199 protein-coding genes, 2 tRNA genes, 3 pseudogenes and 1 riboswitch (2 of these 205 cut by a window edge) are annotated in these 230686 nt (G+C 50.2%); of the genes and pseudogenes, 93 read left to right on the forward strand and 111 right to left on the reverse strand.

Going from position 1 to position 230686, the window contains the following annotated elements; translation table 11 throughout:
• The 3 genes in view from AC286M_RS20725 to AC286M_RS20735 are tightly spaced (at most 24 nt apart) and all read right to left on the reverse strand, a layout consistent with a single transcriptional unit that may run on beyond the window.
• Nucleotides 1-1687, reverse strand: the 5' portion of a protein-coding gene (locus AC286M_RS20725; protein WP_488206201.1) for a branched-chain amino acid ABC transporter ATP-binding protein/permease. 740 nt of this gene lie to the left of the window's left edge; 1687 of the gene's 2427 nt are visible here — the first part of the coding sequence; its start codon is at nt 1685-1687; its stop codon lies beyond the left edge, outside the window.
• A 24-nt stretch (nt 1688-1711) separates the two neighbouring features.
• Entirely contained in the window at nt 1712-2581 is an 870-nt protein-coding gene (locus AC286M_RS20730) for a branched-chain amino acid ABC transporter permease (RefSeq protein WP_488206202.1), read from the reverse strand.
• Between the two features lie 5 nt (nt 2582-2586).
• The gene (locus AC286M_RS20735) at nt 2587-3846 is read right to left on the reverse strand and encodes an ABC transporter substrate-binding protein (protein ID WP_488206203.1); all 1260 of its coding nucleotides are present in this window, start codon (nt 3844-3846) and stop codon (nt 2587-2589) included.
• Between the two features lie 426 nt (nt 3847-4272).
• Between AC286M_RS20735 and AC286M_RS20740 the strand changes: the two genes are divergently transcribed.
• Both AC286M_RS20740 and AC286M_RS20745 read left to right on the forward strand, forming a co-directional pair.
• A complete protein-coding gene (locus AC286M_RS20740) occupies nt 4273-5382 on the forward strand; it encodes a geranylgeranyl reductase family protein (protein ID WP_488206204.1) in 1110 nt (369 codons plus the stop codon).
• 345 nt (nt 5383-5727) lie between these two features.
• Complete coding sequence (locus AC286M_RS20745; RefSeq protein WP_488206205.1) at nt 5728-7461, forward strand: alpha-glucosidase; 1734 nt, start codon at nt 5728-5730, stop codon at nt 7459-7461.
• Between the two features lie 71 nt (nt 7462-7532).
• Here the strand turns inward: AC286M_RS20745 and AC286M_RS20750 are convergent, their stop codons facing one another.
• A complete protein-coding gene (locus AC286M_RS20750) occupies nt 7533-8948 on the reverse strand; it encodes an IS4 family transposase (RefSeq protein WP_488203605.1) in 1416 nt (471 codons plus the stop codon).
• Nucleotides 8949-9193: 245 nt separating this feature from the next.
• Between AC286M_RS20750 and AC286M_RS20755 the strand changes: the two genes are divergently transcribed.
• The 5 genes from AC286M_RS20755 to AC286M_RS20775 all read left to right on the forward strand — a co-directional run bounded on the left by AC286M_RS20755 (nt 9194) and on the right by AC286M_RS20775 (nt 19401).
• Nucleotides 9194-11932: a valine--tRNA ligase gene (locus AC286M_RS20755; RefSeq protein WP_488206206.1), complete on the forward strand. Its 2739-nt coding sequence runs from the start codon at nt 9194-9196 to the stop codon at nt 11930-11932.
• A gap of 688 nt (nt 11933-12620) precedes the next feature.
• Nucleotides 12621-13211, forward strand: a complete 591-nt coding sequence (locus tag AC286M_RS20760; RefSeq protein WP_488206207.1) for an HmpF-related protein — start codon at nt 12621-12623, stop codon at nt 13209-13211.
• 174 nt (nt 13212-13385) lie between these two features.
• Nucleotides 13386-14159 carry an ABC transporter permease gene (locus tag AC286M_RS20765; protein ID WP_488206208.1) on the forward strand — a complete coding sequence of 258 codons (774 nt, stop codon included), beginning with the start codon at nt 13386-13388 and terminating at the stop codon, nt 14157-14159.
• A gap of 343 nt (nt 14160-14502) precedes the next feature.
• On the forward strand, nt 14503-18249 hold the full coding sequence (gene smc, locus AC286M_RS20770; protein ID WP_488206209.1) for a chromosome segregation protein SMC: 3747 nt from the start codon (nt 14503-14505) through the stop codon (nt 18247-18249).
• 135 nt (nt 18250-18384) lie between these two features.
• Entirely contained in the window at nt 18385-19401 is a 1017-nt protein-coding gene (locus tag AC286M_RS20775; RefSeq protein WP_488206210.1) for a PRC-barrel domain-containing protein, read from the forward strand.
• Between the two features lie 253 nt (nt 19402-19654).
• Here the strand turns inward: AC286M_RS20775 and AC286M_RS20780 are convergent, their stop codons facing one another.
• From AC286M_RS20780 to AC286M_RS20790, 3 genes are all read right to left on the reverse strand, one after another.
• Nucleotides 19655-22384 (reverse strand): GUN4 domain-containing protein, encoded by a 2730-nt coding sequence (locus AC286M_RS20780; protein WP_488206211.1) that lies wholly within the window; start codon nt 22382-22384, stop codon nt 19655-19657.
• Nucleotides 22385-22593: 209 nt separating this feature from the next.
• On the reverse strand, nt 22594-22785 hold the full coding sequence (locus AC286M_RS20785) for a hypothetical protein (protein WP_488206212.1): 192 nt from the start codon (nt 22783-22785) through the stop codon (nt 22594-22596).
• 116 nt (nt 22786-22901) lie between these two features.
• Nucleotides 22902-24305, reverse strand: a complete 1404-nt coding sequence (locus tag AC286M_RS20790) for a J domain-containing protein (RefSeq protein ID WP_488206213.1) — start codon at nt 24303-24305, stop codon at nt 22902-22904.
• Between the two features lie 329 nt (nt 24306-24634).
• Here AC286M_RS20790 and AC286M_RS20795 point away from each other — a divergent pair, with 329 nt between their 5' ends.
• The 3 genes from AC286M_RS20795 to AC286M_RS20805 all read left to right on the forward strand — a co-directional run bounded on the left by AC286M_RS20795 (nt 24635) and on the right by AC286M_RS20805 (nt 28726).
• A complete protein-coding gene (locus AC286M_RS20795) occupies nt 24635-25129 on the forward strand; it encodes a DUF427 domain-containing protein (protein ID WP_488206214.1) in 495 nt (164 codons plus the stop codon).
• 188 nt (nt 25130-25317) lie between these two features.
• Nucleotides 25318-28095 carry a DNA mismatch repair protein MutS gene (gene mutS / locus AC286M_RS20800; RefSeq protein WP_488206215.1) on the forward strand — a complete coding sequence of 926 codons (2778 nt, stop codon included), beginning with the start codon at nt 25318-25320 and terminating at the stop codon, nt 28093-28095.
• Nucleotides 28096-28216: 121 nt separating this feature from the next.
• Nucleotides 28217-28726 (forward strand): hypothetical protein, encoded by a 510-nt coding sequence (locus AC286M_RS20805; RefSeq protein WP_488206216.1) that lies wholly within the window; start codon nt 28217-28219, stop codon nt 28724-28726.
• A 361-nt stretch (nt 28727-29087) separates the two neighbouring features.
• Here the strand turns inward: AC286M_RS20805 and AC286M_RS20810 are convergent, their stop codons facing one another.
• The 3 genes from AC286M_RS20810 to AC286M_RS20820 form a co-directional block, all read right to left on the reverse strand.
• Nucleotides 29088-29813 carry an LmeA family phospholipid-binding protein gene (locus AC286M_RS20810; RefSeq protein ID WP_488206217.1) on the reverse strand — a complete coding sequence of 242 codons (726 nt, stop codon included), beginning with the start codon at nt 29811-29813 and terminating at the stop codon, nt 29088-29090.
• A 233-nt stretch (nt 29814-30046) separates the two neighbouring features.
• Entirely contained in the window at nt 30047-30730 is a 684-nt protein-coding gene (locus AC286M_RS20815) for an SMI1/KNR4 family protein (protein ID WP_488206218.1), read from the reverse strand.
• A 16-nt stretch (nt 30731-30746) separates the two neighbouring features.
• Nucleotides 30747-31115 carry a hypothetical protein gene (locus AC286M_RS20820; protein ID WP_488206219.1) on the reverse strand — a complete coding sequence of 123 codons (369 nt, stop codon included), beginning with the start codon at nt 31113-31115 and terminating at the stop codon, nt 30747-30749.
• Nucleotides 31116-31176: 61 nt separating this feature from the next.
• Here AC286M_RS20820 and AC286M_RS20825 point away from each other — a divergent pair, with 61 nt between their 5' ends.
• Nucleotides 31177-31668, forward strand: a complete 492-nt coding sequence (locus AC286M_RS20825) for a helix-turn-helix domain-containing protein (protein WP_488203817.1) — start codon at nt 31177-31179, stop codon at nt 31666-31668.
• Entirely contained in the window at nt 31620-32207 is a 588-nt protein-coding gene (locus AC286M_RS20830; protein ID WP_488203438.1) for a transposase, read from the forward strand. The genes AC286M_RS20825 and AC286M_RS20830 overlap by 49 nt, the downstream gene beginning before the upstream one ends.
• A gap of 182 nt (nt 32208-32389) precedes the next feature.
• On the opposite strand, the gene AC286M_RS20835 is transcribed toward AC286M_RS20830, so the two are convergent.
• From AC286M_RS20835 to AC286M_RS20850, 4 genes are read right to left on the reverse strand one after another with little or no spacing between them, the layout of a single operon-like run.
• Nucleotides 32390-32782, reverse strand: a complete 393-nt coding sequence (locus AC286M_RS20835; RefSeq protein ID WP_488206220.1) for a DUF1877 family protein — start codon at nt 32780-32782, stop codon at nt 32390-32392.
• Entirely contained in the window at nt 32779-33222 is a 444-nt protein-coding gene (gene tnpA, locus AC286M_RS20840; protein ID WP_488202591.1) for an IS200/IS605 family transposase, read from the reverse strand. Before tnpA ends, AC286M_RS20835 begins: the two co-directional genes overlap by 4 nt.
• 9 nt (nt 33223-33231) lie before the next feature.
• Complete coding sequence (locus tag AC286M_RS20845; RefSeq protein ID WP_488206221.1) at nt 33232-33474, reverse strand: DUF1877 family protein; 243 nt, start codon at nt 33472-33474, stop codon at nt 33232-33234.
• A gap of 13 nt (nt 33475-33487) precedes the next feature.
• Nucleotides 33488-35086: an alpha/beta hydrolase gene (locus AC286M_RS20850; RefSeq protein WP_488206222.1), complete on the reverse strand. Its 1599-nt coding sequence runs from the start codon at nt 35084-35086 to the stop codon at nt 33488-33490.
• Between the two features lie 382 nt (nt 35087-35468).
• Here AC286M_RS20850 and AC286M_RS20855 point away from each other — a divergent pair, with 382 nt between their 5' ends.
• From AC286M_RS20855 to hcp, 3 genes are all read left to right on the forward strand, one after another.
• A complete protein-coding gene (locus AC286M_RS20855) occupies nt 35469-35969 on the forward strand; it encodes a hypothetical protein (RefSeq protein ID WP_488206223.1) in 501 nt (166 codons plus the stop codon).
• On the forward strand, nt 35962-37116 hold the full coding sequence (locus AC286M_RS20860) for a lipase family protein (protein ID WP_488206224.1): 1155 nt from the start codon (nt 35962-35964) through the stop codon (nt 37114-37116). The genes AC286M_RS20855 and AC286M_RS20860 overlap by 8 nt, the downstream gene beginning before the upstream one ends.
• A 78-nt stretch (nt 37117-37194) precedes the next feature.
• Nucleotides 37195-38829 carry a hydroxylamine reductase gene (hcp, locus tag AC286M_RS20865; RefSeq protein ID WP_488206225.1) on the forward strand — a complete coding sequence of 545 codons (1635 nt, stop codon included), beginning with the start codon at nt 37195-37197 and terminating at the stop codon, nt 38827-38829.
• 183 nt (nt 38830-39012) lie between these two features.
• On the opposite strand, the gene AC286M_RS20870 is transcribed toward hcp, so the two are convergent.
• The 6 genes from AC286M_RS20870 to hpsN form a co-directional block, all read right to left on the reverse strand.
• Nucleotides 39013-39693 carry a hypothetical protein gene (locus AC286M_RS20870; protein WP_488206226.1) on the reverse strand — a complete coding sequence of 227 codons (681 nt, stop codon included), beginning with the start codon at nt 39691-39693 and terminating at the stop codon, nt 39013-39015.
• Between the two features lie 109 nt (nt 39694-39802).
• Entirely contained in the window at nt 39803-40480 is a 678-nt protein-coding gene (locus AC286M_RS20875; protein ID WP_488206227.1) for a hypothetical protein, read from the reverse strand.
• A gap of 248 nt (nt 40481-40728) precedes the next feature.
• Nucleotides 40729-43698, reverse strand: coding sequence for a cadherin domain-containing protein (locus AC286M_RS20880; protein WP_488206228.1), 2970 nt, complete (start codon nt 43696-43698; stop codon nt 40729-40731).
• Nucleotides 43699-43914: 216 nt separating this feature from the next.
• Nucleotides 43915-46962 (reverse strand): DUF4347 domain-containing protein, encoded by a 3048-nt coding sequence (locus tag AC286M_RS20885; protein ID WP_488206229.1) that lies wholly within the window; start codon nt 46960-46962, stop codon nt 43915-43917.
• Between the two features lie 775 nt (nt 46963-47737).
• Complete coding sequence (locus AC286M_RS20890) at nt 47738-48403, reverse strand: SDR family oxidoreductase (protein WP_488206230.1); 666 nt, start codon at nt 48401-48403, stop codon at nt 47738-47740.
• 99 nt (nt 48404-48502) lie between these two features.
• Entirely contained in the window at nt 48503-49477 is a 975-nt protein-coding gene (gene hpsN, locus AC286M_RS20895) for a hormogonium polysaccharide biosynthesis glycosyltransferase HpsN (protein ID WP_488206231.1), read from the reverse strand.
• Between the two features lie 425 nt (nt 49478-49902).
• Between hpsN and AC286M_RS20900 the strand changes: the two genes are divergently transcribed.
• From AC286M_RS20900 to AC286M_RS20915, 4 genes are all read left to right on the forward strand, one after another.
• Entirely contained in the window at nt 49903-50169 is a 267-nt protein-coding gene (locus AC286M_RS20900; protein WP_488206232.1) for a hypothetical protein, read from the forward strand.
• An 83-nt stretch (nt 50170-50252) separates the two neighbouring features.
• On the forward strand, nt 50253-51869 hold the full coding sequence (locus AC286M_RS20905) for a cytochrome b5 domain-containing protein (protein WP_488206233.1): 1617 nt from the start codon (nt 50253-50255) through the stop codon (nt 51867-51869).
• Between the two features lie 64 nt (nt 51870-51933).
• On the forward strand, nt 51934-53163 hold the full coding sequence (locus tag AC286M_RS20910) for a type III polyketide synthase (protein ID WP_488206234.1): 1230 nt from the start codon (nt 51934-51936) through the stop codon (nt 53161-53163).
• Nucleotides 53164-53202: 39 nt separating this feature from the next.
• Nucleotides 53203-54870, forward strand: coding sequence for a cyclic peptide export ABC transporter (locus AC286M_RS20915; RefSeq protein WP_488206235.1), 1668 nt, complete (start codon nt 53203-53205; stop codon nt 54868-54870).
• 224 nt (nt 54871-55094) lie between these two features.
• On the opposite strand, the gene AC286M_RS20920 is transcribed toward AC286M_RS20915, so the two are convergent.
• The 3 genes from AC286M_RS20920 to AC286M_RS20930 form a co-directional block, all read right to left on the reverse strand.
• A complete protein-coding gene (locus AC286M_RS20920; RefSeq protein WP_488206236.1) occupies nt 55095-55343 on the reverse strand; it encodes a hypothetical protein in 249 nt (82 codons plus the stop codon).
• 287 nt (nt 55344-55630) lie between these two features.
• Nucleotides 55631-57532, reverse strand: a complete 1902-nt coding sequence (locus AC286M_RS20925) for a sensor histidine kinase (protein WP_488206237.1) — start codon at nt 57530-57532, stop codon at nt 55631-55633.
• 199 nt (nt 57533-57731) lie between these two features.
• The gene (locus tag AC286M_RS20930; RefSeq protein ID WP_488206238.1) at nt 57732-58394 is read right to left on the reverse strand and encodes a response regulator transcription factor; all 663 of its coding nucleotides are present in this window, start codon (nt 58392-58394) and stop codon (nt 57732-57734) included.
• 292 nt (nt 58395-58686) lie between these two features.
• Here AC286M_RS20930 and AC286M_RS20935 point away from each other — a divergent pair, with 292 nt between their 5' ends.
• A complete protein-coding gene (locus tag AC286M_RS20935) occupies nt 58687-58965 on the forward strand; it encodes a hypothetical protein (RefSeq protein ID WP_488206239.1) in 279 nt (92 codons plus the stop codon).
• A gap of 56 nt (nt 58966-59021) precedes the next feature.
• Here the strand turns inward: AC286M_RS20935 and AC286M_RS20940 are convergent, their stop codons facing one another.
• Complete coding sequence (locus tag AC286M_RS20940) at nt 59022-61730, reverse strand: tetratricopeptide repeat protein (RefSeq protein WP_488206240.1); 2709 nt, start codon at nt 61728-61730, stop codon at nt 59022-59024.
• Between the two features lie 151 nt (nt 61731-61881).
• Here AC286M_RS20940 and leuB point away from each other — a divergent pair, with 151 nt between their 5' ends.
• The 6 genes from leuB (at nt 61882) to AC286M_RS20970 (ending at nt 69235) form a co-directional block, all read left to right on the forward strand.
• Nucleotides 61882-62967: a 3-isopropylmalate dehydrogenase gene (leuB, locus tag AC286M_RS20945; protein WP_488206241.1), complete on the forward strand. Its 1086-nt coding sequence runs from the start codon at nt 61882-61884 to the stop codon at nt 62965-62967.
• Nucleotides 62964-63155: a hypothetical protein gene (locus AC286M_RS20950; protein ID WP_488206242.1), complete on the forward strand. Its 192-nt coding sequence runs from the start codon at nt 62964-62966 to the stop codon at nt 63153-63155. The genes leuB and AC286M_RS20950 overlap by 4 nt, the downstream gene beginning before the upstream one ends.
• Before the next feature lie 238 nt (nt 63156-63393).
• Nucleotides 63394-64533: an AI-2E family transporter gene (locus tag AC286M_RS20955; protein ID WP_488206243.1), complete on the forward strand. Its 1140-nt coding sequence runs from the start codon at nt 63394-63396 to the stop codon at nt 64531-64533.
• 5 nt (nt 64534-64538) lie between these two features.
• Nucleotides 64539-65738 (forward strand): homocysteine biosynthesis protein, encoded by a 1200-nt coding sequence (locus tag AC286M_RS20960; RefSeq protein WP_488206244.1) that lies wholly within the window; start codon nt 64539-64541, stop codon nt 65736-65738.
• A 412-nt stretch (nt 65739-66150) separates the two neighbouring features.
• Nucleotides 66151-68103 carry a sensor histidine kinase gene (locus AC286M_RS20965; protein ID WP_488206245.1) on the forward strand — a complete coding sequence of 651 codons (1953 nt, stop codon included), beginning with the start codon at nt 66151-66153 and terminating at the stop codon, nt 68101-68103.
• Between the two features lie 223 nt (nt 68104-68326).
• Nucleotides 68327-69235 carry a metallophosphoesterase gene (locus tag AC286M_RS20970; RefSeq protein ID WP_488206246.1) on the forward strand — a complete coding sequence of 303 codons (909 nt, stop codon included), beginning with the start codon at nt 68327-68329 and terminating at the stop codon, nt 69233-69235.
• A 247-nt stretch (nt 69236-69482) separates the two neighbouring features.
• On the opposite strand, the gene AC286M_RS20975 is transcribed toward AC286M_RS20970, so the two are convergent.
• Nucleotides 69483-70070 (reverse strand): transposase, encoded by a 588-nt coding sequence (locus AC286M_RS20975; RefSeq protein WP_488203438.1) that lies wholly within the window; start codon nt 70068-70070, stop codon nt 69483-69485.
• Nucleotides 70022-70513: a helix-turn-helix domain-containing protein gene (locus AC286M_RS20980; RefSeq protein ID WP_488203817.1), complete on the reverse strand. Its 492-nt coding sequence runs from the start codon at nt 70511-70513 to the stop codon at nt 70022-70024. The genes AC286M_RS20975 and AC286M_RS20980 overlap by 49 nt, the downstream gene beginning before the upstream one ends.
• A gap of 100 nt (nt 70514-70613) precedes the next feature.
• Here AC286M_RS20980 and AC286M_RS20985 point away from each other — a divergent pair, with 100 nt between their 5' ends.
• From AC286M_RS20985 to AC286M_RS21000, 4 genes are all read left to right on the forward strand, one after another.
• On the forward strand, nt 70614-71384 hold the full coding sequence (locus AC286M_RS20985; RefSeq protein WP_488206247.1) for a lipase family protein: 771 nt from the start codon (nt 70614-70616) through the stop codon (nt 71382-71384).
• A gap of 238 nt (nt 71385-71622) precedes the next feature.
• Nucleotides 71623-73419 (forward strand): sensor histidine kinase, encoded by a 1797-nt coding sequence (locus tag AC286M_RS20990; RefSeq protein WP_488206248.1) that lies wholly within the window; start codon nt 71623-71625, stop codon nt 73417-73419.
• Between the two features lie 90 nt (nt 73420-73509).
• Nucleotides 73510-73878, forward strand: a complete 369-nt coding sequence (locus AC286M_RS20995; RefSeq protein ID WP_488206249.1) for a TSUP family transporter — start codon at nt 73510-73512, stop codon at nt 73876-73878.
• Nucleotides 73879-74032: 154 nt separating this feature from the next.
• A complete protein-coding gene (locus AC286M_RS21000; protein ID WP_488206250.1) occupies nt 74033-74632 on the forward strand; it encodes a L,D-transpeptidase in 600 nt (199 codons plus the stop codon).
• Nucleotides 74633-74742: 110 nt separating this feature from the next.
• Here AC286M_RS21000 and AC286M_RS21005 read toward each other — a convergent pair whose 3' ends face one another.
• Complete coding sequence (locus tag AC286M_RS21005; protein ID WP_488206251.1) at nt 74743-75315, reverse strand: late competence development ComFB family protein; 573 nt, start codon at nt 75313-75315, stop codon at nt 74743-74745.
• Nucleotides 75316-76100: 785 nt separating this feature from the next.
• Between AC286M_RS21005 and AC286M_RS21010 the strand changes: the two genes are divergently transcribed.
• From AC286M_RS21010 to AC286M_RS21020, 3 genes are all read left to right on the forward strand, one after another.
• On the forward strand, nt 76101-76706 hold the full coding sequence (locus AC286M_RS21010) for a DnaJ domain-containing protein (RefSeq protein WP_488206252.1): 606 nt from the start codon (nt 76101-76103) through the stop codon (nt 76704-76706).
• A gap of 2 nt (nt 76707-76708) precedes the next feature.
• The gene (locus AC286M_RS21015) at nt 76709-77725 is read left to right on the forward strand and encodes a hypothetical protein (RefSeq protein WP_488206253.1); all 1017 of its coding nucleotides are present in this window, start codon (nt 76709-76711) and stop codon (nt 77723-77725) included.
• A gap of 325 nt (nt 77726-78050) precedes the next feature.
• Nucleotides 78051-79751: an SLC26/SulP family anion transporter gene (locus tag AC286M_RS21020; protein ID WP_488206254.1), complete on the forward strand. Its 1701-nt coding sequence runs from the start codon at nt 78051-78053 to the stop codon at nt 79749-79751.
• A 19-nt stretch (nt 79752-79770) separates the two neighbouring features.
• On the opposite strand, the gene AC286M_RS21025 is transcribed toward AC286M_RS21020, so the two are convergent.
• The 3 genes from AC286M_RS21025 to AC286M_RS21035 all read right to left on the reverse strand — a co-directional run bounded on the left by AC286M_RS21025 (nt 79771) and on the right by AC286M_RS21035 (nt 82546).
• Nucleotides 79771-80118 carry a DUF8631 domain-containing protein gene (locus tag AC286M_RS21025; RefSeq protein ID WP_488206255.1) on the reverse strand — a complete coding sequence of 116 codons (348 nt, stop codon included), beginning with the start codon at nt 80116-80118 and terminating at the stop codon, nt 79771-79773.
• Nucleotides 80119-80157: 39 nt separating this feature from the next.
• Nucleotides 80158-81807: a Ppx/GppA phosphatase family protein gene (locus AC286M_RS21030; protein WP_488206256.1), complete on the reverse strand. Its 1650-nt coding sequence runs from the start codon at nt 81805-81807 to the stop codon at nt 80158-80160.
• A 127-nt stretch (nt 81808-81934) separates the two neighbouring features.
• On the reverse strand, nt 81935-82546 hold the full coding sequence (locus AC286M_RS21035; protein WP_488206257.1) for a nucleotide-binding protein: 612 nt from the start codon (nt 82544-82546) through the stop codon (nt 81935-81937).
• Nucleotides 82547-82938: 392 nt separating this feature from the next.
• Here AC286M_RS21035 and AC286M_RS21040 point away from each other — a divergent pair, with 392 nt between their 5' ends.
• Nucleotides 82939-83949, forward strand: coding sequence for an ABC transporter permease (locus tag AC286M_RS21040; protein ID WP_488206258.1), 1011 nt, complete (start codon nt 82939-82941; stop codon nt 83947-83949).
• Nucleotides 83950-83961: 12 nt separating this feature from the next.
• Here the strand turns inward: AC286M_RS21040 and AC286M_RS21045 are convergent, their stop codons facing one another.
• On the reverse strand, nt 83962-84606 hold the full coding sequence (locus AC286M_RS21045) for a flavin prenyltransferase UbiX (protein WP_488206259.1): 645 nt from the start codon (nt 84604-84606) through the stop codon (nt 83962-83964).
• Nucleotides 84607-84982: 376 nt separating this feature from the next.
• Nucleotides 84983-87319 carry a ribonuclease R family protein gene (locus tag AC286M_RS21050; RefSeq protein WP_488206260.1) on the reverse strand — a complete coding sequence of 779 codons (2337 nt, stop codon included), beginning with the start codon at nt 87317-87319 and terminating at the stop codon, nt 84983-84985.
• Between the two features lie 881 nt (nt 87320-88200).
• On the opposite strand from AC286M_RS21050, the gene AC286M_RS21055 reads away from it, so the two are divergent.
• Nucleotides 88201-89223: a formamidase gene (locus AC286M_RS21055; protein WP_488206261.1), complete on the forward strand. Its 1023-nt coding sequence runs from the start codon at nt 88201-88203 to the stop codon at nt 89221-89223.
• 335 nt (nt 89224-89558) lie between these two features.
• Nucleotides 89559-90646 (forward strand): ISKra4 family transposase gene (locus tag AC286M_RS21060; protein WP_488202786.1). Its coding sequence is split into 2 segments (ribosomal slippage): nt 89559-89730 and nt 89730-90646, totalling 1089 coding nucleotides; the frame shifts between segments, so codons are not numbered across the junction.
• Between the two features lie 36 nt (nt 90647-90682).
• Here AC286M_RS21060 and AC286M_RS21065 read toward each other — a convergent pair.
• The 4 genes from AC286M_RS21065 to AC286M_RS21080 all read right to left on the reverse strand — a co-directional run bounded on the left by AC286M_RS21065 (nt 90683) and on the right by AC286M_RS21080 (nt 94427).
• Complete coding sequence (locus tag AC286M_RS21065) at nt 90683-90982, reverse strand: energy-coupling factor ABC transporter substrate-binding protein (RefSeq protein WP_488206262.1); 300 nt, start codon at nt 90980-90982, stop codon at nt 90683-90685.
• Between the two features lie 149 nt (nt 90983-91131).
• Nucleotides 91132-91887, reverse strand: a complete 756-nt coding sequence (locus AC286M_RS21070; protein WP_488206263.1) for an energy-coupling factor ABC transporter permease — start codon at nt 91885-91887, stop codon at nt 91132-91134.
• A 72-nt stretch (nt 91888-91959) separates the two neighbouring features.
• On the reverse strand, nt 91960-93018 hold the full coding sequence (gene cobW / locus AC286M_RS21075) for a cobalamin biosynthesis protein CobW (protein WP_488206264.1): 1059 nt from the start codon (nt 93016-93018) through the stop codon (nt 91960-91962).
• A 398-nt stretch (nt 93019-93416) separates the two neighbouring features.
• Nucleotides 93417-93627: riboswitch (cobalamin riboswitch) on the reverse strand.
• Nucleotides 93628-93800: 173 nt separating this feature from the next.
• The gene (locus AC286M_RS21080) at nt 93801-94427 is read right to left on the reverse strand and encodes a ferritin-like domain-containing protein (RefSeq protein ID WP_488206265.1); all 627 of its coding nucleotides are present in this window, start codon (nt 94425-94427) and stop codon (nt 93801-93803) included.
• A gap of 226 nt (nt 94428-94653) precedes the next feature.
• Here AC286M_RS21080 and AC286M_RS21085 point away from each other — a divergent pair, with 226 nt between their 5' ends.
• The 3 genes from AC286M_RS21085 (at nt 94654) to AC286M_RS21095 (ending at nt 98023) form a co-directional block, all read left to right on the forward strand.
• Entirely contained in the window at nt 94654-95202 is a 549-nt protein-coding gene (locus AC286M_RS21085) for an HMA2 domain-containing protein (protein ID WP_488206266.1), read from the forward strand.
• A 21-nt stretch (nt 95203-95223) separates the two neighbouring features.
• Entirely contained in the window at nt 95224-97452 is a 2229-nt protein-coding gene (locus AC286M_RS21090; RefSeq protein WP_488206267.1) for a heavy metal translocating P-type ATPase, read from the forward strand.
• Between the two features lie 292 nt (nt 97453-97744).
• Nucleotides 97745-98023, forward strand: a complete 279-nt coding sequence (locus tag AC286M_RS21095) for a hypothetical protein (protein WP_488206268.1) — start codon at nt 97745-97747, stop codon at nt 98021-98023.
• Nucleotides 98024-98110: 87 nt separating this feature from the next.
• On the opposite strand, the gene AC286M_RS21100 is transcribed toward AC286M_RS21095, so the two are convergent.
• The 8 genes from AC286M_RS21100 to AC286M_RS21135 form a co-directional block, all read right to left on the reverse strand.
• Nucleotides 98111-98431 carry a DUF5132 domain-containing protein gene (locus tag AC286M_RS21100; RefSeq protein WP_488206269.1) on the reverse strand — a complete coding sequence of 107 codons (321 nt, stop codon included), beginning with the start codon at nt 98429-98431 and terminating at the stop codon, nt 98111-98113.
• Between the two features lie 115 nt (nt 98432-98546).
• Nucleotides 98547-99092, reverse strand: coding sequence for a non-heme ferritin (gene ftnA / locus AC286M_RS21105; RefSeq protein WP_488206270.1), 546 nt, complete (start codon nt 99090-99092; stop codon nt 98547-98549).
• A 176-nt stretch (nt 99093-99268) separates the two neighbouring features.
• Entirely contained in the window at nt 99269-99487 is a 219-nt protein-coding gene (locus tag AC286M_RS21110) for a FeoC-like transcriptional regulator (RefSeq protein ID WP_488206271.1), read from the reverse strand.
• Between the two features lie 281 nt (nt 99488-99768).
• Nucleotides 99769-102096 carry a Fe(2+) transporter permease subunit FeoB gene (gene feoB / locus AC286M_RS21115; RefSeq protein ID WP_488206272.1) on the reverse strand — a complete coding sequence of 776 codons (2328 nt, stop codon included), beginning with the start codon at nt 102094-102096 and terminating at the stop codon, nt 99769-99771.
• Nucleotides 102097-102110: 14 nt separating this feature from the next.
• Complete coding sequence (locus tag AC286M_RS21120) at nt 102111-102791, reverse strand: FeoA family protein (protein WP_488206273.1); 681 nt, start codon at nt 102789-102791, stop codon at nt 102111-102113.
• A 451-nt stretch (nt 102792-103242) separates the two neighbouring features.
• Nucleotides 103243-105285: a molybdate ABC transporter permease subunit gene (gene modB / locus AC286M_RS21125; protein WP_488206274.1), complete on the reverse strand. Its 2043-nt coding sequence runs from the start codon at nt 105283-105285 to the stop codon at nt 103243-103245.
• A gap of 329 nt (nt 105286-105614) precedes the next feature.
• On the reverse strand, nt 105615-106433 hold the full coding sequence (gene modA, locus AC286M_RS21130; protein WP_488206275.1) for a molybdate ABC transporter substrate-binding protein: 819 nt from the start codon (nt 106431-106433) through the stop codon (nt 105615-105617).
• A 12-nt stretch (nt 106434-106445) separates the two neighbouring features.
• Nucleotides 106446-106655 carry a TOBE domain-containing protein gene (locus AC286M_RS21135; protein ID WP_488206276.1) on the reverse strand — a complete coding sequence of 70 codons (210 nt, stop codon included), beginning with the start codon at nt 106653-106655 and terminating at the stop codon, nt 106446-106448.
• 314 nt (nt 106656-106969) lie between these two features.
• Here AC286M_RS21135 and AC286M_RS21140 point away from each other — a divergent pair, with 314 nt between their 5' ends.
• Complete coding sequence (locus tag AC286M_RS21140) at nt 106970-108109, forward strand: XRE family transcriptional regulator (RefSeq protein WP_488206277.1); 1140 nt, start codon at nt 106970-106972, stop codon at nt 108107-108109.
• A gap of 163 nt (nt 108110-108272) precedes the next feature.
• Entirely contained in the window at nt 108273-109688 is a 1416-nt protein-coding gene (locus tag AC286M_RS21145; RefSeq protein ID WP_488203605.1) for an IS4 family transposase, read from the forward strand.
• A gap of 27 nt (nt 109689-109715) precedes the next feature.
• On the opposite strand, the gene AC286M_RS21150 is transcribed toward AC286M_RS21145, so the two are convergent.
• Nucleotides 109716-110654: an alpha/beta fold hydrolase gene (locus tag AC286M_RS21150; protein WP_488206278.1), complete on the reverse strand. Its 939-nt coding sequence runs from the start codon at nt 110652-110654 to the stop codon at nt 109716-109718.
• Nucleotides 110655-111336: 682 nt separating this feature from the next.
• Here AC286M_RS21150 and AC286M_RS21155 point away from each other — a divergent pair.
• Nucleotides 111337-114051, forward strand: a complete 2715-nt coding sequence (locus AC286M_RS21155; protein WP_488206279.1) for a cation-translocating P-type ATPase — start codon at nt 111337-111339, stop codon at nt 114049-114051.
• Nucleotides 114052-114174: 123 nt separating this feature from the next.
• Complete coding sequence (locus AC286M_RS21160; protein WP_488206280.1) at nt 114175-114795, forward strand: NAD(P)-dependent oxidoreductase; 621 nt, start codon at nt 114175-114177, stop codon at nt 114793-114795.
• Nucleotides 114796-115063: 268 nt separating this feature from the next.
• Here the strand turns inward: AC286M_RS21160 and AC286M_RS21165 are convergent, their stop codons facing one another.
• A complete protein-coding gene (locus AC286M_RS21165; protein ID WP_488208856.1) occupies nt 115064-116485 on the reverse strand; it encodes an ABC transporter ATP-binding protein in 1422 nt (473 codons plus the stop codon).
• Nucleotides 116486-116848 (reverse strand): 6TM ABC transporter family protein, encoded by a 363-nt coding sequence (locus AC286M_RS21170; protein WP_488206281.1) that lies wholly within the window; start codon nt 116846-116848, stop codon nt 116486-116488. It lies immediately after the preceding gene.
• 29 nt (nt 116849-116877) lie between these two features.
• Here AC286M_RS21170 and AC286M_RS21175 point away from each other — a divergent pair, with 29 nt between their 5' ends.
• From AC286M_RS21175 to AC286M_RS21195, 5 genes are all read left to right on the forward strand, one after another.
• Nucleotides 116878-117090 carry an EamA family transporter gene (locus tag AC286M_RS21175; RefSeq protein ID WP_488206282.1) on the forward strand — a complete coding sequence of 71 codons (213 nt, stop codon included), beginning with the start codon at nt 116878-116880 and terminating at the stop codon, nt 117088-117090.
• Between the two features lie 20 nt (nt 117091-117110).
• Nucleotides 117111-117308 (forward strand): EamA family transporter, encoded by a 198-nt coding sequence (locus AC286M_RS21180; protein WP_488206283.1) that lies wholly within the window; start codon nt 117111-117113, stop codon nt 117306-117308.
• A 104-nt stretch (nt 117309-117412) separates the two neighbouring features.
• Nucleotides 117413-117694 (forward strand): hypothetical protein, encoded by a 282-nt coding sequence (locus tag AC286M_RS21185; protein ID WP_488206284.1) that lies wholly within the window; start codon nt 117413-117415, stop codon nt 117692-117694.
• A gap of 9 nt (nt 117695-117703) precedes the next feature.
• Nucleotides 117704-118114: a XisH family protein gene (locus AC286M_RS21190; RefSeq protein ID WP_488206285.1), complete on the forward strand. Its 411-nt coding sequence runs from the start codon at nt 117704-117706 to the stop codon at nt 118112-118114.
• Nucleotides 118105-118473 (forward strand): XisI protein, encoded by a 369-nt coding sequence (locus tag AC286M_RS21195; RefSeq protein WP_488206286.1) that lies wholly within the window; start codon nt 118105-118107, stop codon nt 118471-118473. Before AC286M_RS21190 ends, AC286M_RS21195 begins: the two co-directional genes overlap by 10 nt.
• Nucleotides 118474-118532: 59 nt before the next feature.
• On the opposite strand, the pseudogene AC286M_RS21200 reads toward AC286M_RS21195, so the two are convergent.
• The 7 genes and pseudogenes from AC286M_RS21200 to AC286M_RS21230 form a co-directional block, all read right to left on the reverse strand.
• Nucleotides 118533-118757, reverse strand: a pseudogene (locus AC286M_RS21200) (DUF1636 family protein); the annotation flags it as partial.
• Between the two features lie 180 nt (nt 118758-118937).
• Nucleotides 118938-119897 carry an ABC transporter substrate-binding protein gene (locus tag AC286M_RS21205; RefSeq protein ID WP_488206287.1) on the reverse strand — a complete coding sequence of 320 codons (960 nt, stop codon included), beginning with the start codon at nt 119895-119897 and terminating at the stop codon, nt 118938-118940.
• A gap of 13 nt (nt 119898-119910) precedes the next feature.
• Entirely contained in the window at nt 119911-121686 is a 1776-nt protein-coding gene (locus AC286M_RS21210; RefSeq protein WP_488208857.1) for a TonB-dependent siderophore receptor, read from the reverse strand.
• Nucleotides 121653-122450 carry an AMIN domain-containing protein gene (locus AC286M_RS21215; protein WP_488206288.1) on the reverse strand — a complete coding sequence of 266 codons (798 nt, stop codon included), beginning with the start codon at nt 122448-122450 and terminating at the stop codon, nt 121653-121655. Before AC286M_RS21215 ends, AC286M_RS21210 begins: the two co-directional genes overlap by 34 nt.
• 234 nt (nt 122451-122684) lie before the next feature.
• Entirely contained in the window at nt 122685-123668 is a 984-nt protein-coding gene (locus AC286M_RS21220; protein ID WP_488206289.1) for a helix-turn-helix transcriptional regulator, read from the reverse strand.
• Between the two features lie 296 nt (nt 123669-123964).
• The gene (locus AC286M_RS21225; protein WP_488206290.1) at nt 123965-125260 is read right to left on the reverse strand and encodes an MFS transporter; all 1296 of its coding nucleotides are present in this window, start codon (nt 125258-125260) and stop codon (nt 123965-123967) included.
• Nucleotides 125261-125502: 242 nt separating this feature from the next.
• Nucleotides 125503-125673 (reverse strand): hypothetical protein, encoded by a 171-nt coding sequence (locus AC286M_RS21230; RefSeq protein ID WP_488206291.1) that lies wholly within the window; start codon nt 125671-125673, stop codon nt 125503-125505.
• A gap of 285 nt (nt 125674-125958) precedes the next feature.
• Here AC286M_RS21230 and ahcY point away from each other — a divergent pair, with 285 nt between their 5' ends.
• The 6 genes and pseudogenes from ahcY to AC286M_RS21260 all read left to right on the forward strand — a co-directional run bounded on the left by ahcY (nt 125959) and on the right by AC286M_RS21260 (nt 130191).
• On the forward strand, nt 125959-127236 hold the full coding sequence (ahcY, locus tag AC286M_RS21235; protein WP_488206292.1) for an adenosylhomocysteinase: 1278 nt from the start codon (nt 125959-125961) through the stop codon (nt 127234-127236).
• Between the two features lie 501 nt (nt 127237-127737).
• Complete coding sequence (locus tag AC286M_RS21240) at nt 127738-128295, forward strand: DUF4394 domain-containing protein (protein WP_488206293.1); 558 nt, start codon at nt 127738-127740, stop codon at nt 128293-128295.
• A 45-nt stretch (nt 128296-128340) separates the two neighbouring features.
• Nucleotides 128341-128712 carry a helix-turn-helix domain-containing protein gene (locus tag AC286M_RS21245; RefSeq protein WP_488202941.1) on the forward strand — a complete coding sequence of 124 codons (372 nt, stop codon included), beginning with the start codon at nt 128341-128343 and terminating at the stop codon, nt 128710-128712.
• A gap of 22 nt (nt 128713-128734) precedes the next feature.
• Nucleotides 128735-129295: pseudogene (locus AC286M_RS21250) on the forward strand (IS630 family transposase); the annotation flags it as partial.
• Entirely contained in the window at nt 129280-129690 is a 411-nt protein-coding gene (locus AC286M_RS21255; RefSeq protein WP_488206294.1) for a DUF4394 domain-containing protein, read from the forward strand. The pseudogene AC286M_RS21250 and the gene AC286M_RS21255, both read left to right, overlap by 16 nt.
• A 297-nt stretch (nt 129691-129987) precedes the next feature.
• Nucleotides 129988-130191 (forward strand): hypothetical protein, encoded by a 204-nt coding sequence (locus tag AC286M_RS21260; RefSeq protein WP_488206295.1) that lies wholly within the window; start codon nt 129988-129990, stop codon nt 130189-130191.
• Nucleotides 130192-130451: 260 nt separating this feature from the next.
• On the opposite strand, the gene AC286M_RS21265 is transcribed toward AC286M_RS21260, so the two are convergent.
• From AC286M_RS21265 to AC286M_RS21300, 8 genes are all read right to left on the reverse strand, one after another.
• Nucleotides 130452-130525, reverse strand: a tRNA-Arg gene (locus tag AC286M_RS21265).
• 85 nt (nt 130526-130610) lie between these two features.
• A complete protein-coding gene (locus AC286M_RS21270; RefSeq protein WP_488206296.1) occupies nt 130611-131693 on the reverse strand; it encodes a tocopherol cyclase family protein in 1083 nt (360 codons plus the stop codon).
• A gap of 5 nt (nt 131694-131698) precedes the next feature.
• Nucleotides 131699-132700 carry a YegS/Rv2252/BmrU family lipid kinase gene (locus AC286M_RS21275; RefSeq protein WP_488206297.1) on the reverse strand — a complete coding sequence of 334 codons (1002 nt, stop codon included), beginning with the start codon at nt 132698-132700 and terminating at the stop codon, nt 131699-131701.
• Nucleotides 132701-132912: 212 nt separating this feature from the next.
• Nucleotides 132913-133350: a ribosome silencing factor gene (gene rsfS / locus AC286M_RS21280; RefSeq protein ID WP_488206298.1), complete on the reverse strand. Its 438-nt coding sequence runs from the start codon at nt 133348-133350 to the stop codon at nt 132913-132915.
• Nucleotides 133351-133414: 64 nt separating this feature from the next.
• The gene (gene yqeK, locus AC286M_RS21285; protein ID WP_488206299.1) at nt 133415-134065 is read right to left on the reverse strand and encodes a bis(5'-nucleosyl)-tetraphosphatase (symmetrical) YqeK; all 651 of its coding nucleotides are present in this window, start codon (nt 134063-134065) and stop codon (nt 133415-133417) included.
• A gap of 240 nt (nt 134066-134305) precedes the next feature.
• On the reverse strand, nt 134306-134833 hold the full coding sequence (locus AC286M_RS21290; protein WP_488206300.1) for a ferredoxin: 528 nt from the start codon (nt 134831-134833) through the stop codon (nt 134306-134308).
• On the reverse strand, nt 134833-135225 hold the full coding sequence (locus AC286M_RS21295; RefSeq protein WP_488206301.1) for a DUF1257 domain-containing protein: 393 nt from the start codon (nt 135223-135225) through the stop codon (nt 134833-134835). The genes AC286M_RS21290 and AC286M_RS21295 overlap by 1 nt, the downstream gene beginning before the upstream one ends.
• Before the next feature lie 151 nt (nt 135226-135376).
• Complete coding sequence (locus tag AC286M_RS21300) at nt 135377-135592, reverse strand: DUF2997 domain-containing protein (protein WP_488206302.1); 216 nt, start codon at nt 135590-135592, stop codon at nt 135377-135379.
• A 641-nt stretch (nt 135593-136233) separates the two neighbouring features.
• Between AC286M_RS21300 and bioU the strand changes: the two genes are divergently transcribed.
• Nucleotides 136234-137274 (forward strand): (S)-8-amino-7-oxononanoate synthase BioU, encoded by a 1041-nt coding sequence (gene bioU, locus AC286M_RS21305; protein ID WP_488206303.1) that lies wholly within the window; start codon nt 136234-136236, stop codon nt 137272-137274.
• Between the two features lie 236 nt (nt 137275-137510).
• Here the strand turns inward: bioU and AC286M_RS21310 are convergent, their stop codons facing one another.
• Complete coding sequence (locus AC286M_RS21310; protein WP_488206304.1) at nt 137511-138374, reverse strand: fructosamine kinase family protein; 864 nt, start codon at nt 138372-138374, stop codon at nt 137511-137513.
• Nucleotides 138375-138494: 120 nt separating this feature from the next.
• Nucleotides 138495-139799 (reverse strand): M16 family metallopeptidase, encoded by a 1305-nt coding sequence (locus tag AC286M_RS21315; RefSeq protein WP_488206305.1) that lies wholly within the window; start codon nt 139797-139799, stop codon nt 138495-138497.
• A gap of 387 nt (nt 139800-140186) precedes the next feature.
• Between AC286M_RS21315 and AC286M_RS21320 the strand changes: the two genes are divergently transcribed.
• Complete coding sequence (locus tag AC286M_RS21320) at nt 140187-140408, forward strand: hypothetical protein (RefSeq protein WP_488206306.1); 222 nt, start codon at nt 140187-140189, stop codon at nt 140406-140408.
• Between the two features lie 188 nt (nt 140409-140596).
• On the opposite strand, the gene AC286M_RS21325 is transcribed toward AC286M_RS21320, so the two are convergent.
• Complete coding sequence (locus tag AC286M_RS21325) at nt 140597-141601, reverse strand: NAD-dependent epimerase (RefSeq protein WP_488206307.1); 1005 nt, start codon at nt 141599-141601, stop codon at nt 140597-140599.
• 348 nt (nt 141602-141949) lie between these two features.
• Here AC286M_RS21325 and AC286M_RS21330 point away from each other — a divergent pair, with 348 nt between their 5' ends.
• Nucleotides 141950-142678, forward strand: a complete 729-nt coding sequence (locus AC286M_RS21330) for a PD-(D/E)XK nuclease family protein (protein ID WP_488206308.1) — start codon at nt 141950-141952, stop codon at nt 142676-142678.
• A 63-nt stretch (nt 142679-142741) separates the two neighbouring features.
• Here AC286M_RS21330 and AC286M_RS21335 read toward each other — a convergent pair.
• The 7 genes from AC286M_RS21335 to AC286M_RS21365 form a co-directional block, all read right to left on the reverse strand.
• Nucleotides 142742-142814 (reverse strand) — tRNA-Glu (locus tag AC286M_RS21335).
• Nucleotides 142815-142905: 91 nt separating this feature from the next.
• Complete coding sequence (locus tag AC286M_RS21340) at nt 142906-143190, reverse strand: Npun_R1517 family heterocyst differentiation transcriptional regulator (protein WP_488206309.1); 285 nt, start codon at nt 143188-143190, stop codon at nt 142906-142908.
• 1072 nt (nt 143191-144262) lie between these two features.
• Complete coding sequence (locus AC286M_RS21345; RefSeq protein WP_488206310.1) at nt 144263-144556, reverse strand: hypothetical protein; 294 nt, start codon at nt 144554-144556, stop codon at nt 144263-144265.
• 107 nt (nt 144557-144663) lie between these two features.
• Nucleotides 144664-144864: a hypothetical protein gene (locus AC286M_RS21350; RefSeq protein WP_488206311.1), complete on the reverse strand. Its 201-nt coding sequence runs from the start codon at nt 144862-144864 to the stop codon at nt 144664-144666.
• A gap of 400 nt (nt 144865-145264) precedes the next feature.
• Nucleotides 145265-146311: a tRNA 2-selenouridine(34) synthase MnmH gene (gene mnmH / locus AC286M_RS21355; RefSeq protein WP_488206312.1), complete on the reverse strand. Its 1047-nt coding sequence runs from the start codon at nt 146309-146311 to the stop codon at nt 145265-145267.
• 97 nt (nt 146312-146408) lie between these two features.
• Entirely contained in the window at nt 146409-148787 is a 2379-nt protein-coding gene (locus AC286M_RS21360; protein ID WP_488206313.1) for a slr1591 family oxidoreductase, read from the reverse strand.
• Nucleotides 148788-148873: 86 nt separating this feature from the next.
• Nucleotides 148874-151069 (reverse strand): ATP-binding protein, encoded by a 2196-nt coding sequence (locus AC286M_RS21365; RefSeq protein ID WP_488206314.1) that lies wholly within the window; start codon nt 151067-151069, stop codon nt 148874-148876.
• Between the two features lie 300 nt (nt 151070-151369).
• On the opposite strand from AC286M_RS21365, the gene AC286M_RS21370 reads away from it, so the two are divergent.
• The gene (locus AC286M_RS21370) at nt 151370-152539 is read left to right on the forward strand and encodes an alpha/beta hydrolase-fold protein (RefSeq protein ID WP_488206315.1); all 1170 of its coding nucleotides are present in this window, start codon (nt 151370-151372) and stop codon (nt 152537-152539) included.
• A 258-nt stretch (nt 152540-152797) separates the two neighbouring features.
• Here AC286M_RS21370 and AC286M_RS21375 read toward each other — a convergent pair whose 3' ends face one another.
• The gene (locus tag AC286M_RS21375) at nt 152798-153019 is read right to left on the reverse strand and encodes an acetyltransferase (protein WP_488206316.1); all 222 of its coding nucleotides are present in this window, start codon (nt 153017-153019) and stop codon (nt 152798-152800) included.
• 308 nt (nt 153020-153327) lie between these two features.
• On the opposite strand from AC286M_RS21375, the gene AC286M_RS21380 reads away from it, so the two are divergent.
• A complete protein-coding gene (locus tag AC286M_RS21380) occupies nt 153328-154557 on the forward strand; it encodes a 2,3-bisphosphoglycerate-independent phosphoglycerate mutase (protein WP_488206317.1) in 1230 nt (409 codons plus the stop codon).
• A gap of 103 nt (nt 154558-154660) precedes the next feature.
• On the opposite strand, the gene AC286M_RS21385 is transcribed toward AC286M_RS21380, so the two are convergent.
• Complete coding sequence (locus AC286M_RS21385; RefSeq protein ID WP_488206318.1) at nt 154661-155827, reverse strand: amidohydrolase; 1167 nt, start codon at nt 155825-155827, stop codon at nt 154661-154663.
• Nucleotides 155828-155925: 98 nt separating this feature from the next.
• The gene (locus AC286M_RS21390; protein WP_488206319.1) at nt 155926-156360 is read right to left on the reverse strand and encodes a universal stress protein; all 435 of its coding nucleotides are present in this window, start codon (nt 156358-156360) and stop codon (nt 155926-155928) included.
• Nucleotides 156361-157049: 689 nt separating this feature from the next.
• Between AC286M_RS21390 and AC286M_RS21395 the strand changes: the two genes are divergently transcribed.
• Entirely contained in the window at nt 157050-158564 is a 1515-nt protein-coding gene (locus AC286M_RS21395) for an alanine/glycine:cation symporter family protein (protein ID WP_488206320.1), read from the forward strand.
• Between the two features lie 369 nt (nt 158565-158933).
• Here AC286M_RS21395 and AC286M_RS21400 read toward each other — a convergent pair whose 3' ends face one another.
• The 6 genes from AC286M_RS21400 to AC286M_RS21425 all read right to left on the reverse strand — a co-directional run bounded on the left by AC286M_RS21400 (nt 158934) and on the right by AC286M_RS21425 (nt 165792).
• Complete coding sequence (locus AC286M_RS21400) at nt 158934-159257, reverse strand: ssl2009 family thylakoid membrane protein (RefSeq protein ID WP_488206321.1); 324 nt, start codon at nt 159255-159257, stop codon at nt 158934-158936.
• 198 nt (nt 159258-159455) lie between these two features.
• Nucleotides 159456-160112, reverse strand: a complete 657-nt coding sequence (gene upp, locus AC286M_RS21405) for a uracil phosphoribosyltransferase (protein ID WP_488206322.1) — start codon at nt 160110-160112, stop codon at nt 159456-159458.
• Nucleotides 160113-160124: 12 nt separating this feature from the next.
• Nucleotides 160125-160328 (reverse strand): hypothetical protein, encoded by a 204-nt coding sequence (locus AC286M_RS21410; protein WP_488206323.1) that lies wholly within the window; start codon nt 160326-160328, stop codon nt 160125-160127.
• A 384-nt stretch (nt 160329-160712) separates the two neighbouring features.
• The gene (locus AC286M_RS21415) at nt 160713-162425 is read right to left on the reverse strand and encodes an alpha-glucosidase family protein (RefSeq protein WP_488206324.1); all 1713 of its coding nucleotides are present in this window, start codon (nt 162423-162425) and stop codon (nt 160713-160715) included.
• 248 nt (nt 162426-162673) lie between these two features.
• Complete coding sequence (locus AC286M_RS21420) at nt 162674-164473, reverse strand: alpha-glucosidase family protein (protein WP_488206325.1); 1800 nt, start codon at nt 164471-164473, stop codon at nt 162674-162676.
• 596 nt (nt 164474-165069) lie between these two features.
• Nucleotides 165070-165792 (reverse strand): LysE family translocator, encoded by a 723-nt coding sequence (locus tag AC286M_RS21425; RefSeq protein WP_488206326.1) that lies wholly within the window; start codon nt 165790-165792, stop codon nt 165070-165072.
• A 238-nt stretch (nt 165793-166030) separates the two neighbouring features.
• Between AC286M_RS21425 and AC286M_RS21430 the strand changes: the two genes are divergently transcribed.
• Nucleotides 166031-166474, forward strand: coding sequence for an Lrp/AsnC family transcriptional regulator (locus tag AC286M_RS21430; RefSeq protein WP_488206327.1), 444 nt, complete (start codon nt 166031-166033; stop codon nt 166472-166474).
• Between the two features lie 178 nt (nt 166475-166652).
• Here the strand turns inward: AC286M_RS21430 and AC286M_RS21435 are convergent, their stop codons facing one another.
• Nucleotides 166653-168182 (reverse strand): SagB/ThcOx family dehydrogenase, encoded by a 1530-nt coding sequence (locus AC286M_RS21435; RefSeq protein WP_488206328.1) that lies wholly within the window; start codon nt 168180-168182, stop codon nt 166653-166655.
• 198 nt (nt 168183-168380) lie between these two features.
• Nucleotides 168381-168557, reverse strand: a complete 177-nt coding sequence (locus AC286M_RS21440; RefSeq protein WP_488206329.1) for a hypothetical protein — start codon at nt 168555-168557, stop codon at nt 168381-168383.
• A gap of 555 nt (nt 168558-169112) precedes the next feature.
• Here AC286M_RS21440 and AC286M_RS21445 point away from each other — a divergent pair.
• The gene (locus tag AC286M_RS21445; protein ID WP_488206330.1) at nt 169113-170183 is read left to right on the forward strand and encodes an adenosine deaminase; all 1071 of its coding nucleotides are present in this window, start codon (nt 169113-169115) and stop codon (nt 170181-170183) included.
• Nucleotides 170184-170583: 400 nt separating this feature from the next.
• On the forward strand, nt 170584-171918 hold the full coding sequence (locus AC286M_RS21450) for a TrkH family potassium uptake protein (protein WP_488206331.1): 1335 nt from the start codon (nt 170584-170586) through the stop codon (nt 171916-171918).
• Between the two features lie 138 nt (nt 171919-172056).
• On the opposite strand, the gene AC286M_RS21455 is transcribed toward AC286M_RS21450, so the two are convergent.
• Nucleotides 172057-172719 carry a DUF938 domain-containing protein gene (locus AC286M_RS21455; protein ID WP_488206332.1) on the reverse strand — a complete coding sequence of 221 codons (663 nt, stop codon included), beginning with the start codon at nt 172717-172719 and terminating at the stop codon, nt 172057-172059.
• 242 nt (nt 172720-172961) lie between these two features.
• On the opposite strand from AC286M_RS21455, the gene AC286M_RS21460 reads away from it, so the two are divergent.
• The 3 genes from AC286M_RS21460 (at nt 172962) to AC286M_RS21470 (ending at nt 174680) form a co-directional block, all read left to right on the forward strand.
• Nucleotides 172962-173258: a sll1863 family stress response protein gene (locus AC286M_RS21460; RefSeq protein WP_488206333.1), complete on the forward strand. Its 297-nt coding sequence runs from the start codon at nt 172962-172964 to the stop codon at nt 173256-173258.
• Between the two features lie 185 nt (nt 173259-173443).
• Nucleotides 173444-173983: a transposase family protein gene (locus tag AC286M_RS21465; RefSeq protein ID WP_488202997.1), complete on the forward strand. Its 540-nt coding sequence runs from the start codon at nt 173444-173446 to the stop codon at nt 173981-173983.
• The gene (locus AC286M_RS21470) at nt 173928-174680 is read left to right on the forward strand and encodes a hypothetical protein (RefSeq protein ID WP_488206334.1); all 753 of its coding nucleotides are present in this window, start codon (nt 173928-173930) and stop codon (nt 174678-174680) included. Before AC286M_RS21465 ends, AC286M_RS21470 begins: the two co-directional genes overlap by 56 nt.
• A gap of 160 nt (nt 174681-174840) precedes the next feature.
• On the opposite strand, the gene AC286M_RS21475 is transcribed toward AC286M_RS21470, so the two are convergent.
• Nucleotides 174841-176058: an MFS transporter gene (locus tag AC286M_RS21475; RefSeq protein WP_488206335.1), complete on the reverse strand. Its 1218-nt coding sequence runs from the start codon at nt 176056-176058 to the stop codon at nt 174841-174843.
• A gap of 480 nt (nt 176059-176538) precedes the next feature.
• On the opposite strand from AC286M_RS21475, the gene AC286M_RS21480 reads away from it, so the two are divergent.
• The 3 genes from AC286M_RS21480 (at nt 176539) to AC286M_RS21490 (ending at nt 178910) form a co-directional block, all read left to right on the forward strand.
• Entirely contained in the window at nt 176539-177567 is a 1029-nt protein-coding gene (locus AC286M_RS21480) for a hemerythrin domain-containing protein (RefSeq protein WP_488206336.1), read from the forward strand.
• A gap of 255 nt (nt 177568-177822) precedes the next feature.
• The gene (locus AC286M_RS21485; RefSeq protein WP_488206337.1) at nt 177823-178647 is read left to right on the forward strand and encodes an ABC transporter ATP-binding protein; all 825 of its coding nucleotides are present in this window, start codon (nt 177823-177825) and stop codon (nt 178645-178647) included.
• A gap of 65 nt (nt 178648-178712) precedes the next feature.
• A complete protein-coding gene (locus AC286M_RS21490; protein ID WP_488206338.1) occupies nt 178713-178910 on the forward strand; it encodes a hypothetical protein in 198 nt (65 codons plus the stop codon).
• 167 nt (nt 178911-179077) lie between these two features.
• Here AC286M_RS21490 and AC286M_RS21495 read toward each other — a convergent pair whose 3' ends face one another.
• On the reverse strand, nt 179078-180868 hold the full coding sequence (locus AC286M_RS21495) for an SLC13 family permease (RefSeq protein WP_488206339.1): 1791 nt from the start codon (nt 180866-180868) through the stop codon (nt 179078-179080).
• Between the two features lie 377 nt (nt 180869-181245).
• Here AC286M_RS21495 and AC286M_RS21500 point away from each other — a divergent pair, with 377 nt between their 5' ends.
• Nucleotides 181246-182118 carry a class I SAM-dependent methyltransferase gene (locus AC286M_RS21500; protein WP_488206340.1) on the forward strand — a complete coding sequence of 291 codons (873 nt, stop codon included), beginning with the start codon at nt 181246-181248 and terminating at the stop codon, nt 182116-182118.
• Nucleotides 182119-182175: 57 nt separating this feature from the next.
• On the opposite strand, the gene AC286M_RS21505 is transcribed toward AC286M_RS21500, so the two are convergent.
• Nucleotides 182176-183156: an IS110 family RNA-guided transposase gene (locus tag AC286M_RS21505; RefSeq protein WP_488202946.1), complete on the reverse strand. Its 981-nt coding sequence runs from the start codon at nt 183154-183156 to the stop codon at nt 182176-182178.
• Nucleotides 183157-183512: 356 nt separating this feature from the next.
• On the opposite strand from AC286M_RS21505, the gene AC286M_RS21510 reads away from it, so the two are divergent.
• Entirely contained in the window at nt 183513-184232 is a 720-nt protein-coding gene (locus AC286M_RS21510; RefSeq protein WP_488206341.1) for an HAD family hydrolase, read from the forward strand.
• A gap of 163 nt (nt 184233-184395) precedes the next feature.
• Here AC286M_RS21510 and AC286M_RS21515 read toward each other — a convergent pair whose 3' ends face one another.
• Nucleotides 184396-185526 (reverse strand): MotB domain-containing protein, encoded by a 1131-nt coding sequence (locus tag AC286M_RS21515; protein ID WP_488206342.1) that lies wholly within the window; start codon nt 185524-185526, stop codon nt 184396-184398.
• Nucleotides 185527-185783: 257 nt separating this feature from the next.
• Here AC286M_RS21515 and aroH point away from each other — a divergent pair, with 257 nt between their 5' ends.
• Nucleotides 185784-186188, forward strand: coding sequence for a chorismate mutase (gene aroH, locus AC286M_RS21520; RefSeq protein WP_488206343.1), 405 nt, complete (start codon nt 185784-185786; stop codon nt 186186-186188).
• A gap of 139 nt (nt 186189-186327) precedes the next feature.
• On the opposite strand, the gene crtR is transcribed toward aroH, so the two are convergent.
• Nucleotides 186328-187245, reverse strand: coding sequence for a beta-carotene hydroxylase (gene crtR / locus AC286M_RS21525; protein ID WP_488206344.1), 918 nt, complete (start codon nt 187243-187245; stop codon nt 186328-186330).
• A gap of 234 nt (nt 187246-187479) precedes the next feature.
• Between crtR and AC286M_RS21530 the strand changes: the two genes are divergently transcribed.
• Nucleotides 187480-188208, forward strand: coding sequence for a pyridoxine 5'-phosphate synthase (locus AC286M_RS21530; protein WP_488206345.1), 729 nt, complete (start codon nt 187480-187482; stop codon nt 188206-188208).
• Nucleotides 188209-188301: 93 nt separating this feature from the next.
• Nucleotides 188302-188628 carry an MgPME-cyclase complex family protein gene (locus AC286M_RS21535; RefSeq protein WP_488206346.1) on the forward strand — a complete coding sequence of 109 codons (327 nt, stop codon included), beginning with the start codon at nt 188302-188304 and terminating at the stop codon, nt 188626-188628.
• A gap of 104 nt (nt 188629-188732) precedes the next feature.
• Here the strand turns inward: AC286M_RS21535 and AC286M_RS21540 are convergent, their stop codons facing one another.
• From AC286M_RS21540 to AC286M_RS21565, 6 genes are all read right to left on the reverse strand, one after another.
• The gene (locus tag AC286M_RS21540) at nt 188733-192479 is read right to left on the reverse strand and encodes a response regulator (protein WP_488206347.1); all 3747 of its coding nucleotides are present in this window, start codon (nt 192477-192479) and stop codon (nt 188733-188735) included.
• 335 nt (nt 192480-192814) lie between these two features.
• Entirely contained in the window at nt 192815-193411 is a 597-nt protein-coding gene (locus tag AC286M_RS21545) for a DUF1802 family protein (protein ID WP_488206348.1), read from the reverse strand.
• A gap of 11 nt (nt 193412-193422) precedes the next feature.
• The gene (locus tag AC286M_RS21550) at nt 193423-193848 is read right to left on the reverse strand and encodes a ribosomal maturation YjgA family protein (RefSeq protein ID WP_488206349.1); all 426 of its coding nucleotides are present in this window, start codon (nt 193846-193848) and stop codon (nt 193423-193425) included.
• Nucleotides 193849-194162: 314 nt separating this feature from the next.
• Nucleotides 194163-194975, reverse strand: a complete 813-nt coding sequence (locus AC286M_RS21555) for a hypothetical protein (RefSeq protein ID WP_488202996.1) — start codon at nt 194973-194975, stop codon at nt 194163-194165.
• Nucleotides 194860-195399: a transposase family protein gene (locus AC286M_RS21560; RefSeq protein WP_488202997.1), complete on the reverse strand. Its 540-nt coding sequence runs from the start codon at nt 195397-195399 to the stop codon at nt 194860-194862. Before AC286M_RS21560 ends, AC286M_RS21555 begins: the two co-directional genes overlap by 116 nt.
• 168 nt (nt 195400-195567) lie before the next feature.
• The gene (locus tag AC286M_RS21565; protein ID WP_488206350.1) at nt 195568-196776 is read right to left on the reverse strand and encodes a family 10 glycosylhydrolase; all 1209 of its coding nucleotides are present in this window, start codon (nt 196774-196776) and stop codon (nt 195568-195570) included.
• Nucleotides 196777-197491: 715 nt separating this feature from the next.
• On the opposite strand from AC286M_RS21565, the gene AC286M_RS21570 reads away from it, so the two are divergent.
• Nucleotides 197492-197977: a hypothetical protein gene (locus AC286M_RS21570; RefSeq protein ID WP_488206351.1), complete on the forward strand. Its 486-nt coding sequence runs from the start codon at nt 197492-197494 to the stop codon at nt 197975-197977.
• 128 nt (nt 197978-198105) lie between these two features.
• On the opposite strand, the gene AC286M_RS21575 is transcribed toward AC286M_RS21570, so the two are convergent.
• The 3 genes from AC286M_RS21575 to uraH form a co-directional block, all read right to left on the reverse strand.
• Nucleotides 198106-199041 (reverse strand): DUF4349 domain-containing protein, encoded by a 936-nt coding sequence (locus AC286M_RS21575; RefSeq protein WP_488206352.1) that lies wholly within the window; start codon nt 199039-199041, stop codon nt 198106-198108.
• A 202-nt stretch (nt 199042-199243) separates the two neighbouring features.
• Nucleotides 199244-199741 (reverse strand): 2-oxo-4-hydroxy-4-carboxy-5-ureidoimidazoline decarboxylase, encoded by a 498-nt coding sequence (gene uraD, locus AC286M_RS21580; RefSeq protein WP_488206353.1) that lies wholly within the window; start codon nt 199739-199741, stop codon nt 199244-199246.
• Nucleotides 199742-200104: a hydroxyisourate hydrolase gene (gene uraH, locus AC286M_RS21585; RefSeq protein ID WP_488206354.1), complete on the reverse strand. Its 363-nt coding sequence runs from the start codon at nt 200102-200104 to the stop codon at nt 199742-199744.
• Nucleotides 200105-200171: 67 nt separating this feature from the next.
• On the opposite strand from uraH, the gene AC286M_RS21590 reads away from it, so the two are divergent.
• Both AC286M_RS21590 and tnpC read left to right on the forward strand, forming a co-directional pair.
• Nucleotides 200172-200294, forward strand: coding sequence for a hypothetical protein (locus AC286M_RS21590; protein WP_488206355.1), 123 nt, complete (start codon nt 200172-200174; stop codon nt 200292-200294).
• Nucleotides 200295-200333: 39 nt separating this feature from the next.
• On the forward strand, nt 200334-201701 hold the full coding sequence (gene tnpC, locus AC286M_RS21595) for an IS66 family transposase (RefSeq protein ID WP_488204311.1): 1368 nt from the start codon (nt 200334-200336) through the stop codon (nt 201699-201701).
• Between the two features lie 24 nt (nt 201702-201725).
• Here tnpC and hpxO read toward each other — a convergent pair whose 3' ends face one another.
• Nucleotides 201726-202889 (reverse strand): FAD-dependent urate hydroxylase HpxO, encoded by a 1164-nt coding sequence (hpxO, locus tag AC286M_RS21600; RefSeq protein ID WP_488206356.1) that lies wholly within the window; start codon nt 202887-202889, stop codon nt 201726-201728.
• 204 nt (nt 202890-203093) lie between these two features.
• Between hpxO and AC286M_RS21605 the strand changes: the two genes are divergently transcribed.
• Both AC286M_RS21605 and AC286M_RS21610 read left to right on the forward strand, forming a co-directional pair.
• Complete coding sequence (locus tag AC286M_RS21605) at nt 203094-203228, forward strand: hypothetical protein (protein ID WP_488206357.1); 135 nt, start codon at nt 203094-203096, stop codon at nt 203226-203228.
• An 88-nt stretch (nt 203229-203316) separates the two neighbouring features.
• Nucleotides 203317-204419: pseudogene (locus AC286M_RS21610) on the forward strand (ISAs1 family transposase).
• Between the two features lie 14 nt (nt 204420-204433).
• On the opposite strand, the gene AC286M_RS21615 reads toward AC286M_RS21610, so the two are convergent.
• Complete coding sequence (locus tag AC286M_RS21615; RefSeq protein WP_488206358.1) at nt 204434-205003, reverse strand: LabA-like NYN domain-containing protein; 570 nt, start codon at nt 205001-205003, stop codon at nt 204434-204436.
• A 977-nt stretch (nt 205004-205980) separates the two neighbouring features.
• Between AC286M_RS21615 and AC286M_RS21620 the strand changes: the two genes are divergently transcribed.
• Both AC286M_RS21620 and AC286M_RS21625 read left to right on the forward strand, forming a co-directional pair.
• Nucleotides 205981-206709: a RibD family protein gene (locus AC286M_RS21620; RefSeq protein WP_488206359.1), complete on the forward strand. Its 729-nt coding sequence runs from the start codon at nt 205981-205983 to the stop codon at nt 206707-206709.
• Nucleotides 206710-206783: 74 nt separating this feature from the next.
• Nucleotides 206784-207983, forward strand: a complete 1200-nt coding sequence (locus AC286M_RS21625) for a GNAT family N-acetyltransferase (protein WP_488206360.1) — start codon at nt 206784-206786, stop codon at nt 207981-207983.
• Here AC286M_RS21625 and AC286M_RS21630 read toward each other — a convergent pair.
• From AC286M_RS21630 to AC286M_RS21640, 3 genes are all read right to left on the reverse strand, one after another.
• Nucleotides 207960-209252, reverse strand: coding sequence for a phospholipase D-like domain-containing protein (locus AC286M_RS21630; protein ID WP_488206361.1), 1293 nt, complete (start codon nt 209250-209252; stop codon nt 207960-207962). The two genes, AC286M_RS21625 and AC286M_RS21630, sit on opposite strands and share 24 nt — an antisense overlap.
• A 76-nt stretch (nt 209253-209328) precedes the next feature.
• Nucleotides 209329-209970: a MotA/TolQ/ExbB proton channel family protein gene (locus AC286M_RS21635; protein ID WP_488206362.1), complete on the reverse strand. Its 642-nt coding sequence runs from the start codon at nt 209968-209970 to the stop codon at nt 209329-209331.
• Nucleotides 209971-210197: 227 nt separating this feature from the next.
• The gene (locus AC286M_RS21640; RefSeq protein WP_488206363.1) at nt 210198-210989 is read right to left on the reverse strand and encodes an LmeA family phospholipid-binding protein; all 792 of its coding nucleotides are present in this window, start codon (nt 210987-210989) and stop codon (nt 210198-210200) included.
• A gap of 425 nt (nt 210990-211414) precedes the next feature.
• On the opposite strand from AC286M_RS21640, the gene rbp reads away from it, so the two are divergent.
• Entirely contained in the window at nt 211415-211669 is a 255-nt protein-coding gene (gene rbp / locus AC286M_RS21645) for an RNA-binding regulator (RefSeq protein ID WP_488206364.1), read from the forward strand.
• A gap of 117 nt (nt 211670-211786) precedes the next feature.
• On the forward strand, nt 211787-213319 hold the full coding sequence (locus AC286M_RS21650) for a YcjF family protein (RefSeq protein WP_488206365.1): 1533 nt from the start codon (nt 211787-211789) through the stop codon (nt 213317-213319).
• Here the strand turns inward: AC286M_RS21650 and AC286M_RS21655 are convergent.
• Entirely contained in the window at nt 213228-213479 is a 252-nt protein-coding gene (locus tag AC286M_RS21655) for a hypothetical protein (protein ID WP_488206366.1), read from the reverse strand. The two genes, AC286M_RS21650 and AC286M_RS21655, sit on opposite strands and share 92 nt — an antisense overlap.
• 215 nt (nt 213480-213694) lie before the next feature.
• Between AC286M_RS21655 and AC286M_RS21660 the strand changes: the two genes are divergently transcribed.
• The 6 genes from AC286M_RS21660 to AC286M_RS21685 all read left to right on the forward strand — a co-directional run bounded on the left by AC286M_RS21660 (nt 213695) and on the right by AC286M_RS21685 (nt 217655).
• Complete coding sequence (locus tag AC286M_RS21660) at nt 213695-214684, forward strand: ABC transporter ATP-binding protein (RefSeq protein WP_488206367.1); 990 nt, start codon at nt 213695-213697, stop codon at nt 214682-214684.
• A 127-nt stretch (nt 214685-214811) separates the two neighbouring features.
• Nucleotides 214812-215216 (forward strand): hypothetical protein, encoded by a 405-nt coding sequence (locus AC286M_RS21665; RefSeq protein ID WP_488206368.1) that lies wholly within the window; start codon nt 214812-214814, stop codon nt 215214-215216.
• Between the two features lie 80 nt (nt 215217-215296).
• Entirely contained in the window at nt 215297-215509 is a 213-nt protein-coding gene (locus AC286M_RS21670; RefSeq protein ID WP_488206369.1) for a type II toxin-antitoxin system HicB family antitoxin, read from the forward strand.
• Between the two features lie 3 nt (nt 215510-215512).
• Nucleotides 215513-215737, forward strand: coding sequence for a type II toxin-antitoxin system HicA family toxin (locus AC286M_RS21675; RefSeq protein WP_488206370.1), 225 nt, complete (start codon nt 215513-215515; stop codon nt 215735-215737).
• Between the two features lie 60 nt (nt 215738-215797).
• On the forward strand, nt 215798-216028 hold the full coding sequence (locus AC286M_RS21680; protein ID WP_488206371.1) for a DUF4089 domain-containing protein: 231 nt from the start codon (nt 215798-215800) through the stop codon (nt 216026-216028).
• A gap of 217 nt (nt 216029-216245) precedes the next feature.
• Nucleotides 216246-217655 (forward strand): AtzE family amidohydrolase, encoded by a 1410-nt coding sequence (locus AC286M_RS21685; RefSeq protein ID WP_488206372.1) that lies wholly within the window; start codon nt 216246-216248, stop codon nt 217653-217655.
• A gap of 181 nt (nt 217656-217836) precedes the next feature.
• On the opposite strand, the gene AC286M_RS21690 is transcribed toward AC286M_RS21685, so the two are convergent.
• Nucleotides 217837-218271, reverse strand: coding sequence for a slr1601 family putative cell division protein (locus tag AC286M_RS21690; RefSeq protein WP_488206373.1), 435 nt, complete (start codon nt 218269-218271; stop codon nt 217837-217839).
• 417 nt (nt 218272-218688) lie between these two features.
• Here AC286M_RS21690 and AC286M_RS21695 point away from each other — a divergent pair, with 417 nt between their 5' ends.
• From AC286M_RS21695 to AC286M_RS21705, 3 genes are all read left to right on the forward strand, one after another.
• A complete protein-coding gene (locus tag AC286M_RS21695; RefSeq protein WP_488206374.1) occupies nt 218689-219351 on the forward strand; it encodes an Npun_F0813 family protein in 663 nt (220 codons plus the stop codon).
• A gap of 347 nt (nt 219352-219698) precedes the next feature.
• Complete coding sequence (locus AC286M_RS21700; protein ID WP_488206375.1) at nt 219699-220727, forward strand: hypothetical protein; 1029 nt, start codon at nt 219699-219701, stop codon at nt 220725-220727.
• Between the two features lie 67 nt (nt 220728-220794).
• Nucleotides 220795-221877: a hypothetical protein gene (locus AC286M_RS21705; RefSeq protein ID WP_488206376.1), complete on the forward strand. Its 1083-nt coding sequence runs from the start codon at nt 220795-220797 to the stop codon at nt 221875-221877.
• A 62-nt stretch (nt 221878-221939) separates the two neighbouring features.
• Here AC286M_RS21705 and AC286M_RS21710 read toward each other — a convergent pair whose 3' ends face one another.
• From AC286M_RS21710 to AC286M_RS21725, 4 genes are all read right to left on the reverse strand, one after another.
• Nucleotides 221940-223076 (reverse strand): OmpA family protein, encoded by a 1137-nt coding sequence (locus AC286M_RS21710; RefSeq protein WP_488206377.1) that lies wholly within the window; start codon nt 223074-223076, stop codon nt 221940-221942.
• A 171-nt stretch (nt 223077-223247) separates the two neighbouring features.
• Entirely contained in the window at nt 223248-223742 is a 495-nt protein-coding gene (locus AC286M_RS21715) for a bilin-binding protein (protein WP_488206378.1), read from the reverse strand.
• A gap of 539 nt (nt 223743-224281) precedes the next feature.
• Nucleotides 224282-224479, reverse strand: a complete 198-nt coding sequence (gene pgr5 / locus AC286M_RS21720) for a cyclic electron transport protein PGR5 (RefSeq protein ID WP_488206379.1) — start codon at nt 224477-224479, stop codon at nt 224282-224284.
• 364 nt (nt 224480-224843) lie between these two features.
• A complete protein-coding gene (locus AC286M_RS21725; protein WP_488206380.1) occupies nt 224844-226133 on the reverse strand; it encodes a valine--pyruvate transaminase in 1290 nt (429 codons plus the stop codon).
• Nucleotides 226134-226982: 849 nt separating this feature from the next.
• On the opposite strand from AC286M_RS21725, the gene glgP reads away from it, so the two are divergent.
• Entirely contained in the window at nt 226983-229202 is a 2220-nt protein-coding gene (gene glgP, locus AC286M_RS21730) for an alpha-glucan family phosphorylase (protein WP_488206381.1), read from the forward strand.
• A 63-nt stretch (nt 229203-229265) separates the two neighbouring features.
• Here glgP and AC286M_RS21735 read toward each other — a convergent pair whose 3' ends face one another.
• Both AC286M_RS21735 and AC286M_RS21740 read right to left on the reverse strand, forming a co-directional pair.
• On the reverse strand, nt 229266-229631 hold the full coding sequence (locus tag AC286M_RS21735) for a translation initiation factor (protein ID WP_488206382.1): 366 nt from the start codon (nt 229629-229631) through the stop codon (nt 229266-229268).
• Nucleotides 229632-229761: 130 nt separating this feature from the next.
• Nucleotides 229762-230686, reverse strand: the 3' portion of a protein-coding gene (locus tag AC286M_RS21740; protein ID WP_488206383.1) for a coiled-coil domain-containing protein. The gene runs 251 nt beyond the window's last position; only the last 925 of its 1176 coding nucleotides appear in the window; its start codon lies off the right edge, out of view — the gene reads right to left on this strand; its stop codon occupies nt 229762-229764.

Genomic DNA, 230686 nt, shown 5'->3' on the forward strand with positions numbered 1-230686 from the left:
GTTTAGGTGGCCCCACACAAATGCGATCGCCACTGTCTAACACGACGACCTGATCGGAAATATCCATCACCAAATCCATATCGTGTTCGATCAGGATAACGGGAATGCCGCTACTGGCAATGCGGCGAATTAGGCTCGCCAGAGCTTGCTTGTCGTCTTTACTCAAACCAGCGGCAGGTTCATCCAGTAACAGCAACTGTGGCCCCAGTACCAGCGCACGGGCGATTTCCGCCAGTCGCCGATCGACAAACGGTAAGTTAGCAGAGATTTGGTGTACGTCGCCTTTGAAGCCGACAAAAGATAGAACTTCCAGCAGCGCTTTTTCCGGCTGTCTGGGCGCTTTACCGCGACCCACCAATGCCGAAAAGATTGACCGGGGATGGGCACCTTTAGCCGCGACTCGCAGATTATCAATCACGGATAGAGAATCAAACAGCCGCGTAGCTTGAAAGGTACGACCAACCCCTGCACGTGCGATCGCAAGTCCCGATTTACGGGTTAGATCGGTTTGACCGAGCTGAATCTGTCCGGTTTGGGTTTGATAGAAGCCGCTGATCAGATTGAGTAGAGTCGTTTTGCCTGCGCCATTGGGGCCAATCACAGCCGTTACCGTTCCAGGTTGAGCAGTAAGGCTGACATCCGTGACCGCTTTGACGCCACCGAACTGAATGCCGACCGATTTCACGTCCAACGCTGCTGCCGTGTGGTGACGGGTGATTAGCGTCGGCATATCGGGGGGCGTTTCCAGGGGATAAACCGGAGCTTGGCGGTCAAACCAGCGCTTGAGGGGACTGGTTAACCCTTCGGGAGCAACCCACAGCGTCAGCAGCAGCAGGGAGCCAAAGATCAAAAGCTGATAATCGGCAAAGTCTTTAATCAGTTCTGGCAGCAGCACCAGCACAATTGCGCCGACGAGTGCGCCTTCAGCGGTGCCGATGCCGCCGAGAATGACGACCAGCAGAAACAAGATTGAGCGGTGCAGGGTGAAGCTGTCGGGACTGACAAAGCCAATCGTGGAGGCAAAAAAGGCTCCGGCTAAACCCGTGAAGGCAGCAGATACCGCAAAGGCCACGACTCGCACAGCTAGAGGATTCAAGCCCAGTGAGGTAGCGGCTGTTTCATCATCGCGCACGGCTTGAAACGCCTTGCCCCAGGGATGATATTTGAGCTGATCGAACGACCAGAGGGAGCCAAAGGCAATGACGACGGCGATCAGCACCACGTCTTTCAGAGCAGGCTGTAGTCCGAACAGCACGGGCTTAGGAATGCTGCTCAGGCCACCAAAGCCACCCGTCAGTCCAACCCACTCGATTAACACCCGTTCGACAATGATGCCAAAGGCAATCGTCACCATCGCCAGGTATGGCCCTGTAACGCGCAGAGCGGGAGCTGCTAGGGCTGCACCTGTGCCAGCGGTTGCCACAATGGCCGCGATCGCAGCTGGGGGAAATGACCATTCAACATCCAGCATTAGCAGGCTGGCAACGTAAGCGCCAATGGCAAAAAAGCCCGCGTGACCAATCGAGATCTGACCGGATAGCCCCACCAGGATATTCAGTCCCACCGCCACCATTGTGGTGATGGCGATCATGCCGATGGTGTAGAGGTAGTAGGTGTTGGGGGCCAGCAGGGTGGCTGCGATCGCACCTGCCAATAACCCGATTCCGATCCAGCCGCGAATGTTCATGATGTTGTTTTGAACTCTGAATTTTTAAACCTTCTTCACCTGAGCCTGGCCAAACAGACCGTAGGGCCGCAGCGCCAGCATGAGAATGACCACCGCAAAACCAACAATTTCGCGGTAGCTGCCGCCCAGCAAACCCGCCGCCGCGGACTCGACAAGTCCGTAGATAATTCCCGCCACCATCACGCCCCAGGGATTACCCAAACCGCCGATAATAGCAGTGGCAAATGCTTTCAGCCCCAATAGTATGCCCATCGTGGCCGAGACGTTGCTGACCGGAGCAATTAGCATCCCAGCCAAAGCCGCCAGAGCCGTAGAAATGCCAAAGGTATAAGCAATCATCCGCTCCACCGGAATGCCCATCAGTCGCGCTGTACTGTGGCTCTCACTGACGGCTTGGAGAGCTTTACCCAAGAGGGTGCGATTGAATAAGAGGCGAAGTGCGATCGCAACCGCTAAGCCCACGACTGGGATCAGCAGTTCGACCGGAAAGACACCGAATCCCAGGAGCTGAATTGGCGTTTCGGCCCAGGCGGAAGGATAGCCCCGCGTTTCCTTGCCAAACGTGAGCATGGCTAAGTTTTCCAGGATGATACCCAAGGCAATCGTGGTCAGCAGCCAGCTACTCGATCCCCCTTCGGCAAAGGGGCGCACGACGAACCGCTCAATCAGTAACCCTAGGCCAAAGCTGGCAACTAGGGTAATCGGCACCGCCAACCAAGCCGGAACGCCCAATGTGATGTTGAGGCTGTAGCACAGCACGGCCCCCACCATCACCGATGCGCCCTGCGAGAAGTTCATCGTGTTGGAAACAGCGTAGGTAATCTGAAACCCCAAAGCCACCAGCCCATACAGGCTACCGACGGCAATACCGGACAAAATCAGTTGAGACCACATTGCGCCTATCCCTTAAAGGGCACCAGTTGATTACCTTTCCACTGCACCAAGATATAGTCATCCTCATTTAGAGCATCGTGGTTATCCGGAGAAAAAGGCTGCTCGTAGGTTTTGATCAAGCCTTCATAGGTCGGCAAATTGTAAAATGCCTCTCGCAGCGTCGGCCCGTCGGTGCTGCCAGCGGTATCGAGGGCCAGCGCCACCAAATTCATCGCGTCATAGGAGTTGGCGGTTCCCACAGGCGCGATAATATCCTGCGGCCCGGACACGTTGTACTTTTCCTGTAACTTACTCATGACCGATTTTGAGAGCGTATCGTCTGCATCGTAGAAGCTATAGGTCTGCATAAACACAATCCGGTCAGCCGCTTCTTGACCCGCCAGTTCTGGAAATCGTCCGCCAGTTGGTCCCCAGTGGGAAACAACTGGCACATCCCAACCGAGCCGGACTAGCGACTTCATTGCCTGGGCAGAAGGAGCCGCATTAGCCACCATCAGCAGCGCTTCTGCCCCAGCATCCTGAAGCCGACCCAACTGCGGCGAAATATCGGTATCGCCATCATTAAACTTCTCAATGCCAACAATTTCGATGTCGTATTTCGGTGCCCACTCTTCAAAACCCGCCTGGTTTGACTCACCCCAGGGATTGTTGATCAGCACTAAGCCGACTTTGCGGGCACCGATTTCATTCTTGGCGTAGCGCAGCAGATAGCTGTCCACGATGTTGTCATTAGCCGAGACGCGGAAGGCATAGTTAGGGTCGAACTCATTGCGGGTAATGTTCGTCGCCGCTGCCCATACGCCCATGTAGGGTACCTGTAGCTCATGGAACACAGGCAGCATCGCCAGCGAAACCGGAGAATCTAGTCCACCAAATACCAGCGCCACTTTTTCTTGCTCAATCAGTTCCCGCGCCGCCGCGACTCCTTTGGCAGGGGTAGACTCATCATCGCGAATCACTAATTCTAAGGGTCGTCCACCCATCACGCCGCCCTTGGCGTTGATTTCTTCTAGCGCAATAGTTAATCCCCGCGTAATCGATTCACCAGAGACAGCAGATGGGCCAGTGACTGCCGCCACTAGACCCAGCTTGATTGGTCCAGACGAAGCCGCTGCACCGTCACCTGTATCGGTCGTTGCGCCAGTATCTGTCGTTGTAGCACAACCCGTCAGCTTGGACAGTAATAGAGCTGCACTAAAACCTGCCGCTCCCTGTAAAACCTGTCGCCGTTTGAAATAAATGCGATCGCGGGAATGATGAGTCATAGTCTTCCAATATCTCAACAATGAACAACAGCGTTCTCAAAGCAAGCATAATGTACGCCGATTATCGGTTTCAGTTTGTATCTCTTTTGATATTTGTTATACAAAATCCTACTCTGTTGTGTACTGTATACACTGAAGTTCATTGTGATGTAGCTGTAGCCAGCTAAGCTGGGACACGGACGTTGTTGTAGCGCGGCGATGCCGCGCGTTCTAACCAATATAGCTATCGCTATAAAACAAATTTGGTACGGTACAAGATATGAGCGTATCTCAAAGAATTTGTTTGTCTCCTTCCAAACAAATGAAAACTCGATGAATTTCTCCAGTTCAGCTGCAATTTTCGGTTCTGCTTTGGTTACTTTGTGACAAGCACATGCGCTATCTGTCGCTGTATCTGTCCTTTATCCCGTGAGAGAAGCTCCCCCTATGTTTGACTGTATTATCGTAGGCGCAGGCCCTGCTGGTGGATCAGCCGCTTATCATCTGGCGAAAAAAGGTCATTCAGTTTTACTAGTAGAACGAGCTGCACTACCCCGATACAAACCTTGCAGCGGCGGTGTTTCACCTGTTGTCGCTCAGTGGTTTGATTTCGATTTCAGTCCGGTTATCTCCTGCACGGTGGATCAGGTGCGCTACACCTGGCAGCGTAAAGATCCCATTGAAGCTCAATTGACGACCGCAGAACCGATGTGGATGGTTGAGCGAGATAAGTTTGATCATTTTCTCGTACAGCAGGCTCAAGCCAAGGGAGCAGAACTGCGCGATCGCACTGAAGTAGTTGGGATTTCCTTCAGCACCGACCGCTGGCAAGTTACTACCTCGAACGGCGTCGTAGAAGGGAAATACCTGATCGCAGCAGACGGGGCCAAAGGGCCGATGGCGAAGTGGCTCGGGTTCAACCTGCCCGAACCGACAGACGCAGAGGTACTGGAAATTAAAGGCGCAAGTTCATCCACCGCTCATTTCGATATTGGTTTGGTGAAAAGCGGCAACCTATGGGCTTTCCCAAAAGCAGATGGCTACTCCGTTTCGGCCTGCGCTTTCCGGGGCAAAGCGCCCAGCGACTATCAAAAGCCACTGACAGACTATGCTGCCTTTTTAGGATTAGAATCAGGCGAACTTCATCGTCACCCGATCGCATTTTGGCAAGAACAGCGACCGTTACACACCCAAAACGCACTGCTGGCTGGAGAAGCTGCCGCCCTGGTTGATCCGCTCTCCGGTGAAGGCATCCGTCCGGCCATGTTTAGCGGTGTGAAAGCGGCTGAAGCGATTGATGCAGCACTGGCCGGAAATAGCGGTGCTCTGGAAGGCTATACGCAAACCCTCAACAGTGAGTGGGGCAGCAATTTAGACACCGCCAAGAAAATCTCTGGCCTATTCTACAAGGTGCCCGGAATCGCTTACAAAGTCGGCTTGAAGCGTCCCGCTGCCACCAAGCGCATGGGTCAAGTCCTCACAGGTGAAACCAGCTATGCTGAGCTGTCCCAAAAGATTGCAGCTCGGCTGAATAAGATTCCTGGCGTAAAGCTGTAAGCGAGCAGTTCCCATCAATCCTCAAATTCAAAAACCGTTTCTTTCCAGAACAAGCGGGGGCTATGCGTGTCATAGCCCTTTTTTGTTTAGTTTTTTGGGCATTTATTATTGGATGCAATTCGAAAACGGCTGTAAGTTGTGGTTCTTAACTGGTTTCTAACTATAGAGAGACTAAGTGCGATCGCAATTTATATCACATGAATAGTGTGAACTAGCTCTCTTTACTACACGATGATCCAGACTTCATAGCGAGTCTACTTAGCGCTTGATTTGATTGGGTTAATCCTCAGACTCAGCACTGAACACACCCTTAGCGCTAACGTGTAGAACTGGTAGTAAGAGAATATGCAGTCAAAAAACAAAGCATGGTGGCGTAGCGCTACTATTAACCGACGAGCGTGGCAGTGGGAAGATGCGAACCACGCGGTTCACGATGGCGAGTGGTGGCAAAACGCAATTATTTATCAGATTTCGCCCTGGTGCTTTTTTGATACAACGGGCAGCGGCAAAGGCGATCTGAACGGCATCATCGAAAAACTGAACTACGTTGCCAGCCTCAATGTTGACGCCATTTGGCTAACGCCAATCTGTGAATCCCCGATGGACGACTTGGGGTATGACATTACCGACATGCAGTGCGTCGGCTCAGCGTTTGGCACGATGGATCAATTTCAGCAGCTTTTAGAAATTGCCCACGGCATGAAGCTAAAGGTGATTCTCGATCAGGTCTGGAATCATACCTCCGACCAGCACCCGTGGTTTCAAGAAAGCCGCCAGAGCCGAGATAATCCCAAAGCAGACTGGTACGTTTGGGCCGATCCGAAACCGGATGGTTCGCCGCCCAATAACTGGCTGTCGTCATTCATCGGCAAAAGCGCTTGGCAATGGGAACCGCAGCGTGAACAATACTACTTTTTCAATTTTTTAGCCAGTCAGCCTGACTTGAATTGGAATAATCCTGACGTGGTGGATGCAATTTTGGAGCGGGCAAAATTTTGGCTAGATGCTGGAATTGACGGATTGCGAATTGACGCCGTCAATTACTTTTTGCACGACGAACAACTGCGAGATAATCCAACTCGGCCTGAAAAAGATTCTCCCCCCGATGGTGTGCCGCCTGATAATCCGCTCGCCGATCAGATTTTGTGTAACAGCTTCAACCGTCAGGAAACCTTGGATCTGCTCAAGCCGATTCGGGAGTTGGTGGATCAATATCCGGGTGTGATGACGCTGGGAGAAGTGACGCTGTGCGAAGACTCCATCCAGTTGGCCAGCCAATATGTAGACGGCAAAGATCGGCTCCACATGGCCTACCACAGCGGGCTGTTGGTTAATCAACCAATGACAGCAACGCTCATGCACGACGTCCTACAGCGAGTTGTGGAGCATTTCGATACCGGAGGAGCCTGCTGGATTGTCGGTAATCATGACTACGGTCGGTTGCGATCGCAGTGGACAAGCAAAGACGCCAACGGTAATCCCTACCCAGAGGAGCTCTACCACCTGATGGCAGCGCTGCTGCTGTCTTTACCCGGTGCCTTCTGTCTCTATCAGGGTGATGAACTGGGGCTAAAAGTGGCGCAGATTCCAGAAGATATTTCCCCTGAGCAAATCCGTGATCCCTTTGGTAAAGCGCTTTATCCAGATGTCGTGGGACGAGACGGTTCCCGGACGCCGATGCCTTGGACAGCGGACGCGCCCCATGCTGGCTTTACGACGGGTGAGCCGTGGTTACCAGTACCGGATCACCACTGCGATCGCGCCGTTGATCGTCAGCACCGCGATCCCCATTCCATCCTGAATACCTGGCGTAAATTCCTGCATTGGCGCAAGGATCAACCCGCTTTAGAAGCTGGTCAGCTCAATCTGCTGGAAGCGGAGGAACCACTACTCGCCTTTGAGCGGGGCTATGCGGAACAAAGCCTGCTGTGTATTTTCAACATTAGCGATCGCTCAGCCCAGTATGAACTGCATGGTGTCCCTTTGAAGCGTGTATTTCACATCCGAGAACCTGCTGCTGAAGTTGCAGGTGACACAGTAAAGCTGCCAGCCTATGGAACGTTTTTTGCGGAGATTTGAAGCGGTGGGGTCGATTATTTGGAAGGGGGGCTGTAGAGGGCTATAGAGGAATGGCACTGACATAAGCTGTATCAAGCTAGCAACCTGGCTTTCAAGACGGAGCGAGGTTCCTGCATTCTTGGGAACGGTTTGGGACGGCGCTTTACAACTCGGGGTTCTGAACGGTTGGGTCGAAACGGAATCACCAACTCTCGCACCACGTTTAACAAGGCCTGGTAGCCTCGCCGTCGTTCGGATGGAGCTAGATGCAGCAACTCAGGCCGGAAGTGATTGAACTGTTGCCGAGCACCTTGTAGAGAGACTCGCAACACCCCGACCTCGCCGTCGGCTGTCGCCTCCCACATCAGGGTGCGAAGCAGATTGTAGGCCAACAGATGCACCCAAATACTTTTGCTCACCATGGTGGGTGTTTTGGCAGCAATCATCTCCATGGCTAAGGTGGTTTTGAGATGCCGGAGATTAACTTCGGCGGCCTGCCAGCGGAGCTGATAGAGTTCGGCAAGTTTAGCTTTGGGATAGCGGTTGGGATCGAGTAGCGTCGTTACCACCACAAAGTTGGTCGGGCGAAACCCAGGAACCTGAATGAAGAGATACACTTCCCGCACCTCAATGGATGCCGCCAGAGCCTCGAACTCCTGCGGCTTGAGGGCTTGAGGGCATTGCTTCGGGCGCTGCCAGCGGACGATGTGATCGCCAATGCCCAGTTTTTTGCCCCGTCTGAAATCGCAGCGGCGCTGATGATGCTTGCGAAAGACAGCATCGGCTCCCATCCGGGCGACCCAGGCCAAATCTACATAGGTGCCATAGGCTGAATCGGCCACCACCACATCCTCGGGGCGCAGTTTCTGATAGAGTTGGCGGGCTAGACGCCATTCACTCACCCGCAACGGAGCCATCGCCACGGCCATAACCGCTCCCGTGGTGACACAAAACCACACTTGGAGTTTGAGAATCGGAAAGCCGCAGCCCTCTTTCTGATTGCTGTGTTGAGGATACTCGGCTTGGTTGGCCTGCGTGTCACTCATCAAGACCGTCGTCGCATCAAAGGCTTTAACCGGACGGCCACACCAGCGTTGCTCTGGGGAGACTTGGCGCTGCAACGCCCTCACCACCCGCTCGAACAGGGGCGGAAATATCGACTCGGGAAGGCGTTTTCGTGCTTTACTATAGCCCCCGGTATCGGCTGAGGGCACCTCCAATCCCGACACGCTCATCCAGGTCACCACTCGCTTGACTGCATGGCTGAGACTGCTGTCGGCATCCAGCACTTGGGAGAGCCAACTCCACAGGACGACCATGGGAGTGTAGAGGACTTGTCGATATCGGATTCCCTGCTCGCTCAGCACAGTTTCAATCTCTGCTTCCGGCAGCATCTCAGCAAAGGGTAGACCGATGCTGCTCTGATAGTTGGCCTTGAGAACGTCCGCACGATTCGGCATCATAGAGGCAAGGTTATGGGCTTCAACGGTTTGATTCTGACAAATCAGGCGCTTGAAGCCTTTTTTGCTCTCTTATGTCAGTGCCATTCGGCTATAGAGGGAGTGAGGAGTAAAGCGTATTCTTACCACTCAGTTCTCAGCACTCAAAACTTAAAACTCAAAACTTAAAACTTCTCACTCCTCACGCTTTACTTCCTCAAACAGACGTGGGCTTTCTGGCCGATTTCCGATAACGTTATAGATGTTTGAATTGATTGCTAATCTTTATTAACTAACTGTTCTGCGAACGTTCTATGACTGCGACCATTCCCAACCTGCCCAGCCAGTACGATCCCTTTGAAACCGAAGCCAAATGGCAGCGCTATTGGGAAGACCGTGAAGTCTTCAAAGCCGATCCGGATGCGCCCGGTGAGCCGTTTTGCGTGGTGATTCCGCCACCGAACGTGACGGGTAGCCTGCACATGGGCCACGCCTTCGAGAATGCGCTGATCGATACGATTGTGCGCTATTTCCGCATGAAGGGCCGCAACACTCTCTGGCTGCCGGGTACTGACCACGCCAGCATTGCGGTAAGTACAATTTTGGATAACGAACTGCGATCGCAGGGCAAAACCCGTGAAGAGGTCGGACGCGATGCTTATTTGCAGCGGGCTTGGGAATGGAAAGAAGAATCCGGCGGCACCATTGTGAATCAGCTCCGTAAGCTGGGCGTGTCGGTGGACTGGACGCGGGAACGCTTCACGATGGACGAGGGGCTATCGGAGGCGGTTCTGACTGCATTTAATCAGCTCTATGACGAGGGGCTAATCTATCGCGGCAACTACATGGTCAACTGGTGCCCCGCCAGCCAGTCGGCAGTGTCCGATTTAGAAGTAGAAAACAAGGAAGTGCAGGGCCATCTATGGCATTTCCGCTATCCCTTCACCGATGGCTCTAGCTACGTGGAAGTAGCGACGACGCGACCGGAGACGATGCTGGGCGATACGGCAGTTGCGGTCAATCCCAAGGATGAGCGCTATAAGCACCTGATCGGCAAAACTCTGCGCCTACCGATTATGAACCGCGAGATTCCGGTGATTGGCGATGAGTATGTTGATCCGAAATTTGGCTCCGGCTGCGTCAAGGTCACTCCAGCCCACGACCCAAACGACTTCGAGATGGGTAAGCGCCACAACCTGCCCATGATCACGATCATGAATAAGGACGGCACCCTGAATGAGAATGCGGGAGATTTTCAGGGCCAAGATCGGTTTGAAGCGCGGAAGAACGTCGTGAAGCGGCTGGACGCTGAGGGTTTCTTGGTTCGCATTGAGGACTACAGCCACTCGGTTCCCTATAGCGATCGCGGTAAGGTTCCGGTTGAACCGCTACTCTCAACCCAGTGGTTCGTCAAAATTGAACCCTTGGCAAGTCGGGCGCTGCAATTCTTGGAAGATCAGCACTCACCTGCCTTCGTGCCGGAGCGCTGGACGAAGGTTTACCGCGACTGGCTGATGAATCTGCGCGACTGGTGTATTTCTCGCCAGCTCTGGTGGGGACATCAGATTCCGGCCTGGTATGCCGTAAGTGAAACAGGCGGCGAAATTACCGATAGCACACCGTTTATCGTAGCGATGAACGAAACCGATGCCCGTAAACAGGCCGAGGCCAAATTTGGGGCTGATGTACAGCTAGAGCAAGATCCAGATGTACTCGATACCTGGTTCTCCTCGGGGCTGTGGCCGTTCTCGACGATGGGCTGGCCAAAGCAGACGAAGGACTTAGCAACCTACTATCCCACTACCACACTGGTTACGGGTTTCGACATTATTTTTTTCTGGGTGGCCCGGATGACGCTGATGGCTGGACACTTTACGGGCAAAATGCCGTTTGAAACGGTCTACATTCACGGTCTGGTGCGGGATGAGAACAACCAGAAGATGTCTAAGTCCAAGGGCAACGGCATCGATCCCCTGCTGCTGATCAACAAGTACGGTACCGATGCGCTGCGCTATACCCTGATTCGCGAAGTAGCGGGAGCCGGACAGGATGTTCGTTTGGAGTATGACCGTGAGAAAGATGAGTCCGTTTCAGTAGAAGCCTCGCGTAACTTTACGAACAAGCTGTGGAATGCGGCTCGATTCGTGATGATGAACTTGGAGGGCAAACCACCCACTCAGCTTGGCGATCCGACGGCTCATCCAGAGGCACTAGAACTGAGCGATCGCTGGATTTTGTCGCGCTATTTCCAAACGGTTCATACTGTCCGCCGCTACATGGATGCCTACGGCATGGGCGAAGCAGCCAAGGAACTGTACGACTTTACCTGGGGCGACTTCTGCGACTGGTACATTGAACTGGTCAAGTCACGACTGTTCGGCGACAATGTGGCCACGAAGCAGGCGGCTCGGCAAACCCTGGGATTTGTCCTGGACGGCATTCTCAAGCTGCTGCATCCTTTCATGCCGCACATTACGGAAGAGATTTGGCACACGCTCAATCAAGTGGAAGATGAAGCCGAGTTTCTGTCTCTGGCCTCCTATCCAGAGGTCAAAGCCGACTGGGTTGATCCAAAATTGGAAGAACAGTTTGAGCTGCTGATCGGTGCAGTGCGAGTGCTGCGAAATCTGCGAGCCGAAGCGGGGATTAAACCCTCAGTCAAAGTGAAAGCCGTTTTACAGAGCGATCGCAACCACGAACGCGACATCCTCGCAGCAACTGAAACCTACATTCAGGATTTGGCCAAAGTCGAAACGTTGGAGATTTTAGAATCTGCTGACGACGCGCCCCAGCAGCAAACGATTGCGGGCGTTGTCGGTACTGTACAGGTGCTGATTCCACTATCCGGTGTGGTCGATGTTTCGATTCTGCGTGGCAAGCTAGAGAAAGATCTCGGTAAAATTGAATCAGAGATCAAGTCCCTATCCGGACGGTTAGGCAATGCCAGCTTCGTTGAAAAGGCTCCTGAACAGGTGGTGCAGGGTGCACGGGACGCATTAGCTGAAGCTGAAAAGCAAGCTGAGATTCTCCGCGATCGACTAGCGCGTCTATAGGCTGTTATCTGGATGCAGTTCGGAATCCAAGCCGGGAATTTCGAATGATTGTTTCTCTGATTTCCGTGGAGGGCTGTGCTGGGAGCCTTTCACGGAAATCAGAATCGTGTGGCAGTAGTAGTCACATTGATTAGGGCGTTGGAAAACTCTGAAAACGTTCAAATGTTGGATTTCATAGATGTCTCGACCAACGTGGCGACGGTTATATATCGGTCGGTTGATTGTTGGTTTGGAAGTTGAGTCGGAACACGAATCAATCGCTAAGACCCGTATTTAGGTAGAATCGCGTTTTGGTTGTCATACCGTAGTCTGACTGCCAAGGGTGTCGCTTAATTAGGTCGCAGTAGGTATATCGTAATGATGCTTGTGTGTCATGAGTGAGCCATGACAGTTAATTTGGATTTTTGATTTAGCCTTAACAAAGACACATAATTTTCGGATCGCGACTTTTTCCTGCGTAATGGGAAAAATAGTGGCAAGTCGCCAGCAGAACAGGATTAAATAGGCTGAAAATAAAAAAGTTGTCTAGAGAATAATGCCAATCTCAGATTTTCAACTTAATATGTTCTAGCTTTGTCTGCACAAGGAACAGGTTTACCAAAGCTTAATACGGCTTAACATTGTCTGTTCAATGGTTGAAGAGTATATTCTCTCTAGGTTCCCCTAACGTTTGGTTTGATTATTGTCAATGCTGCATTTGGCTCGCATACAACGAAAAACTTTGCTGGGCAAAGCAGAGCTGTTATTGCTGGCTCGTCAGCGATCCAAATATGCATGGGAAATAGTGGAACCCGCTGAAACTTGCTCCGCAGCAGATGCAAATGCGCTACATGAAGGCAATCTGGTTCTCCTGGATCTTGACGATGATAAAGTCAGCAATCTGCGGGATGCAACCGATTGGATCGTGCAGACACTTGGTGAGTATTTAACTATTGGCATTACGCCAGAGCAGCTACAGGAAGAAATTGAGCGCGCGGAACAGTGGCGTCAATCTCTTACGTTGCAGAGCCAAGAGATTGGTCGGCGGGTTCTGGAAACAGAGGCGCGACGGGATCAGATTCAGCAGTTAGAAGAAAATCTGAAGAAAGAGAAAGAGGAAATTCGCCGCCTAGAAGCCGTACTCCGCGAAAAATATGAGGCGTTAGGCCTAGAACTCAAGCTAGAACACTCATCACTGCCAGCCCAAAATGGATCTGAAAGCGCCCCAGATGAACCGCCTGAACCGAATTCGACATCCTATGAAGATGAAGGAACCAGTGAAGATGCGAAAGCGCAGTGAGAGCAGGATGCCGGTGTATCCTGTTCTCACTGTTTTTAGGGCAAAATCTTAAAACGAGAAACTCGACTGGTAGTCTGTCAGCTTTGTTTTAATGGGCTTTGATGGTTGATGTGCCGCCCGAAGAGTAGCACATAACCATCAAAACTGATTTGAAACAACATTAGGAACAGAATTGTGCTAATTGAATTGGATGCTGTGCGGTTAACCTGGGCCGTTGGCTTAATTGCGATCGCAGTTGGCCTTTCCCTTTGGCAGCGGCTAGAGCTGGAGAAGGATCTGATCATTGCTACCGTACGGGCCACTGCGCAGCTTTTGGCCGTGGGATACGTGCTGGCGGTTGTTTTTGCGTGGCGGAACCCAGTTGCGGTCATTCTGGTCGTGCTGGTGATGTTGTCAGTAGCGGCCTTGGTCACTCGTAACCGGATCAGCAAGAAGATTCCCCGCTTTTTGCCGATGATTTGGGGTTCACTATTGGCGGCAACGGCGTTAACGCTGGCCTACACCAATCTGACGGTGCTGCGCCCTGATACCTGGTACGAACCGCAGTACTTTATTCCCTTAGCCGGAATTGTCCTCGGTAACGCCATGAATGGAGCTGCGATCGCAGGTGAGCGACTATTTAGCACCCTGCGCAATAATCGGCTGGAAATCGAGACGCATTTGAGCTTGGGGGCCGCACCTCAAGTTGCGATCGCGCAATATCGCCGCGAGGCGATACGAGCCGGACTGATTCCCACAATCAACGCCATGATGATCGTCGGCATTGTCAAGCTACCTGGCATTATCACGGGGCAAATTCTGGGTGGAGCTGACCCAATGGATGCGGCGCTGTATCAGCTTTTAATTCTGTTCATGCTGACCTTTGCGGACTTATTGACGGCAATCTTGGTGACGTGGGGATTAGCGCGGAGCTTTTTTAATGAGGCGGCACAGTTGATGGGGTATTGAATGTAGAGGCTGTAAGGGGCTGTAGAGGGTTGTTAAAGGGTAAAGGGAGTCGAGGGAAAGTGTTTGCAGCAAAGTACAGCCGTAACTATATGGGCTAAAACATTCGAAACTCTAAATAACGTTTCAACATTCAATCATGTCGCAATTGAAATGGCTACGACTATATAACCTCTTACTCCCTTAGCTCCCCATCTTCCCCACTCCCTTGCTCCTCTTTTTACGTTACTTAATGTGTTTTGACCAATTTATCGGAGTTTTTGGGGATTTGTGAATAAAATATGAGTCACCCGTTAAACTGGGTGGTATATTTGTACTTTATTGAGCGGAGAGGTGCTGCCCCCTCGTGCATGTTAAGCGTGTCGAACTCTGCAACTTTAAATCCTTTGGCGGCAAAACGTCAGTGCCGTTTTTGCCTGGGTTTACAGTGATTTCTGGCCCAAATGGGTCAGGAAAATCAAATATTTTGGACGCGCTGCTGTTCGCGTTGGGCTTGTCTAGCTCGAAGGGGATGCGGGCGGAACGTCTGCCGGATTTGGTCAACCAAAATCAAAGCCGTAGCCGTTCCACAGTGGAAGCGAGCGTGACGGTTACATTTGATATTAGCGACGAAATTGATGCGCTGCGGGATATTGAAGCGCTGGAACGTGATCAAGGTAACGCTGAAGGATTGAAATCGGCTGAATCAGAAACAGAATCGTTGGCGCAGGAGAATGGACATCAAAATGGCCACTCGCAAAATGGTCACAGCGCTGACGGTGCGTCAGCCGATACTGACTCGGAATCCAATGGCAATTCCGACGACGAAAGCTCTACAGATCCCGCAGCAGAATGGACGGTAACGCGGCGACTGCGGGTAACGCAGCAGGGAACGTACACGTCGAACTACTACATCAACGGCGAACCCTGTACGATGACGGAACTGCATGAGCAGCTTCAGCGATTCCGCATTTATCCAGAAGGCTACAACATTGTTCTCCAGGGGGATGTCACCAGCATCATTTCGATGAATCCCCGTGAGCGACGCACGATTATCGATGAGCTAGCCGGGGTGGCGGCATTCGATCGCAAAATTGACCAGGCGCGTTCCAAACTCGATCAGGTTAAAGAACGCGAAGAGCGGTTCCGCATCGTCGAACAAGAGCTGATTGCCCAGCGCGATCGCTTGGCCCAAGACCGAATTAAAGCCGAGAAATATCAAAAGCTAAGAGCGAAACTGCAAGAAAAAGCTCAGTGGGAAGGCGTGCTGGAGTGGCAGCAGCAGCAAAAACGGGAACAGCGGATTCAGAGAGAGCTAGAAGCTGGCCGTAAAACATTAAATGAACTAGCGGAGCAGCTTGCGGCGCTGTCGGCCACGATTCAAGCAACTAGTGCGGAATTGGAACAGCTCAATGTCCGCGTCAAAGCGCTGGGTGAAGATGAGCATTTGGCGCTCCAGTCCGCCCTGGCAACTCGTGAGGCGGAACTGCGCCAGCTTCAGCGGCAGGAGCAGGAGGGGAAAACCAAGCAGCAAGAGCTGACAGAGCAACTGGCCAAGACGCAGCAGGAGATTCAAGAGCATACCCAGCAGATTGAGCGGATTGGCCAGGAACAGCGCCAGGTTGAACAGCAGCGGCTAGCGGCCCAGGCTGAGCGCGACCAGGTGCAGCAGCAGCTAGAGCAGCGGCGGGAAGCCGTAAGTGAGATCGCAGCCACTTCAGAAGCATGGGTACAAGAACAAACTCACCTACGCCACCGGATTGAGTCGTTGCTCAGCACAATTGAGCCGCAGCGAACAGAGCAGGCGCGATTGCAGGAACGTACCAATCAGCTTCAGATCAAAATTCAGGAGCAGACCGAGAGTTTAGGCTTACTGGCTCAGACCCTGAGCGTCAAGGAAGGCCAGCGCAAGCAGATTCAGGACAATCAGCTTGGTGGAGCGCAAAATACGGTGCAGGGCTTGGCTCAGGCTCTCGCTGCCGCTGAGCAGGAACTCCAGGTGCAGCAAGAAACCCAGACGCGCCTGATCCAGGAGCAGCGGGACAAGCAGCGACAGTTGGATAAGCTGGAAGCGCAAACTCAGGCCATGCAAGAAAGCCAGGGTACTCGTGCCACCAATGTAATTTTGGAGACGGGGCTGCCGGGAATCTGTGGGCTAGTGGCGCAACTGGGTCGGGTTGATCCGCGTTATCAACTGGCGCTGGAAATTGCGGCTGGGGGACGACTGGGCCATCTGGTGGTGGAAGATGATGGTGTGGCAGCAGCGGCGATTGAGCTACTGAAGCAAAAGCGAGCGGGTCGAGCCACATTTTTGCCCCTGAACAAAATTCGCCCACCTCGATTTCAAGAAGTGGCGGCATGGCAGCGTCCCGAGGGTTTTATTGACTATGCCCAGAACTTAATTGAGTGCGACGACCGCTATCAGGAGGTCTTTGCCTATGTATTTGGCGGCACGGTGGTGTTTGAATCCATCGCCGAAGCGCGGCGCAATCTGGGCAGCTATCGGATTGTGACCTTGGACGGGGAACTACTGGAAACCAGCGGCGCAATGACGGGCGGCAGCATCAACGCTCGTCAGGGAACGCTGCATTTTGGCCGCGTGGAAGCGGGCGAATCCGAGGAAGCGATGCAGCTACGGGAGCGACTGGCGGTCATCGATAAAATCCTGATCCGCTGCGAAAACGCGATTCACAAGGCGGCGGCAGCGGTTAAGCAATACAGCCAGGGCATCACGGAAGCGCGCCAAACCCACCGTGAACTGGAACTGCAAGTGCAGCAGTTCGATACCCAAATTCAGCAGTTAACCGAGCAGCAAGGCCAAGGTCAGGCTCAACTGGCTCAGTTTACCCAGGAGCAAACTCAGGCGCAGGAGCGACTCCAGCAGCTAGAGGCAAACTTGCCTGCATTGGAAACTGACCTCCAACAGCAGCGCCAGGTGCTAGCTGATTTGGAACAGTCGCAAACCCACAGCGAGTGGCAGCAGATTCAAGCGGCAGTGCGGCAGTTGGAAACCGAACTGAGCAATCGCCAATTGGCTGTACGGAGTGCTGAACAGCGATCGCAAGATCTAGAAAATCAAACCCAGCGCCTCCAGGAAAAAATCCAGCAGGGCCAAGCCCAGATTCAAGCAATTCGCGCTCAACAGACTCAGCAGATTACCCAAGCCACTGAGCTGACCCAGCAGCAACAGCAGCTCCAGGCGCGGATTGATGAAACAAAGCGTGCGATCGCAGAATTAGACAAAACCCTGGCTTCCGAAAAAGCGGTGCGGGATCAGAAGGAGCGGCAACTGCGGGATCAGCAAACCCAGCAGCAGCAGCTCCAGTGGCAGCAGGAAAAACTAGCGGAATCCCAGCAGCAGCGCCAGCAGGAACTGGCGGAACTGGTGGAACAGCTAGCGGCTCAGCGGGCAGAACTGCCCGAACCGCTACCGGAGATTCCTGAAGATTTAACCTTGGAAGAACTACAGAAAGAACTGCGATCGCTGCAGCGGCGATTGGAGGCAATGGAACCCGTCAACATGCTGGCCTTGGAAGAGTATGACCGTACCCAAGCCCGCCTGGAAGACCTGAGCCAAAAGCTGACCACGCTGGAAGAGGAACGGACGGAGCTGTTACTGCGGGTGGAAAACTTCACTACCCTACGCCGTCAAGCCTTCCGGGAAGCCTTTGATGCTGTGAATACTAACTTCCAGGCGATCTTTGCTGAACTGTCCGATGGTGACGGTAATTTGGATCTGGAAAATCCAGAAGATCCGTTTAGCGGTGGCTTGAACCTGATTGCCCATCCCAAAGGCAAGCCCGTCCGCCGATTGGCTTCCATGTCCGGGGGCGAAAAGTCACTCACGGCACTCAGCTTTATCTTTGCGCTGCAGCGCTACCGTCCGTCACCGTTTTATTCGTTTGACGAAGTAGATATGTTCTTGGATGGGGCAAACGTAGAGCGATTAGCTAAAATGATCAAGCACCAGGCTCAACAAGCGCAATTTATTGTTGTCAGCCTGCGGCGACCCATGATTGAATCGTCAGAACGCACAATTGGCGTCACTCAAGCTCGCGGGGCATACACCCAAGTTTTGGGAATTAGCCTTCAGCAAGAGAAAGCTTCTGTGTAGTTCTGTAAAATTGTGGAATTATAGGTAACAAGATCTTACTGCTCAAAGCCGGAGGGATATACCTCGTCGGAGCGTTTCCCCAGTTTTGAGCCAGCTACGGACTTAGAGGATTAATTTCGAGGTTAGGACTCGGACATGGCATCAGAATATATTCGCTACCGCGCTGATTTATTGGGCACTCAGGTTGTTACCCGAGACGGAGCCAAACGTCTGGGCATCGTGAGTCAGATCTGGGTAGATATTGATCGCAAAGAGGTAGTTGCTCTGGGCCTCCGAGAGAACATGCTGTCGGGTGTGTTATCTAACGCGATGCAGATTATGCCCCTCAGCGAAATCCGCCAAATCGGGGACGTAATTTTAGTAGACGACGACCTGATTCTGGAAGACCCGATGGTGGTCGAGGTTTATAATACCTTGATCAACTGCGAGGTGATTACTGAAAATGGAGAACCCCTTGGCCGAGTACGAGGTTTCAAGTTTGATGTGGCCACCGGAGAGCTGCAAACGCTGATTATCGCTTCGGTTGGCTATCCCCAAATTCCGGATCAGGTAGTCAGCACCTATGAGCTACCCGTGGATCAAGTCGTCAGCAGCGGCCCTGATCGCCTAATCGTATTCGAGGGCGCTGAAGACAAGATGGTGCAGCTTACGGTCGGCATTCTGGAACGACTAGGCATTAGCGCTCCGCCCTGGGAGCGTGATGACATGGGCGACTATATGATGCCAACGCCGCCCGCAAATCAGTTGGGGACAGGTTTGAAAACGCCAGCACCGCCGATGCGGGAAGCGCCGCCAATTCGGATGGAGCGGGAGCGGGAATATGCTGAGCCGATGCCACGCTGGGAACCGCAGCCGGAACCGATGCAGCGTCGCCAGCAGATGGAGCCACCACCGCCAAGCTATCCGGAACCGGAACCCGTTTATACGGCTGAGCCGGAATATTATCCGCCCCAGAATGAAGCGAGTAACTGGGACGAGGAAGAAAGCAACTGGGATGATGAGCCTGCAACTCCGGCTCAATCGGATTATCAAGACGTGACGGAGGACGTATGGGGCGAGGCGAAAACGCCGGAATCCAATCCCTCGGATCGACCGCCAGTTAACTTGGAACGTAAGCGAGTGGTTGAATACGAAGAAGAAACGGATTACTAATAGATTGATGAGAATTCGTTAATTTCACGAAAAGACTGAGAAGCATTTCCCAGTCTTTTTATTTTATCGATTAGAAAAAATTGGCAGATGCAGCTGCATGAAATTGAGACGGTCGCGCAGCAATTTGTGCTGGCGAGGTGACGGGTGCCAGGTAACGGTTGACTGAAACACTTATTTTAGCGTGATAAAACAGCCGGAAATAAATCTTTTGGATCGGACTGAAGCCTTTATCTGCTAAAGTTTACAAGTCTCGTTACCTATGCGAGAGAAGAGAAAACAAAATTCCCAACCTCCCCCGCCCTCGGCCCCCCTGGCCTCTGATGCGCAAACGAGGGAGGTGTCCTCCGGGTGCTGATGTATCGAAAGTCACATCAGAGTATTGAACGTATTCCTCGGCTACTCGCCACCCGTTGCGATCGCACATCTTGCGATACGCCTCTCTTGCCGCATCTTCATCCTCCCCAAAGTCCAGCTTTCCTCCCACTTGTACCCAAATTTGCTTCTGAACACTGAAGCCAAATTTACCACCACTGAATTTTAACCACAGTTGGTCAATCAGCAGCAGATCCTCACAGGGAAAGTTACGAATTTCCTCTAGTTCTAGATAACCCCGTTGTACTGCTTCTTCTCCAATCGCCTGCAGCATCAGCGTATCGGTTTCCTGATCGGCTTCTTTCCAACTGCCGCTAGCTAAATAATTCACCAGCTCCCGATATCGATCTGGAATCCGCTGCCGCACAACACGCAGAGCATTGCCGGGTCGATTGGGGTCGGTTGTCCATGGTTGCCGGGTTATTTTGGGGTCGGGTAGGGGCGAATGGCCATTCGCCCCTACGGGATGTGGCAATTTTGCTGATTCCTCTGATTCTTCAACCGTTGGTAATCGGTAATTATACACCCCATCATCTGGTGCTAGATGCGACTGCGTAGACAACCACGCACAAAACCACTGCGCATCTTCCCAACTTATATCTACAACTGGATCAACTCCCTGAATAGTACGAATGGCATACATTGTTGCCTGAGAGTGGAACTGTTCATTGTGTTGACTCGCTAAAAATAGTCGATACTCGTCCCATGTAATATATTCTGAAATTTTTATCGTTTCACTTAAAGCTATTAAGTTCCGGAATCTTTGCTCTAAGCGGATTTCTGCTGATTCTGGTTCTTGCCACTGCAACGTATCTAGTAATTGCTGTTTTAATTCAGTACTTACCACAGCACTTTCGTTCGCTAGTTGCTGTGCCAATTCCAGCATGTAACGATTGGTTGGATTCCGTAGTGCTTTCTCTATGAACAGCGTCGGATTATCCAACGCTGCAAAGAAGTAAACAACCTCTTCCCAATTTTTATTACCAAACTGCTCCATGATCTTGCGATATCCCCATTTGGTATCGCTCAATTCCACTGCCGTCAAATATTCCTGAAACGTCTTGTGGGTGAACTCATACAGATAGCCCTCACCACCAGCCAACAAACCCGAAACCTGCTGAATTTCCTGCAAAAACTGCTTAGCTGTAAACTCCTCTTTGGGATACACATCAGCTAAGCGCTGTGCAATCCAATCCGCCCCCTGCTGCGGCGAAAACTGCGTCTTCCCAGCCTCCGTTAGTTCCAGCGCCAACTTCTGCAAAATCAGTTGATTATCTTCCGCATTGGGAATCGTCAGCCGTGTCTCCCGGCGATTGGGGCGATATTCCAGCAGCAGCTTAAAAATCTCTCGATAAAGATGCACCCGCCGCTTCGGTAACTGTGCACTCGCCTCATGGGTGGCCGCAATAATCGTAATCAGCAGCGGATTTTTCGCCAGATCAATTAAACTGCGATCTGCAAACAGTTGACGATTGAGATTTTCTGCTGCTGCCTTAGCTTCTGCATCACTTTCGGCCCTCACCTGTTCTGCTGAGAGATGCTTTTTGGGGTCAGGTTTAGCGCGACTGTCTTCTAGATGTCGTCTCCACGTAAACTCCCACGTGATAAAGCGATACCACTGATGAATAAACTGGCGCTTCTGATCATTGTTGAAATCCAAAATGTCAATCCGCTGCATCCCTTCAAACAGGTCGCTGTTATAGCCATGCGGACGCGACGTGAGAATAAACTGGCTGGGATAATTCTGCATTTGCCAATTTGCCCACTGGCTCACCTGTTCCCGCTGAGCTTCCGGTACTTCATCTAGCCCATCCAGCATCACCAAGCACTTACCCTGCATGAGCTGATCTCGAAACCACGGCTCAGATGTACGCAATTCCGTGCAGCGGGGTAACTTTTGCACCTCGTCTACAATCAACTGCGATAGCGTTGGCTGGGTGACCGACTGAATACGCGGATAGAACTCCCGAAACAGCAGCAGAATTGGAATCAGTTCTTTAGCAGTGTGCTGCAGATACGACTGGTTGGAAAAACTCAGCGTCAAAAACCGCATCAGCGTTGTCTTGCCATAGCCCGGATCGGCAATCACTGCCAGCAATCGTTCTGGAAATTGTTGATCGGCATGATGAATCTTGGGCAGCAAATCCCAAATGGCTAAACTGCCACGCTGCAGCGAAACACTGCGCGTCGTCCCCGAATGAACCCGCAGCGGCACATACACTTCTTCCAAGACCAGTCGCGGCAAACGCCCTTTATAGCCTTCCACCCTAAGATTGTGACAGTGAGTTTTTAGCGCTTCTAAATACTGTCGATGGAACCCCGTTAACCGAGTCAGCGTCTTATCAACGGTTTCATCGATTTGCTGATCAATAAATTTGCCTGAAGCTTCACCCCGCTGTTTCATCCTGCTACTCAAGGCATTCATCAATCCTTGGCCGAAATTGGTTGCCAAACCAAAGCCAAACGCAACTAGCCCAGAAATTGCCGCTTTCGGGATGTCTTCTAAATACAGGTTGTAGAGTGCATAGCCACCACTTCCAGCAACAACTAGCTTGAAAACTGCATCGGTTAAACGTTCTTCTAAACTGGGTTTCGGTGACGGCTGGGTCATAGTGATGAGCAAATGAAAGGCGAGATGCCTACCAGTTTAGTCGATGCGCTGGTTCAATTTGCCCAATGGGTTTTCACTCATAGAAAAATAAGAAGACGCGGTGCGCCTTCTTATTTGAAGCCCAATTCAGCCCAATCTATCCAATCTATAGCCGTAATTCAGACGATCAGAACCTAACTTTAATCAAACAGACGTGATCAAAAACTGATTTAATCGTACAGATCGATGGTTTCGGGAACCCGCTGTTCACGAATAGTAAAAGCTTGTAAGATTGCCCAGGAGCCACGAGTCACAAGGAGCGCCAAGGCCACGATGGAACCAAGGTGAACCACAGTCGTCGGAACTAATGCGCTAATGAGCAGTGCCGCTAAAATGAGGAGAGACAGCAGTGTCTTATCCATCGTTACTCTCCGGGTGGGTGCTTACACTTCTAGGTTAGGCCAGTTAGCGAAGCGGCTGCCATCAAACTTAAGGATACTTGAAACTTAAGGGCTAAACCGTAATAATCCGCAATGTATCAGACTAGCAGTAGCTTGCTCAGCCAGTTCGCTCCCCAACCGCTCAAGAGTAAAACGAGGGGAACCGTAAGGGTTGCGGTTTGTTCAGTCAGGTTGAGAATTTGAGTGTAGCCGTGGTAGAGAGTCAAAATCACCAGGCAAGCAGCGAACGCGGCAACAACCAAAAACAGGCTGAAATCAAGTTGAGTTGCGATCGCACCCAGCGGAGCGAGTAACCCAAGCGGCAGGATGGTGGTACTCGCGATAAAAACGTCAACGGAGCTGTTGATGCGGCTGCGGGTTGTGAGCCGCACTAGCCCATTGAGCGCAACTAAGATAAGAAACGTACCGCTACTGACCAGGTAAAGCCGGAGCAGCAGCATCCAGGAAGAGTCGCTGCCGACATAAACGCTGAGGGCAAAGCTGACACATGCGATCGCAGTTAGAAAGAGACTGACACAGCGAGCCTGAGCCGAGTTCAGGCGGGCATAGGCAGGTAGCAAGCCACCGCCAGGATTGAATAAATAGCGACTAGCGGTATACCAACTGCTGAATAGAAGTTGCAGAAAGCGATTGGTGACGACGGGCGGCGATGATGGCTCTGGGCGCGCTGCTCGGCGGAACCGAGATTTTGCTTTTACTTTGCCTGACTTACCCGATTGGGCTGAAGCGCTAGCCGATTTTGCCCGCAGCGTATTGAGAGCAACCTGCGCTAGATCAGAGTTGAGCTGATTCTTCTGGGCGCTGAAAAGGGTGACAGCGGCCTGAAAATCGAGAATCGCTTCTTCGTCTTCCTGCAAATCCTGATGAGCTAACCCGCGCCGATAGTAGGCTTGTGCGTATTGACGATGATGAATAATTGCCTGACTGTAGGCTTCGATCGCAAACTGGGTGTAGCCCAACCGATAGCGGGCTAGGCCGAGATAGTAAAACGCTTCAGCTTGATTGGGCGCAATTTGCTTCAGCTGGTGGAAGTCGGACAAAATGCCGCGATCGTCATGCAGCTCATAGCGAACCTGGAAGCGCGTCAGGTAAGCATCGACAAAATCCGGCGCATCCTCGATCAGTTCACTCAAGCTTTGCAGCGCCGTTTGATAGTCATGCTCGGCCACCTTATCGAGGCACTGGCGATAGCGACGATGGACGGGGTTGCGATCGCTCTCCGCTGCCTTGGCCGATATATTAGGAGATGCTGACCTTGCCTGTGGGCCATACCGCTGGTCGTACTGTTGGCGACGGGCTGGATCGCTCAGCACTTCATAGGCTTCACAAATTTGCTTGAACTTGGCTTCTGCATTGGGATTATCGGGATGCAGGTCGGGATGATACTGACGCGCTAACCGATGAAACGCCCGTCGGATTTCCGTTGGCGTTGCGTGGCGTCTGAGTTGCAGAACCTGATAGTAGTCCGGAGAGTCCACCATAATAATTAATCTCGGCTAGTGTTTATGCTAGCTCAATCTTTGGTGGGACTGGATGGTTGATGTCTGCGTTTTTGGGTGAGGGAGAAGGGCAGGGGGGAAAGGGAGCAGGGGAGAGAGGGAGTAGGGAAAAAGGAAGCTTTGTTTGTGTGTCTGGATTGTTTGTTGTTGATGGTTGATGGTTGATGGTTAACGGTTACTTTGGTTGTTGTAGTTACAATCTGGAGTTCAGCAAACGGTCAAAATGCAGGCTCAGACCAATTTCATGCAAGCGAAGCCTGGGGACAAGTTTTAAGATAGGGTACTGAAGCGTTACGAATATAAAATCAGCTATGCATCCTGCTCGGATTGAACCTGGCCCCGGTCAAGAGTCGGTTTGGGATTATCCCCGTCCGCCTCGTTTAGAAGATTCCAATAAGCACATTCGCGTTGAGTTTAACGGAGTTGCGATCGCAGATACGCGACGCGCCAAGCGGGTACTCGAAACCAGTCATCCGCCGGTATATTATCTGCCGCCGGAAGATGTGCAAATGGAGTATTTCAAGCCCACTCCGCGCTCCACGTTCTGCGAATGGAAGGGAGCCGCCAGCTACTACACGATTGAAGTAGGGGATAAGCGGGCGGAAAATGCGGCCTGGTACTACCCATCGCCCACGCCACAGTTTGCGGGCATCAAGGACTACATCGCCGTGTACCCGAGTCGGATGGACGCCTGCTACGTCGATGGTGAGCAAGTGCAGTCTCAAGCGGGCGATTTCTACGGCGGCTGGATTACGTCTGACATTGTTGGCCCCTTCAAAGGTGGCGCTGGTAGCTGGGGCTGGTAGCTGGATTCTGACCTGCTGAAGCAAACAGCCTAAATCTGAAAATCCCCGTTACATCCACCACAGACGACGTTCTGCCTCGTACCATAGGTGAAGAATTGGTGATTTGGGGTTGGGTCGCCCAACCCCAAATCACCAGTTTTTGAGGACTAAAGAATCACTATCGTATAGGTGCCTGCCTGAAGCCATCAATGAGCGATACTGCCCCAACTGCTGAATCGAATTACGGCCTGCCGGAACAGCTTGTCAAACGCGAGGTTCGCTATGCTGACTATCGGCAAGTGAACCGCGATGAACTCACGCCGATGATGAGCCACTTTGCGGAGATGAAGGATCAGTATCCTCATGCGCTGCTGCTCTATCGGGTGGGCGACTTTTTCGAGACCTTTTTTCAAGATGCGATCGCAGTTTCGCGGGAGCTAGAGCTGGTACTAACCAGTAAGGACGGTGGCAAAACTGTCGGACGGGTGCCGATGGCGGGAATTCCCCATCATGCGCTGGATCGCTACTGCCGGATTTTGGTGGAAAAGGGCTATGCGGTCGCGGTTTGTGATCAGGTTGAAGACGCGGCAGAAGCTCAGGGTCGCCTGGTCGAGCGGGCCGTAATCCGCGTGATCACGCCCGGTACGGTGCTGGAAGAAGGGATGCTGTCGGCGCGGCGCAATAATTTCCTGGCTGCGGTCGTAATCGCTGGCAATAGCTGGGGTCTAGCCTATGCCGATATTTCGACGGGGGAATTCCTTACTACTCAAGCAAAAGAGCTAGAGCAGCTTACCCAAGAGCTAATGCGGCTTCAGCCTGCCGAGGTGTTAGTGCCCGTCAACGCGCCGGATATTACCGGACTGCTGCGCCCCGGCGAGCGATCCGATCATCTGCCGGACTGCTTGCCACATCAGTTTTGCTATACGTTGCGATCGCAGTCGCCCTTTATCCAAAGTGAAGCCCGTCAGCGCTTATTGGAAACCTTCCGGCTGAAATCTCTGGAGGGACTGGGCTGCGAGCATTTACCTTTGGCCGTGCGAGCCGCTGGCGGACTGCTGGAATATATCGAAGATACCCAGAAAGGTGGACAGGTGCCGCTGCACTTGCTCTCTACCTACACGACAACCCAGTACCTCGTGCTGGATCACCAGTCGCGCCGCAATTTGGAGATTACTCAGACCTGTCGGGATGGCACATTTCACGGTTCGCTACTCTGGGCGCTGGATCAAACCCAAACCGCAATGGGGGGACGGGCTTTACGGCGCTGGCTGCTACAGCCGCTGCTGGATCTAAAAGGAATTACCGCCCGCCAGGATACTATCCAGGAGCTAGTGGCAAAGGGCGCTCTGCGCCAAATGCTGCAAAAGCTGCTGAAGCAAATTTATGACCTAGAACGGTTAGCAGGTCGGGCCGGATCAGGAACGGCTAATGCTCGCGATCTGGTGGCGATGGCGGATTCCTTTGCCCGATTGCCGGAGCTGGCCGGACTGGTAGCCGAAACCGAGTCGCCTTACCTGAAGCGCTTACAGCAGGTGCCGCAGAGTCTAGAAGAACTGGGGCATAAACTGCGATCGCACTTAGTTGAATTTCCGCCGCTGTCCCTCTCCGATGGCAACATTATCCGCGATGGCGTGAATGAGCAGTTGGATCATTTGCGGCACCAGATTGCCGATGACCAGCAGTGGATCGCCAATTTGGAGGTCACGGAGCGGCAGCGCACGGGCATTTCCACCCTGAAAGTGGGCTTCAATAAAACCTTTGGTTACTACCTCAGTCTCTCGCGTTCCAAGGCGGATCAGGCTCCAGAGGACTACATTCGCAAGCAGACGCTGACCAATGAGGAGCGCTACATTACGCCGGAACTGAAGGAGCGGGAGTCGCGCGTTTTTCACCTGCGGGACGACATTAATAAGCTGGAATACGAGATTTTCAGCCAGCTTCGGGCTGAAGTTGGGGAGCAAGTAGAAATCATTCGCACAGTTGCCCAAGCGGTCGCCGCTGCCGATGTGCTGTCTGCTCTGGCAGAGGTCGCCGTTTACCAAGGCTACTGCCGGCCTGTGATGACCCAGGGGCGGGAGATTCAAATTGAGGACGGGCGGCATCCGGTGGTGGAAAAATCGCTGCCGTCGGGATTCTTTGTGCCTAACTCAACCGCAATGGGTAGTCTCGTAGGGTGTGTTAAGCAGAACGAAACGCACCAGAAGAAAAATAGTCCAGGTAATTCTGTAGGGTGTGTTGAGCAAAGCGAAACGCACCAGAAGAAAGGGAATCGAGGAAGTCAGGGTAAGGAGTTGCCGGATCTAATTATCCTGACGGGGCCGAATGCGAGCGGGAAGAGTTGCTATCTACGGCAGGCGGGGCTGATTCAGCTGATGGCGCAGGTGGGCAGCTTTGTGCCAGCGCGAGAGGCAACGTTGGGGATCTGCGATCGCATTTTCACCCGTGTCGGAGCCGTGGATGATCTAGCGACAGGGCAGTCTACGTTCATGGTGGAGATGAATGAGACGGCCAATATTTTGAACCATGCCACGCCGCGATCGCTGGTGCTGCTAGATGAAATTGGTCGAGGAACAGCAACGTTTGATGGGCTGTCCATTGCCTGGGCAGTGGCAGAACATTTAGCGATTGCGCTGCGATCGCGGACAATTTTCGCGACCCACTATCATGAGCTGAATGAGCTAGCTTCTATTCTTGAAAACGTGGCTAACTATCAGGTGACGGTGAAAGAAATGCCGGATCAAATTATCTTTTTGCACCGAGTACAGCCAGGTGGAGCCGATCGCTCCTATGGGATTGAGGCTGGGCGTTTAGCGGGTTTACCTAGCTCGGTAATTCAGCGAGCAAAGCAGGTAATGACGCAGATTGAGAAGCACAGCAAAATTGCTGTTGGACTGCGTAAAGGCCACAGCAATTCAAACAATCCAAACGGTAAATCCAAATCTCAAAAGGTGTCTGATCCAACGGAGCAACTTGATATTTTTGGCTAAATAATGGCCTTTTTGGGGAGTTATATTTTGATCAGATTGTATCAATAGTTGCTAAATTTACGGAATCAGCCTGACCTGTGCTGTAGTACTTACTGCTGCAAAGTAAGTTAATTCATCATTTATGACTGCTATTGTCAATAATCCTTTTGTGTTGGAGCAAACGCCTAAAAAACTGGTGATTCGGCTCAGCCATAGTGTCGATATCGCAGTTTATCTCATTGGTGGATTAGTTCTGCTGGGTATTGCAGCAGTTGCTCTAGCGGGATCTAATCTTGTCTGGTCTTTTATATCTGGATTACTCGGATTTTTATGTCTTTTGAGAGGAATCACGTCTCAAACTCGGACTCAATACATTTTTGATAAGAATCAAAATCAGTTGACTGTTAATCAAGATCGAGCAAGATTTAATCGCTGTTCGTTAGATAACTTAACCGTTATAACGAAGCAATGCTCAACTAATCCTGTCGGCGGCAGCATTTATTACGAAGTTCGATTTAGAGCTAAATCACCCAATCCATCTAATCAAAGCTCGATTCATGTTCCAGCTATTACCTGCTCTAATCGACAGGAAGCTCATCGACTGGAAGATTTAATCTCTGTGGGTCTAATTCCCCGTGGCTTGCCACGTTAGTGGTAGCGCGGGAGTGCGTCCCGAAGGGCAAATTCCGTAATGCCCCGTCCGCTTGCGGCGGGGATAGGAATTTGAGCGCCCCGCGAGATTTACTTGAGTCTTATTTGTCAAACTAGCTTGAAATTTCTAATTAATCACCCTATAAATAAATGCGAAAATCAAAATTCAGGAAACACTTTTGGTACTTGTTTAGCGTGACACTCTACATAGATCCCCCTAAATTCCCCTTTTTAAGGGGAACTTTGAGCCAGAGTTGGAATAGCCCCTTTTTTAAGGGGGCGGCGACAGCGGGGGATCATATGGCTATGCTAAACACGTACCGCTTTTGAAGCGTTTCCTGAACCTTGATATGACTGCAAAATTAACTAGGCATTTTATCAATCTTTGTTTGCGATTTGATGGTAATTTTGCCCGGTCGCACATCCAATTTTTGAAATCTCAGCTTCATGCCATCAAGTTCAAAATTGCGTAGATCTAGAAGCTCTTTCGATGCATTGACCAGTGCAGAAACTAATTCGGGCGAATCTGTTTCTGCACCATTTTGAATGTCTTCTAGCAGGATTTGATGACCATCCGGCGACATTTTAGGAGTTGCAACTATCTCAACATGTTGGGTTGAATTCAGATCTAAAAGCTCAATATCAGATTGAATTCTGATTTTGTCGTTTTCTGGAACTTCAAACCGAATCTGTTGAGGTTTGATATGCGTCGTCTGACCATCTACGGTAATTGTCAAAGCAGAAAGCTTGGACTGAATATAGTCAGAGTTGAAGGCTTTGCTGATGTCTTCTTCGGTTAAAACAACACCAGTATCTGCATTCACAGTCTGCTCAAGTTCGATATCACCAGCGACGGCTTTAAGAGGGTTAATCTTAATATCGTTGGTTTTGATAATCAGTGTGTCAGCCCGCAGAGCTTTTTTCATCACTAGCCCTTCACCAGCGATTTCCACTGATTCAACATTGCCCTGGATAAGTTTTCCAGGATCAGTATGAATATCAACCGTTAGATTTTCAACTTCATCTAGTTGAGATTCAATACCCAGTTTAGTTACCTCGTTTAAGGCTTGTTCACTGATATCAGGCATACGTGTTAAAAAGATTATAAGAAACGATGTATGCGATTATAGATGCGGCAGAAATGCACCCAACTCTGCCCACCGAAGTAACTCAGAGCCTCTGTGAGGCTACATTGAAAATCTCTATCTGATGGGTTGTATCTAAAGTAATATTAAGCGTCGAGTATGCTCTCAAATGTCGTATAGTCCTGTGGGTGTGGCTACACTAAAGCGAAGCGTAACGTATCTTCCTAAATTTTTTATTATGAGTTGTATTTACGGTATATAGACTTTTCAATATCGAGTTTTGATTCATCTAGCTGAATCGCCATGACATCTTCTTCTCCATACATATCTGGCAAATTTTGGTATGACTCATCCGGCACGATTTGATATAAACCTAACTCACAACACTCAGCGATTACGGAGACCATATCTGTTAAGCTCTTATAGATTCTCAATGGGTTATCCATAAAGATGTAATCAATTAAATAAACTGGAGAAGGATCAAGATCCCCAATTATGTACAGCATCGTTTTGTTCTCAAATGAAGCTATGGGAAACCACTTTTCACCCCAGCCTTCATAGCGATCGGAGGGTGAATTGCTTGTGAGTTGCTGCTCAATTTTCCACAAATCATGATAATTCTGAATCGACTCCTTCAAAGGCCAAAATGGGACGTATGAGTCATTTATTTGCTTGGGAAATAGAAATTCAACTGATGGACAGTAATTGTTGAAATCAAGATCGGCTTTTCCATTGCGCCATTGATAAAGCTCATAGACTTCTTCAGGCAGCTTGAATGGTAAATCCTTTGTTAGTTTATTAATCTGCTGTCGAGTTAGACCTCGATTATAGCAATCAACAAATTCACAATATTCAAATTCAGAATTGGCCGATTCTAGCCAATCCATAATATATTCAAGTTCGTCGATTAGATAAGACATATACTAATCTCGGCAATCACTGGTTGTAAAGAGATAATCCTAGTTGAAGCAATCCTGTAACGATTACTAAACCAAGTAATACGTTTGGAGAAATAAAGCTCGTAGGTGTGTACTCAAACCATGTTTGAGCCATATGCCAAGCAGCAAATAGATACGCTAGATTCAGCTCTAGCATATACACATATGAAAAAGTTCGAAGAATACGATACTGTCTTTTAGCGTTTTCTTCAGTAATTTTTACAATTTGCTGAAGGTATCCAGGATTACGACTAAAAATTCTAGCTATTAGCTGGACTAAGCCAGCAAAAACTAGAAGAATTAAGACTACAAAAAGAGCTATAGCTTTATTAGCCCATTGTATCGGTATGCCTGATACAGCAATCACAAATAGGTAATGAACGAGGGAGAATAGAATAAAGAGTTATCCTCACCGAAGTAAATCAGCCATGACCTCCCTGGAAGAATTTATCCAAAGTAATCCCTCTGCCCAAGAACTGAAACGCGCCTTGGCCGTGCAACTGCACCAGAGAGGTCAAAGCTATCGGGCGATCCGAGATATCCTACAGGTTTCTCTGGGATTTATTAGTGCGAGTCACCAGCGCTATGAAGAGCGAGGAGTCGAGGGACTGAAATCCCACTACTGGGGCACCCAAGGCTATTTAAGCGCCGAGCAGAAACAGGACATCTTTGAGTGGTTGCAGCAGAAAAACTGGTGGACACTAGAGGAGCTTGTTGAGCAGATTGAAGAGCGCTATGGAGTGCTCTATCGCTCAGCCCAAAGCTATACCCAACTGCTCAAAGACGCAGGGTTTAGCTGGAAGAAATCCCACTCGGTGCATCCGGGCCAAGAGGAGGCCAAAGTCGAGGCAAAAAAGCCGAGATTCAACAGTTGCTGGTCCAGTGGCGAGCCGAGATTGCCAGTGGGCAGGTGCGAGTGATGTTTCTCGATGAGTGCCATCTGCTCTGGGGAGACCTCCGTGGATATGGATGGAGTCGGCGCAATCAGCGAGTGGACATCCCCATTGCCTCCATTCGAGAGCGGCAGACCTACTATGGAGCCTTGGACTATTTGAGCAAGAGCTTTGTTATTCATGAGTATGAGGCAGGCAATCAGCACAATACCGTGGCCTTTCTGAAGTATCTTCAATCTCAGTATGATGAGTCCACTCGCTTTTTCATCATCTGGGATGGAGCCAGCTACCACCGTTCCAAGGTGGTTCGCAACTACCTGAGTCAACAGAATCATGGTACTCGAGAGCAGCACTGGAAACTCACTTGCATTCAGCTTGCGCCTAATGCACCCGAGCAAAATCCGGTCGAAGATGTTTGGTTACAGGCCAAGCGATTTAGTCGTAAATTTGCCCGCTTGTGCCACTCCTTTCGCTCGGTCAAACTCCTCTTTTATCTGGCGACTCATCTGCAAACCTTCATCTTTGAGAAAGCCTTCATGTATGGTTACTGTTCATGTCCTGTTTGAGATTGCTGTACATCCCATTGAATCGGGATTTTTGCAGGTAACCATGCCCAAGCCCCAAAGGGTAGCAGTAGCAAAAGACAGAGAAGCAGAAATGTTCCATCTACTGCTCTCTCCAACCATCTATCTGATTGAGAAAGAGGAAGTTTATAGTTCCGTAGTAATTTATTCATGCTAGCCAAATTTCATTCGAAGTAAACCAATATAACTTCGTCGTATTTGACAGCTTCGTCAAAGAAGGATATCAGCTTATTATAAAGGTCGAGCAGTAGCTGCTCGTAATCTTTCTTGCATTGCTCTACATCGCGGGACGAATAGCTATTTACTTGTAAATTCGATATTAGAGTATCAAGGCGTGAACGTATTTGATCCGTTGGGATTTTGCCCAATACATCGGAAATCTCAACAATCTCATTTGGCGTGAAATAGCGAATAGGGCCAAAACTCGCGTTTATTTCCATAGCTGTTCCACCCTTAATTACAACATGAAAGGGGGAATCCATATAGTTTTGATCGAGGTTGCCATAAAGCTCTCCAATGAAATACCCCGCCGCAAGCGGACGGGGTATCAGAATCAAAAAAGAGCAAGTTGATTATCCCGATGCAATTTGAGGTAATCTTTGCCTTGGGCTTGAACATATTTGGCGATCATTCCTTCATCCCCGTGGCGGCCTACTGTACTCGCAAAATATCCATCACTCCAAAACTCGCCTCCCCAAAGTTTCTGCTTCACTTGAGGGCATCGTTTGAAGACTTCTCGTGCAGTTAAACTTTTCAGCATCGTTACCAGTTTGGTCACACTATAGGTCGGCACGGACTGCACTAGAAAATGGACATGGTCTTTGTCCACTCCAATTTCGACAAACTTCACCTCGTAGCGTTTCTCGATTTCGAGGCAGACCTCTCGCAGAACCGCATCTACTTGCTCATCAAACACAACCCGTCGATACTTTGCTGGAAACACTAAGTGGTATAGCAAAACTGTTACGTTATGACTCTTGTGGATGTACTCACTCATTCTTAGATCTTACGCCGCAGAGCGGCGGGGAATGGACCCCAAGAGATTCAATAGAAAGTAAATTGCTCTCCACCATTTATCAAGTGTGAAATAGCGATCGTCAGATTCTAGCGCATCAACATAGCGATCTAAAACTTCGTCATCATCTAGATCTAAGTTCCATCCAAAAAAATCCATCGCCTTTTCAGGATACAACTGTAAATCTATAAGTTTATCAGGCTTGATTCGTTGATAAGTAAGATCAATTCCCATAGTCTAGTTGCACTCAATCTATATCGTACTCATCCTTAAAAGCTTCAATAGCAGCTTCCAACTCATCAGTTGACTCTTCGCTGATTACATAGATTTTGAACTCTTGATCCTGACTCAAATAAGCCGAATAATCGGATTCTAAAAACGCGCGATATTCAGGATTTTCGACTATGTAAATTTCGAAAAAGATAAGCGTTAGTGCATCTTCGTAATAGTCGATAATTGACGGGCTGGCTAAAGTTAAACCTTCAATTGAATTGATCGCATCCGTAACACCTGCATCTACTTGTGAGAAATCGACGTGGGCTTGGCCTTCAATTAGTCCTAAATACTTTTCTGAACTGCCCAACCAGGGAAATGTTTGAAACTGCTCGAATACGGCTGGTGTCGCTGGATCGTAGCTTCCGGCTGCGATCGCAACTGGAATGGTAACTTGGCTCAGTCCCTCTGGCCCGAAAATACTACTGTTCACCGGATTCATCGCGATCACTGCCGCCACGCGCGGGTCGCGAAAATCGTAGGTTTGCTGCGGCAGTTCCAGCGCCTCACACTGTAGGAGCCGAGAGATATTAATGTAGTTAAACTGAGCCGCACACTCTTGGGCCAAAAACTCAAAATCTGGTACCGCTCCAGCCAGCGCCAGCGCCGTATAGCCGCCAAACGAATGGCCAATTACGCCAACGTTATCGAGATCCAGCACTCCGTCAAGCTCGGAAGCACTCCGCTGCTCCAGCATATCGAGGACAAAGCTGATATCTTTTGGTCGATCAATAAACTCCTCAACTTGAAAAATATTGTTAGATAGCCCTTGACGAAACCGCTCAGCCTGGAGCAGATCACTGCCCGGATGCTGTGGCAGCGCCACCAGATAACCATAGGAAGCCAAGTGTTCCGCTCGTTTCCAGAAGGCTTCTGGGTTAGAGGCGAGGCCATGCGAGATCACGACCACGGGTGTTTGTTCAGATCTCGCCTGCTGCGGCTGAAACACGTCCACGTATAGCGTGCGATCGCGGCTTTCATCAGTCAACGTCCAGCGCTGGTAGGCAACCTCAAACGGGCCAAGCTGGCTGGGATCAGGCAGTGCGGCAAAATCCACGGGTGGATCGCCAACGGCCTCTGCCGTAGAAAGCTGATCCATCGTTGCGATCGCATATTCAGTTCCTTCTACGACCGTGGTAATGGCCTCACTCAGTCCTAACACCTTGTCGAGATCGAGCCGAATGTTAACGGGCAGATAGCGCAAAAAATTGAGCAGCGAGAGCCCTTGCTCATCATTGGCCGCCAACACCAAGGCAGAACGAATTGCGTATTTACTGTTCAAGCCAGCTTCCGTGCGGATCAGATCGCCTAAAAACTGAGTCAGGATGCGATCGCCAATATTGCTGCAGAAAAAGCGTGAAACCAGAACTGGATCGAGATCAACGGAGTTTTGTAAGGCCGCCCGAAATTCGGCCTGCTGAGTCTCATTCACGTTGGCTAAATTGAAATATGACTCTAATTCAGACGTGACAACTCCGGTTTCAGCAAAGGTTTCTAAAGACTCCAGTTCGATTGAACGCACAATCGGCCCATACTGAAATCCCAATCGTTCTGCTGCCGTAGCAGGCAGCATGGAGCCTATACTCCAAACAGCACCCAGTGCCAGAGTAAACGACCATTGTTTTACGCTCTGCTTTAGACGAATTCCAGTGCGAGTCAATCGATGCGGCCTAACCAGTGTGTTCATAAATCGCATACTCAGGCAGAAACTATCGTGCTGTCATAGCAATCCTACAGAGGTGAATTGCCAAAATCCTGATGCTAGGGAGCGAAAAATATAAAATCTCACACTTGCGCTCAAACCTTTCGGGTTCTGGCTTTGCAACATGCAAGATTATGAGAAATATAAAATGTTTGATCCAGTCTGGCTTTGAATGCGCAACTATTTGTTTTAATGTGTTCACGATAAATTCATTAACTGTCTCACCTCGCCTTTGGGCGTCAAGTGCGATCGCATGTCTCAAGCCAATCAAGACTTCTCGCTCGCTACCACCTCGGCGCTTGATATCTCGCAGCGCTATCAAGTCGTGCAGGATATGGTGATGGATTACGCATTGGGCATCGCAATTGTGGGGCTAAATCCGTTTCCGCAATTATTTACGCCCGTTTTTCTAGCCACCGTTGCCATCATTGGCAAAATGCTGTGGGATATTGGCCGCAAATGGCGCTTTGCTTGGCGAGGTAATCCACTTGTTCTTGCCAATACGGCTTTGGACGTCATTGGTGCGTTTACCATTGCCTTCCTCGCTTGGCTGACGCTAATTATCATTGGTACCTTTTGGCCACTATTCACACCGTTTGCGCTGGCTGCTGCGTTCATGACCTTCACGCTCAGTATTGGTCGTACGGCTAATCAGTTTGGCCTGAATGGCTATTTGCGGCGTGGCTTCAATCAAGATACGAAAGACCCTTCAGAGCCTGCACCAAGCGGGGAGGATGCGATCGCAGATGGCTAAGCTCACTCGTCGTCAGATGTTGCTGGGTGGTTTAGCGGTCAGTGTTGCCGCTACAGGCGTTCGTCAGTTTTTGCGCCTCAAGGCACAAGCCATTCAGCAGGCGGAAATTACCGATCTCGTTTTGGGTTCATCCGCCTATCAAACGCAAGCCCTAGAAAGCGCCTACGATGCTGATAAGGTCGTCGTCGCAAATATTGAAGAGATTAACGCATCGGTCAAGCTGCAAGCTCCCACTGTGCCCTACAGCCGAGAAATGTCGAAACAGCTCATCCTGTGCAGTCGGCTTAGCACTGAGCAGTATCTCACGGGTAAGTATGACTTGGATTATGAAGGTGCGATCGCAGCATTACCGACCTACAGCGATCGCTTGGCCGCCTACACCCAGGTAGCTTCCGTCATCGGCCCAGAAGAAGCCAATGTACAAGAACAGGTAGAACTCACTCCAGAAAATGCCAATGAATATATCGATCCGCTGAAGGCTAATTTTGATCAAGCTGAGACTTTAATTCGGGGATTAGCGGGTCAATCCGTCACGCTCAAATGGGCCAGTCCAGTTTACTGGGGATTTGCGATCGCATCGCCAGCGGCCAGTATTTTGGTCTATCGCGGCACGCAGCGGGGTAATGAGTGGCTACAGACCATCAATGCGGAGCAAATTACCTCTAAAGAGGAAAGCAGGTTTAAATTTGTCGGAAAAGTCCATCATGGATTTGCCAAAATCTACAGCGAGTTAGCCGAACCGACGCTGGCCGCCGTCCGTCAGCTCGATCCGTCTGTGCCGCTGTATATCACGGGTCACAGCTTAGGCTCGCCGCTCGCTACTCTGGCCGCAATGGATATTGCCCTGCGAGTGCCTGAACTGAAGGAGCAAATTCGGCTCTATAGCTATGCTGGCCCCCGCACAGGCAATCCAGAGTTTGCTGAAGCGCATAGCCAATTGATTCCCAATGCCTACCGGGTCATCAACTTGGCCGATCCAACAGTCATGGTGCCACCTACCTCAACCGTAGATGTGATCTATGCCCATGTCGGACAGGTTTGGTCATTTCCGGGACCAGGGGGAGACATTGCCCTCAACCATTTTGTCAGCACGTACCGCACCGCAATTGAAAATGAAACCGAAACGCTAGCGACCCGCGAAAATTGATCATGCTTTTGACTTAAGTCAAGGTTTTCTTTGAGCGCTCTCTCTAATCTAGAGACAAGATGAATGGAGAGCGAAATCATGTTCTGTAATCAGTGTGAACAAACGGCCCGTGGTGATGTCTGTGAACAGTGGGGAGCCTGCGGCAAAAGCCCCGAAGTCGATGCGTTACAAGATTTACTCGTACACTGTCTGCGCGGCTTATCCCAGATTGCTCTACAGGCCAAAGCCACTGGTATTAATACTCGCGAAGTCGATGCGTTTACCTGCGAGATGCTGTTTTCGACGCTAACCAACGTTAATTTCGATGCAGAAAACTTTTCGACGTTTGTCAACCGCACGATTGCTCTACGTGACAGCCTTAAATTGCAGTTGCAGGCGCTGGGACGCGAAAAAGTAGAAACTCCGCTGAGCAGCTTCTATCCCGCCAGCAGCTTGGCACAGCGCATTCAGCAAGGACGTGATTTAGAACTCGCGTTCATTGGTCAGTCCGGTAAAGATGTGGATGTGTTTTCGCTGAAGCTGACGGTGATCTACGGGCTTAAAGGTGTAGCCGCCTACGCTTTCCATGCCGCAGAACTGGGTCAGCATGACGACGAACTCTATCGCTTCTGTCACCAAGTCTTAGCCGAACTGGATACAACCGACAAATCGCTGATGGACTGGGTGGGTCGCGCTCTAGAGGTGGGTCGCATTAACCTAACCGCCATGGAGCTGCTGGATCGCGGCAATACGGAAACCTTTGGCCATCCAGAACCGACTACCGTTCCCCTGGGCTGGCAAGCCGGTAAAGCGATTCTGGTTTCGGGTCACGATCTGTTGGCGCTACGTGCGGTGCTGCAACAAACTGAGGGCACAGGCATCCAGGTTTATACCCACGGTGAACTGCTACCCGCACACGGCTATCCCAAACTGAAGCAGACCTATCCTCACCTCTATGGCCACTACGGAACGGCTTGGCAAAATCAAAATCAAGAGTTTGAGCGTTTTCCTGGCCCAATTGTGATGACTACCAACTGCCTGATGCCGCCCCGCGATAGCTATTGCGATCGCATTTATACGCTCGGCCCAGTTGGCTTTCCGGGACTGCGCCACAGCCATTTAGATGATTTGTCCGTCGTGGTGCAGCAGGCGCTAGAACTACCGGGCTTTGCGGAGGCTCAAGACCGAGGCACGGTGATGACGGGCTTTGCTCACAACGCGGTTCTGCAAATTGCCGATCAGGTGGTTGATGCCGTGAAACAGGGGCAGATTCGCCACTTCTTCTTAGTGGGTGGCTGCGATGGTGCGAAGGCAGGCCGCAATTACTACACCGATTTGGTGGCCAATGCGCCGGATGACTGCGTCATGCTCACCTTGGGCTGCGGCAAGTTCCGCTTCTTTGACCAAGATTTGGGCACCATTGGCGGCATTCCTCGGCTGCTTGATGTCGGTCAGTGCAACGATACCTACTCGGCGATCAAAATCGCTTCGGCTCTGGCCAATGCCTTTGAGGTTGACGTGAATCAGCTCCCGCTCTCCCTGGTTTTGTCCTGGTATGAACAAAAAGCGATCGCAGTTTTGCTGACGCTGCTCCATTTGGGTATCAAGAATATTCGGATCGGCCCCACGCTGCCGGCATTCCTTACGCCCAATGTACTGAAACTTCTGGTCGAAACCTATAATCTCCAGCTCATTTCAACTCCTGAACAAGATCTCGCTGCTTGTCTCGGCTAGAGTTTCTATTTAAAACTCGAAGGAGGTGATGATGCCGCCGCATCATCACCTCCTTCGAGTTTTGGTCGCAAATTGAAGTCTGGTTGAAAACTCGTCATCTATTTTTTGTAAAACGTTTGCAGGGCAAACGTTTTACAAAAAATAGATCGGGGTCTGACACACAAACTTGATATAAATATGAGACTATTGCGATCGCTGTTTCATCTCTTGATGAACCGTCATGCCAATTTCCAGCGCCTCGTTTAGCAATTGGGCATATTCCGCCGCCTGATGATTGACGCTGAGCGACTGTAACGTGGCCAAATTCGTTTCAATATTGGTAAATAGCTCTTGGCGGCGTTGAATAAAGCGCTGATGCTTCCGCAAAATTCGCTCCGTCATGAGACCACAGGCTAAACTCTCACGAGTGGCCCGCAGTGCCGTGATCACCTCATCCTGATTCGGCAAATTCAAATCCGCCGTCGGCACGGTATTCAGCTCATCCATAATCTGGAGCGCTTGAATAATGTCATTGTGACGATCCACTTCATCCAACAGCCGATGCAGAGTCTGCAAGCGTTTGCCCTTCAGCCAAATCATCACGTTCCAGACCATGGCGATGAATAAGGAAAGTGCGATCGCACTCAAAAATAAGAGTCGAGTCGCAACACCATCCATATTCCGCACAATGATTAAGCTCAGACCGAGACACAGGATAAACGCTACACCAATTTTCAGAATTTCTGATAGGCACAAAGACAAAATTCGCCGGGGTGATTGAAAGACGGATGGGCGAACCGTACCCGCGACAAATATTTCCCCGACATCCACATCCGTCAGCTTTTCAATATCTGCTTGGGTTAGCTTTAGTTCTGAAATATCCATTCGTGTATCTTGACAATAAAAAACTGATTAATGAACCACAAAAATGAACTAAACACCTAAATACACGTTTCACTTAAATACAAACTAAACCCTGAATGGAACCAAGTGCTTACCCAAATAGCAAACTTAAAATGCTGCGAATGACCTGCTGATAGAAATTTCCTTCAATGTCGCGAAACAATTGAAACGGCTCACCCGGTGCTCCAAAGAATGGGCGCAGCGTCCAGGCCAACTGGCTACCGACTAAACCATACAGAACCAGCCAACCCTTCAATAAATTAAACCGAGACTTCGTGGTGTCCTCATCGGATTTCATCAGCGTCAACATGCCCTTATAGAACATGCCCATGCCCACTACACCAGTCAGCCCCAAAATGGCAACATTGAGGAGCAAGAAAAAGTTGTATTCATGAATGGAAATCAGGAAAAATAGTGTAATCGGTGCAAAACTAAACAGCAAAACGCTAATGACGGAAACGCTAGTTAAGCTTAGCGTCAAATATTGCCGAAAATTGAGCTTCGAGCCAAACAAAATATCGAAGAAATACAGCGTTGGCAAACAGATCAACAGCGTCAATAAATAAAGCGCTGGCAGCTTAACTGCCGAAACAATCATTTGCTGCCAGCTATTCGATGCGCCCATGATTGCGCCATATACACCCAGAAAGATGGCGCTTGCGATCATCAGCGAGATAATCTTCTGCTCCAGCTTCAGCTCCTGTCGGACTTCATCCAGGAAAATAATGCGATCGCGCAATAGCGAGATTAAAACAGAAAAGTGTTTCATCGGTTTTCACAGAGACTGAGTAGTGACAAAGGATACAAAAATCCCGCCTACAACTACAGCCTCGGCACCAACAATTCCGGCTAACAACTGAAAGGGAAAGCCCGTCGCCGCTAAGCGGCGACGGGCTTTCCCTTTCAGTTGTTGATGTAGTCAAAGATTAGACTTTATTGAAAATAAAGTTTCTGAGGTCGGAAATTGTTTTGTAGCGCGGCTCCGCCGCGCTACAAAACAATTTCCGATCAGGTCTATTAGACAACTGGACTCCAGTTACCATCCGTGACAGGCGGCGTAATCGGTGCTGTACCGACCCGAGCACCGTTGTTATAGAACCAAACTGAAGTTTTACCCTCTACACTGTTGCGCCAGAGTAGATCGTCTGCAACTCCGTCACCATCAAAGTCAGACGCTCCTTCAATGCGCCAGTTCGGATCATCGAGCGGATCGAGTGCCTGCGTTCTCTTAGTGCCATCTGATTCAACAAACCAGACTACATTTTGGCCCGTTTCGTAATTACGCCAAATAAGGTCGTCTAGCTGCCCATCCTGATCAAAGTTACCAACACCCGCAATCTCCCAATCGCTACCTGGGACATTGTCTAACGCAATGGTGCCAATACGGTTGATACCGTTCATAACCCAAATTACGTTTTGCCCCGTTAGTTCATTGCGCCAAACCAGATCATCCCGAAGCGGACTGCTAGCAGAGAAGTCACCTACACCTCCTAGCTGCCATCCCGCTTCTGCAACAGCAGGTAGGCCAGCGGTTCCAACACGATTGGTGCCGTTCATGAACCAAACGCTGTTTTGACCCGTTGTAGAATTGCGCCAAACCAGATCATCTTGACCATCTCCGTCGTAATCCCCAACACCTTCAATCTGCCAATTTGCACCCGTTACAGGTGGCAGAGCGCCAACTTGGGTTCGAGCATTGCTGTCATCTAATAGCCAGATTGAATTCTGTCCTGTTACATCATTCCGCCATACAACATCCGGCAGCGCATCCCGATTGAAGTCTGGGAACTGCGAATTACCAATCACAGCTTGCTGTCTAGCCGATGTGGTAGCCCCATCTTCATCGGTAACCTGAACGCTGATGCTGTAGTTACCCGGATCATCATAGATATGACTGATATTTTCGAAGTCAACATCACCGGCAGGCAAATCCAACGTACTGGACGAACCATCCCCCCAATTAATTGTGACGGTATGTGTGTCCGCCGGATCTGGATCAACAAAACTACCATTGAGCCGATACGGTTGGCCACTCAGCCTTAAAGTACCCGGCTGAAGCAGCAAGTTTGCAGGTGGATCATTAGCGTCAGTTAAGTTGACAGTTACATTTCGAGTCCCAACTGCACCATTGGCATCAGTTGCGGCAACTAAGAGTACAAAAGTAGGCTGAACCTCAAAGTTGAGATCGCCAGCATCTGCAACTGTAATTTGGCCCGTATTGCTAATTGCAAAGGCTCTGGTGCCATCACCATCTACATCGCGGTTGCCATTGTTGATTGTCCAAGCTGTAATGTTGTCGCCCTCTGGATCGGTCGCCACTACATCACCCACAACCGTGCCATTAGCTGAATTTTCGATCACGGTTAACACCTGCCCCACGGGAATCAGAGGCGGCTCATTCACATTATTCACATTGACCGTGATCGTTTCCGTGTCAGAGAATTCGCCATCACTGACCTGAACCTGCAGCGTATAGCTGGTGGGATACGCTTCAAAATTCAGATCGTCTCTGTCAGCAACAACGAGTTCACCATTCGCGTTGATGCTAAATGCACCTGTGGAATCGCCGTCGTTATCGGGGTTGCCGGACAGAATCGTCCAAGTCAGCGCATCTTCTTCTGGATCAGCCGCCACTACATCACCGAATACGGTGTCGACGGGTGAATTTTCGTCAACATTGAAGACCTGATTCGGAGCAATGGCAGGAGCTTCATTAATGTCATTGAGGGCAATATTTACTGACTCTGTGTCCGTATTGCCAGCCGAATCAGTGACCTGGACATCAATTGTGTAGTTACTGGCAAATTCGTAGTTCAGATCTTCAGAGTCTTGAACGAACAGACGCCCTGTTTGTGAGTTCAAGCCAAACGCGCTGACTCCATCACCATCAACGTCTGGATTGCCGCCTACGATAGCCCAGGTCAGGGGGTCTCCTTCCGGATCACCAGCAGAAATAAAGCCAATTTCGGTGCTGATCTCGGCATTTTCATTAATGGTAAACGTCTGCCCAGACATAATGCTGGGTGGCTCATTCACGTTATCGACTTCAATGGTAACCGTGGCTGAACCCGTTTCACCTTCCTCATCAACAGCTCTGACGGTAAGGTCATAGCTAGACGTTGTCTCAAAATCAAGTTCATCTCCATCGGCTACCGTAATCAGGCCATTGGAATTAATCTGGAATAGGCGAATGCCATCTCCATCCGTGTCTGGATTATTAGCGGTGATAGACCAGTTCGTTACGTTGCCTTCTGGATCATTAACCATGACCATGCCAACTTCAGTTCCGTTGGCAGAATTTTCAGGCACAGTGAGGACTTGATCCGCTGGCACCACGGGTGGCTCGTTCACATTTGTCAACGTGACTGTGAAGTTTGTCACATCGCTAAATTCGCCATCGGTAACCGTCAGCTCTAAGTCAAATGTAGAATTCGCCTCGAAATCGAGATCGTCACTGTCAGCAATGGTAATTTCGCCACTATCACTAATCAAAAAGGCACTGGTGCCATCACCATCGGTGTCAACATTGCCGTTGGTGATTGACCAGTTCAACACCTCACCGATATCCGGATCGGTCGCTGTAACGGTACCGACCACAGTGCTATTGGCGCTATTTTCCAGTAGTGTTGCTGACAGTGTTTGGTCAGGATCAATCACAGGCGGCTCATTGACATCTGTAACTTCGACCTGAACAACGGCTGTGCCGACTTCTTCACCAGTATCTCCAGCCTGAATCGTCAAATCATATAGATTTGGCGCAGTTTCAAAGTCTAAATCATCTGCATCATTGACCAGAATTTGACCGGTTGAGTCAATGGCAAAGGCGGCATTGCCATCTCCATCTAGATCGGGATTTGACTCTGCTGTGATTGACCAAGAGAAAGTATTACTGGGTTCTCCTTCTGGATCAGACACGCTAACCTGCCCAACAGGGGTACCGACTGGGGAATTTTCAGGTATGGTAAAGAGCTGATCGGGCACAATCACAGGTGGCTCATTGACATTGTCGATCTGAATTGTGATATCAGCCGTATCACTAGATTCACCATCACTGGCTTGTACTGTGACGGTATAGCTCGTGTCGTCAGCCTCAAAATCCAGATCTCCACTATCGGCAACGAATAACGCGCCTGTTGTGCTATCAATGCCAAAGGCAGCTACTCCATCCCCGTCATTGTCAGGGTTGGTGCCGCTTTCAATGGTTCAGCTAGTGACATTTTCTTCCGGGTCGAGGACTTCGACCATCCCGAAAAAGGTGCCGTCGGGCGTGTTTTCGTCAACGCTAAAGCTTTGGCCATCCGGAATATCCGGTGGTTCATTTTCGTTATCAACTTGAATCGTGACCGTGGCTAAATCTGTATTGCCTGCTGTATCCGTTGCGCGTACTGACAGGGTGTAGCTGGAGTCTGTTTCAAAGTCTAAATCATCTGGATCTGCCACAAAGATGGTTCCCGTACTGGCATTAATGCCAAACGTAGGGGTTTGGTCGCCATCTGGATCGGGATTGCCTCCTAAAATGGCCCATGTTAGACCGCCAACATCAGCCTCATCTGGATCATTGCCGGTGATGGTGCCAACAACGGTGTTGAATGCTGCTGATTCGCTGACCGTAAAGGTTTGTCCGTCCGGAATAGTGGGTGACTCGTTTACATCATCTAAGTCAATTTGAATGAGCTCTGTGGTGGTTGCACCAGATTCATCAATGACGGTGACTTCAATGCCGTAGGTGGAAGTTGATTCATAATCAAGCTCATCTCCGTCTGTAACGGTAATGGTGCCTGTGCCATTAATAGCAAAGGCGTTGATACCATCACCATCGGCATCCGTGTTGCCACCTGTGATTGCCCAAGTCGTAATATTGCCTTCCGGATCATTGGCTTCGACTGTGCCAACGACCGTACCGTTTTCGGCATTCTCTTCTACGGTCAGAATTTGCCCGACTGGAATGACAGGCGGTTCATTAATGTTATCGACTTCAACCGTAACGGTGACCTGATCTGTTAGTTCACCGTCGCTAACTTGCACTTCGAGGGTATAAGTTGAAGTGGTTTCGAAATCAAGATCATCGGCATCTGCGATCGCAATTTGCCCCATGTCATCAATCGAAAAGACAGGCGTTCCATCCATGTCTGGATCTAGGTTGCCACTGATGATTGACCAGGTTAGCGTGTCCGTCGGATCGGGATCGGTCGCATTGATGGAGCCGATAACTGTACCAGTTACTTCATCCTCTGCCACTTCAAATGTCAGATCTTGGCCCGGATCAATTACTGGCGGATCATTGGCATCCGTGACCGTGATGGTAAAGGTTTCCTGATCGCTTGCACCTTGCTCATCGGTTGCTTGAATCAGCAGGTCAAATGAACTATTGGCACCTTCAAAATCGAGATCATCGGCATCATTGACAGTTAATGTACCTGTTGCTGGGTCAATTGCGAAAGCCGCATTGCCATCTCCATCCAGATCTAGATTGCCATCCTCAATCGACCAGGTAATCGTACTGCTGTCGATATCATCCGCCAGCAAAATGGCAATTTCATCTCCAGCTATAGCCGACTCACTAACTTCAAACGCAAAATCCTGCGTCGGATCAATTACTGGCGGATCATTAACTGGCGTAACGACCACTGAGATATTGCTGGTTGTACTGGATATGGCAGTGCTACCACCATTGTTAGACGCGTTGGTCACTACTAGAGAGGTTTGCCCAACCGTAAAACTTCCCCGATAGCTATTATCAATCGCCCGAACCTGCAAGGCTGGGGGTGTACCGTTGTAGTTAGCCGCCGGTCTAAACCGAAGTAGCGTATTGGCTGCTAGCACTAAAGCGGCGGTATTGCTGACGCTTGGAACATTGAACCAATTAGTGCCGCCATTGGTTGAATACTGCCAGCGTCCCTGCGTGGTGGAATTGGCTGGATTGCTTATGACGGCAATCCCTGCCAACGAACTATTAGGGTCAATATCGTTAAAAACGGGTGCAACTAAATTCGACACAGAGGTGCCAGTTGGATTGAGCGCATCTTCATCAACTGCAGGCAGCGCAACATCGCCCAGCAAATTGGGAGCATCATTCGTAGCAGCGACATTAACCGTAACAGCAACGTTATCGGTTGCACCATCATCATCTTGAACTTGCACCAGGAATGTTTCAGAACCGCTAAAGTTTATTCCTGGCGTGTAGCTGACAACTCCGTTAGCATCCACCGAAGCCGTCCCGTTTTGAGGCGTCTGGACAACCTGCCAGGTAAATGTATCGTCGCCTGGATCGGTCACCGTTAATGCAACTGTACCAGATGTTGTCGTATCTTCTTGAATCGTAATTGTTGGATTTGCTTGGTTAATAAGGGGTGCAACATTATTGATCGTGAATGAGGCAGTCGCCGAATCAGTTTCGTCAGTCGCCGTATCGTTAACCGTTACGGTGATTGCATACGGCGCTCCATCCGGAGCATTATCTACATACTGGTGGTCAACGTTAAAGAAGAAAATACCAGTGCCATTCCCATCAACGTCCCCTCCATTGATCACGGTGATATCAGTCGTGGTTTCATCACCCCAATCAATCGTTGCGGTGTAATTAGCCGGGTCAACGCCATCACTATCTCTAAACGTTGCATTCAGCGTGACAGTTGTTCCTTCGTTTTGTGGCGAACTTGGATCAACCGCAACGTTAGTAATTTCTGGTGCTACAAACGTTGATGTGTAGGTATTTAACGTTTGAGTCGTAAACGCGAGTGTGCGTGGTTCATGGGCTAACGCACCAACAACTTGATCGAGTTGCCAATCTCCTCCCTGTTCTGCATTTCCCACTAAGCGCTGAGAAGCATGAACGGTCGCCTGAGTCAGATTCTGTAAGTGAGTAAGTAATTCTGAACCCGCATCTCCCAAAGCAACTCGGCAACCATACAAGAAAATATGGGATGCCGACAAACCCCATTGACTCAACTCTGCTTGGTATTGTCGAATCGTGTCTAAACTGAGCTGTTGATTTCCTAGATATAAGCAACCTGGCGAACCATGTGACACAACGTGCAGTGCAACTGGGATATCGCTCCCATAGTCTGTTCTGATGCGCTGCAGGATGTGGGCAATCTGCTGAATACCATCGGCTTGAGCATCCAGTAAATAAACAGCAACCCCAGCTTTGGCTCCGCTGAGCAAATACTGGTAATCGTTGACCCCTGGATCAATAATTAAAACCTGAAGGGCGGTCGTAGAAGCATTGGAAGGATGAAGAGTAGTAGTCATAGCGTTTTTTGATACAGCACTACAGAGATTGACGGGTTGCAAAGACCAATACCCATCAGATAGCGATTTTCGGTAGAAACCAATAAACCATAAACGCAGTCTGCGAATTTGATTTCTAGCTGTTACTTATGTTTACGTCTGCTGTGTCCACCTACGTCTAAGCAACTGCGCTAGCAGCTGTTTACTTTTTCTGCCAACGTTTTTGCAAGAGCAAAGTTAAGTATTTTACAAACGGGAGTAAGTATAGTACAAACTCCTCAGCTCGACATTTTTTGCGATGAAATAATTTAATCTTAGATAGAAACGATTAAAAAACTTTGATGTCTCTATCGAGAACGCCAGCGTCTAAATCTGTCCAAAGGAGTAGTGTCGAAAACCATTGGATGACATAAAATGCGCTAAATCCAGCGTATGCCCTAAGTTTTGCAGCTTAGGGCAGCATTTGAAATGCTGACTTGGCACTCCTACTTCGTGAGTTAATCTGATTTCGCGAGTAATTCGCGAGTAATAAGATTGTAAACTCCAATTTTCGTTGAATAGGGGCAGTTAGCAGCATCAGCATTTTCGTGTGCAGCTTGCCAAGAAAAAACAACCTTCTCTGCTGCCACTATTGCAAAACGTAAGCAGTAGAAAAGATTGTGGCTCATGTTCAGACAATGTGAAATCGATACCTAAACCTGTCTATTTCAAGATGGGTTTGCACGTTCTTTGAACATGAGCCAAGATTGTTTGCTTAGCTACATTACTGTTGTATAGCAGTTAGTATCATTCCCTTTTACCAAGGGATAACTTCGCCGTTGCTGTGCCAGAATGTGCCTGTATTTTCCATCGATAAGGCATCAATTCTTGCCAATAAACCCTTCACGGCCTCTTCAGTGGTAATTCCATTTTGGGTAAAGCCAGTCATGCGGGTGCTAACCAAGCCGGGATGCAGAATAGCAACGGCAATTCTACGCGGTTTCAAATCGTGGGATAACGATTTGCCTGCCATGGATACGGCCACCTTAGACATCCGGTAGCCATAGGAGCCACCGGATGTATTGTCTTCAATTGACCCCATGCGACTGGTCATGACTGCAACTTTACCGCCATCTCGGATCAACGGCAGTAAAGCATGGGTCAAGCGCAGAGTTCCGATCGCATTTACCTCAAACTGCTTGCGGATACTGGCAAAATCCAAATCATCTAGGCTAACGCGTTCGAGAATACCAGCGTTGTTGATTAAGACATCCAGCGTAACGCCCTTTAGTTTCTGAGCTAGCTGAGCAACCGATTCATCCGACGTGATATCGATATCGGTTTCAACCCGCACTCCCAGCGAATCTAGCTCTTCCGAAGATACCCGACACACTGCAATGACATCGTCACCACGCTGCTGAAGCTGCTTGCAGTATTCATAGCCAATGCCACGGTTGGCTCCGGTTACTAGATAAGTCGCCATATCGTACTCCAAGTCAAACGTTAGAATACTAAACTCCGGGTATAGCCTACTGCAACTCTGCCACCAAAGTCTCTGCCCTAAGCCGTAGCATTGTCGTGATCAAGCCCAGAGTCGCGTATAGACTTGGCCGTCATCCCAAATCGATTTGATTTGTGTGCCAACCGCGCTGAAGAAGCCCCAGAAATAGAATACGCCGCGTACTGCAATCTTCAAAGGTGAGCCGCTCTTATGGCAAGGTGGACGGCCCAACACGTGACAGTCAAACAGTCGCCAATACAGCCGCAGGCACTGCCCTACAGTCAAGTGCTTAAATGACATCAAGAAATGATTGTGGTAATGTGTGACCTGGTATTTTAGCGATCGCGTACTGATGTCATGACAGCCGCCCGTTGGTTCACCTAAATGGATCAGTACCGCTTGGGGGTCGTACCAAATCTGATAGTCTGTATGTCGAATTTCGAGGCAAAAGTCGGATTCTTCCCGAACGGCACTGCCCCGGAAACGCTCATCAAACCGTAGGCCATGCTGGGTAAAGATCTCCCGCCGAAATGACATATTGCAACCGCGGGCTGAAATTACGGGTTGCGGTTGAGTCGTGTGGACTAAATCAAGGTAATACCAAGCGATACCAGGATCCATTGCTTGGGGCGGCAAGTACTCTTGAGTGAACCCATCCGGTGAGTTTTCCATAATCATCCGGTCAAGCACTCGTCCGGCCACCGCACCCACCTTAGGCTGATCGATAAAGTTCTGGGCGTGAGCCTTGAGATAGCCTGGTTCCATCCGCACATCATCATCAATAAATACAACGATGTCGCCAGTTGACTGGCTGACGCCGTAGTTGCGCGCTCCCGGTAAACTGGCCCACTTGAGCCGCAGCCAGCGAATTTTGCCTTGCTCTTCTAAACTGCGCAAGCATTCAGTCGTCTCTGGCTCATGCTCTTGGGTCTGATCGACAACCAACACTTCAAAGGTGGGATAATCCTGCTGCAATACGTCCATCAGCGTGTCCCGCAGCGGTTCTTCGCGCTGATAGGTGGGGACAATCACAGAGATAGAGGGCCAGTTTGTCATAGCTCAAGATAAGGATTTAGGGCGAGGTTCCACTGATAAGATACCCATTCTGTGAGCATGGGCGACATCTTGCACGGAGAGTCTCAGACTTGCTCTCAATCCCAGACTTGCTCTCAATCCCAGAAAGGTGATGTTGTCGCCGTGAGTACTGACGGGCTGCTGGTTTCTATCTAACTTTGCAGAATTCTGCAATGAAAATTGCTGAAAAGAGCAATCAAGCCTGCCTGAAAACGTATTCAACTTCGCAGAAAGATTCAATCACTGTAAAAAGAGTCTGGCTTAGGTTGTGTACAGAGTGAGATGCCATAAGGATAAGAGTTCCCAATTAATGTTGGAATCTAACTGACTTTTAATAACTCCTTTCCATCATTTTTTGACTCACGGGTCACTAGCTAAAGCCGCATTCTCTAGCCGGAACAATCGCCATGTTTTCCTCTAAGCCTATCTTTACGCCTCATGTTCAAGTAGAACTTGTGTATCTGCAAGCAGATTTAGATAATCTCCTGCTTGATCTGCTGAATCGGATTGATTCCAAGCTTGATCCGGTTCAAAAGGCCACTATATTACATGACTTTGAACATTCTCATGATCGGCTGAAACGCTACGGGCTGATCTGGCCAAAACCCAGCATCCATAATCAGTCAGGAATTCTATATTCAGATTATTGTTGCGAAATTCAGGCAAAGTTGTAAGCAGCACGTGTTCTACATAAACAGTAAATCGAGTTTTATTTACAAACTTAACGCCGTCCACTTTTCCTAGGGAATTAAGTGTAATGAGTAATAACATCAAGGCTCAAGTCCTAGAGCGCCAAAGTGCTGAAAGTCCCCAACAGCTTGAAGATTTAGAATCAGTTGATACAGTTCAAACAGTTAATAGTTCTAACTCACAGACTGCTCAGAAGCCAATTGATCTGCCTAATCTTGACCCGAATTTACAGCAGAACAATTTAACTCAAAAACCAGCAATGGTTGCACCGGAACGCACCAGTACATTGATGCCGAATGTTTGGGTGTATGACGGTGATGCCTATGATTTAACGGAATTTATGACGAAACATCCGGGCGGCGAATTCTTCATTGGCCGGATGAAAAATCGCGATATTACCACACTGGTTAACGTGCTGCACCGGAATCCAGCCAAGGCCAAGCAGCGGCTCAAACAGTATGCGCTGGGCCGAAAAGCTACGCCTGAAGATCTGCATCCCAAATGCAATGCGCCACCGTTTTTATTCAAACCCGATTTTGACGGTCGCGTGGATACGCCGACGTTTGATTTTGACAATCCTGACCAGTTGCTCAACCGAATCCGCGATCGCATTAATCATCCCACCGTTCAAGCACAAATTGCCCGTATGGATGTTTGGTTTGATGTAACGGCTGTGGTGCTGCTGGTGATGTACGTAGCGGTGCAGGTATTGCGACTTGGGTTAACTCCTTGGATGCCGCTTTATCTATTTGTGCCGCTGATGGTAGTGCTGCGAATTGCCCTGTCTGGGGTTGGTCATTACCTCAACCATCGGCCAATGGTGGGGTTCAATAAGTTTGCCTGTCATGTCTTTGATATTAATTACGTACCGATGGCGTTTGTGGTGGTTGATGGTCACACGCTGCTGCATCACCCCTACACGCAAACGGATGTTGATGTGAAGCAAAATGTCTTCACGGCCATGATGGATTTGCCCCGCTACTATCGAATTCCGCTGCATACGCTGCACAAGTTGGGGCATGTGGTGACGGGCATGTTGATGCGGATGGCTGAGCTGTGCATTAACGGCGTAAAGTACGGCGTAGAAGACATGTATGGCAATCGCCAGCGGGCGTTTCCTCACTATGCAGGACTGGTGGCAATGCGGCTGTTGCTGCTGGGCGAATGCGTCGTATTTGCGCTCAACGGTCAGTTTTGGGCTTGGTTGGCTCAGTTTGTGGTGACGCTATGGATTAGCACATTCATGATTGTGGCCAGCCATGATTTTGAAGATGATCAGACCCATACTGACGTGAAGGCAGAATCTGATTGGGCAGTTTGGCAAATCAAGACATCCTATGACCTGACGATGGTTGGCAATAAATATATTGACTGCTTTTTGTCTGCGGGTTTAAGCCCCCATCGCGTGCATCACGTTCTGCCGTACCAGCGTAGCGGATTCGCCAACATTATCAGCGAAGAGATCGTGCGAGAAGAAGCCGCCAAGTTTAATCTGCCCTGGCATCCACCCAAGAACTTCTTTTGCGATCGCTTACCGCTAATGTCTCGGCACTATCTGCTCAGTCCCTCCCGCCAAGCCAAAGAGCAGAACCTCAACATCTGGCAAGAACACTTCAACCCAATAGCCCTCAAAACAGCCGTTACCTACGTCTACAAAGGCATCATCGGTATCGGCTCAATTTGAAACTCCCTCTCCCCCTCTCCCCTTTTCTTATCTCCGCATGAACATTCCTATCTAAGTTATCGCCATGACTCCCCCCGTTTCTCAAGTTAGTCCTTCCATTGGCCGTCTCGTTAATCACTCAGCTTCTCCCGTAGGAACGCATGGTACTCCGCCAAAACACCTGCCGTCTCAATCGGAGCTGCCTCGACCGACTCGCCCTATTCACACTCCTGTCCCTGTGATTGAACGGCTGGCTACGGGTACGCCGCAGCACTTAACGCCTCAAGCCGAGGCCGCACGGTTTGTTACAGGATTGCCGCATTTGAAGCAAAACTGTCACCGCATTGAGAAAATTTACGGCAATACCCGGATTAATGCTCGCCATCTAGCTATTGACCTGCTTTCCAATGAAACTGTGGCTTTCAGCCGTCGAGCAGGCACGATTGAATCCCGCATGGATAGCTTTAAATACTATGCGGTGCCGCTCGCTGAGCAGGTGGTTAAACCCGCACTGGCCGGAATTGCCCTGGAGTCGATTGGACTAATCGTCTTCGTTACCAGCACCGGATTTGTCGCTCCTGGTGTGGATGCTGAGCTGATTGAGCGGCTGGGGCTGCGGCGTAATATTGCCCGCGTCACGGTTAACTTTATGGGCTGTGCGGCAGCGATGAATGGGCTGCGGGTGGCCTGCGACCACGTCAAAGCCTATCCCCATCAAAAAGCGCTGCTGATTTGCTTAGAACTGAGTTCAATCAACGCCACGTTTGACGACGACATCAATGATGTGATTATTCACAGTATTTTTGGTGATGGCTGTGCAGCGGCTGTGATTGGCTGTCAGGAGACAGAAGTAGCTCACGCCAGCGGTCAAATCCTAATCCGCGACCACCTCAGCTATTTGGTGGAAGACACGCAGGATGGCATCAGGCTGGGGATTCGCGATAACGGCATTACCTGTCGGCTGTCGCGCTCTCTGCCGGACTATATTGAAGCCGGGGTGGGGCGAGTGATTGAGAATTACCTGGCAGCACACCAGCTCAGTAAAGCCGACATTGACCTGTGGGCCGTGCATCCCGGCGGCACCCGGATTATTCAGAAAGCCCAGAGTTCACTGGGTTTGACCGATGAGCAGGTGGCCTATAGCTGGGGTGTGTTGCAAGAGTACGGCAATATGCTGAGCGTTTCAATTCTGTTTGTGCTGCAGCGCATGCTGCAACAGCGTCACCTGAAGTCAAATAACCAGCCAGCAACAGGTTTAGCCTTTTCCTTCTCGCCCGGTGTGGGCATAGAAGGAGCCTTATTTGAAATGGCATGAAACACAATTTGCGTCGGTCGGTGAGTTATTACAAACGCCATGAGATATCTAACTTTTCTGTTGAAAACCGCCTGGATCGAAATCGCCACAGCAACGCTACTGGGACTGCTCAGCGGTGGGCTGAGTGCCAAGCTGATTGCCATGATTAACCGCGCCATCCAGCAGCCTAACCATCAGGAAGGACTGCTGCCGTTTGCGGTGCTGGTCTGCCTGACGCTGGCGATTGGGATTACGTCTCAGTTCATTTTGATTCGGCTGTCTCAGGATGCCATTTATCAACTGCGGCTCAATTTGAGCCACGATATTTTACAGTCGCCCCTGCCACATTTAGAGCGATTGGGCAGTCATCGGCTGCTGGCCTCGCTGACCGATGACGTGCGGACGCTGACCCACACCGTTTCAGTGATCCCAAATCTCTGTGTGGATTTAGCGACGATCGCAGGTTGCTTAATTTATCTGGCTTGGCTGTCGGGCTATCTGCTGGTGCTGCTGGTGCTAGTTGCGTTGGTAGCAATTTGGGCCATTCAGATCACGATGCGGAAGGCGCAGCACCTGTTTGAACTGGCTCGTGAAGAAGAAGACCATCTGTTTCACCATTTTCAGGCGATCACTGATGGAACCAAAGAGTTAAAGCTCAATCGCGATCGCAAATTGGACTTTTTCCATCATCATTTGGCCTACAACGCCAACATCATGCGCCAGAAGACGAAACACGCCATGAAAATCTTTGCGGTGGCGGATGGGCTGGCCCAGTTTGCGCTGTTTGCTATTCTGGGCGTGATTTTGTTTATTGCGCCGCAGTTGATTGAGACGCCAATGCCGCTGCTGGCCACCTATGCGCTGACCGTGACCTACTTGACGATGCCGTTTCAAAACCTGCTGCATCGGCTACCGGAACTGCTGCGTGGCCGCGTGGCGCTGCGAAAGCTCGACCAGATGCAGCTTGCTCTGGCCCATGAGCAGGAACCGAATGCTGCTGATCCCCGCCCATTTTTGCAGTCCTGTCAGATTGAGCTGCGCCAGGTGCGCTATCACTACCAGCCCTATGGAGATGAGCATGGTTTCACGCTTGGCCCCATTTCCTTATCCTTAGAACCGGGACGCATTACCTATCTGATTGGTGGTAACGGTAGCGGCAAGTCTACCTTGGCGAAAATTATTACGGGTCTCTATCTGCCGGATGCGGGTGAATTATTGCTGTCTGGTATGCCAATTACAGAAGAGAATCAGGACTGGTATCGGCAACATATTTCGGCTATCTTTTCTGATTTTTATCTATTCGATCGCTGCCTCGGTTTAGAGGGCGTTAATCTCGATCAAACCGTCAATCACTATCTCCGACAGCTTCAGCTTGATCATAAAGTTCAAGCCCGCGATGGCGTTTTATCGACCACTCGCCTATCTCAGGGACAGCGCAAACGGCTGGCGTTGTTGACCACTTATTTAGAAAATCGGCCCGTTTATGTCTTTGATGAATGGGCTGCCGATCAAGAACCAGCTTTTCGAGAACTGTTCTACACCGATATCCTGGTCAAACTAAAGCAGCAGGGCAAAACGGTAGTGGTCATAACCCATGATGATCGCTATTTCTATTTAGCGGATCGGCTAGTGAAATTAGATTATGGGCGAGTTGAAGAAGCAGATGCAGAGACTGTCAATCGATTGAGCCGTCGGCCAAGTCATTCACCGATATCTAGTCACTTGTAGATCTCAGTTTAGTACTCTATAAATTAAGTTTTGATAGTTGATGTGCCGCGCTCCGCGCGGCACATCAACTATCAAAATTCATTAAAACAAAGGCAAATTGTTTTGGGGTAGTGCGTCTGGGAGGTGCATTTGGGGGTAGTGCGATCGCACTTAACTTTAAAGACAACAATTGAGTATTATGACTGAGCCATGCTAATCAATTATTGTCTTCAAATAATGTGTTACTAACGAACACCGCCACTCGTATGGGCAGTTTCAGCTGCTTGGGAATTGAGAGGAGGTTCATAGATTTGTTCTCCTCCCATTACAATTTGAAGCTCATGAGTTGATTTTTGGAATATCTGAAATATCTGATAAATGCTATTACCCGTTAGGGTGAAAATCCATAAGCCAAACAATAAACTGATCGTACCGCCAAGCAGAACAATGAGATGGGATCGCTGGAAGTTAGGGGGCTGAGTGGTTGGAAACATGGCTATGCTTGAAATTCACTACTTACATCTTGGAGGCTAAAGACAAGGAGTAATTTGAAGGCAAAACGGAATAATGAAAGGAAGCTACACTTAACCTATGCTCTCATTTTTCTTTAACAAAGATATAATTTGTAAATCAATTAATATATAGTCTTAATAATTTGTATAGCGCTTCTTGCGCTAGTAAAGGGAGATTAATTTTTGAAAGCCACGCGAAGCGTGGCTTTCAAAAATTAACTTGTACCTCAGTAGCTTAGGAAAGGCTATAGTTTTAAGAATTGCTGGCGCTACCTTTGCTTGGATCTTTGTAGTGACCAGCGGAGTTCACAAACCGTTCCTTTGGTATCAGACGATCGCTGGAAGATGCCGTTTAGCCGCCGTGCTAGGGCCAAAGCTTGCTGTGTACCGCGCCCATTTCTCGTCTGGGACGGTCTGTCCGCTTGATGTTTGCCGTTGTCAGCGATGCGAATGACGTTTTCCGTTTCTGTCGTTATGCATAACACCGTTAGGCGCTTGGCCGCGATCGCATGTTTGCCGACATTGCAGAGGGCTTCTTCAAAAAATCGACAAATTGCTCGTTTCTCATCAGCGGTGAGTGTATCCGTTCCGGCTAGCGGATCAAACTTGATAATTTGAAATTCAATCGATGCAAAGCCAGGGAAATTGCGCTCTAGTGTGACCGTGTAAATCGTATACAGTACCTCATGCAGCGGATTACGCAAATCAATCACGCACTGACTGCCGAGCTGAAGCTGCTCTTCCAAGGGCAGTGATTCTTGCAGAAGTTGATGGTAAATTGCCCGCAGTTCTTGATTCAGCAGCTCCAGCTTATTGCGGGTTGGTAAAGATAAGGTTTCTTGCTCTTGCAGCAGTAAAGCTAGAATCTGTAATGGGCCGTTGTGGATGGCATCATAGGTGCGCTCAATCACTCGCTGACGTTCATCAATCCGCGATCGCAATGTTTGGTCATACAGATAAAACCCCGGCAGCACCAAGCCATTGATCGTAAACACCATCAGCGTCGGCGTGACCGGAATCCACCAGCCCCCCAACCACAGCAGCAGTACGCTGAAATCGAACAGCATCAGGCCGACTGTTCCGACCGCCAGCATGTACCAGGCTGGGCGGGAAGTGTATCGCACCAGCAGCATGCCGATGATGCCCCACAGCCCAATCCACAGATATTCCCAACCGTCCGACCAGGTTCGCAGGGCAGGTCGATTATCCAGTACGGCACTGAGGATTTGGCTGATCACATGGGCCTGCATTTCCACTCCCGACAGCAAACCAGGATTCTCAGCCTGTACGGCGGCTGAATTCACCAAGTCCTTAACGCTGGGAGACACAATGCCAATGAGCACAATGCGATCGCGAATTAACTGATCCTCAACTCGACCCTCCAGCACATCCGTCATCGATACCCGCTCAAACGGCGTGCGGCCACTGCGGGGATTGATCAGCATCTGTACTCCGTTAGCGTTCGTATCGACATAGCCGCCGGAATTCGCCTGAAACCGCAGCAGCTCTGTCCGCCCAAAGCGCATATTGTGCGGATTGAGCTGGCCTCGCTCCAGCGTCAACCCTTCTTCGGCCAGGTACGCTTCGGCTAGTCTGAAGGCGAATGAAAACCGAAAGTGATGAGGGTGGGGATGCTTGGGCGGCGGCGCACTGCCCAAGTAGGCTCGTCGCACAAAGCCATCTTTATCCAGCGGCAAATCCACAAACCCGATCCGGTGCGGTGGCAGTCCGGGCGGCGGCGGAATCCGTTTGCCAATCATTTTTTCGATGCCAAAGACATCGGAATTCTTAAATGTAGCCACTAGGGCATCGTGCCCCGGTCGAACGGGCAAATCTCGATAAAAATCAAGCCCAATGGCGCGAGGCTGGTGCTGAGACAAAACCTGGAGCAGTCTGGCCAAGTCCTGATCGGGAATTGGATAGGTTCCGGCTCGCTGAATATCAGTTTCATCAATGCCGACAATCAACAGTCGCTTATCCGTTGATTCAGCAGGTCGCCAGCGTAGAAAGCTATCTAACGTTTTCCATTCCAAATGCTGTAGTAGACCCAGCGCCCGCGCCGATAGAATCAGCGCAATTACCACTAGCCCCGGCAGCGTATGGCGCTGCCAACCGTGTCTCGCTTGCCATAACTGTCCACCTGCAGTGCGAATCGTTCTGCGGTTGGCCATGCTGGGAATCAATCAACAGTAGTGCAGCCTCAAGTTCATTGTTGCGGTAAATTCTCCGAAAATCTACTGATATTGAGTCTGCGTATAAAAACTAATTCATTTTTTTGTAAAACGCTTGCTCAGCAAGCGTTTTACAAAAAAATGAATTATGGGTTTTCAACTGGATTTCATAGAAATCTTCTGCTCCTCAACCCGTTCGTTAGTCAATTAACCCTTCTTCCCGCGCCCGCAGTTCGGTTTGAATGCGAATATTCTTGCCATCTTCCGGATAGACTCCCAGTGCATCCTGCACCTTTGTCCAGTAGTGCCGTACAGTACGTTCCGAGACGTTCATCTGCTCTGCGATCGCTTTATCCTGCAACCCATCTTTGAAGGCCAACTCCAGCACCTCAAACCACTCCGGCTTGACCTCAATACCAGTACGCATGTCGCGCGGCGTATAGATTAGCCCCTTCAGTGCCCAATCTACTTTCTCTAGCATTTCTCGCATGGGCAAATTCTTGTCGGCAATGGTGAAGCCGCCTCGGTGAGCATCAATCGACGGCTTAAGCCGAATCAGCGATCGCACATGGGCACTCTGCACCACAATATTTAGCTCCGTGTAGGTTTCCAGCAGGTGGCGCAGAAGCTGAATGCCGGATTCGATATGTGATGGTTGGTTGACCGCCTCTGGAATGGATAGATCCGCCATCAGCAGATCGGCCCGCATCACGGCTAACTGCGCTTTTACAGCTTGAGCATTCGCTGCCGTGCGAATGTCGGCGTCCGGATAGGCTTTGGCTAAGGCGTGAATCGTGCCGTTTAGAACGGATTCATGATCGTCAACAACGAGAAATGTTAAGCGAGGTGGAGAGGATGGCATTGAGTGGGGCACAGGCTAACGAAATCCGGACAAAAACTAAGTAAGTCTGCTAGCGTCGTCTTTACGCTGAAAGTCGAGAGCTAGAGTGTTGATTCGATTTTCCCCTGAGTTGAAACCCCAAGGGTCTAGTCTTGTTTTTAGCAGGATTCCTCTCCCTGTAGCAAAAAGAAGTTAGCAATTCCTCATAACTACGGATAGTGGGCTAGGGATAAGCTGCGATCGCACATCAGCCGATTTAATTACGGGCAAGGTGCGATCGCAGTTTTTACATTAATTGCGATCGCATATTTGGGTGTCGCAGCTTTTACGTTGGTGGAGATCGCACATCAGCCGATGTTTAATTACGACAAAGTGCGATCTCAGTTTTTACGTTAATTGCGATCGCCGTTTTGGTTACCGCAATTTGGATATCGCAGTTTTTACGTTAATTGCAGTTTTTACGTTAATTGCGATCGCACTTTTGGTTACCGCACTTTTGGATATCGCAGTTTTTACGTTAATCGCAGTTTTTACGTTAATTGCGATCGCCGTTTTGGTTACCGCAATTTGGATATCGCAGTTTTTACGTTAATTGCGATCTCATCGGGCGTTAGGTGAACCACGTCTCTTGTTTGAATTTGTGAGGATTTAGGCAATGAGGGCTTGAAAACGAGGATCGTGGCGGATGTTGTCGAAATCAGTATCGGTTTTGGCGAGCTGGCGGTATTTTTCAGGGTTTAGCTCAATGCTGCGCTTGAGGTTTTTGAGTGCAGGTTCTAGTTTATTTTGGAGCGCATAGGCGCAGGCTTTGTTGTAGTAGGCTTCGTATTTGCCTGGTTTGATCTCAATGGCCAGGTCATAACTTGCGATCGCATCCTCGTAGCGACCTAAGTCGTGCAGCGCAGTGCCCCGATTGTTCCAGGCTTCGTAGAAGTCCGGTTTGCTCTCAATGGCCAGGTCATAACTTGCGATCGCGTCCTCATAGCAACCCAAGTGGCGTAGCGCAATGCCCCGGCTGAACCAAGTGTCGTGGTTACTCAGTTTAAACACAATGCGCTGGTTATTCCATGCGTTGTTCAAGGCGTTTTGTTCGTCCGATTTGATCTTAAGGACCTGATCATAACTTGAGATCGCATCCTCATGGCGACCTAATGCCGCCAGCGCAATGCCCCGGTTGTACCAGGCGTCGTGGTAGTCCAGTTTGATCTCTAGGGCTTGGTCATAACTTGCGATCGCATCCTCGTAGCGACCTAAGTCGTGCAGCGTAATGCCCCGGCTGTTCCAGACTTTGTAGTTATTGGGTTGAATTTTAGTCGCTTGGTCATAGCTCGCGATCGCATCCTCATAGCGGCCTAAATCGCCCAGTGCCCCGCCCCGGTTGTTCCAGGCTTCGTAGAAGTCCGGTTTAATCTCAATTGCCTGGTCATAGCTTGTGATCGCTTCTTGAAAACGGTCAATCTTACATAGTCTGTTACCAATTGCATAGCAGAACAAATCTGAGCTAAATTTTCGATCTGCCGGAGTGACGACTTTTTTAGCTGCTGTTTGAGCAATCAGCAACCATTTTTTACGTTCGCCATCTGGACAACGCTGCGATTTGTAGATTAGTGCAGCAACTTTGGCGAGGTCATCCAGTTCATCTAATCGGCTGAAGCAAGCTTTTAGAGCAGTTTCCACCTCTGCTTTAGAAAAATCCCAAAAATGGAAGGCGCTGTCTGGATTTAATGAATCATTTCGTAGAACAATCCGGCTTTGCTCTACCGCAGGCTGAATCTGCTGTAAAAATGTGCGATTTGTATGGGATAACAGCGGATGTTTATCTAAATCCACTTCAGCAATAATTGCCTGTAATACCCGTTCAACAACAACTTCCTGATTCAAATAAACTGAAGCAAATAGATGGGTGAGAAACAGCAGTTGCGTGCTTTCTCGACGGGTGAACAAGCTGTGATAAATCACTTCAGTCGTATACCGCCGCCAGTCTGGATTGCCATACAGAGCCGGAGGCGGGCTATCCGGCGGCACTTCTGCATCAGCTTCCTGAGCAAAATACGTTGCCAACGCATTATGAACCGCATAAAACTGCTGGCGATCCGCTTGCCACAGCGACAGCCGAAACACATCTCGCGCCACATCATCCAAGCGATACTGATGCTGAGCAAACTCCACAAAGCTCTGCTGCGTCAGCCAATCAAACGTCTCCTGTGCATTGACTTCCAGCGATTGCGCCTCCAGCACATGTTGCAACACCTGCCGATTAAACCAGCGACAGCAGGCCGCCAACTGCACCACCTGCTTACGAGTCGGATCGGTCAACCCTTGCAGCAGCAGCTTTTCAATGGCCTGATTCCCCTGCGAAAAATCGGGTTGATTGCCGCGTTCCTGCTGTTCGCGCACCCAGTTCAGGTAATAGGGCAACCCCTTTGTCACCTTGTAAATGTCCTGAATTTTCGCCTGATCCGTAATGCCAATTTGCTTTAAATAATCCTCAGTTTGCGCCGCATCAAACTGCTGAATCGATCGCTCATACAAACACTGCCGATCCTGCTTTAGCTTGCGCCAGCCCTCTTCCCGCAAAATGCTGTGTCGGCCTGCAATCATCAGGCAAATCCGCTGTTCTGCCACATTCGTATTGCCCAACAGCGTCCGCCACAGCCAGGTATCAACCGTCGAAGGTGCTTTCTCGTAGGTATCCAAAATCAAAATAATCGGCTGCTGTTTCGCCTGTTTCGCCAACCCTTCCACAAACGCCTGCGTCAGCTTCGGCAATGGCTCCAGCATCAGTTCTTGCAACGCCTGATCGCGCTTCGTCGCCTTATGCTGCTGCAACAACTGCCGCACATTGTCCGCCAATGACAAACCCGCCACGGCGGCATCCAAACCTTGATTAGCGATTGTCCCAACGGTTTTCTTACTCGTCTCTGACAAAAACACCCCGCTGACATCCACCCCAAGCTGCACCAGTTGCTTCACCTGGCCAACCTGTTCTTCGCCAACCTCACCTTTGCCCGCAGCGGCTTTGGTTTCAAGCTGATGGATTGTCTCGTAGTACAGCTCGTACTTATCCCAAAAGGGATCACCGCTCCAGCTATCCCGCTCAGCAATCTGCTCATACAGCTTTGCCATCAGCGGAATTGGTTCTTCAATGCCTTCTGTCAAGCCAAACGACACCTCGGCAATCGTGGCGGTATCGCGATGTGCCTCTTTCACCTTCTCCTTCAGCGTCGATTTCCCAACACCACCAATGCCGCAAACATGCAGAACACAGGTCGGCTCTTGAGGTTCGTGGATCGCTTGATTGAATTTGGCTAAAAACTCTTCGGCAGCTTGGCGGGAAATGTAAGGAATCTGACCCATGCTTCGGCGGGATGCGTAATCTCTCTCCAAATTTTAGTTGTTTCTCAATCAGAGCGTCATATGTGTGAACATAAGTCTTTTGATAAAGACGCTGCAATTCCCCGGTATGATAGTTAACCGGACTTCTGCTGCAAAACAAGACTAGACAACCATGACACAGCACTTTCGCATTACGCTGCTTCCCGGTGATGGCATTGGCCCAGAGATTATGGCCGTGACCGTTTCTGTCCTCAAACAGGTTGGCCAACAGCTCGACCTCACGTTTGACTTTCAAGAGGCTCCCATCGGCGGCGTAGCGATTGATGCCACAGGTAATCCCCTGCCAGATGAAACGCTGGAGATCTGTAAATCCAGCGATGCCGTTCTGCTAGCGGCCATCGGTGGCTACAAATGGGACAACCTGCCCCGCCATCAGCGACCCGAAACCGGACTGCTCGGTCTACGGGCTGGGCTGAATCTGTTTGCCAATCTGCGTCCAGCAACGATTTTGCCGCAGTTGGTTGATGCCTCTAGCCTGAAGCGGGAAGTGGTCGAAGGCGTAGACATTATGGTTGTGCGTGAGCTGACGGGCGGCATTTACTTCGGTCAGCCCAAGGGCATTTTCACCACCGAATCCGGTGAAAAGCGCGGCGTCAATACGATGGCCTACACCGAAAGCGAAATTGATCGGATTGGCCGAGTCGCATTCGAAACCGCTCAAAAGCGGGGTGGCAAGCTCTGCTCCGTTGACAAAGCGAATGTGCTGGACGTGTCGCAACTGTGGCGCGATCGCATTTCTGACCTTGCGAATGATTACCCCGATGTCGAGCTTTCTCACTTATATGTAGATAACGCTGCCATGCAGTTGATCCGCTGGCCGAAGCAGTTTGACACCATCGTTACAGGCAACCTGTTTGGCGATATCCTCTCCGATGCAGCGGCAATGCTGACGGGCAGTATTGGCATGTTGCCCTCTGCCAGCTTGGGTGCCGATGGCCCCGGTGTGTATGAACCCGTTCACGGTTCCGCACCGGATATTGCCGGACAGGACAAGGCCAATCCAATGGCGCAAGTCCTCAGTGCGGCGATGATGTTGCGCTATGGACTCGATCAGCCGGAAGCAGCGACCCGGATTGAAAACGCCGTGATGACCGTGCTGGATCAGGACAAGCGGACGGGCGATATCATGTCCGAAGGTATGACCCTAGTGGGCTGCCAGGAAATGGGCGATGCGCTGATGGCGGCATTGGAAGCATGACTGACAAGCTAAGCTTCATTCTCAAAGTTATGATTGGCTCCGCTTTGATCTCGCTTGGGATTAAATATCTGGGGCCACAGCTTGCCGTTCCTGCCACATCGGCAGTTGCGATCGCAATTGTCCTGGCACCCCCGATTATCATGGCGGTTTTGCTGGGCTGGCGACTGCAAAAAGATAATCGAGCCTAGCCCCATCCATTAAAGCAACCTGAAAAACACACTCTTCCCAATCGAATAGCATACAATCGAGTTTTACGTAGGGGCGTTAGCGAAGTCATGCCCAAAGGGTTATATGGCCATTCGCCCTTACATCAACCCTTCCCTTACATAAAATTAGTACTCACGATTCCCTGTACAGCCCCTTACAGCCTCAAGCCCTCATTCTGGTACGTTTTGCATTGCCCCAACACACCCACCCATTCCTATCGTGCAGCCCAAACGATCTTCCCTAGGCCAACCCCTAGCCATCTTACTGATTGCGATCGCAGCCTACACGCTTTGGCAGATGCGTCAGCTGATTTTGCTGGTATTTGCCGCGATCGTGCTGGCTCAGGCTCTCCATCTTCAGGCCAATACCTTTGAGCGACTGGGGGTGCGATCGCGCTGGGCACGATCGTTTTCGATTGCGGTGCTGTTGGTATTTACGATTGTATTTGTAGGGCTAATTGTCCCGCCCGTTGCGGCTCAGATTCAGCAGATTGTGAGCGTACTGCCGCAAGGACTGACCCAGATTGAGCTGTGGCTCCGGCAGGCCAGTGAGCAGATCTCATTCGTTGAGCTAGAGCAAATTGACTTATCCCAGCTAATTGAGTCGTTTCAGCCAGTGCTGATGGAAATTCTGGCTCGACCCGTAATGTTTGTGTCGGTGCCCCTAGCTGTAGCACTGAACTTGTTGATTATTCTGGTTTTGGCGCTCATGCTGTGGGCCAATCCTGTCGCCTATCGCAACGCCTTAATTTGCCTATTTCCCAAGTTTTATCGTCCCCGCGCCTTAGAGATCCTCAGTCACAGTGAAGCAACCCTAAGCCGCTGGCTCACGGCAGTTGTCACGCAGATGGTCACCGTTGCCGTTCTTAGCGGTTTAGGACTGTGGATTTTAGGTGTTCGCTTTGCGCTGGCGCTCGGTATCCTGTCAGGACTACTAACATTTATTCCCTATCTGGGGCCAACAATCAGCGTTATTCCGCCGTTTTTGACCAGTTTAGAAAGTCCCGGCAGTGCGATCGCTGTTTTAATGCTCTACGGTCTCATCCACTGGGTGATTATTCATCACGGCCTGTCGAAATGGATTCAACGGCCAACTCAAATCTTGCCGGGAATTGCTCTGCTGATTGAAATCCTCTTTGCCCGCCTGTTCGGCATTTCCGGCCTGATCCTCGCCTTCCCCTTCGCCCTAGTCGCCCAAGTCTGGATTCACTCCACGCTGATTGAAGATGTCCTCAACCCCTGGCGCGATCGCACCCTGAGCAACGCTGATGATTCCAACCCCTCACCCCTCACCCCTCACCCCTCACTTCCCTCACCCATTCCCGACTCCACCGAACCCCCCGATCCCTCTGTTTCCTAATATTCATGCGCACCATTGCCGAGATCAACGAAAAAATTCGCGATCGCACCGTTACCGTCTGCACCGTCAGTGAAATAAAAAAGCGCGTAGCTGAACAGGGAATCAAAGCCGTTGCTGAAGCCGTCGATGTGATTACCACGGGCACGTTTGAACCGATGGAATCCTCCGGCGCGATGATCAACTTGGGCCATACCGATCCGCCCATTAAAATTCGCCAGTGCTGGATCGATGGTGTGCCAGCCTACGCAGGCTTTGGCGCAGTAGATCTATATCTGGGTGCCACGCAACCGATTGACTATGTTGTTCAAGGTGAAACCGTCGATCCCGAAGAAAACCGCGATCGCGGCGGTGGACACGTAATTGCCGATCTGATTGCGGGTAAACCGTTACCGATTCGCGCCATTGGGCAAGTGACCGACTGCTATCCCCGCGCTTCGTTTGAAACCACCATTAGCCGCGATACCATCAACCAATTCTACTTATTTAATCCGCGCAACCTGCACCAGAATTTCATTGTCGGCGTTAACGGTGGCGATCGGCAGTTGTTTACCTACCTTGGCCCTCTCCAGCCTCGTTTGGGCAATGCGGTGTACTGCAATCCCGGTGCAATTTCGCCATTGATGAATGATCCCGATTTAGACTTGGTTGGGATTGGTAGCCGTGTGTTTTTGGGAGGTGGTGTCGGTTACATTGCTTGGGAAGGCACGCAGCATTTTCCACTGCAAAAGCGGTTGCCCAATCGCACTCCCATCGGCCCTGCAGCCACCGTGGCGCTGATTGGTGATGCCCGTCAGATGTCAGCCCAGTGGGTGCGCGGCTGCTATTTCAAAGGCTACGGCCCTTCCTTGATGTTGGGAATTGGCGTACCGCTGCCTGTGCTGTACGAAGAGGTGGTGGCTCGCTGTGCCGTACCGGATGAAGATCTGGTCGCCCCGGTGGTGGATTTTTCGATTCCGCGTCGGGTACGTCCCACGTTTGGTCTCGTCAGTTATGCACAGCTCAAATCGGGCCACATTGTGATTGACGGCAAAAAAGTACGCACGGCTCCGCTAGCCAGTATTTATCTTTCTGGAAAAGTAGCTGAAGAACTCAAACAGCGGATCGAACAGAGCGAATTTTTCTTGAGTGAATCGGTTGCGTCACTGCCTAGAGATCGCTCATTTCTGCCCCAAAATTTCTGGGGCACCAGTCTAAATTTAGAATAACAACCCCAGTTTTTTAGAGATCAATACAGGGATGAGCATAGAACTAATAGTAATTCAGAGCAATTCAGATTAATTCAGAACAACTGGGCCATATTTAACTGAGAATTCATGCAGTTGAAGATTATAGCGTTTGTTAAATTCAGGTTCCTGAATGACGATTATTATTCGGTAGGATTGAATTGGCCTGATCTCAGATCAATCCGAAGTCCGGTTAGAACCCGATGATTTAATTTTTCGTAAAAAGCTGGCCCAGTCAGCCTTTCACGAAAAATTAAGTTGGGTTCTGATATACGGACTTGATATAACGATGAAATAGGCTTCAAGATTCAAGATCAAAGTTCAAGATCCAGAAAGATGCTCTAGAATCTACACCGCTCAAGCATCCTGTGAAATCGTGAGTCAGCAGTGAACTATGAAGTCACCCAGCACCCAAACCCAGTTGTCGGTTCAATCATCAGCTCAACCAGTCGATCAACAGGATAAATCACCGTTGCCTCAATTACCGCTGCCGCAACCTAAAAATAATAAGGATAAGCCAAGATTCGGCCACTGGCGGTTTGGTAAGCTCTATCAAAAAATTGGCTATGGCTATCTTGTCTCTATCAGCCTTGGCTGTCTCGGATCGCTGCTGGGCGTTGTCATTGCGGATTTCTATCAGGGACAAAGTTTGGTGCAGCTTTTGGATGCTCAGGAGCAATACCAAATCCTAGTGGACTTTGAACGATCAACAGAAGCCTTTCAATTGCACAGCACCCGCTTATTTGCCTTGACGGATCAGCCCCAGAGACTACAGGAAGAATACGCCTTTTTGCGTCAAGAAAGCCGCAAGATCCAGCAGTTACAGCAACAGTTAGACGCTTTTTTAGTCAACCAACCAGCCTGGGTCGCCGTAACGCCAGACCAGATGCGGCAGCTTGTGCAAACCTATGCCACCGAGATCGAAACCTGTTTGGCCGAGATAGAATCCGCGATCGCAGATCCATCACTCATAGCCGATTCATCCACCACATCAGCAAAGCTCAAGTCCCTCGCTGGGGGCGAAATGGCCATGCAGTTTGACCAGCATCAGCAGGAGCTAATATCCATTTTGGATGCGGCTCGCAGGCAAGAGCGGCAAGCCTTTGACCTGATGGAAGAGGCTCAGGGCGTTGAGAAACTCATTATCGGAATCAGCGTCGGCTTGGCCATGCTGACAGCAGCGCTAATGGCATGGCGCACCACACGTGCGATCGCACAGCCGATTGAGCAAGTAACTCAAGTGGCTCAACATGCCGCGATTGAGTCCAACTTTCACCTCCGTGTCCCCGTTAAGTCTCAAGACGAAGTTGGGCTACTCGCGCAGGCGCTGAACCTACTGATTCAGCGCGTCGAAGAGCGCACCCACGACCTGGAGCAGACCGCCCAGTATGCCGAACAGCAAGCCGAATCCTTACAAACGACGCTAGAGAGACTACGCAAAACTCAGGCTCAACTGGTACAAACCGAGAAGATGTCCTCTTTAGGACAAATGATTGCGGGTGTAGCCCATGAAATTAATAACCCGGTCAGCTTCATTCACGGCAATTTGACTTATGCCAAAGAGTACGTTGAGGATCTACTAAGCCTGGTAGAGCTTTATCAAACCGAGATCACCCAGCCACCCCTGGCCATACAGCAAAAAGTGGATGATATTGATCTCGATTTTGTACAAAGCGACTTGCCGAAACTATTGTCGTCTTTGGAAGTGGGCACAGAGCGGATCCGCAGCATTGTCCTGTCGTTGCGAGTGTTCTCACGGCTAAAGGAAGCCGAGATGAAAGCGGTTAACCTACATGACGGCATTGACAGCACGTTAATCATTCTAAATAGCCGCTTAAAGGCGCAGCCTAATCGGCCAGAAATCAAGCTCACAAAGCAATATGGCGATTTGCCACTTGTTGACTGCTATGCCGGACAGCTCAATCAGGTGTTTATGAATTTGCTAGCGAATGCGATTGATGCGCTAGAGGAAAAATATGAACAGATTCGACCCACTCAACCTGATTGGCGACCCAACATTTTAATTCGAACCCAAGCCCAGAACAACCAAGTCACAATTGAAATTATCGACAATGGTTCCGGCATTCCTGAGAAGATTCAGTCTAAGATTTTTGACCCGTTTTTTACTACTAAAAGAGTCGGCAAAGGTACGGGCTTAGGTATGTCAATCAGCTACGAAATTGTAGTCGAAAAGCATCAGGGTAAGCTGGACTTTGTTTCCAACGCAGAGCAGGGCACAACTTTCATCATTCAATTACCAATTGGCCTCCAATCAGCAACGGACACTGATACGCTCAATCCACTAGTAGTCTGCCAAAGTGGAGGTGAGGAGGTAGAAGAATTTTAAAAATATTGCTGCGCAATATTTTTAAAATTCTTCTACCTCTCAAAACACACTTAACAAAGCGCTAAATTGAGATATCGTAGCTTTTTGATATAGCCAAATTCGGCACGAGATTATGAAAAAGTGAGCTCAATCTAAGGCGGGGTTAAGCTTTGGCAATGCTGCAAAAGTGGGGTGAATCCCTTGATAAGCTAAGCATGGGATAGGTGAGGAGGTGATCATACCTATGCATCGATTGCTAACTGGGCCACTAACTGTCGAGCACGTTGATCTTGAAATTGAGGGGCTGCCTCAATCACTCCAACAGCTCAAAATTGTTCAGCTCACTGATCTACACTTTGACGGGTTGCGGCTGTCTACGCACATGCTGAAAACCGCGATCGCACAAAGTAATGCCGTTCAACCAGACTTGGTGGTGCTGACTGGTGATTATGTCACCGATGATCCAGCTCCAATTCATAAACTGGCCGATTGGCTGAGCCATCTCCAAAGTCGCTACGGTACCTATGCTGTACTAGGCAATCACGATATTGTGCCCTGTGGGGCTCAACAAACTGTCACGGCAGCATTTGAGAACGCAGGCATTCGCGTTTTGTGGAACGAAGTCGCTTATCCGTTTGGGCCAGAATTTCCAGTGGTGGGACTAGCCGACTACTGGTCGCGAGACTTTGATCCTGCGATCGCACTGGATACCATTCCGCTCGAAATACCGCGCTTGGTGCTGTCCCATAATCCCGATACAGCAGAGCATTTGCGGGCTTGGCGGGTGGATCTGCAACTGTCTGGACATACCCACGGTGGCCAGATTCGCATTCCCGGTTTAGGCATTGTGCCAACCTGGGCGCAAACGATTCGGCCTCACATTCCGAAGCGTATTCGTCGCTATATTCCCTACATGCGGGGCAAATGCGTTAAAGTTGTGCGTCATTGGGAATGGGCTCAGGGCTTGCATCAAGTTGGCTCCAACTGGCTATATGTCAATCGAGGATTGGGCACGTTTCCCCCTGGCCGATTGCTCTGTCCACCAGAGCTAACGGTGATTACGCTAAGCCCATCGGTCAAACAGGAATCAACTTGGCATGTGCCTCAATCGGTGCTCGTCGCACAGCCACAGCCAACAGAAGTGGTGTCGTAGTAGCAGTCTTAAAAGGGAAAGAGAGCATTGGCCGACGCTTAGTGTCGGTCAATGCTCTCTTTCCCTTTTGATTGGCTTTTAATTGGCTTTAGGGACTTATTTTGATGTGCAGATTGAATAAGCCACACATTTTGTAGCAATTGATAGCGAAAGCAGGCGATACAATTCAGTTACTTTATCTACCTTATTCAGCTTTATTCGACAAGAATTGCCACTATAGCCACATAGCCAACACTATACAGCAATCTCAAACAGGACATGAACAGTAACCATACATGAAGGCTTTCTCAAAGATGAAGGTTTGCAGATGAGTCGCCAGATAAAAGAGGAGTTTGACCGAGCGAAAGGAGTGGCACAAGCGGGCAAATTTACGACTAAATCGCTTGGCCTGTAACCAAACATCTTCGACCGGATTTTGCTCGGGTGCATTAGGCGCAAGCTGAATGCAAGTGAGTTTCCAGTGCTGCTCTCGAGTACCATGATTCTGTTGACTCAGGTAGTTGCGAACCACCTTGGAACGGTGGTAGCTGGCTCCATCCCAGATGATGAAAAAGCGAGTGGACTCATCATACTGAGATTGAAGATACTTCAGAAAGGCCACGGTATTGTGCTGATTGCCTGCCTCATACTCATGAATAACAAAGCTCTTGCTCAAATAGTCCAAGGCTCCATAGTAGGTCTGCCGCTCTCGAATGGAGGCAATGGGGATGTCCACTCGCTGATTGCGCCGACTCCATCCATATCCACGGAGGTCTCCCCAGAGCAGATGGCACTCATCGAGAAACATCACTCGCACCTGCCCACTGGCAATCTCGGCTCGCCACTGGACCAGCAACTGTTGAATCTCGGCTTTTTTGCCTCGACTTTGGCCTCCTCTTGGCCCGGATGCACCGAGTGGGATTTCTTCCAGCTAAACCCTGCGTCTTTGAGCAGTTGGGTATAGCTTTGGGCTGAGCGATAGAGCACTCCATAGCGCTCTTCAATCTGCTCAACAAGCTCCTCTAGTGTCCACCAGTTTTTCTGCTGCAACCACTCAAAGATGTCCTGTTTCTGCTCGGCGCTTAAATAGCCTTGGGTGCCCCAGTAGTGGGATTTCAGTCCCTCGACTCCTCGCTCTTCATAGCGCTGGTGACTCGCACTAATAAATCCCAGAGAAACCTGTAGGATATCTCGGATCGCCCGATAGCTTTGACCTCTCTGGTGCAGTTGCACGGCCAAGGCGCGTTTCAGTTCTTGGGCAGAGGGATTACTTTGGATAAATTCTTCCAGGGAGGTCATGGCTGATTTACTTCGGTGAGGATAACTCTTTATTCTATTCTCCCTCGTTCATTACCTATTTGTGATTGCTGTAGCCAACACTGGGTTGAGGAGAGGAATCATGGCGGTTAACTATGCTGCAGCTTGGAAAAATGCGGTTTATTGCCAGCAGGTTTATCAAAATTTTTCGCCATCCCTTCGCTTCGATCAGATTGACGATGCGCCGCTGCTAATTGCAGAATCCAGCACGGATACACAACTGGCAATTCTAACGGTTGGGACAGATTCTACGATTGTGTTTCGCGGTTCTGAGTCCTCTGCGGATTGGGAAACCAATTTGGGTACAGATTTAGGGCAAACGACCTTTGATGAAAATGTCATTCAAGAGGAAATTGTGGCTGAAGACGCGCAGGAACTAGTCTATCCCTACGAGGACAAAAGTAGCTCCGGGGCCAAGATGCATAAGGGATTTATTCGGGCCTACTTTTCAGTGCGCGATCGCATTCACGATTACATCCGCAACCAAGAGCTTACTCGGATTACAATCACGGGGCACAGTTTAGGGGGAGCGCTGGCGACGCTGTGTGCGGTGGATATTCAATACAACTTTTCTGATACAATCTCACAAATTGAAGCCTATACCTATGGTGCGCCAAAAGTCGGCAATGATGGTTTTCGCGATTCATTTAATCGGCGGGTTCCTGACAGCTACCGATTTGTAAATGGCATGGATTTGGTGCCCGCGTTACCCCGTTGGTGGCAGGGCAATTACCGTCATGTGGATGAAGAGGTGCGGATTGGCCCACGATTTAGCTGGAACTTTGTTTCGGCTCGATTCAAGGATCATGAGATTGCAGAGTATATTGAAGAACTGACGGATTTAGCCAGATAGCGGGTCTAATTTTTCCACAAAAGCGTCAGTATTAATACTTGATTTCGGTTATTATCGTCAAGCTTTTTCCTGATTGGGCAATATTTAAACCAAGAAAATACGGGATTTGATTTATTCGGAGAATTGTCCCCGAGTTTTTCACAATTGGGCTTTACTTTTGTTCGTAGAGCCTCCTTGTTCATGTCTGTTGGCGAGGACTGGTTTGTGCTGTATGCAATCGCACACACATTGGTATGCCATGAAATCCACTACACATCTAGGGAATCGTTTATTTCCTATATCTGATATTCGCTTGAACGAAACGTGCGCGACTGACGGTTCAAAACGCAACAGTGAAAAACCGTTTGGCATTTCAATTCAGTCGAAAATCATATTGGGATATTTCCTTTCCCTTGGCATTGTCGTCAGTGGAGCAGTCATCGGCACTTATATCAGCAACCACAAACAAAACGCTGCCCAGCTCTTACTTGAAGATGCAGAAGAGGAGCTAGAGCTACCTGTCTTGATTCAAGAGCAGCTCATCGTGGCGGAATCGCACCAGCGGCTGCTGCCGTCACTAGTTGGTAATTCAAATGAATGGCAAGAACATGTACAAGATTTTGAACTTGCAATTACGACAGCCGAACAAGCTTGGCAAGAACTGAAATCGTCTTATAAAAATCCAGAAGTTGAAGAAAGCGATGAAGAACTAGAAGTTTCAGGAAATCTAGTTAAAACGTATGACGGTTTTTTAGAAGACTATCATCGTCGGATTACAACACTGATTGCAGATACTAATCCATCTACAATTTCTGTCGCTGAACAAGAGACTGTTCAATTAGAGCTGTTAGCCGGTAATACACTGGAGCAGATCCGGGCACTGGATGCGTTTGATGCCGATCTCAGTCGTTTAGTTGAAGCTGTAAAAGAGGAAAAAATTGAAGCCGAAGCTGCTTTAGCGGAGGCTAATCGGCTTAAAGATCGAATTGCTTTAGGCTCTCTAATTGCCGCCATTGTTGCTGCCATGATTTTGAGCGTGCTAATTAGCCGTGCGATTACGTCTCCGCTCAAGCAAACGTCACGAGTTGCCCAACAGGTGATTGATGAAGGCAACTTTGATCTGCAAGCGCCGATTAATTCGAATGATGAAGTTGGGCAACTGACCCAAACGCTCAATCTGCTGATTCAGCAGGTCAAGAAACTGTTGAAAGAACAAGAATCTGCTAAAACTCTGCTCGTTCACAATGAAAAAATGGCCAGTTTAGGGCAGTTAGTTGCCGGAGTTGCTCACGAAATCAATAATCCCGTGAACTTCATTCATGGCAATCTCTGTCATGTGCAAACCTACGCGAATGATTTGCTCCATCTAATTCAGCTCTATCAGCAGGAATGTCCTCAACCATCCGACGCGCTACAGGATGAAATTGAGACGATAGAGTTAGATTTTCTCCAAGCAGATCTGGAAAAAACGCTGACCTCAATGCAAACGGGAACCAACCGGATTCGAGAAATTGTTTTGTCGTTACGCAATTTTTCTCGTCTGGATGAGATCGCTTTCAAAGAAGTAGATTTGCATGAGGGGATGGACAGCACACTCATGATTTTGCAGCATCGGTTTAAGGCGAATTCCAATTCTCCTGGCATCAAAATCATTAAAGACTACGATGCTACTTTGCCTAAAGTTGAATGCTATGCAAGTCAGCTCAACCAGGTATTCATGAATTTACTGGCGAATGCTGTTGATGCTTTCGAAGCCCAGGCGGGCAACACCAGCCCCACCATCACGATTCAGACCAGTCGGGAAGGGGAAAATCAAATATGTGTCCAGATTTCCGATAATGGCCCTGGTATTCCAGATGCGGTGCGATCGCGGATTTTCAATCCTTTCTTTACGACGAAACCTGTTGGTAAAGGAACGGGGATTGGCCTCTCGATTAGCCACCAAATTGTCGTTGAAAAACATGGTGGTCAGCTTGCCTGTGAGTCCAGTCCGAGTCAGGGCACAACGTTTACGATCACTCTCCCCATCAAACCATCGTGTGTGCTGAGCAAATAGGTTGAGCAGGAATGTGTTCTGCAAACTAGTGCTTCTTGCGATCGCACCGTCATACTGTTTCTAACATTGTTACATTAGATGGAAACGGTCATGACGAGTATCGTACTGTTCATTTTGCTGGGCGCATTTGCAGGTGTGATTAGTGGACTCATTGGTATTGGTGGCGGAGTGATTATCGTACCTGCGCTGGTATTTTTCTTTGGCCTATCGCAACATCAGGCACAGGGAACGACGCTGGCGCTGTTGGTGCCACCGATTGGTTTGCTGGGAGCCTGGACATATTATCAGCAGGGCTATGTCGATATTAAAGTCGCGGCCTGTATTTGCTTAGGTTTTTTATTTGGCAGTTTGCTGGGAGCCAAGTTTGCTATCGGTATCCCCAATGAAATTTTGGAGAAAGTATTTGGTGGAGCCATGCTGATGATTGCGCTCAAAATGATTCTCGGCAGATCGGTCTAGACTCATGTTTGAGGGGATGAGCAGTTGCGTGGCTCCTGTGTGGCACAGTCATGCATCTGTTCATGCAGGGATAGTATTGATGGCATAAAGCAGTACGGAGTTCTACCAAACGATTTAGCGCTATATTTCGCTATAGGATTAAGCGTGGGGAGTTATGTTAGGTACGTCTGCTTTAGCTCAATGTTTTGCGGTGCTGTGTTTTGTGGCGGCGGCGGCATTGGTGTGGATTGAGCAGCGGGACGTGCTGAGTTTGTCAGCTCAAGCTAGAGTCATCACGCCCTATCGGCAGTCAAGCGGAGAACCGCCAAAAGCGCAGGCGTTATCAAATTTAGGCGATATTTCTGAGGATTTGCCCGTACCCGAAGATAGCCCAGAATTGCGAGTCAGTTTGCGCGATCGCAAAGTGCGGGTTTATAAAAATGGCGCAATTTTGAACACCTATGACATTGCGGTGGGTCAAGAAGAGTGGCCAACACCAACGGGAGAGTTTCAGGTGCAGCGGCTACAGATGTTTCCCGCTTGGCAGCACCCGATCACGGGCGACATTGTGCCACCGGGGCCAGATAATCCGTTGGGTACTCGCTGGATTGGCTTTTGGGCGCAGGAAAATTGGCAAATTGGCTTTCACGGCACTAATCAAACGGAACTAATTGGTCAGGCGGTATCTCACGGCTGTATTCGAATGCGAAATGAGGATGTTGAGGCGATGTTTGACATGGTGCAAGTGGGTGCGATCGTACGAATTGAAAGTTAAAAGTTGAAGTGAGCGACAACAAAAAAGCCCCGCGTTAGCGAGGCTTTGTAGAGAGTGTTGATCCAATGAGAACTCACAGGAGGAATCTACTCACGCATGATTTGTAAGGTTTAGGTAATTTGTTGAGCTAATTTTTCCATCGCTTCGGCGCTGGGTTCAAATTTGCTGGCATAGGTTTGCAGCAGGCTATTCACCTGCGACATGACATCGTCACCAGCGGACTTGGCGATGGCTTGGCGCTCAGGGAAGAATTCTGGGCGATCTAGGTTGCGGGCGATGGCTTCGCTGATTTGGTTGGAAATCAGCGAAGCTAGTTCTTCTTTGGCCCGTTCTCTCTGATAGTTGGCCCCTTCTTCTGTGGTGGCGTAGAGGGGAGGTAAGCGGTTGAGGGCATAGGCGGCGATGTCGCCCAGATCGAGGGTGCAATCGCTGGAGGCTTCGACTTCAGCGACCCGTGCGATCGCTTCGGTCAGTACCAGCTCTTCCATGACGTTAATAAACTGCTTGCGGGGGACGGCAACGACCTCACCAGTTAGGAGAGCGCCCATTAGTCGATCAAGAGCCATATACTCTTCAATCGACAGTTCGGCAGCGGTATCACAAATGCGACCAACCTCTGCCTCCATTGCTGGTGTTAGGTATCCGTCTTGTAATGCCTGTTCAACAATTTTTTCAATGCTCATATGTCGATTAGTACTCAAAAGAACGTCTAGTTTGCAATGTGGCCAGAACAGAATTGGGGGGACGTTTGGTAGATGGGTCTGGGGTAGGGACTACATCTTCAGTGGTACCAACGCTTTAGCTACCTAACCAGACTGGTCTGACTTTAGTTTGCCCAAGTTGGATGGGAGACTAGCATGGATGTGTAACTTTACAAAACTTTCATGCGGCTTGGACAATGGGTGAGCTGGTAGGTCGATCTTAGTGGAGTATTCAGTTTATTGCGATCGCATGATGAGAAAAGTGGCTAGGCACGCTGATGAAAATTGCACAACTGTCTCTGGTGAGCTTGACGGGGTAGCACTTTCTGGTAGGGTGGCTAAATCACATTTTCCTAAATCATCAGACCTCAGAGCGCGGATTCGTTCGCGCTCTTTATTTATGTCTCTTAATATTTAAGTCTTCTATTTTTAAGGCAACTTGATTTATGAAGTTGCTGGTATTTAATGAGTTGGTCAGTATAAAAAATTACTTCGTTTTCTATTTTGGCAGAGCGTGAAATACTTGCCCTTCATACGCTTTGTGTGAATATCAAGTAATTGTAAAAAGACATCAAAATTCTTGGTACGTTTGGGGACGATTGGGAAAACTTATGAATAAGTAAGCTATACACCGACGCAGTTCGATCAACCGTAGGGTGTGTCAGGCATAGCCATAACGCACCACTCGATAAGGCTTCGGTGCGTTTTGTGTCGCTAAATAAACTTCTAATTATCAGGGCTTTATAGCTGAGGATCTGAGAACTAATATGCCAAATGTTAAGCTCAACACCTTAATTGAGAATGAAATCAGCCGCCTTTCAGAGTTGCACAACGTAGACTCATCAGTTTTAGGCGAATTTGCTCAATTTGTAATTGCGAACGCTAAAGCAAAGCAACCAGCTAAACCAACTAAATCAGCTAAATCATCGAAGAGATCAAAGGCTACCGAATCAACAGACATAGCAGATTTATCGATGTCTGATTTGAGAAATGCCGTTTATCAGTATTTCGAAGTTAAGGATACAACCAAGCTGAAAAAATCTGGCTCCTTCAAAATGGCAACTGACGGCATGGGAGATCTAGATTTCCGTCTCAAAGAAACTTGGGAAATGCTCTATCGCAAATTCATCGGAGTTTTGCCAGGTGAGGAATCAGAAGAAGGCTATGGGTGCATTAATGGAGTAGATATCTTCAAGTATTTCAAACCTTGGGATGTATTTGGTTTGGATTCAAAAACAGCCAGTTCGGAAGATATCAAACAAGCTTACCGGAATCTCAGTAAAACCTATCATCCTGATATTCCAAAGACAGGGGATGCAAAGATTTTTGATCGAATTAATACCATGTATAAGAGCATCAGTGTGGAGGCATGAAGATGACGAAAAAACTTGCTCAGTTTACCATCAAAGAAAAAGATCTTGCCGCTGCACTAGAAATCAGTCATCAAAGACTTAGAGAAATTATTGATTTTTTTGATTCAGACCCAAACGATGAGTGGGAATTACGCGAAGATGATCATTTCGTAGTAATCAATAAACAGTGGAATGAGCGCTTGTTCTCCAAACATGGTGCTTTTGCGATCGCAAAATACATGGACTCTATCGAGAAAAAAAGTATTTGGGATCAAATTGTTGAGTTCATCACAAAGCATAAGCAGAAGTTACGGAACGCCTTTGTATGCCAAAAAATCCATGAAAACAGCAGCTCTCTAACAAAGAGGAATAACCGTCATTATCTTTCCAAAAAAGATACTGTCAATATTCTTTGTACCAGCTACGCAAAACTGAATAAGGTTTTTCGCGACATTCAACAGTCAGAGCGGCCTTTAGCCTACGGGGAAGACTTCGATGATATTGATGGAACTCGTTACTATTCCCTGTTTGGATTTTTCCGTATCAGCAAAATCTTGTCGCAAGAGCTGACTGTAAAGGATCGTCGAGAGTGGTGTTCTGCTATTGAAATTGTTGGAGATAGAACATTCAAGCAAATTATCAGCGCAGAAGAGGCTAGAAAAAGAAGAATTAATTCAGCCAAAAACAAAGCTAGGACTAGAGACAAGGGAACATGCCAAATTACTCAACGAAAGCCAGAAGCTCATGATCGATTTAATTTGGCTGTCCACCACATTTTCTCTGCCAAAGACTATCCGCATCTAGAATCAAGTATTGATAACTTAATCACTATCCGTGAGGAAATTCATAAGGAATTCCATACTTGGAATGGTGGATTTAAGCAACCATGCACAATCGATGATTTAATTCGCTTTGTGATGGAGGTTTATCCTGCTGAATATGAGATTCTACATAAGCTTAATACGTTAAAAGTACAGCTCGGAGCGCATACACCTGTTCAAGGAGTTCAAGCACTACCTAAATCTGGCAAGGCTGCATAAATCATTATTGCAAGTTGCATCTTTTTTAACCTGGAAAGCTGAGCTTAAAACAAAAAGGCCCTTCAGTCGTGAGACTGGAGGGCTTTGCAATGAACTCCACATTTTTGCTTAACGCATATCAACATTATGAAATCCTCACTTCATAAAGACTTCCGTTAAATAGCGGAATTTTCACTAAAACCCTATCCGTAAATCAACGCAAATTCATTTTTTAGCTTTTCTCAGCCTCATCTAAATTACTGAAGAATTCGATCAATATCGCCCAAAACACCCTCCAGTCGGGTTTAATGAATCACTACCCTTCATCATCCTGAGATAAAGAACCGTGGCCCGCTCCATTGCTCAATTCTGGAAACAGCGCATTCCTGGACTACAACAACTACTGGCTTACCAACCCAACTGGCTACGCGGCGACCTGCTCGCAGGCTTAACCGTCGCCGCCTACCTTATCCCTCAATGCATGGCCTACGGCGAACTCGCAGGCGTTCAACCCGTCGCTGGCCTGTGGGCCATCCTGCCGCCGATGATTATCTACACCATCTTCGGTTCCTCACCCCAGATGTCCATCGGCCCCGAATCCACCACCGCCGTCATGACTGCCGCTGCGATCGCACCTCTCGCCGCCGCCGATGGCAGCAACTACGCCAGCCTCGCTGCCCTGTTGGCCATCATGGTCGGTATTGTCTGCATCATCGGTCACTTTGCCCGCCTTGGCTTTCTCGCCAACCTGCTCTCCCGTCCCCTGCTGATCGGCTACATGGCAGGCGTTGCCCTGATTATGATCGGCGGACAGCTCGGCAAAGCCAGCGGCATCCCCATCGAAGCCGACACCGTTTATGGGCAGTTCTTCGAGTTTTTTACCCGCCTTGACGAGATTCATCCACCCACGCTGATTCTGTCCATTGCCGTCCTGGTCTTCCTGTTCACCATTCGCCACTATTTCAAAAATGCCCCTGGCCCCCTGCTGGCTGTCCTACTCGCCACCACAGCCGTTGCCGTCATTGACCTCGATCAGCAAGGCGTCGTCGTGATTGGCGAAATTCCCGCCGGACTGCCCCAACTTGCCCTGCCGAACGTCGCGCTCGATCATCTGCTGCCCACGATTGCCTCCGCCATTGGCATTGCCCTGGTTGGCTATTCCGATAACGTCCTTACCGCCCGCGCCTTTGCCGCCCGCAACCACTATAAAATTGACGCCAATCAGGAACTGCTGGCTCTCGGTATCGCCAACGTTGGCAACGGATTCATGCAGGGCTTCCCCATCAGCAGCAGCGGTAGCCGCACCGCCATTGGTGACTCACTAGGCAGCAAATCCCAGCTTTTCTCCCTGGTCGCCTTCGTCGTCGTCATCATCGTGCTGCTGTTCCTGCGTCCGCTGCTGGCCCTGTTTCCCAGTGCGGCGCTAGGAGCGATCGTTATTTACGCTGCCACTAAACTAATTGAACTGCCGGAGTTTAAGCGACTGCTCCAGTTCCGCCGCAGCGAATTTGTTCTGGCCATCTGTACGTTTGCTGGCGTACTGCTGACCGATATTCTGGTCGGAGTTGCGATCGCAGTTGGCCTTTCAATTATTGAACTGCTCACCCGCATCACCCGACCCCACGATGCCATCCTGGGTCAAGCTCCCGGTCTGCCCGGTCTGCACGACATCGACGATTGGGACAACGCAACCACAATTCCCGGTTTAGTGATCTATCGCTACGACGCACCACTCTTCTTTGCCAACGTGGAAAACTTCCAGCAGCGGGCATTGCAAGCCATCGAGCAGGAACAGCATTCGGTCGAGTGGTTTGTGCTGAATACAGAAGCGATTGCCGAAATCGACATCACCGCCGCCGATGCCCTCAGCGAACTGCACGATGAACTTGCTCAACAAGGCATTACCTTCGCCCTCACGCGAGTGAAGCAGGATCTCTATGCCCAGCTCAAAACCTCTGGCCTGCTGGAAAAGATTGGTCGCGATCGCATTTACTTCACGCTCCACACCGCAATTGACGCATTTCACAATCGAGGAAAAGAGAACTGAGTGCTGTTGATACCAGCGCTTACTTGTCCAAAATCTGCCGAATCTCCTTCAGCTCAGTCAGAATCGCCCGCAGCAGCTCCTGGGTTTTGCTATCTGGCGGTTCCTTGACCTCAATCGTCACGCTTTGGCCCAGGACATCTTTAGCAAACCGCGCCACCTCGTTGGGGTGGAACATCAGCGGATCTTCTTTATTCGTCCGGTATTCTGGATTCAGCAACGTCGGATTGTAGGGCGGATTCAGCGACCCATTCTCCGTATTGGCATAGCGGTAGACCGACGCTCGCGATCGGCCAATGGCCTTTTGCACCGCCTCCACATCCATCAAAATCGCTGTCGATGTCGATGTAGGTATCGTTTCTTCACTCATGATGCTTCTTCAACGTATCCGCGTACGCACTCCTGCAAGCTAGCGCTTTAGCTTAGCAAACAGTTTGACATCAAATTCAGATTCGAAGCAGTCTTTCTTATAATCAATGCTCCACAGCTCCAGTTCGCAATTATCACCCGGCTCAGCAGGCTGTAAGTAAAGGTAAAAATTCGAATTTTCGGCATCATACTCGCAGGTAATATCTGCGATCGCGCCAATTTGTCGCCGATCCAGCGCTACGGCAATGCGTAATAGCGCACTGAGCTGATCGACCATTGTGCGATAGTTCTTACCCGCTAAGTTACGGTAGTTTTCGTGCTTCTTTTTGGGCGAACTCTTGCGGTGATAGCGAGCCAGGTTAGCAATTACCTCAACCTCCGTTTCCGTAAAGCCCAGCAGTTCCCCATTGCGAATCAGATAGTAGGAATGCTTGTGGTGAGACGAGTGGCTGATGAAATGGCCGGAATTGTGCAGAATGGCAGCAGCCCACAGCAGCTCGCGCTCCACTGGCCCCCAGCTATGCAAGACGCCGTGAGTTTGGTCGAATAAACTCTGGGCAAACTCAGCCACCCGTTCACTGTAAGCCAGGTCAACGTGATACTTCTGAGCAATTTTCATAACGCTGCGATACCGCACCGAATCCTGATAGCGCAGCCGATTTTCGATTAGCTGATGGGTCAGCATCCAGTCCACCACGACTCCATCCCGCAGCGCCCGTTCGCAAATCACCACCGACTCTGCCCCCAGCAGCGACATCGCCTCCTGCAAAATCATCGCTCCAGCCACAATAATTTCGGCGCGACGGTCGGAAACACCGGACGTATCCAGCCGCTCCTTGTAGTCCATCTTGCGCAGGCGATTGACGATATCCTGCAAATCCCGCAGGCTCATTTCGTAGCCATTGAGCGGCGTTGGCACCATGCCCAGATGCTCTTTGGCATGCACAGTGGCAAGACATTCAATCGTGCCGGATGTGCCCACGAGCCGCAGCGTTTCACCCGGTTCCAGCCGCGACTTAATTTCATCGGTCGGGCGCTCCAGCATGCCGCGAATGTAGGCTTGCAGATAGGTAAACTCGTCGCTACTGATCGGGTCAGTGGTGATAAATTCGCTGGTCAGCCGGACTGCGCCAATTTTGGTGCTGCTGAGAAAGCGGGGTTCGCGCCCGTCACCCAAAATCAGCTCGGTTGATCCGCCGCCAATGTCGATGATGCCGTGGGGCTGACCGTTAAACTCCATGCCCGACAACACGCCCAGATAAATTCGCCGCGCTTCTTCTGGGCCAGAAATCAGGTTAATCGACAGGCCAATTTCCTTGCTCACCTGCTTGAGAAACTCTCGGCCATTGGGCGCTTCTCGCACTGCACTGGTCGCCACAGCAACGATATCCTCGGCGTGCATACTGTTGGCAATCTCGCAGCAGCGCCGCAGTGCCGCCATCGCCCGCTCAATCGCCTCCGGGGTCAAGTCCCCCGTCTTGGGGTCGCGATTGCCCAGCCGCACCGTGTCTTTTTCTTTATCAATAATCGTAAAAGCCGGAATAGAGGGCTGAATTTTGACCACCACCATGTGAATGGAGTTGGTGCCTACGTCAATGGCAGCCAAAATGCGATCGCGTTTATCCTGCAAGATAGGCGATTCGACTGGAGTAGCTTGAGTAGATTGATTCTGCGGTGCGGTGTTGACCATCGGTTTTTGGATACGTACGTCAGAAGGCTGATTGAAATAACCTTACTTCTGTATTGATACTATGCGAGTTCTACTCAGTACTCTACCGAGACAAGGGTTCTTCCTGAACAGTTGCCTTAAAACATTGTTAAAACTTCAAAGACCAGCGTTCCAATAGCTCGGCTGTGACGGCTTGATAAGCTTGCCAACCCGTCTGGGCACGCGGATCTTTCAGTTCATGCACCAGCATACCGACGGTTGCGGCCTTCTGAAACGCGGCAAATCGGGGAATAGGGGTTTCGCATACGGGCAGATTCTCGCTGGTGAGTAAATTCCGCACCTCTTCTCCAGCCCGACTGGGAGCAGGCGGCACAATGGTCAACAAAATCCGGTAGCGACGAGCATTAATCGCGTGCAGATACTCAATCGTCAGCACCAGCGCATCCAGCGCCAGCGTATCCGGCGTCGTCGGCAGCACCAGCAAATCGCAGTGGTCGGTGAGCAGTTCCAAATCTTCCTTCTGCGGTCGTGCCTGGGTATCCACCACTACATGCCCATACTGGCGCAACTGCTGTGAAGCTTGCCACTCGTCCACCACCTTGAACGGCAGCACCCCCCGCTGCGCCCAGCCCAGTGCCGACCGATTCGGGTCGGCATCAATCAGCAGCGTATTGGCCTGCTGCTGCAAACAAGCGGCAAGATGCATGGCGGTAGTCGTTTTGCCGACTCCACCTTTAAAGCTGGCGACGGTAATAATCATGGAGGCATACGTTAGGACTGCGAAAACTCGATAAATGCACTTGGCTCATGTTCAGACAATGTGAAATCGATACCTAAACCTGTCTATTTCAAGATGGGTTTGCACGTTCTTTGAACATGAGCCAATGCACTTTGTTATAGGACGGGTTTAGTACTTAGAATTGTGAATTAAATAAGGGGTTTAGATTTAGATTGGTAATCAAAACCCACCCCTTTAGACGGGTTTTGGGCTAGATGACTGAATCTCTACGTAAAATACTGGAATTATAGATCAACTGTACTTATTTATGCTCGATATTTTGCTAAAGTCCAAAATTGTTTGATTCCGTAAGGCGTGAGGAGCGAGGCGTGAGGCGCTAATCTAAAACTCAAAGCTCAAAATCCAAAATCTCAATGTCCCGCTACATCCTGCGCCGACTTGTCAACTTAATTCCAGTCCTGCTGGGCATCACGCTACTTGTATTTATCTTTTTACACTTAATTCCCGGCGATCCAGCCGTTGTGCTACTGGGCGATCGCGCGACTCCGGAGCAAGTAGCAGCACTGCGAGAACGCTTGGGGCTAAACGAACCCCTGCCGCTGCAATATCTGACGTTTCTGAGGCAGATATTGCGGCTCGATTTTGGCACCAGCATCTTTACTGGCATACCGATTATCGAAGAAATCAAAATTCGCTGGCCTGCCACGTTTGAACTCTCCTTTGCCGCTATGCTGCTGGCGCTGCTGTTAGGTATTCCGGCGGGCGTTCTGGCTGCCGTGCGCAAAAATAGCTGGCTGGATAATCTGACCATGAGCGCTTCACTGGTCGGGGTTTCAATGCCCGTTTATTGGCTAGGACTGCTGCTAATTTATCTCTTCGCCGTGCAGCTTCAGTGGTTGCCACCCAGCGGTCGGCTCAGCATTGCAGCGGGGTTCAACTTTGAACCCATTACAGGGTTCTACGTGCTGGATGCGCTGCTCCAGGGAAACTGGAGCGCGTTGCGAGATGCGATCGCACATCTCATCCTGCCCGCTCTCACCCTCAGCACCATTCCGCTGGCGATTCTGGCCCGCATCACCCGCAGCGCCATGCTTGAGGTTCTATCACAAAATTATGTGCGAACGGCCCGAGCCAAAGGCGTACCGGAATTCTGGGTGATTGCCCGCCACGCGCTCAAGAATGCGCTGCTGCCCGTGACCACGATTACAGGCTTAGAATTCGGTACGTTATTGGGAGGTGCAATCCTCACCGAAACCATTTTTTCCTGGCCCGGCATCGGCACCTGGATTTACAACGGCATTCTGGCACGAGACTATCCGGTGGTGCAGGGCGGCGTAGTCTTTGTTGCGATCGCATTTGTTCTGATCAACTTACTGGTCGATATTTCCTACGCTCTACTTGATCCGAGAATTCAGTACAAGTAAAATCTCGCTCTCTTATTGCTCTGACAAATGCCCACTCCACCGACGAATCAGCACGCAGTCTAAATCCAGTTGATCCAATACTCGCGCCACGACGAAATCAACCAAATCCTCCACCGTTTGCGGCTGGTGATACCAAGCGGGAATCGCGGGCACCACTCGCACTCCGGCCTCAGCCAGCGCTGTTAAATTACGCAGGTGAATCAGACTAAACGGCGTTTCACGCGGCACAACCACCAGCCGTCGCCCCTCTTTGATCTGCACATCAGCAGCCCGCTCCAGCAGGTCAGAACTCAAGCCCGTGGCAATTTTCGCCACCGTACTCATGCTGCACGGCATCACGATCATGCCCACCGTGCGAAAGGAGCCACTGGCAATGTTTGCGCCCACATCGCCCCAGGGATGGCACTGAAGCTTGCCGCCCGTGCTAACTCCGGCCTGCTCCCGCCAAAACTGCTCCTGCCGTACCGGATCGGTCGGCATACGAATATCCTGTTCTGCCTGCCACACCATGTAGGTTGACTTGGACGCCACCAGTTCCACCTGGCAGTCGGCCTCCAGCAAATACTTGATGGCGCGTACCGCATAAATGAGCCCAGAAGCGCCGCTAATTCCTAGGATGACAGGTCGATTGGGCGGAGAGAAAGAATCTAAAGACACGCGTAGAGGTTAAATTAACAGTTCTTTACTTACTGTACGCAATTTGCCGCGACTTTGCTGCACGACGCTAAGGAGCGTGGATTTAATAAAGTGGCAAATTGTAGGGGCGGGTTTCGCCGTCAACTCTATGACACGGTGCAGATTGGTCTACTAAACCCGCCCCTACGCAATATCGAACTTATTTAATTCACAATTCTAAGCCATAGGCAAACCCAAGGGGTGAACGGCTGGCATCGCTAGCCGTTCACCCCTTGGGTTTTTAAGCAAACTTGATCTTGTACCGATCCGCCAAACTGTGACTACAAATTAGCTCCCCTGCCCCCTGGCCCCAATGCTCCCAGGATCTAATTCATGACCCAATTTGGCAGACTCGATATTATTCCTCTTCGCCCATATCGTCGTCGTCATCATCGTCTGTCGCTTCACTGCCGCCACCGACGGCAACGAGGTCAATCTGCTGACGATAGTAATCAACACTCTTGACCTGCACTTCCACGCGATCGCCCAGCCGATACTGGCGACGATTCTTCCGACCCACGAGCTTCTGCTGACGGGAGCGATATTCGTACCAGTCATCCTTGAGCGAGCTGACGTGGACTAGACCCTCCACCAGCAGTTCCTCAATTTCCACAAAGAAGCCGTAGGACTGCACACCTGTAATCAAGCCGTGGAAAATTTCCCCGGTGTGGGCCTGCATGAATTCTGCTTTCTTCAGCCCTTCTAGATCAGCTTCTGCTTCCTGAGCCAGCTTTTCCTGCTCGCTGAGGTAGGTAGCCAGCGTGTCTAGCTGCTCTTCGAATTCACCCTGAACACTGGGCGGCAACACGTTCCAATTAATCTTGCCGTGGCAGGAGCTATGGCGCAGATTGACCCGATCTTTGGAGCGCGTGGTTCTGCGATCGCGGCCCTGATCAAACACGGCATGTAAAATGCGGTGCATGATTAAGTCGGGATAGCGACGCATCGGGGAGCTAAAGTGAGTGTAGCCATCGGTCAGCGCCAGGCCAAAGTGGTTGCCGGGGTGAGTGCTGTAAACGGCGGGTTTGAGCGTAGACAGCAGCAGATAGGTCAGCACCTTCTCAGCTTTGGACTCGGCAAACTTCTCGGTAAACTGCTGATAATCTCGCGAATGGACTTCATCTTCATCGTCAAGATGCAGGTCGATATCCATGTTGCTAGCCAGCTTAATCAGCTCCTGCACGTCGGCAGGACTAGGCGTCCGGTGGACTCGATAAAGTGCTGGGATATCTAGGGCACGAACGTGAGAAGCCACCAGTTGATTCGTGAGCAGCATCAGCTCAGTCACCACGTAGCGAGCGGGTAAGTGGGAAGACTCAACCACGGCACCCAGTGCGCCCTCATCGTCGTATTGAAACTTGGGGGAAAGATACTGATGCACCTTGCTATCTTCTTCCGGCAGCACGTGCTCCGGTAAGTTCAGCTCAAAGGCTCCCCGCTGGTGGCGCTGCTGTCGAATAGCCTGGCTGGCCGTATAAAGGTGCTTAACCAGTTCTACGATGTGCTCCGGCGCTTCAATCTTGTCCGAAGACACATTCAGAGCGCTCTCTTCACACAGTCCAGCCTGTTCGAGAATAGCCTGCACCTGTCGATAATCGAGCTGATGATCCACTTGGATGATCGTCGGCTGAATCTCAAACTCTAGAACCTCTCCGGCGGAGTTCAGCGTAATCAGCACGGAGATGGTCAGATTATCTTGCCCGGTCGCCATTGAGCAAAGATTGCCCGATAGGGGGGGCGGCAGCATTGGCACCACCGTATCGGCTAAGTAAATTGAATTGCCCCGTCGCTGAGCTTCCTGATCGATCGGTGAACCCGCTGGTACGTAGTAGGACACGTCAGAAATATGAACGCCGACCTTCCATTTATCGTCACCCAAATCTTCGAAGCTAAAGGCATCATCAATCGTCTGCGCCTCTGAGCCATCAATGGTAACGGTCATGACATCGCGCAAATCGAGCCGATCTTTGAGATCCGATTTACGCACTTTCTTCGGCAGTGACTTGGCTTCTTCGATCACCTTGGCCGGAAAATCACGGGGTAAATCATGTTTGCAAAAGACAATGTCGATATCAGAGGCGGCTTCGGCATTACTGCCCAAAATTTGGGCCACTCGCCCCACAGGCGGCAGCGACCCCAAAGGATATCGCAAAATTTCAACGTGGACGAGCTGATCGATGGCCTTTTGCAGCAGATCTTCGTCTTGATCTAAATCCAGCTCAAACAGCAGCCGATCGTCCAAGGGCATGGCCTGATAGTGGCTGTTTTCTTTCTTGACGCGGGCCAAAACGGAGGTGTTGGCTCGCTCCAGAATCAGCTTGACTTCTCCCTCGGGCGAGCGGCGACGAGTGCCCTCTTTCGTCACTTTAACCAAAACGCGATCGCCATTCCAAGCCGTGCTCAATTGGCTCTCACGAATATAAATATCTTCCGATTCTTCTGAATCTTGAATCGCAAAACAAAAGCCCTTACTGGAACAGCGCAGCTTTCCTTCGACGACATCATCTGCTTGTAGACGCCGATATTTACCGCGCTCTTTGATTAAAATGCCAACTCGCTCTAGCGCATCAAGCACAATCTGCAACCGGCGCATCTCGTCGTGGGTATTGCAGTTCAGCTTTTTTTCGAGTGCTTTGGGTGCAACTAATTTATCGTCTGAAAAGTTCGCGAGTAAGGTTGCGATTGAAAATTCCATGTAGCGATTCAATCCTTAATTTGTTCACGGTCATTCTTCGAGCAACTGCTTCAAACTATCAGCTTACGATTGTCTTGCGATTGTTTACGGATGCTTGAGCCGATTCTGCCACCAGACTGACACAGTCAGAGCGTACCAGCGGTTAGTCCAGTTTATTTTTCAGGTGAATCTCTGCGAGGTTTACCCCAAAAAACAAGCTTGACGCTACATCAGATCTAGAGAAGCAGATGCATCATGCACCAATCTACAGCTCAGACATATCGTAAACAGATATGCAGCAGCACTCATGTTAATCTCGTCACTTTAATTTGCGATCGCAACTTTAGTTTTACAGTTGGCTAACAGACAGCACTGGACTGCGAAATAAAGTTACCTGAACAGCAATTTAAAGCCAGCGAGATTGGAAGAAACGATGGTGATAAAGGTAGAATCCCTTAGTGAGTAGGGACTCTCCACACCTTATTTTATGGTTCCGTACAGCGGGACCCCTGTCAAACGATAGCGTACAAACCGCCTGACATGCCAGATTGATTTAATCCGTGTCGCTACCAAATCAGGACAGTACAGCAACAAATAGTAACAAATATCAAATTTTGTATAGCGTTAGTCACAGGAATTAAAACTTGTAGAGACGTTGGTCACAGAAGGCAAACCGGATAGAACCATGCCAGAACGGGTTGCGGTAGCCTACGCTACGGTTGCCAAGTCTCCAAACCGTAGAGAGTAAAGCGTATACTCACATCTTGCCTCAAAACCTGGAAGGCTAATTTTGCCGTTAGATCGCGACGAGTAAAACCAACTCTTCCGGGTCTAGATTGGCAAGGTGCAGACTATGAGTATATTAATCGCAATTAGTATCGCAATTAGAGCAAGGCAGACTCATGAGTGGACTTGGTGGACTCAATAAAACTCCCAATGGTGTTGTCCTTGGGATGGTGCAGCTTCAGCTTCCTAACGTGGTGACACCGGATGACTTGGCTGCCCAAACCCAGCGAATTTGTGACATGGTGAGCAAAGCGCGGCGCAATATGCCGACGATGGATTTAGTTGTATTTCCTGAATACTCACTGCATGGTTTATCGATGGATACCAATCCAGAGATTATGTGTCGGCTGGATGGATCAGAGGTAGAGGCGTTCCGCCGAGCCTGCATTGAAAACCAGATTTGGGGCTGTTTTTCGATTATGGAGTACAACCCCAACGGTAATCCCTATAACAGCGGCATTATTGTTGACGACAAGGGAGAGCTAAAGCTTTATTACCGGAAGCTCCATCCTTGGGTACCTGTGGAACCTTGGGAACCGGGCAATCTGGGCATTCCCGTTTGCGAAGGACCAAACGGCAGCACGATCGCACTTATCATTTGTCACGATGGCATGTTCCCCGAAATGGCGCGGGAATGCGCCTATAAAGGGGCTGAAATTATGATTCGGACGGCAGGCTATACGGCTCCCATCCGTCATTCTTGGCGAATTACTAATCAGGCCAACGCGTTCTGTAACTTAATGGCGACGGCTTCAGTCTGCATGTGTGGCTCTGACGGCACGTTTGACTCGATGGGCGAAGGCATGATTGTTAACTTTGACGGCACGCCATTAGCAATGGGCAGTCACCGTCCAGACGAAGTTATCACTGCTGAAATTCGACCCGACTTGGTTCGTGAAGCCCGCAAATACTGGAGCGTTGAAAATAATATCTATCAGTTTGGCCATCGCGGGTATGTTGCCGTCAAGGGTGGCGCACAGGACTGTCCCTATACCTACATGAAAGATATGGTTGCGGGAAATTATCGTCTACCCTGGGAAGACGAAGTAGTCTACACCGATGGCACCTCTTGCGGCTTCCCAGCCCCCACTCGCGAATATCAGGGCGAGGAGATGCCGTCTGATATGCAGTCTGTTTAGAACAGAAACTTCTGGAGTTGTCATCTACCTGCTTGGTAAGGGCAAATGGCTATTTGCCTCTACACAATGCTACGTTTCAAACGTTTCCTATCTATTTTTTATAGCGGGTCTAGATAAGAACGAGAGGAGAGTGCCTCAGGATGAGGCACTCTCCTCTCGTTTTCTCACTCTTAACTGGAATCACTATCAATAAAACCATTTTGTCTTATCTGCATCAGGTCTATATCAGGGGAACTTAGTCAAGAAAAGATAGCGCCCTTAGTTGAACGGGAGCAGGTCACTTTCTTGAGAGAAAAATTAGAGTAAGACTGTAGCGATATTTTGAGGGTGCTCTAATGACGCCAGCGGAACACCAAGAACTCTTACAGTGCAGTCAACGCATCGCGGAACTACTGTACCAGGAAGCCTGTGAGCAAAACCAGCCGATGGCAAATTTGGGAGCCATCGAATCAACGGTGCGCGCTCAAGTGCAAGAACACGTCACGCCAGTCATTGGGGAGTTTTTTGCCAAACCGTTACCGGCACCGACGAAGGATATCCCCGCCAACTAGAGAGCATTCTGGGCCGGTTATCCCTCAGTAGTGAACAGGCCAAACAACTCGGTGTCCGTCCCCGACAACAGGTCAGCCCTTATTTAGAGCTGTGCTGTCTGCGCCAAAGCGCAATTGTTTCTTATGCCCAAGCGGCGATTGAAGTAGAGGTGCAAACGGGACGACGGGTGAGTGCGAAAACGCAGCAGCGGTTGGAGGCGCGCCATGACTTCGAGCTGCCCACGAGTGAGGTCCCGGTTGAGCAAATGAGCCTGGATGGCGGCATGATTCGCTTGCGCACGCCGCTGGGGGAAGCGGCTGAGTGGCGCGAATATAAAGCCTTGAATTTGGGTGAGCAGCATCAGGGCATGGCCTGGTTCAAAGACAACGAACACCTGATTGAGTGGGCAAATGACCTCCCCTTAGCCCCGATAGTGGACTGCCTGGGCGATGGTCATGATGGGGTTTGGGGCATCTATGCCCAGATTGGCAACGACCACCAACGTCACGAAATCCTCGATTGGTTTCACCTGATGGAAAATTTGCATCAAGTCCAAGCCACTCCAGAAGCACTCGAAACCGCTCGCAGCTTTCTTTGGCAGGGACAAGTAGACGCTGCTATGAATGTGTTTGAGGTGAGCGAGTCGGAAGCAGCACGTCGCTTCTGTGGCTATCTAGAGCGGCATCGTGACCGCATCCCCAATTATCGTTACTACCAAGAAGAAGGGTGGCCGATTGGCTCGGGGGATGTTGAGTCCTGGGTGAAGCAAATTAACCAACGCACGAAGATCCCTGGCGCTGCCTGGAACGCTGAGCGGGTGCCGCAGGTTTTAGCGCATCGTTGTGCTTACCTCAACGGCAGGCTCTCACCTCAGAGATGTTTTTCTCTGTAGAAGGTGACCTACTCCCGAGTGACAGGGATATAGTGTTCATTCTTTTTCGCGAGACTGATGGCGCTCAGTCCGCCCCCGATACAAGCCAATCACATACCCAATCACGCCCGCACCAATGGCCGCCTGTGACACAAACAGCAAACTTTCAATTTCCCCGCTAGGCGGCTCAAATACGCCGCCAAACCAGGGCTCATAGTCGGGCTGAATTTCTGCGATCGCTTCCTCCGCTTCGCCATCCGCACCACCATATTCGCCTTTAACAAAGATGAGGGGCAAGACGGCTAGAGCGACAACCACGAAGACAATTAACCAGTTACCTTGTTTTTGATTGTTCATAGGTTTTGGGAAGTAGATGGGTAGATAGGGGAGAAATGAGGGAGTTGGGGTTTCAGGTTTCAGGTTTCAGGTTTTTAGGGGTAAACGTTTTACCTAATACCTAATACCTAGCACCTAAAACCCTGTACCTAGTCCCCCTTCCCTACTCCCTAAGCCCCTACCTTCAGGGCTTTCAACGTCTGTAGCTCTACCACTGCGTAGGATTGGAGCCAGTTCCAGACTAGTACGGTCAGCAGACCTTCACTGATCGCGAGAGGAATCTGGGTGAGAGCAAAGATGCTTGCAAATTTCAGGAAGGCAGCGAGGAAGCCACCGCTGGCGGCGGGAAAGGCCAGGGCAAGCTGGATAGAGGTCACAAGATACGTAACGAGGTCGCCCAGGGCAGCAGATAGGAAGATGCCAACTTTCTGCTTACCGCTGTTGGCAAAGAGGCGATAAACGCCGTAGGCTACCCACGGCCCCACAATCGCCATTGAAAACACATTGGCTCCTAGCGTCGTTAAGCCACCGTGAGCTAACAGAACGGCCTGAAAAATGAGCACCAGACTGCCCAGCACCGTCATAACGGACGGGCCGAATAAGACGGCTCCTAGCCCTGTGCCAGTTGGATGAGAACAACTGCCAGTAACCGAGGGAATCTTCAGAGCTGACAGGACAAAGCTAAAGGCTCCAGCCAAGGCCAGCAGTAGTTTTAGCTCGGGATGTTCGCCAGCGATTCGGATCAGCGATCGCAACCCCAAAATAAAAAACGGCAGGGATATAATCCACCAAAACACGGCCCACTGCACGGGCAAAAAGCCTTCCATAATGTGCATGGCCTGGGCCGGTGCGGCAGGAGCGATAACTAGGTAAGCACTAAGCCCCACCAGAGCCGCAACCTGCAATCCCCTTCGAGTGTTCCTCATATTCGTAAACACCTCACAGATCAGATAAATAGATTAGATAAGAAACAGATTGGATAGGAATGCACCTACCAATCAGGCTGCGATTTGGGCTGCGATCGCGGTATTAATCTTGTCTGCATCTAAGGCATGACCGATAAAGACCAATTGGGTCTTGCGGGATTCAGCCGGTTGCCAAGGGCGGTCGTAAAACTTATCAAATCTCTGTCCGACCCCCTGCAGCACCAGCCGCATAGCTTTACCTGGAACCGCGACAAAGCCTTTAATGCGATAAATTTCCTGCTGCTGTACCAAGGCTTGCAGGCGATCGATAAGCCGCTCTGGATCAAAGGCTTGCTCTAGTTCCACGTAGATGGAGTTGATATCGTCATCGTGCTCGTGGTCTTCCTCGGTATCGTGGTGGCTGGGGCGACTGTCGAGGTTGTCTTCCACCGCAGCATTGAAGCCGAGCAGGATGTCTGGGCTAATTTCACCGTGATTGCAGGGGACAACTTTAATCCCGGCGGGAATCTGTTGCTGTAGCCACTGCTGGATGCGATCGCAACTTTCCCTGGTCATCCTATCCGTTTTGCTCAGGAGCACCATGTCGGCACAGGCCAATTGATCCTCAAAGAGTTCTTCAATTGGGGTTTCATGCTCTAAACTGTCATCCGTCTGCCGCTGAGCTTCCAGCGCTTCCAGATCTCCCACAACTTGTCCCTGAGCGAGGGCATCGCCATCGACAACCGTGACCACCCCGTCTACCGTTGCTCCAGTTCGAATTTCAGGCCAGCGAAAGGCCTGAATTAAAGGTTTAGGGAGCGCTAGACCCGAAGTTTCAATCACAATGCAATCAATTTCATCCCGTCGCTTCAGCAGTTCTTGCATCGTGGGCAAAAACTCTTCCTGAACGGTGCAGCAAAGACAGCCATTAGCTAGCTCTAAGATATTGGTGTTTGGCTCAGCGGTAGAGTTCTCATCGTCGTCGCACACCTGGCACGTTTTCAGAATTTCGCCATCAATGCCAACTTCACCAAATTCATTCACTAATACAGCAATACGCCGACCCTGATTATTTTGCAGCAGGTGCCTAACCAGGGTGGTTTTACCAGATCCCAAGAAACCAGTGACAACGGTAACAGGTATTTTGTGCATGAAATAGCTCCTAATATTTGAATTAACCAACCAGCAGACTGGGTTCTTCGTTCGTATTTACATTCAGCAGTGAGATCAACTGATTGCAGCAGAGTTAGGACAGCGAATTGTATTTCACTCAGTCCTCAGCACTGACCTCATAAGTGTTGTAACTATGGGCTGCGATATCGCACATTATGCGTACATTGCGGTTAGCACAAACATGATCAGTGCAAATCAGGCGAGCTTCCTGCAAAACAACTGGCTCACCAAGACTCAAAACCAATGGTTAGGGCAGCAGCACAGTCGGCTAGCCCCATTCCTGCCTTTGGAGCTTTGTAACGACGCTCCTAAAACAACAGAATCGCGACCCAAATAATACTAAAGCAGTCATCATCCGTACCTCGCAGATGGGATAGAGCATCAACCATTTATCGGCGGGCATTCTGACTTACACAACTTTGGATTTTGGATTTTGGATTTTGGAATAGAGGCTAATGGCTCAATCTAAAATCTAAAATCAGCAATCTAAAATTGGCTTACAGCTGCGGGACAGCGGCAGATTTTCACTGCACTTTCCCCGTTTCCTCTAGTGGCTGATCTCCACTAGAACCGATAAGGTTAGCGTATCCTATCACCCTTTGTTGACCACTGATCATCAAGCGTTGGATGCGCAGGAATTCTTAACTTACCAAAAACCCGGTAGTGTCAGTCCTGTCTTGATTGCTGATCTAGATCTGTAAATGGTGTGGGTGGGTGGGGTGCATCGCGCCTATCACTCACGCTATTTACAGGTTTGAAACCTAACCCTGTCTTGATTGACCATAGTTGCCACGACGGTGGCGGCGTCTTCGTCCTTGTTTCCATTCTCGGCCAGTTCTGACTGGCGTTTCACTCTGGCTTTCATCTTCAGAACCGAACTGTCCACAGCCGGAGGGACTTAAACGGAATCGACCCGCAGACTGCTGTCCGCTTAGGTCAGATTCCACGTAGTGACGAGCGGCTCGCGCTACACATCGCTGAAAGGCGGGTAAATGATTCTGCTGGGAGGCTCGCTGGAGCTGTCGAAATACTTGCTGCACATCCGGATACGCCGCAGTCATCGCCAACAACCGCTCATACATTGCGCCATTCTCGATCTCGGCCTGTACGCCGCCCTCGCAGGCTTGAGCCAGAGAATCTGGTACTTCTACCTGAGCAGGCCAGTTATCCTCCGGCACCGGAATACCGTACCGATTAAATAGAGGCAGCAACGCTTGAATGTGTCGCTCCTCAGATTCCAAAATCTTTATAAATGGTCGAACAGACCCAAACCGATTGAGGATGGCTCGATAGGTGGCGCGAGCTTTGTATTCATCCTGCAGGGCTTCGGAGAGGGCAGCAGCTAAGTCGTCTAGCATGGCAGAACCCAGGTGCGTCTTAATATCCAAATAGATATATAGTTAATTGTAGCTCCAAATACACTGTACACAATTTTGTCGATACTGCCGATCCCGTTTTGTCCAGACCATCACTGCAATGGACTGCAATGGATGGGCGAAGGAAACCCACCATTTCCTGCGCAAAATTAATTTTTAGATAAGATTAATTGGCAACGAGAGGTTTTAGTATCGATAGTGAAGTTCTGGAGACATCCAGCTACCAAAAGGATCGAGAATGATTACATCTTCAACAGTCGAGGCTCAATCTGCCAGCAATACTGAAAATAGTTCTCAATTAGGACATCTGTTGGAGGAATACGGCGAAATTGCGGCTATCTTGCCAGTGCTGACCGGATTACTCGTTACTAGTCAGTTACGACTACGGGGTGCGAGTGCGCTGGTGGTCAACATTGCGATCGCAGCTATCACCCGGCAAGCCATTGTGCAGCTTAAAAAGCAGGCGGGGTATGCCCCTTCAACTCCAGCCCTTGCTGCCACGTCCACAAACGGCAAAACAGAAACTGCCGAAGAAGACTACACCATCGTCCACTCCGTCCCCGGTCGCATTCGCCTACGCATTCCTCGCTTGCAAACTGAACCCGCTTTCGGCAAACGCCTCGAAAAGCTGCTGCTGACCCAAGATATTGTCCTCGGCGTCCGCATCAACCGCGCCGCTAGCTCCATCGCCATCCGTTACGACGGCACCAACCTATCAGAACTTGAACTGGGGATGAGGTTATTGCAGATTCTTGAACAGGCAGAACAAGAAACACCCAATACCTAATATTCAAAACCCTCCACTCCCATGTCCACTCTCCGACTCTCCGACCCATCTACTCCTCCACTCTCCCCCACCTGGATCATCCTCCACCAACTCCCCGGTCGCGTTCGTCTACGAGTTCCAGAACTGGGAGCCAATAATCAGCATGAGATTTGGCTGAAAGCGGCTCTCGAAACGACGCCAGGGATCACTTATCTGCGCATTAACCGAACTGCTCGTTCAGTTGTGATTCAGTATCAACCCGCGCTGGCAGATCAGCTTTGGGTGAGACTGGGCGAGCTGCTGGGTGAGTTGGAACACCGTGCAGTTCAGCAGGCCGTATCGGTGGCAAGCAATAATTCTGCGATCGCAGAAGCAGAAACCTCACAAGGTTCAATTACAGCCCCTATAGCCTCTCCACAGAATAACCAGTGGGCTGGTCTACAACTGCCTGGATTAGCGTCTGCTCTCGCCTTAGCGAGCCAGTTCCCCAGTTTGCGGTGGTTGCGGCCTTTGGCGGCAGCAACTTTGGCGACGACGATTTTCCCGATTGCTCAACGAGCCTTCCAAAGCCTCTGGCAGGATCGGCGGTTAAATATTGACTGTCTTGATTTGTTGGCCTTGAGCCTGAGTACTTGGCAGGGCAAGCTGGTAACCCCGGCACTGGTGATTACGCTGCATGAGCTAGGGGATGCTATTCGAGAACAGACAGCTCGCGCGACAGAGGTGCGTTCCTCCACGCTGGCTGATGCGATTGGTCACTTTGCCTGGGTGAAGGGAGAAGGCGGCGAACTGCGGCAGGTGCCGAGTGACCAGGTGCAGGTGGGTGATATCGTAGTCGTTCATCCGGGGGAGCAAATCCCGGTTGATGGCACTGTGCTGGGTGGAGAAGCTACGGTCGATCAGCAGGGGCTGACCGGAGAGGCAATGCCCATTGTGGCGCGGCCTGACAGCTATGTGTTTGCGTCCACACTGGTGCGATCGGGACAGCTCATCCTGCGGGCCGAACGGGTCGGCAATGATACGCGAGCAGCAGCAGGATTGAGGCTGCTACAGCAGGCCCCGGTTTACGATACTCGCATGGCGAACTACACGGAAAAAGTTGCCGATCGCTTGATTGTGCCATCGCTGTTGCTAGCGACCTTAGTCCTAGGCATTACGCGCGATCCAGCGCGGGCAGCGGCGATCCTGACGCTGGATTTTGTCACGGGTATTCGGGTTTCGATCCCCACTGCTTTTCTAGGGGCGCTGAACCACACGACTCGCCACGGGGTGCTGGTGCGCAGCGGTCGGACTCTGGAGCAGCTCGCCGAAATCGACACGATTGTCTTTGATAAGACTGGCACACTGACCGAAGGACGAATTGCGATCGCAGATGTCTCTCCTGTGCCTCACACCCTTTCACCCGAACGACTGCTGCAACTGGCCGCCTCAGCAGAACAGCGGCTCACCCATCCAGTGGCGGAAGCTATCGTGAATCACGCCCAGCAGCAGGGACTGCCCCTCCTCCCGCGTGACGATTGGGATTACATCGTTGGGTTCGGTGTGACCGCTCAAATCGAGGGCCACACCGTTCTGGTGGGCAGTGAGCGATTCCTGCATCAGCAACAGGTGGACTGGAACGGTTGGACAAATCCCAAAGCCAGCATCCTCTCGCAGATCTATGTGGCCTGTGATGGCCAATTTGCAGGCACCTTGGGCTTCACTGATCCCCTGCGGCCTGAAAGTACGCGCCTGGTTCACATGCTGCAGCGACAGTTTAATCTCGAACTGCATCTGCTGACGGGGGACAATCCCCAGCGGGCCGCTCAGGTTGCCGACGAGCTGGGCATTCAGCCTGAACATGTTTATGCTGAAGCGTTCCCGGATCAGAAGGCCCAAATCGTGCGGGATCTGCACCGAGCAGGTCGCACCGTGGCCTTTGTCGGCGATGGCCTCAATGATTCCGTCGCCTTGGCCTACGCGGATGTCTCCGTGTCCTTTGAGCGGGGAGCCGACATTGCCCGCGAAACCGCTGACGTGGTGCTGATGAACAACAACCTGCTTGAATTGCTGGAAGCCATCGCCATCGCTCGCGAAACCCGCGATCTGATTGAGCAGAATATTGCGCTGGTCGTGGTGCCCAACCTAGTCGCGCTGGGGCTAGCGTCCACAGCAGGATTGAATCCCCTGGTAGCAACCATTATTCACAACGGATCTGCGATCGCAGCCGGACTCAACAGCCTGCGACCCCTGGTCACGCATAAGTTTTTGCCCAACGCCATTATTGAATAAAGAGTCAAAACTTAGATATAATTGCTTATTGCGAGGATATTGCATCAAGAATATGCTTTCTGCTAAGCTGAAAAGCAACAGATTGAATTAGCTAAACGATGACTGAATCAGTTTTCAGTATATAGAAGGCTACAATTCAAGGGTTTCTTGCTACCCAGACGATCCAATACGATTTTTAAGGCTTTGCCGAAGTCTATCAATCAGCGATTAATCATTGATCAATTAACTGATAATCTTATTCATTAAATAATCTTGGCTTAACCTGCTGTTCTGCTACTGCCTCGGTGATGTTATGTCTTTAATCCATCTCGACAAATCAGTTATCACCTTCCACTTCAAAGAGATTTTGGAAGATGGTCATCTAGGTGGCCCGTTGACTCTAGTTAGTCTAGGTGCTTTGCTACTTGGGCCAAAGCTATTGTCCAAAGCACACAGCCAGTCTGCTTCTCCCTATTGTCCGGGCATGAGCCTATCGGATTGGGTTAAGCAAAAGCAGATGTCCGCAGGTCATACCGAAGCTCGACCTGCACTGTCTGTCGCCAATACTGAATCCGACAGACTGGCCGCCTAATTCGCCTCCAAGCAGCTTAAAAGGGCATGTGCTCCCGCCACCGGTACGACGGCAGCCCATGCCCTTTCTCAATTACGCTTCTGATGTCTAACCTGTGGGGCCAGACTCAGACGATGCAGCAGCTGCGGGTAAGGTCGCTTGCTTTTGAGAGCCTGCATGTACTTCAGCTCGGGCTTCTGCAGCGACATCGGCTAGCACTTCACCCGTTTCTGCGATCGCAATCTTTGCTTTTTCGTACAGCGTCACCCCTGACTTAATTGTTGCTTTCAGAGCGGGCTTCACAAGCGGCAGTACAATTGGTGTGATGGCCACCGCCGTTACGCCAATCACCAGAGCTTTAGTATTGGGATTATTGGCCAACTCCGCTACATGAGCCCTCAAGCCAATGGGCCTTTGTGTATTCAACATAATGTGTCGTCTCCTTGTCCGGATGTGAGTGTATGGCAAGACACCCACTGCATCATTGTATGACGATAAGGTTATTTTCCATCATTGAGTTCGCCTATCGTACCCCCCCGTCAACTTAGACGGTTGCTGTTGTCGATGGCGTCGTCATAGATGTTGCCTCTTTGGCCGGGGACTTTGCCAGCCGGCCAACTTCCTGGTCAATCAAAAACAGTCCCTGACCTTCGGTGCCGATTAGCTTAATTTTGTCCAGAATGCCCTTAAACAAAAACTCCTCCTGGTGCTGCTCTGCTACGTACCACTGCAAAAACTGCAGTGTTGAGTAATCAGGCTCAGTGTTTGCGAAATGTACCAGCTCATTGATGTTGCGGGTAATGAACTGTTCGTGCTCATAAATGCGCTCAAATAGCTCCTGCAGTGAGTCGAACTGCGTCGGCGGTGCATCCATCCCGCCCAGGACAACGAATGCCCCAGTCTCGTGCATGTAGCTGAGTAAGCGATGCATATGTCCCGCTTCTTCCTGAGCATGCAGCCGCAAAAATTCTTCGCAGCCATCCAAAGACTGGTAAGCACACCAGGAACTCATTTGCAGATACAGATGGGAAGAGTACATCTCCAGATTGATTTGCTTGTTGAGGCGATTGGTCATGGATTGAGAAAGCATCGGTTTTCCTTGATGAATAAAGTTGTGAGTTATGAAGGTTGAGTTCTTACGGCTATCGCTATTTAGGTTGAGTAGATAATTGAACGTTTGAACGTTTTCAGAATTTTCTGATCTCCTAACCAATGTTGCTACACCAATATTGCTACGGCTATAGCTTACAACTTGGAACTCAACATTCACTTTCCTATCCACTCATAGCACTCCAAACTACTCAAGTCGCAACAGGTACAGTTTGCACACTTCTCAGGGGCGGGCAATTTGCGAATGCGGCCTTTGTGGCTCAGCTTAGTCAACATGGGTTGAATAGCCTGACCATCGGCGTGAAAGTGTAAGGACAGGTCAGCAATGGAAACCGTGCCGTGGTGAGCGATGTAGGTTTGGAGGTTGCGGAGCATTTTGAGAAAGGGGGTGGGAGGGTGGATGGGCGGATGAGTAGATGGGTAGATAGGTAGATGGGTAGATGGGTGGGTGTTGGGTTCTGGATACTAGGTTTAGAGGGAGTGAGTTTTTGGGGTATTGGGTGCTAGGTATTAGGTATTAGGTATTAGGTACCAGGCTAGAGTGACGAAGTGCTGGGCATTAGATGTGCTGTTCAGTGATATTTTTTAGCTCCCAGAACCTAAAACCCAACACCTAATATCCAGTACCTAGCACCCATCCACCCATCCACTCTTCCCTACCGTCCCAACAACAACCGCCGCTGTCTTGCAGGTTTGGAATACCGCATGGCGATAATAGTTGCGATCGCAATTAAGACCAGACCAATCACCCAGGCGGCTGAGCTAGCAGGATGGTGAGTGAAGGTCATCACCTGGTAGAACATGACGGCGCTCCAGTAGGCTAGAGCAGTGGTCCAGAGGCCAACAAAGGCAGTCCAGCCAGCGTTGGTTTCGCGGTAGACGGCTCCCATTGCAGCGACGCAGGGGAAGTACATCAGCACAAACAGCAGATAGGCAAAGGCTCCAACGCGCCCGTCAAAGCGGAGGGCCATCTGACCGAAGGTAGTGTAAGCGACTTCCTGCTCAGCGGCAGCGGTTTCTAGATCACTCACGTTACCGACCGACAGGCCAAGGGGATCGAGCAGTGTCCCCGTGAGGGCAGCCAGGTTAGCCGGAATGGTGGCAAAGGCTGCGCCGATGTTGCCCAAGAAGTCGAATTCTGCTTCGTCCACGTTGACCCCGGCGGCGAGGGCTTCATCTTGGCCCAGCTGAGTGTAAAGCGAGTCGAGCGTGCCAACGACGGCTTCCTTCGCGAAGACACCTGTAAAGATACCGACCGTAGCAGGCCAGTTGTCCTGGGTGATCCCCATTGGCGTAAAGACTGGGGTGACCGTCTGACTGAGGGAACTGAGGACGGAATTTTCACTGTCTTCGTTGCCAATCGAGCCATCGGTACCAATGGAGTTCAGCAAGCTGAGCACCATCACCATGATCACAATCACCTGCCCCGCTCGCAAAATGAAGGACTTCAGCCGTTCCCAGGTTCGAATCAACACTCCCTTAAGGGTAGGCAGGTGATAGGTGGGTAGCTCCATTACAAAGGGAGCCGCTTCGCCTTTCAGCAGGGTGTACTTCATAATCAGTCCGGTGACAACGGCCATGCCCATGCCAATCAGGTAGAGCAGGAAGACCACATTCTGCCCAGCGCGGGGGAAGAATGCAGCTGCGAACAAGGCATATACCGGCAGTCTGGCCCCGCAGGACATGAACGGATTCATCAAAATAGTGAGAATGCGATCGCGCCTGCTCTCCAGCGTCCGGGTGGCCATAATCGCAGGTACATTACAGCCAAACCCTACCAGCATCGGTACAAAGGACTTTCCTGGTAGCCCGACAAACCGCATAAAGCGATCCATGACAAAGGCCGCCCGGGCCATGTAGCCGCTGTCTTCCAAAAACGCCATAAACAGGAAGAGACAGGCAATTACCGGGATAAAAGTCGCCACGGTTTGAATACCGCCGCCCATGCCATTAGCCAGCACCACCTGCACAATGTCCGGCATTCCAATGGCGGCCAGCAGTCGGCCAAAGCCATCGACAAAGATCGTGCCGAAGAGGATATCGAAGAAGTCAATAAAAGCGCTGCCAACATTAATGGCGAACATAAACAGCAGATACATCACGCCCAGGAAAATAGGAATGCCCAGCCAGCGGTTTAGCACCACTTGGTCGATTTTGTCCGACTGGGTCAGGTTGACCTCACGAGGACGATTAGCAATGTCGTTGACCAAACGATGAGCATAGCCATAGCGGCTATCGGCCACGGCAATGTCAATATCTTCTCCCAACACCTGATGAATGCGGTGGCGCTGTTCAGCCACTTGACGCAACAGCTCATGGGACAGATCCGGCACGTGGGTATCGTCATACTCCAGCAGCTTCAATGCCGTCCAGCGATCGCGGAGAGTAGGAGTACCGGATGTTGCCAAGGCAGGCGTCAACGCCGTCAAGGCTTCTTCCAGCACGGATGGATACACGACCTGTGCTTTCGGACGATGGGGAGCGACCAAAAACTCATCCAGACAGCTCCGTAACTCATCGACTCCCTGTCCGCGGGAAGCCACCAGCGGCACCACCGGACAACCCAGACGTTCTGATAAGAGATGAGGATTGATGCGGATACCCTGATCCTGAGCCACATCAACCATATTCAGCGCAATGACCAACGGCGCCCCCATTTCCAAAATTTGGGTGGTGAGATAGAGGTTACGCTCTAGATTCGACGCATCAACAATATCAACCACAACCTGGGCAGTACCGGATAGCAGATAGTCACGAGCAATGGCTTCATCAATACTGCCATCCTCTTCCGAGTCAATCGCATAGATACCGGGCAGATCGACCACCGTAATCGTTTTGTCACTATAGCGATAGCGGCCCTCTTTGCGGTCAACAGTGACTCCCGGCCAGTTGCCCACCTGCTGATTCGCTCCAGTCAGGGCATTGAACAGAGTTGTTTTGCCGCAGTTGGGGTTGCCAAGTAGGGCAATGGTGTAGTTTGGCATGGTGAACCTCTCCATTATCTGCTTATAACCTCAACCCGTAACGCTGCCGCTTCCCCTTTTCTCAAACTGAGCCTAAAGCCGCGCACTTCAATGCTGATGGGATCACCCATCGGAGCTTGGCGAGTCACGGTGAAGTGAGTACCAGGGGTGAGTCCCATTGACAGCAGTTTTTCTCGATAGGCACGCTGACCTTTTTCATAGCCGATGATGCGACCTGATTGACCCACTGAAAGAGCACCTAAATGTAGGGTGGCTGGCATAGCAATATCTCCATTTACAGGCTGTGTCGGTTGTTGAAGGGTTGTGATTTGAGAAACCTCCTGCTGCACGGTGCTGACCATGACTCGGTGTGCCATGCCCGCGCCTAGACCAATGCGGCAACCTTGTAGTCCTACGATGACCGAGCCGCTTTCAGTCCGGCTAACGATGGTAACCTCGCTGCCCTGAACGATCCCCAAATCGGTGAGGCGGCGTGCCATCCGATGCCCGCCTTTAATCTGGACGATCCACACTCGAGTTCCAACTGTCGTCATCGCCAAAGGCAAGCTTTCTCCAATTGAAGTTGGAGCGGTAGCCTGAGAACGGAGTGATGGAGCGTCTTCTGTGTCGGCAGTGCCACCGATAAACGTTACGTTCCAAAATTGAGCATCAACCGAGGCATCTGAAGCGGTGTTAACTGCTGAATCAAATTCCATATCAGACTCCAAAATCAGGACAGAGGGAGAAAAGCGAATGGCCTAGCGAGAATAATTCCTAACTTGCCGACAAGACACAAAAATCACTTTATCACTAAAAAGCTATTTAACGATCTTTTTGAGATAAGTAATCAATTGCGAGGGTTGGAGATGGAAACGGTTCGCGATCGCAAAGTTGGGTTAGTTACTTAACGGGGTAACGTCATGAAAGATAAGTAGCGATAGGAAACCTAATTAATCAAGGACACAGCCAACCTTCAGCAAAACGATGTGGTAGTTGGAGGAACTGCAATGTACTCAATCTCAGTTTAAGTAGCAGCCAAATAATATTATTCTCAATAAATACCAAAGTTGAATTAGGCATTTTTGCTTTGTAGACAACCCTTTATCAAGCTTAAAAAAGCGCTGTAATTACTTAACAGGTCGCAATCTTGGATCAGAAAACTTGTGCTTAGCGTGCCATCGGGATCAGGCGATCCGGATCGAGCCAGATTTGCCAAGGAAATGAGCGGCTTTTGAGTAAATCCCACTGATCGCGATAAAGTTCTGCCTGGAGATGATAGTCCTGGGGAGACTTTGGTTCACTATGGAGTTTAATGTAAAGTGTTACCCGGTGCTGGGTTTCGGTAATCATGGCTAACCAGCCGGGGAAAGTGTTGCTCTCACTGGGTTCTAGGAGGCATTTAATATGATGCGCTCGCAATCCGACATAGCCACTGTCAGCAGGCATCGGCGTACTGACTTTAAGACAGCAGCCCCAGTCTAGAGCCTCGATATGATAATCGTCTAATCGTCGGGCACGGGAGAAGTTCTTACATTCAGTGACCTTGGCCACCTCAAAGGTGGGGGGATGTTCAAAAATCTCTTTTTTGGTACCTTCCGCCTGAATGTGTCCGTCCGAGAGCACCAGCAAATTGGTGCAAACCCGGTAGGCTTCCTCCAGTTTGTGGGTAATGAACAGGGTAATGCCGTTGTAGTGGGAGAGCACCTCGATCAGCAGCTTTTCAATGTGACTGCGCAGGTAGGTGTCCAGGGCAGACAACGGCTCATCTAGCAAGAGAATATCGGGCTGGATCGCGAGGGCACGGGCCAGTGCAACCCGCTGCTGCTGTCCTCCTGAAAGCTGATGAGGATAGCGATCGCCTAGTCCCGTCAACCCAATCTGATCAAGATACTTCGTCACCTCTGCTACCCGCTGCGGCTGGGGGATAGAGTTCATGCCAAAGGCTATATTTTGGGCGACGGTGAGATGCGGAAACAACGCGTAGTTTTGGAAAACCAGACCGATTTTGCGATCGCGACTTGGCACATTAATCCGCTTATGGGAGTCAAACAGCACCCGCCCGTTCAGCACAATCCGGCCCTGAGTCGGCGTTTCTAGGCCAGCAATACAGCGCAGGATCATGCTCTTGCCTGATCCGGAAGCGCCCAACAATCCCAGGGGCTGGCTGCTGGTCGCAAACCCTACATTGAGCTGAAATCCTGATACATGCTTCTCAATGTTGACTACCAGCTCAGCCTCAGTTGAGATTGCGATCGCATCTTCTGCCGGACGAGGAGCTACCATCACCGCTGAGCGAGTCACTGGCATCCACTCTGCCTCAGACCCTGGAGTGAATTTTTCCCAAGCTGATTCCCCAACTAGAGTGGGAGTTGGGCCATTTCCCGACGCTAAAACAGGACGATCAGCCTGTGGCTTATTGAAGGCAGTTGTGAGCAAATGAGCCGGAGCGGGCATTCCCGTTGCAGCGAAATTAAACTGGTCGCCTCGCAATGTCCTGAAAAAGACCCAGTTGAAGCCCCGCTTCACCAATTCATTCACAGGTGTTTGCTGATGGAACTTGCTCCGGTTGCCGTAGTTGATCCCAGCAATCACCACCAGCGAAACCGCAATCATCAGCAATACCCAGGCTAAGGCCACTCCCATGCGTCCCGCCTCAGCCGCAAAGAAAATTGCGATCGGAATCGTTTGAGTCACACCGGGAATGCTGCCCCCGATCATCAGGGTTGCCCCAAATTCTCCCAGGGCACGGGCAAAGGCCAACACCGTTCCCGCCAACACTCCCGGCCAAGCCAGAGGCAGCAAAATCTGCCAGAAAATCCGCCCTTCTGAAGCGCCCAGCGTGCGGGCAGAGCTGATTAAAGTCAGATCCACCTGCTCAAACGAACCCAGCACCGTTTTGTACATCAGCGGAAAAGCCACCACCGTCGCCGCAATCACCGCTGCTGGCCAGGTAAAGATAATAGAAATACCGAGCTGACTGAGAGATTGCCCAACTGGACTATTCTTGCCCAACAACAGCAGTAACAGAAACCCCACTACTGTCGGTGGCAGGACCAACGGCAGGGTGAGCACTCCATCAATTATGCCCTTGGCCTTTCCGCGATAGCTCAGCATCCAGCGAGCGACCAAAATACCTAAAAACGCGGCCATAACAGTAGCGACAGCCGCCGTTTTTAGCGAAATCCAGAGGGGAGTGAGATCTGCTGGCATGAAATTTTCTAAATTTTCGATAGATTGTGAGGCGACGGTGATCCGAAACGTAGCAACTTGACCGACAAAGCCCAAAAAGTATTCTGTCGTAGTGGTTTGTCAACCTTGTTTTGGTGGGTTTTGATGGTTGGTATGCCGTGCTCTGCGCGGCATACCAACCATCAAAACTGATTTGACACAGCAGTAGTAGCACTGCCAGCTTAATTTGCTGGGTAAGGTGGGCAATGCCTACCCTACAAGTCGCTGGTTTAAGGAATGGGGCAACCCCGTATGTTAGGCCGGTCGCGCTACTACTAAGGAACTGTTGTCAGTTAGTCAGGCACAACTCCTTATTCAGCCATAACGAAACCGTACTCCTCAAAGATGGCAACTGCTGTATCACTGGATAAAAAATCGACAAAAGATTGGGCGGCTTCGGCATTTTCGCTATCGGCGACTACTCCAACTGGATAAACGATGGGAGAGTGGGTATCGGCAGGAGCAGTGGCAATAACCTGCACCTGGTCAGACACTTTGGCATCGGTGGCATACACCAGACCGGCATCAACATTGCCCGTCTCGACGTAAGACAGTACCTGCCGCACATCCTTAGCAAACACCATTTTGGGCTGCAGGGCTTCAAACATGTCCATTGCAGTCAGCGCTTCCTGGGCGTATTTACCAGCGGGAACGCTTTCCGGTTCACCTAAGGCAAGTTTGCTGACTTTATCGGTTTCAAAGTCGCTGAAGTTGGTAATGTCCGTCTTGTCCTGAGACACAATCAAGACCAGAGAATTCAGCAACAAGTCTTTGCGAGATCCCTCTAAAATTTGCCCTTGCCCTTCTAAGTCATCCATCCATTTCTCGGAAGCGGAGAGAAAGATATCGGTGGGAGCCCCTTGAGAAATTTGCTGGGCTAAGGAACCGGATGAACCAAAGTTGTAGGTAATCGCAACGTTTGGCTCCTCAGCCTGGTATGCCTCCTGCACGTCTTTCATGGCGTCCTGCACACTGGCCGCTACGGAAACGGTCAATTCAACAGTCGCTTCAGGACGACCCGCATCCGTGGCTTGATCATCCGAAGCTGTAGGTGAGGACGTGCAACTGATAGCCCCTATAGATGTGACCAGAGCCAATGTAGACAACACGGTGAAATGGCGTCGATTCATGACTGTTTGCTCCTAGTCCAAAGCCAACATAACGTTGGAAGCTTTCACAACGGCATATACTTCTTTGCCGACCGCAAGTTCCAATTTTTCACTTGAGGCTTTGGTGATCACGGAAGTTATCTCAACACCAGGAGCAACTTCGATAACCACTTCAGTATTGACCGCACCGGGTGTGATCTGCTTGATGGAGCCTTTTAGGGCATTGCGAGCACTAATTTTCATAAGAGTCTCTTGACGAATGCTAGTATTCTTGACACATGTTAAATTTATTGGCGACACTTGGGAAAAACTGTGCCTAGAGATACAGGAGATTGCTTTTCTTTCTCTTGTTAAGGAATTTTTGGCCGCTTACATCCGGTCTGATGCCAAATCCGTCTGTCAAGACCCCAAATGATGCTTTGCACAAGTCCAGCACAGTCTAGCTTTCGCAAAACATAAAAACTGTTTTTATGGACGCAGTTTTTATGAGCGGTTTTTATGAGTCCGTTCATTGAGTCGTTTATACTGACTCACAAATTCATTATTCTGGTGCTGCTGTGAAGGACGATCTCCGTAATGGTTTGAGGCAAACTCGCCTGCGGTTAGGGCTAAGCCAACAGGACTTGGCTGCAATGGTCGGGGTGAGCCGCCAAACGATTAGTGGGGTAGAGTCGGGACAAACAGCATTATCTGTCACCGTGGCTTTAAAGTTGGCCAAAGCGCTAGGTTGCGGCGTCGAAGATTTGTTTTGGCTCGATCAAGACCAGGTCACAGTCGAGGCCGTGCCAACGGCAAGTATGGCAACTGGCGTTCCCTCACGTGTCAGCGTAGCCCGGATTGGAGGTTACTGGGTTGCCCATCCGCTGGTCGGGAATGATGCCTTTCGGATGGAACTCATTCCCGCTGATGGTGAAGCGACTCGCCAAGCCGATCAGGAAACCATCACCGTTACTCTACTGGATGAACCCACTAAGTTACTGAACACGGTCGTTGTCGCGGGCTGCTCTCCCGCTCTTTCTCTCTGGGCTAGAGCTGCAGAACGATGGCATCCAAACCTGCGGGTTCAGTTGACCTTTGCCAATAGTGCGGCATCGCTAGAACGGTTGATGCGAGGCGAAGTTCATATTGCTGGCGTGCATCTTTATTGTCCAAAAACTCAGACGTTTAATGTGCCGTTTGTCCGTCGGGTGCTGCAAAAGCAGACGGCATTGATCATTAACTTAGGCGTGTGGGAAGAAGGATTATTGATGGCCCCAGGCAATCCGAAGGGGATTCAGGGGATTGCTGATTTAGCTCGTGATGATGTCAGCATTATTAATCGTGAGCCTGGGGCGGGCAGTCGGGCTTTGTTGGAACAGGCTTTGGCAGAAGCTGGGCTTTCGCTGCAGCAGGTGTTGGGTAGCGATCGCACTGCATCGTCTCATCAAGCGGTGGCCCAAGCGATCGCAACTGGAGAGGCCGATGTTGGGGTAAGTGCGGCCTCGGTTGCAGCAATGTTCAATCTGGAATTTTTGCCGCTGCGGCAGTCCCACTATGATCTGGTGACCCTGAAGCCTTATCTAGAGGAAGCTCCCGTGCAGCAGCTTTTAGGCACGCTTAGCCATCGTCGGGTAATTTCTCAATTAGAAATTTTGGGCGGTTATGACACTCAATTTACTGGAGAGGTTGTGGCAACAGTGGAAGCAGCTTCAATTTAGGTTTTGCTGATCAAGGTGCGATCGCATCTAGCTACTGGTTTGTCAACGTTGTTTGGGTGGGTTTTGATAGTTGAGAGGCCGCGCCAAGCGCGGCCCAAAACTAATTTGACACAGCACTAGTCGAATGGCACTGACATAAGAGAGCAAAAAAGGCTTCAAGCGCCTGATTTGTCAGAATCAAACCGTTGAAGCCCATAACCTTGCCTCTATGATGCCGAATCGTGCGGACGTTCTCAAGGCCAACTATCAGAGCAGCATCGGTCTACCCTTTGCTGAGATGCTGCCGGAAGCAGAGATTGAAACTGTGCTGAGCGAGCAGGGAATCCGATATCGACAAGTCCTCTACACTCCCATGGTCGTCCTGTGGAGTTGGCTCTCCCAAGTGCTGGATGCCGACAGCAGTCTCAGCCATGCAGTCAAGCGAGTGGTGACCTGGATGAGCGTGTCGGGATTGGAGGTGCCCTCAGCCGATACCGGGGGCTATAGTAAAGCACGAAAACGCCTTCCCGAGTCGATATTTCCGCCCCTGTTCGAGCGGGTGGTGAGGGCGTTGCAGCGCCAAGTCTCCCCAGAGCAACGCTGGTGTGGCCGTCCGGTTAAAGCCTTTGATGCGACGACGGTCTTGATGAGTGACACGCAGGCCAACCAAGCCGAGTATCCTCAACACAGCAATCAGAAAGAGGGCTGCGGCTTTCCGATTCTCAAACTCCAAGTGTGGTTTTGTGTCACCACGGGAGCGGTTATGGCCGTGGCGATGGCTCCGTTGCGGGTGAGTGAATGGCGTCTAGCCCGCCAACTCTATCAGAAACTGCGCCCCGAGGATGTGGTGGTGGCCGATTCAGCCTATGGCACCTATGTAGATTTGGCCTGGGTCGCCCGGATGGGAGCCGATGCTGTCTTTCGCAAGCATCATCAGCGCCGCTGCGATTTCAGACGGGGCAAAAAACTGGGCATTGGCGATCACATCGTCCGCTGGCAGCGCCCGAAGCAATGCCCTCAAGCCCTCAAGCCGCAGGAGTTCGAGGCTCTGGCGGCATCCATTGAGGTGCGGGAAGTGTATCTCTTCATTCAGGTTCCTGGGTTTCGCCCGACCAACTTTGTGGTGGTAACGACGCTACTCGATCCCAACCGCTATCCCAAAGCTAAACTTGCCGAACTCTATCAGCTCCGCTGGCAGGCCGCCGAAGTTAATCTCCGGCATCTCAAAACCACCTTAGCCATGGAGATGATTGCTGCCAAAACACCCACCATGGTGAGCAAAAGTATTTGGGTGCATCTGTTGGCCTACAATCTGCTTCGCACCCTGATGTGGGAGGCGACAGCCGACGGCGAGGTCGGGGTGTTGCGAGTCTCTCTACAAGGTGCTCGGCAACAGTTCAATCACTTCCGGCCTGAGTTGCTGCATCTAGCTCCATCCGAACGACGGCGAGGCTACCAGGCCTTGTTAAACGTGGTGCGAGAGTTGGTGATTCCGTTTCGACCCAACCGTTCAGAACCCCGAGTTGTAAAGCGCCGTCCCAAACCGTTCCCAAGAATGCAGGAACCTCGCTCCGTCTTGAAAGCCAGGTTGCTAGCTTGATACAGCTTATGTCAGTGCCATTCAGCACTAGTCAACCGATTGGGCAGGGGAATCGGTTAAAAAGGGAATAACCACTTCAGCTACCGCTTCGCCATATTCCTCAGCCAAGCCCAAAGTGCCCGGTAGATGGGTCGATTCAACCGATGGCAGGGCGGCCACTGCCTCCATTTCTGCTTTCGATGCCGAAGGGGATTGATCGGCAATGACCACCATTACCGGACAAGCAATCTGCTCAATGTACTGTAGAAAAGCATCTCGGCTCTGCACCGGATCAAGTCCACCCGTCACAAAAGCGGCTGGAGCATAGCGAGCCCCGGTTTGTTGAGTATTTTGATGGCGCTGCGCAATATACTCCGGCGTTAACTGCGCGTCATCGACAAATACGTGGCGGCGATACATCCATTTGAGGAACGCTGGTTGCGTGTTGAGGCTATAGAGAGCTTGACCAATCAGGGGAGTTCTCACCAGTTCCTTTACTCCCGATCGTACTGCTGGTGGTACACCCATAACGGCCAAAGGGCCGCGCCAAGTGGGCGCTATCAGCACCAGCTTGGCACAGGTTGTGGGCTGCTGAGCCGCCACATGTAAAGCATAGCCAGCCGCGTGTCCTGCGGCTGCGATCGCAACTGGTGTATCAAGCCTGACTGACACGAAATCCTGTAAAAACTGGTTATATAGAGCAGGACCGTAGTTGAGAGGTAAGCGATCAGACTCACCAAAGCCCGGCCAATCGAGGGCAACAACCTGGAATTGAGCCGCTAACTGCTGCGCCAGCGCCTTCAGTTCCGCCCGCGTCGATACAGTGCTGAAAGCCGGTAGCAACAAGACTGGATTGCCGCTGCCTAGCACTTCATAGGTAATCGTCAGATTTTGCCCTTGCCACTGCCAAGAAAAGGTTTCTACTGAACCACCCAGCCGAGGTTGTTGAGTCTGCTGAGCCTGTTGAATGCGTAAATCGGTCGTCATGATCGTGCCCTCTTGATCTGCCCTTGATCTATTTGATGCTTCTACCATAAACGCCATCCGATGAAGAGTAGGATACCGCATTCCAGCAGTACTTTATGAGGTTCATTCAGGTTAGAAAATCAGCAAGAGCAGACTGTCAACAGCTTAAGCCAGATTAAGCAGTGAGTAGTTAAATATTATTTATTTCGAAACTCATCTTGGTCATTAGGCCAAAAAACGGGGCAGTCTTTTGCATCAACTTTGCCAACATTTTGTTTATGTACAGCGCATTTCAGAGGAGGATTCTTGCTAGAGAAACGGCATTTTGAGCAAGGAACAGTGCGCAGATTATGTAAGTTCTTGAACGTGTTTCGACCTTTTTCTCTAACGTGGAAAAGTCGAAATAGAAAAAAGACCAGCACACAAGCAGATAAGCCCCAAACCTGTAAATTTAGAGGATTATCCATCCTGGGGCATAAGAGTCGCATGATTGAGTAGCCCGAAGGAATACATATCCTCAAGGTGGAATACCTGACATCGATACTTGGCAATCTATAGCAACTGGCTAATACAACATTGGAGTTGCTTATCTCTCTTTACTTCATATCTGCAATTCAGATTCGTCCTAACTCTAAAATGAAAACGCGAGGATGGATTTGGCCAGTAGCCTATCTATGCTTGTCCTGGTACTGTCAAACGCGCTATGGCTAGATCACTTTCTTCTGAAGCTCTGAATCGGCAATGGCATCACCTTTCGGTACAGGAGGTGACAGAGCAGCTACACAGTCATCTCCATAATGGCTTAAGTCAAGAAGCCGTATCCCAGCGCCAAGAGCAGTTTGGGCCAAACAGACTCACCCCCGAAGCCGGAATTCCTCCGTGGATGAGGTTTTTACAGCAATTCAATCAACCATTGCTCTACATCTTGCTGGTTGCTGGCGCGATTACTCTGCTGCTGCAGGATTGGATCGATGCTGGGGTCATCTTTGGGGTGGTGCTGATTAATGCCGTTGTTGGCTATATCCAAGAGGCGAAGGCAGAGCAGGCGATGGAAGCACTAGCCAAGTCCATCGTGACGGAAGCGACAGTGATTCGCCAAGGCAAACAGCAGCGAATTCCAGCCGATCAGCTCGTGCCCGGAGATTTGGTGCGATTGGAATCGGGGGATAAAGTAGCAGCCGATCTACGGCTGACTGAAACCAAGAATCTACACGTTGATGAGTCTGCCCTAACGGGTGAGTCGGTGCCAGTAGACAAGAGAACCAATCCCCTTGATGCCGATACTCCGCTGGCCGATCGCACCAATATGGCCTTTGCCGGAACCATTGCCACATCCGGACAGGGGCGAGGGTTGGTGATCGCCATTGGCGAGGCGACGGAAACCGGGCAAATTGCGGAAATGGTAGAACAGAGTGCTCATCTGACTACGCCTCTGACCCGCAAACTGGAGCGATTTAGCTGGCGTCTGCTCTACGTTATTTGGGGACTGGCGGCACTGACGTTTGCGGTTGGGTTAGGCCAGGGACAATCTTGGATAGAGATGTTTCAATCCGCAGTGGCGCTAGCAGTGAGCGGCATTCCAGAAGAGTTACCGCCCCTGGTGACTATTGCGCTGGCGATTGGTGTTTCTCGCATGGCCGATCGCAATGCCATTATCCGCAAGCTACCAGCCGTCGAAACCCTGGGCAGCGCGACAGTGATTTGTTCCGATAAAACTGGCACGCTGACCGAGAACCAAATGACGGTCGAGCAGATTTATGCCGGGGGACAGCGCTATCAAGTTAGCGGTGCTGGCTACAGTACTGCTGGGAATATTCTCCAGGATGATCAACCCGTAGCAATTGCTCAAGCGCCAGCTTTACGAGACTGCTTGCGCTGCGGGTTACTCTGCAATGACTCCGAACTACAAGAGAAAGAAGGGCAGCTAACCGTCGAAGGTGATCCGACCGAGGGCGCATTGATTGTCGTGGCTCACAAAGCTGGGCTAACGCGACAAAGGCTGGAGGAGACTCAAACCCGACGTGACATTATTCCCTTTGAATCAGAACATCAATATATGGCAACCCTGTATGAAGGGGGAGAACCAAACCGGATCATTTATAGTAAAGGTTCAACAGAGGCAATTTTAAGCCGCTGCGATCGCACTCAAACCAATCAGGAAGAATCTGCCGAACTCGATAAGAATGCCATCGAACAGATTGCTGAATCCTTTGCTGAAAGAGGACTACGGGTACTAGCCTTTGCTCAAAAAACGGCAGAGGATACTGACACCCTAGAGCGAAAGGATATCGAATCTGGCTTAACTTTTCTAGGTCTACAGGGCATGATTGATCCGCCCCGCCAGGAAGCCATTCGAGCCGTCGAGATCTGCCAAAACGCAGGCATTCAGGTCAAGATGGTCACCGGGGATCACCGGGTGACGGCCAGTGCGATCGCAACCATGATGCACTTGAGCCAGCGCGATCACGCTCCGGCGCTCTCTGGTCAAGATCTTAATCAGATGAGTGACCAGGACTTGAAAAACGCGGTTGAAGATACAGCCGTCTTTGCTCGCGTTGCCCCAGAACAAAAGCTCCGGCTCATTGAAGCCCTTCAGTCCAAAGGCCAGATTGTGGCGATGACGGGAGATGGCGTCAATGATGCTCCCGCATTGAAGCAGGCCGATATTGGCATCGCAATGGGCAAAGCGGGCACTGAAGTAGCCAAAGAAGCCTCAGACATCATCCTGACTGACGATAATTTTGCCTCTATCGAAGCCGCAGTCGAAGAAGGACGCACCGTCTACCTGAATTTGACAAAAGCGATCGCATTTGTCCTACCCGTCAACGGTGGCGAGTCATTGACCATTCTGGCAAGTGTGCTAATGAATACGGCACTGCCCATCCTGCCGCTACAGATTCTCTGGGTCAATATGGTCAGTTCCAGCTCGCTCTCGATTCCGCTAGCATTTGAACCGCAGCCGGAGGGAGTCATGGAAAAGCCGCCCCGGCCAACCCATCAATCCCTGCTGACGGCAGATATCCTCTGGCGCATTGGCATTATCTCTCTGTTCAACTGGGCCGTTACGTTCGGCATATTTGAGTGGATGATGGGGCGGACAGAAAACGAAGCCTTGGCGCGGACAATGGCCGTACAAACTTTGGTGGCTGCGGAAGTGTTCTACTTACTCTGCATCAGCCGATTTATTCCATCGCTCTGGGCTAATTTACAACGTAAATCTAAACCGCTAGCCTATGCACCTGCGATCGGTATCGTCTGTGTAGCAGGACTACAAATCTTGTTCAGTCAGCTATCGGTATTTAATAATTTGTTTGACACGGTTCCCCTAAGCTGGACGCAGTGGCTCTTGTGCCTGGGAGCAGGATTACCAGTTATCGTGTTTGCTTCACTGCTCAGGTGGCAAAAACCACTCAAGTAGATTGACTGATATTTTGTCCCTATTTCAACCAATTCATTACAAATAATTCATTACAAAGATAGAAGGCAACAATTGGGTCGTCTGCCACCGTAAAAATGGCCTGGAAATAATGGAGAACACAGGATGAACTTACTCATTTTTGGTGCGACTGGAGATACAGGTCGCGAACTGATTAAACAAGCACTTGACCAAGGGCATACTGTCACTGGGTTCTCCCGCCACGCGAATGAGCTGACTGATGACTTTCCAGCGGTACAGACCGTGCAAGGAGACGTGTCCGACATGGCAATTGTTGAGCAGGCCGTGCAGGGACAAGATGCTGTACTGTCTGCCCTTGGTTCTTCCAGCCTGAAGCGAAGCCCAGCGCTGACCAAAGGTGTAGAAAATATTGTTCAGGCTATGGAACAGCACAACGTGCGCCGACTGGTCTATCAGTCCTCTTTGGGAGTCGGTGACAGTCGCAAACAAGTTGGCTTTTTTATTCGCTATATCGTCGTTCCACTGGTACTGCGAAATGCGATCGCAGATCACGAAGACAAAGAACAGATCATCAAGCAAAGTAATCTAGATTGGGTGATTGTTCGCCCCGCTGGCCTAACCAACGGCGATCACACAGGCGACTACCACTATGGTGAAACAATCGATTTGGGTGCCCGAATTTCGCGCGCAGATGTGGCGGACTTCATGCTGAAGCAGGTCACCGATGATACTTGCCTCAAGAAAACTCCCGGCTTATCTTACTAAATCTCTGACTAGATGTTGTACCCCATTTTTTTATTAGACTTTATTGGAAATTGTTTTGTAGCGCGGCGGAGCCGCGCTACAAAACAATTTCCAACCCCAAAAACTTTATTTCCAATAAAGTCTATTGTTTTGGTCTTCATCTACAGGTAATGCGTTCCCTAATGCGGTGCAGACATCACGTTCAGAACATTAGTGGGTAGGACATTCAGGTAATCATCGGCTCAGTTGCAAGCAGGAAAGAGAGATGCGATAAGCCACCGCGTCTCCTCTACTCAATCTGATTGCCAGACTGTACAAGCCAAAGGTTTGTATATATTCCATTCATAGACAGCAGATCATTGTGGGTACCTTGTTCAACAATTTGTCCTTGATCCATTACGTAAATGCAGTGACTATGGCGAATGGTGGAGAGGAGATGTGCGATCGCAATTGTCGTCCTACCTTGAGTAATCTTGGCTAAGGAACGCTGAATCGCGGCTTCCGTTTCGTTGTCTACTGCTGAAGTGGCTTCATCCAGAATCAAAATTGGTGGATCTTTGAGGATGGCGCGTGCGATCGCAAGTCGTTGGTGTTGTCCGCCGGAAAGCTTCTGCCCTCGTTCGCCCACAATCGTGTCGTAGCCTTGTGGTAACTGCTCAATAAACTCATGGGCTTCGGCTAACTTGGCGGCCTGAATAATCTGGTCGCGAGTCGCGTCAAAACTGCCGTAGTGAATGTTTTCAGCGACCGTGCCGTGAAATAGAAACACATCCTGACTCACCCAACCGATACATTGGCGCAAGTTCAGTAGATTGAGGTCGCGAATATCGATACCGTCAATCAAGATTCGTCCACTTCGCACGTCGTAGAACCGCAGCAAGAGTTTAGCCAGGGTGCTTTTGCCCGAGTCCGTTGCGCCGACAATCCTGATTGTCTGACCAGCGGGAACGTGTAGCGAGAGATTCTGAAGCACAGGATTGCGACCACTGTAGGCAAAGGTGATGTCTTCAAACTGCACCTCGCCGCGCACAGAACTCAGCGGTAGGGTGAGATGGCCCTGAGGAATGGCGATTGGCGTATCTAGCAAACCCATCACCCGTCGCACTGAGGCCATCGCCCGCTGGTACTCATCCAGCAGTTCGCTCAGGTCGGTAAACGGCCACAGCAATCGCTGAATGATGAACACCAGAAAGCCGTAGGTGCCTGCCGATAAGCTGCCATTGGCCACGGCCACCCCGCCCAGAAACAGCGTGGCGGTGAAGCCGATCAGGATCACGATGCGAATCAGGGGGACAAAGGCGGCACTGAGGGCAATGGCCTTGTAGTTACTGTGACGATAGGCGTTACTTTCAGCGGTGATGCGATCGCACTCGTAGGCTTCGGCGATGAAGCTTTTGATGGTGGCCATGCCTGAGAGGTTGTTGGTTAACCGACTGCTGATCAGTCCGCTTTTCTCACGCACATCGGCATAGCGCGGCTCCAGCTTGGCCTGGAATAGGCTGGTTCCCCAGATCACAAACGGAATCGGAGCCATCGCCCACCAGGATACGCCCGGAGCCAGGGCAATAAACGTGCCGCCGACAAAGAAGACGGTGGTGAGGAAGTGCAGAATGTCGTGGGCACCAAAGTTCAAAAATCGCTCTAGCTGGTTGGTGTCATCGTTGAGCACCGACAGCAGCATGCCGGAGCTGCGGTCTTCAAAGTAGCTCAGCTATAGCTCTTGCAGATGGCTATAGGCATCGACCCGCAGTTCGTGCTGGAGGGTCTGGGCCAAGTTGCGCCACAGGCGACTGTAAGCATATTCTGTCAGCGATTCCAGGCTCCAGATCAGCAGGGTTAGGGCTGAGAGCACAGCTAATTGTCCAGTGATACTGGTGAAGCCCAACTGAGCAATGAGGGAGTTTTCTTCATTCACTACGACATCAATGGCGATGCCGATCAGGTAGGGCGGGGCAAGGTCGAAGATGGTGTTGAGGATGGAAGTTGCGATCGCACCTAAAGTCTGTAGCTGCTTCGTTTTGCCGTAGCGCAATAAACGGATGAGCGGATGATGACGAATTGAAGGAACTATCATAAGCAGCACAAACAATCACGAAATAGAGAATGATGGGATACGAAAAAGCCTGGTGGATTTTTGCTTTACTTTCTGCTTTTTTTGCGGCGCTAACGACCATCTTTGCCAAAATTGGCGTTGAGAACATCGATTCCAATCTGGCAACCGCTATCCGCACGGTAGTCATCTTGGCAATCGCCTGGGGGATTGTGTGGGCAAATAGTCATATGCAGGAGATATTTTCCATCTCTCCTAAACGTTGATATTTCTGGTTTTATCGGGAGTGGCGACCGGATTATCATGGCTTTGTTATTTCAAAGCACTACAAATTGGCAATGCGTCTTTGGTTGCTCCTGTGGATAAGTCAGGGTTGGTTTTGGTGCTTTTATTATCGGTTCTATTTTTAGGTGAGCCGTTGACGCTCAAGGTGGTTTTAGGAACGGTATTCGTGTTAGTGGGAACATTCGTGCTGATTCTGTAATAAATTGCATTTAAAGGTTTGCTGCTGCGATCGCGCTTAAAAATCGAGCAATCACTTTTTCGTGAAGTTAAAATGGGTCATATCAACGTCACGAGGTGATGGCCATGCCACTTTTACCGATACTGATTGGATCATCGACAGTGTTTGGGATGGGTTACTTCTGCGTAGATATCTATCGCAATCGGCGCAGACTATCTGAGAAAGCTGTTCCAGAGGCAAACTTAACCTGCTATGAACTGGGTGTTCCGGATGAGATTGATGTTCACGCAATTGGGCAAACTCTGAGCCATGCTGAACACGCGATCGGGGAAGCCACCAGTGAGTGTATGAGTGGCGGAATTGGGCATTGTGTGGAGGCGATCGCCCACAGCCTTTCTAATCACTGATCGTTGAATATGGTTAAAGATCGCTTTCATGATGTTGTTAGAGCAGCTTTGGAGAAAGAGGGTTGGCAAATTACGGCTGACCCCTATGAAATTGCGGTTGATGATGTCGAGTTTGAGATTGACCTAGCAGCAGAGCAGCTATTAGCCGCGACCAGAGGAAATCAGAAAATTGCTGTAGAAGTGAAAAGCTTTATCAGTCCGTCTAATGTTTCAGATTTTCATACGGCGCTCGGGCAGTTTTTGAATTACCGAGATGCATTAGAGATTGTTGAGCCAGATCGTCAGCTCTATTTAGCGGTACGAGAGCCAATTTACAAGAGCTTCTTTAAACGACAGTTTATTGTGGCGGCAATTCAGCGATATCAATTGCGACTAATAGTTTACGACGTACAACAGGAGGTCATTGCTCAATGGCTGTAGAACAGTATCGGCACCACATTCGACAACTCCTTTCCGAACGCGCCCAACGCGCTTTAAATCAAAAAAATGCACAGGAATATGAGGTGCAAACGGTCTTTGATGCTGAGCAGGATCATTATCAACTGCTGCATGTGGGTTGGCGGGGAAACAAACGGGAATTTGGCTGTATTTTGCATCTGGATATTAAGGATGGAAAAATCTGGATTCAGCACGATGGAACAGAGGTAGGAATTGCCAATCAACTGGTTGAGTTGGGGGTGCCCAAGCAAGATATCGTATTGGCTTTTCATGAGCCTGAAGTACGTCAATTTACTGGCTTTGGCACGGGTGAATCAAAGGAAGCTTCTTTAGCCTCTTAGCAAAATCATGCTGGTATTATGGGGGCGAATACCCATCCACCCTATCCTGTGAGAAGCCGCTACCGTGTATCTACCACCCATTCACTCATCCACCTACTGCCGGAATCTTGGCAAATACTTACTGACTGCAACGCTTCAGGAAACTGCTTCCAGGGAATATCGCCTGTGTTGTCATCGAGGTAGAGCTTGCCGAACTCAAGCAGGGCAGGAGCTGTTGTATCCGTTGGTAGAGTCGTAAACAGGTAAGTGGGTTTTGGGGGAGCGGAAAAGGCAACGGCGCAGGGGCGCTCGCAGGTTCACAAACAACCGACAGGCTGAATTTCAAAATGAGCAGACTGTGATTGCTCAGCAGTTAACGTGTTGAGTTGTTCGAGCAAGCGCGCATCATCAGCAGGTGATGTTCGTCTCTTTCTTCGGAAGAGTGGCAGGATTGGCAGATGAATAAAGTGTGTTTGGGCATAGATCTATGGTGTATTAACAAGGTATTTTTCCAAGTCATCCAAGATTTGATTTGCTCCTAAGATCCCTCTGGTGTCCCACCTTTCGGGAGGGACAAGATATAGTCGATCATTTTTAACGGCTTTGAGACGGCTGAAGAGTGGATGTTGCTGGTAGAAACTGAGAGGTTTGTGTTCATCGCTGATGATGAATAAGGTGTCTGTATCGAATTGATCAATGCTTTCAATATTGAGATAAGTGCTGACAGGTATTAGTTTATAATCCAGCCCCAGGTCTATGAGAACATCTGAGATCGCATCGTAATTTTTTACAGGTGTATAGACAAGATCAGAATTATAGTAAATCACAGAAACTTCTATTGGTTGAGACTGTTCTCTTAAACGTTTCTGCAAATCTTCAATTCGTTGTTGATATTGATTGATCAGTGCTTCGGCTTTTTCTTCTTTGCTAAAAATTTTGGCAACGTAGCGCAAGGCTTCCTTAAACAAAGCCTCGTCGCCTGTCTGATCAAAGTTAAAAGGCATTTGGATAGTTGGTGCGATCGCGGATAATGGTTGATAGGGTTGCTCCTTGCTCGCTAAAATCAAATCTGGTTTAAGCATCAACACTTTTTCCAACGAAGGCTGCTCAGTTGACCCAATATTTGTCGCTTCTTTTATCACATCAAGCGATGCACCGCGAAAAAAATCTGATTCTCTATCGTAAAATGAGGCAAAACCCACAGGTTTGATACCAAGAGCGATAGTTGGATCAAGTGCAATGTTAGAGTCCAATACGACAACTCTCTCTGGGTTTAAAGGAATGCAAGTTTCACCAAGATTATGCTGAATAACCCGACAATTCTTTGAGATTTGTGCGTTTCCAATTTTGGCAACCTTGCTAGCCGTATGACATCCTATAGTTAGCAAGGCGATACTAACAGTAATCAACGAGTAAATGACGTAGTAAAGAAAACGATTCCTCATGATTTTTTAGAGCTTAAAATTGCCATGAAATCGTTCCTTGAACTGTCAAAGGAGCACCTCGCTGAACAAAAGAACTAGAACCAAAATCGCTTGCAAAACTCTCTACGCCAAAGATATTCCGAGAATTTACAGTGGCGCGGAAGCGATCTCGCTCATAAAAGATTGCAGCACCGGTGCGAAGAAAACTGGGCAAAACCACTGTGTTTGCATTATCTGCAAATCTATCACCTGTAAAAAAGAGTCCTAATCCAAACCCTAACCCCTGCAAATCACCACCTTGGACAGTGTAAGCTGTCCACACATTGAAGGAGTGTTCTGGAGCAGAGTAGCGTCGATTTCCTACTGTTGACAAATCGTTGTCTTCGGTGATTCTGGCATCAGTGTAGGCGTAACCTCCGATAATATTCCATCCCGGTAAAATTTCACCACTAACATCCAACTCAACCCCTCGGCTTCTTTGTCTTCCGGTTTGCACCGAAAAACCTGGAGTGTTCGGATCAGGTGTTGTAACATTAGAGCGAGTGAGATCATATAAAGCAAGATTTGCGGAAAGCCGGGCATTGATATCAGCTTTGACACCCACTTCATATTGGGTCCCTCGCTCTGGGCGAAATGTGTCTCCGTTTGCTGCAACCCCAATTGTCGGCACAAATGATCGAGCATAGCTAGCATAGAGAGAAATTGGTGCAATAGGTTGATAAACAATACCTACTCGTGGACTAAACGCCGTATCCGATTGGTTGTTCTCTTCATTGCTAAGACGATTGTTGCTGTTCTCTCCAAAGAAATCAATTCGTCCACTCAAGAGTAATCTTAGATTATCTGTAATGGTAATTTGATCCTGGAGATATAGTCCCAATGTATCTCTCGTTGTTAACCTATCAACCGTAGGTTGCCCTGTAAGATTCACAGTTTGGTCATAAGCTGGGTCAAAAATATCTATGGGTTGGGCGTCTACAAATTCAAAAGTAAGATCGTTTGTGTCACGCGTTAAGTCAATGCCAGCCAGAAGTTGATGCTCAATCGAACCAGTGGCGAAGTTGCCGAGCAAATTGGTATCTAGATAATAAGTGTTGAGGTTTTGCGAACCAGCAAAAACGGAGCGGCTGAGTGTACGATTGTCGTTAGCAAGAATGCCAGAAAAGAAGTTGGTCTGTTCTTCAGCGTTGTAAAACGTGTATCGAAAAGCATTTCGCAGTTGCCAATTTTCACTAAAGCGGTGCTCTAAGCGATATCCCACTCTACCGTTAAAGATTCTGCCGTTATCGACAGGGCCTTCCGGGTTAAAACTACGGCTAATTTCTCCATTTGGGTTTTCGAGTACAGTGCCTAGAATAGGTTGAGATAGGCTCCCATCTGGTCGATCCAAAACATTGACATCACCCTCAAGAATAAAATCAGTATTAATCCCCTGAAATGCCACGCTAGGAGCAATAAAAGTCTCGCTTCCCCCAAAAAAATCGATATAGCTATCAAAGTTGCGATAGCTACCTATCAGTCGATATAGCAATGTTTCAGAATCATTTAAGGGGCCAGAAAGATCGACGATACCTTGATAATCATTAAAACTGCCTGCGGTTGCGCTCACCTCATAAAAGGGATCACTTAACGGTTGTCGAGTCACAATGTTGATGCTGCTACCTAGCGATCCAACTTCACCATATAAAGCGGCAGCAGGACCTCTCAAAACCTCTAAACGTTCAGCATTGACAAATCCACCATTAGTAGAAATTTGAGGGTCGGGAATACGATTGATCAGGTTGCCGGAGAAATTTTCAAAGCCTCGTATAGTAACAAATGCTCTACGGTCGGCAGCGTTGGTATTGAGGTGACACCAGCTACGTTTTCCAAACCTTCTGTAATGCTCCTGACTTGCCGATCTTCCAACACTTGTTCTGGAATTACTTGAACTGAAAATGGAATATCTCGCAGTGGTGTATCAGTTCGCGTTACAGTCGTTGCGCTTCGTGGGTTGTAGCCTTCATCCTGCTCTCCCGTCACCACCACCTGAATCGCATCGTCGTCTGTACCCGCAACTGCCTCACCCAGCGTCACCGCCAAGCCTGTCGCCGTTACTTCCGCCACAGGCGGCGCATCCGTTCCCGTAATTGCCACCCGCACCCGGTTTCCTGGCTCATTCGTCACGCTCACCAGGACAATGCCTGCCGCAGGGCTGAACTGTTCAAACGAACCGCCACCCGGTAAAGCCAACACCGCGTTAGGAATCTCCGCAATCAGCGCATTGCTCACTGTTTGGGTTGTGGGAGTTGCCAGTTCACCCGCTGCGGTTTCTTCTACGCGCACTTCAGTAATTTGAGTTAGCGAAGCTTCGATTTGGGCGACCCACTCCTCAACGGTCGTTGCAGATGGTTCAAGATTAGACAGGAGTGATGGGTTTCCCTGAGCGTCAGTTGAGGGGATTATGGGTTGGTCGGTTGATGAAGTGAGCGGGTGGTCGGGTGATGAAGCGATACTTGCGTCACTTCCCGAATCCATTACTCCATCACTCTCCGACGCCTCTACTCCATCACCCCCACGCTCCCACGCTCCCACGCTCCTGCGCTGCCACCGACAAAGAGCCAACCGAAACATCACTTCCAGCGATGCTCAATGCCGCTGCCAACCGCACCAATACCCAAAGCTTCGTTGTTGTCATCACAGTCCTCACACACCTCGTGAAACCTTCAGTTGCGAAGGATTCTTGTTTATATAGAACAGAGTGTAAAGACTGGAGCCCGATCGCATCCACTCCAAAACCGAACCATCACCCCAAAAGCGAATTTTGGATCACTTTTTGCCAAGCAAACATTCTCTGGGCGTAATGCCAAACTGCCGTTTGAAAGCGACTGCAAACTTAGCTGGGTTGGCGTAGCCTACCGTGTTTGCCACATCCGCTACGGTTCTTCCAGGTTGGTGCAGAAGCTGCTTGGCCTGCTTCATCCGCTGCTGAGTCAAGTAAGCAAACGGTGTCACGCCAAATACGGCCTTAAAGCCCTTTTGCAGAGTGCGATCGCTCATGCCCACTTGCTGAGCCAGAATAGTTTGATTAGGAGGATTTTCGAGGTGCGATCGCAAGATCTCCGCCGCATAGTGAATCCGGGCAACGGTATCCGCTTTCAGCGATTCTGATACAGCCGTTTGGCTAGGATTTAGCATGCCATCAAGCTGGAGGGCAGTCAGCTCAAACACCTTGCCCTGCAAATACATTCGCTTAGCCACACCCAAAAAGGGGCAGTCAATGATCTGCCGCACCACCAACCGCATAGCCTCTGTCGTCTTGGGCGAAAACACCTGCTGCCAATTCTCACCGTTCACCAGCGGCTGTAGCTCAGCAGGAAGTTCACCTGTAAGAGTAGCGAAAAGCTGCTTGAACAGGTGCGGCTGGAGGTGAATATCGACGCCAATTTCAGGCACATTGGCCAGATGATAATTGCTCACCGCTGGTTGAATCCCGCTACCGCCAATGTAGCCCTGGGTCGCATCCTGATAGAGAGAACTGCCGCTATCGACAATGCCCGCCAGATGCACCATAAACTGCACCAGGTGAGGATGCTCCACACCGCGAAATGTCAAATTTTCATGATAGTTTTCATTGAAAATGGCCAGCTCCAGACCCGGATAGAGTTCCAGTTCACGGCGATAACCCCTGCCCAACTGCGACGGCATCGTGTGAATGGTTTCCAGGCGATCAATCGAAGTGGCAGGTGGACAGTGCTGTTCAGCTTCTATCCAAATGGCGTCAGCTTCTTGAGCAGGTAAATCAAGGCTCATGGCGAAAGCAACGCGATTCTGATCATTCTATTAAGAATGATCTCAATAATAAATCGGTACGCCGATAAATGTCCTCCCCCTCGGTTTCCGCTTGCTGACACAGTTCTTCCAGATCGCTATGCACTAGGGTGAACGTGTTTTGAGTAGATGGAAAGGGTGGTGTCACCCGATAACAAACGTCCATGCTTCCAGTAGCGGAAATAAATCTAAATGAGATTTATTCTTACTAAGGGAGCATAGCATGGACGCGGCAATCTGCTGGTCTATTCGCTACAGATGTCTGCTATGGATGTTTGCTACAGATGTTTGCGATCGCACTGTTTGAAAAAGTTGGCATAGCAGCTAAATCCGACTGCACCAACGGTCAGCATCCCCAGAGCCAGAACAATCTGTAGGACGGCCATACCGCTACCGGGTTCAGCGCCGACGATTGGACTGAAGATCGTTTGTCCACTTTGCAGCCACGGCTCAAATAAATTGTCAGCTAGCGGCCCTGCCACGAGATTTGCTAAGAGTGTAACGACAGTGCCAACTAAGTAATCTGCCGCAAACACTCGACCCTGCAGCTCTGAGGCCACATTGGCGTACCAGACCGCCATGTAGGAACTCATAATCAGCGGCTGATGCAACGATGCACCGAACCCTGCCGTGGCCCAAACGATGGGGATCTGCCCCAGTCCCAAGAGCAGCGTACTGATGCCAGTCCCCAGAAATCCCACCAGGACACCAACCATTCGCCGCTGAAACCCACCCCAAACGCTGAGAGCCGTCGCACCAATCACGCCACCTAGCCCAGAAGCCGCAACCACTAAGCCTAGCACCTCTGTATCTCCACCCGTGCGAGCGAGCACCAGCGGCTGATACAGGACTTCGCTAATCTGATGCAAAAATGCGAAGGTAGACAGAGCCGTCATCGTTGCCAGCAGGCTGGGCTGCGAGAGGATGTAGCGAAACCCAAAGGTGACATTGTGCCAGAGCTTTTGACCTACAGTTTTGGGGTCAGTCGCGTCCGGCTGATCTGTGGTTTCCTTTGCCTTGACCGGGATTTGAATCGCTAGCAGCGTCAGCATTGCGATCGCAAATGTGGTCATATCAATGGCGGTAATCCCCAGCAGGCCAACTAGGGGATACAGCACTCCGGCCAGAGCTGGAGACAGAATGCCTGCCCCGTAGCCAACGATGGCTCCCATGCTGGTAGCGCGGGTATGGTGCTGCTCGGGCACAATCAGCGGCACCAAGGTTGAATACGTGAGCACCTGCAAATTGCCAAAGCAGCCAATGATGGCCGCAATCAGATAAATATGCCAAATGTGCAGCACCTGCAGCGCCGCCAAGATGCCGACCGATATTGTGCAGCAAGCTGCGCCGGAATCGCTGAGCAGGAGCAGACGTTTGCGGGAAATGCGGTCAGCCAGAATGCCAGAGAAGGGCGCGATCGCAAGTTGGGGCAGTTGGTAAAACACTAGGATGAGTGCGATCGCAGTTGCGGACTGAGTTTGCTGCCAAACCCAGAGGGTCAGCGCAAAATACGTCATGCTGCTGCCAATCGAGGAGGCAAGCTGTCCGAGCCAAAGAATGATAAAGGTACGCACAGAATGAGCCAGATCTAGAGCAGAAGCATGATACAAGCTCCTCGAATTTAATTTCTTTGCCAGCCGGAGTTTTTTCTTTGCGAAATAGACTTTTTGAAGAGACGTAATACAGCGCTTCTTGCGCTAGTAAAGGGAGATTATTTTTTGAAAGCCGCGCTTCGCGCGGCTTTCAAAAAATAACTTGTACCTCAGTAGCCTAGGAAAGGCTATATAATGCTGGCTGGCTGCTAGGATTCTGCTCCTTAGTTTGGTGCAAGCGATTGCTCTTTGAGTTCCTCCAGATACAGCTCAGTGCCAATGGCACCAGGTAAGCCTCGGCAGAGATAAGCGGGAATGAAATAGACGCGACCAGCTTGGCTGGCATCTAGGGATTGTGCGATCGCACGATAGAGCAGGCTGGCATCTGAATTCAAGGGGCCAGTGAGATCAATTCAGGCAGATTCAAAATTGGAGTATCTGCACGAGTGGTCGTGCTGGCATCAGGCACAAAGTAATCATCTTGCTCACCAGTCACACTGATTTAGATAAAGTCATCATCCGAGGCTTGAGCGGTCGGATCGCCAGGAGTGGCAAGGGCATCACATAAGCCTCCGCTATCAGAAAATGGGCAAAGGCTTTTTTATTGCTTGCTATGGCCTTGTTTTTCCGAGAAACTAGAAAAGGCAAAATTACACACCCAAACTTAGTAACAAAGCTTCATGGTTAGTAGTCCAGTTCAAACGAGACACGACGTCAAGGATCTCAGCCTTGCCACCCAAGGTAAACAGCGCATCGAGTGGGCTGGGCGTGAGATGCCAGTACTGCGGCAAATTCAAGACCGATTTGCCCAAGAAAAGCCCCTAGATGGCATCCGAATTTCAGCCTGCTGTCACGTCACCACCGAAACCGCCCATCTTGCGATCGCACTTAAGAATGCAGGCGCTGATGCGGTACTGATTGCCAGCAATCCGCTGTCTACTCAAGATGACGTAGCAGCTAGCCTGGTGGCTGACTATGGCATTCCAGTCTTTGCTCAAAAGGGCGAAGATAACGAGATGTACCATCGCCACGTCGAAATCGCCCTCGACCATCGACCCAACATCATTATCGATGACGGTAGTGACGTAGTGGCAACTCTGGTTAAAGAGCGCCAGCATCAGCTCGAAGACCTAATTGGCACCACCGAAGAAACCACCACGGGGATCGTGCGGCTGAAGGCGATGTTCAATGACGGGGTTCTCACGTTCCCGGCAATGAACGTCAACGATGCCGACACCAAGCACTTCTTTGACAACCGCTACGGTACAGGTCAATCCACCCTCGACGGCATCATCCGCGCCACCAACATTCTGCTGGCTGGTAAAACCGTCGTGATCGCGGGCTATGGCTGGTGCGGCAAGGGTGCTGCGCTGCGGGCACGCGGCATGGGTGCCAACGTCATCGTTACCGAAATCGATCCGGTTCGCGCCATTGAAGCGGTCATGGATGGCTTCCGCGTCATGCCGATGAGTGAAGCCGCGCCACAGGGCAACATTTTCATCACCGTTACGGGCAACAAGCACGTCATTCGCAAAGAGCACTTCGACGTGATGAAGGATGGCGCAATAGTCTGTAACTCCGGCCACTTCGATATTGAGATTGACCTCAAGTCGCTCAAGGAAATGGCCACTGAAGTGAAGCAAGTTCGCAACTTCACCGAGCAGTACGTGCTCGGCAGCGGCAAGTCAGTCATCGTCTTGGGTGAAGGTCGTCTGGTGAACCTAGCAGCCGCCGAGGGCCACCCCAGTGCCGTAATGGATATGAGCTTTGCCAACCAGGCACTGGCTTGTGAGTACCTGGCGAAGAACAAGGGCAAGCTGGAACCGGGTCTACATTCCATTCCAACTGAAGTTGATCAGGAAATTGCTCGCCTGAAGCTGGTGGCAATGGGTATTGACCTGGATACGCTAACGCCTGAGCAGGAAATCTACATGAATTCCTGGACGGTTGGCACCTAATCGTTAGTCTCAATTAACGAATTTTCCAATAAATTCCTGTAGGGGCGAATGGCCATTCGCCCCTACACACGTTTAAACCGATATAGTGATAGTCCTATTGGTTTAGGACGTTGTTGTGGCGCAGCATCGCCGCGCCACAACAACGTTCGTGTCCTAGCTTCGCTGACTACAGCTATATCAATGATGAGTTGAGCCAAATTGAAACGAAGGGATATTAAGCAGAAACGTTGAACAGAGACGAAGTGCGATCGCACAATTCCTCAACCGCCGCGTTTACACAATAGCGCTAGTGATCCTGAATCAGTCAGCATTGGCACTTTATGTAAACCTCACATAATCAGGGCTATTCCCTCAGTTAGATAAAGTTTTTATAAAGCGCTTATCTCCGTAAATCTAACAGTTCGTAAGTAGCGTACCCGAGGCGTAACCGTACAAACACATCGTGTTTTTGCGGATAAATCCTGATTAAACGTCTCTAACGTTACCTATTGTGAGGTTTTCATGAAACTAGCGCAGCTATGCCTGGTTACTCCCGCACTGACCGCCGCCGCTCTGACCCTGATGGGCAATTTTCAGATAGCTGAAGCCGCCATGACTCGGCTGATTGGTTTGACAGACGACAATTCGCTGATTTACTTTAACCCCGACGATCCGAGTAGCACCCGCACGTTGTCCGTCACGGGAGTTAACGGCTCTCTGCTTGGAATTGATATTCGCCCCGCTAACGGACTGCTCTACGGCATTACCGATACAAACGAGATTTACACCATTGATTTGAAAACAGGGGCTGCATCCCTACAGAGCACCCTTTCGCCCTTATCCTACGCAGGCGGACAAACCTCTGGATTTGACTTCAATCCTGCCGCCGATCGGCTGCGGCTTGAGGGTGTTAATGATCAAAACTTCCGAATCAACGTCGATACGGGTGAAATTGCCGACTTCGATCCTGATACTCCGGGTGTGCAGCCAGACGGCACCCTCTCCTATGTTGACGGAGACGTTAACGTTGGTGCTGATCCAAATGTAACCGCCGTGGCCTACACCAATTCCTTTTTATAGCGGTTTGCAAAATTATGCAGTACGCTCGTTTGTACTGCTTTGGTCATGCCTATGCGTCCCCACTCCGCTGATTTACGTCACCGTATCGTCACCCTTTACGAGCAAGGTGAAGGATCCATTCGACAATTAGCCAAGCGCTTTCAAGTGAGTCAAGATAGCGTCCGTCTGCTTGTGAAACAGTATCGAGCTACCGGAAGCATCGCCCCCAAACCCTATGTCGGCGGTCCTCAACCCACGCTTCAAGCCAGTCACCATGAGGTGTTACGGGAGCTAGTAGAAGCGGATAATGATGCCACGTTGGCCCAACTGGCTGAGCGCTTAGCCGCCCGAACCGGCATCCAGGTGAGCGGTAGCACCATCAGTCGCACCCTCAGCAAACTGGGCATCACGCGAAAAAAAAAGTCTCAAGGCCAGTGAGGTCTATAGCGAAGCAAAACAGCAGCAACGCTATGACTACTGGCAAAGCATTCGGAATGTAGCCGTCGAAGATTTGGTGTTTCTTGACGAAACGGGAGTTAACTTGGCCATGGTGTTGCTGTATGCGCGCGCTCAACGAGGTCAACGGGCCTATGCCCAGCAACCGAAAGGCCGTGGCAAAAACCTCACGATCCTCGGTGCCATGAGCCTCAAGGCTGGGTTCCTTGAGGGCCTCAGCTTTACGGGTGGCACGACAGGCGATGTGTTTTTGTGGTTCATCGAAACGCTTCTCTGTCCACTCCTATGGCCGGGAGCGGTCGTGGTGATGGATAATTTGCCTGCCCATAAAGTGGACGGCGTCAGGCAAGCCATTGAGGCCGTGGGGGCACGAGTGATTTATCTGGCTCCTTATTCCCCAGATTTCAATCCGATTGAAAACCTGTGGTCAAAGTTGAAAGGGTATTTGAGAGCCGTTGAGGCACGAACTCCGCAAGCCTTGCATGAGGCGATCGCTCAGGGGCTTTCTCTGATCACCTTAGAAGATGTGCGTCACTGGTTCACCCACGGGTGCTACTGTGCTTAATCAATCTGCACACCGCTATAGGCGCACCCGCAGGCCGCTCAACTGCGCTTTATACAATTGATTCAGAACTGGATATCTTGGCGCTGCAAAACCCGGCAAATGCTGGCGGCTTAAGCACCATTGGTTCTCTGGGCATCGATTTTGAGACGCTCGGTGGCTTTGATATTCTTTCTCCCGAAGCAGGGGTCAATACTGCCTACGCGGCCTCTGGCTCAATGCTTTACGGTATCGATCTAACCACTGGAGAGGCGACTTCTTTGGGCATGATTGGGGGCAATAGCAGTTCGCTGGTGGGCTTGGCCGCAACTGAGGTACCTGAACCCGGCATCATGAGTGGTTTAATCGGTTTCGGTCTACTGGGAATTAGCCAGCTGCGCAAACGAGTTCAGCTCTAGTATTCACTACACTCTGGGACGTATTGGCATTTTTTGTCACAATGGGGTTTGGGGCAAGTGTCAATACGTTCTAATCATGATTCAGGATTATGCAGGGTTTGTTGATTGACTACAGGGTGCGATCGCAGAATTCCAGTCACCAAACCTTAAAAGATTTGGCCAAATTCATGCATTATTGATTTTGTCAATAAACCTGTATCAAAACCTTACAAATAACCCCGACGGGGCATGGGAGAGAGCTTATCGTCTGCCTAGGATGGAACCAACCCTGAATTATTCCTTGCAGGAGAATCTCCCATGTCAAACACTAACTTATCGATTGAAAACCAGTTTTCCCACGCTACTTTCTGTATGCAAATTGAGCAAATGAATGACGACCAGGCTCGGCAGATGGCTTGTTTTTTGCATGAACAACTATTGTTACAGCGAGAAGCCTATCAGCAAATGCTGGCCACGCAATGGGGCATGGATAGTTGCCAAGGCGTTAATTTTCGCGCTTAACAACGCACTTGATAATGCTCTTGATAACAAGAATGACTAGCGGTTGCCAGCCATAAATGTTTTCGTAAACCAAAAAGCTGTGATACGTCCGATCCCGCTGGTTGCACCCACAACGGCAACAACTTGTTGATCAATAGGCTTCAGTTGCATAACAATTAACGACAGTCCTTGCCCCAACTTAAAAAGGAAACAGTAATAAACACTCTCTCTGGTGGGGGAAGTTATATGAAGTCGGTTTTTCTATGGAAAATAAGGAGAAACGGGACTGGCGCGATTCGAACGCGCGACCTACCGCTTAGGAGGCGGTTGCTCTATCCTGCTGAGCTACAGCCCCAGGTACAGTGGACATTATAGCGGTATGACTCATCAAACAATGGCTTCTATTGCGAAAGCTTGAGCAAATCATGATATTAACTCGGCTAGTGTATCCAGGTTTCCGTCCAGGGGCCACCGCCTACTTCAAGGCCGCAGAGCGAGCTGGTTGCTTCGAGGATGAGAGCGCGATCGCACTTTCGGCGTAAAGTCAGCTGCACATCCCCCCGCATCGTGTCGCGGCAGAAGTAAATGAGTCCGTCACGGGTTGGTGCCCGCAGCGGTGTACCCGGCTGATCGGTCGTACCCGTTAATTCAACTTCGTACTGGTCATTCTCTGCCTGCATTGACCAGTAGCCCCAGGGTTTAATTTGCCAGTGTACTGTGCCATTCCAGGGTACAAATTCATAAAACTGACCGCGATAGTGTAACCCCACCATTGCCACGGATTCCATCCAGGCCAGGACTTGGCGACGACCACCACCAGCGGTGAGGGCTAAATCCGGTTCACCGTCAAAGGCGTTGCAGTTCAGCCAAAACCACTTGATTGGAAAAGCTCCGCCCCAGTTCTTTTCGCTGTAGGCTGGCGCATTGGCGAATTCGTAGCGCTGATTATTCCAGTCAATCCAGCCTGTTGCTCGACCGTGAGCAATCAAAATTTGCCAACCGGGTTCAAAAATTTGGAACTGGGATAGCCAGCCAGCTGTAGACTGCTGCGGTTGCCCAGTGCTACCCCAACCGTAAATAGGTTCAGTGGTGTAGTTCCAAGTTGCAGTTTGGCCAGTGCCCGGATCGGTGAGCTTGCCTTGGTGATGCGTGGCTGTCACCTGATAGCCTTCGGTAATCTGCTGATCAAACTCGTTGGCAGGTAAATAGCCAGGGGGCTGTCCAGCTTGTACTGGCCGACTGTGGCCCAGCCCTAGCGCATCCGGCCACGCCCAAAACTGAGTTACATCTGGAAATGTGCGGCAGAGATATTCATCATTGGGGCCGAGAATTTGTGCGCCCCCGCCACTGTGGGGCTGTCCTCCTTGGGGATCTTCAATGGAGTACATAAAGGCGAAGGTTTGCTGAATTTCTGGCAGGGTAACGCGGAAGTACCAACCTTCAAAAAATCTGCGATCGCGGCCATCCCAGTGATAGCCGCTATGGGGAGTTTGTAATAAGTCAGATCTTAATGGACAATTCAACAGCGTTATCCTCCACCCATTGTGAAATAGGTACTCTCTTCCATTTCCTCTATTAATTTATCGGCTGAATCCACCTCTTTTTGGCTTGCTTGATTCACTTCAGCCTGTTCGGCTTGCGGTACAACCACAGTTAATGCATGCGGAATACACTCAATATCCAACGGTGTTTCGCCAACGACTTCTCCATCCAGAGCAACACGCTGAGCCGGATGCGCTTCAATGCGAACATGCTTAGAGCGGAGATAGTGAACATGCTCCTGGCTCGCCTCAACGCCCCGAATTGCAGACTGTAACAGGTTACTTGTAGCTGCGATCGCACCTGACACACCATCATGGGTAATATAAGTCACGTCCAACAGACCATCATCGCCAATAATACCCGCTGGCCCTTGCGCCAAGATGGAAAGGGGTGGAGCAATGTTGGCCACAGTGATGGCAATGACCTCTGCTTCAATCGTTTCTGCTTCAGTGCGAATTTTGGCGGAAAACGGGTGAAGGTTGACTAATTCTTTTAGACCCGACCAGATATAGGCTAGATTGCCGAATCGATTTTTCAGCTCTCGGTCAGCATGTTCAACCATTTCGGCCTCGAATCCAATGCCTGCAATCAGAATAATGGATCGATCCTGCCATCGGGCAACGTCGATTTTCTGAGTATGACCGTTCAGGATTAGGCCACAAGCCCCCTGGATGTCTGTCGGGATACCTAATGCTGTCGCAAATGCATTTGCCGTACCTCGCGCAATTACCCCCAGCGGAATGTCAGTATGAATTAATTCCGCCGCTGCTGCTGATAGAGTGCCATCCCCACCAGAGGCAATTACCATCTCGGCTCCCTGTGCGATCGCATCTTTTGTGAGTTCCGCTGCGCCCCGTTCAGGCGTCGTCAGTCGCACTTCCAGTTTGATATCTGAACCCAGAATAGATTGAATTGTATTTAGTTCTTTTTGATGATTGTCTCCTGCACCTGCAACAGGATTGAAAATCAAAAATGCAGAGCGTTGCATATTGCCTAAAGCCAGAGTGTTCCTAGACGTACATTATGGGTACATTAAGCCCTGTTCTAGTTCAACCTACAGGCGTATAGTCCTGCGTTTAGCCGATAACCTACCGACGTGTTTTTGAGGCGGTTCGTCTTGAGGGATAGCAGAATTCCGACGATATCGCTAAGCGATATCGTCGGAATTCTGCTATCCCTTATCTTGATACGGGCAGTCGGCTAGGGTGCCGATGGCACAAATGGCAGTGGCTCGGCATGTGCCCAGAAGGCTTCAAGATTGTAGAATTCTCGCTCGTCCGGCAGGAAAATATGGACAATCACATCGCCATAATCCTGTAAAATCCAGTTTCCCTCAGACTGTCCTTCGGTGCGTAGGGGATAGCGTTGCCATTCTTCGGCAACCCGATCTTCGATAGAGCGCGAAATCGCCCGCACCTGCACATTGGAAAAGCCCGTCACGATTACGAAGTAATCGGCAAGGTAAGAGACTTCTGTCACTTTGAGAACCGTGATGTCTGCACCCTTGCGCTCATCTGCTGCGGCTGCAATGGTCAGTGCCAGTGCCTTTACCTCTTCATCCGTGAGAGACTTCTCAGCAGCGGGAAAACCAACGACATTAGAGTCTGGGATCCGAGCGTTTAGGTTGTTAGACATCATTAATGTTTTTTGTCCTCATTAAATACGTTAATAAACCAGGATACTGTTGTGATCCTAACAAGAGTCAGGCGGAGCGGATCTGATTTGCTGATTTTTGTGTCGATTTATTGCAATGGTGTTGCAAAAAGTAATTTCGCGTTCGTACGGCCCGCGGATGAATCAAGCGACGCTTTTTAATCAACGCTTGCAGCTTCATCTCACAGGTTAAATAAACTGCTTCGCCTAAATCTCGCTGGCTGAGCTGACGCAAATTGTTGAGCTGCTCCGTGTCCCCTCGGCCTGGTTCTAAGCTATCAGCCAGAAAAACAATGCAGCTGAGCGAATCCATCTCCGGTTGCCCCAGCGTATGATTTGCGATCGCAGCCAGTACCCCCTCATCGGTAATGCCAAACTCATCCCGTGCCACAATTGCACCCACATCGGCATGAAGCAAATGGGGATTGTCGTAAGCAACCTCGTCCAGTGCCAATCCTTCAGCTTCAGCCATCGCTAACAGCGTTTGCGCCGGAAAGTTCTTGGCTGAATCATGTAGCAAACCCGCAGTAGCCGCAGGCGTGGGATCAAGGTCGTGCTGCTGCGCCAGTTCAACCGCCATCTGCGCCACCCGCTGGACATGCTCAATCCGCGACTGGGGCACATGATGTGCCTCATACCAATCCAGCACTCGTCGTCGAAATACATCCGTCGGCAACACATCAGCAAGCACGTTAATCATTCTCTCCTAATCGTAAACATCTCATCTCCACCACTCGCCTCCTTCTGCTTTCCACCACCAAACCCACGCCCCTCACCCATCCACTCATCTACCCACATACCCTCCACTCCACCACCAACCATCCACTAACCCACCATCAACCATCAACCATCAACTACCAAAAAACAAAAGACCCCAGAACACAATCCGCATCCCAGAGTCTTTCCGTAATTGCAATGTAAAGCTTAAACAAAGTGCATCCTATCGTCTGCGATCGCGTTCTTTACGACGACGACGCATGGCCGAAACCAGCGCTGGATCAATCGGAAATCCGGGCGTTGGCATCACCTGATAGCGACGCTCTCTTTCCAGTAGCTGAAGCTCGGTGTAGTCAACCCAGTGAATGCAATCAACTGGACAGGTATCGATTGCTTCCTGAATGACCTCCTCTGGATCTCCATCTTGCCGGATCACGCGCGAGCGACCATATTCCGGCTCAATGAAAAACGTGTTGCGCGCGACGTGGGCACAGTGCTTACAGCCAATGCAGGTCACCTCGTCAACATAGACACCCTTCTGGCGCACAACGCCACCCAGTTCTGGCTCCAAACCTGACCGATTTTCAGCATGCCGCAGCATACCGCCCAGTTCTGGTTCTGCGCCAGTTGGTTGGGAAGGATTGCCTGATAGCTGATCGCTCATAGACTGATCGCGCATTTGCGCGTGGTCACCCATTAAACGATTGTGATCAGGCAGTTGCCCCATCAGATCGTGGCCTGTATCCACCATTACGCGCTCCAGCGTTGTAGCACCAGGCGAATAGAACCATCTTGGTTGTTTTGCTGTTCAGCCAGTTGGAATCCCTGGCGCATGGACTCACCCAGCACAGTGTGATATGCGTAGCGCTGAGTTACCTGCTTGATGAAGCCTTCAACTGAGAGCGGCTGCTGCCAATACTGCAAGTCAGCAACTAGTTCGTACTGCTCGGTTTCTGGATTTAAAGTGAACCCAATGTCGTATCCATTGTCTTGAGCAATTGCGATCGCAGCGGCATGGGTCTTACCCTGATACCCCTTAACGTCGCAAGGCCCTGACTTCCAATCAATACCCAGATCAGTCAAGGCTGATTGTAAAGCAGGAAGATGGCGAATTTGTGTTTTAATTTGGCTGAAATGTGACATGGCCGCTTGCCTAAAAAATGAACTGCGAGAAAATAAACCTAGAAAACGATCTAGATATTGAATCTAAACAAATTGCAATACTTTGAAACTATTTGAAGATCAAATTCAACAGTTATCTATAGTAAACGCTTAACCCATGATGGATTGGAGTTTACCATTGACTCGTTGAGGTTTGATTATAAGCAGTCGCAGAAGATTGAACCTGCTGAGCTTGATTGAAGTATTCTGACGTGTGCTCCTGATGCAGCACATGACCGAGTTGAGCTTCAATTGCCGCTGTAACTTCCTCGCAGGAGGATCCTACGATGCCAGTCACTGTCTCAACCACGCGCCCATCGGGATAGATTACGAACTCCAGGGTTTCCATGTTGGCTTAAATGTCCTGTACATTGGCTGTTGCAGCGCAGAGCCACGAAAAGCCCCACCGTCAGCAACTTCGTCAACTACTACTGATCTGCTTCTATCCGCAAATGGTAGAAACAGGTTGAAAAAGTATGTAAAACTTAAAACTCGTGCAGGTGCCTACACTTATTAGTGATAGTTTCGCGTAACTTGTCAGAGCAGTCAAGAGAAATGGGTCGAAAGTCTCATCAGATCTAACTTTTGGCAGTTTTTCAATTATAGAAATTGAGATTTTTTATTCCTTAAGTAATTGAAATATCTAAGTAGGTACGGGCTGAAACCTGCATCTGTGTAACTGAATGTAAACAAAAGGCAAACCGATTGATGGCTATAGCCTTCGAGTTGTTTGCAAATCTCAATATGGCGTAGTTTTTCTACCCCAACCTACTTATGGGTAAAGTTGTAATGCTTGATATTGCTTAATCCATTACGTTGTTTCAAATTGCATCAGCCATTTTTGATCTTAGAGAAGAGTGATACGCCAACGAAAATGTATACCGTTCTCAGGTTTCAGAGTTTTCTGCCTCTGATGAATGGGTTTTGTCTGTTCAACTTGTAAACGAAAACGGGATAATAAAGCCTTGAATGTAATCGACGGATGCAAGTATGAGTGCAGAGCAAGTATCAAACACCCAGAATCAGGAGCAGGCAGAGACTCATTTCACCCCCATTCGAGTCGGTATTCTCGGCTTTGGTGGACTCGGACAAGCTGCCACCCGAGTGTTAGCGGGCAAACGCGAGATGCAGTGGGTCGCGGCGGCTGACAAGCAAGGATATGCGTATCAGGCGGCTGGATTAGATCCCGATCGCTGTATTGCCACCTATCAAAATCAGGGATCCCTGGGCTATCTCGATCCCGAAGGCGTATTAAGCCAGCAGAGCATTCAGGATTTGCTGGAACAGTGCCAAGGCGTTGATGGATTTTTTCTCGCCCTGCCCAATTTGCCTAACGACTTCATGGCATCAGTCACGCGGCAGTTTATGGCATCGGGTTGGCAAGGAGTTTTGGTAGACGCCCTGAAGCGAACCAGCGCGATGGAGCAGATTCTAGAACTGCAAGCCGATTTGAAGGCCGCTGGTATTACCTACATGGCGGGCTGTGGTGCTACGCCCGGATTGTTGACTGCAGCAGCTGCGATCGCAGCTCAAAGCTATGCCGAAATTCACCAGGTCAAAATCACCTTTGGCGTCGGCATTGCTAACTGGGAAGCCTACCGCGCCACGATTCGGGAAGACATTGCCCACATGCCCGGTCACAGCGTCGAGTCGGCCCGCGCCATGACCGATGCCGAAGTGGAGGCGTTTTTGGAACAAACCAACGGCATCTTAACGCTGGAGAACATGGAACATGCCGATGATTTAATGCTGGAACTGGCGGGAATCTGCGATCGCGATCGTGTTTCAGTCGGCGGCGTCGTTGACACTCGCAATCCTAAGAAGCCTCTCAGCACCAATGTCCAAATTACTGGACGGACATTTGAAGGGAAAACCTCAACGCACACCTTCACGCTAGGGGATGAAACCAGCATGGCGGCTAACGTCTGTGGCCCAGCCTTCGGCTATTTAAAGACAGGCTACCAGCTTCATCAGCAGGGCTTACACGGCCTGTTCACCGCTGCAGATGTGATGCCACGATTTGTCCGTTAGTGTCTGTAGGGGCTTGACAGTTGCTAAGTCTTTTTTGAGATATGTAGGGTGGGCACTGCCCACCCTTAGCTCTGTCTAAGACGATGGTGATGCTGCTCACCCTACTTCGTGGCTAATCCAAGTTAGCCTCTACTGCCGCTTTTTAAGCTATAGCAGTTCTAGGTAAGAACGAGAGAGGAGCGTGCCTCAGGATGAGGCACGCTCCTCTCTCGTTTTCTCACTCTTAACTGGAATCACTATAAAAGCTGCGCGATCATTCGGTTGGCCTGATAGCCGTAGCTACCGCCAAACAGATTAAAGTGATTAACGATGTGATAAAGGTTATAGAGCGTTTTGCGCCGCTCATAGCCGCTGTCTAAGGGATAGGCTGCTTCGTAGCCTTCATAAAATCCAGCTGGGAATCCGCCAAACAGCTCACTCATGGCAATATCCACCTCACGATCGCCATAGTAAACAGCTGGATCGAGAATCACAGGCTGACCGTCACTTGTCACCGAAGCATTACCTGACCACAGGTCGCCATGCACCAAAGACGGTTCTGGATCATGTCCGGCCAGCAGTGAAGGGATCGCATCTAGCAGCTCATCTGACTTGGGAAAATCGCCACCATTGCGCCGCGCTAGGCTGAACTGAAAGCGCATACGGTGCTCCACATAAAACTCGACCCAGCTTTCCGTCCAGGGATTTTTTTGAGGTGTTGCGCCAATGGTATTACTTTGCCGCCAGCCAAAGCCTTTGTCGCTGGTGCAGCGGTGCATCGCCGCGAGCTGCTCACCCATGCGATACCAGGCAGTGCGATCGCGATTTCCGCCCAGGTCTAACCAGTCCATTACCACGTATGCGTACTGATCCGCCACGCCCCAGCAGATCGGGCGAGACACGAGAATTGTTTTCGTATCGGCAATCTCTTTTAATCCCAGCGCTTCAGCCTCAAACATGGGTAGTTGGTTGGCCTGGTTTAGCTTGACGAAATAGTGTCGCGAACCGTCGCTAATCTGATACGCCTGGTTAATACTGCCGCCGCCGACGGAGCGTCGATCCTTAATTTGAAACGGAGTGCCTGTTTTTTGGCTGATTTGATCTGCGATCGCATTCCACATGAAGCTAATTCTAGGTTTTAATCTGCAAGGGAGGCAAATTCTATCCCAAAATCGAAAGTGGTGGACGCGCAGTAGGCCGCACATCCACCACTAAGCTGGACTTTGCGTTCCCAAACCCTATTATGCAGGTCGCATGGTCACCACAGCATAAGCCTCTGGCGAGAGATAGTGTTGGGTCGCCTGTTGAATCGCATCGGCATCCACCGCTTGAATATGGGCTGGATAGTTGAGCGCATGGACGAGATCGCCCGTCTGGGAATGGTAGAACCCGTAGAGACCAGCCCGATCGCTGGGGGTTTCATTGCCGAAAACATAGCGGTTCGCCACCTGGGTCCGAATGCGGCTCAGCTCTGCTTCAGTGACAGGCTCTTGCTGCATCTGGCGGATGTGCTGCAAAATTTCCTGCTCAGCCGTTTGCAGTTGCTCTACAGGCAACTGAGCTGAAATATAGAAGCTGCCCTGCAGACCAAACGTCATATTGCTGGCCGAAATGCTGGTAACGATACCACGTTCCTCTCGCAAATCTCGCACCAGTCGTGCCATCCGACCCCGACCTAGAATCGTTGCTAGAACATCCAAGGCATAGGTATCGTGCAGGTTCTGCATTCCCGGCACCCGCCAGCCGATTACCAGTCGCGCCTGCTGAATACTCTCATCCACATAGTCAAACCGCCGAATCTCCTTCAAAGACGGTTCTGGCGCATAGGGAATAAACTCGCAGGCACGCCCCATGTTGGGATAAAGCTGCTGCCGATGCGCTTCAGCCTGCTCAAAACCATGTGCGATCGCATCGATTAATTCTGTTGCTGGCAAATTGCCAACCGCCACAGCAGTCATTGCGCTGGGTTGATACCAACTGTTGTGAAACTCGCGCATTTGCTGAGCGGTTAGCCCTTCAATCACCTCCGATGGCCCAAGCACCGGACGACGATAAGGTAGACGATCAAACAGCGCCTCCATTGAACGATAAAACATCCGCCGCCGAGGATTATCATTAGCCCGCCGGATTTCTTCCAAGATGACAGGCCGCTCTCGCTCAAAAGCTTCTTGATCCAGCAGTGGATTCATCACCACATCGATTTGAAGCGGAGCTAGATCGTGAAAATCTTTGGGTGCAGTAGTGATGTAGTACTGAGTATAGTCTTGGCTAGTGGCAGCGTTAGTCATTGCGCCTCGCTCTTCAACCAGCCGCTCAAACTCGCCACAGCGAATCTTAGGTGTGCCCTTAAAGACCATGTGCTCTAAAAAGTGAGCCATGCCGTTGATTTCATTCGGTTCAACCACCGAGCCGACATTGAGCCAAATACTCAAGTTAATCGCCTCAATCGGCATTTGTTCAGCAATGATCGTTAATCCATTCGGTAACTGGTGAATAAGGGGGGCATTGAGCTGAGGTGGTGCGGACTCAAGAAGAATAGAGCTCATGAAGTACAAGACGTATGCGTACAGTTCAGAAAAAACGGGGTGTGTGCAAGCGCTGGGTTTGAAGAATGAGAGATAGGCGCTGCGGGTATCAATCTCCTAATCTCTACCGTAGGACTTTTGGCTGGACTCATTAACTCCCAGTATGGCAAAAGTCCTGCCGATCCGACGACTGTTTGCCCCGTATTCCCTATATTTCCCAAAAAATAACCTAAAAAATAGCGTAGAGATACGGCTATACCCAAATGCACTGCGCTACATCACAGGATTCTCTGACAGAAATCACGGATTTGGCGTGCGTATATCACTACCACAGATGTATCTCCGTCACATCTAGGATGCCCGTAGTTTCACATAATGAGAATATTGAACTCATATCTTGCCGTAGCCATGTCTACTGCTTTTCTGACTCTTATTCCTGGCGCGATTTCTGAACTGTTTGCCCAAGCCACGGCGACAGGACAGTTGACGTGGGCAGATCGCTATGGATTAATGGCTGCCATTCTGTCGGATTCTCTATCGGATGAAGAGCGATGCGCGATTGATCGATTGCTGCGAGCTGTCAAAAACCAGCGTATTATCATCAAAGATGAAATTTCAGCGTTGCTGTAGCGCAAGCGTGAATCGCGTGGCTTAAAACCGGAAGCATACGCTTAAAAGGGGCTAGCAAATGCTAGCCCCTTTTTTGATCCAGAAATCTAAACCCGTTATACAAACTTCTACTAAGTTTTACAAAATGAGGGTCAAAAGAATTGGGTAATGCCCAACGCCTTGGTTGCGTTTCTCTAGCGAGATACGGCTTAAACGCCAACGGCTGTTTGGGTTTTGCTGTAGTACTCGCGATACCAATCAACGAAGCGCTGAATGCCAACCTCAATGGGGGTTTCCGGCTTAAAGCCAACATCGTTCATCAAGTCGGTGACATCGGCATAGGTCGTCGGCACGTCACCAGGCTGCATCGGCAGCAGGTTTTTCTCGGCTTTTTTACCCAGGCACTCTTCAATCACTTCGATAAAGCGGAGGAGAGAAACAGGGCTGTTGTTGCCGATGTTGTAAACCTTATAGGGAGCCTTAGTCGCACCCTCTGGATTCGCTTTGGGAATGTGGTGCATCACCCGCACGATGCCCTCTACAATGTCGTCAATATAGGTGAAGTCGCGCTTCATATCGCCATAGTTGTAAACATCAATCGGACGACCCTGTTCAATAGCCTGCACAAACTTGAAGTAGGCCATATCAGGGCGACCCATTGGGCCGTAAACCGTGAAGAAGCGTAGCCCAGTCGTTGGTAAACCGTATAGATGGCTGTAGGTGTGGGCCATCAGCTCATTGGCTTTTTTGGTTGCAGCGTAGAGCGAGACGGGATGATCAACGTTGTCTTCCGTAGAAAACGGAACTTTCTTATTGGCACCGTAAACCGAGCTAGACGAGGCGTAAACCAAGTGAGAAACATTGCTATGGCGACAGCCTTCTAGAATGTTGACGAAACCTACCAGGTTGCTGTTGGAGTAGGCAAAGGGATTTTCGAGGGAATAGCGGACACCAGCCTGAGCCGCGAGATTAACAACGCAGTCAAACTGATGCTCTTGAAACAGGGCTAAGACACCTGTTTGATCAGCTAGATCCAGCTTTTGAAACGTGAAATTAGGTTTGTCGGACAAATTCGCCAAGCGATCATGCTTGAGCTGCACGTCATAATAATCATTGATGTTGTCAACACCGTAAACTTGGTGCCCATCGGCCAGCAAACGCTGGGACAAAAAGTATCCAACGAAGCCAGCAGCTCCTGTGACTAGCACCCGCATCCGTGTTCTCCTTTCCTGGTAAAAGTGCATTGTATCGACAGCCATCGCCACTTGAATGAGGATTGGAACGTCTTAATGCGCCGCAGAGCCACACTACCCAATGTTCTCACCAAATAGCGAATGCTGTAACACACTATAGGCACTTCAACTCAGGACTGCCAGGGCAATCCCTTGGCTTAATCAAGTCTTGATGCAATCTCCGCGTTTTCTGGGATTTGCTTAGCATGAGTTCGCTGAGCGTAGAAGGGAGTTGAGAGGCGGCGAGTTCCAATCCACTCATTATTCTGCACAGTAAGTATCGTAGTAGGTGTCAAGATAAAGGCACCGTTTAGCTAGGAAGCTTTTCTCGTGCCTCAGCGTGATTTATGGCCTGCGATCGCAGCGAAGCGTGTGCGTCAGAATGGACGCACCTATTTTGTACCGTCTGCTAGGCGTTCGGCGAATAATCAGCCCGATACTCATCAGCCCATGCAGGCAAACATTCAATTTCCCAGCGTTACCAGCGTCCTGAACGCCACCAAATCGCAAGCTGACCGGGATGCCCTCGCCCGCTGGAAAGCCAGAATAGGGACGGCAGAGGCTAATCGCATCAGCTCTAGTGCCAGTCGTCGCGGTAGCCGTACGCATAAACAGGTCAAAGAATTTTTGCTAGAGGATGACTGGCCGTTAGCCGAGGCCACATCTCCCTACTGGGAAAGCATTGCGTCCGTGCTAGAAGATCTAGATATGGTGCATTTGGTCGAAAACTATGTGTTTCATGCTGATCTTTGCTACGCCGGACGCGTGGACTGTGTCGCTCGCTATCAGGATACGCTGTGCCTATTTGACTGGAAAACAGCCGATCGCCCCAAGGAATCCGTTAAACAGCTGCGAGATAGTCCGCTACAGCTTGCAGCCTACTGTGGAGCCATTAATCAAACCTACGCCGATATCGGGTTTAAGCTGAATCATGCAGCGGTTGTAGTTGCGATCGCACATCAGCCTGCGGAAATTTTTTGGTTTGATCCAGACGACCTGCTTGACTATTGGCATGAGTGGATCGAACGTCTTACCAAATTCCATCGCTATTTGTCATAGTGAAAGATTACCTCCCAAAGCAAAAAGGTGAGTGCGAACCGCACTCACCTTTCCATTTGCCGATACCCCCAGGGGAATTCGAATCCCCGTCGCCTCCGTGAAAGGGAGGTGTCCTAGGCCTCTAGACGATGGGGGCCTGTCCGGCGTTCGCTTTGTTTGTCCGCCGCGAACATTTGTAAATGTAGCGTACTGTTTTGGCCTTTGTCAATTCCCAATCCAAACTTTTTTTAGATTGCTTCCTTCATGTTGCGCAAACGCATGAGCTGGCGGCGCATTCGGGGAGATGCCAGCACCTCAGAAATCAGCTGAGTACTGACTTCAACCTGCATCGCCTCTAGGTAATTATCCTCACCATAGGTGTAGGCATCGAGCAGGGCTTCCAGCAAATGCTCTGGATCGCGATCGCACAATGCACTATTTTCCTCAATCAGCCGAAACTTCAGGTGAACCTCGCACTCGTAAACACCGACTTCATTGGCCTGGGGATGATGCTCTACAGAATTGGTCTTCATTAGGGAATACTCTGGACTAGGTAATAGAACTCATCTTGATGAACCAGCTTGTCCTCACCGGATTGGTGAACATCCAACTCCGTTCAATGAGTAAGCTAGCTGAGTACAACTCTGAATCTGTGAGCAAACACTGAAGCCATCAACAAACACGATTTTCAGATTTTTAGATGGTTCAGCAGCAGGACTGGTTCAGATCCAGTCAGGAAACGATCAAAGTTGCAAACTCACAGGTTAGGCAAGACAACCTAACTACTCTTCGAAACTATCATCTCCATCTAGGTTGCCAAATCCGCTAATTGTCGGAATTCGAGTCTTTGAAACATTAAAGTTATGAACATCAAAATATCGGTTGTTTAAAGTCCACATCAACTAAATTATTACTCCTGTAAGGTAAGCCAGATATTGGTCAGTTTAATAGTTGTCACCTGCTAGGTTCACCAAGTTTTTCACAAAAAAGTATCAGTTCTTTATCCCAGCTTTACTTGTGTCTAGGGATACGTAGTTACAGGTGATCGATACTACATGAAAGCGATAATTTCCTTTTGTAGTAGGCGATTCATAGTCTGCAGATGAAAGTAAAAAGTGCGATCGCGGTTCTGAGAATAAATTATTTGGAGCAGATTTTGCGTATTTATACTGTCATGAATAGCTGAGCTGTACTAAACCATTCTTAATAGATAAGGCAGCCATAAATCAAATCTGAAATAAGTACATTAGATATACGAGTCTGAAGCACAGTTGGTTTCAGCTTGATAAAAAACGTAATTTTAGCTCAGGTATTAAAAGGAGGATGTATCGTATAAAAAAATACGCTACTATTCGTTCTTATCACTGATGGTTCTATACATAAATCTGGGAAGAGATATCAAATATTCAGCATTAATTCATTCAAATACGCACTAAGTTGAGAATTTTATACCAATCAATAACGTCATTAAACTATCAGCACTACACCAGAACTAGACTCAAATTGCACAAATTGATATCGATTCATACGGCTAACACGAACTCTCAAACCATTAAAGAATTTAATCAAAGCTCGATTCTCAGCCGGGCAAAGCTGTCCGTATACCTACGCAGAAGCCATATTTTCCGTCGGATCAGGGACGACATAAAGCTCACCTCGTCGTTCCCGCCGCGACAGTTGTTGAGTATCAGCACCAGCGGTAAACAGATACTCATGCAGCAGGTCATAGGCTTCTTCCTCTGTTTCCAAAATGTAATTCATGGCAAATAGAAAGGGGCGTGGGCGCTGCCGGGTAGGAGATTTGGGTTCCCATACCCGTAGGTAAACCCCATTGGGACGCTGATCGATACTGTAATGAAGCATGTGACTAGTAGCGGAGACGTAAGCAGAATGCAGCATGGTTATCGGCAAGTGATTGGATAAATGACGTTTGGGGGTCGCTTTGAACAGGCGCGAAACAGGTAAGCTATTTGTTTTGAATCAGAACGGGGCAATTCAGAACGGTTCTAGCCAAAAACGCGAATGCGTCCCTGGAAGAGAGCCTGATGAATTTGGTTGATGTAAGAATGTTCCTGCGCAGTGAGCTGATTTTTTAATTGCAGACTCATAATCAGCCGTTGATCCTGACGGGTGATTTTGCGCGTTAGGAAAATGTTCTGAATCAGTTGGTCGAGGTCGGTGGAAGTCGTTAGGGCTTGCGTCGTCATCGGGAATCACTGAACTCTGACATTATCAGTATCGCGGTCAGATGCGATTTTATCCGTGACTCGTAAAGTGCTTGTCCTGTGACGTTTTGGGGCATTTTGCGTGATGAACTAGCCCTCAATTCGTGATGAATCCTAAGTATTTACGTGACTCAATGGAACACGGCTCGTGATGCTGACGGTCTGACCTGAGTGACAAATATCACTTTTTCACACCACGGGACTCTAGCGACATTCGCCGAAACTATTATTTAGCCTAGGTTTTGGCGTTGTCAGAAAAATCACCCATTCAGTGACTCAACTCAGTGCTTCATAATGCTAATCAAACCAGTTCACCCTGTTCATCGGAGACCGATTTGCCAGTCGCAGTACACATATCCGCCCTGCTTAAATTCTCAGCTCATCACTCACAGCCGCCCAATCCAGCCAATTCATAAAATCTCGCCTTCTGAATCAGTTCTGCAGCGACTTGTTCAGCCGCTTGTCCAGTGACATCCAGCGAATAAATTGGGCCGGGTCGCCGTTCGAGATCGTATCGATAGGTTTTGTCGTAGTAGTCCAGCACCAAATCAATTGCCGGGACTGGATCATTGGCTTCAATGCTTGCGATCGCAGCTTGAGTTCGTTCTCCGCCCAGCCGTTTTTTAATTCGCTGAGTGGCAGCAATTAGCTCATGGGGATCAGCATCGCCATAGTCATCAATAAGAAGTTGAATACGTTCAGATCGCGATCGCACAATTTCTAAAACGGGAGCTGCCATCATTTGCCGAAACAGCTCATCCGGTACGCGACAAGTGCCAACTCGACGGCTTTCAGCTTCGATCCAAGTCGGTTTGGTGGCATCGCAGGCTGCCCAGTCGAGCGCAACTAAATTCTCAAAATGTTCGGTGGATGGCTGCGGCGGCATGCCCAAACTGCCATAGCTGCTGCCCCGGTTGTTGGCATTTCCTTCCAAATCGAGAATCTGTTCGCCCTGGGCTTCAAGTTCTTTGAGCACAGACGTTTTGCCTGTGCCGGTCATGCCGCCTAGGGTAATGATCGGTTTCGGCTCGGCCAACTGCTGCCGCACCCAGCGACGAAATGCTTTATAGCCACCCGTCAGTACCTGGACTTGAAAACCTGCCATCTGTAAGAGGTAGGCCATGTTCTCGCTGCGCATGCCGCCGCGCCAACAGTGAACCCGCACCTGCCCATCGGCAGCCAGTTCCTTCGCTCGTCGCACAAAGCCAGCGGCCTTTGGCCCAGCAATTTCCAAGCCGAGTTCAACGGCTGCTTCATGCCCCACTTGTTTGTAGCAGGTACCAATTTGTGCCCGTTCGTCGTTATCGAACAAGGGAAAACTAACGGCACCCGGAATATGTCCCTGTTCGTACTCACCCGGACTCCGCACATCGAGCACAGTATCGTTTGCGGTCAAGAAATCATCAATTGCAGTCGTACGGAGAGACATGGAGGCAATGGGTAGAACGTTGTACTAGTAAGGGTGACTTGATAAGGGGGACTTAATAAGGGTGACTTGATATGTCTTGATAAAAGTGTCGCGAGTTTTATGCCGGACTTGTTCTTATCCTAATCGGCTGAGTTGGATCTTCGCAGGGAAAGACCCGGCCAATGATACAGCTTTCGGTGTAACCCAGTTGATGCAGTGCTGCTAGGCAATCCTGAGCGAGCGCCATCGGTACGGCAGCCAGTAAGCCCCCAGACGTTTGCGGGTCAAACAGCAGCGGAAAATCGGGATGCTGGCTTGCCTGTGCCGCTTCGGTAAGATAAACCATCGCCCGTTGATTTTGGGGCTGAAGCGAGCTGACAATACCCTGCTGTACGGTTGCTCGTGCTCCATCGAGGATCGGCAGCGTGTCCCACCAGAGTTCAACATTGACATCATATTGATCACAGGTACGCGCCCCGGCTTGATGTCCTGAATTTCTCGGTGTCCGTGTAGATCGCAGCATCTCCGCCAAATGGCCGAGTAGACCAAAGCCTGTGATGTCCGTACAAACTTGCACCTGGTGCTGCTGGAAACACTGTGCCGCTTGTTGATTGGACTGGAGCATTGCTGCGATCGCAGTTTCGATCCACCGCCCCTTAGCCTGTAACTGCATATCCGCTGCAAACAGTGTCCCAATGCCAAGCGCCTTGGTCAGAATCAGTGCCTGACCCGGCTGTAAGCCGCTTTTGCGCATGATTTGGTCAGGATAGATTAAACCATTGCAGGTCAGGCCAAAGGCTAGTTCTGATCCCTCTGCCGTATGACCACCAATCAGCGAAGTTTTGGCAGCCTGGAGTACCCGGAACGCACCTGAAAGGAGCTGATAGAGCGTTTCGGCTTGTTTCGCTGGTTGAACGTCTGGCACAACTGCGATCGCAAGTACGCTATCAGGACTCGCGCCCATCGCAAATAAATCGCTCAGACAGTGGTTAGTGGCAATTTGGCCAAATAGATAGGGATCGTTGACGATGGCGCGGAAATAATCCGTGGTTTGTACCAGCAGTTGATCCGCAGGTAAGTTGAGAATGGCCGCATCATCAGGGTGATCCAGGCCAACGACCACATGGGGAGCGGGTTCGGGAGTGGGCTGTTCCGCGTGGACGCGATCTAGGGCCTGCTGCAGAACGGAGCTGCCAACTTTGGCTCCACATCCGGCACAGCGCATGGCGGAAACTGCTGGGCTGCCCTCATCTCCTAGCCTCTTTTCCCCAAGGAGAAAGGGAGTCGAACTAGCAGATGGACGCGCCGATTCAGCATTCATGGTCGGTAGTTCACTGAATCGGCGCATAAACTTACGGTCAATGTAATCTTTCCAGTTCCAGAACCAGCGCGATCGCAAGGCAAACGGCCCCCGAGATGCGATCGCAGATCGATCGCCCGTGCCTAGCAGGATCAAAAATTGCTTCTGTGGCACAAAAGACTGCAGCGGTTGTCCCAACGCAAAGCGACGCAGGTTGTTCACTAACGGTTGCCCCTGGCGCACAGCAAATACGCCCGCTTTGGGGCGAGGATGATGAACCATCGTGGCGACATCACCTGCCGCAAACACAAAGTCATGGGACTGGGACTGTAGCGTATCGTTTACTGCAATGAAACCCTGCTCATCGGTGGCTAACCCAGAGGCTTGAATCCACGGCGGCGCGGAGGCAGTCGTCACCCAGAAAACGTGAGTGCAATCGACGGTTAAACCCGACTCGCAGCAAACACGCCCCGATTGAATTTCAGTCACCGTTTCCCCTAAGTGAAGATGAATATTGCGATCGCGCATCACGCCTTGAGTGAGCCGCTGCATGAGCCAGCCACGATCGGGCAGAATATTGGGTTGCCGCTGAAAGAGGTGGACTTGAATTAAATCGGGTGATCTTCCCGCCGCCTGTACGATACGCTGCAAGCGAGATTGTAGGTTCAACGCCAGTTCCACGCCACCCGCTCCGCCGCCGACAATGCCAAACACACGCGGTTGATCCGGATCTTGCTGCACGTGACGGAGGATTTTGCGCCATTCCTCCAATAATCGAGGTACGGGTTTCGCCGGAATGGCATACTCAGCGGCACCCGGTACAGTGGTCGCTGCGGGCGTACTGCCCGTATCGATCGACAGGTAATCGAAAGCAACGGGCGGACGATTCCGGCAGAGGACGCGACGGTTGGCTAAGTCCAGCCCAACCGCTTCGTCAATATACAGCCGACAGCGGGCAAAGTTTGCCAAAGGCCGCAGGTCAATATGCGCCTCGTCATAGTCATAAAACCCGGCGATGTAGCCGGGCAACATACCGGAATAGGGCGTATCGACTAAATTGCTAATTAGCGTCAGCCGCACAGCCGGAATGGGTCGCATACCTAGCATACGCAAGGCAATAGCATGACTATGACCACCGCCAATCAGGACGAGATCGGTGGTGGCGGTTTTGTCGATTGAGCGTGAACTGTTCTGCACAGAACGTTTATTGGGATGGGTTTTACTGCAATGCTTCACCCATCTTACTGAGAGAACCCCAAGAAAAATTGGACTCGCTCACAGAATTATGCCTGATCACGCTGATCCTGTACTTTCTCGAAACTTTCATGATGTGGCTCGATATAACTCTGGGGAATCGTAATCGTAAATGTCGTCCCCTGATTAGGCGATGATTCACAGGTCAATGTGCCGCCATGCTTGCCAACTATGATTTCATAGCTGATCGACAACCCTAGCCCAGTCCCTTTACCGACGGGTTTAGTGGTGAAGAACGGATCAAAAATACGTGGTTTCACGTCTTCTGATATGCCTCTGCCGTTATCGGTGATGTGAATCGCAACGTGATGTTCTCCAACTTGTTCTGTGCGGATCTCAATTGTGCCTGACTGATCCTCAATCCCTTCTAGGGAATCAATGGCGTTACTCAGAAGATTCATAAAGACTTGATTGAGCTGACCTGCCATACACTCGACGAGAGGCAAATCGCCGTATGCCTTCACAATCTGAATAATTTGGTTCTCTGAGGACTGCTTGAGCCGATGATGCAGAATCATCAGGGTGCTATCAATGCCCTCATGAATATCGACGACTTTCACTTCCGCTTCATCCAGCCGCGAAAAATTACGCAGCGACTGAATGATTTCGCGAATTCGCATTGTCCCCGCTTCCATCGAATGCAAAATTTTGGGCAAGTCCTGGGAGACAAAATCTAAATCTAGCGAATGGCATCTCTCGACAATATCTGCGTCAGCATTCGGGAAGTGGTGCTGATAGAGCGAGAGCAACTCAAGCATGTCATTGGCATATCCCTTCAGATGCGCTAGATTTCCGTGAATGAAATTAATTGGATTGTTAATTTCATGCGCCACACCTGCCACTAACTGGCCTAGACTCGACATCTTTTCGGTGTGGATGAGCTGGGTCTGAGCCTTTTGCAGTTTCTCTAGGGCTTTTTGCAGATCGGCAGTACGAACTTTAACCTGGGTTTCTAATGTGTTGTTGAGAGCCGTTACGTGCTGATAGAGCAGGTGCTGTTCAATTGCGATCGCAAACTGGGCACCCAGCGTCATGGCCATCTCAATCTCCGCCTGCGTCCACGCACAAACCTGTCCCAGCTTCGTTTGCCGCCAGATTTCAAACGACTGGCGAGGGAACGCCTGCCGCACATCCGGATCAAACTCGCCAGCCCAGAGCGTTTCCGTTTCCCGTTCAGTCCGAAATACACTCAGGTACGCCACCACCCGTTCACGGGCAACCAACGGCACAATCAGCCAACTGCGCAGTCCCGCCTGTTGAAACGACAGTTGGAGATTGCGCAGGTCGCTAACGGTAAACACATCGTCCACGGCCCAAGGTACATAGTCGGTCGCCTGGAGGTGAGACTGCACGCCATACAGTGATTCCACAGCTCGCTTCTGCCCTAGCTCATGCTCGACAGGTTGTGTTCCGCAGACATGGACAGTGCCAGTTATAGGCTGATGATTGTCCTCGGCCCCGCTTGGCGGATCGAGAATCAACAAGCGACCGCCCACGCCTTGCAGCGCCTCAACTGTCGCTTCGAGCGCTAACTCCAATTGAACCGTGGGAAATCCGTGCAGCAGAGACGTAATGCGGCTGATGGTTGCTTCGCGCTGCCCTTTTTCCTCTGCTTTAGCCAACAAATCGGCTTGCGCGATCGCAGTTGATAGCTGTCCCACGATGAGCTGCACCGCCTCCAACTGCTCGATGGGCAGTTCGCGTGGTGAGGAGTGATGGGCAACTAACAAACCCCAGAGATGATCACTGTGGAAAATGGGCGAGGTGACGCTAGATTTCACGCCCATTGTGGTCAAATATTCAGCGTGGCAGGGGTCGAGCGGACGATAAATCCAGTCCTCAGCCAATTGTTCACCCGTCTCTGGATCACGGAGCCGACTTTGCCCAATCACCCCCGACTCAACGTCTACAATGTTGCGAATGCGGGCGTCTATAAATAGCTGTCTGGCCGCTTGTGGAATATCATCTGCTGGAAAACTCAATCCGCTTAAAGAAGGCAGTACGTTGTCTACAGAACGATACTCAGCAATCACATAACCACTTTGATCAGGATAAAACTGATAAATCATCACCCGATCAACATCCAAAAACTGCTGAATTTCTTTCGCTGTGGTATCAAGAATCACCTGTAAATCCAAAGACTGACGGATGCGATATACAACACGGCGCAGCAAAATTTCGTGGTCAACACATTCCGCTTGTTTTGGCAAAGAGGGAAGAGGCATAGTGATAGTAACGTCTAACCGAGTAATTAAATTTTGGGAACGAGATGACCCTATGAGCTTAAGGATTCCCTAAAAATCGGCAGATTCTACATTGATTCAGGAGTTAAGTCAGTTAATTGCACTAAATCACAATTATCAGCCAATTACATGCCATCTACAATCAAAACAACAAATCAGCTCAAGAAATCAGCATTGGCATTTGGAATCAGCGTTGGCATTCGTGAAGCAACTTTTTGTGAAGCAACTTTTTGTAAAGCAACTCTAGAAAAGCCCCCACCCCTAACCTCAGGAGACTCTACGATGACAAGTACGCTCTTAAGTCCTGCGCCGACAGCAGCAGAAATTGAGGCCACCAAGCAGGCGATTGAGGCTCATATTCGCCAAATTACCGCCCATCCCGACCGTCGCGATGGCGCTTACCCCTATTACCTGTTTCATGAACCTGATCAGCCGATTCGCGGTACGGTCATGATGTTTCACGGGTTTAGTGCTAAACCCCATCAGATGTGGCGCTTAGCAGATTATTTATTTCAAAATGGCTTCAATATTTATCAGTGCAATATTGCAGGGCATGCCCTAGTTAATCCAGCCGTAAACTGGCCACAGGTGGATCTCAAACCCGAATATGCTGAGCCGCTAAAAGCTAAGATCCAGCAAGATCCAGTTTTGATGCAAACGTTGCAGAACTACCAAGCAGAGGGCAAACAACCCAATGCGATGCAGCAGGCAGCACTGCTGGCCCGATTGATGATGATTGAGCCAAAGCTGCTCGATATTAAAACAGCGATTGAACGAGATGGGGATCCACGCTTCAATGACTACTTCATTTCGTCCGATATGGAGTATCTAAACGATGCCCGCGATCGCATCCGCGAACTCGACGCGATGCCAGGAGATATTTATACCCTCGGTTTATCAGTTGGTGGAGCCGTTGCCTTAGGTCTCGCCGCCGATCAGCCAGAACGAGTTAAAAAAGTTGTCGCCTATGCACCACTGCTGGACATTTATGGCGCAGAGCGCAAGCTCTATGTTGAGTTAACGGGGCCTCTGGATATTAAAGAAATGGGTTGGGATCCCGATCTTCAGTTTCCCGTTGGCTGCCTGACTGCCGCCGATCGCTTCGGCGGCAGCTATGTACGCAGTGATGCCTCTATTCGTCAGCTGCGCGATATTCCAACCCTCATGGTACTGACCGAAAATGAAGATGCGGCGGATATCAAGACTAATCAGCGATTCTTTGAACAAATTGGCGGTGAACGGCAGGGGCATCGGCAGTATCTTTATCTGACACAAGACATGGTGCCCCATCCGATGGTTGACCCACAGGAGGTCAGCCAAAATATGAGCAATCGGTTCTGGCAGAGTCTTTACCAGGAAACATTCCGCTTTTTAACAACGGGTAACGTGCAGCAAGAAAACTTTTCTCGGCTAGAGCAAGCGTCAGATGCACCGACTGTTGCGGACATCTAGAGCTAAACCAGGGATGTCATCACCACTTTTAGTGGCTTTACGTTGAGAAAATTTAAATGAGGGGTGTCACCCCTCACCTTGTTTATGTAATAATGTGATAAGTAGATGCACCCTGATGGTAGGGGGAGCCAGTTTTGGCTTCCCCCTTTTCTCTTTTGGCTATCTTTTACCACTCTAGCCATAGCCACATGGCTCGCGGTTGATAGCGAGCATCCTGCTTTTGGAACGAGAGCGGTTTGAAAGATGTCCCCTATTGAACTACTCAGGTTGGCTGTTCATCCGATAGTCGGCATCACTCCAACAGCGGGGCAGAGCTTCTCCTGATGGAAAAATGAGTCCCGATTTTTGAAATGATTGGGGTAATTGCTCAGCTTGTCCACCCTGAATCTGACCCGTTATGGAATCTTGAACTGGATTCACAAGCTGTTCTACCTCATCAACTTTGACCAGTTCACCAGACTGTTTTTCTTTGAGCAGCATAATTTATCGTATTGTATTCGACAGCTTAATCATAGAAAAGCGATCCAGTGACATCACTCATCCAGAGGAAGCACTCAACTGGAATAAGGCTCTATCGATAGATGAAAGTTTTAGAGTTGAAGCTGCTTATCTGCTTAGGACTGCGAATTAAATAGCCTGTAAACCGTTCCATCCGTAGGGACACGGCATTGCCGTGTCCCTACCCCAAATAAATAATCTCCGATAGGATAGATGCCAAACGTTGGTGCATTGCATAAGGTATGGGCAAAAGCTAGCAATAGCTAACGTCGCAACTTGTCTCTATACCCATGCAGCATCCCACGTTTGACATCACAGAAGTCTGGGAAGATTTGGCTTGGCCGCAAGATACCAAGATTATTTATTTAATTCTGGATGGACTCGGCGGGTTACCGGACGCAGATCGGGGTGGTACAGAGCTGCAGGTGGCGAATACGCCTAATCTGGATCAGCTTGCAGAACAATCAAGCTGTGGCCTACTGGAAATTGTTGGCCCAGGAATCACTCCCGGCAGTGGGCCAGGACATTCGGCGCTGTTTGGCTACGATCCGCTCAAGTATCGGGTCGGTCGCGGTGTTCTGTCCGCTCTGGGCATTGACTTTGACCTGCGGCCTGGTGACGTAGCGGCCCGGATGAACTTCGCCACGGTTGACCAAACGGGCAACGTCACCGATCGTAGAGCCGGACGAATTGAAACCGACTTGAACCAGCAGCTCTGTCAGAAAATCCGCGATCGCATTTCTCTCGATTTTGACGGCGAATTTTTTGTCGAAACCGTTAGTGAACACCGAGCCGTTCTAGTCCTGCACGGTGAGGGACTGGGCGATGAACTGAATGACACCGATCCGCAGTCAACTGGCGTACCGCCGCGCACTCCAGTAGCGGAAACGGATCGGGCACAAAAAACGGTCAACTTAGTCGAGTCATTTTTGCAGCAGGTGAAAGACGTGCTAGCCGATGAGCAGCCTGCCAATATGCTGCTGATGCGGGGTTTTGAGCGCTATCAGCCGCTACCGTCTCTATCGGATCGGTTTGGCCTCAAAGGCGTTTGTATTGCGGACTATCCCATGTATCGCGGTGTCAGTCGGCTAATCGGCATGGACGTGGTGCTGCGTCCCGGTGGCATGGAACAGCGCTTTGCCACGCTGAAAAAGATTTATGGCCAAGACCACGACTTTTACTTTATCCACGTCAAAAAAACAGACAGCGAAGGTGAAGACGCTGATTTTCCCGGCAAGGTCGAGGTCTTGGAACATGTGGATCGGCTCCTGCCTGAAATTCTGGACTTGCAGCCCGATGTTTTGGTTGTCGCGGCTGACCACTCAACACCCGCTACCTTGGGCGGCCACAGCTGGCATCCCGTACCGTTTTTGATTCACTCTAACTCTGTTCGGCTCGACGCCGTTGAGACGTTTGATGAATACGCCTGCAATCAAGGTGCGTTGGGACTACGCCCCGGTCTGCACCTGATGGGGTTAGCGCTGGCTAATGCAAGGCGACTGCGAAAGTTTGGCGCTTAGCAGGATGTGATGTAAGTGCTGAGGGCTGGGAATTTTGGATTTTGGATTTTGGATTTTGGGATACTCCTCACGCCTTACTCCTTACTCCTCCCCCCTCACGCTCTCACCTCAACACCGTTTGAATAATCTGATAAAACAACTGCACCCCTGGCTGGATCAGCGCATCGGGGAAATCATAGTCGGGATTGTGGAGTTGGGGCTGCTGTTCGCCGGAGCCGAGGCCGAATAAGGCACCTGGATAGCGCTGCGTGAAGTGTCCAAAGTCCTCTGACCAGCGAAATGGGGTTTCGGCTTCAACCCAGTCAGCTTGGCACGTTGCGATCGCAGTTTTCAAAATCTCCACGGCTGCTGGATCATTTTCCGTGGCGGGAAAGGACTCCACCCATTCCAAACTAACCTCTAGCTGATCGGCAGCGGCAAGTGCGATCGCGGATTGCTCAACAGCGGCTTTGAGCTTGGCCATGTCGTCATTGCGGTAGCTACGCAGGGTAGCCATCACCTCCGCTTGGCCGGGAGCAGTGCCAAAGGCAATTTCGCCAAGTCGGGCATGAACCACTGTCGTCAGCACAAAATCGGCCAAGTCCGCCTGTAACTGCTGGGGCAGAGCCGTAATCACTTGCACCAGTTGCGCCATTGCTAGCGCTGGGCTGCGGCCATGTTCTGGATAGGCGGCATGGGAAGTTTTGCCCTGAAATCGGACAATAACACCTGTTGAGGCGGCAGCAAAGCTGCCAGAGCGAATCACCACTTGCCCCAAGGGATAGCGCGGTAAATTATGCAGCGCAAACACATAATCGGGCTGTAAGGCTTGGAACACTGGGCTGGCCACGACCTGAGCAGCTCCTTCGCCGGTTTCTTCAGCAGGCTGAAAGAGGAGTACAACGCTGCCGCGCTCAATTGGCTGCTGGTGAAGCAGTGCCGCCAAGCCCGCCACAATTGCCATGTGGCCATCGTGTCCACAGGCATGGGCCGTATGAGGAACATGGGAACAATGTGCGATCGCGCTCGTTTCCTGAATTGGCAGGGCATCCATATCGGCCCGAATCAGCACGGTTGGCCCAGGTTGCTGTCCGCGATAGATGACGGCACATCCGTTGCCACCCAGATTAGGAACGACTTCATCGGGATGATACGCATTGATAAAATCCAGCACGCGCTGAGCTGTCTGCTGCTCTTGTCCTGACAGTTCAGGATGCTGATGAATCTGCTGACGAAACTGAACCAGCTGGTCAAGCAAGCAATCACTGAGCAAATCTTGCTGAAGCAGCATAAGCCTATTAACCTAAAAACAACTTGCTTGTCGCATTTTGGCTAGTCGCATTCCGGTAGCCATGTCTGCGGTGTCAACGCGACCACACAGCAGAGACATTATTCCGAACGGCGCAATACTAAGACTGGGCAGGACGCAAACCGCACAACCCGCTCGGCCACCGATCCCATGAAAAAGCGCCCTAACCCCGTGCGACCGTGTGACGGGATGACAATCAGGCTAACGTTGTTTTCCTTAGCAAAATCAATAATCTCAGAGCTTGGATCACCAATTGAAACGTGAAAATGCATGCCCTCATGCTTGGGATCATCGAAGCGTTCTTTGAAGCGTTCTTGCACGTTATCAATGCGGGATGCGTCGTCTACCGTATTCCAGGTAATGCCAGGTTCACCGGGATAAAGGGGTGGTAAAACATGCATGATATAAAGCTGGGATGGGCTGTCCAGGTAAGCTAGCGCTTTCTCCTGTGCCGCAAACGACTCCTCAGAAAAATCGACGGGCACTAAAACGCGATCGGTGGCAAACAAACTCATACTTCGCTCCAAAATTTTTTGATCATCAGACTTTAAAAGTTTAGATATTGGATTTTAGATCGTTCAGCCTTAACCGAAATTAAAGAATTGATCGATTCCTGGATATCAACACTCGATTACAACACTAAAATCCTAATACTGGTCGATGCGGTTCATTGGGTTAAGTGTTCACAGTGACCCGTTTGATTCATGGCTGATGCGATGTTTCATAAATAAATTTTAGTCGGTCATCTTAGCCAAGCCGCCTAATTCAAAAGGATCTACAGATTATCCTCAAAATTATTCATAACGCGATCTTTTGCTCGCGGATAGAACACAGCATGTTGACAAAATCTCAGTCTATATCTACCGGGATATGGAACACATGAATATTTATGATATTGTCATGACGCGCTGAGTCTACGTCCAGCCGAACAGGAAAACGGAAGTTTTAGAATTCAAGCGGTGTTTGCAAAATCTTTCTGCAATGCCTGCGAGACAAGGATTATAGCCAAATAGCAATCCTGTACAAGTTAACCTGAGCACATAAACTGTTGGGGAATTGATCATAGCCTATTCGCTATTTTCTCTAGATTGGACAGAGTTGAAATCCTGATTAAACCCTGCAAAATGTTGCGGAATAACATTGCTGGACTTGAAATAGCGATACATTAGTCTACTAACGTGGACACAGTATGAATAATAAATCCATGAAAAGAATCTGGCTTTATATTTGCCTCTTCCTATTAATTCCGACCGTTGCACTGGCACAGGAAGAGGCGGCAGCAGGAGGCTTAATTAGCGGGCTTAATGCTGCATTTTCTAACTTTGTGGAGGCGGTTTTTAGCGTTCTCTTCTTCAGTATTGGCGGATTTCCGCTGATTGTGCTGTGGCTGATTGGTGGCGCAGTTTTTTTTACGCTCCGTATGGGATTCGTCAATATTCGGGCTTTTCGCCATGCAATTGACGTGGTGCGCGGCAAGTACGATGACCCTAACGAAGAGGGTGAAGTTTCGCACTTTCAGGCGCTCTCAACAGCGCTATCGGCCACAGTTGGTTTAGGAAACATCGCTGGGGTTGCGATCGCAATTAGCATTGGTGGCCCCGGCGCGGCTCTGTGGATGACCCTCGGCGGTTTCTTCGGCATGAGCAGCAAGTTCGTTGAATGCACGCTGGGCCAAAAGTACCGTGTGACCAAGCCCGACGGTACGGTGTCCGGCGGCCCAATGCACTACCTGTCGAAGGGGCTAGCTGACATGGGCCATCGCACCTTTGGTAAAGTGCTGGCGATTCTGTTTTCGTTCCTGGCGATTTGCGGTGCCTTTGGTGGCGCGAGCATGTTCCAGGCCAATCAGTCCTATGGTGCTGTTTCTACCGTACTGCCCATGCCGGGCTGGCTGTACGGTTTAATTCTGGTTTCCCTGGTTGCACTGGTGATCATTGGCGGCATTCAGCGGATCGGGATGGTTGCAGGCACCATCGTGCCGCTGATGTGCGTGATTTATGTGGCCGCTTCTCTATGGATTTTGCTGGTTAACTTCACGGCAATTCCATCTGCGATCGCAACTATTTTGGGTAGCGCCTTCTCACCAGGAGCGATTGAAGGTGGCGTCGTCGGTGTGATTGTGCAAGGTTTACGTCGTTCTGCCTTTTCCAACGAAGCGGGCATTGGTTCAGCTGCGATCGCGCATTCTGCCGCTCGTACCGAAGAGCCTGTTCGCGAAGGAATTGTGGCGCTGCTGGAGCCGTTCATCGATACGATTGTGGTCTGCAACATGACCGCACTAGTCGTCGTGATTACAGGCGTTTATGCCGACCCGCAGTTCGCTGAACTCGGCGGCGCGGAGCTTACTTCTGCCGCATTTGGCACCGTTATTGGTTGGTTCCCCGCCGTTCTGGCCGTTTCCGTCTTCTTCTTTGCCTTCTCCACTATGATTTCCTGGGGATATTATGGTGAGCGCTCCTGGGATTACCTATTTGGCGAAGGCAGCCTGATTGTCTACAAAATCTTGTTCTTGCTGGCCATCTTCATTGGCTCCATCGCCAATCCGACTGCCGTTATCGATTTCAGTGACGGTATGCTGCTGGCAATGGCCTTCCCTAATCTTTTGGGAGCCTATTTCTTGTCTAATCAAGTGGCGCTGGATCTCAAAAATTACATGCTGCGCCTCAAGCGTGGCGAACTGCTCACCGCCGAACAGCGGCAGCTACAAGAAGTTGCCTAATATGACTGGCTATATTTTTGTGACAGTTAGGCTAGTACTTGTTTAGCGGAACACTGGGTATTGATCCCCCTAAATCCCCCTTAAAAAGGGGGACTTTGAGCAAACCTATGAATAGCCCCCTTTTTAAGGAGGCGGCGACAGCGGGGATCTCCCGGCTACGCTAAATCGATACTTAGGCTATGCCTTAACTATCACAAAAATATTTTCGGAACCCCTCAAAAGCTAAAACCGCCGCGCGATGCGCGGCGGTTTTAGCTTTTGAGGGGTTTGTATCAAATCTGTGTATAAGAACTCAATTTATTTTTGTGAAACGTTTGCTCTGCAAACGTTTCACAAAAATAAATTATGAGTTTTCAACCAGACTTGATATTAATCATGGGAAATTGACGATTCTTGCGTTTCAGACAGTGGCCGACCGTTAACCGAGTTTAGCTGAAACCGCACATCATCAATCGCTTCATTAAGCTGCGCAATTTTATCTTCCAAACCGCGTCGGGCGGCTTCCATTTCCTCTTCGGTCGAAAATGTCATCTCAGACTGACGCTTGCGGCGCTCCCGCTTTTTGCTGATGGATTCGTCTTCTTCAGATGCTAAACGGGATGCAGCAAGAACACCCGCCACGCCGCCAACTACGCCGCCAACCAGCGTGCCTAATAAAAAACCACCTAAAAAATTGCCGTTGCGATCGCTCATAGCTTTAATCTCTATCAGTCAGTGAATAAGTGTCAGTTCGTGAATCCGTTTGTCAATCCGTCTATTATCCGATGATTTGCTGATTCGAATAGTTCGTTGCTCGATCTCCTCAGCAGACTGCAGCTCTGATCGGCTGATCCACGTTACAAAACGGTTGCGACATCCGTTACCTTATCTATTGTTACCTTATCTGTTTTTCTAGTTCATTGTGCCAAACGTGCGATCGCCCGCATCGCCTAAACCGGGAACAATATATCCGTTCTCATCCAACCCTTCGTCAATAGCAGCTGTATAGATGACTAGGGCGGGATAGGCATCTGCCAATTTCTGTAATGCTTGAGGAGCCGCCACAATTGAAATAATCCGAATAAACGCTGGATCAGCACCTCGGCTGATCAGATCCGCCATGGCCGCTGTAATCGTGCCGCCTGTTGCCAGCATCGGCTCCGTGATTAAAATCCGCGTCTCCGGATGAATCTGTTTCGGCAGCTTACTGAGATAGCAGCTGGCCTCCAGCGTCTGCTCATTGCGGACGTAACCGACGTGATAAATCGAAGCTAACGGTAGGAGGGCTTGCGCTCCATCAATCAGCGCTAAACCTGCCCGCAAAATCGGCACAATTGCCACGGGAGTTTCTGGATTGATGAACGACGCATCACACGGAGCAAGCGGTGTATCGATTTGAGTATCTAAGGTTGGCAACCAGTCCCGACTGGCTTCGTAAGTCAACCAGCGTCCCAATTCCGTCATGGCACTGCGAAACAGTACAGAGGGAGTCGCTTCATCGCGTGCGACCGAAAGCCAGTGTCGAATCAGCGGATGGGGCGGAACATGGACGCGCAGTTGCATAGCCATAATGCAGAAAACCTAAGCCACAAAAATCATCAAATCGGCTTCATCATACTGGATATCCTGGCCATTCTGCTGACTCAAGTTGTATTGAGATGCCGATATTTTGCGCCATGCTCCCAGTTCAGAATACAGAGATTTAATCTGCAAATTGCCTGCGGTAAGAACATGGCAAAGCTGTGCTTCTCCAACTGCTAAAATTCTCAATATTGGTGTTGACATTAATTCTCATTAAATTTACACTGATATCAGTTGTTAAGTTAAAACGAAGGAAGTTGGCGCAAGCCGCTAAGGTTTGCACATTCACAAGACAAACGACTTTTGTGATTAGCCTTCAGGTCAAACTCTAATAACAAACTATGTAGTGTTCTCCTCTCTCAGGATCGGTAGGGCGGGCTGGCAATGACCAGCCCGTTTTTTTCGCTATCTTACCGTCATCATCCAGCTGGCGTGTTCATAGGCAGGTAGTTCTCAAAAATCATTACCTAACTACCACTACCCATATGCATAGTTGAGAACTATATGCAAGAGTATGGCGCTAATAATTTAATCGGGTAAACCCCCAGCCCTGGTGGGGGTTTACCCGATTAAATCACCTCCAGCGATTCAGTCTGAAACCAGCGTGCCGAAGAAAACGCCGTAGCTCGACAGCTCTACCGTATCTTTGTAGCGCCGACTGATAAAGTCAATTTCATCGGCCTCAACGCAGTTGGGGAACGGCGACAGATCGAAGTGGACTGGCATGGGACTGATGTTGAACAGGCACAGCAAAGTTTGGCGATCGCAGCTGCGGATAAAACCCAGAACCGGCTCGGGTGTGTCAAGCAACTGCAAGTCACCTGTATCTAGAGCAGGTTGGGTTTTGCGCCAGCTAATCAGGCGACGGTACTTATTCAACAGTGAAGAGGGACTGCTTTCCTGCTGATCAACTGCCGAGGGATAGTGCTCCTCTGGAATTGGAAGCCAGGGTTCTTCCGCTGTCGTGAAGCCCGCGTTTGGCGCATCGCCCTGCCACGGCATCGGCGTACGGGAGCCGTCGCGACCCTTGATCACGGGATAGCCTGCGATGCCAAACGGATCGCGCATTTTTTCAAAGGGAATTTCAGCTTGTGTTAGGCCCAACTCGTCGCCTTGGTAAATGCAGCAGCTACCGCGTAGGCAAACTAGCAGAGCTGCAAACATGTGATCAAAAGCTTCGTGGGTAAACTCGTCGTCAATCAGATACTTGCGCCAGCGGGACTTCAAGCGCGGGAAGTCGTGGGTTCCACCCGTCCAGCAGATGATGCCTTCCCCCATTTCCTGCTCAACCCGCGCAATGGTGCGGTACAGCAGTTCCGATGTTAGCGGTTCATCACTCATCAATGACGAGTTGTAGGCCATGTGTAGCCGATTGCTGCCGCTGACATAGGCACTAGAAGTTGCGATCGCATCTTCGGTGGAGCTAATTTCGGCCAGGGTCGTCGTGCCGGGATATTCATCCATCAGGGACCGAATGCTTTCCAGTAGCGTCAGGGTTTCCGGCTGATCCAGGTTGTAGAGATTGACCTGACTGAAGAAGGGATCATTTAATCCCGCACCCGCTGGACGAGGCTGATCGTCCAGCCGGAGCGGATTTTCCCGCAGTTGGCGGTCGTGGGTTAGGAAGTTAATCACGTCGAGGCGGAAACCATCCACGCCCATGTCCAGCCAGAAGCGAGCCACGTCTTGAATTGCGGCAACCACTTCGGGATTGTGCCAGTTCAAATCCGGCTGCTCAGCTAGAAAGTTGTGCAGATAGTACTGCTGCCGCTGGGCATCCCAAGACCAAGCGCTGCCACCGAACGTAGACCGCCAGTTTGTAGGCAGCCCACCATCGGGTTTGGCATCTGCCCAGACATACCAATCGGCTTTGGGATTGGTGCGATCTTGCCGACTTTCCAAAAACCAGGGATGCTCATTGGACGTATGATTCCAGACCTGGTCGATCAGCACCTTCAAGCCTAAATCATGCGCTTTGTCCAGCAGCTTTTGAAAATCCTCAACCGTGCCAAACATTGGTTCGACGGCCCGATAGTCGGAAATATCGTAGCCAAAGTCCTTCATCGGCGACTTGAAGAACGGCGAAATCCAGACGGCATCCACGTCCAGCGACGCAATATAGTCCAGCTTTTGCATAATGCCCGGCAAATCACCAACTCCATCGCCGTTACTGTCCATAAAGCTACGAGGATAAACCTGATAGATGACAGCACTACGCCACCAATCAGCCCCAGATTTTGCTAACGTCAACGCTTGATCAGTTTGATTAGCCTGAGTATTTTTTGCTGATTGTAATTGCATAGAGAAGTTGGAGATTGACAACGATTGGGAATGGGGTAGATGGGTGGATGGGTAGGGAGGGATTAGTTCATGGTTGATGGTAAATCGGTTAGTAGTTGATGGTTGATGGCTGATAGTTGATGGTTGGTAGAGAAGGAGTGATAGATAAGTTGAGGGATTGAGGTATAAGAATTGGTTGGAGCAAGGAGTGCGATCGCAACCAACTATTAACTACTAACCATTAACTATTAACTACTAACCATGAACCACTAACCACTCACCCTTCCCTCCAAATTTGCAAAGAATGCACTGTACCCAGCCAGCTTGATCTGACCTTTGACTCGTTCAACATTAAAGCCGACATCTTCCGGTTCGAAATCCCCGAAAGGTCGGAGATCGTACTCAATCGGTTGATCGCTGATGTTAAACAGGCACAACAGGCGCTGCTCAGCATATTCGCGAATAAAGCCAAATAGTGGCTCTTCGGTATCAATAAGCTGGAAGTCGCCAGCGATTAAGGCAGGCTGCTGTTTGCGCCAGTGCAGCAAGCGTCGCCAGGTATTGAGCAGTGAATGAGGATCTTGAGTTTGCCGATCAACGGCATAGGATAGGTGGCCTCTAGGAATCGGCAACCACGGTTCTGCATCTGGTGCGGTAAAGCCTGCATTGGGGACATCTGCATACCAAGGCATGGGAGTACGAGAACCATCTCGACCGTGAACAACCGGATAAAGCGCCTTGCCAAACGGGTCGCGAATCTTATCTTCTGGAATATCCTTGGGAATCTGGGCCTCGGGCAAGCCCAGCTCATCGCCTTGGTACAGGCACAGCGCCCCTGGCAGAGAGATCAGCATTGCCGCAATCATGTAGTAAAACTCATCCGGGTAGGGCTGACCGTTAGCGTCTTCACCCGACCAGCGCGATCGCAGTCGGCCATAGTCATGATTACCGACCATCCAGCACTGACCACCTTGGTTGAAATGCTGTTGCACTCGCTGCACAGTGTCTTTCATCAACTGGGCCGAAATCGGTTCATCGACTAGTAAGGCACTGTTATAGGCCAGGTGCAGACGATCTTCGCCTTTCACGTACTGGCTCGACAGATCAATCGAGTCTTCGCACAGCGTCACCTCACCGAGCGTCATCACGTCTGGATACTGATCGATTAGCTCTCGAATTGGCTTCAGTAAATCTAGATTTTCAGGCCGACAGAAATTATATTCAAATAAATGCTGCACCATTGGATTATCAGCATCTACACCATCGGGCATAGATGAACCTTCAGGTCGAGGCGGATTGTCCCGCAGTTCTGCGTCGTGTAAGAAGAAATTCACTGCATCCAATCGGAAGCCATCAACACCCCGATCGAGCCAGAATTTTGCCCGATTTAAAATTGCGTCAATCACATCCGGATTATGCCAATTTAGCTCTGGCTGACTGGGCAAAAAGTTGTACATATAGTACTGTTCACGGTGTTCATCCCACTTCCAAGCGCTTTCGCCCATAAATGCAGATAGCCAGTTATTTGGAGGCGAACCATCTTCCTTTGCATCAGCCCAAATAAACCAATCGGCTTTATCATTGGTGCGACTTTTGCGGCTTTCGGCAAACCAAGGATGTTGATCAGATGTATGGTTCCAAACTTGGTCAATGATGACCTTAATGCCAAATGCGTGAGAAATTTCAACTAAACTATCGAAAATATTCAGGTCACCAAATAGCGGATCGATATTTAACATATCGGTCACGTCGTACCCCAGATCATTCATAGGTGATTCATAAATGGGGCATAGCCAGATTGCATCAACTCCGAGGGATGCAATGTAATCCATTTTTTCGATAATGCCAGCTAAATCGCCTGCGCCATTACCGTCTGAATCACAAAAACTCCAGGGGTAAATTTGGTAAATGACAGCATGCTGCCACCAGTGCCCCTGATGCGTCATGCGATTCGCATCTTCCCACATCCAAGCGCGGCGATTGATCACTGGATTGCGCCACCAAGGAGTAGACTTATGCTGTTTTGCAGCATTTTGTTGATTCGGGTTCTGCTTGATTGAAAAATCCATAAGTCGCGGTCAAAAAATCGTAAGTCCTTCTCTGAACAGGCTCAGTGAAATAGTTCACCGCCTGCTTTTATGGTTGTTTCTGTAGTTATTACTGTCGTTGATATAAACTGCAGTTGATAATTCGCAGCCTATGTATTGAATCACCTAATGTATGTAAGCCAAATGTTATGGAAACAAGGTGAAAAAATCAGTTAGGTCAACTGAGTTAATTAAACTGAGTCAATTAATCGGTATTCCAAAAGAGATTCTGAAAATTAGATCCCTGGCAAATATTGCCTTTTATAAAAGACAAACAGATGAACGAGTACTATTACTTAGTCTTGATATATTCAGTTAGATCAAATTTGATCCAGACTACTACGAGCAATGCTGAATGAATAGCTTATAGTGAGTTCCTTCAGTAAGTGTTCTAAAAGCGTTCTAATGAGCCATTAGATAAAAACAATTAGTGAAAGAATAGAGAATAAAGCTATACACTTTAGCAGTCTCAGTAGTACTTAGAATAAAGTAGCAACTTCGGCTTTGTAATGAATCGAAAGGACGATACAGCTTGGTCTGAAGGCGGATTTAAGAACAAGTTTATAAGCTGAATTTATTCAACGAAAGGCAAATGCGATCGCAACTCCACCAAAGCTCGTAATCATTAGTCCTGATAGTCGATTGACCCACTTTAAATGAGTTGCCGTTAACCGCAATCGCAGCAAAGTTGTACCACCGCTCAGCAGCAACCACCACAGCGCTGAACCACAAAAAACGCCAATAATCAATACCACTGCGAGATGAGGTGTTGGTAGAGCTACCATGCCTAGGCTAGCAAAAATTGCTGTGAACGAAAGGATAGTGGCGGGGTTGGTCAACGTCAGAAATAGGGTTGTGGCGTAGTGGGTGGCTAGGGAGATAGAGGGGGCAAGGGGGGCAGGGGAGCGAGGGGGAGGTGGGGAGATGAGGGAGTCGAGGATGGGTGGGGAGCGATGGAGGGTTAGGAGAGATGGGGAGTCGAGGGAGTCAGGGGAAGCTGTATGGGTAATCTGAGCGTGGCGTAAGGTGCGCAGGCCGAGATAGCACAGGAAGCTGCCGCCGATCAGTTGGAGTGGGGTTTGCTGGTTGACCAATAGACCTGCGATCGCAGTTAAACCAAATCCGGCAATGCTGCCGTAAATGGCATCGGCAGTGGCAGCACCGAGGCCCGACACTAAGCCAGATAACCAGCCGTAGGTGAGCGTTTGCCGAATGCAGAGAACCCCAATTGGCCCCACCGGAGCTGCGATCGCAAATCCCAACATCAGTCCCCGCAAGCCGATCCAAATGACATTATCCATTGCCATACACGCTCATCAAGCTTATGGCTTTAGAATAAATAACAAAACAGTGAATTTAAATAGACAAACGAAACTAAAAAACAATTTTGCCATTTGAATCGAATAAATTTTCTCGTCTTTGCTTTTGCTTCAATAGAGAAGTAGCAAAACGATGAGGCGATGCTGACGTGATCTGGCAGAAGGTAGGCATCGCCCACTAGCGTTAAACCTTTGCAACTCAACCCCATGCGATGCAACCATGATTGACGAAACCAGTTGGCAGATTCTCGAAGCTTTACAAGTGGATGCGCGGCAATCCTATGCAGAATTGGGGCGGCAGGTCGGCTTGTCGCCACCAGCGGTGGCTGAGCGGGTGCGTCGCCTGGAAGAAGCAGGGATTATCACAGGCTACCGAGCCGTCATTAATCCTGAAGCGCTGGGATACGGCATTGCCGCTCTGATTGAACTGACGACCACGCCACAGCAGTATCCCCAAGTGATCGAGCGGCTAGAGCGGCTGAATGAAGTCCGCTCCTGTCACCACATCACGGGTAGAGGGTCGTTTCAGATTCACGTAATTGCTCGGTCAATTGCCCATCTTGAGCAGATAATTGGAGAGCTGAGCCATTTTGGACAGACGGCAACGTCAATTATTTTTTCGACACCTGTGCGTAAATCAGTTTTGTCCCGTCCGCTCTATTAGGACACAGCGGACACAGCCGGTTTTGTAGCGCGGTTCGCAACGCTACAAAACCGGCTTGACCAATAAAAAGGGGTACTTAGGACTGTGAATTAAATAGCCTGTAAACCGTTCCATCCGTAGGGACACGGCATTGCCGTGTCCCTACCCCAAAGATTGCACCTTATTGAATCCACGCTCCTTAGCGCGGTTGCCCCAGCGTTGTAATGTACAGGACGGCCTCATCCGTTGGGATGCCCAACACCTCATTCACCTTGTCGTCAAAAAAGCCACCGATACCGCTGACACCGATGCCGAGCTGAACTGCACCGAGGTTGAGCCGCTGACCCAGATGTCCAGCATCCAGGTGCAGATAGCGATAGGCGCGGTCGCCATAACGTGCGATCGCAGTTTCCAGATGAGCAGTATGAAACACCACCGCAGCGGCATCGCGGCCCAAATCCTGACCGAGACAGAGAAAATGCAGCTCGCGCCGGAAGTTCTTGAACCGCACCTGGCGTAGTTCTTGAGCTTGAGGCGCGTAGTAATAACAGCCTTCCTCCAGTCCTTCCACGCCAGACACCACAATAAACGTCTCAATTAGGCCCAAATCAAAATAATCGGGATGAGCATCCAGTCCCTGTTCCAGGTAGTGCTGGGGCTGATAGGTAAAATCAATCAGCCGCATTAGTTGATCGAGCGACAGATCGAGTCCGGTATAACGACGGGTCGAGCGACGCTTAAGAATACTGCGCTCCAAGTTGTCTAGCCCTATGCCCCAATTAATCGGCTCAGCCTCGACCGGGGCTTTCAAATCAAAGGGAAAGTTGTATTTGTCTTCAGCGGTCTGATCGGCCATTTGCTTCAGATCAACGGGTTCAGTTTCCGTCTGCATCTGGGTGGCGCGATGGAAATAGGTCAGCAGCTCATTGTCGCTCAAATCAGGATAGTCAGTATCGACGGCAGCAGGGAGCACCGTGTGAGATCGCGGCAGATTCTCTTCCACCTTAAGCAAATCCGCCAGCGCCATCACCGTCATGACCCCTTCCTGCTCCGGATCAAGATAGAGCAGCTGATCCAGGTTGGCATCGAGAAATCCACCAATTAGATGAGGTCGATAGTCAGTCAGGGCCGCTGCCAGCTCAACATTGCCCAGCAGGTGCCCTGTGTCCAGACAAATCCGGCGATAGGCACGGGCCTGATAGCGCCACATCGAGCGGCCAAAAATCGCCGTTGTCACCAGCACCATATGAGTAGATTCCAGCGCCGGATGCCAGAAGCAAGCTGCCTGTAAGCCTGACCAAACGTGATCATCCCAAAATCGAATCAGCGTATGGTGGCGCGGCTGATAGTGATACAGTCCTGCTGGCAGCAGTGCCGTACCGCGCGAAATCAAATATAGCTCCGCCGGATACAGCCCACCCGCTGACGGAGCCGAGCGCAGGTAAAACGAGTCTCCCGATAGCGTTGTGGTTTTGGCCGTAATGCCGTAGCTGTTAATCAGAAGCCGAGACAAACGCTGCCAGTCTTTTTGCTGCTCTCCTGCCGAATCAATGCTGCCCTCTTCCGGTGGCAAATACGGTTTTAGGTCGATCGTGGTGCCAATTTTGTAGTCCTTGAACAGTTCGGGCGGATTTTCCCAATCAGGCTTGCGCTGCTGGGAAATGGTCTTGGGGTGATACTTCGTTCGCTCGTGATAGTGCTGAGCAATGGAAGGTTGAGAATCTGGCATGGAAGTTCCTCAGCAGGCAATGGCTTGACAGTTTGGAGTGCCATGTCCTTGACGATTGCTCCAAGGGAGCCCGTCTAAGATGGTTGTACCGAAAATGACCAGTTGGGTTTGTCTTGATCTTGACATCTCTTTCAGGCAGCGTGCAGATCTTTGCAAAAAATCCACGAAATCTAGCTCAATGCTGACCTCACAACTCTTTTAGACGGCTCCATTGGCTCTATTATGGAGATTTTGCCGCCAAATGACGACAGTGAATCCCGTTGAGATCGCATCTTGCCCAACGGTTGGCCGTCCTTCGATCGGTGGGCTAACGGACTCAACATCAGCATTTGCCCATTTTGTAAACTTCTGTAAACACAATTTTATAGATTTCATCTATACTGGCAATAATCTATGCTTTGCGTTTAGCCAGCTTCGTCACTCCGGAGTATTTGCTAGTGTCACCTGCTTAAGGAGAGGGTAGTTCTCAATCGGTCATGATTTAGCTGTTGCGTGGGTTTAGCCAACCTGGCAGCGTTTCTACCCGAATTTCACTACCCATGAGATAACCTTCGGTTTTCAAGGTTCTCAAGCCATTCTCAACTCTATAAGGTGGCGCAGGGAGAATTTCGCCCTTGGCAAAATGGACTCTTTGGCTAAATCGTCCGATCCTTTGCTTGGAAAAGATGCGATCGCAGTTTCTTTAACGTCCAACGCGCTGGCATCCTTCTATTTGAGTGTTTTCGATTCATAACCATCTGCAATTGCTCGATTCATCTTTCTAACCCGGAAGTTGCCGTAAAACCAGTTTTACAAGCAAGGCTTGCTAAGCAAGCTTTTCTCGTAAAACTCCCTCAAGTTTTATCGTCAAGTTTCGTACCGACCTCTGAATCGAGGGCATTGCTATACCTACCGATATTTTGCTGTTTATCCAGTTATTTTGAGGTTGCTATGGCTCTCTACGCTGAACTACACCGTCACTTGGGCGGTTCGGTTGTTCCTAGAATTTTATGGCGCTATTTCCAGCGTAATCGGGATGATCTAGCCAACCGATTCGCTGACTATCCTGATTTTGAAGACTTTTACACCCGGCCACGGGCAACGCTAGATGAGTATCTCGAACTGCACACCCTGGTAGAGAGTGTTCAAACGCCGGAAACCCTGCCTTACTTCATCTATCGGCTGATTCGCGGTGCCTATGTCTTTGAGAACTTGGCCTATCTCGAACTGCGCTACACGCCCTACTACCGCACCGATGAAGCCCTGTCTCAAACCGAGCGGATTGACCAGATGGCCGAGATTATCAACATCGTCGGTCAGGCCAGCCAGCTCGCAGAGTATCCGATTATCACCAGCCAGATTCTCTGTATGCACTCTCGTTTGCCCTACGAGATAAACAAAGCAATTGTGGATTTGGCGATCCAGCATCGGGAGTATGTCTGCGCCATTGATCTAGCAGGTGGTGATTCTTACTACGCCGAGCGGCTTGATGAGTTTATTGACCTCTATGCCTATGCGCGATCGCAGGGTTTAAACACCACAGGTCATCTCTACGAAACGCCAAACGGCGCTTATCCCAAACTATTGCCCTACCTGATGCGAATCGGTCACGGCATCCAGATTCCACTACACTATCCGGAACTGCTGCCGGAACTAGCAGCCCGTAATCAGTGCTTGGAAGTCTGCCCCACCACCTATCTCAAAACGGGTACGCTGCAAGATTTAAATCAGCTCAAGCCCGTCTTCGATCGCTGTTTGGATGCCGGAGTAGACATTGCTATCTGTACCGACAACGCCGGATTGCACAATGTCCGCTTGCCATTTGAGTACGAAACGCTGCTCACCCACGACATCATCGGCTTTGAAGCCCTGAAGGCTTGTCAGGATGCTGCCTTCCGTCACGCCTTTGCGTGGCCCTATCGTCAGCGACCTGCATCAATTTTGACGGGTATTCTGCAACTCAACGGTGACGGTGGCGATCGGCTCGCCGAGCAGGAATTGGCGACGCTAGAAATGGTTTAGCAATCGCCGCACTGTAGCACTTTAGACCCCAGAAGCGTTATTTATCGTTGCAGCGCAGTGATAAATAACGCTTCTGGGGTTTAAGCAAGATCGGTTTAAGCAAGATCGGTTTTAAGCAAGATGGAAGTTATGACACTACGCCCGTAAGTCAGGATACCTACTTTTTGCAAAGCCGCGCGGAACACAGTCTTCCCCAAAACAGAGGTTGATACCGACTCCCTAGATTACAGCTACAAATCAATACTCAGTCTCCAGCACTCAGCACTGACCTCATCTATAGCGTTGGTTTGCAGAACTGGTATGACTCAAGCATGTAGCGCTACAACACTATTTACTAAAACAGATTCCGATTGGTGGCAGGATCTGAGAGAATTCCAACACTGACTCTGTCTAGCTGCCCATGACTGTTTCGCGAACCATTTGTCTCGGTTTTCTGGCAATGATTAGCATCGGTACGGTTTTACTGATGCTGCCGTTTGCCACCAGTAGCGGTGAATGGAATAATCTCTTAGTCGCCCTATTTACGGCCACATCAGCCGTTTGCGTTACTGGACTCATTGTGGTGGATACGGGCACCTATTTTTCACCCTTAGGAGAGTTCATCATCTTGCTGCTAATCCAGGTGGGCGGGCTGGGCTATATGACGGCGACCACCTTCTTGCTGATCATCCTGGGCCGCAAATTAGGGCTGCGGGATCGGCTCGCGGTGCAGCAGTCGTTTGATATTCCAGAACTGTCGGGAATTGGATTTCTGGTTCGCTCCATTATCGGCATGACGCTGCTGATTGAATTGACGGCCAGCTTTCTTCTGTTGCTCGTGTTTGTGCCAGATTATGGTTTTGGATACGGTCTCTGGCTGTCTATCTTTCACAGCATCAGTGCCTATAACAATGCTGGATTTAGTCTGTTTGAGGACAGTCTGATTCAGTATGCCACTGCACCACTACTGAATTTGATCATCTCGGTGCTGATTATTGCAGGGGGACTGGGCTATGAGGTGCTGATGGATATTTATATGTGGTGTCGCGATCGCATTTTGCGGCGGCAAGAGCGTCCCGTTTTTTCACTGCATTTCAAAGTCGTCACCAGCACAACCATCTTTTTGCTTCTTATTGGTACCGTTGCCTTTTTCTACACTGAGTACAGCAACCCGAGTACAATTGGCGCTTTTGGCTTTTTTGAGAAGTGGCTGATTGCCTGGTTCCAGTCGGTTGTCACGCGGACAGCAGGATTTAACAGCATTGATCTGGGCGCAACGACGGTATCGTCGTTGTTCTTAGCAATTGCCCTGATGTTTGTTGGCGCGAGCCCTGGCAGTACCGGGGGCGGCATCAAAACAACGACCGCGCGTATCTTGTTTAACTGCACCAGCGCCGTTTTGCAGGGTAAAGAAGTCGTGCGCTGCTATCAGCGGCAGATCCCCACGTCGCGCATATTAAAAGCGGTCGCCGTTCTAATTGGTTCCGTCATCGTTGTGCTAACGGTCGTGACGCTGATTACGCTGACAGATGCCGACAAGCCGTTTATCGCCATTCTGTTTGAATGCGTTTCGGCCTTTGCCACAGTTGGCTTATCAACGGGTATCACGGCCAGCCTCTCGACGCTTGGTAAGTTGCTGATCATCGTGACAATGTACCTGGGTCGGGTTGGTGTTTTACTGTTCGTGGCTGCCATTCTGGGCGATCCCAGCCCCAGCATCGTCCAGTACCCTGAAGAGGATCTGCTGGTTGGCTGATTGAGACTTGAGGGCAGGACTGCACACCTACATCTTAAATCTTGCACTAAAACCCGAAGAGGGTATTTCGCTGCCGCGATGCGGCAGCGAAATACCCCTTCTGGGTTCTTGGTTTACAAGGTGCAAGATGTGAGTACATCACATTTTCTGGAAAATAACCGATAAGTTATTGGCTGGCATTGGAATGGTTTGCTGGAGCGGTAGTTGATGCGTTGCCGCTGCATCAACTACCGCTGCTAAATCCCGCACGCCCCATTCTGGATTCCGCGATCGCAAACTCTGATCAAAGGCCGCATTACTGGGAGCCGTATGCTGTCCGTCTTGTTTGTACGGCCCATAGAGATAGAGCACCCCGTCCGGCGGCAAAATCCGTCCCGCTCCGGCCATTAGTCCTAGACAGGCCGACCACGGCGAAATGTGGATCATATTGATATTGACGATGGCCGTGATGGGATGCTGCTGCAAATCCAGGTGGGCTAAAGATTGGTTTGCGGCAGTCTGTTCAACCGCCCACTGTTCCTCGCGCACATCAATCATCAGCGGTGGATGCAGATTGTCCGAGGGACATGCCTGCTGCCACGCTTGAATACTGGCTCTGGCTGTCGGGTCTGGATCAGATGGCAACCACTGGCGCGGCTTTAGCGCAGGCGCAAAGTACACGGCATGTTCCCCTGTGCCACTGGAAATTTCTAAAATCGTGCCGCTAGTCGGTAGAACGTCACGCAGAATCGGCAAAATAAAGTCGCGATTCCGTTCAGTCGCAGGCGCATATTGACGCAGATCGTCAGCAGGTCGATTCATAAGTTGGGGCAATCCGTTATGGCAGTGCTCAAAATAGTGACGGACAACAGGGTGCGATCGCAAGTCTAATCTTAATTTCTACCCTACGAATGACCCATCGACGGGGAATTCACGGCTCTAGGATGACGTAATTATTAATCTCGCCACCTAATATTTACTTAGAAACGCCGTTAAACGATTTAACTACATCTAGATAAAAAAGCAAAAATTCGCCGCTCGCTTGAATAGGAGGAATAAACAATATGGTTGATCGGAACGTTTATCAAGCACAGGTCAAAGCCGAATTAGACAAGCTCAACGCTCAAATTGAAGAGATGCAGGCTAAATCTAAGCAGGCCGAAGCCGATGCTCGCATTCAATACAATAGTGCGATCGCAGAATTACAAACCAAACAATCTGCATTAGAAAGTAAGTTTCACGAGTTGCAGTCTGCTAGCGAAGAAGCCTGGACAGATATCAAAGCTGGTGTGGATCTCGCGTGGAATGAATTGCAGGTCGCATTTAGTCGCGCCATCAAGCGGTTCGAAGCTCAAAGCTAGCGCTTTAAACTTTTTAGGACTGCGAATTAAATAGACTGTAAACTGTTCCATCCGTAGGGACACGGCAATGTGTCACGCGCTGTAAGGGTATGCCCCTGATGCGCCACAAAACTATACCCCTGTTGTCCGAATTCAGCGCTAATACAGAGGTAAGAGTTTCTCCGATATTGAGGAAGGAGAGAGCCATGGCTAAAGCAATTGCTGTGCCCATCCGGCATGAGATCATTGAACGGCATCAGCAGGGCGAGACCTTAGCCGCCATTGCCGGATCCCTCTCGCTGTCCTACTGGGGTGTGCGCCAGATCTGGCGACGGTACCGCGACAGGGGCGAAGCCGGACTCGCGTTGAGGGGAGAGGGGCGTCTGCGGCGGGGATTTGGCTGTGAGCGTTTGATCTATCGCAGTGCGCTGTGGTTGAAACGCCATCATCGAGGCTGGGGTGCAGGCTTGATTCGGGTGGTGCTCAGACAGCGGTATCAGGCGTTATGGGTGCCGCATGAGCGAACGTTGCAGCGTTGGTTTCGCCAGCAGCACCTCAACCCACTGCGGGAGCAGCATCCGCCTGTGACCCGAGAGCGAGCCCAGCAGGTGCATCAGGTTTGGCAACTGGATGCCACGTCTCATCAGCAGTTGGCTGACGGCACGCCAGCGAGTTGGATTTCACTCATTGATGAACACAGTGGAGCGCTCTTACAAAGCGAAGTTTTTCCCCCACTACGTCTTTGAAGCCGTCCCAGCCTCGGACGTGCAATCAGCCCTGCGCCGGGTATTTACCCGCTGGGGACGACCTCAAGCGCTGCGGGTCGATAACGGATCGCCATGGGGCAACTGCCACGCCCTGCCCTCGCCACTGACACTCTGGTTGAGCGGACTCGGCATTGAGGTGATCCACAATCGACCCTACTGTCCCCAGCAGAATGGCCAAGTTGAACGGGCTCATGGCGTGGTCAAAAGCTGGATTGAACCCGCCACCTGTGCCAACTTGCAGACGCTGCAAGCTCGATTAGACCAAGCGGCAACAGTCCAGCGCACGCTCTACCCCAGTTGTCCTCATCAGCGCCCTCGCGACCAATACTACCCCGCCTTAGCTCACGGCGGCAGAGCCTATGCGCCTGACACGGAAGCCGAGCAGTGGCATGTCGCGCAGGCATTGGCTCATCTAGCGGGCCATCGCTGGTCTCGCAAGGTGAGTCAGACGGGGCAGATTTCGGTGTACAACCGCAATTATTCGGTCGGTCGTCCCTATGCTGGACAGATGGTCACCGTGCATCTCGATCCGAGCGCTCTGACATGGGTGATTGAAAATCACTCTGGACAGGTGATTGCTCGACTTGTCTGCTCTGGCTTAGATGCTCATGCGCTTCGAACCTTGCAGATGACCTATCGCAAGTCCTGCCGCCGCAAATCGACATCGGGGGCATAACCTTACGTCGCACTAGGGGCATACCCTTACGTCGGGTGACACAATGCCGTGCCCTACCCCAAAGATTGCACCTTATTGAATCCACACTCCTTAAGTTCATAGCAAGATGGCGGACATAACTGTCCGCCATCTTGTGCTTTGACACCTCACTCCTCACTCTCTACCCTCCACAATCCAACGACTGCTTCAAGCTCAGCGCAAACCACGACACTAGCAGCGTCAAAACACCCGTCACCCAAAACGGCGTGCTGTAGCTAAAGCTCACCAATAAACCCGCCGTTGCTGGGCCAATTGCGTTGGAAATACTCAGGTAGGAGGCATTGATTCCCTGCACCTCGCCCTGCTCACGCGGACTGCTGTTGGTCGATAGAATTGAGGCAATCAGCGGAATGGGGAACGAATTGGCCACGCCCAGCAGACAGAGCCACACCACAAAGGCCGACAGCGTCGGCACGGCAGGAATGAGCAAAAAGGCAATAGCCCGTCCGACGATAGCCACAAATAAGATATTGGCCAGATTAAACCGTTTCGTGAGTGGATCAACGGCGAAAATTTGGGTCAGAATGCCAATCACGCCAATTAGCGCGAATAGAACCGCCAGCATCTGCGCGTCCTGATTCAGCACGTTCAGGAAAAAGGGCTGAAAGGCAAAGGTGAAAATCGTAAACGTGAAGCCGCTGAAAAACGTCAGTAAAAAGACCCGACCCAGGCCAGGACGAGTGGCAGATTTGAAGATTTTCTTGAAGCTGAAAATGCCCCAACTGAGCCGAAACGGTTCCCGATCGGCCAGAGTTTCGGGCAGCAGAAAAATGGTCAGGATAACCGCTAAAAGTGCGATCGCAGCTCCGGCAAAAAAGCTCATGCCCAGCGACGACACACCCGGTAGCGTCGGCATGTTTTGGGCCAAATAGCTGATTGCTGGCCCCATCACAAAGCCCAAGCGGAAAGCAGCATCAAACAGGCCAAAGGCTTTCGGTCGCTGCTCCGGTGTAGTCGTGTCGCTAATCACCGCGCGGGCAATCGAGGTGTTGCCGCCCGTCAAACCGTCCAGTCCTCGTGCCGCAAACAGCAGCCAGGCGACAGGTGTCCAACTGGCCAAAATATTGGCGATGACCGTACCAATCAGACTGACAACCAGCAGCGGCTTGCGCCCCATGAAGTCGGACAAACGACCCAGCACAGGCGTGGCAATGAACTGCGCCACAGCATAAATCGTCGTCAACAAACTGGCCTGAAAGTCGCTGAGGCCAAACTGTTTAGCGTAGGGATAGATAATCGGGATGATGATCGTGAAGCTGACTGAGTTAATGAACGCAATCAGCGCAATAATCCAAAATTTAAACGGAAGGTCAAACTGCGATCGCAATCGGTCAAACATCCACCTCTGCCCCTAGATATCGCCATTTATATCGCCAATACAGGCAATCTTCCCTAGATTACAGGAGTTAGGTAAATATTTTGAGGAGCGAAAAAATGAAATGGCTAAATGATTAATGTAAGGCCAATCTGCCGCCCAGCAATGGCGTTAGCTTAGCCAAAATGCGAATAATCTAAGAACAAATTAAGCAAAAACGATAGTCTTTCAACAAAAAATGATGTGTTCTAATTTTTTGGTTTTTACTTCAATATCAATTTATTTCTTGAATCATCCTGCTAATGGACTAGATCAAAATAATTTTCAAATTCTATAATTTTTTTGTTGAAAGATAGAGCCATAAATCCTCAAATTTTCTGGTCTATTTTCTATTCCTCGTAGCAGCTAGTAGCTTATATCGGAGGAGTGATGAAGCTTGCTGTTGGCTAGGTAACTTTAGGAAATAGATACCTAAAATAATTCCACTTGAGGAGAACACTTTTTATGGTTGCTACGTTAACCGATGCCAAACGAGCTGCGATCGCAGAAAAGCTAGCTGACATGCGAGCGATCCAAAACTTGATTATCACGAATGAACGCCAGTTTTTGCAGGAATGTCGCGACGAGGATCTGCGCGATCGGCTCGAAGACATGCTGGAAGACGACGAAAAGAACCTGGGCATTATTGACACGACCATCACTCAGTATGGCGTACAGTCTCAGCCCAAGGAAAAAGTCCAGGAAATGGTGCAGCAGGCTGAAGGAATGATGAAAAAGTCAGACCTAAGCCTGTACGAAAAAATGACTCAGCATGAGCTGCTGAAACATGGTCAGGTGATGTCGGGTTTAGTGGTACATAAAGCGGCTCAAGTCGTTGGTACGGATGTCAAAGAAGCCTTGGCACCGCTGAACACGGTCAACTTCGAGAACCGGGCGCACCAAGAGCAGCTAAAAGGTGTATTGGAGTATCTCGGCACCTATGAGCTGACGGGTGAAGAACCGGATCAAGGACTGGGTGCCCGCATTCAGGATGCGATGGCTGCAGTCACTGGCGTATTTGGCAGTGCTGCCACCCAAGCCTCGGATAAGTCTGACATGGACATCACGCAAGTGATTTTTATGGATCACCAGAAGGTGAGAACGCTGATCCGGGAGATTGAAAAAGAGAAAGACGGCAGCCGCATCCAGGAATTCTTTGGTCAGATGTATAAAGATCTGATCGCTCACTCCAAGGCTGAAGAAGAAGTCGTTTATCCGAACGTGCGCTCGTTCTATGGCGATGACGACACGCAGGAACTCTACGACGAGCAGGCTGAACTGGAGCAAGTCCTCAACCAGATGAAATCCATGCAGCCTACTTCATCTGAGTTTAAGTCTCAGTTGCAGCGGGTGAAAGACATGGTCGGTGACCACACACGTCAAGAAGAAAGCACCATGTTTGCTGCCATCCGCAAAAACATGAGTGACGACCAGCGTGAACAAATGGCGACTCGCTTCAAGGACGCGAAGAAGCAGGTGCAGACCAAGATGTAGCTTGATTTGATGATTGTAAGTGCCGTATTGCAGCTCTTACAACCATTGAAGCCATCCCTTAACTGTCCGCGCTAAACGCTCAACACAGCAGAGATGACGACTGCATAAATCCCAGATTTCTTGGAGCAGCCACGGTGCGTGGCTATTTGACAGAAGTCTGGGATTTTTTTGTATTCATTTGACACAACGCTAAAACAACGGCAGTGTTGACAGAAGCACGAACATTAATGAGAATTAATATCATTCGTAGGGACTGTGCCGAAGCTAATGATAACCGATATTCCCACACCAGTTGCGCTCACAACCCGTAAGCTGACGCTTGCCTACGACGGTAATACCGTAATTCAAGGTTTAGATTTAGCCATTCCGCAAGGTCACATTACAACACTGGTGGGGCCAAATGGTTGCGGCAAATCGACGTTGCTCCGGGGAATGGCGCGTCTGCTGAAGCCCAAGGGCGGAACGGTATACCTGGAAGGAGATGCGATCGCACATTTGCCCACGAAAGACTTGGCAAAGCGGCTCGGTATTCTCCCCCAAAGCCCTGCGGCCCCAGAGGGACTGACCGTGCGAGAGCTAGTGGCACAGGGACGCTATCCTCATCAAAATTGGCTGCAGCAGTGGTCTAGAGAAGATGAATTAAAGGTCGAAAGTGCGATCGCAACGACTCATCTACACGAGTTTGCAAATCGGCCTCTCGATACGCTGTCGGGCGGTCAGCGGCAGCGAGCCTGGATTGCAATGGCCTTGGCTCAGGATACCGAAACGCTCCTACTCGACGAACCGACTACGTACTTAGATTTAGCGCATCAAATTGAAGTGTTGGATCTGCTCTATCACCTGAATCGAGACGCAGGCCGCACAGTAATCATGGTGCTGCACGATTTGAACATGGCCTGCCGCTACAGCCACCACCTAGTTGCGCTGCGGGACGGAGTGGTGATTGACCAAGGACGGCCAGCAGAAGTTGTAACGGAAACCTTAGTGCGACAGGTGTTTGGCTTACACAGCCGCATTATTCCCGACCCAATTTCTGGGACGCCGCTTTGTGTGCCCATTAGCCAATTCATCGAAAGCTAGTACAGATTAAGGAAGCCATCAAGCGATTTGCAGATCACGTCAATAGTTGGGGCGAGGCCATGGATGTGTCTCAGTTCCACGGACGTGTTGCAGAACTCAAGACGCTGGAGCAATGGATTCTGGGTGGGCACGATCGTCTGATTGCCCTCGTGGGGATGGGCGGTATTGGTAAAATGGCGCTCTCGGTCAAACTCGCTCGCCAGATTCAAGACCAGATAGATTGGAAAGTGCGATCGCAATCAAACGGCAGCAGCGCCAGATGAGTTGTTTCTGTTAGGGTAGTCGTTGATCCCAACCAGCAAAGCATAGAGGCGAGACATCGTCTTGCTCCGAATATATGTGACGTTTATCTAGTAGAACCGACTCTAAACGCCACGAATTCGGAAAGCGTGACAAAACTTAAGAAACTTGAGATTGCTTGAATCGCGCTCTAAACCCCGTACATCCACAGGACAAGCGGCGGTACGACTAACGTCATAATCAGGCTCAGCGGTGCGCCAAAGCGGGTGAAATCTAGAAAGCGATAGCCTCCCGCACTGTAAACCATCGTGTTGGTTTGATAGCCAATGGGCGACATAAAGCTGAGTGAGGCTGCAAATGTAACCACCAGCATGAAGGCAAACGGTTCAAAATTGAGCGACTGGGCCACTCGTGCCGCAATGGGCAGCATCAGCACCACCGACGCATTATTCGACAGAATTTCAGTCAATAAGACTGTAATCACAAAGAAAAACGTTAACAAACCATAGCTCGGCAGTTCACCGCCAATCTGCACTAGCCGTTCAGCCAACCATGCAGTTGCGCCCGAATTTTCCATGGCGATTCCCAGCGGAATCAGACCCGCCAGTAAAAAAATTACGTCCCAGCGCACCGACTCGTAAACTTCACCCGGCTTGAGGCAGCCGGTCACCACCATCAGCATGACGCCGACCAGAGCACTGACCAAAATCGGAAAAACATTAAACGCTGCCAGGAGGACAACGCCCAGTGCGATCGCAATTGCAACTGGCGCTTTTTCCGGGCGCAGGTTTTCCATATTGCGCTGCTCAATCACCAGCAGATCGTGACTGGTTTGCAAACCAATAAAGCTCTGTTTCGGGCCTTGCAGCAAGAGTAAATCGCCGAAGCGTAGCGTTACCTTCCCGAGTCGCTCCCGAACCACTTCTTCTCCCCGTCGAATGGCTAGAACGGTGACGTTATAGCGCTGGCGAAAGCGCAGGTCTTTCAAGGTCGAACCAATCAAGTTCGAGTTGCCCGTCACCAGTACCTCTGCCAGTCCTTCTTGGGCTGAACTCAAGTCTGCCTCAACGGATTTAGAGCCAAATTTCACTTCGGGCAGAATATCAATTCCCTTTTCGTCGCGGATCTTGAGTAACTCTTCACGACTGCTGCGCACGATTAAAATATCGCCAGCATAGAGCGTTTTGTCGGCTAGGGGTTGCGGGAAGTGGTTATCGTTGCGCACCAGTTCTAGCACGTCGAGGTCGAACTTGCGCTGAATTTGGCTGGCCTGTAGCGTTTGGCCAACTAAGCTTGAACGGGGCGTCACCACAATTTCAGTGACATATTCTTTAAGCTGATACTCACCCGCAATCGTGCCGTTGGGTGGAGCTTTGCGTGCTTTCAGTAGGATCGGAGATGCGATCGCAATGTAGGTCAGTCCAATCAGGAACGTCATGATGCCCAACTGAGTGAACTCAAAAATCCCAAATGCGCCATAGCCAAGCTGTTCTGAGAGGCCACTGGCAAGAATGTTGGTGGAGGTGCCAAGTAAGGTCAGCATACCGCCCAGGATTGTGAGATAGGACAAGGGCATCAGGACTTTAGATACCGAAATACGGCGCTGCCGACACCAGTCTTCCACAATCGGCAGGAACACCGAAACCACGGCTGTATTGTTCACCAGTCCTGTAATTGGCCCAACCAGGACGCCAAGGGTAATAATCTGCTGGGTTGGACGTTTCCCGCCCCAGCGCATCAGCAAATCGCTCATTAGCTGCATCACGCCAGTCCGGGCAATCCCCGCACTGAGCACAAACATGGCTAATACGGTAATCGTGGCTGAACTGCTAAAGCCGGAGATGCCTTCTTCTGGCGAAACTAAGCCTAAAACCATCAGCAACACCATGACTCCGATGGCCGTAATATCGGCAGGAAACCATTCGCTGATAAAACACACTAGGGCGAGGGCCAGTACCCCAAGGGTTAAGAGAATGGGCATAGAACGCTAGATATAGGGCTAACAGCAAGCGGGACACGGGATAACCCAAACATGGGTAGCTCAGTCATCCTTTTCACATTCCTACATCTTTTGTTCCCTGTCGTCCGTGCAAAGGTACGTTTACTTACCGGATCTTTATAGAGCAGTGACCAATCCGCCACAGTGACCAATCAACCATCCAAACAACTGCTCCAGACCGCTACCAGAGCACTGGAACTGCATCTCGCTCAACCCGCAACATCACTCCCTTCATCGGTAGGAGAAGTCAATCCTGGCTGTCCTTATGCATTAATCTCATCCCTGCAACGGCCACAGCAATCAGTTACGATTTGTAAAATAGGCATAACGCTCAATCCTGGACACTACTGCATTTCGTCATGACTAAACGCGATTCATCTCTGTTTGAACAGTTCCTAGCTCCCTTTTTCCGGACCTTTTTGCTGGATGAAGCAGCCATGCAAGAGTATCGCAACAGCGTAGATTGGGAGCAGGAACGCGATCGCATTGCCCAACCGAACGTCGTTTATCCGGACTACTACACCACCCAAAACTTTCACGGTATCAAGCAGGGCTATCTCAATATCAGTGCGGCAGTTACCTATGATCCCATTACCCGCTACCTGCTGCCGCCCAATGAAACCTGGACTCGGCAAGAACTTGTCCAGCGAGTGCGGGTGAAACCGCGCCGTATTCTTGACCTAGGCTGCGGCACTGGCTCGACCACACTACTCCTAAAGCAGGCATTTCCTACAGCAGAAGTGATCGGTCTAGACCTCTCGCCCTACATGCTGATTGCAGCCAGACACAAAGCTGAGCAGGCCAATCTTGATATCCAGTGGCAGCACGGTTTGGCGGAACAGACAGGGTTGGCTAATGATAGCTTTGATCTGGTAACGGCTTCACTGCTCTTTCATGAAACGCCACCTGAAATTGCGATCGCAATCCTGCAGGAAGCCTATCGATTGCTAAAAGTAGGTGGAGAGGTACTGATTCTAGATGGTAATCAGGCTACCCTGCGCCAAACACCCTGGCTCAACGATTTGTTTGAAGAACCCTATATTCGAGACTATGCTCAGGGCAGCATCGATGCCTGGATGGGCACAGCCGGATTTCGAGCCGTTTGTACCGAACCCGTTTGGCTGACTAATCAAGTCACACGTGGCATCAAACCTTTGCCAAATAATGCACCCACTGAGAATGAATCTGCAAGTGCATCTGTAGGCAGGCAGCCCCAGTGGGCAATGGGTTAGTTAGAGTGAAGTAAGGCGAGAGCGATTATCTTAAAAGTCAAGTCGAAAGGAGGTCAATTACGTCATAGCAGCCTCCGGTGGTTGCCAGTGCGTGCCGTGCTTGAGCATGGCATTGAGGATCGTCAGCAGCTTGTGCATAGCGGCAATGCGGGCGACTTTGGCTAACTTGCCACGCTGTTGCAGCCGCTCATAAAAGGCTTTGATGACAGGGTTGTAACGAACTGCAACTAGAGTGGCCATGTAGAGCATCTGCCGAACGGGTTTGCGGCCACCAAAGATCGAGCGCTGCCCTCGCTTTTGCCCACTATCGCGATTGAGCGGAGCCACCCCAACGAGAGCGGCAATTTGACGGTGTGAGAGCGTTCCTAGCTCCGGCAGCAGAGCCAACAGGGTGTTGGCAACCACCTGACCGACACCTGGAACAGAGGTCAGTTGAGCCTGGTGCTGCTGCCACTGTTGGTTGTGTTCCACTTGCTCATCAATCGCTTGGTCAAGGTCGCTGATGCGGTCTTTGAGCCAGTCGATATGGGCTTGAACGTCTTCCTGAGCGGGACCTCGCAGTCCAGCTAAACGGTTGCGCTCCATGGTGAGCATCTCCACTAATTGGCGGCGACGGGTCACCGCATCCTGTAACTGTTGGTGAGCCTCACTGGCCAACGGTCGTAGCGGAGGCTGCATCGCTTCGCCAAACCAGGCGAGGATCGCCGCATCGATTCGGTCGGTCTTAGCCAGTTGATTGGCAGCTCTGGCAAAGTTGCGAGCTTGCTTGGCGTTGATCACCGCTAGTGCATAGCCCTGCTGCTGTGCTGCAAGCGCGATGTGTCGCTCATAGCCACCTGTGGCTTCAACGATGATGCGACCCACCTGCGACGGCTTGGCCAACCGACGGGTTAAATCCTCAATTCCCTCACTGCTGTTGCTCACTCGGAAGTTCTCTCCAGACGGTCTAACATAAACATCCAGCCACCGTTTACACACATCAATGCCGACCCACTGCTTGACGGCTGATGACCTTGAGTCGGTTGATTGCGCGCACATAGTACTCTCCTTGTAGCGAATTCTAGATGGACGATACACACAACTCAGCCTTGCGTCATTCGGGATCTCTTTGTCCCTGCCGATGATCCGAGTTTGGGGTATCAAGTTGAGAGGCGACCCTGGCTCTCGCACGATGTCTCGCATCTCAGGAGGGTCGGTCTACCTCTCTTCTCTCAACATACAAGGAGTGAGACGTAAAAGGCCGTAGAGGGCTGTAAAAACTCAACGCCCAATCTCCCCAACCCCCAATATCTAACACCCAGGACTCCACACCGAGTACCCACAGTACCCGCACCCAATACCCAATCTTCAACACTTTACTCATTCTCTCAGCAAGCCATCATCAAGCACCGTCTATGGCATTGAAGGCAGTTTTATTCGATTTCAATGGCATTATCATCAACGATGAGCCGATTCATGATCAGCTTCTGAAGCAACTGCTGATCGAAGAAAATATGCGGCCTAAAGCAGACGAGTTTTGGAGTGTCTGTGTCGGTCGCACCGATCGTGCCTGCCTTAAGGAACTGCTGCATCGTCGTGGCCGCTTGGTCAATGATGACTATCTCGATCGGCTCATCCAGCGGAAGGCTGTGGCCTACGAGAAAACATTGGCGGAAATGGTAGAGCTGCCGATTTACCCCCAACTGGCGGAACTGCTCGATCAACTCCAAGCGGCGCAGCTTCCTCTGGCAGTTGTTAGCGGTGCCTTGCGATCTGAGATTGAACTCGTTTTGACCCGTGCCGGAATTCGCGATCGCTTTTCAGTGCTCGTCGGAGCCGATGATGTGGAAACGAGCAAGCCCGACCCAGCGGGTTATCTACTGGCAATTGAACGACTCAATCAGGCATTTCCCGATCTTCAGCTTCAGCCGACGGAATGTTTAGCGATTGAAGACTCTTATCCCGGTATTAAGGCGGCTAAGCGAGCAGGTATTCCTGTTGCCGGTGTAGCTCACCTTCACCCATTTCACATGATCCAGCGCCGCGCCAACTGGGCCGTCGATTATCTCAATGAGCTAGAGCTAGACTGGATTCGCCAGCGCTATGAGCCATCTACGCCTAGAATGGCTTCCTAATCGTAGAGATAAAGCCGTCGCATCGCGACGGCTTTATCTGCTAAATAATTGAGCAGGTGAGCCACCAGTGCTGTGTCAAATCAGTTTTGATGGTTGATATGCCGTGCTTGGCACGGCATATCAACCATCAAAATCCACCAAAACAACGGTAACAAACGACTAGTTAAGGATTGGAGAACGTATTGATTTCGCCATTGCCAATATATCGTCCCGGTTGGCGACGCGATGCTGAAAAAGGAGCCGTCTGTGGCGTAACCTGAGATGACGAAGCATCTAACGGTTGAGAGATCGTCGGGCCAAATACACCAACATTCGTAATTGTCGGTACGGGATTAAAAGTGTTGCCAATTGACGGAATTGAGGGCGCAAGCGAGGGCTGCGCTGCTAGTCCTGGAATCGGCGCAACCGAGTTCGAGTAAATATTCGTGCCACCTCCGGATGGAGTCACTGGAGTTAAAGCAGGTGGCAGCGTATAGCCAGTGGTGCCCGGTGGCGGCGACATGGTTGAACTCGTCGGAATAAATGTGACAGACGGAGGTAGAGAGCCGGTAGACTGCGATGTCAGACTCGCAGGCTGCGTAGGTTCAGTCAGCGTTAGCGATGATGTCGCTGTGTCAGCGGGCTGCGGGTTAGTACTCTCAGCCGCTGTAGTTCCGTCTGATGTTTCCGATGCAGTAGACGAGCGAAATTGCTGGTCGAGAATAGCTCGCTCCAGCGGACTAACAGTTGGAGTAGCGGATGGTGTAGTCATGTTTTGACTGGCACCGTCGAATAATCCTAACGAAAACAAGTAGGGATCACTGCCTGAGCTCGATCCAGTTCGGGTCGCAGAACGAGGATTAACTGGATTAACCATTCCCGTCGTGAAGGGTTCGGGTAAGGTATTGCTGTTTGATCTGGCACTGGATGGGTTGTTGCGATCGCGACTGGCCAAATACCGTTCCCCAGCCGATGGCTCGCTCGCTTGCGCAGCATTTGCAGCATCTGCACTACCAGCCTGCTCCAAATTTTGCTGCTCTGCATCGGCCTGCAAATCGCTGGACAGCACCTCCAGATTATCGATATCAGCCGCAGCTCTCAGCTGATCTTCCGACAGCGTATTGCCCAATCCAGACTGATCCGGCCCCAAATCATCGTCATCAGAACTTGCTAGCCAACCGGGATTAGTTGTGTACTCCAGCAGAAAAGCGGCAACCAGCGCCAGAATTAAAGCCGGAATCCAAACCGCCGGACGTCCCAACGCAAGTAACCGCGCTTTGAAGTAGCGAAATGACGCTGAATTTCTGGAAGACATAAGCAGGAGTGCAAATCTGCTAGGAGGAATAAGCTGACATCTTTATTGTACTCAGATTGCACTCAGAACCCATGAAACGGATCGATCTTTAAGACATATTCAAATAACGTTTCCTTCATCTGCCAATCAAATTCCGGATGAAGAGGCTGGTCATCGATCTGTTTTCCGAACTTGATAGGATAGAATCCTCAATGGGAAACAAGCACAAACTATTAGATGGAATCTGGCATCATACGATGAGATGGAGGTTTGGCCGCGTGGAGTGGAAAGTTCGGGCAGTTCGAGGGGCGACAACTGTATCTGAAAATTCAGTTGAGGCAATTCGAGAAGCTGTTGAAGAACTGCTAAACGAATTTCAAACCCGCAACCAAATAGAACCGAGCAATATCATTAGCGCAACGTTTTCGGTCACTCGGGATCTAGATGCGATTTTTCCAGCGGCGATTGCCCGCGATCGCAACCAGTGGGATCAGGTACCGCTACTGGATGTGCAACAAATGCATGTGGAAGGCAGCCTGACAAAGTGCATTCGCTTTCTGATTCATGTGTATATGCCAGCTCATCAAACCCAGGTTTATCATCCTTATCTGCGTAAAGCCCGAGAACTCCGGCCTGACTTATGCTCCGACCCGCTGCCGCCTTCGGTTGTAAGCAGTCCATAACGTATTTCTCTGCAATCGTTTAGGGGGAGGCTAGCAGCGCTAGCCTCCCCCTAAACGATTGCTTAACTTCGACTGGCTAAGAAAGCAGAAAAAGCCTTATTCAAAGCCCTTTCTACTTTTTTACTCAAAGCTGATCAGCTCAGCTTAAAGTCGTCAAATCCTTTTCATTCTCTTTCGTATGCTTCTTGCCGTGGAATCGGATACCTAAAAACACGTCATACAAAAAGCTAAAGAAGCTCTTCCCTTCTAAAAGCCCCAAAGATTGGTGACAACCTTTGGAGTCAAGCAGTGGCTGGGTTGCGCGATAGGCTTTTTGATAGTTGTACCAGGGAATAGAAGGCCAGAGATGATGAATGAGATGATAGTTTTGCCCCAGAATCAGGATATTGAGAATCGGGCTGGGATAAACACGAGCATTCTTCCAGCGATCGCGCTCCTTGAACGGACGATGGGGCAAATAGTCGAAAAACAGTCCCAGGGCAATGCCCACTACTAGCGCTGGCGAAAACCAATAGTTAAAAATAAAGTCCAAAAAGTCGTAATGAATAGCCAGAACGACGATTGTGATCACAAACAAGCGGCTTAAGAACCACTCTAGTAGCTCATATTTACGCCATAAACGCCGCTTGAAGAAAAAAATCTCATGGTAGAAGAACCGAGCCGCAATCATCCACAGCGGCCCCCCCGTCGAAACAAAGTGATCGGGATCGTTTTCCGGGTCGTTGACATTTGCATGGTGCTGCATATGCACTCTGGTAAATACCGGGAACGCAAAGCCCAGCATCAACGCACTGCCGTGACCGAGAATCGCGTTCATAATCCGATTTTGGTGTCCAACATTGTGAGAGGCATCGTGAATCACGGTGCCTGCTAGATGCAGCGCCAACACATTCAGCAAAAAACAGCACCAGCCTGGCCACTCCCAGATCCAATAGCCCAGACATGACATGACGGCAATCCAAACTGCTGCTAGAAACATCAGCAGATTTGGGTTCACAATACCTGGCGTACCTAGTAGTTCCTTCGGTACTGTCAGGGGCCTAGCTGCCTCCGACATCACATCTATACTCCTCGTTACACGCTCTCGCGTAGTATACGATACGGCACGGTAATAATAAAGTTTTGTGACATCAGCTCATTTAATCTTCCTAGGGTAAGAGTATCTATAAAAGCTGATTGATGGATTAACTTGTTAGGATAATTGACTGATTCATAAAGCTTTGGTGGTTTCAGGTAAAATCAGGAACGTGCCAATTTTTAGACCAGTCTCAAACAAAAGGAGAGATTGCCCTTGCCTACGCTAGGCGTCAACATTGACCACATCGCCACGATTCGACAGGCTCGGCGCACGGTAGAGCCCGATCCGGTTGCAGCAGCCGTGCTGGCTGAGCTGGGCGGAGCCGATGGCATCACCGTGCATTTGCGCGAAGATCGGCGGCATGTTCAAGAGCGGGATGTACGTCTGCTGCGGGAAACCGTGCGGACTCATCTCAATCTAGAGATGGCGGCGACGGACGAAATGGTTGCGATCGCACTTGAGATCAAACCAGACTATGTAACCGTTGTGCCCGAAAATCGCCAAGAGGTCACCACCGAAGGCGGTTTAGACGTTGCCGGTCAAATCGATCGCATAACGGCAGTTGTGGATCAGCTACAGAGCGCAGGAATTCCGGTCAGCCTGTTTATCGATGCTGATGCAGAGCAAATTATGGCATCGGCAGCTACTAAAGCCCAGTTCATTGAGCTGCATACGGGCACCTATGCAGAAGCCAAGGATGAACGAACGCAGCAAAAAGAGCTGGAAATTCTTGCCAAAGGTTGTCATCAAGCTGTTGCCGCTGGCTTACGGGTCAATGCTGGACATGGTTTGACCTATTGGAATACCTATCCAGTCGCTTGTATTGAAGGGATGGAAGAACTCAACATCGGCCATACCATAGTCAGTCGTGCAGCCCTGGTTGGCATGCAGCAAGCTGTACGGGAAATGAAGCAGGTTATCTTGCAAGGATACTGGATGTAATTTAGCCAAGTTTCGGTAAACCGTAAGGTGATCGATGCCCGCTTTACTTAACACCTTAAAAACGCAACTTTTAACATCACAGGGAGGTTTAAAATGACAACGTATTACTACGTCGCAGCTAGCCGCAAATTTTTACTCGAAGAAGAACCATTTGAAGAGGTTCTCAAAGAGAGAATTCGCTACTATAAGGAACAAGAAAAAGAGGTCGATTTTTGGCTGGTTGAGCAGCCTGCTTTTCTAGAAGCACCGGAAATGGCTGACGTGAAAGCCAAGTGCCCTCAGCCAACTGCGGCAATTATCACAACGAATTCATCTTTTATGAATTGGCTCAAACTCAGACTAGAATACGTTGCAACTGGTCAGTTTGAAGCTCCCTCCGAAAGCGTTCCTGAGCCGCTTGCCTCATTAGCAGCTGCATAAGATAGTACCTCACACGAAATTCGCTATCAAAAATCAGCCATAGTTATGAAAGCTGCGCTCATTGCAGTTTTCATAACTATGGCTGATTAGATTTCGTATATGCTCTAATCTTCTAGCTTTTGATAAAGCTGAATACGATGTTGTTGTTCACAGCGTTCATAGTAAATCTTGGCAACGCGATCCGCTGGGTACTGCTCAATACAATCCGATAGCAGAGCAGCGGCAACATCCCACTGGTGCATTTCAAATAAGTATAGCGCTTGCTCAAAGGTTGTTTTCGTTGCCCATTTTTGATCTTGCACGGCCACCGGATCTGCATCAAACACTTCATAAACAGTTACAGGTTCCGAGCGGCCCCGCACTTGCACACGATCGATTCGGCGAATTGAATACTTATCTGGATCTTCAAGCCGTTGCAGCGTGTCATCAGAAATCAATAGCGAAACGCCATAGTCTTTAGTCAGTTTTTCAATCCGTGCCGCCAGATTAACGGCATCGCTAATTACCGTGCCATCCATGCGATTCACACCGCCGACGGTACCCAACATCAGTTCCCCGGTATTGATTCCAATACCAATCCGTACTGCCTCATAGCCCATCCGAGAGCGGTTTTGGTTGTACTTATCTAGACGATGTAGCAGATCAATCCCCGCGAGAATCGCGTCATCAGCGGTGCCGCTGAAAAGGGCCATAATGCCATCGCCGATGTATTTGTCGATAAACCCGTGATGGTTAGTGATAGCGGGTTCTAAACGGCTGAAGCAGGAATTGATAAACCGGAAATTTTCCTCTGGTGTCATCTGCTCAGCCAACGCAGTAAAGTTGCGAATATCGGCAAACAACACCGACATTTCTCGTTGAGTCTGATCACCCAGCTGGACTTCTACAATGCTGTCCCGGTTGAGGAACTTCAGGAACTCTTGCGGCACAAAGCGTCCATAGGCCAAATTAATTTTCGACAGCTCCAGATGAACCCGAATCCGGGCCAGCAGCTCATCCCGAGAGATCGGTTTGGCCAGATAATCATTCGCTCCCGCTTCCAGTCCCTGCACTAGAGAGGCGACCTGATTCTTGGCCGTTAGCATGACAATTGGCAGCTCATGGGTGGGATACTGCTGCCGGATCTGCTGGCAAACCTCGTATCCAGTCATACCGGGCATCATCACGTCCAGCAAAATGAGATCTGGTTGCAGCCCCTGCGCCATCAAGTCCAGCGCCTCAGCACCGCTTGATGCCTGAGCAATTTGATAGTCTTCTAGAGACAAATAATTAACGAGTACCTGTAGATTGACAGGTTCATCATCAACAATCAGCACCGTTAGGGTTTGATTGGCAGAACGCTGCATCTGGCTGGTGGCTGTTTCTAGCCCCATCGGTTCATTAGAATTAGGTTCACCGATGAGGCTGTTGGGATCGAGAATTAAACGGGCAATGGCTAAATTATCCTGAGCAAATTCCGCATCAGGACGATTCCCAGCCGTGGAAAATCGATCCGTTGCCGCCGCTCCAACTGCAATGGGCAGCGTAAAGGTAAAGGTTGATCCTTGTCCTAGGGTTGAATCAACCGTCAGAGTGCCGCCGTGTAGCTCAACGAGCTGCTTGGTAATCGCTAAACCCAGGCCTGTTCCCCCATACAATCGGGCCGTTGATCCGTCTGCCTGCTCAAATGCCTCAAAAATCCGATCGAGCTTGTGGTCGGGAATGCCGATGCCTGTGTCAGAGACAGAGATTTTCAGTTCTTGATCCGGCGCGATCGCAGCTGCGGATGTTGCATGATGACTGCCTGAAGTTGTTGCGATCCGATTCGCAGTACCAACTTGTGTTTCGGGCTGCACCACGGGTGCTGGCGATGGGCTAACTTGGACTGTGCTGACCGTACCGTTTGTCGGTCGAGGGGCTTCTTCAGCGTCAGCGTTAGTGACGAGTTCAGCCTGAGAGCTAACCAATTGCTGGCGGGTCAGTGCTGACTGATCAGAATAGGTCGAAGCACAAGCGGCATCTGTTGTTAATGCATCCGCAGTAGATGTGCGATCGCAGTCTGCACTACGTTCGATTTCTCTTTGGCTCACCGTTGTCCGAGGCTGGATCTGAGCAGACATCACAATTTGTCCCTGCTCGGTAAACTTGATCGCGTTGCCAATCAGGTTGTGCAAAATCTGCAGGAGGCGATCTTCATCAGCCCAGGCAGATGGTAGATCGCTAGGAATGTTATTAATCAGCTGAATGGATTTAGTACGCAGTAAAGGCTTACTCAGGATCAGCACCACCTCTACCACTTCTCGGAGGCCAATCGGTGTCTGATTCAGAACCAAACCGTGGTGCCGTAGTTTCGAAAAATCGAGAATATCGTTGATCAGGGTCGATAGCCGTCGCCCACTGGCCGAAATCATGCTCAAATTAGCCCGCGTCGCATCCGGTAGCGTTCCAGTGGCCCCATCAACTAGCGATTCAGCAATACCAATAATGCCGTTGAGTGGTGTCCGCAGCTCGTGCGACGTATTGGCTAAAAACTCGTCTTTGAGCCGATCCAGTTCTCGCAGTGCTTCATTTTTGGCCGCCAGCGTATCAAAAGACTGTTTAAGCTGTGCTGCCATTTGATTAAACGACGCAGCCAGTTCAGCAATTTCGTCCTGACGATCGATCTGAATTTTCTGATTCCATTCGCCAACCGCTAGCCGCTTGGCCGCTCGGTTAATCTGTAAAATAGGTCGAGTAATCCAGCGGGCCGTGTGTGAACCCAGCAGAATCGCAATTAGAAGAGCGAGAACGCACAGCAAAATAGTTTTGCGGGCATTTTCCTGAATCTGGGACATGAAGTCGGACTCAGGAATTATCACAACAACTAGCCAGTTGAGCGCTGCATCCTGCTCAAGGGGCAGAACCTCAACCCACTGTTGCTCTCCGTTGAACTCAAACGAAAGCTGCCGACGGGTGCGAATTTGGTCAAAAGATTCAAACTCACTGGTTAAAAACTGAGCGGCTGCTTGAATATGGGGATCTTGGCTGTTGACGGCCTGTAAGCGCTGTTCATCGTCAGCGATGGTGACAAATGGTGGTTCCGAGGTTGAACTGGCCACGATCGCACCAGAACGCTCCAGCACAAAGGCTTGCCCTGAGGGACTAATCGTCATCTGCCGCAGAAACTGGCTGATTTGCTCCAGCGTCATATCCAGCGCCAGCACCCCTTGCAGCTGATTCTCGTCATCATAAATCGGCGTAGCAGGGGTAATTCCCAAGCGAGCGTAATCCGGTGAGGCAAACCGATAAATGGGACTCCAGGTCGCTTCTCTATCTCGTTTGGCGGCCTGATACCAGGGACGACTGCGCGGATCGTATTCTGTTTCGTCGATGCGGGCAATAGGTTCGCCCGTGGAGTCGGCTGAATAGGTTTCCCGAATTGGGGCAGTGGCCTCAGTACGCTGCCACAGAAGGATCTCTTCGTTGGAATCAGATCGGCGTTGAACACCGACAAAATCACCCGTTTCGCTGCCGTAGTAAATGCTGCTGATCAACGGCGCGATCGCAAGTTGATGCCAAAAATAGTGCCGCAATTGTTCTTGATCGGTAACGGATAGATCGCCCGATTCAATGGTGGCAGCGGTAATTGCTAGCAGTTGTTGCCGTCTATCGAGGTCGCTCTGGATTTGCTGCTCAATCCGATCGGTTACTTCGCGACTCAAGTTTACTGCTAAGTCGTTAACTGCCTGTTGACCATGTCGAAACGACAGCCAACCGGTAATCGACACCGCTGCAAAAACCTGCGCACCAAAAGATAGCACCAAAATAACCTGGAGAGAAGTCGCCCGATCGGCTAGGGGTAAACGCGGAATGTACTGCCGTAGTCGCTGCATCCACATCGATGCGACGAACCTCCCTCTTAACTACATCGTAACGGTGTATTCACTAGTAAAAGGCAAATTTGTCCTCTAACCAGAGCCATAAATCATGCTATTCACCATGCTATCCCGCTTAGACAAAATCACTGAGAAGTTTACTCGAATCCCGATGAAACTTTGCGATCGCAATTTTAGTTTGACGAGTGACTTCACAGTGCTGCTTCAGCATGCTGCTCTATAGTGCATCATGCAGCATACAGCATCCGGATAATTTCGATGATATTCAAATATTTTATTCTCACCGCTAAAAATCGAGTTTGGATGACGGCGTTAGGCGGTGCTAGGCGATGTTAGATAGATACGGGAGTCAAAAAAGGTGCGATCGCAGTTTCAATCTGTTGAACCTGTGCCGCATAGTCTTCATCCGCCAGCACAGGTGTTGTCGTGCTGATATCAATCGACTGCTCTAAATCAATCCAGGAGCGGCAACCACCATAGGATTCCTGATAGGGAATTTGCACAATGCTGGGCAGTTGATAGACCCGCAGCATCAGTAAATATAGCGGCTGCTTCGGTTTCCACTTAAACCGTTCAGTTGCCAGTCGATCAGTCCAAATGTGAAATGGATTTAAAGCTGCGATCGCGCCTGCATCCGCTACCGCGCTAACCTGCGTAATCTTGGCCCAGGCTTGAATCGGAATCCGTTCTGGATGCCAGCCAGATTCAACGGGTTTAACCTCGGCATACTGCGGCTTGAGCAAGTGGGGCTGCTGATGCTCATAGGTTGGATAGAGCAATACCTGGTCATGGGCAACAGTGAAGCGGCCCCCAACTTCTCGAATTCCACCTTTCCGAAGCAGCAAAATCGTTTCGCTATGCGTCAGCGCGTTTACGGCAACTGACCATTCTTTGAGAGCATGATTTAGCGTCGTAGTCATTGTAGCCATCGCGCAGGTGCTCACAGTCGGTACGTTCTACGTTTAAGGTATCGCAATCCCATCCAGCCGACGACGCAGCCGATACCGTAATAGACAAAATCCCAAACTGAAAACGCGACGCCAAAAATCAGCTTACCCAGGAAGGTTGCTCGCCAAGCCTCCAGCAGCGGCGGATGCCACAGTTGTGAGAATTCTGCGAAACCAGTGCCAATGCCGACCCCAACGGCAATTTTCCACAGCGGGACTCTAGGCCAGCCAAAGCTGATCAGCGCTATCCACATCACCTCATAGAGAATGTCGCCGCTGTAGCCCTGTACCCAGCTTTCGCCCACGCCCTGATAGAACTTTGAGCCAATTCCCAGCACAATCATGACGGCAACGACAGCGCAGAGGGCAATTCGATAGGCTGTACGCGATCCAGAAACAGCAGAAGTTGTTTGATTCATAAGCCCAAATTGATGAGTAGTATCGAATCCGCTACTAAAAGCCAGATTTTATTTTTGTGAAAGTCAAGGCTCACCTTGACTTTCACAAAAATAATTTGGGGGTTTCTAGTCGGATTAAAAACAAAGACGGCTAGCAGCACTAGCCGTCCTTATTCATCAAGCTTTATCTGATAAATTTCTGATGGTTGAATAGTCAGAAGCCTAAACTTCACAACACCCATTAAGGAACGCGGATTTAACAAGGTGAAACGTTTGGGTAGGGACACGGCAATGTGTCACCCGACGTAAGGGTATGCCCCTAGTGCGACGTAAGGTTATGCCCCCGATGTCGATTTGCGGCGGCAGGACTTGCGATAGGTCATCTGCAAGGTTCGAAGCGCATGAGCATCTAAGCCAGAGCAGACAAGTCGAGCAATCACCTGTCCAGAGTGATTTTCAATCACCCATGTCAGAGCGCTCGGATCGAGATGCACGGTGACCATCTGTCCAGCATAGGGACGACCGACCGAATAATTGCGGTTGTACACCGAAATCTGCCCCGTCTGACTCACCTTGCGAGACCAGCGATGGCCCGCTAGATGAGCCAATGCCTGCGCGACATGCCACTGCTCGGCTTCCGTGTCAGGCGCATAGGCTCTGCCGCCGTGAGCTAAGGCGGGGTAGTATTGGTCGCGAGGGCGCTGATGAGGACAACTGGGGTAGAGCGTGCGCTGGACTGTTGCCGCTTGGTCTAATCGAGCTTGCAGCGTCTGCAAGTTGGCACAGGTGGCGGGTTCAATCCAGCTTTTGACCACGCCATGAGCCCGTTCAACTTGGCCATTCTGCTGGGGACAGTAGGGTCGATTGTGGATCACCTCAATGCCGAGTCCGCTCAACCAGAGTGTCAGTGGCGAGGGCAGGGCGTGGCAGTTGCCCCATGGCGATCCGTTATCGACCCGCAGCGCTTGAGGTCGTCCCCAGCGGGTAAATACCCGGCGCAGGGCTGATTGCACGTCCGAGGCTGGGACGGCTTCAAAGACGTAGTGGGGGAAAAACTTCGCTTTGTAAGAGCGCTCCACTGTGTTCATCAATGAGTGAAATCCAACTCGCTGGCGTGCCGTCAGCCAACTGCTGATGAGACGTGGCATCCAGTTGCCAAACCTGATGCACCTGCTGGGCTCGCTCTCGGGTCACAGGCGGATGCTGCTCCCGCAGTGGGTTGAGGTGCTGCTGGCGAAACCAACGCTGCAACGTTCGCTCATGCGGCACCCATAACGCCTGATACCGCTGTCTGAGCACCACCCGAATCAAGCCTGCACCCCAGCCTCGATGATGGCGTTTCAACCACAGCGCACTGCGATAGATCAAACGCTCACAGCCAAATCCCCGCCGCAGACGCCCCTCTCCCCTCAACGCGAGTCCGGCTTCGCCCCTGTCGCGGTACCGTCGCCAGATCTGGCGCACACCCCAGTAGGACAGCGAGAGGGATCCGGCAATGGCGGCTAAGGTCTCGCCCTGCTGATGCCGTTCAATGATCTCATGCCGGATGGGCACAGCAATTGCTTTAGCCATGGCTCTCTCCTTCCTCAATATCGGAGAAACTCTTACCTCTGTATTAGCGCTGAATTCGGACAACAGGGGTATAGTTTTGTGGCGCATCAGGGGCATACCCTTACAGCGCGTGACACATTGCCGTGTCCTTACGGATAGAACGATGGATAGGCTATTTGATTTGCACTCCTAAGTTCGTGAAGCGGCTCGAAAGGCTGGCGTGGCAAAGATATTTTGAAACCGCGCAACCCGTTCGGCGGGAGGCTCTGCGCCATCTTCCCAGAGACTTTCGTAGTAGAAGAAGGAAACACCCAAACCGTAGTAGCGAGCGGCTCTCACCTTAGCCTGAATCAGATCCATTGAAACAGGCATGTTCCGCAAACCAGTCAGAATGCCAACTCCAACCGATGTATACTGACGGGCTTCTTGAACGGATGAGCGAGCAATTTGCTCCGTGAAGCTGCCCAGGTTATCGCGATACACCTGAATTAACAGTTCATCGACGAGGCCAAGCTTCACCCAGTTCAGCCAGTCCTGTAGAAAATTGGTATAGGCCACATCGTAGGGATTGGGCGAAATCGAGAAAATAACGTGGGGCTTGCGGGCTTTGATTTGCTGCTGAAGCTGGGTGACAAAAGCGGTGAGTTTGTTGGCTCGCCAGCTCACCCATTCAGGATTATAGGGATCGGCAGGGGGTTGCTTACCTGTTTCTTCAAAATAAAGATTCGATGTGTAGCTGTCATAGCCAAACTCCGTTGGCAGACTTAAGTGATCGTCAAACTGGATGCCATCGACATCGTAGAGGTTGACCACTTCCATCACCAAACTGGTGATAAACTGCTGCACTTCGGGCTTAAACGGGTTCATCCACATGACTTCGCCTGCGGCACTGATGGATGTTTCCCCACCATCCTGCTTGTGGGTGAACCAGTCAGGATGATTAAGAGTGAGTTCAGACATGGGCGGAGCCATAAAGCCAAACTCAAACCAGGGAATCGCTAAAATACCGCGCTGGTGCGCCTTGTCGATTAAGTCCTTCAGCATGTCTTGGCCTTGGTAGCCGCGCCGCACGAAGGGCTGAATTTCCGCTCGCTGGGCTACGACGCTGGGATACATGACGTAGCCTGCATTCCATACCACCGGATAAACTGTGTTGAAATTCAACTGCGCCAGCTGCTCCATCGCGGCGTCTAGCTTCGGTTGATCAAGTAAGACTTCAGTGTCATTGGTGGTCAACCAAACCGCGCGAATTTCTTGATTGTACGGAATATTATTGGATGGAATATTCGCGGCTGTCGATTGGGCCGTTAGAACTGCGATCGCAAATGACAAACCACTTAACACAATTAGAATTGGATTTCGCAAACGGAACCAGTTTGGTATTAAACGCAAACGCATAGGCATGAATTGTGAACGAACAAGTAAATATAGCTCTATCAATTGAAAATGGATCGGTAATATCAATCCTGTGCATGAAACCTAACTATTTTGTGTGAAGCGCTTGCTCCGCAAGCGTTTGGCTGAAAATAGTAGTAGTTTTAGATGATTGAATGTACCTGAAATAGAGTTCCCTGGGTGATAACAATATGCAAGCGCTGTCATCCCCCTTCAGGGCAGAATTTTCAAATTCATGACAACGTGAACTAATGTAACAGTCTACAGGCATCTGTCCATTGTTCCAGGATGAGTTGTAAGAATTTCACATAGGTTTTGTATTGAGAAGCTATAGCTTTTCTAGATGCGATCGCAACAGCTACCAAACAAGGCTCAATCTTTAATGACTCGGAATTTCTGATGGCTGAGCAGGTGATTTTAGGAAGTGGAGAAATTCCATTTACCTTTTTTTCCTCAGCATTGTCCCTGCGATCGCAATTCAGATTACCCACAAGAATCAGTTGGTCGCACAACCATAAATTTTGCTTATAAACTGGATTTAACAATTCGTTCGTACTTGGTTATACACGGCGTTAAATCTTGGATTTTTTTTGGATAGACTTAAATTCATGCAAAAATAGATTTGGATAGACCAAGATCTATATAGCTCGTATAGAGCATCAGGCGAAAACTTGAGCAAACGTATCAGGCTATACGTGTTTATGCGTAGGTCTGTTGAATGATTGATTCAAGTACAGCGTCTATAAAATCACTGATAAAACATCGGAAGTACTCACATCTTGCACCAAAACCCGAAGAGGTTATTTTGCCGCCGCGATGTGGCGGCAAAACAACCTCTTCGGGTTCTCAAAGTGCAAAGTGCAAGATATGGGAAGTATCGACTTCCTTATATAAACTTATTTCCCTTTATGGGGCGAGATGGACGAGTAAGGAATTAGTTTCGGTGGATTTGATTGAGTTGGTATTGAGATCCCAGCACAGCACGTGCAAATTGCGTATCAAGGTAGAGAGACTATGGGTTTCGGTTCTGATTGCAGTGGTAAGCGGCTTATTTTTAGTCAATAGATTTCCAGCGAAGGTGCAAGCCATTCAGAAAGGTGTTGCTTCTGTGCCTTTTAGCCAGCTGATCTCGTCAGAAATTAATGATTCTGATGCTATGAGAGAAAAGTTTCCAGTTGGAACGCAAGGAGCAGGTGCTCGCTAAGGAACGCGGATTTAATCAAATTTACAGCCCTAGCCAACTTTGATCGGAAAGACATTTTCGTAGCGCGGCTTTGCCACGCTACGAAAATGTCCCAACCAATATGACTGTTGCTACAGAACAAAGCTGGCTTATTCAGTTTCTTCACCTGCGATCGCAGGTGCAGGACGGCGGCGATGAGTGGCGCGATAGCCCAGCATGGCAACTAACGCAACGATGACGAGATAGGGGCTGTAAACCAGAATCCACAGGCCAAGCTGGAGTAAATCAATTGAAAAATCTTGCACTGAACTGGTGGCTTGCTGCCAGGTGCCGCTGAGCTGAGTACTGATCGCCCGCTGAGGCGTCGTAGTTGAGATCGCGGCTTCGAGGCGAATGTCAATGATGGAATAATCTACGCGACCCTGTAGGCTCTTGCGCTGGGCATCGATCTGCTCAATTGAAGCCCGCACGTTATTGAGCTCCTGGGCCACACTGAGCACATCGCCAATCGAGCCGGAGCGCTCCATAATCTCCAGCAGCATTTCCTCTGTTTTCCGCAGGTTCCGCAGACGGGCTTGCAGATCAATCAGCTGATTGGACACGTCTTCAGCGCTGATGGTGCGGCGCTGGACGGTACCGAGTTCGGCCAGTTGCTCTAGCGTCGCGTCTAACTTGGCCTGCGGCACCCGAATCTGCATCGTCGCGGTTTGCCGTTCTGTTGCCGATAGCGGTACTTGGTCATTCAAGTTGAGCAGATCGCCCTGTTGAGTAGTTGCGATCGCGCTGGCCTGATCAATGCTGTCTTCAACTGAGTCAACAACAAGAAAGAGTTCAGCCCGCTTGGCCAGTTGAGGTTGCGCCTGTGGAGCACTGGGTACAGGTGAAGGTGGCTCAACCGGGATAGCCTGATCTGCCGCACCTGCTGCTTGATTTCCTACAGCTTCCATCTCGGCCTGCATTGGTGCTTCGCTAGTGGACTCGCTGATCGACGGAACACTGCTACAGCCTGTAATCAAAGTTAAACCAATAGCGACGGCTAGCCACGGTTTAGCGCTAGACGGAGAAAAAAGACGTGGGATTGCCATAGGATTTCCAGATGCCTCATCAATCATGTGTTCTGTTCTATTGATAGGCCAGGAAGACCTGAATATCTCTCTGGTTACATAACCGGAAACGCTAGAGACTGTAGATTAAATGGCCTGTAAACCGTTTCGTCCGTAGGGACACGGCATTGCCGTGTCCCTACCTCAAAGATTTCACCTGATCAAATCTGCGTTCCTAAAGAGATCAATCACTAATCACTGCATTCAACCGAAATCCAGCAATTTTGCCGATTTCTGTGAGAGCTTGCTGACGTTCCTGATCGGCGGAATTTTGTAGCCGTGTCTCAAATGCAGCGAGGATGCTGTCTTTCGTATGTTCTTTCACCGCTACGATAAATGGAAAGCCAAACCGCTGCCGGTAGCTCTGATTGAGCTGGCTGAATTGCTCATACTCGGCGGCGCTGAGTTGGTCTAAACCCACCCCAGACTGCTCCTGCACCGATGCCTCAGCCATTTTGGCTTTGCTGCCCAAGTCGGGATGAGCGCAAATTAAATCAATTTGCTCGTCCACAGTCATCTGATCCACGACCTGGAGCATCTTGTGGTGCAGGTCACTCACGCTGGTAAAAGGCCGCAGATGCCAAGCCTGAGTTGCGATCGCAGGTGTCTCTTCAAAGATGCTGCCCAATGCCTGAGTAAAGGATTCCTGATCCATTTGATTCAATTCAGCCAGCGAGTACATCTAGCTACCTCGGTAGGTACTGTATGACCAAGGGGATGCCAGCAGCGGCACGTGGTAATGCGACGACGTGTCAGCAATACCAAAGCGAATCGGCACCTGTCCCAAAAACATCGGTTCTGGCAAACTTTCACCCATTGGCTTGAAGTATTCACCGACGGAAAACACAAGTTCGTAAACGCCGATTTTGAGCGCGTCATCCACCAAAAGCGGCTCATCGGTGCGCCCGTCTTCATTGGTCGAAACGGTTTTGATCAAAGTGCGATCGCTCGATTGTGGATCAATTGCCCACAGTTCAATCTTCATGCGCGAAGCCGGACGACCATGCGCCGTATCGAGAACATGGGTAGTTAATTTACCTGCCATTGATTTAATGCCGTGATGAATTGCGAGCTGATTATAGCGGACTCTTTTTCAGCAACGGTTAAGCCAAATGTATAAACCTCACATCTTGCACCAAAACCCAGAAGGGTTGTTTTGCCGCCGCGATGCGGCGGCAAAACAACCCTTCTGGGTTTTGGTGCAAGATGTGAGTGTAATTGCTCAACTCGGTTGACCCAAGCACGGCTTTGAGAGAAGATGATAAGCTTTTGCCATGACAGAACTGCCCCCACTCGATGGATTAAGCCCCGCCGAAAAAGATGCCCTGATTCAAGGGCTGTGGCAGGAGCTGCAACGGTTGCGAGCAGAAGTCGAACAACTGAAGCAAAAGCGGGTAAAGAAAACGTCGCGCAATTCGAGTTTGCCTCCCTCCAAGGGCTTCAAACCCAATCAGAGCCGCTGTGAACCCATGGCTAGTCCATCGGAAGAAACGGGAAGCCACCGTGACGGTGGGCGAGAATTAAGTCAACACCCCGATCAAGTTGTGGTCGCCCAAGCCAAGAGCTGTCCCCACTGTGGAGCTGAGGTTGACCGTTCAATGCAGCGCTTGAGCGGGATTTACGAGCGGATTGAATTGCCTCAGCTCACCCCTGACATCACCCGAGTTGAACGCTATGGCGGGGTATGTCCCTGTTGCCAGCAAACCTATGAGGCTCCCGTTCCAGTCGGGTTGGAACCCGGCTCTCCTTTTGGTAACAGTGTGGCAACTCTAGTCACCTATCTACGCTACCGCCATGCCATCAGCTATGAGCGGCTGAGCCAGTTGATGAGCGACCTTTGCGGTCTGAGCGTGTCGCAAGGAGCCATTGCCAATCTGCTGAAACGAGTGCAGGGGCAACTTGAATCCCCGGTAGCCCAAATTGTGGAGCGCTTGCGCAGTGCTCGTCTGGTCGGCAGTGATGAGACGGGGGCACGAGTCAATGGAGTCAACCAGTGGGAGTGGGTGTTTCAGAATGAGCAGGTCTGTTTGCATGTGATTCGCCCGAGCCGAGGAAAAGCTGTCATTGACGAGGTGATGGACGGCCATCGGCCTCAGGTGTGGGTCTCTGATTTGTTTAGTGCTCAGAAGGCTCATCCGGCCCACGAGTGGCAAGTGTGTTTGGCCCATCAACTGCGCGATTGTCAGTATGCCATTGATGCCGGTGATGACTTATTTGCTCCTCGGATGAAACAGCTGTTCCTCAAAGTCATTGCTCTGCAACGGCGACGACACACCCTGGCGGTTTCAACCGTCGAGCAGTATGGCGCTCGATTTCGCGGTTCACTGCGGGAGATTTTGAATCTGCAACCCCAATCGCTTGAGGGGCAGCGGTTGCTCAGACGCTATCAGAAAATTCGCGCTCATCTGTTGCTGTTTTTGACGGATGAAACCATCCCACCGACCAACAATGCCAGTGAGCAAGCGTTGCGCTGGAGCGTGGTCTTTCGCAAGGTGACTAACGGATTTCGATCCGACTGGGGAGCCGAGTTGTTCGCTCAGGTGCGCTCGCTCATCAATACCGCACAACGTCAGGGCATGTCTGCCTTTGATGTCATTTCTCGTGCCCTTACCTCTCAGCAGTCCGATTGGCTACTGGGTTGAGCAATTACATGTGAGTAAACACCATTAATTCATGGGGCCAGCCAAAATTGTTTTGGCCAGCGCATCAATCACTTCATTGGCATCCTCATGCTTCAGCTCTTGGTACCACTGCTCCGTGGCAGCCGGATCTTTGCCATAAATCGTGTCCGTCCGTTTGCGAGCCTTGAGCACCAAACTGGCTGTCCGCTCTTTCCGAGCAGCTTCATATCGCTTCAGTGCATCTTCCACACTGATGGTAGTCGTGACCAGATACTGAGTCAGGGTAATCGCATCTTCCATCGCCTGACAGCCCCCCTGTCCCAGCGTCGGCGTCGTTGCGTGCCCAGCATCACCGACAATCGCAACTCGGCCCCGCGTCAACCGTTCTAATGGATCAAGGTCACTAATTTCCAACCGATTGGTTTCTAGCGGATCGAGTTCAGCAATCAAATTTTGCACAGCCTGCGGCCAACCTGCAAAAATTTGAGCCAGCTCATCCCGCCGATCCGCAGGTTCAACCACCGTTCCTTTTTCCATCGGATAGCCAAAGAAGAAATAAAAGCGATTGCCGCCAATCGGCATCATCGAAGCCCGCTTACCTTCGCCGACGTAAATGACCCAGTTGTCTGGATCACAAAGTCCCGGCTTTGCATCAACAATGCCGTTCCAGTTAACGTAGTCGGCATAGCGGGAAGCTGCTTCTCGCTCCAATACATAACGGCGTACCGTCGAGTGAACCCCGTCTGCACCAATCAGTACGTCACTCGTCACGCGAGTGCCATCTTCTAGCACTGCGGTAACGCCAGATTCATCCTCTTCCACATCGACGCAGCGACAGCCCAAATGAACATTCGCTGGGCCAAACGCATCTAGCAGCATATTCTGTAAATCAGTCCGAGAAACGGGATATGGACGCTGCCCAACTCGCGCAAACAAGGGGGTGAGATTTACTTCGTGCAGCGGCTGATCGCGATGGCTCCGATATTCCATCCGATTCATCTGGCCACCAATCTCGGCTATCTGATCACCCAATCCCAGCCAGTTCAGGACTTTGATGCCATTTGACCAGAGGGAAATGCCAGCGCCAGCGGGCCGCAACTGACGGGTTTTTTCATAGATTTCAACCGTGTATCCCATCTTTTTCAGGGCAATACCCGTCGTTAATCCGGCCATGCCCGCGCCGATGATGGTGGCTTTTAAGTTGTACATCCCAACTCCTTATCGCTGAGTTGCTTATGATTTGCTAGCTATCTTATCGGCAGGATTCCAGCACAGAATGTTTGATGGTTTACCTTTTGCCTACTTAGTAGTGGTATTTCAGTAATGATTTTTCGTTGTGTGAACACCGCCAGACAACGAAAAATCACTACCGTTCGAGGGCTACCACCTAATTTTGCCTGAAAGTCTCTGAACTTGAGACTGGTCAAAATCAGGTACCAAACCAAAAGTAGGCCGGAACTGCCGCTGAAGGACGATAACCTGCCTGCTTTTGGTTTAGATGTAACGGATGTCAAAAGTGCGATCGCACTTGATACACCGTTTCGTTAACGAAACTGTTCTTTATCACCCAGGGCTATTTCATTCTAAACAAGTAGCCTAATATGGGATCGAAGCTGACGCTCATCTACAGGTTCAGATGACTCAACTTGCGATTGTAGAAGCCTTTGTCGACTTACCCGATACCCGCCGTCGAGCCGGACAACGACATAGCCAAGCCTTATGTTTAGCCCTATTCACCTTGGCCGTTGCGGCAGGGAATCGGGGATTTCTGGCGATCGGGGATTGGCTCAAGGCGTATCACGATGAATTAGTGGCGTTGTTTTCGCCTCCTCAAGACCGTTTACCCTCCTACAGCACCATTCGACGAACGCTCTTGCGGGTGGATTATCACGAGTATGCCGCCTGTTTATCTCGGTTTTTCGGCGTTCATCCTCAGCCTGGAGAAACGATTGCGACTGATGGCAAAGTTGTGCGGGGGTCTTATGAAGCGCTCAGCGATGACCCACAGGTCGAGTCGCATCCAGCAATTCTGCTGGTCAGCGCTTACATTGTGGAACGAGGACTCATCCTGGAGCCCTATGAGGTGGAGTCCAAAACCAATGAAATCACAGCCTTGCCCATCTTCATTGAACAATTGGCGCTCAATGGAGTGGTGTTTGCCTTTGATGCGATCAGTACTCAAAAAAAACGGCTGAGGTGATTCTCAGCAGTGGCAACCATTATCTGGGGGCACTCAAAGGCAACCAATCTGGGCTGCTCCAGGCCGTAACGACTCATTTTCAGGCGCAGCAAACCGTCCAACAGCTCAACAAAGGGCATGGTCGCATTGAAAAACGAACGATCAGCATGAGTCACATCCTGGATAACATGCCCGAGTTTCCGGGATTGCAGACGCTGATTCGAGTTCAATCCGAGCGCCAGGTGCATCGAGCCGACATCGTTGAGGTGTCTCACGACACCCGTTACTACGTGGCTTCCTTTTGTGAGAGTGTCCAAGCCTTTGCTCAACGCATCCGAGGCTATTGGGGCGTAGAAAACAAGGTGCATTATGTCCGAGATGTGACTCAAGGGGAAGATGCCTCCCGCATTCGAACCCCTCCTCTGGTGCAAAATTGGGCACTGGCCCGTAATTTTGCGCTGAACTTATATCGCAATCATGGCTTTGAGAATATGGCTCAAGCTCAACGCCGGGCTGGATTTGGACTTAGCACTCTCAAGTCTCTATTTAGAATGCAATAGCCCTGCTTTATCACCTAGTTCCCATCTACTTTTTCAATGAATGAACGAATATCATTCAGATCAAGATAGCGATCGGTTGCATTGCGTAGCTCACGAGCGATCATGCCCTCAGTTGATACAACGGTAATGTGAGTATTTTTAGAGCGTAATAGCTCAATTGCTCGCTCAAAATCACCGTCGCCACTGAACAAAATCACGCTGTCGTACTGCTCAACCGTATTGAACATATCCACTACGATTTCAATATCCAAATTGGCTTTTTGAGATAGCCGTCCTGAAGAATCGTCGTAGTACTCTTTCAAAATTTTGGTACGCACAGTGTAACCTAGGCTAATCAAGGCATCACGGAAACCGCGCTGGTCTTGAGGGTCTTTAAGACCTGTGTACCAAAAGGCATTGACCAACGAAGTAGCAGGCGATTGAGTAAAGTACTCTAAAATCTTCTTTGGATCAAAAAACCAGCCGTTTTTTTGCTGCGCATAAAACATATTATTTCCATCAACAAAAATTGATAATCGATTGGCTGGTGGAATAGGAACTGGCATAGATTTTTGCTTAACTTTTTCTCGAACGGGGTAAATCATAAAATGGTAATTTCACTCATGATTCTAGCAGTTAACTAAATAAGCCCTTAGATTGATGTCAAATTCAGCTTTTGCAGAAAGCAGTTAAATTTGTAACTTTAGTTGACTTTAGCTAAATTCACTCTCTCTAAAGAAGGATATTGACCTATTGTGCCGACTTCTAACGACTGTCTGTTCATTATTAATGAATAAACAGGCGACATAAGGCAGTTAACGATATAAGTCAATTAATTAGAGAGATTACAGATCTAATCTCTTCTAAAATACACAGATATTACTGATTTTTTTAGACAAGTTGCGACCAAAAATACTTTTTGCTCAATTTAAGTGAATCTACGGATTTGACTCAAAATCTTGTATCTAACTAACAAAAGATCTTAACGAAGGATACATTGATTCAGCTTTTTAGAAATATTGCTGTAGCTATTACTCTGAACATTTGAGCAACAGCAAAGCATAATCTAAAGCCTACAACATGCCCTCATATTGAATTTGATATATGGATGGTTAGAAGTAAATTGAGAAAAAGTAGGATTTTTAATAGTGAGAAGTAGACTAAAAGGAAGAAATCTCAATAAAAAGGGGCGTGGTAAAAGGCAAGAGCTGTAGAAACAGGAGTTAGGGTAAGAGAGAGCAACCCAGGTTTTCGCTTACTTGCTTCAATAGACATAGGCATACGATTGAATCTAATTTTAGAGGTTTGATAACCAGAGTCTAGCGCAGACAGATCTACAGGATAGTATATGGGGCCAGAATTAGCGTATTTTAGCGACAGAAAGGTTTGTGGCATGTTGCCGATGAATGATGGCGGCTCCACATTACTGGACAGTTTGCTCTAAACGATGATATTCCGCATAAAACGCTCATCCGCATAAAACGCTCAATGGCATGCTGTTTGGGCTTGGTTTCTCATATCTGCGCCCTGGAACTAGATCTTTTAACAGCTGAAAACAATGACTGGAAATGGACACTGCTAAATGAAGTTGAATCCTGTTAGCCGCGTTACACACGCTGTCGTTGTCCTAGCCATGAGTGCGGATGGCAAAATTGCAGATGCATCGGGTTCACCTGCACGATTCGGGTCAAAGCAGGATAAGGCACATCTGGAGCGGCAGGTGGCGGCGGCGGATGCAGTTTTGTTTGGGGCAGGAACGTTGAGGGCCTATGGCACGACGCTATCGGTACGCGATCCGGATTTATTACAGCAGCGACAAGAGCAACATAAACCGCCTCAACCTGTGCAAATTGTTTGTTCGCCGTCTGGAAAGCTAGATCTCAAGTCGCGTTTTTTTCGCCAGCCTGTACCGCGCTGGTTGTTGACGACTAAAACTGGTTGCACTGTTGTGCAAGAAGCTGTGCAAGATCGTAAGACTGATTGCACAGCTGCCGATCCCTTTGAACGGACAATCACCCAAGGTATAACGACCCAACACATTGATTGGCCACAGGTATTTGACCTTTTTGCACAAGCTAATTTCAAGCGTCTCGCGGTTCTCGGTGGCGGTCAGCTTGTCGCTTCTCTGCTAGCAGCAGATTGTGTTGATGAAATTCTGCTGACGGTATGTCCGCTCATACTTGGGGGCAGTACGGCTCCATCTCCAGTCCAGGGGGACGGTTGGCCAGAAGGCGTTGCACCTCGGTTAGAGCTACTGTCTACCGACGTAAAAGGCCAAGAGGTATTTTTGCACTATCGCCTGCGACGTTAAGGGAATTTACATTACCCTAAGAAACAGTGCTGGAATTTACTGTGCGTTTTGCTCCGTAGGAGATTGGCCTCACGATGGTTGAACAGTTGAGACCTCGTTATTCGGCGGCTTGGATTACCCAAGTGGATGAAATTCCCAAGTCGGTTTGGGATGAGTTAGCTCTGCCGTTGAAAACGCCGTTTCTGGAATGGGAATGGCTGCACGCGATGGAAAAGTCGAGCAGCGTAGGGGCAAAGGCAGGCTGGTTGCCGCAGCATTTGACGATATGGCGCGATCGCACTTTAGTGGCGGCGGCTCCGCTTTACGTGAAAGGGCATAGTTACGGCGAGTTTGTGTTTGATCATCAGTGGGCGGATTTGGCCCATCGATTGGGTGTGCGCTACTACCCGAAGCTGCTGGGCATGTCGCCATTTACGCCAGCAGAAGGCTATCGGTTCTTAGTCGCGCCAGGAGAAGATGAGGAAGCGATCACTGAGCTAATGGTGGCGGAAATCGATCACTTTTGCGATCGCAACCGGATCTCCGGCTGTAATTTTCTGTATGTTGATCCCGATTGGCAACCGCTAATTGAGCGCCACGGCTTCACCAGTTGGCTGCACCACAGCTACATCTGGCAAAACGACGGGTTTCAAACCTTTGATGATTACCTGGGTGCGTTTAATGCCAACCAGCGGCGCAACATCAAGCGAGAACGCAAGGCGATGAACCGGGCCGGATTAGTCTTTGACGTACATGCGGGCGAAGATATCCCCAAGTCCCTCTTTCCGCTGATGTATCGCTTTTATGCGGATACCTGCGATAAGTTTGGCTGGTGGGGCAGCAAGTACCTCACCCCGCGCTTTTTTGATCAGATCAGTCACACCTTTTGCGATCGCGTGGTGTTTGTGGCCGCCTATAACGAAGCAACCTACGATCCAGAGCGCGGCCACCATCCCATCGGCATGTCTTTCTGTCTCCGCAAGGAGGATCAGCTCTACGGGCGCTACTGGGGCTGCGACGAGGAAATCGATAAGCTACATTTCAATGCCTGCTATTACGAGCCGATTAACTGGGCCATTTCCCAGGGCATTCAATCATTTGACCCCGGTGCCGGGGGACGTCACAAGAAGCGGCGCGGCTTTCCGGCCACACCCAATCACAGCGTTCATCGCTTTTACGACCAGCGGATGAAGCAGATCTTACTGGCCTACATTCGCGAAGTGAACGAAATGGAGCAGCTGGAAATTGAGTCAATCAATGCCGATTTGCCGCTAAAGCTGCCAGTAAGCGAATAGGCCCAGTCGGCCAATCAGCCGTTCGCGCAGCGATCGTCGCCGCAAGTCAATCGGCTGAATCAGATGGCTATGGGCAAAGCCCATTTTGAAAAATGACTCAACCTGATTAAAGGTGGTCGCTTCCGCGATTGACAGATTGAGTTCATCATTACGAAAAAAGCTGCGAGGATCAAAATTGGCGCTGCCGATACTCACCCAGGAGTCATCAATTAAAATCACCTTGCTGTGCATCATGCTGGGCTGATACTCATAGATGTCTACTCCCGTTTGCAGAATGCGGGGATACAGCGTACGGCAGGTGTGATGAACAAACGGCTTATCAGTGCGCGGCCCCATCGTCAGAATGCGAATATCGACGCCCCGCCGTTTGGCCGCAGCCATTTCTTCACGCGTGTTCAGATCCGGCAGAAAGTAGGGACTGGCAATCCAGATCCGCTTACGGGCCGCAATAATTGCAACGTTCAGCAGCGAGCGAATGGCGGAATCCCGATAGGTGGGGTCTTCTCCCGGTGTAACAATAATGCGGGGCCGATCGTCCAGCGAACCGTGAATTAAGTTGCGATCGCGGAAATCAAAACTGCCGTGGGTGTCTAACCAATGCTGCAAAAAAATACCGCGCAATACTGAAACCACTTGGCCTTCTAAGCGGACTTCAAAATCCAGCCACTCTTCATCCGCCTGGCTATGGGGCACAGTGTCCCACATGTCAGAAATTCCCGCGCCACCAATCAGCGCCACTTTTTGATCCACAATCAGCAGCTTCCGGTGCGTCCGATCCAGATAATCCAGCGGAGATCGCCACTGGAAGCGATTGAAAAAGCCGACTTGTATGCCAGCATGGCGCAAACGCTGCCAATAGGAATCCGGTATGGCCTTCACACCATAGCTATCGGCCACCAGTCGGATAATGACTCCCTGCTGCGCCCGTTCAATCAGCGCTGCTGCAAATTCGTCAGCTCGCCGCCCCGGCGTCATAAAAAATGTTTCAAATAAAATGGAATGACGCGCATCTGCGATCGCATTCAGCCGCGCTTGAAAAATCTGATCGGCTCCGACACAGAAGTGGGTAACCCTGCCGGTCGTAATCAACGAATCCGAAAGGCTAGCTAGAGTCAAGCCAAAGTTTTTAGAGGCCGGATCCGGTAAATTCTTGAGGATGTAGCGATGCTGTTGACGAAAGGCTCCGAGCAGATACAGCAGCGTCGGCACCGTAATCAAAAAGCTGACCAGCAGCACGGTTGCCGCCTGAATTAACAGATTAACAAGCAATAATCCTCCTCAAATTGCTTTTCTCTGTTTGCTTTGCCTCAAAACAGCATTTATATCTGCCCACATTCTAAACCTCTTACATCCTGCTGCGCTGACTCGCCGCATATCGATATCGATACAGCAGCTCCAAGCGACCACCAAATTCTTGAATCGTCGATAGCTGACGTAGATAGAGTCCTCGAAACAAATTGGCAAATAGCAGTGTAAAAATGGCCACGACTAAGCCAGCGGCAGTCGAAATCAGCGCTTCACTAATGCCTGCGGTGACGCCTGCGGTGCTGCTGCCGCCAACATCACCGATTCGTAAAGCTGCAAATGTGTTAATTAAGCCCAAAATCGTACCCAGCAGCCCCAGCAGCGGAGCCACACCAATTACCGTTTCAAATACCGTGCTGAATCGTTTGAGAATGGGTAGTTCAGCCTGGGCCGCACTCTCCAGCGCCAGGTTAAACTCTTCTGGCGTGGCCTGATCCAGCTCCAGCGCAGCTAAGAAAATGCGCGAAATCGGCAAATTGGCGTGCTTCTCCAGTTCAGTAAAAGCAGCTTTGGGATCGCGGGGGTACAGGTGCAGAACACTGCGAATGAGAGACGGCTGCTGGAACCCAATTTGGCCCCAAAACAATAAGCGCTCCAGCACGAGGGCCGTGACAAAAATCGAAAACCCCAGCAGGGGCCACATGACGACCCCACCTAGAGCGAGCAGGTTTGAAACAGGCATAGAGGTTTAGCTGTAGAGGTTGCGGAGAATCTGGAGAATTGCGATCGCACATCATTCGTACACCTCACATCTTGCCCTAAAACCGCAAAAGAATGGTTAGGCCGTTGCAGTGCAACGGCCTAACCATTCTTTTGCGGTTTTTATGACCTGTTGTTTAGTTCCATCTGTAGGGACACGGCACTGCCGTGTTCTCCCCCCAAGATTTCGCTTGATTAAATTTGCGTTTCTTACGTCTGGGGAAAGTGATCGATCTGGGCGTACCCGCTAAACAGCAAACGCTTGCCTTGAGTCTCTAAGCGGTTAATCCGCATCATCACGCCATCTAGATTAAAACGATCCAAATCCACCATACCGTTCAGGATCTTGGCAAAGGCATTCGACAAGATTTCCGAAATGCCCTGTAGATTTTCTGGCACCTCATCGGCTAGAAACTGGGGATCAGCAAAGGCAATCCGCCGCCGCCGCTCGACCTCTAACCGAGCGAGTATGCGTACTGGAACAGCCGCTTGATTTGGTAGATCAACTGTCGCATTTAACTTAATCTGCTGATCGGGCAACAGTTCAACCTGAATATTTTCAAACGAAACCGGTTCGTCTCCCGAAATTTGCGTCAGCTCTGGGTTGTCTAAGTTTTGCAAGTGCTGCGTCACGAGATCAGCCTTAAAGGCATCATTGATGGCTTGCTCAGACAAAATCACCTGTGCAACTGCTTGGGTCGGCTGACGCAGCTTGATCTTTCCTTGCAGGGCTGCACCGAAATCGATAGAAACGGCGTCTGTCTCAAACGACATTTCTTCGACTTCAAAGTCTCGGCGAATCACCAGCCCGCGCCCCTTCATGCTAAAACTGTCGATTCCACCCTGAAGTAGCTTGCTCGATGGATAGCACCGGATGTCTACCTCTAAATCGTCACACCGACTAAAGAGGTGACGTAGGGACTGACCCGCAACTGTATTCAGCATACGCTCTCCGAAATCAGTACCCGCTGAGTTTTTGAAGCTTGTAAGGCTACCAAACATGAAGTCCCTACGATACGTTATAGTTCTGCTCTACTCACTTGTAACAAAATATGAAGCAAACGACAATTATTGATTAGAAAGACCCCGAAAATGGCATATGTCTAATGTCTGAGTTTGACGACCTGTAATGCTCAGAATAAGCATTTGAAAAGGATTTGATAATCTTATAGTTATCATTAATTAACTCTAAAGGGCATAAGTGTCTATTTGTCAAGGATTGGTGTGAATCAGGGATTGAAAAGGTGAAAACAGGAGAGAAAAATTGCGAGATGTAAGGGGAAGTACTGCGGTTTATAAATAGATGGGCTATGATGTCTGCCAAGATTCGGTATAAAAAGCTGAAAACTATTCGGGAATAAGCACCATAGCGTTCTCTATGTTTTCATGCCGTATCCTTCTATGCCTAGTTTGATTTGGTGAGAATCGTGACTATTTACGTTGGTAATCTATCATTTAGTGCAACCGAAGAAGATTTGATGGAGGTCTTCACCGAATACGGTACAGTGCGGCGCATCAGTCTTCCGGTTGATCGCGAAACAGGAAAAAAGCGTGGCTTCGCTTTTATTGAAATGGAAAGTGAAGAAAACGAAGACGCTGCCATCTCAGAACTAGACGGTGCGGAATGGCTAGGTCGTGAATTGCGAGTCAATAAGGCCAAGCCTCGCGAGTCTCGCCGTTAATCATCATTTCAAATGGTCATAGCCTCAACTTGCCTCTGGTGCAGGTTATAAAATTCGCGGGCTAGCCGTTTAGTTGTGTTAATTTGAGCCCAGTATACTGTGCTGGGTTCATTTGTTATGCAAAGTTTCCGGTATCTGCCGATTGCGATCGCAGTTTTTGTGATCGTCATTCTGATGATCATTGCGATTGGCTTTCTGGCAGGCATCTACGCCGATATTGCCCTGATTTCGCCGCTGTTAGCGAGGGTGCTGCTGGTTGTTTTGCTGCTGGCTTTAGCGGCTGCGATCGCAGGTTTGGGCTACTACGGTTACTTATTTCTGCGCCCCAGGCGGCGGCGCTGGCGGCAACCTGTCCCTCGCAGCAAGGCCGAAGCCGCAGATGCCACGCTGCAAGCACTACAGCGACAAGCCGAGCAGATTCAGGACGAAGTGGCCCGTCAGGCCATGCTACAGCGGTCAAGCCAGCTGGCGGCAGATTTTTCCCAGCGAGATCTCCGCATCGTCCTATTTGGCGCGGGTTCTGTCGGCAAGACTTCGATTGTGAATGCGATTATGGGCGCGTTTGTTGGTCAGGTTGGCGCACCGATGGGCACAACGCAGACCGAAGCCACCTATCGGCTCCAGCTCAGCGGCCTGCGGCGAGACATTCAGCTCGTCGATACAGCCGGGTTATTTGAGGCTGCGATCACAGGTGCAGACCGAGCTAATCAAGCGCGGGAATTAGCTATTTCAGCCGATTTGATTTTATTTGTGGTCGATAACGACCTGCGCCAGTCGGAATTTGTGCTGCTGGAGCAGTTAGCAACACTGGGTAAGCGCCTGCTGCTAGTGTTTAACAAGATGGATTTATATCCCGAAGCGGAGCAGCAGCAGATTATAGCTCAGCTTCAGCGGCGATTGAGCAAGCTAATTGCGCCCCAGGATGTAATTGCGATCGCGGCTGATCCGCCAATCGTTTCTATCAGCCAAAATGAAGTCTTCCAGCCGGAACCGATTATTGAACCGCTGCTGCGCCGCATGGCAGCAGTTCTACGTTCCGAGGGCGAGGATCTGGTGGCCGATAATCTCCTGCTCCAGTCTAAGCAGCTAGGCGAACAGGCGCGACAGCTCATTGCTCAGCAGCGCCAGCAGCAGGCCGATCAGGTGATTGATCGCTATCAGTGGATTGGCGCGGGGGTCGTCGCCGTTACGCCATTACCCGGTGTGGATTTGCTGGCGACGGCGGCCATTAATGCCCAGATGGTGGTCGAACTGGGCCGTATTTATGGCTGCAAGATGGACATTGAACGGGGGCGGGAGTTGGCCCTGTCGCTGGCGAAAACCTTGGGCAGCCTTGGTATCGTTAAAGGAGCGCTGCAGCTGCTGACGGTAGGGCTACAGACCAATGTGGCCACTTTGGTAGTGGGTCGCAGCATTCAAGGTGTGACTGCGGCTTACCTGATTCGCATCGCGGGCAAAAGCTTTGTGGAATATTTTCAGAGCGATCAGGACTGGGGCGATGGTGGCATGTCCGACGTGGTGCAGCGGCAGTTTCAGCTCAATCGGCGGGATGAACTCGTCAAAGCGTTTCTCCAAGATGCGATCGCACGGGTTGTGACTCCGATTGCTGAATCGCTCCAGTCACAGCCTGATTCATCGTCCGGTTCATAGACAGATTCACAGTTGCGTGGGGAATAATCAGTAAATCGTCAATCGGAGCAGGTTTCATCTCACCCCGGAAATCCAGCAGTTGCACCACCAACAGGTAAAGGATGGCCAGCAGAATAGAAATAGCGCCAGTGACGACGGCAACCAGTTTTGAGCGATCCATCAGTTAATCCTTCAAGTCCAATTTTTAATAGTTGTGTGGAAACGATTGTTGATCAATCGGTAAGACGACATCACTAACAATCCCAATCTGAATACCACGACCTAATCTTTAATAGAATAGAGCGTGATCAGTCAGTCGTTGACTGCTAACGCAGATTTAACGACTTACCCGTAATATAGCGGTTGCAACCAGTTGATTCAGAACTAGAACTGAGCATGACAGTTGATGCATCTCTCCCAAACGAATCAAACGACGAGCCAATGGCGGCACCTCCCGTGGTCGTCCAAACTCAAGGATTACGCAAGGACTATCGGACGGGGTTCTTTCTCAATAAAAAGCTGACGCCATTAAAAAACTGCTCCCTAGAGGTTTATCAGGGGGAAACATTTGGCCTGCTCGGCCCCAATGGAGCGGGTAAAACGACCCTGCTGAAAACGCTATTGGGTATCGTGCGCCCGACTCACGGAGAAGGAAAACTGCTGGGCGAACCCCTCGGCAACCGCCACGTCAAGAGTCGGATCGGCTATCTGCCGGAAAACGCCTATTTTTACGACTACCTGACCGGCTGGGAATTTTTGCAGTACACGGCGGGACTGTTCGGCATTCCCCGGTCAGTACAAAAGAAGCGGATTCCTGAACTGCTGGATTTGGTGGGACTGGCTCGTTCCACCGCCACCAAGAAGCAGCTACGGCAGTATTCCAAAGGAATGCTCCAGCGGGTTGGCATGGCGCAGGCGCTGATCAATAACCCCGATTTGGTCTTTTTGGATGAACCGATGTCCGGCCTTGACCCGATGGGTCGCTACCAAATTCGCGAAATTATCCTGTCGCTGAAAGCCCAGGGCAAAACAATTTTCTTTAACAGTCACGTTTTGTCTGACGTGGAAATGATCTGCGATCGCATTGCCATCTTGGCGCAGGGTGAACTGATTTGCGTTGGTTCGCTGGATGAACTGCTCGGCACACCGACGGCCTATCAGGTACAGGGACGAGGCGGCAGTCTGGACGTGCTCAAAAAGTGGCTGACCAGCCTAGAGTTTCAGGACGGCTACTGGAAAGGTCAATTGGAGGCTAATCCCTACGATTTTCTCTCTAGTCTGCGGCTGATGGGCGGCAAGGTCACGTCACTGAGTTTGACTCGCCCCTCGCTGGAAGAGTTCTTTATGCAGCAGCTCCGGCAGCGTAATATTACTGTCAGCCAATAGACTTTAATTGGAAACAAAGTTTTTGGGGTTGGAAACTGTTTTGTAGCGCGGCTTCACCGCGCTACAAAACAGTTTCCGATAAAGTCTAATAGTCAGCCAATAGCCAGCCAATAACGACCGATTCGGAATGACTGATTCCCAACCAGTTCAACCGCTCACACCAGAAGGGATTCGCGCAACGCTAGAGCACATTCAGGCTCAGCAATCTTCGGATTCGCCGCCTATTGATCAGCAGGCACTGCACATTTATCAGCGGCTGATGGAAATCTACAGCGTTGTCTGCGTGGGCGGGGTTGAGGCTCAAATTGAGGCAACTCAGCACAGCCAGCAGCGCCAAATTCAAATTCTGCAAGCCGAAGCCGATCCCAACTGCCCCCAGCTTTTGCAACAGGAACTAGCCGATTTAGAACGAGCCACCCGCTGGCGAATTCAGCAGCTCCGGCACATTTCACCCGCCGACGAAGCAGCCGTTCGTGCTTGCTTGCCAGATATCGAAACGTTTATTGCGGAGCTAACCTCGTCAAAAGCGTAATTCTGACCATTTCCGAGTTTTGAAGCTTTATCCTAAACATATTAGTTCAATCATTATTCAAAACACCCTCAGTTAGCTGTATGAGAACGTTTACTGCAATTGTGGAGCGAGATCCAGACACCAAACTCTATGTTGGTTATGTTCCGGGATTTCCAGGAGCACATTCACAAGGAGAAACTCTGGATGAACTACAGGAGAATATTCGTGAAGTTATTGAAATGCTTTTAGAGGATGAAGAAACCCTGGCTTTCGAAACAGAATTTATTGGAACGCAGCAAATTGTAGTTCAGTAGGTTATGGGCAGTATTCCAGTTCTGAAACCGAATGAGATTGTCCGCATCCTGGAAAACCTTGGGTTTACCGAAGTACGGCAGAAAGGCTCCCATAAGCAGTTTCGGCATGAAGATGGTAGAGGAACAACTGTTCCATTTCACAAAGGTCGTGATATTTCACCCAGATTGCTACGACAGATTGCCAGTGATATTGAGTTAACGGTTGAAGAGATGCTTGAAGCAAGGTGAAATTGACTGTCAACTGTATGATGGATGTATCGTTAAACCTGCGATCGCACCTCATTCGCCATGACTCACTCCTCCGATTCACCCCATCCCTCCAACCTGCCCAACACCACTCCAGACATTGACTTCGCCGCCTACGTCAACAACGCAGCACCGATGCTAGGCTTTGCGCTGACGCCTGAAACTCAGCAGGGCGTGATTGATAATTTAGAGCGCATTTATCCAATTGCTCAAATAGTCAACGAGTTTCCGCTACCGTCTGATCTAGAAGCAGCACCCCAATTTGAGCCATAATTTAAGCTTGGTTTCTCGTCTGTGAGAGGGAATGGGTTTGCAGGCGCTGAGCGCCTGTAATATCAGATTTGGTTGAAAATCCATAACTTAATTTTTTGTGAAACGATTGCGGAGCAACCGTTTCACAAAAATAAATTGGGTTCTTATACACAGACTTGATATAAACTCATTCCCTCTCACAGATTCATCTCTGCTGTTTACCTCCTGTCAGGTTGTTATGACTTTACCAACCGCCACGCTTTTGGCTGCCCGCATTGCACATCAGGAAGTCACAGCGGAGGCGACGATTGCGGCGACCTTAGCTCGAATTGCGGCCCACAACGAAACGCTCAACTGCTTCACCACAATCCTGGCCGACGAAGCGATCGCAGCTGCCCGCCAGATTGATACTGCGATCGCAAATGGCATTGATCCGGGGCCACTGTCCGGTGTGCCGTTTGCGGTCAAGGATCTGCTGGATATTGAAGGCGTAACAACCCTGGCTGGCTCAAAAATCAATCGGGAATTGCCGCCTGCGACTGTCGATGCGACAACGGTAGCGCGGCTGAAGCAGGCTGGCGCAATTCTGGTCGGGGCGCTCAATATGGACGAGTATGCCTACGGGTTTGTCACCGAAAATTCTCACTATGGCCCCACTCGTAATCCCCACGATCTCGCGCGGGTAGCAGGCGGTTCGTCCGGTGGTTCAGCCGCTGCCGTGGCCGCTGAGCTAGTGCCGATAACCTTGGGGTCAGATACCAACGGTTCAATTCGGGTTCCCGCCTCATTCTGCGGCATTTTAGGGCTGAAGCCGACCTATGGCCGCATTTCCCGAGCCGGAGCGTTTCTGTTCAGCAATAGCCTAGATCACATTGGCCCCTTTGCCCGCTCAGTGGCCGACATCGCAACTGCGTTTGATGTCTTGGAAGGGCCAGATTCGCGCGATCCAATCTGCTGCAAGCGATCACCCGAATTGGTTCTAGATACGATTGACCAGGGGCTGGATAGTCTAAAAATTGCGATCGCAGATGGCTATTTTGCTCAAAAAATGCAGCCTGACGTCGCGCGAGGCTTTGAGCAAGTCGTCAAAGCGCTCAACGTTACTCAGCACATCACCATTCCCGAAGCTCATCGCGCCCGCGCTGCTGCTTATATCATCACAGCCAGCGAAGGCAGTAACTTTCATTGGCAAAATCTGCGATCGCGTCCCCAAGACTTTGACCCAGCCACCCGCGATCGGTTTATTGCCGGAGCGTTTATTCCGTCTACCTGGTACATGCAAGCCCAGCGCTTCCGCCGCTGGTATCGCGATCGGGTACGAGAACTTTTTCAATCGGTGGATATCATCTTGGCTCCCACAACGCCCTGCGTCGCTCCCGAAATCGGCCAGCAAACCATGACGCTGGATGGAGAGGAAATGCTGGTGCGGCCCAACTTGGGCCTCTACACCCAGCCGCTGTCATTCATCGGCCTACCGATTCTCTCGGTGCCAGTTTTCCTACCCGATCAACCGCTACCCGTCGGCATTCAAATCATCGGCGCGCCCTATCAAGAGGCGAAAGTGCTACGTGTGGCTGCCGTTCTCGAAGCAATGGGCGTCATCACCTGCCAAGAACCCCAAATCAACTTCACAAAGCAACAGCCATAGTCATATTGATTAGTACGTTTTTGTGGCGCGTCTCCGCCGCGCCACAAAAACGTCTGTGTCCTAACAGTACTGACTACAGCACCAAAAAACGAAGAAGGGCGAGTGCCACTCGCCCCCTACGCAAGGTCTACTTGATCTGAGTAGCCAAATAGCTTTTAACGCCTCTTACCTTACTCCCCCTTTAATGTTGCGATGCAGGATACGGATCAACCCATACCACCTGCCGCTGATTAGGCTGGAGCCGATTGGTCTGCTCTTGCATAATTGAGCCAACCTGCTGTGGATCGAAGTGGCGGCTAAAATCTGTTTCAATCGTATCGACGCGCTGTTCGGTACGGCTTAGCTCGGTTTTGATTTGCTTCAGCTTAGCCTGCTGATTTTGGTGATAGGGCAGCAAGCGGGCAATGGTTGAGCCAGCTAGGGCAATCAGCAGCAAATTTACCCCCAGCTTGAGCGACACTTCGATAAGCAGTTCACGCTGCACCGAGCGGGCTGAAGACCTATTACGACGCGCCTGATGAGGATGATTCTGCGATCGCAACTTGGCCGCAGCCCGAGATGGCGGACGAGACGATTGAGTCAACGGTTGAGGCGGTGGGGTTGGGAGCGATTGCATAGTTCCGGCAGGCAATAAACTGGACATAAATGGGAAAGTTTAGAGACAGGATAGCAGGCTTTTCAAAATTTGCCGCAAAATTAGCTGTGATCGTAGAGAAAGAGCTGGATCAGCCGTCTTACACCAGACCTTATACTATTAACTTATGGTCATTTTATGGTCATTCAGCTTCAGCAATTGTGTGCATTGTGATACCAGAAATGGCAAGTTAAACAAACAGGTTTGTTCTGATTCTGTCAAAATGCGGTATCCTCGATGCACTTGCTCAGTCGTCCGCTAGCTTCTGAATGCGATCGCATTCGCTAAATCAATATCAATGACTTAGCCTGTGCATCGTCGTTCTTCGATTTCTAGCGGGAAACATTAGCAAGACAAGTCCGCCACTTGTGGCTTCCATATGGGTCAGCTGGCAGCGTCATGTTTATTCTTAAACGACAGGATGTTGAGATATCCAGCATCCCTCATCCTCAAAAAGACCAGACCATTCCAATCCTGCACTACCAGGGGCAAACGTTTCGCCTGATTAGCGTGTTTAACGCGGCCCAGGAGGACGATGCTCGCTCGTTTTGGCGAGATTTGACCGATAATCGGGGAAAAGCCTGCGTTTTGCTGGAAGAACCTGAGCGCTACAGCGTTTGGGGCAAAGTTCGCTTAGATGCGGTAGGCACTTCTGGTCAAGAAGACGAAGAAATTGATGATTTATATATCCAAGCTGGTTTACTGCTGCTGCAAGCTGTTTATTTTGATATTGAAGACCTGCTCGGAGCTAAGCAAGCTAAAGCCTTTGAAAATGACATCACGCAGATGTTTTTGCAGTGGCGGTTTCCAGATGCGAATTCGCCCAGTGCTGTCAATCTTTTACTCAATGAAGATCCAATTGAGCGAAAAGTGTTTCCAGCTTGGCAAGAACACCATTTGAATACGCTGATGCAAGAGCTTTATCGGTTGGCTAAAACCTACTTCGGCAACGATACGTTTACAGAACGAGTATTAGATGCGCTGCAAGATCTGCCGGGTAACGGTGCACAGCAATTTAATCAGTGGTTGAAACGATCCCCCACGGGGAAACTCTGGCAGTAATTCCGCGATGTATAGTCATTATGCCTACATGCTATGCCTAAACCGCATGAAGACTCATCCGAAACCAGCAGAGGAGATGTATCGCGTTTACAATCGACGGCCATATCACCGCTCAGGTTTTGAGAGCAAGATTATCTAAATGATAGCCTTAAGAATCATTGAATTTCTGAGTTGGATTCCGCCTCGTATGCGACGCTTCTGTCAGCTAGCGCGAATTTAGTCTTGATAGATCAAAACTTGACAGATCAAGAGAAGTTAACGATGGTTATATTTCTATATTGCATGGGTTGCCCCGTTGACTAATAAAGCTTGTTATTTGGGTGTTGTGATTTTTGAGGAGGAATCCTGTGGCCAGTAAGTCATCTGACTCCAAGTCTGCCCTCTCCGTTCCACAGTTGGTGTCAGCTGCGATCGCATGGGCAGTGATTTCGCTCCTATTCTTCTTGTTATTCAGCGTTTCAGGTGGAGACGACCGTCCTCTTTGGTACACCATTGCGACTTACATTTTTGAAATGGTGGCTTTTGCGGGTGCGGCTGTGCTGTGTTTCCGCAATTGGCGCAGCTCTCAGATTGTTAGTGGCCGAGGCGTTTGGCTCGCCATTGGCCTTGGGATGGCTTCTTATTTTCTCGGTAGCTTGATTTTTGGTATCTGGGAAGTCATCTGGCTACAAGATCCAGCCGTTTCCCTAGCCGACATTTTTTACATCGCCACCTATATCTTTTTGGCCTGGGGCATGATCCAAGCGGTTTTACCCCGACGACTGAGCCTAGAACTCTATCAGTGGCTCATTGTTGGCGTCGTCGTTGTTTTGAGCGTCGTACTTGCTGTCTTTTTATGGTTCGGTGCAGGTGATGAAGCCGCTGCTCAGCTCAGAACTCCCTTGGGCGTGAGAGAAGCCGTTGCCCAAACGACTCCTGAGGGGACAGGCGAAGAGGCAGCACCCGCTCCTGAGATCGCACCAGCAGAGACGCCTGATGATGCTGTACAGGAAACACCTGAAACTGAAGCAGCTACCGAAATTGACAGCCCTGCGCCGGGTTGGGTAATCGCTCTGGATGACGCACTCTCACCGTTAGAAGGCATTGTGGGACTGCTGTATATCATCGGCGACGTAGCGCTACTGGGAGCGGCAACGACCCTTTTGCTCGCGTTTTGGGGCGGACGGTTCTCTCAATCGTGGCGCATGATTGCAGCGGCAGCCTTTTGTCTCTACATTGCCGACATGTGGTTCTTGTATGCAGTAGAGCAGCCTGACTATCAGAGCGGCAGTTTGCCAGAAGTCTTTTGGGTCTTTTCCGGTGTTTTGTTTGCGATTGGAGCCGCATTGGAGTACGGTGTATCCACCCGCTCACGGCGAGGACGGCGGCGGTCTTAAGCTAACATGCAGATCGCACAGATTGTGGCGATAATGAAACATAGTGGCGCGGCTAGGAAATGGTGGCATGGCTCCCAAAAAACTCTCAGATTCAGAAAAGCAGGACATCGTCAGTCTCTATCGTGAACCGGCAGAGACTACCACAACGCTGTCTGAACGCTTTGGAGTGAGCAACAGTACAATTAGCCGTATTCTTAAAAGTGCTCTTTCAAGGGAAGAGTACGATGCTTTAGTGCAGCAGAAACGGGCCAAAGGATCGTCCGCTTCTCCAAACAGCACCACGACGAGCCAGACGAGTCAACTGTCCAGCGGCACAACCGATAGCGGCAAACCGATGCCGATCACTAAATCTGCGAAGTCTAGTCAAGCGGCAGTGGATGACAGTGATGTGACTGCCGCTTCGGAGACTGCGATCGCAGATCAGATCGCAGATCAAGCCGAGTCATTCGATCTCACCGATCAAAACGAGGAAGAGGCTCGTCGCTACCGCAAGCGCAGTTCGACCAAGCCAGTGACTAAGTCAGACAAAATCAGAGCACAAGCAGAACAGGCTGTGGCGGAAAAAATTGGCCAACAGCTTCAGCTCCTGGATGCGTCCTTTCGCGATGAGGCTCCATTAGCCGTGGCTGAAGCTACCGATTCACCCGTTTTGGATACGCCCCAGTCATATGCAGCCGATGATTTAGATGATGACGATGATGATGATTTCGACGATGAGCTAGAGGATGATCTAGATGACATCGACGATCTGGATGATGATTTCGATGATGAAGACGAGGACGAGGACGACGAGTTTGACGAGGACATTTTAGACTCAACTGCGGCTAGCAATCGCGTCATCATTGAAATCTTGCCCTTCGAAGATGCCGAGCTACCTCGAACCTGTTATCTAGTGGTGGATCGGTTTGCCGAATTAATTACTCGACCGCTGCGAGAGTTTGGTCATCTAGGACAAATTCCTGAGGCAGAAATACAGGAAATGACGCTGCCTGTTTTTGATAATCATCGCGTAGCGCGGCGGTTCTCGCGGCGCAATCAGCGGGTCATTAAGGTACCTGACGGCACGATGCTGGAGAAAACCAGCGACTACTTACAAGCTAAGGGGATCACGCGTTTGCTCATAGACGGGCAGATTTATGCCCTGGATTAACTCTTAGTGTGATGAGTATATAGCCCTAGTGGCTTGCTAGCGTGGATTACTAACATAGGTAATTAGCGTGGATAAATTGTGACCTCAATCCGGCGATTGCGCTGACGGTTGAGGTCAGAGTCATTGGGGACTTGCGATCGCAAACTGCCGTAGCCAACTGTGACCCAGCGGTACTGATCGCCTAGTCGTTCGGCTAAGTAGGACTGCACTGCTTTCGCCTGCTGAAATGAAACGGTTTTGCGAGTTGCGGCCTCAATTTGGTTATCCGTATGCCCAGAAACATGAATCGTTGCACCTGGGTAATTCTGTAAATCGCGGATGATGCTGTCTAGAATAGGCCGAGTTGCTTGATTCAGCTGGGTTTCATTTGCAAACAGTACGTCACTGGGCAGCGTAATTTTGAGCGTATCAGACGCTGGAATAGCGGCATTAATATCCTGATCGATTGGATCGGTTGGGGTAGGAGGCGTAGGTGCGATCGCATTATTATCATTCGCTTCACGACTGGTTGATGGTGAAGTAGTTGATGGTGGGGACTCGGCTCCTGGTATAACGGGTTCGCTGCGTTGCTCAGTTGTGGTTGCTGTTTCGGGATTGAGGCGACGCGAAAGCTGATCAATTCGGGCTGCCAATTCGGCCTGGCTTTCCTCCTGCCCAACATCAGTTTCCAGTGCGGCCATCCGATTTTGAAGTCCTTCTAACTCTGTTCGAATCGCAGATAATTCGGCTTCGGCCTGTTCTTGAGCCTGCGGATCTAAATTGAGTGGTTCGAGGTTAGTGGCTGAGGGATCTGGAACTGGACTCGTTTGTTCAGCCTGCGTCGTCGAATCAGTAGAAACTGGCAACTCTGACAAATCAGTGTTAATCGTTGTCGTCGATGTCTCTTGTCCCCAGCGCTGCGGTAGCGAGGTAATGTCGTTGACAACAGCACTAGTCTGACGCATGACAATTTCTTGCAGGGGGGGCTCAGGATTTTGAGCTGGATAAAACTGTGCGATCGCAACTCCCAGCAGCCAAGCGGCTCCGCTGCCAACGCCCAACAGCAACAGACGCAGCCAGAACGACACAAAGCTGCGCAATCGCCCTGCCACCGAGACTGGCTGTCTGCTTGAGCCTGGCTTCGGCGGTTTAGACGATTTGGGGGGTTTTGAATTGGGCGGTTGAGGCTGGGGTGACAAATTGGGAAGTTGCGCGGCCATAGCTGATGTTGTCCAACAGTTGATCCATCAATCCATTCCATCAAAACCAATTTATGAAGATCAATAGTGATTGCCCCAATCAGGATTGTTTGAGGACAACTCACTCATCAACCGATTAGCCTGATGGAAATGGTATGAGTATAGCAACTCTCGATTCAACCGCACGCTACTCTAAGCGCCAATTTCAACCAGCGATTCGCCACTTAAGACCGCTTGATTCAACGCCAAAATTGGCCCAAACAGGGCTGCTTCCTCGGGCGAGAGATAATGCCGTATCACATCCTGCATGGCTGAATAGGTTGCGGAACAGCTTCGTTGAGCACCAAACGCTCGCATAATCGTCGCCAGCCATAGGAGTAATCGCTCGCTCAACCACGTTGGATCATCCAGTAGCATAGCTGTGGCTGAAAATCGCAAAACTCTAATCGTGTCTCGCTTCCACTTTGCAGTTAGGTCTTCAGTTCCGCGTCGTAACAGATTTGGATCGGCTGTGACTAGACAGTCGTAGACATCTTGCACAATTTTTGATTCAGCCAACTTAATTTTTTGATAGGTAATAAAGCGCAGTCGAGCAGTTTGGAGATAATCTTGCATGAATTGAAGTTCTGCATCAGAGGCATAACGGCCATCTGTTTGGGACTGGAGGCGGTTCAGTTGGCTCAACATAATTAAATAGCGTTAGCAGTGGCTTTACAGAGGGCTAATGAGACGAAATCCGCCCTAAAAACAGTTTTTACTTTTTGTGAAAGCCAGGTACAGCCTAACTTTCACAAAAGCATCCGGGTTCTTTCTAGTCGGATTCGATACCAAAGGAAATAAGTAGAGGTCGAAAGCTACTTTACATTTCTACACCATCGTTCCCAATCTTAAACCGATGTAAACAAGTTGGCTCATATCTATAATAGTCTTTCCTGCTACTGGGGTACAAGTTATTTTTTGGAAGCCTCGCGGAGCAAGGCTTCCAAAAAATAACTCCCCCTTTACCAGCGCAAGAACCGCTATATCTATAGGTGGATACAAAAATGGGGCGCTTTGGTGAAGCGCCCCTAGAAGAACCCGATCCAATGAGTATTTTGGTGAATATTCTAAAAACTAGCTGGAGAAAACATTGTGAACTCTTGTCTAAAAGAGTGCTTCAATATTTTCCGTTTGCACATTAACAACTAAATCTATAGATACCTTTACCGTTAACTGCGTCACCAACTCTACGCAAGCAGACCAAGCTTTTTGCCGTTGTCCCGTGCGAGGCGAATCATGTTTTGCCGCTTGGTGCAATCGATACCAACTTGATTACAGAAGTTGGTGATGGCTTTGGAGTGAAGTGCGATCGCTTGACCACGAACTTTGTTGAACCGTGGGTTGCCCATGAATCGGCGGATGAGAACAACGATGGGTGCAAACATTGCAACAACTCCTGCGTGCGTCTTGCGTTTTGTAACCTTATGTAAATAAATGTAACTTTAATATTTACAAAACGTCAAGAAGGGATTGACAAAGGTTTTCTGATACCAGTCATAAAACGTGCTTATTGGGTAATGGCGATTTTGGATTTTAGATGGGGTGGTGCTTGTGTTGTAGGGTGAGGGGCTTTGATACCTGCTGTGACACCTGTGTGAAAGCAAGCGGGATGAGTAAGTTAAAGCGGTCGGCTCTTGCTGACTAGTGAGCAGGGCTTTGCGTTTTTCGGAGAATATTTGAAATTATTAACGTTACCGTAAGGGCAAATGGCCATTCGTCCCCTACAAGGTACTGTTCTTTGCAGAAAGACTATGCGATCGCAGTTGCTTTAGACGAATAAACCTGTTGAACCAGTTGGCTTAAACGCTGCATCGCGTCAGCAATCTCCTCAGTGGTGGCCGTTAGGCTGATGCGGAAACACTGCTGCTTGTGCGGCCAGTTGTCGTCCTGCAGGCCGGGGAAGAAAGCGCTGCCGGGAACGACGATGACGTCGTACTCTTTGAGTTGTTGGTAAAACTCCCAGTCGGTCATCGGTAAGTCCTGGAGCCAGAGCCAAGCAAAAATTGCGCCTTCGCCACGGTGGAGATACCAGGGAATATCATTGGGCATGGCTTCATCCAGCGTGGATTCGAGGACGGCGAGTTTGGCTTGATAGTGGGGCCGAATCACCGTATGCGAGAGTTCCGCTAACGCACCGGATGCGATCGCACGGGCTGCAATTGCCTGACCGTAGCGGGAGGAGTGTAAACACTGGTTGGTGAGGAATGATTCCAAGACGCTGATCACGCGCTCATCACCGATGGCGATGCCGATTCGTTCACCGGGTAGTCCGGCTTTGGACAGGCTGGTGCAGTGAATAATATTGGATGCAAAAACGGGAGTCATGGGGGTGAAATTTAGCGCCGGAAAGGGTTCGGCATAGGCCGAATCCACCATGACGGGCACCTGATGCTGCGCCGCCAGCTCGGCAATCCGCTGCACATCGGCTTCGCTAATCACGTTTCCGGTGGGATTACAGGGACGGGAAAGCAGGACGCAGCCCGTTTGCTCGGTGATTTGAAGCTGGCTGAAATCGGGGCGGTACTTGAAACGATGCGCAGTGGTATCAATTTCAAGCGCAGGTCGATAGGCTTTCAGCGCTTCGGGATAGAGCGCCACGCCACCGTAGCCGGTATAGTCCGGCACGGAGGGCAAGACAACCTGTTTGAGAGTGCCATCCGTAGTATAGCCACCGAAGGCATTGGAAGCATAAAAGTAGAGGGATTGACTGCCAGCGGTGATCAGAATGTTGCGATCGCACAACTTCAGTCCGTACCGCTGGTTAAAATCGTTGGCTACAGCTTCAATCAGCGGTTCGTAGCCTCGGCTGGCTCCGTAGCGGCAAACCACTTCACCGTATTCTGAGCTAGCGAGAAGGTCGGCGGTGCAGTCGCGCCAGAGCCGCTCAATTTCCGGCAGGATAATAGGATTTCCGGCACTGAGGTTAATGAAACTCCGGCCAGAACCTGATTTCAGCGTTTCCATGATGTCTTTCATGATCGCCCGTACCCCCGTGAGGTGAGACATGCGATCGCCAAATTGGGTCAGGGCAGGTTCCATGATGTGCTGATTGTGTGACAGATAAATCCGAGGTTAATCATTTCAACGGTATTGATCAAGTCACAGTGTTTATGAATTGTGATTAAATTTTGTCATTAAAATTCGACGTGATTAGCCCGTTGTGATGTAGCGATACTTGTTCAGCTTGACACTTTGCATAATCCCCCTAAATCCCCCTTAAAAAAGGAGAACTTTAAATCAATATTGAAATAGCCCCCTTGTTAAGGGGGCGGCGACAGCGGGGGATCTCACAGCTACGCTAAACACATATACTCACAGTGATACAGCCACCTTTGATAAAAGTATAGACAGAGGTGAAATATCAAAGATAGGATGTACCTTGCGCCTTCTGTGTAAAGTCTTTGTAGATTGATTCAAATACACTCGACATTAAATTTGATTTGCATTGCTATTTAAGCAGAATTGCCCATTATTTCTGATATCAGCTTCCAACAATCAAGCCTTTCTTTGATTGTCTGCTCGAATCCAGATCAGGGCACTGGTGATAAAAATCCGGCTATCAAATCCCAGAATCTTTTGGGGCAACAATGTAGATCTTGTACCTATATTTTTTCTCCAAATTTAATCGGATTTCATCGGCGGATTGGGTCTGAGCATCGCATTCGGAGTCACTCTATTCTCAGCAAGGGACTCCGGCTGAGTGTTGTCGGCCTTTGCTCTCGCTCTTCCTAAAGACGAGAGTAAGTTTTGTGTCAGCAATGCTTAACCTTTTTGGCATCAGACTTAAATGTGCGATCGCAGTCAATCAACCTGCGCTTTTCAGTTGCGTACTCCGATCACATTGCAGTCACTGTTTGTTGAATTTTGTTGAATTATCGTTGAATTGTCATGGTGAATTCGTCCAGCTCATCCCCCATTATCACGTTAGCCAATCGTTTGCCCAGTCCGCTGAAGCATTTGGCTGAAATTGCCTACAACTACTGGTGGAGTTGGACACCGGAACGAGTCGGGTTATTTCAACATATTGATGCCAATTTGTGGCGGGACTGTAACCACAATCCGGTGCAGCTTTTGTGGCAGGTTCCCTATGAGCGGCTAACCCAAATTGCCGAAGATCCCATCTATCTAAAAGGCTTAAGGAGCCTGATGCGGCAGTTTAACAATTATATGAGTGAGCAGGATACCTGGGCTAACCGAGTGGCTCCGCAGATTTCGCCCCAGCATCCAGTTGCCTATTTCTGTGCCGAGTTTGGCATTCACGAGTCGCTACCCGTTTATGCGGGCGGTCTGGGCGTGTTGGCCGGTGATCACCTCAAGTCAGCCTCTGATATTGGCGTGCCGCTGGTGGGCGTTGGCCTAATGTATCGCCAGGGTTATTTTCGGCAGCGGCTCAACCGCAGCGGTTGGCAGGAAGACTACTACCTTGATAATGATTTTGAGAACCTGCCGCTAGAGCTGGTGCGATCGCAATCGGGCGATGTACTCACAGTTGAACTCAATATTCGACAGCGGGTTGTGAAAGCTCAGATTTGGCAGGTGCGGGTGGGCCGCGTCAATCTTTATCTGCTGGATACGGATCGGGAAGACAATGACCCGATTGACCGCTGGCTGACGGGCCATCTCTATGGCGGCAATCAGGACGCTCGGATTGCTCAGGAAGTGCTGCTCGGTATCGGCGGGGTGCGGGCTTTGCAACTGCTGGGGATTGAGCCATCGGTGTATCACCTGAATGAAGGCCATGCGGCGTTTGCCCTGCTGGAAGTAGCGCGGTCGGAAATTGAGCGCACGGGCCAGTCGTTCTATGACGTGGAAGAGTCAGTGTGCGATCGCGCTATTTTCACGACTCATACTCCGGTACCAGCGGGACACGATGTGTTCTCTCCGGACTTGATAGATTCCTACTTTGCCGACTACTGGCCGCAGCTCCAGCTCTCCCGTGAGCAGTTTTTGGCACTGGGGGCGCGGCGACTGGGCGATCCCTGGGAGCCGTTTGGCATGACGGTTTTAGCACTACGGCTAACTCGTGCCGCCAACGGAGTAAGCAAGCTGCACGGTGAAGTTTCTCGTAATATGTGGCAAATTCTCTATCCCGAAAAAGCGGCAGCGGAGGTGCCGATTGGGCATATCACCAACGGCGTTCATGCCCGCACCTGGACGGCCCCGCTGATGGATAACCTATATCGGGAATATCTAGGCGAAGACTGGCTGAATCGCGTGGTCAACCCCGAGCTGTGGCGCAAGATTGACGACATTCCCAATGCAGAACTGTGGCACTATCACCAAATTCTGAAAGATCGGCTGATTGCCTATACGCGCTTAAAGGTTCGCCAAGCCCGTGAAGCGCGTAAAGAAGATCCAGACACCATCTCAGCCGTGGATCGACTGCTCGATCCAAATGTGCTGACCATCGGCTTTGCCCGTCGGTTCAGTCCCTACAAGCGAGCCGTCTTGATCATGCGAGATTTCAAACGGATTGTAAATATCCTGAGCCAGCGGGGACACACTGTACAAATCATCTTTGCAGGTAAAGCGCGTCCGGCAGATGAGGAAGGCAAGCGGATGATTCAGCGACTAATAGAATGGTGCCAGCATCCAGCCCTGCGCGATCGCGTTGCCTTTATCGAAGATTACGATATGTTCACAGCCCAAAAGCTGGTGCATGGCATCGATGTGTGGCTGAATCATCCTCGTCGGCCTCTGGAAGCGTCGGGAACCAGCGGCCAGAAAGTCTGCTTAAATGGCGGGATTAACTGTAGTGTCCTTGATGGCTGGTGGTGCGAAGGCTACCTGCAAGATGCCAACGGCAAAGGCATCAACGGCTGGGCCATTGGTGAAGATGCTCATACCAGTGACCAGGAGCAGCAAGATCAAATTGACGCTGATTCGCTCTATCACCTGTTGGAAACCGAGATTGTGCCGCTGTACTACGATCGCGACGAAAACGGCATTCCCAACGGCTGGGTGAACATGATGAAGCAGTCGATTCGCACCTGTGCACCGATTTTCAACACGGACCGGATGCTGGCTGAATATGTAGCGAAGCTCTATGCACCCCAAGTGAATCTGGCAGATCTAAATCCCATTCTGGCCAGCGTCACCTCATCGTAATTTGGCAGCAACGCTGATGAGAACAGCTTGGCGACGCCAAGCTGTTCTCATCAGCGTTGCTAATTATTTGCCACCGCTAACTTTGGCACCGTAGCCTAGGTTAATCAACACTTCCACCAACTTTTGGGCGTGATCGCCTTGGATTTCAATTGTGTCATCCTTAACTGTGCCGCCTGTACCGCATTGGGCTTTCAGCTTTTTAGCCAGATCTTTCAGGTTATCCGGTGAGTGCTGTAGACCAGTAATCACTGTCACGGTTTTGCCACCGCGACCTTTGCGAGAGGCTTGGACGCGCAAATCTTGCTGGTTGGGCGGCAGATCGGGAACAGCGCGCTGCAAAGCCGGATTGTTTTGACTCGATCCGGAACCGAACTCAGAATAGACAGTGCGATCGCGGTTACTCGATTGTCCCTTCGACTTCTTACCCATGTTTCCTTACCTGTTCATCCGTTCCAAGATTAGTACATGACTCGGAGCGTTATAGCTGTTCAATCATTTGGTTCAAGCATTTAAATGCTTTCAGAGTTTGCTGATGTCCTAACCGATGTCGCAACTCTCCCTAGGGCGAACCCCGTAATCGCCGCAGAAAATCTGATAGACCGGAAGACGGCGAGTCTGAAACCTGCATCGGTGGAATACCAGCGGGAGGAGCAGCAGCAGGGCGACTGGGTTGAAAACTGGTTTGCTGCGAGGTTGGCAAATTGAGATCCCGTTCCCAGCTTGGGGCTTGCAGTTCAGCCAGCAACTGCTCGGCATTCTGGCCAAACATTTGATGAGCGGCAGGATGGGTCAAAGCCGTCTTCAGCACCTGCTTCAACTGACCAAACTGCTGCTGCGTAGCCATATAGCGCTCTTTCCAGTGGCGCAGCCCCGTCTCATAATCGCTGATCTGCTTCATCTGCTTGAGGATTTGCTCTTGCAGTTCAGCATTTTGTTGCTCAATCGTTGCCATGCGGTTACAGAGCTGATCCCGTTCAGTCATTATCTCTTGACAGGTGTGCTGGAGTCGCGCCTGAAACGTGGTGCGCTCTTCGATTTCAGTACTCAAAGATTCAATATGAGCTTGAGCCGCCGCAATCACCTTGGCCAGATCGCCAGCAAACTCCGAAGAGAGGCTGTAAGAATCAAGGCGGGCGATGGAGTTTTGCTTGGTAGGGGCAGCAGATGTGAAGGGTTCGACATCTTTCGGTGGGGACTGAGCTGTAGCTAAGTGCTCTGCCGATTGTTCCGCTAAGCGCTGTTTGAGACGGATAATCGCCTGCTGCTGAACGTTGGCATACTCCTCCGTCATCGCGAGCTGTTCTTCGAGCCGCTGCTGATCTTGTACCTGCTGGCGCAAATCTTCCACGTAGCTGAGGGCTTGATCCAGGGCTTGCTCAAGCTGATGAATTCGCTTGCTCTGCTGTTGGTTTTGAGCATAAGCCTGTCTCAGCTCATCTTGCATTTGCTGTTGGTTACTTTCCAAGGCCAATTGTAGTTCTTGC

It is taken from the genome of Thainema salinarum CENA647 (assembly GCF_057732415.1).

Bases quoted from the DNA above. Each gene is read 5' to 3' on its own strand.
- uraD (WP_488206353.1), bottom strand. From the start codon at position 199,741: ATGTACTCGCTGGCTGAATTGAATCAAATGGATCAGGAATCCTTTACT.
- AC286M_RS21570 (WP_488206351.1), top strand. From the start codon at position 197,492: ATGATTGATTCAAGTACAGCGTCTATAAAATCACTGATAAAACATCGG.
- AC286M_RS21040 (WP_488206258.1), top strand. From the start codon at position 82,939: ATGTCCCGCTACATCCTGCGCCGACTTGTCAACTTAATTCCAGTCCTG.
- feoB (WP_488206272.1), bottom strand. From the start codon at position 102,096: ATGCCAAACTACACCATTGCCCTACTTGGCAACCCCAACTGCGGCAAA.
- AC286M_RS21395 (WP_488206320.1), top strand. From the start codon at position 157,050: ATGAAAAGAATCTGGCTTTATATTTGCCTCTTCCTATTAATTCCGACC.
- AC286M_RS21425 (WP_488206326.1), bottom strand. From the start codon at position 165,792: ATGGATAATGTCATTTGGATCGGCTTGCGGGGACTGATGTTGGGATTT.
- AC286M_RS20875 (WP_488206227.1), bottom strand. From the start codon at position 40,480: ATGAAACACTTTTCTGTTTTAATCTCGCTATTGCGCGATCGCATTATT.
- AC286M_RS20920 (WP_488206236.1), bottom strand. From the start codon at position 55,343: ATGTTTCCAACCACTCAGCCCCCTAACTTCCAGCGATCCCATCTCATT.
- AC286M_RS21100 (WP_488206269.1), bottom strand. From the start codon at position 98,431: ATGTTGAATACACAAAGGCCCATTGGCTTGAGGGCTCATGTAGCGGAG.
- AC286M_RS20845 (WP_488206221.1), bottom strand. From the start codon at position 33,474: ATGGGAATTGATCTTACTTATCAACGAATCAAGCCTGATAAACTTATA.
- hpxO (WP_488206356.1), bottom strand. From the start codon at position 202,889: ATGTACAACTTAAAAGCCACCATCATCGGCGCGGGCATGGCCGGATTA.
- AC286M_RS20995 (WP_488206249.1), top strand. From the start codon at position 73,510: ATGACGAGTATCGTACTGTTCATTTTGCTGGGCGCATTTGCAGGTGTG.
- AC286M_RS21000 (WP_488206250.1), top strand. From the start codon at position 74,033: ATGTTAGGTACGTCTGCTTTAGCTCAATGTTTTGCGGTGCTGTGTTTT.
- AC286M_RS21560 (WP_488202997.1), bottom strand. From the start codon at position 195,399: ATGGCTAAAGCAATTGCTGTGCCCATCCGGCATGAGATCATTGAACGG.
- AC286M_RS20890 (WP_488206230.1), bottom strand. From the start codon at position 48,403: ATGGCGACTTATCTAGTAACCGGAGCCAACCGTGGCATTGGCTATGAA.
- AC286M_RS21030 (WP_488206256.1), bottom strand. From the start codon at position 81,807: ATGGTCAACACCGCACCGCAGAATCAATCTACTCAAGCTACTCCAGTC.
- AC286M_RS21065 (WP_488206262.1), bottom strand. From the start codon at position 90,982: ATGAACAATCAAAAACAAGGTAACTGGTTAATTGTCTTCGTGGTTGTC.
- AC286M_RS20855 (WP_488206223.1), top strand. From the start codon at position 35,469: ATGTCTCAAGCCAATCAAGACTTCTCGCTCGCTACCACCTCGGCGCTT.
- AC286M_RS21245 (WP_488202941.1), top strand. From the start codon at position 128,341: ATGCCTATGCGTCCCCACTCCGCTGATTTACGTCACCGTATCGTCACC.
- crtR (WP_488206344.1), bottom strand. From the start codon at position 187,245: ATGTCGGAGGCAGCTAGGCCCCTGACAGTACCGAAGGAACTACTAGGT.
- AC286M_RS21010 (WP_488206252.1), top strand. From the start codon at position 76,101: ATGCCAAATGTTAAGCTCAACACCTTAATTGAGAATGAAATCAGCCGC.
- bioU (WP_488206303.1), top strand. From the start codon at position 136,234: ATGAGTGCAGAGCAAGTATCAAACACCCAGAATCAGGAGCAGGCAGAG.
- AC286M_RS21555 (WP_488202996.1), bottom strand. From the start codon at position 194,975: ATGCCACGTCTCATCAGCAGTTGGCTGACGGCACGCCAGCGAGTTGGA.
- AC286M_RS20970 (WP_488206246.1), top strand. From the start codon at position 68,327: ATGCATCGATTGCTAACTGGGCCACTAACTGTCGAGCACGTTGATCTT.
- AC286M_RS21415 (WP_488206324.1), bottom strand. From the start codon at position 162,425: ATGCAATTACAATCAGCAAAAAATACTCAGGCTAATCAAACTGATCAA.
- AC286M_RS21705 (WP_488206376.1), top strand. From the start codon at position 220,795: ATGGCTCCCAAAAAACTCTCAGATTCAGAAAAGCAGGACATCGTCAGT.
- AC286M_RS21535 (WP_488206346.1), top strand. From the start codon at position 188,302: ATGACAACGTATTACTACGTCGCAGCTAGCCGCAAATTTTTACTCGAA.
- modA (WP_488206275.1), bottom strand. From the start codon at position 106,433: ATGAATCGACGCCATTTCACCGTGTTGTCTACATTGGCTCTGGTCACA.
- AC286M_RS20980 (WP_488203817.1), bottom strand. From the start codon at position 70,513: ATGACCTCCCTGGAAGAATTTATCCAAAGTAATCCCTCTGCCCAAGAA.
- ftnA (WP_488206270.1), bottom strand. From the start codon at position 99,092: ATGCTTTCTCAATCCATGACCAATCGCCTCAACAAGCAAATCAATCTG.
- AC286M_RS20780 (WP_488206211.1), bottom strand. From the start codon at position 22,384: ATGACCCAGCCGTCACCGAAACCCAGTTTAGAAGAACGTTTAACCGAT.
- AC286M_RS20910 (WP_488206234.1), top strand. From the start codon at position 51,934: ATGACTCCCCCCGTTTCTCAAGTTAGTCCTTCCATTGGCCGTCTCGTT.
- AC286M_RS20965 (WP_488206245.1), top strand. From the start codon at position 66,151: ATGAAGTCACCCAGCACCCAAACCCAGTTGTCGGTTCAATCATCAGCT.
- AC286M_RS21615 (WP_488206358.1), bottom strand. From the start codon at position 205,003: ATGATTTACCCCGTTCGAGAAAAAGTTAAGCAAAAATCTATGCCAGTT.
- AC286M_RS21025 (WP_488206255.1), bottom strand. From the start codon at position 80,118: ATGAGTGAAGAAACGATACCTACATCGACATCGACAGCGATTTTGATG.
- AC286M_RS21470 (WP_488206334.1), top strand. From the start codon at position 173,928: ATGAACACAGTGGAGCGCTCTTACAAAGCGAAGTTTTTCCCCCACTAC.
- pgr5 (WP_488206379.1), bottom strand. From the start codon at position 224,479: ATGTTTGCACCCATCGTTGTTCTCATCCGCCGATTCATGGGCAACCCA.
- AC286M_RS20805 (WP_488206216.1), top strand. From the start codon at position 28,217: ATGACTGCTATTGTCAATAATCCTTTTGTGTTGGAGCAAACGCCTAAA.
- AC286M_RS21435 (WP_488206328.1), bottom strand. From the start codon at position 168,182: ATGCCAGATTCTCAACCTTCCATTGCTCAGCACTATCACGAGCGAACG.
- AC286M_RS20860 (WP_488206224.1), top strand. From the start codon at position 35,962: ATGGCTAAGCTCACTCGTCGTCAGATGTTGCTGGGTGGTTTAGCGGTC.
- AC286M_RS21345 (WP_488206310.1), bottom strand. From the start codon at position 144,556: ATGCTGCATTCTGCTTACGTCTCCGCTACTAGTCACATGCTTCATTAC.
- AC286M_RS21710 (WP_488206377.1), bottom strand. From the start codon at position 223,076: ATGGCCGCGCAACTTCCCAATTTGTCACCCCAGCCTCAACCGCCCAAT.
- AC286M_RS20915 (WP_488206235.1), top strand. From the start codon at position 53,203: ATGAGATATCTAACTTTTCTGTTGAAAACCGCCTGGATCGAAATCGCC.
- AC286M_RS20785 (WP_488206212.1), bottom strand. From the start codon at position 22,785: ATGGATAAGACACTGCTGTCTCTCCTCATTTTAGCGGCACTGCTCATT.
- mnmH (WP_488206312.1), bottom strand. From the start codon at position 146,311: ATGTCTCTCCGTACGACTGCAATTGATGATTTCTTGACCGCAAACGAT.
- AC286M_RS21085 (WP_488206266.1), top strand. From the start codon at position 94,654: ATGATTACATCTTCAACAGTCGAGGCTCAATCTGCCAGCAATACTGAA.
- AC286M_RS21670 (WP_488206369.1), top strand. From the start codon at position 215,297: ATGAGAACGTTTACTGCAATTGTGGAGCGAGATCCAGACACCAAACTC.
- AC286M_RS21550 (WP_488206349.1), bottom strand. From the start codon at position 193,848: ATGAATCAAACAACTTCTGCTGTTTCTGGATCGCGTACAGCCTATCGA.
- AC286M_RS21375 (WP_488206316.1), bottom strand. From the start codon at position 153,019: ATGCTGCTCAAAGAAAAACAGTCTGGTGAACTGGTCAAAGTTGATGAG.
- AC286M_RS21665 (WP_488206368.1), top strand. From the start codon at position 214,812: ATGACTGATTCCCAACCAGTTCAACCGCTCACACCAGAAGGGATTCGC.
- cobW (WP_488206264.1), bottom strand. From the start codon at position 93,018: ATGCACAAAATACCTGTTACCGTTGTCACTGGTTTCTTGGGATCTGGT.
- AC286M_RS21260 (WP_488206295.1), top strand. From the start codon at position 129,988: ATGTCAAACACTAACTTATCGATTGAAAACCAGTTTTCCCACGCTACT.
- AC286M_RS21625 (WP_488206360.1), top strand. From the start codon at position 206,784: ATGGTTGAACAGTTGAGACCTCGTTATTCGGCGGCTTGGATTACCCAA.
- AC286M_RS20885 (WP_488206229.1), bottom strand. From the start codon at position 46,962: ATGACTACTACTCTTCATCCTTCCAATGCTTCTACGACCGCCCTTCAG.
- AC286M_RS21500 (WP_488206340.1), top strand. From the start codon at position 181,246: ATGACTAAACGCGATTCATCTCTGTTTGAACAGTTCCTAGCTCCCTTT.
- AC286M_RS21675 (WP_488206370.1), top strand. From the start codon at position 215,513: ATGGGCAGTATTCCAGTTCTGAAACCGAATGAGATTGTCCGCATCCTG.
- AC286M_RS21735 (WP_488206382.1), bottom strand. From the start codon at position 229,631: ATGGGTAAGAAGTCGAAGGGACAATCGAGTAACCGCGATCGCACTGTC.
- AC286M_RS21640 (WP_488206363.1), bottom strand. From the start codon at position 210,989: ATGTTTGGTAGCCTTACAAGCTTCAAAAACTCAGCGGGTACTGATTTC.
- AC286M_RS21155 (WP_488206279.1), top strand. From the start codon at position 111,337: ATGGCTAGATCACTTTCTTCTGAAGCTCTGAATCGGCAATGGCATCAC.
- AC286M_RS20745 (WP_488206205.1), top strand. From the start codon at position 5,728: ATGCAGTCAAAAAACAAAGCATGGTGGCGTAGCGCTACTATTAACCGA.
- AC286M_RS20925 (WP_488206237.1), bottom strand. From the start codon at position 57,532: ATGGCCAACCGCAGAACGATTCGCACTGCAGGTGGACAGTTATGGCAA.
- uraH (WP_488206354.1), bottom strand. From the start codon at position 200,104: ATGGCAGGTAAATTAACTACCCATGTTCTCGATACGGCGCATGGTCGT.
- AC286M_RS21715 (WP_488206378.1), bottom strand. From the start codon at position 223,742: ATGTTGAGCCAACTGAACCGCCTCCAGTCCCAAACAGATGGCCGTTAT.
- AC286M_RS21365 (WP_488206314.1), bottom strand. From the start codon at position 151,069: ATGCCTCTTCCCTCTTTGCCAAAACAAGCGGAATGTGTTGACCACGAA.
- AC286M_RS21725 (WP_488206380.1), bottom strand. From the start codon at position 226,133: ATGGAACCTGCCCTGACCCAATTTGGCGATCGCATGTCTCACCTCACG.
- AC286M_RS21540 (WP_488206347.1), bottom strand. From the start codon at position 192,479: ATGCAGCGACTACGGCAGTACATTCCGCGTTTACCCCTAGCCGATCGG.
- AC286M_RS20905 (WP_488206233.1), top strand. From the start codon at position 50,253: ATGAGTAATAACATCAAGGCTCAAGTCCTAGAGCGCCAAAGTGCTGAA.
- AC286M_RS21690 (WP_488206373.1), bottom strand. From the start codon at position 218,271: ATGCAATCGCTCCCAACCCCACCGCCTCAACCGTTGACTCAATCGTCT.
- leuB (WP_488206241.1), top strand. From the start codon at position 61,882: ATGACACAGCACTTTCGCATTACGCTGCTTCCCGGTGATGGCATTGGC.
- AC286M_RS21655 (WP_488206366.1), bottom strand. From the start codon at position 213,479: ATGGATCGCTCAAAACTGGTTGCCGTCGTCACTGGCGCTATTTCTATT.
- AC286M_RS21035 (WP_488206257.1), bottom strand. From the start codon at position 82,546: ATGATTATTACCGTCGCCAGCTTTAAAGGTGGAGTCGGCAAAACGACT.
- AC286M_RS21150 (WP_488206278.1), bottom strand. From the start codon at position 110,654: ATGACGACCGATTTACGCATTCAACAGGCTCAGCAGACTCAACAACCT.
- mutS (WP_488206215.1), top strand. From the start codon at position 25,318: ATGAGCGATACTGCCCCAACTGCTGAATCGAATTACGGCCTGCCGGAA.
- AC286M_RS21170 (WP_488206281.1), bottom strand. From the start codon at position 116,848: ATGATAGTTCCTTCAATTCGTCATCATCCGCTCATCCGTTTATTGCGC.
- AC286M_RS21320 (WP_488206306.1), top strand. From the start codon at position 140,187: ATGTCTACTGCTTTTCTGACTCTTATTCCTGGCGCGATTTCTGAACTG.
- AC286M_RS21160 (WP_488206280.1), top strand. From the start codon at position 114,175: ATGAACTTACTCATTTTTGGTGCGACTGGAGATACAGGTCGCGAACTG.
- AC286M_RS20810 (WP_488206217.1), bottom strand. From the start codon at position 29,813: ATGCCTGATATCAGTGAACAAGCCTTAAACGAGGTAACTAAACTGGGT.
- AC286M_RS21205 (WP_488206287.1), bottom strand. From the start codon at position 119,897: ATGAGGAATCGTTTTCTTTACTACGTCATTTACTCGTTGATTACTGTT.
- AC286M_RS21450 (WP_488206331.1), top strand. From the start codon at position 170,584: ATGACTGTTTCGCGAACCATTTGTCTCGGTTTTCTGGCAATGATTAGC.
- AC286M_RS21315 (WP_488206305.1), bottom strand. From the start codon at position 139,799: ATGAGCTCTATTCTTCTTGAGTCCGCACCACCTCAGCTCAATGCCCCC.
- AC286M_RS21190 (WP_488206285.1), top strand. From the start codon at position 117,704: ATGGTTAAAGATCGCTTTCATGATGTTGTTAGAGCAGCTTTGGAGAAA.
- AC286M_RS21090 (WP_488206267.1), top strand. From the start codon at position 95,224: ATGTCCACTCTCCGACTCTCCGACCCATCTACTCCTCCACTCTCCCCC.
- AC286M_RS21370 (WP_488206315.1), top strand. From the start codon at position 151,370: ATGACAAGTACGCTCTTAAGTCCTGCGCCGACAGCAGCAGAAATTGAG.
- AC286M_RS21565 (WP_488206350.1), bottom strand. From the start codon at position 196,776: ATGCGTTTGCGTTTAATACCAAACTGGTTCCGTTTGCGAAATCCAATT.
- AC286M_RS21295 (WP_488206301.1), bottom strand. From the start codon at position 135,225: ATGTCACATTTCAGCCAAATTAAAACACAAATTCGCCATCTTCCTGCT.
- AC286M_RS21110 (WP_488206271.1), bottom strand. From the start codon at position 99,487: ATGCTCCGCAACCTCCAAACCTACATCGCTCACCACGGCACGGTTTCC.
- AC286M_RS21390 (WP_488206319.1), bottom strand. From the start codon at position 156,360: ATGAGTTTGTTTGCCACCGATCGCGTTTTAGTGCCCGTCGATTTTTCT.
- AC286M_RS20775 (WP_488206210.1), top strand. From the start codon at position 18,385: ATGGCATCAGAATATATTCGCTACCGCGCTGATTTATTGGGCACTCAG.
- AC286M_RS21480 (WP_488206336.1), top strand. From the start codon at position 176,539: ATGGTTGCTACGTTAACCGATGCCAAACGAGCTGCGATCGCAGAAAAG.
- AC286M_RS21290 (WP_488206300.1), bottom strand. From the start codon at position 134,833: ATGGTGGATACAGGCCACGATCTGATGGGGCAACTGCCTGATCACAAT.
- tnpC (WP_488204311.1), top strand. From the start codon at position 200,334: ATGACAGAACTGCCCCCACTCGATGGATTAAGCCCCGCCGAAAAAGAT.
- hpsN (WP_488206231.1), bottom strand. From the start codon at position 49,477: ATGACAAACTGGCCCTCTATCTCTGTGATTGTCCCCACCTATCAGCGC.
- AC286M_RS21430 (WP_488206327.1), top strand. From the start codon at position 166,031: ATGATTGACGAAACCAGTTGGCAGATTCTCGAAGCTTTACAAGTGGAT.
- AC286M_RS21545 (WP_488206348.1), bottom strand. From the start codon at position 193,411: ATGGCTACAATGACTACGACGCTAAATCATGCTCTCAAAGAATGGTCA.
- AC286M_RS20825 (WP_488203817.1), top strand. From the start codon at position 31,177: ATGACCTCCCTGGAAGAATTTATCCAAAGTAATCCCTCTGCCCAAGAA.
- AC286M_RS21350 (WP_488206311.1), bottom strand. From the start codon at position 144,864: ATGACGACGCAAGCCCTAACGACTTCCACCGACCTCGACCAACTGATT.
- AC286M_RS20940 (WP_488206240.1), bottom strand. From the start codon at position 61,730: ATGGGTCAGATTCCTTACATTTCCCGCCAAGCTGCCGAAGAGTTTTTA.
- AC286M_RS21340 (WP_488206309.1), bottom strand. From the start codon at position 143,190: ATGAAGACCAATTCTGTAGAGCATCATCCCCAGGCCAATGAAGTCGGT.
- AC286M_RS21620 (WP_488206359.1), top strand. From the start codon at position 205,981: ATGAAGTTGAATCCTGTTAGCCGCGTTACACACGCTGTCGTTGTCCTA.
- AC286M_RS21175 (WP_488206282.1), top strand. From the start codon at position 116,878: ATGATGGGATACGAAAAAGCCTGGTGGATTTTTGCTTTACTTTCTGCT.
- AC286M_RS21695 (WP_488206374.1), top strand. From the start codon at position 218,689: ATGTTTATTCTTAAACGACAGGATGTTGAGATATCCAGCATCCCTCAT.
- AC286M_RS21650 (WP_488206365.1), top strand. From the start codon at position 211,787: ATGCAAAGTTTCCGGTATCTGCCGATTGCGATCGCAGTTTTTGTGATC.
- AC286M_RS21410 (WP_488206323.1), bottom strand. From the start codon at position 160,328: ATGTCAACACCAATATTGAGAATTTTAGCAGTTGGAGAAGCACAGCTT.
- AC286M_RS20755 (WP_488206206.1), top strand. From the start codon at position 9,194: ATGACTGCGACCATTCCCAACCTGCCCAGCCAGTACGATCCCTTTGAA.
- AC286M_RS21185 (WP_488206284.1), top strand. From the start codon at position 117,413: ATGCCACTTTTACCGATACTGATTGGATCATCGACAGTGTTTGGGATG.
- AC286M_RS21135 (WP_488206276.1), bottom strand. From the start codon at position 106,655: ATGAAAATTAGTGCTCGCAATGCCCTAAAAGGCTCCATCAAGCAGATC.
- AC286M_RS21440 (WP_488206329.1), bottom strand. From the start codon at position 168,557: ATGAAATCTATAAAATTGTGTTTACAGAAGTTTACAAAATGGGCAAAT.
- AC286M_RS21400 (WP_488206321.1), bottom strand. From the start codon at position 159,257: ATGAGCGATCGCAACGGCAATTTTTTAGGTGGTTTTTTATTAGGCACG.
- AC286M_RS20735 (WP_488206203.1), bottom strand. From the start codon at position 3,846: ATGACTCATCATTCCCGCGATCGCATTTATTTCAAACGGCGACAGGTT.
- AC286M_RS21240 (WP_488206293.1), top strand. From the start codon at position 127,738: ATGAAACTAGCGCAGCTATGCCTGGTTACTCCCGCACTGACCGCCGCC.
- AC286M_RS21590 (WP_488206355.1), top strand. From the start codon at position 200,172: ATGTATAAACCTCACATCTTGCACCAAAACCCAGAAGGGTTGTTTTGC.
- glgP (WP_488206381.1), top strand. From the start codon at position 226,983: ATGGTGAATTCGTCCAGCTCATCCCCCATTATCACGTTAGCCAATCGT.
- AC286M_RS21050 (WP_488206260.1), bottom strand. From the start codon at position 87,319: ATGGAATTTTCAATCGCAACCTTACTCGCGAACTTTTCAGACGATAAA.
- AC286M_RS20795 (WP_488206214.1), top strand. From the start codon at position 24,635: ATGCATCCTGCTCGGATTGAACCTGGCCCCGGTCAAGAGTCGGTTTGG.
- AC286M_RS20850 (WP_488206222.1), bottom strand. From the start codon at position 35,086: ATGCTGCCTGCTACGGCAGCAGAACGATTGGGATTTCAGTATGGGCCG.
- AC286M_RS21300 (WP_488206302.1), bottom strand. From the start codon at position 135,592: ATGGAAACCCTGGAGTTCGTAATCTATCCCGATGGGCGCGTGGTTGAG.
- AC286M_RS21660 (WP_488206367.1), top strand. From the start codon at position 213,695: ATGACAGTTGATGCATCTCTCCCAAACGAATCAAACGACGAGCCAATG.
- tnpA (WP_488202591.1), bottom strand. From the start codon at position 33,222: ATGAGTGAGTACATCCACAAGAGTCATAACGTAACAGTTTTGCTATAC.
- AC286M_RS21095 (WP_488206268.1), top strand. From the start codon at position 97,745: ATGTCTTTAATCCATCTCGACAAATCAGTTATCACCTTCCACTTCAAA.
- AC286M_RS21510 (WP_488206341.1), top strand. From the start codon at position 183,513: ATGGCATTGAAGGCAGTTTTATTCGATTTCAATGGCATTATCATCAAC.
- AC286M_RS20985 (WP_488206247.1), top strand. From the start codon at position 70,614: ATGGCGGTTAACTATGCTGCAGCTTGGAAAAATGCGGTTTATTGCCAG.
- AC286M_RS21460 (WP_488206333.1), top strand. From the start codon at position 172,962: ATGGTTGATCGGAACGTTTATCAAGCACAGGTCAAAGCCGAATTAGAC.
- AC286M_RS21445 (WP_488206330.1), top strand. From the start codon at position 169,113: ATGGCTCTCTACGCTGAACTACACCGTCACTTGGGCGGTTCGGTTGTT.
- AC286M_RS20730 (WP_488206202.1), bottom strand. From the start codon at position 2,581: ATGTGGTCTCAACTGATTTTGTCCGGTATTGCCGTCGGTAGCCTGTAT.
- AC286M_RS20790 (WP_488206213.1), bottom strand. From the start codon at position 24,305: ATGGTGGACTCTCCGGACTACTATCAGGTTCTGCAACTCAGACGCCAC.
- AC286M_RS21195 (WP_488206286.1), top strand. From the start codon at position 118,105: ATGGCTGTAGAACAGTATCGGCACCACATTCGACAACTCCTTTCCGAA.
- AC286M_RS20815 (WP_488206218.1), bottom strand. From the start codon at position 30,730: ATGTCTTATCTAATCGACGAACTTGAATATATTATGGATTGGCTAGAA.
- AC286M_RS21325 (WP_488206307.1), bottom strand. From the start codon at position 141,601: ATGCGGGTGCTAGTCACAGGAGCTGCTGGCTTCGTTGGATACTTTTTG.
- AC286M_RS20990 (WP_488206248.1), top strand. From the start codon at position 71,623: ATGAAATCCACTACACATCTAGGGAATCGTTTATTTCCTATATCTGAT.
- AC286M_RS20950 (WP_488206242.1), top strand. From the start codon at position 62,964: ATGACTGACAAGCTAAGCTTCATTCTCAAAGTTATGATTGGCTCCGCT.
- AC286M_RS21685 (WP_488206372.1), top strand. From the start codon at position 216,246: ATGACTTTACCAACCGCCACGCTTTTGGCTGCCCGCATTGCACATCAG.
- AC286M_RS21455 (WP_488206332.1), bottom strand. From the start codon at position 172,719: ATGAATCGACCTGCTGACGATCTGCGTCAATATGCGCCTGCGACTGAA.
- AC286M_RS20960 (WP_488206244.1), top strand. From the start codon at position 64,539: ATGCGCACCATTGCCGAGATCAACGAAAAAATTCGCGATCGCACCGTT.
- AC286M_RS21465 (WP_488202997.1), top strand. From the start codon at position 173,444: ATGGCTAAAGCAATTGCTGTGCCCATCCGGCATGAGATCATTGAACGG.
- AC286M_RS21420 (WP_488206325.1), bottom strand. From the start codon at position 164,473: ATGGATTTTTCAATCAAGCAGAACCCGAATCAACAAAATGCTGCAAAA.
- AC286M_RS21005 (WP_488206251.1), bottom strand. From the start codon at position 75,315: ATGAGCATTGAAAAAATTGTTGAACAGGCATTACAAGACGGATACCTA.
- AC286M_RS21275 (WP_488206297.1), bottom strand. From the start codon at position 132,700: ATGCAACGCTCTGCATTTTTGATTTTCAATCCTGTTGCAGGTGCAGGA.
- AC286M_RS21515 (WP_488206342.1), bottom strand. From the start codon at position 185,526: ATGTCTTCCAGAAATTCAGCGTCATTTCGCTACTTCAAAGCGCGGTTA.
- AC286M_RS20760 (WP_488206207.1), top strand. From the start codon at position 12,621: ATGCTGCATTTGGCTCGCATACAACGAAAAACTTTGCTGGGCAAAGCA.
- AC286M_RS21495 (WP_488206339.1), bottom strand. From the start codon at position 180,868: ATGCCCATTCTCTTAACCCTTGGGGTACTGGCCCTCGCCCTAGTGTGT.
- AC286M_RS21505 (WP_488202946.1), bottom strand. From the start codon at position 183,156: ATGTGCGCGCAATCAACCGACTCAAGGTCATCAGCCGTCAAGCAGTGG.
- AC286M_RS21310 (WP_488206304.1), bottom strand. From the start codon at position 138,374: ATGTGGAATGCGATCGCAGATCAAATCAGCCAAAAAACAGGCACTCCG.
- AC286M_RS20870 (WP_488206226.1), bottom strand. From the start codon at position 39,693: ATGGATATTTCAGAACTAAAGCTAACCCAAGCAGATATTGAAAAGCTG.
- AC286M_RS21475 (WP_488206335.1), bottom strand. From the start codon at position 176,058: ATGTTTGACCGATTGCGATCGCAGTTTGACCTTCCGTTTAAATTTTGG.
- modB (WP_488206274.1), bottom strand. From the start codon at position 105,285: ATGCCAGCAGATCTCACTCCCCTCTGGATTTCGCTAAAAACGGCGGCT.
- AC286M_RS21015 (WP_488206253.1), top strand. From the start codon at position 76,709: ATGACGAAAAAACTTGCTCAGTTTACCATCAAAGAAAAAGATCTTGCC.
- AC286M_RS21070 (WP_488206263.1), bottom strand. From the start codon at position 91,887: ATGAGGAACACTCGAAGGGGATTGCAGGTTGCGGCTCTGGTGGGGCTT.
- AC286M_RS21220 (WP_488206289.1), bottom strand. From the start codon at position 123,668: ATGAGCCTTGATTTACCTGCTCAAGAAGCTGACGCCATTTGGATAGAA.
- AC286M_RS21055 (WP_488206261.1), top strand. From the start codon at position 88,201: ATGAGTGGACTTGGTGGACTCAATAAAACTCCCAATGGTGTTGTCCTT.
- AC286M_RS21635 (WP_488206362.1), bottom strand. From the start codon at position 209,970: ATGCCTGTTTCAAACCTGCTCGCTCTAGGTGGGGTCGTCATGTGGCCC.
- AC286M_RS20930 (WP_488206238.1), bottom strand. From the start codon at position 58,394: ATGCCATCCTCTCCACCTCGCTTAACATTTCTCGTTGTTGACGATCAT.
- AC286M_RS21385 (WP_488206318.1), bottom strand. From the start codon at position 155,827: ATGCTGCTTCAGCAAGATTTGCTCAGTGATTGCTTGCTTGACCAGCTG.
- AC286M_RS20740 (WP_488206204.1), top strand. From the start codon at position 4,273: ATGTTTGACTGTATTATCGTAGGCGCAGGCCCTGCTGGTGGATCAGCC.
- AC286M_RS21575 (WP_488206352.1), bottom strand. From the start codon at position 199,041: ATGGCAATCCCACGTCTTTTTTCTCCGTCTAGCGCTAAACCGTGGCTA.
- AC286M_RS21120 (WP_488206273.1), bottom strand. From the start codon at position 102,791: ATGGAATTTGATTCAGCAGTTAACACCGCTTCAGATGCCTCGGTTGAT.
- AC286M_RS21380 (WP_488206317.1), top strand. From the start codon at position 153,328: ATGCAGCATCCCACGTTTGACATCACAGAAGTCTGGGAAGATTTGGCT.
- upp (WP_488206322.1), bottom strand. From the start codon at position 160,112: ATGGCTATGCAACTGCGCGTCCATGTTCCGCCCCATCCGCTGATTCGA.
- AC286M_RS21680 (WP_488206371.1), top strand. From the start codon at position 215,798: ATGACTCACTCCTCCGATTCACCCCATCCCTCCAACCTGCCCAACACC.
- hcp (WP_488206225.1), top strand. From the start codon at position 37,195: ATGTTCTGTAATCAGTGTGAACAAACGGCCCGTGGTGATGTCTGTGAA.
- AC286M_RS20900 (WP_488206232.1), top strand. From the start codon at position 49,903: ATGTTTTCCTCTAAGCCTATCTTTACGCCTCATGTTCAAGTAGAACTT.
- ahcY (WP_488206292.1), top strand. From the start codon at position 125,959: ATGGTTAGTAGTCCAGTTCAAACGAGACACGACGTCAAGGATCTCAGC.
- yqeK (WP_488206299.1), bottom strand. From the start codon at position 134,065: ATGATTAACGTGCTTGCTGATGTGTTGCCGACGGATGTATTTCGACGA.
- rsfS (WP_488206298.1), bottom strand. From the start codon at position 133,350: ATGATGTCTAACAACCTAAACGCTCGGATCCCAGACTCTAATGTCGTT.